The organism is Gaetbulibacter sp. PBL-D1 (assembly GCF_050509525.1).
Lineage (GTDB): Bacteria > Bacteroidota > Bacteroidia > Flavobacteriales > Flavobacteriaceae > Gaetbulibacter_B > Gaetbulibacter_B jejuensis.
Genome location: NZ_JBNWKB010000001.1, coordinates 1 through 230,686 on the forward strand (window position 1 = coordinate 1; position 230,686 = coordinate 230,686).

Genomic DNA, 230,686 nt, shown 5'->3' on the forward strand with positions numbered 1-230,686 from the left:
AGGTTACTGTATAAACCAATGGGTCTTGACCGCCTAATATAGTAGCGTCTTGTGTGGTTAAATCAAACTGAGCTACGCCATCATTGGAAGCGTCATCGCAAACTACCATATCTGATGGCTCTGTTGCCAGGGCTCTGTAGTTAACTACTAAATTGAACACCGGAAGTGGTGAGGCTATGTAGCAACTGGAATCGCCTGCACTCTCTACTCGTACATAGATAGGTTGTGGGTTAACGGTATTGGTGTAAGGACTCACTAGTGCATTGGCCCCAGAATCGGCATCAGCAAAACTTGTGTAATACGTAACTACAAAATCTGTAGAAGGTTGTGCGCCTAAAATACCTAAATCTTGAACCGTTAAATCAAACTCCTCAAATCCATCATTACTGTCGTCATCGCAAACTTCTAGGTCTAAAACTGGATTAATTATAGGCTGACCTGAAACATTTAAAGTGAAAGTCAATATTTCATAACAATCTGATGTTAAATATTCAATTCTGATGTAAATAACTTGTCCATCAGTACCAGAATATGCTCCAGGGTTTGCAATTGCATTTGTATCATCATCGGCATCAAAAGCGGTTTCATGATAAGTGACAACCATATCTCCTGGTATTGGAGAGGAAGCTAGAACAACAGGAGTATTAGAACTTAAATCAAATATATATGGAGGAACTCCTGTATCACAAATGAATAAATCATTTGGTGGATCTGTAACTATTTCAGGTAGTACATTAATACAAACTTGCTCAGTATATTCACATCCAAAGTCATCAGTAACTCTGTAAGTATAACAATGTGTACCTTCAGTAGCAGGTTGAACTGTTATAACATTTCCTGCTGTATTAGTAATTGATGGATCTGCATCCCAAGCTTCAGAAGTAATTACTGGAGTAAATGATAATTCAGGAGGTTGAATATTTGGGTCAAAATTCATTCCCCAAGAAAACACATATCCATTATCTATAGCTAAATTATCTACAATTCTAATACACCAATCTCCATTAAGTGGGCTACCAACTAAACTTGCAAAAGATTCTACAGGTAAATATGTACCTGGTGCCCATGAGTTTCCTGGAGGGTTAGATCCTGCTGTAATAGTTGGAGCATTTTCTAATAAAACAGTTCCTGACATTGAAAAACAATAATCCGCTCCAACACCAGGCGTATTACTTCCATCATCATTAGCACCTCCAAAATAGGTGCCTCCTCCTGCTTGTGTAAATAAGTCAGCTTCTTGACCATTAGGTGAAATTATAGTTATATCTAAATCTCCTGAATATGAGTGCTCCATATTAACACAGACATTCAAAAGCTGATTTGGATCTGTTAATGTTTGAGCTGAATCAAAACAATCTACAGTGATGCAAGTTTCATAAACAGCACCCGAACCATCTGGTAAGAATGTTGTACCACTTACTGGAGGCGTACAGTCGTTTATAAAAGGTACTGCATTAACCACACCCTCGATAGTAGTAGATTCTCCAAAACAAATTGTACTTTCAGCAGCTTGAGTACCTGTAAAATCTGGCTCAGTAGCTACCTGAATAACTTGATTTATTAAATTAGTATTTGGACAACCATCAGGATCAACACTTGTATTTGCATCTCTAATATCAAGATTTACGATATACACTCCTGGTGTTGCATATGAAAACGTAGCTGTTTGTCCTGCAATAGTATTACCATCTCCTAAATCCCACTCGTATGTTGCTCCAGTACCATCAAACTCAAAGTTACCACTACCAGTAAGTGTAATTTCCTCATTAGGACAAACTCTTATATAACCATCTCCATTTGGAGCTGGCGTAGCTGAATCAATTTGAGAGGTAATAACCTGACAAGGTGTTAAACAAGAAATATCTGCAGCCCAACCTGTTGTTGTACCAGATCCATCTGAAGTAAACTCAATTGTAAGACACCCTGTAGGGTTAGATTCTGTAGCACTTACAAAACCTGGGTTATTAACTCCATCAAACGACCCAAAAGCAGGAGATGCTGTACTATCTCCATTATAAATAGTCATTATATCTGCACCTAACTGGGTGTTAAAAGCTGTAAAGTTTAATTGAACTAATTGACCTGGGTTTTCAGGACAAATAGTGAACACCAATGTTTCATTACTTGAATAAGGCCCAGATGCACCTCCTGAGTCATAAAACGTTCCAGAGCATTGGCTTACTGTACCATTCTGCATTGAAACATCTTGAGAGTATGCTGTAAAAGAAAATATAAACAGTATTAAAAATGTAATTTTTTTCATTGCAATTTTTTATTGGAATTGAGACTTAATTATGATAAAGTAATTAGTGTTATCTACTCGGTACATTTCACCAGACAGACCATTAACATTGAATAAGTACTTTAAAGGATTAAAAGTTTGAGGGTTAAAAACCGTATCTCTTCGTAAATCACTAACATAATAGTTTAACAATGGTACTTCTGAAAGTAATGGACATTGTTTTTGGTCGTTAGGATTAGAAATAAGTTTTATTTCAATTCTATTCCTTAATAAGTTTTTAATGTCCTTTAATCTTTGAGGTCTGTTTAACACATACTCATTAGACTTATCTCCATAGACTTCATTAATTTGTTTTAACTCTTTACTATTTAAAGGAGCATTAACATTATCATTATACTTAATGAGCGAAATTGAAGGTTTAATGTTTTGAGAATTTGCTGAGTAAAATGTCATAAAACACACACATACAGCAAGTAGAAACGGTAATTTAATTTTCATTGCTTTATCAATTTTTAAAAGACGTGAAATTTAAGAATTTTTTAATAAAGACTATGTTAATGTGTTAATGAAATTAACTTTTACACAGCTTATTTATATAACAACTGAAATTAAAAAACACCTACCTTGTGTTCAATTTTTTTAATTGCTTATCTTTGCCTTCTGTTTAAATTGACCTTATTTTTAAAATTGTAATGAAAATAGAAAAAGACATAGAAGATTTTGATTCTATTGGTAATGACCACATTGGCACTTCTGCCGACACTCCAATGAGATCTGATGCTTTTAACCTTACTAATGATGAAAAAATAGACATTATTAAGGATGACGTTAGACACATAATGGAGACTTTAGGTCTAGACCTGACTGATGATAGCCTTAGCGGCACACCTATGCGTGTTGCTAAAATGTTTGTGAAGGAAATTTTTGGAGGTTTAAACCCTGATAAAAAACCTAGCGCGTCAACCTTTGACAATAAATATAAATATGGTGAAATGCTAGTAGAAAAAAACATAACTGTTTATTCTACTTGCGAACATCACTTATTACCAATTGTTGGTAGAGCTCATGTAGCCTACATATCTAACGGTACAGTTGTAGGTCTTTCAAAAATGAATCGTATTGTCGATTATTACGCAAAGCGACCTCAAGTACAAGAACGTCTTACCATACAAATCGTAAAAGAACTTCAAAGTGTTTTAAATACTGAAGATGTAGCTTGTGTTATTGATGCAAAACACTTGTGCGTTAACTCTAGAGGAATTAGAGACATAGAAAGCAGCACAGTTACTTCTGAATTTGGAGGAAAATTTAAAAATGAAGAAACTCGTAGAGAATTCTTAGATTATATTAAATTAGACACTCAATTTTAGTTTAAACATCACACAAAAAACAAATGCATCTTTACGACCAGCAAAACATTAAAATTTACAACTCATTAAGCGGACAAAAAGAACCTTTTAAATCTATTACCGAAGGATATGTAGGTATGTATGTTTGTGGACCTACAGTTTACAGTAATGTACATTTAGGTAATGTAAGAACTTTTATGTCTTTTGATATGGTTTTTAGATACCTAAAGCATTTAGGGTATAAAGTACGTTATGTAAGAAATATTACTGATGCTGGTCATTTAGAAAACGATGCTGATGCTGGTGAAGACAAAATCACAAAAAAGGCGCGTTTAGAGCAAATTGAACCTATGGAAGTTGTGCAACGCTACACTGTAGACTTTCACAACATTTTAAGTATTTTCAATTTTTTACCACCAAGTATTGAACCTACAGCTACAGGTCATATTATTGAACAAATTGAACTTATTAGTACCATAATAAAAAACGGTTTTGCTTACGAAGTAAACGGATCGGTATATTTTGATGTACACAAGTTTAATGAAACGAATGATTATGGCAAGTTAAGTAAACGTAAGTTGGACGATTTAATCCACAACACACGTGAACTTGATGGACAAAGCGATAAAAAAAATCCGCAAGATTTTGCCCTTTGGAAAAAAGCCGAACCACAACACATTATGCGTTGGCCTTCTCCTTGGAGCGATGGTTTTCCTGGTTGGCACTTAGAATGTACAGCAATGAGTACCAAATATCTTGGTGACCGTTTTGATATTCATGGTGGTGGTATGGACTTAAAATTTCCACATCACGAGTGCGAAATTGCTCAAAACGAAGCTGCTAAAGGACAATCGCCTGTTAACTACTGGATGCATGCTAATATGCTTCATCTTAATGGACAGCGTATGTCTAAATCTACAGGAAACACTGTAAACCCTGACGAGTTACTTTCTGGTGACAACAAATTTTTTAGTAAAGCATATTCACCAAGTGTTATACGTTTTTTTAATGCTCAATCGTCTTACAGAAGTGTCTTAGACCTTACTGACGATGGATTATTGGCTAGCGAAAAAGGGTTTCATAGATTAATGGATGCTATTAATTTACTAGATAGCATATCGTCTGCTTCTACATCTACATTCAATGTTTCTGAATGGAAACAGAACTGTTACGATGCTATGAATGATGATTTTAATTCTCCAATATTAATAGCTCATTTATTTGATGCTGCTAAATACATCAACCAAATAAAAGACGGTAAAGCCTCTATTACTTCTGAAGATTTAAAACTTCTAAAACAAACTATGTACGCATTTACATTTGATGTTTTAGGATTACAAAACGAATCAAAAAAAGAGTCTGGTACTGATAAATTATCTGCTGCTGTTGATATTTTAATTAAATTACGACAAGAAGCCAGAGCTAATAAAGACTTTGCTTTATCTGATAAAATACGTGACGAATTAGCTGAAGCTGGAATTCAGCTTAAAGATGGTAAAGAAGGAACTACTTTTACGACAAACTAGTCATGAAAAAAATTATAATAGCTCCTTTTTTATTTTTAATAAAGGTCTATCAAACATTAATTTCACCTTTTCTACCTTCAACTTGTAGATACCAACCTACTTGTTCTTACTACACAAAGGACGCATTATTAAAACATGGCTTATTAAAAGGCGGAAAACTGGCAATAAAAAGGATTTTTAGTTGTCATCCTTGGGGAGGTTCTGGTTTTGACCCTGTTCCTGAAAAGGAAAACTAATTTTCAAAAATACTTAACACTTAGTCACACTCAAAGTAGTATATTTACCTTTGAAAAAATAAACACATGCATTTTTTACATATAGACTGGAACCCATCAAAAGGAATAGACTTAAGTTTTTTTACACTACATTATTACAGCATGATGTGGATTGTAGCTTTTATACTTGGTTTCTTCATCATGAAACGCATTTATAAAAATGAAAACGAAAGCAACGAATCTTTAGACTCGCTCTTTATCTATTCTGTAGTAGGTATTATGCTTGGTGCAAGATTAGGTCATGTTATTTTTTACCAACCCGAACTTTTTAAAGAAGATTTCTTTAGCGTCTTTTTACCTTTTAGCTTTAAAGGAGGTATTCATTTTACAGGGTTTCAAGGACTAGCAAGTCATGGTGCTGCTATGGCTATGATTGTCTCAATGTATTTATACAATAAGAAAGTGCTTAAAAAATCGGTGCTTTGGATATTAGACAGAGTTGTAATTCCTGTAGCTTCTGGAGCTGTTTTTGTTCGATTTGGGAACTTTATTAATTCTGAAATCATAGGAAAACCAACCAACTCTGATTACGGAGTAGTTTTCACAAAATTAGGTGAAGATTTTCCAAGACATCCAGCACAACTTTATGAAGCAATCTGTTATGTGTTCGTGTTTTTTATACTATTCTATTTCTATTGGAAAACTAAGAAAAGTGAACAAGAAGGGTTTTTATTTGGCTTGTTTTTAGTGTTATTATGGACTGTTAGATTTTTTGTTGAGTTTGTTAAAGAGGCACAAGTTGAAGAACGTGCTACATGGGCTTTAAACACAGGTCAATGGTTAAGTATTCCTTTTATTTTAATAGGATTATACTTTATGTTTGTTTACAAGCCTAAATCAAAGCTTTCTTAATGAGAAAGAAAATTTACAACATAGTATATGTGGCTAGTTTAAGCATATTTTGTTTAGCAAACACATCTTGTAAAGAAGACAAAAAAACGATTAAACCAGTAGTTATTTCCTTTAAAAAAGAAGGTGAACTAACACTTTACAAAAGCACTTCAGACTCTATAGTTAAAACCTTAGATATAGAAATAGCTGATGATGATTACCAAACACAAACTGGTTTAATGTATAGAGATAGTATGAAAGATTCTCAAGGGATGCTATTTATTTTCCCAGATGAGAAATACCATAGTTTCTATATGAAGAATACCAAAATTCCTTTGGATATTATTTTTTTAAATGCTGATAAAACCATTATCAATATCCAAAAAAATGCTAAGCCTTATGACGAAACATCGTTACCGTCAAAAGCGCCTGCTAAATATGTTCTTGAAATAAACGCAGGTTTAAGTGATGAATGGAAACTTACTGCTGGTGATAGCATTTCATTCACTACTTTATAAATTTCCAAACTATAAAATAAAAACTTAAACAACTATAAAATAAAAAGCCACTCTTTTAGAGTGGCTTTTTATTATTCAGAATAGTATATAATTCTTACTCTTTATCTTCAGCTGTTTCTCCTTTGTCTTTTAAAGTATCATACATAACTGGAGTTGCAATAAATACAGAAGAATATGTACCTACAACCACACCAACTATAAGTGCAAATAATAAACCTCTTAAAGAATCAGCTCCAAAAATAAACATTGCCAATAATACCACTAACGTTGTTAAAGAGGTATTCAATGTTCTACTTAAAGTGCTGTTAATTGCAGAGTTAATGTTTTTTCCACCTTTAAAACCAGCTCTTTCTGCTATCACTTCTCTAATTCTATCGAACACAACTACTGTATCGTTTAGAGAGTAACCAATTACGGTTAAGATAGCTGCAATAAACGCTTGGTCAATTTCCATACTAAATGGCATAAATGAATAAGTAATAGAGAACACTCCTAATACAATAATAATATCATGGAAAACCGCAGCAACTGCTCCAGTTGAGAATTGCCATTTTTTAAATCGTAATAAGATGTATAAGAATACAACTACTAATGACCCAAGTACAGCCCAGAAAGACTCTTTTTTGATATCATCGGCAATTGTAGGACTTACTTTACCAGAGAATACTTTACCTACATTGTTTTTAGCTTTAGAGAAATCGTCATACGATGTTCCCTGTGGTAAGTATTTGCTTAATGATTCGTATAATTTAGTTTGAACGATAGAATCTGCTTCAGCTGAATTTTCATTTACCATGAACTTTGTAGATATTTTCAATTGGTGAGAATTACCAATTGTTTTTACCTCAGCACTTTCAAAAACGCTTTCTACATCAGCTTTAACCTCTTCAGGATTCACATCTTGGTCAAAACGTACTTGGTAAGTTCTACCTCCAACAAAATCAATACCTTGATCTAATCCTTTAGTAGCTAAAGAGCCAATACTAACAACAATTAAAATTGCTGAAAACACATAAGCCACTTTTCTCTTACTAATAAAATCGATGTTCAAGTTTTTAAATAATCCTTTTGTTAACGCAGTAGAGAACTCTAGTTTACCACCTCTGTTTACATACCAATCAACTAATAATCTAGTGATGAATATTGCAGTAAACAAAGACGTAACAATACCAATTAATAATGTTGTAGCAAATCCTTTAATTGGACCAGTACCAAACACAAATAATATAATTGCAGTTAAACCTGTTGTAATGTTAGCATCTAAGATAGAAGACAATGCATTAGCAAAACCATCTTTTACAGCTTCTTTTTGTCCTTTACCTTTTGATATTTCTTCACGTACACGTTCAAAAATAAGTACGTTGGCATCTACCGACATACCAATTGTTAATACAATACCTGCTAAACCAGGAAGCGTTAATACAGCTCCTAACCCTGAAAGTACTCCAAATATTAAAAGTATGTTGAATAATAAGGCTATATCAGCAAAAATACCTGACTTACCATAGTATAGTATCATCCATAATAATACTAATGACAATGCAATTAAGAATGATTTAATACCACTATCAATAGCTTCTTGCCCTAAAGTTGCACCAACTTCTTCAGCTTGAACAATATCAGCCGAAGCAGGTAATTTACCAGCTCTTAATACGTTAGCTAAATCTACTGCCTCGTTTAATGTGAATGAACCAGAAATTTCAGAGTTACCTCCTGAAATTGGACCAGTTGTTACACCTGGAGCAGAATACACAATATCATCAAGAACAATTGCTATTTGGCTTTGTTGCTGATACGCTTTTCCTGTCATTTCTTCCCAAATCTTAGCGCCTTTGCTATCCATTTGCATACTTACAGATGGCTTACCTGTTTGGCTATAAGATTGACGTGCATCGGAAATAACAGCTCCACTTAAAGGTGGCTGATTTTCTCTGTTACCTACAAGTGCATATAAATCTACATAGTCGCTATCTTTTGGTTGAATTCCCCAAACAAATTTCACATAACGTTGTTCAGCTGGCAATAATGCTCTTACCTGTGGATTGTTTAAGTATGAAGTAACAAGCTCTTTATCTTTTGCTTCAAAAGTTGCTACTACAGGTCCTCCTGAACCATAACCTCTTAATAAATCAAAAATTGGGTTTACTGCTACATCTGTAGAATCAGTAGTTGTTTCACCTACTAAATCATCAATTAAACTATCAGTTTTTTCAGCTACAGTAGAATCAACAGCTACCTCAGTATCTTTTTCAGTATTAACTATAGGCTTCAACGTTTCGTTAGCTTGCGCTAAGAATGGAAGAAATTGCTCTCCTCTATACGCATCCCAAAACTCTAACTGTGCAGTACTTTGTAAAAGTTTTTTAACACGCTCAACATCTTTAGCTCCTGGAAGCTCTACTAAAATACGTCCTGAGTTTCCTAAACGCTGAATATTTGGTTGAGTAACACCAAACTTATCAATACGCTTACGTAATACCTCAAATGCAGAAACGATAGACTCATCAACTTTAGTTTTGATAATGCCTTTAACGTCATCGTCAGACATATCGTTTGTAATGTCTGGATACATTGTTCTGTTAGCAAAAATATCAGGAGAAGCTAATTTTTGGTCTCCTTTTATAGCATCAAAAGCTTTGTAGAAAGACTCTAGATATGGCTCTTGAGCGTCTTTTTGAATTTCCTCAGCATCACTTAATGCCTTGTTAAAAACTGGGTCTTTAGAGTCGTTTGCTAATCCTACTAAGATATCTTTTACAGATATTTCAAGGATAACGTTAATTCCTCCTTTAAGGTCAAGACCAAGGTTCATGGCCTTGTCTTTTACCTCGTTGTACGTGTAGTCGGCAATTCCTATATCGAAAACTTTAATGCTTTCTTGTTTTCCGTCTACATCAACTTTGTTTGTTTTAAGAGAGTCTAGGTATCTTACCTCTTCGGCTGCTCTTTCTTCTGGTGTATCAAATTTACTTATTGCTAATTCTTCAGCAGTACTGTCAATTTGATTAGCTTTGAATGTAAATGATAATTGGTATATACTTACCAAACCAAATAACACTGCAAATAGCTTTACTAATCCTTTGTTTTGCATTACTTTATTTTTTGGTCAAATTTTTTAAAAACGAGCAAATATAGAATTTACTCAGAATTTGACAATTATTTTTTATGATTATAAGTGGTTTTAAATGCGCTTTTCGATAAAACACGAAAAACTATCTTTAATAGGAGTGATAAGCTTTTGAGTATAGAAACTTATCTTTTAATAACTGATTAAGCTAAAGGTCCTGCTCTAACTTCAGGAATTTTGTAGGAATACTTATCTATTGCGTTAGCAATATATCTTCTAAACACATAACTAGACGCTCTTAAATGCTCAGTAGCATCAATATTAAGGTAATATGAAGGCGCAAATACATTTGGGTTTATTAATCGGTCGTGGTCAGATTTTAATTCTACAGCAAGTTTACCGCTTAATCCAATGTCGTAGTTACTATGAATTTCGTAAACATCAACATTGTAGTCAATTGATGTATTACTTGATGGAAGTTTATTCCTCTTTGATTTGTCATCAAAAGCAGTAACACCTAAATCTAGAACATTATCTTGAGATAATTGCTTTTTAATATTGGTAACGTCAGAAGTGCTGTAATAGGTAATTTTTAGTTGACCGTTATCTTGCTCTACAACCTTAATGTTTTCAGCTCCTGCATCTTGCAACTGCTGTTTTACATTAGCTATAGCATTTTGTGTATCTTCATGACTTACATGTTCTCCTGTAAATTGTAAAACAACTTCCTGATTAGGTACAGACGATTGCTGCTGGCTAGAAAAACCACCTAATACAGATAAAATGATTACCAGAGTACTAATGTACCATCTCAAATTCATGCGCCAAATATATGAAAAAAATAAAGACTGCATATAGCAGTCTTTAAGTCTATTTTAATTGTGAAAGCTAAGATTTATAATTCTAACAATCCGTTAGTTTTACTTACACCTTCAGCACTTTCTTGCATGTGTGCTTTTTCGGCATCACTAAGCTCAATGTTTACGATTTCTTCAATACCATTACGTCCTAAAATTACAGGAACACCAATACATAAATCGTTTAATCCGTACTCACCTTCTAATAAAGCTGAACATGGGAACATTTTCTTTTGATCGCAAGCGATAGCTTGTACCAATCCGCTTACTGCAGCTCCTGGAGCATACCAAGCAGATGTACCTAATAATTTTGTAAGTGTTGCTCCACCAACTTTAGTATCTTCTTTTACTTGGTCTAATCTTTCTTCTGATAAGAACTCAGATACTTTAATACTGTTTCTTGTTGCATGCGCAGTTAAAGGCACCATACCTTTATCGCTATGACCTCCAATTACCATTCCGTCAACATCACTAATAGGAGCTCCTAAAGCTTCAGCTAATCTGTATTTAAAACGAGCAGAATCTAAAGCTCCACCCATTCCTATAATTCTGTTTTTAGGTAAACTAGTAGTTTTGTGTACTAAATACGTCATAGTATCCATAGGGTTACTTACAACAATCATTATAGTGTTAGGAGAATGCTCTATTAAACTAGATGAAACCGATTTTACAATACCAGCATTGATACCTATTAACTCTTCACGAGTCATTCCTGGTTTACGAGGAATACCTGAAGTAATTACACAAATATCACTATTAGCTGTTTTGCTATAATCGTTAGTTACACCTGTAATTTTTGTATCAAAACCGTTTAAAGATGCGGTTTGCATTAAATCCATAGCTTTACCTTCGGCAAAACCCTCTTTAATATCTAATAATACAACTTCAGATGCAAAGTTTTTAATTGCAATATATTCTGCACAACTTGCACCTACTGCTCCTGCTCCAACTACTGTTACTTTCATATATAAATAATTTTTAAAATTGTGTTGATTTTTAAGACTGCAAAATTACAAATTATTATACTGTAAATGAAAAAAGCACAAGAATAATCTTGTGCCTTTGTTAAATCTATTATTAACCAAGTTTAAAACGAAAAATTAAGACCTAAACTTGCGCTATCAAACTCTGCTACTGTATAATCGGCATTGATACCAAAAAAACCTAATTTTAAATTGGCTCCAACAGTAGCTCTAATTCCTGATATATCTTGTTCAACCGAAAATGGGTCAATTATCTCTTCTGAAAATAAAACACCATCGGTTACTCTATAAGTTCCTAATAAATCGGTTGTTGATGTTCCTGTAATATACCCTAAACCACCATAAAAGTTGATTATTTTTAATTTAGTACCCACTATTAATTCAAAAAGCATTGTGTTAACTTCAGTATCTATTTTTTGGTTTTCTCCTTCTACATATTCACCATCAGTAAAATCATAGCTTCCATCTAAATGCGTGTAGGCTATTAAACCAGAAATAGCAATAGGAAATACTTTGTCTGCTGGTAACCATGATGTGAATTCTTGTTGTATACCAAAACCATAGAATCCTACTTTAACATCATCTGTATCTACCTTAGGAAAAAAGCGTCCTTTTAGTTGAGTGCCTTTAAAAGGTGAAAAACTAGCTTGTAAAAATGCTGTTGGTATTAAGTTTATATTTTCTGAACCAATACCTGTAGGTAAAGTTATTTCCACTTCTTGTGCTCCAAAAATAGGATCGTCATAGGTTGCAATAACTGTAATATCAGGATCATTATGTCCTAAAGCTGTAGCTACGGTTTTTGTAGGACTATTATCAGGAAATCTAATATTTTCATAATCTGCCACATTCATTTCAAAAGATTTTTTTTCATCTTTAATAAAAGAAGCATTTCCCATAATAGAAATTTCAAAGCCAAAACGTTTTGGTGCTTTTGCATTGTTAAACCAACCATTGTTGATTCCGAAAACCACTCCTTCAGAAGCTGGAGCTATATAATCTGCCGTAAATCGTTGGGCATCCTCAACACCTGCTGTTAATAGGTCATTTACGTTTTCTTGTGCATTTGTAATTGTAGCTGTAATTACAAACAGCATGAACAGAACACATTTTTTCATAATACTAAGTAGATTAAATTTTTGGTGAAAATAGTAAAATTTATGATTATAACGTATTTTATCGTTAAAAAATTACACTTTATCGATATTTTATTTTTTTCAGCACAAAAAAAAGCGAATACAAAATGTATTCGCTTTTAGTATAATAATAGCTACTATTAATTACGCATCAATATTAGCGTAAATAGCATTCTTTTCAATAAACTCCCTACGAGGTGGTACTTCGTCTCCCATTAACATTGAGAAGATACGATCTGCTTCTCCACCATTATCAATATTTACTTGACGTAGTGTTCTAAACTCTGGATTCATTGTTGTATCCCAAAGCTGCTCAGCATTCATCTCTCCAAGACCCTTATAACGTTGTACACTTACACTACCTCCAAATTCTTCGGCAATTGCATCACGTTCTTTATCAGTCCAAGCATAGCTTTTCTTTTGACCTTTCTTAACCAAATATAAAGGTGGTGTTGCAATGTAAATATGACCGTTCTCAATAAGTTCTTTCATGTATCTAAAGAAGAACGTTAAAATAAGTGTTGCAATGTGGCTACCGTCAATATCGGCATCACACATAATAACTACTTTGTGATAACGTAATTTCGATAGGTTTAACGCTTTACTATCTTCCTCAGTACCAATGGTAACTCCTAGTGCTGTGAAGATGTTTTTAATCTCCTCGTTTTCAAACACTTTGTGCGTCATTGCTTTTTCAACATTCAATATTTTACCACGTAGTGGAAGAATAGCTTGAAATGCTCTGTCACGACCTTGTTTTGCAGTTCCACCTGCCGAATCTCCCTCTACAAGGAATACTTCACATTTTTCTGGGTCTTGCTCTGAACAGTCACTCAGTTTCCCTGGTAAACCTCCAATGCTCATTACTGTTTTACGCTGTACCATTTCACGCGCTTTTTGCGCTGCATGACGTGCTTGAGCTGCAAGAATTACCTTTTGAACAATAGTTTTAGCGTCCTCAGGATGTTCTTCTAAATAATCAGTTAACATTTCAGAAACCGCTTGACTTACTGAAGCAGATACTTCTCTGTTTCCTAGCTTAGTCTTTGTTTGCCCTTCAAATTGAGGCTCTGCAACTTTTACAGAAACAATAGCTGTTAATCCTTCACGGAAATCATCTCCTGCAATATCAAACTTTAGCTTATCTAACATTCCTGATTCGTCAGCATACTTTTTTAAAGTATGTGTCAAACCACGACGGAAACCAGAAAGATGCGTTCCACCTTCGTGGGTATTAATGTTGTTTACATACGAATGCAAGTTTTCTGCATACGACGTATTGTAAACCATAGCAACCTCAACAGGAACTCCGTTCTTTTCTCCTTCAAAAGAAATAACATCGTTCATTAAAGGCTCTCTGTTACCATCTAAAAACTTCACAAATTCTGAAAGTCCTTCTTCTGAATGGAATGTTTCCCCTTCAAAACTTCCGTCTTCTTTTTTGTGACGTTTGTCTACTAAATGTACTGTAATACCTTTATTAAGGTATGCCAACTCACGCATTCTACTAGCTAAAGTATCGTAATTGTACTCTAGTGTTTGTTGAAATATTTGTGGGTCTGGTTTAAAAGTTACAATGGTTCCTGTTTTATCAGAATCACCAATAGTTTTTACAGGGTATAAAGTTTTACCTCTTTCGTATTCTTGTTCCCAAATTTTTCCTTCTCTGTGAACTGTGGCTTTTAAGTGTTCAGATAATGCATTAACACAACTTACACCAACACCATGAAGTCCACCTGATACTTTATAAGAATCTTTATCAAACTTACCTCCAGCTCCAATTTTAGTCATTACAACTTCTAGTGCCGAAACACCTTCTTTTTTGTGTAATCCAACTGGAATACCACGACCGTCATCCTCTGTGGTAATTGAGTTATCCTCATTTATAGTTACTGTGATATTATCACAATGTCCTGCTAAAGCTTCATCAATGGAGTTATCAACTACTTCATAAACCAAATGGTGTAAACCTCTTACACCTACGTCTCCAATGTACATCGATGGACGCATACGCACGTGCTCCATTCCCTCAAGGGCTTGGATACTGTCTGCACCATACTGTTTTTTGTTTTCTTCGCTCATTTTTATTTTAATATGATTTAGTTCTTATTTTACAGAAAAAAAGACGCTAATTGCGTCTCTTTTGAGATACTAACAAAGATAACAAATTATCATGCCTTTTAAAAGTATTTTAACGAGTTAGTTAATAAATTATCAACATTTGTTAATTACTCAAAAGTGCCTTAAAACGTCTAAAAAGCATCTTAAATTTGATTTTGGAATTTTTTTAGACTCATTCAAAATCAATAAAACACAAAAATGCATTAGAGCGGTTTTAATGCGTTTATAGTTTATTAGAATTACCTTAATAAATCATGATTTTGAGTTGTTGTTCCTTAAATTAATTACACAACTTGATTTAATCAAATAATTAACAAATACCAATGTTATGATAGATGGAAATAATCCTTTAAATAAATTAAAGAAAATCCAATTCCAATCTTGCGGAGCGGTTTTTGATAGTTCTATAAACATCAATTCGCCATACGGATAGGATTCATAAAAAAACGTCATTAAAAAGTTATAGCCTAAGTGAAATCCTAAACCTAACATAATTGACTTTGTTTTATAAAATGTATAGGCCCAAACATAGCCTGTAAATCCTGTTACTAAAATCACATACACGATAGATATTATTCTTTCTCCCATCATACCATACGAGAATACATGGTAAACTCCAAAACACAATGCTGATAGCAGAATAGCCTTTTTTGACCCAATTCTTTGAATTAGTATATATAGCAACGCTCCACGAAAGACTAAATCTTCGGTCAAAGCTGATTTGATGTGATAGAAGAAAGATTGAAATATTAAACTGAAGTCAACAGTCTCTTTTAGTTTCCACTTCACATTTAAAACATATGTTTCAGCAGCCACCATCAAAAGACATAAAAGCATCATAAACACAAGTCCTATGAAGAATTGAAGCACTCTATTTGAATAAGGAATGAGACCTAAAACATCGATATTTTTTTTCTCAATAAAGCGTAAGAGTGCCCATGAGATTACTAGTATTATTAATAATCCTAACATTTGAAATTACGTTTAAATTAAAGTTATGCTTCTTTTGGTTTCAAAAAAGAGATTGAAAATGGATACTTAAAAGTTCCTGTTTGTAGTGATCTTGAAATATTATATATCGTAGTGATAATAGCAAAAAGCACAATCGCTCCTGAAATAAAAAAATTGTAACCAGGAATGATAAAAAAAGATAGTAAAGACAAAAAGAACAGCAAGGTAATTGTCCCATGAAAATTTACAATAGCTCTACCATGCGCATCATACACCTTATTATCTTCAGCTTTATGAATCCAAAGAAAAAGAGGAAACAAAATACTTCCAAATGGAATAATCAATCCTAAAAAAGGAGAACCATGAAGCAACAACATCCATTTGCGTTGTATGACTTCCTCCTTTGGGTCTTCAAGAATCAGTAATTCATCAATCTCTATTTCAAGACCTGCTGCCAACAGTTTTACCGTTTGAAGATGTGGCTGTACATCACCTTTTTCTATACGCTGAATGGTTCTAACCGTAACAGTAGTTTTATCAGAAAGTTGCTCTTGCGTATACCCTTTTAGCTTTCGCTGATAGGTTAAATTTTCGCTTAAAGAATTTTTATTCATTTTGATTATTTTTCTGGCACAAATCTACTTCAGGTTATTGGATTTTAACACGACATTTAAATGTCACCTATATGTCATTGTTAGGTTTTATAAGGGTTTTAAGCCTTCATTAAGCGATCTTACTTGAAAACTCAAAATAATACATTGGGTTAGTCTAGTCTTTAAAAGTAATTATTTTTAAAATAAAAAAGCCGGTTTTTAACCGGCTTTCCTTCTTATAGATTATTAAAATTAATATGCATCAGTATGTACTTTTGCAACTGCTCTTCCACTTGGGTCATTCATGTTTTTGAATGCTTCATCCCACTCTAAAGCAATTTTTGTACTGCATGCTACACTAGGTTCTTGTGGTACGCTTAATGCAGCTGCATCACTTGGAAAATGCTCTTCAAAAATAGAACGATAATAAAACTCTTCTTTATTTTGAGGTGTTTGTATCGGGAACCTAAAATGCGCATTCTTCATTTGCTCATCGGTTACTTCTTCATTCACTACTTCTTTCAAAGTGTCAATCCAACTATAACCAACACCATCACTAAACTGTTCTTTTTGTCTCCAAGCTACACTTTCTGGCAGCATGTCTTCAAAAGCTTTTCTCACTACCCATTTTTCCATACGCTCTGGTGTTATCATTTTATCTTGCGGGTTGATACTCATTGCCACATCCATAAATTCCTTATCTAAAAATGGTACACGACCTTCAATTCCCCAAGCTGCTAAACTTTTATTTGCTCTCAAGCAATCATACATATGCAGTTTACTCAACTTACGAACCGTTTCTTCATGAAACTCTTTGGCATTTGGTGCTTTATGAAAGTAAAGATAACCGCCAAATAATTCGTCAGCACCTTCACCAGACAACACCATTTTTATTCCCATAGACTTAATAACTCTTGCCATTAAATACATAGGTGTACTCGCGCGAATAGTTGTAATATCATAGGTTTCTAGCTGATAAATCACGTCTCTTACCGCATCTAAACCTTCTTGAATGGTAAACTTTATTTCGTGATGAACAGTTCCAATATGGTCTGCCACTTTTTGTGCTGCAGCCAAATCTGGAGACCCTTCAAGTCCTACTGAAAAGCTATGTAATTGAGGCCACCAAGCATCAGAAGTGTCATCACTTTCAATACGCTTTTGAGCATATTTTTTTGCAATTGCTGAAGTCACCGAAGAATCTAATCCTCCTGAAAGCAAAACACCATAAGGCACATCGCTCATTAACTGCCTGTGAACAGCTGCTTCAAGCGCTTCTTTTATTTTTGAAATACTTGTTTCGTTGTCTTTTACCGCATCATAATCAGTCCATTCACGTTTATGCCATTGCACAAACTCACCATCTTTACTAGACATATAATGACCTGGAGGAAATAGCTCAATTTTTGTACAAACACCTTCAAGTGCTTTCAATTCTGATGCTACATAAAAGGTTCCGTTTTGATCCCATCCAATGTATAATGGAATGATTCCCATGTGGTCTCTAGCTACAAAATATTCGTCTTTTTCAACATCATAAATTGCAAAACCAAAAATACCATTAAGTTCATCAACAAAATCAGTTCCTTTTTCTTGATACAACGCCAAAATAACCTCACAATCACTTTCAGTTTGAAACTTATAATCAGGAAATTGTTTACGCAACTCTCTGTGGTTATATATTTCTCCATTAGCCGCTAAAACAAACCTCTTATCTTCCGAAAACAAGGGTTGTTTTCCTGAAGCAGGATCAACAATAGCTAAACGCTCATGCGCCATAATCGCTTTGTCATTATCAAAAATTCCGCTCCAGTCTGGACCACGATGACGAATTCTTTTTGACATTTCTAATATTTGAGGTCTTAAATCTTCTGTTTTCTGCTTTAAATCAAATGCACATACAATTCCACACATAATTTCTCTTTTTTATATCAATTGTTACATATTATGAAGCAAATATTCATTTAACATTACAAAATAAAAAATAAAATCAACATTTCAATTACAAATTAAAACTAAAAACCATAAATTATAATTATTAGAAAAGTTATTGAACTGTATTTTGTTATTTATATTTACAAAATGAAACACCTAAGCCTACTCTTTTACTTTTTGCCATTTATTCTATTTAGTCAAACATGGCAATCAACTTCAATTACTCCAAACACAAATGGACAACGTTTTGATGATGTTTTCTTTATAAACGACAATATTGGTTGGGCTGCGAATGGTTATTATGCAGCAGTTTTTAAAACCACTGATGGTGGCAACACTTGGACAGAACAAGTTAGCTCTAGTGATTTAGGTGGCAGCTACTACTTTAGAAACATTGAATTCATTAATGAAAATATTGGTTTTTTAGGGACTTTAAATGGTAAATTTTTCTCAACAAATGATGGTGGAACAACGTGGACTGAAGTCACCAACATCTCTCCAAATCCTCAAGCTATTTGTGGTTTGAATGCTGTAGGTAGTTCAACAATTTATGGTTGTGGAGCCTATTTTACTCCTGCTTACATTATAAAGTCCACTGATAGTGGTTTAAATTGGCAATACATTGATATGTCTGCTTATGCTAATGCACTAGTAGAGATTAAGTTTATTAATGAATTGATAGGTTATGCTTGCGGAAGTAATGCAAATGGTGCCTGTGTACTTAAAACCACTGATGGAGGAAGTACTTGGACAGAACTATTTAATTCTAATATACCTGGAGAATATGTGTGGAAATTTCAGATTTTAGAAAATGTACCTAATGTATTTTTTGGAGCGATTTCTTCTATAGCTCCCAATCCTGGAAAATTGATAAAATCCGTTGATAGTGGAACCACATGGAACAGTTATGACGCACCTGAAACCGATGTTCAAGCGGTTGGTTTTATCAATGAAAACAAAGGTTGGATGGGAGGACATACTACTGGTTTTTATGAAACAGTAGATGGTGGACAAACTTGGACGAACCTAAATGTAGGTTCTAATTTAAATAGGATTTTCGTAATCAGTCCTGCTTTAGCTTACGCCTCAGGAACCTCTATCTATAAATTTACCGATGCCTCTTTAAATATTAGCGAAGTAGAATCCAACTCAAAAACACTTGATATTCATATTAAAAATAATCCTGTAGATACAACACTAGAGTTTAGCATTTACTTTCACAACAATGACAATCTACTAATTGAGCTATACGATAGTAAAGGAATTTACATAAAACAGCTTTCAAGAGAAATTATCACTGCTACTGGAATTGAAAAACACTATGCCTTTGATGTGAGTGCACTTTCATCTGGAACTTACTTTATAAACTTCCATAATAATTTCCAAAGACAGTCTCTAAAATTCATTAAACAATAAACTTAGCACGATTTTTGTTTAACAAAAATTAACAATCTTAACTCTATTTTTTATAAGTGAAATCTTAAATTTAGAAACTTAATAAAACAACGTATGAAAAAAGTAATGAATTTATCCAAGCTAGCATGTTTAGCAATTTTATTAGTCTCATTTAGTATGAACGCTCAAGATTTTAAAGATCTTGACAAAAGCCCTATGGATGCAGCAGCATTTCCAAGTAGCCATAGAGTATCTGAAAAAACTGTCAAAGTTATTTACAGCAGACCTCAACTAAAAGGCAGAACAGTTCAATCTTTAGCTCCAAATGGAGAAGTTTGGCGAACTGGAGCCAATGAAGCAACTGAAATAACGTTTTACAAAGATGTTACTGTAGGTGATAAAAAGGTTAAAGCTGGCACTTACTCACTGTTTACTATTCCTGGTGAAAAATCTTGGACTATTATTATAAATTCTGATGTTGATGTTTGGGGAGCTTACAGTTATAACAAAGACAATGATGTAGCAAGAGTTGAAGCTCCTGTTAGCGAGGGTAAGAAAAGCCTTGAAGCTTTTTCTATAGCATTTGACGACGAAGGTAGCATGCATTTAGCTTGGGGAACTCTAAGAGTTGCTGTTCCAATGAAATAAAAAATATGAAATACTAAAAAAGCCTTGATTTCTCAAGGCTTTTTTTATTTATGGTATGTTCAAATATTTATGCGTTTGTAACGACACTTTCCATTTAGGATTTTTCATTACGTAATCAACAATTTCAGGAACAACTTTATCGCGTTTGCTCCACTCAGGTTGTAAGTACAAAATACAATCTTTATTTACTTTTGCTGCTTGCTCTTCAGCAAAACGAAAATCGTCTTTATTATAAACAATCACTTTTAACTCATTAGCATTATCATACACTTCTTGAGTTGGCAATTTCAATTTTTTAGGAGACAAACAAATCCAATCCCAAGTACCTGTTAGCTTATAAGCTCCAGATGTTTCAATATGCACTTTTAACCCTTTTGCTTTAAGCTGCGATGTTAAAGCAGTCATATCCCAAGTTAACGGTTCACCTCCTGTTACAACTATAGTATCACTATACTTAGCGGCATTTTCAACAATTTTAGACGTTTCAGTTGGCGGATGAATGTCTGCATTCCAACTTTCTTTCACATCACACCAATGGCAACCAACATCACAACCTCCTACTCTAATAAAGTAAGCAGCTGTTCCTTTGTGATAACCTTCTCCCTGAATAGTGTAAAATTCTTCCATTAAAGGAAGCATCTCACCTTTATCAACCAATATTTGTGTCTCTGTCTTCATTGCCGCAAAGATAAGTTACTATTAGAAGTTTAGTGTTAAAATGTTAAAAAGATTTTCTGTAGGATTAATTCTAGATTAGTATTTTTATAGAAATTTTTTGAATAATGAGCAGAAACGAAGAATTCTTTAACCACATTACCGAAGGAAACACCAACAAAGGTGAATTCATTACACTTGGCTCTGCCATGTTGGATGGTGAAACTATAAAAAACGCCTATGTAAATGTTCCGCTTAAAACCATGAATAGACATGGACTTATTGCTGGAGCTACAGGTACTGGAAAAACAAAAACACTACAAGTTTTAGCTGAAAATCTTAGCGAAAAAGGTGTTCCTGTGTTATTGATGGATATTAAAGGAGACCTAAGTGGCTTAGCACAACCTAGTCCTGGACACGTTAAAATTGACGAGCGTCATGAGGCTATTGGTTTACCTTTTGAGGCTAAATCGTTTCCTGTTGAAGTAATGACATTATCTGAACAAGATGGTGTGAGACTAAGAGCAACCGTTAGCGAATTTGGACCTGTACTTATTTCAAGAATTTTAGATGTAACAGAAACCCAAGCTGGAATAATTTCGGTTATTTTTAAATATTGTGACGATAATAAACTTCCGCTTTTAGACTTAAAAGACTTTAAAAAAATACTACAATATTGTACTTCCGAAGGTAAAGAAGAATTTCAAGAGGAATATGGCCGAATTTCAACAGCATCTACAGGAGCAATTCTTAGAAAAATTGTTGAACTAGAGCAACAAGGTGGCGACTTGTTTTTTGGAGAAAAATCTTTTGACACCCAAGATTTACTTAGAATTGCTGATGATGGTAGAGGCTACATAAACATTATTAGATTGACTGATATACAAGACAGACCAAAACTGTTTTCAACTTTTATGTTGAGTCTTTTGGCTGAAATCTATTCTACTTTCCCTGAACAAGGCGATACTGGACGACCAGAATTAATCATGTTTATTGACGAAGCACATTTAATTTTTAATGAAGCTTCTGACGCTTTATTAGATCAAATAGAAAGCATTGTAAAATTAATACGAAGTAAAGGTGTTGGATTATATTTTGTAACACAAAACCCTACTGATGTTCCTGAAGCTGTCCTAAGTCAATTAGGTTTAAAAGTTCAGCATGCATTAAGAGCATTTACAGCTAAAGACAGAAAAGCCATTAAGCTTACAGCTCAAAATTATCCTGACACAGAATATTACGATACCGCTGAAGTATTAACCTCTTTAGGAACTGGAGAAGCATTAGTTTCAGCATTAAATGAAAAAGGAAGACCAACACCACTTGCAGCAACCATGATGCGTGCACCTATGAGTAGAATGGATGTTTTAACCGATTCTGAATTGAGCAACTTATTGTCTAGCTCTAAAATGGTTAAAAAATACAACGAAACTATCGATAGAGAAAGTGCTTATGAAATATTAAATGAAAAAATTGAGCGTGCTGAGGCTGAAGAAGCTAAGGAAAAAGCTCGAAAAGAAAAAGAAGCACTTAAAAAAGCTGAATCAAAACGAAGAACTTCGAGTACAAGAAGCAATAGAATGAATCCGGTTGTAAAAGTACTTACAAGCGCAACGTTTATTAGAAGTGTTTTTGGCATCCTTACTAAAGTGATGAAAAAATAATCTTCAATACCAACACATTAAAAAACACTATAACATTAAAATAAAAACCATGAACAAATCCCTGCTTTACCTTATTATTTTTTCTTTAGTTCTAACAAGTTGTAAAAAAGAACAAGACCCTTTTCAAGTTAGTAAACAACATATTGGGTTACTAACCGACTCTACCCAAGTCAAAGATTTGGAAGCGTTATTTGTAAACGATTCCATTGTAAACTATATAAAAGGTGATGAATTTATTGAAAACAAAAGTGATATTGAAGTGTTTGAAAAAGGCGGTAAAAAACTATTGATTTTATCTCCTAAACAAGTTTTAGATTCAACATCAACTATTGGTAGTGTTCAAATTATCGACTCTAGATTCAAAACAGATAAAAACATTTCAACACTAAGTACTTTTAAAGATATACAAGACAATTACACTGTATCAAGAATTAATAATTTAATTAATTCTATTGTGATTTCGGTTGATGAAATTAATGCATCCTTTACAATTGATAAAAAAGAATTACCAGCTAATTTGAGATTTGACATGAACTTAAAAATTGAAAAATCTCAAATCCCTGACACAGCAAAAATTAAATACTTTTTTGTTCATTGGAATTAGGATTTAAATAGGTTTACTTTAATTAATGAATCCATTTTTTTCCAAAATATTAGTTGATATTGCTCGCAAACGACTCAAAGCTAGTCAAAAGACTACTACCGAGTTTAGTAAACGACAAATTGTACCTGTAGTAAGAAATCTTCAGGTAGAGTTATCTCATGCCATTAAAGAGTATATTTTTATCATTATTGGTGTGTTTTCAGCAGGTTTTGGACTTAAAGGATTTTTACTACCTAATCGTTTTATTGATGGTGGTGCAACAGGTATTTCATTACTTTTAGAAAACATCACAAACATAGAATTAAGTTTTCTGCTTATACTGGTCAACATCCCTTTTCTTATCTTAGGAGCAAGAACATTAAGCCTAAAGTTTGCCATAAAAAGTATTATTGCTATTGCCTTTCTAGGGTTTGTAGTGCATTATATTGACTATCCTACCATTACTGAAGACAAACTACTAATTGCTGTTTTTGGTGGTTTTTTTCTTGGTTTAGGAATAGGAATGTCCATGAGAGGCGGAAGCGTTATTGATGGTACTGAGGTGTTGGCAATTTATTTAAGCAGAAAATTATCTCTAACAGTTGGAGACGTTCTTTTACTTATTAATATCATCATCTTTTCATTTGGTGCTTACGTACTCTCTATAGAAACTGCATTATATGCCATTTTAACCTATTTAGCAGCTGCTAAAACTGTAGACTTTGTGGTTGATGGTGTTGAGGAATATGTAGGCGTTACTATTATTTCTGAAAAGCATGAAGAATTAAGAATAATGCTTATTGAAAAGTTAAGACGCGCCTGCACTATTTATGCTGGAAAAGGCGGTTATGGAGGAAAAGGGCAAAGTTATGACAAAGACATTATTTATACAGTAGTAACCAGATTAGAACTCGCCAAACTACACACTGAAATTGACAAAATAGACAAAGATGCTTTTATCATAATGGGATTGGTAAAAGACTTAAAAGGAGGTATGATAAAACGAAAACCTCTAAAATAGCACCTAAACAATTAACAATAGCACATAACTATATAAGCAACGCTGTATATGGTTAACTTTTTACACAAATGAAAAATTACACAGTACAAAACTCTCCTTTTGTAGTTCCCACTACCGATGGAAAAACAATTAAAGAACATTTTGGATTAGCAACCGATGGCAATTCACAACTAAGTATTGCACACATGACAGCTCCTCCTGGATGGAGCGAACCTTTTCAAACACCTGAATTTGACGAATACACGTTTATAATTAAAGGGCAAAAACAATTTATAATTGAAAATGAAGTTGTAATTTTAAAAGCAGGACAATCCATAAAAATTAACAAAAACGTAAGAGTACAGTATTCTAATCCTTTTACTGAACCTTGTGAATATTTAGCTATTTGCTTACCAGCATTTTCTATGGATTTAGTAAATAGAGAATAAATGAAACAACTTCTTGCAAAATTTTTAGGATTTAGCTTAAACGTGCTAAGTTACATATCGAAGTCTTTTGCTGCCAATAGAGCTTTGGCTTTATTTTCTATGCCTTTAAAAGGAAAAGCAACTGAAGAGCAAACAGAATTTTTAGAAACGTCATTTAGAGAAGAATTGATGTACGACAAAATTCCAATAATGACTTACCGTTGGGTTGGAAAAAACAAAACTATACTTTTATTACATGGTTGGGAAAGCAACTCTGCACGTTGGAAAAAACTTATACTTAACCTAAAAAAGAAAGACTATAACATTATTGCTATAGATGCTCCAGCACATGGAAAATCTGGTGGCACAAATTTTAATGCAATGTTGTATTCTGAATTTATTAATGTAGCAGTATTAAAGTTTAAACCCGAGATTATCATTGGGCATTCGGTTGGTGGTATGGCTTCTATTTTCTTTCAGTACAAATATCAAATTCCTTTTATAAAAAAGTTTATCTTGCTTGGAGCGCCTTCAGAGTTTAAAGATATTCTTGGTAGGTATACAAAAATGATGGGTTACAACCAACGTATTAACACCAAGATTAACTCAATAATTCTAGAACGTTTTGGGGTAAAACCTGAAGAATTTTCGTCTTCAGAATATATCAAACAAAACAATTCCGAAGGATTAATAATTCATGATGAACAAGACCAAATTATCCCTTACAAGGATGCTTTGCTTATAAAAAGTAGTTTTAAAAACAGTAAATTAATTACTACGCAAGGCATGGGACACTCTTTAAACAACGATACTGTTACTTCGTACATTAATGATTTTATTGATGCCTAATCTTGTTTTATCTTTGCACTATGGAAGATAATCTTAAACGTCTTAATAAATACCTAAGTGAAGTAGGCTATTGCTCTCGTAGAGCAGCCGATAAACTTATTGATGCAGGTAGAGTTACTATTAACGGTAAAGTACCAGAAATGGGAACAAAAGTTAGTCCTGATGACGAAGTACATGTTGATGGTAAACTTGTAGAAAACAAAAAAAAGTCTTTTACCTACTTAGCGTTTAATAAACCTGTTGGTATTGTTTGCACTACAGACACTCGTGTTGAAAAGGATAACATTATCGATTTTATCAACTATCATAAACGTATTTTCCCGATTGGTCGTCTGGACAAACCCAGTGAAGGATTAATACTACTTACAGATGATGGTGATATTGTAAACAAAATATTAAGAGCTAGCAACAACCACGAAAAAGAGTATGTTGTTACGGTTGATAAACCTATTTCTCAAACTTTTATTAATAGGATGTCTAATGGTGTACCAATATTAGATACAGTTACTAAAAAATGTAAGGTTACTAAAGTTGGCACCTACGAATTTAAAATTATTCTAACACAAGGTCTAAATAGACAAATACGAAGAATGTGTGAGTATTTAAATTACGAAGTACAAACCTTAAAGCGTACACGTATTATGAATATAAAGCTAGATATGCCTATTGGGAGTTATCGCGAACTTACTCAAAATGAAATGGATGAACTTAATGAGTTATTAGAAGGTTCAACCAAAACATTTCAATCTAAAAAAAGGAGACCTTAACCTACGTGTCTTTCTCTAGCTAATAAAGTATTTTTAAGTAGCATAGCAATAGTCATTGGACCAACTCCACCAGGAACAGGTGTAATATAACTTGCTTTTTTACTTACATTTTCAAAATCGACATCACCAGTTATCACATACCCTTTTGGAGAAGACTCGTCAGGAACTCTAGTAATACCAACATCTATAATAACAGCGTCGTCTTTAACCATTTCTGCTTTTAAGAAATTAGGAACTCCTAATGCTGAAATGATAATATCTGCTTGAGAAGTAATTTGTGTAATGTTTTTTGTATGACTGTGTGTTAATGTAACTGTTGAGTTTCCTGGGAAACCTTTACGTCCCATTAAAATACTCATTGGTCTTCCAACAATATGACTACGACCAATTACAACAGTGTGTTTTCCTTTGGTTTCAACACCATAACGATCAAGCAATTCTAAAATGCCAAAAGGTGTAGCAGGAATAAAAGTACTCATATCCAATGCCATTTTACCAAAGTTTGCAGGATGGAATCCATCTACATCCTTATCAGGATCAACAGCTAAAAGCACTTTTTGAGTATCAATTTGTTTTGGTAGTGGTAACTGAATAATAAATCCATCAATATCTGGATTTTCATTTAGTTCTTCAATTTTATCTAACAATTCAATCTCACTCGTTGTATTTGACATTCTAACTAAAGTAGACTCGAAACCAACACGTTCACAAGCTTTTACTTTACTTCCTACGTAAGTTAAACTTGCTCCATCGTTACCAACAATAATTGCCGCTAAATGAGGCACTTTTTCTCCTTTAGCTTTCATTTTTTTTACTTCAGCAGCAATTTCATCTTTGATATCGTTACTAATCTTTTTCCCGTCTAGAATTGTCATGTTTTTTAAGTTTTCAGTCGCAGTAAACAGTCGCAGTAATTATTCTTCAACTAATACACCAAATTTACCAGGATTATTAATCATATAATTTATTAGCTTTCCAATCTCTTTATTTTTTTCTATACTTTTAGAATGATCTTCAAATGAAATATATTCACATTTTAAAGCAAAATCTAACCACGTACTTGTTTCAGAATTTTCACCATCTGCATCAGTAAGTTTGCTAATAAAATGTTTTACATATCTTCTTTTTCTATAAGCTTCAGAAATATTTGCACATACTGAGCGAGAACTTCTTCTAATTTGATCTGTCAAGGAATATGTTTCTTCCTTTGGAAAGGATTTAGAAATTTCAAAAATATTCATTGATAATTCAAATGCTTTTTGATATGCTTTTAGTTGTTTAAAATCCATTTTCTAAACTGCCAACTGAGACTAGAGACTGAACACTAAATTACCTCATGTTTTTCATAGCTTGCATCATACGTTTGCCGCCACCACCTTGCATCATTTTCATCATCTTGCTCATTTGGTTAAACTGCTTAAGCAATTGGTTAACTTCTTGTACCGAAGTTCCTGAACCTTTACCTATACGTTTTTTTCGGCTTGCATCTATTATTGATGGGTTAGTTCTTTCAGCTGGTGTCATAGAATGAATAATTGCTTCAATACCTTTAAAAGCGTCATCATCTATATCAACATCTTTCATCATTTTTCCAGCTCCAGGAATCATTCCAATAAGGTCTTTCATGTTACCCATTTTCTTGATTTGCTGAATTTGTTTTAAGAAATCATCAAAGCCAAATTGGTTTTTTGCAATTTTCTTTTGAAGTTTTCTTGCTTCCTCTTCGTCATACTGCTCTTGAGCTCTTTCAACAAGTGACACAACGTCTCCCATTCCTAGAATACGATCTGCCATACGAGAAGGATAGAACACATCAATAGCTTCCATTTTCTCACCTGTACCAATAAACTTAATTGGCTTGTTTACTACAGACTTAATTGAAATTGCTGCTCCACCACGTGTATCACCATCTAACTTAGTAAGAATTACACCATCAAAATTTAAAACATCATTAAAGGCTTTTGCTGTGTTAACAGCATCTTGACCTGTCATAGAATCTACAACAAATAATGTTTCTTGTGGCTGAATGGCTTTGTGAATGTTTGATATTTCGGTCATCATTGCTTCATCTACAGCTAAACGACCAGCAGTATCTATAATAACCACATTATGTCCATTAGCTTTTGCATGAGCAATACCAGCTTGCGCAATAGCTACAGGATCTTGGTTACCTTTATCACTATATACCTCAACATTTATTTGTTCACCTACTACATGCAACTGATCTACTGCTGCAGGACGATACACATCACAGGCTACTAATAAAGGCTTTTTGGTTTTTTTGTTTTTTAAATAATTGGCAAGTTTACCAGAGAAAGTTGTTTTACCTGAACCCTGTAAACCTGACATTAATATAACACTTGGTGTTCCTGAAAGGTTAATACCTTCGGCATCTCCACCCATTAGTTCGGTTAATTCGTCTTTAACGATTTTAACCATTAACTGTCCTGGTTGTAACGTTGTTAATACGTCTTGACCTAATGCTTTTTCCTTTACTTTATTCGTAAATTCTTTAGCAATTTTAAAATTGACATCGGCATCTAAAAGTGCTCTTCGTACTTCTTTAAGGGTTTCAGCAACATTAACCTCAGTAATACTACCATGACCTTTTAATACGTGTAGCGCTTTATCTAACTTATCACTTAAATTATTAAACATATATCTCTCTACTTTTTAAGTACATATCGGTAAAAAACTTCAATGCTTTTTAGAAAGTTGCAAAGTTAAGAATTTGTAGTGTATTAAGGAAGTATTAGCAATAATTCTATACGAAAAAAGGATTGTAAAATTATTACAATCCTTTTTAACTAACCTAAAAACTAAAAAACACGAGGTTTTTCAACATGTATAAAGACTCAATCACATGTTCTTTCAATAACCATTATATCATTTTCTCGATGTAACTGCAACCTATCTTCCTCACATTCTACTACAAGCCATTGACCTGTTATAGCTTGTATATCTGATCCTGCTACATTAGAAAACTCAATAATAACTCCATTGTTTGTTTGAGAGGTCGTCCACGTTGCATCTATAGTTGCAGTTTCAGTATAAATAACCACAATATTATTTGACGACTCAAAATCAAAATTCCAAACTATTAAATTATCACTACCATTGTAGTTTACTACATTCCAAGTACAATCTAAAAGAAATGCATCTACATCTTGCTCTGAGCAAGTTTGACCACAATCTTCAACGACCAATTCCACGGTATAGATTTCAAAATTTCCTGTTCCAACTTCGGTAACTCTGGCATAGAGTGTTTGTGGATTTGAAGCATTTACATATCCTTCTGCAGGTATTTGATTGACTTCCACTTCGGCATTGGTCATAGATTGGTAGAAACCAACCTCAACATCATCTGTCATGCAATTTGGGAAAGCTTCGTTTAAATTGAATTCTGCCATACCATCGTTAAATGGCTCCATATTGTCACAGATCACCAATTCTGTATTGGAAAAACATTCAAACGGATTGTCACTTGTACATTGCTGGGTCAGCACTAATACATCTTCACCTTGCTGTAATACTAACGAATCTTCATTACACTCTACAACAGCATATTCTCCATTGTAATCCTCAAGTCCGTTAAAGTTTATAAATACCTTTAACTCACCTTCAATCATGGCGATATCCCAAGTACCAGAATATAAAAGGTCATTTTCATATAGAGTAGATATTTCATTTGAGTCATGAAATGTAAATGTTGTAAATGAAGGAGTATAACCATTTAGAGCTGGTATTTGTGGACAAGCCACTAAGTAATCTCTTACATCTTGAAAATCGCAGCTAACTTGATTATCATCACAGTTGATTTCCATAACAATTTCGGTAGTTGTGTTTTCAACTGTTCTAACAAGTTCAAATCTGTCATCAGCACAATCAACAACTAACCAATCTCCTCCTAAATCTTGTGAAAAAGCTGAAAGTTGCTCTATTGACAACACAATACCTTGGTCTGTAGATTCTAAATTCCAGCTACCTAGTTCAACTTCGGTTAAATCGCCTTCACTAATTTGTAAGGCTCCACCACCTCCAAATACTAAATCAAAATCTATGAAATTATCATCTCCATTGTAAGACACAATTTCCCAGTGACAATCTTGTAGTGCTTCAGACACTTCTTGTAGTGTACAATCCTCATCATCATAATCGCACTCTTCCTCAGCAGCATTTATAGCAGCTTCAAGCTCTTGATTACTATTAACCTCAACTGTATCTCCATTAGCATAAACCATTGTAACTGGAAAGTTTAAACTTGCTAGAACAACAGCACTATTAGAGGTTTCTAAACTTTGCAAAAACACATATAGTTCAAAATCACTACCAATAACAACTGTATCTATAACCTGAAAGTTTGTATCATACATTGAAAATGAAATTGGATACTGAAAATCTATACATTCAATCACGTCTTCATCAGCAGTACACTCATCAATAAACTCTTGCAACTGCTCTTGGTTTTCAATTGTAATTTCGGTGTAATCGTTTAAAATAATAGTTATTGGAAAAACGTATTCCAACACATCATCATCATTATCAAACTCATTGTAGATAGCTTCAATAAGACCTAAATCTTCTAGGGTGTTTATTGTAATTGTTATACCATTTACTACAACTGTTACAGGTAGATTAACAGATAAACAATTGGCTTCATCCATAACATCATCTACTGAACCATCATAAGCCGAAGTAGATTGCATAAGGCTTACAAGAGCTGTTTCAGAGTTGATAATGTTTTCGTTTTCTGGGTTTGGTTCAATTTCTTCATCCTGACAAGAAGTAACCATAATTGGGGCTAATAGGACAAAAAAGGCTAAAACTAATAAATGTTTAATTTTCATAATTCTATAGGTTGTCTTTATTTATACAACAGATGATTTTAAAAAACACCTACCATATATTTTAATTTTATAATTTTATGATCTTAATTTTTCTGTATGCCCAAACCATTACATGACAATATTTGTGACGAAACATTATTTACTTCAATATTCGAGAAGCATGCTAAAAATCTGCACAACTTTTTACACTATAAATTTGGCGAACAGTTAAACCCAAAAGACAAAGTACAAGAGGCTTTTATTAAACTTTGGCAAAACTGTGGTAAAATTCCTTCAAATAAAGCAAAGAGTTTTTTATTTACAACTGCAAATAATTTAATGTTCAATGAAGCTGCTCATCAAAAAGTAGTATTAAAGCATCAGCAAATTAAACCTAAGCATTATACAAATGAGTCTCCTGATTTTGTAATGGAAGAACAGGAATATTTACAAAAACTAGAAAAAGCCATCGCCAACTTAACCGAAGCACAACGCACTGCCTTTTTACTAAATAGAGTTGAAGGAAAACGTTTTAAAGAAATTGCTGAATTACTAGATATTTCGGTAAAAGCTGTTGAAAAACGAATTTATGGTGCACTAAAAAAACTTAGAGAAGATATAAAAGAATTGTAATTAAGGGTAGGATATTTTAACACCTAACTGTTATATAGTTGTAATTGAAGACATGAAACGAGAAGATTTAATACAAAAATGGCTAGACCATAACTTAACCTCTGATGAACTTGAAGCTTTCAAACAGCTTGAAGATTATGATGATTTGGTAAAGTTATCAAATAGCATGCAGCATTTTAAAGCTCCTGAATATAACACTTCTGAAGCTTTAAGCAATGTTATGCAACACATTAACACCTCAAAGCAACCTCCTCAAAAAAAGTGGTTATCTATTGCTATGGGTATTGCTGCTGTATTTGTTATTTCTTTTGGAATTTATTTTTTCACCATTAACCAAGACACATTGGTTAACACGCAATTAGCTGAAAAAACTACAATTGAACTACCTGATGCGTCTTCGGTGGCTTTAAATTCACTTTCTGAAATAACATTCAATTCCCATAAATGGAATAAAAACAGGACTGTAGACTTAAAAGGAGAAGCTTTTTTTAAAGTGGAAAAAGGAAGCAGTTTTAACGTTAACACAGTTTATGGAACCGTAACCGTTTATGGTACTCAGTTTAATGTTAAGCAACGAGAAAACTATTTTGAAGTAATTTGTTACGAAGGTCTTGTTGGTGTTACTTACAAAGGAAAAGAGACAAAACTACATGCTGGTGAAAGTTTTTTACTATTAAATGGAAAACTAATTGAAAAAGAAAAAGAACTTAAAACACAACCATCTTGGTTAAACAATGAAAGCTACTTTAAAAGTATGCCTTATAAAGAAGTTATTGCAGAGTTTGAGCGTCAATACGATGTGAATTTTCATGTTATTAACTTAGACAGTTCTCAATTATTTACAGGAAGTTTTACTCACAATAACATTGAAAATGCATTAAAATCTATTACCTTACCTTTACATTTAACTTACAAAAAAACGGATAATACGATTACACTAAAGCGTGAGTAAAAAAGGTGTTTTTTATCTTTTCATACCTTTATTTTTTTTGAGTGTTATTGGCATTAAGGCTCAAAACAACTCAAAAGAAACTCAATCTCTTGTTTATATTTTAAGTGCTCTAGAACAGCGTTACAATATTCATTTTAACTATATAGATCAAACTATTGAAGGTGCAACTGCTAGTTTACCAGACGAAACACTTTCACTCGCACAAGCTTTAGACCAACTAAAGCGCGAAACACAATTAGACTTTATTGTTATTGATGATTACAGTGTAGTCATTTCAAAACCATCTAGCCCTTTTAGTAATATCATTACCCAAAAACTAGAAGAAATAGTCATCAATAATTACCTTACTAAAGGTATTTTGAAAAAGAGTGATGGTAAAGTGGTTATTGAAACCGAAAAATTTGGTATTCTACCAGGATTAATCGAACCTGACATTTTACAAACAATACAAGCGCTTCCTGGTATTATAAGTGTTGATGAAACGGTATCAAACATTAATGTTCGTGGTGGTTCTCATGATGAAAATCTTATTTTATGGGATGGAATTAAAATGTACCAATCAGGTCATTTTTTCGGATTGGTTTCTGCATTCAATCCATATTTAACCAAAACCGTTAATGTATCTAAAAATGGTACTAGTGTTATGTTTGGTGATGGAATTTCTAGCGTTATAGACATTCAGCAATCCAACTCATTAAGCCATAAATTTAAAGCAGGAACAGGTTTTAACCTTATTAGCGCTGATGGTTTTGCCAAAGTACCTTTAGGTAAAAAAACCGAACTTCAGGTTTCAGCAAGACGATCGATAACCGATTTTATTTTTACACCAACCTACGACCAATACTTTAAACGTGTATTTCAGGATTCTGATTTATCAAATAACCAATCCAACAATACACTTACCAGTAATGAAACCTTTTATTTTTATGATATAAGTACAAAGCTGCTATATGATATTTCAGATACTGATCAACTTCGTTTTAATTTTTTAACCATAAACAACAATTTAAGCTATGACGAAGAGACCATGACTGACGATATGAATGAGACATTACGCAGTAGCTTAAAACAGAATAATCTAGCTTTTGGAGCTGAATATTTAAAATACTGGAACAGTTCATTAACCACAACAGCTCAACTTTATCTTTCTAAATACAACTTAAACACCACTAATTATGATGTGGCAAACAACCAACGTTTACTTCAAGAAAATGACGTTAGCGATCTTACTTTAAAAATAAATGCTACCAACCATATTGACCCAAATTTAAAAATACATGCAGGCTACCAACTTAATGGTGTTGTGGTAAGTAATTCTGAGGACGTTAACAACCCTGAATTTCATAATTTCACGAAACAAATTAATCAAACGCACAGTATTTATGGTGAAGCTGAGTTTACTTCAGGAAACAAAAATACCTATGCCAGAATTGGTATAAGAACCAACTACATTGACAAGCTTTCAGAAGTATTTACTGAACCACGTTTAGCAGTAAGCCATAAGCTTAGTAATCTTTTTCGCTTAGAGTTTCTCGCAGAATTTAAAAGTCAAACCATGTCACAAATTATCGATCTTCAAAACGATTTTTTAGGCATTGAAAAACGACGTTGGGTACTCTCAAACGATATTGATATTCCTATTATAAAAAGTAAGCAAGGTTCTGCAGGAATTCATTATAATAAAAATAAATTACTGATAAGCGCTGAAGCATTTATTAAGGATGTTGATGGTATTACAAGTAGAAGTCAAGGGTTTCAAAACCAATATCAGTTTACTGATGCAATTGGAAGGTATCAAGTAAAAGGTATTGACTTTTTAATAAACAAACAGTTTACTAATACAAGTGCTTGGTTGAGCTACTCGTTTAGTAAAAACGATTACACTTTTGACGACTTAAACAATGGCAATACATTTCCAAACAACCTTGATGTAAGACATTCTTTAACTTTTGCAGGAACTTACCAAATAAACAGCATAAAACTCGCTTTAGGTGTAAATTGGCACTCAGGAAAACCTGTAACTTTACCTGATGCTATTCAAAATACTTCTAACAATATTATTGAATACAATTCACCTAATGCCTCAAACCTTGAAGACTATTTACGTGCTGATTTTTCTGCTAATTACACGTTTAAAATGGGCAACACAACCAATGCTATTATTGGTTTGTCTATTTGGAATGTACTTAATAAAGTAAACACTATTAACAGTTATTATATCATTGATGAAAACGATGAAATTTCTGCTATAAAAAATAGGTCGTTAGGTATTACTCCTAATGTTAATTTCAGAATTCATTTCTAGCATTTATTACTTTAATTTTAAACTTATTGACAAGTAATTTCATTATCTTGCTCATGCTAACGACACAACATTTATGAATACTAAAATCATTAAGCTTTTTCTTCGGTTTGCAATTTCTGCAGGTTTTTTATCAGCTTGTTTTGATAGGTTTGGGTGGTGGCCTGAGTCTATTTCTACTTGGGGAAACTGGAACAATTTTTTAGAGTACACGCAACTTATCAACCCTTGGCTTCCTGAAGCAGTAATTCCTGCATTAGGAACACTTGCCACTGCTTTAGAAATTATTTTTGCCATCTTACTAATTATTGGTTTTAAAACAGAACTTATAGCCAAGTTTAGCGGAATACTATTATTAGTTTTTGCCTTATCAATGACATTTTCAACAGGAGTTAAAGGTGCATTTGATTATTCTGTATTTAGTGCAGCTGCAGCAGCTTTTGCATTAAGTCTTATTAAAGAAAAATATTTTGAATTAGACACACTCATTTCTAAATAACACCCAATACTATAAACAAATGAAACAAGCTTTACTTATTTTAACCTTTTTTACTATTTCACTCTCAACACAATCCCAAACTACTAGTGTAGAAAAATCTACCTTTGGTGTACAAACTGGCTTTTTAGGTATTTGGGTACATAATGAATCTAGGCTCTCAAACAGTATTGCTTTACGAAGCGAAATAGGTTTAGATGCTGGTATTTGGGGAAATGATTTGGGGAAATGACATTTATGATTCTTATGGCTTTTTACTTGCGCCTGTAATCACTTTAGAACCTCGTTGGTATTATAACTTAAATAAAAGAGCTGATAAGTCTAGACGAACTGATGGCAACAGCGGAAATTTTGTTTCAATAAAAACAAGCTATCATCCTGATTGGTTTATCATTGCTAATGAAGATAACATTAACTTTATTAGTGATATTTCAATAATTCCTACTTGGGGAATAAGACGTCATCTTGGAAATCATTTTACCTATGAAGCAGGAATAGGTGTTGGGTATGTTCACTATCTTGAAGATTTTGATCGTGGAATACTTGAAACTAGCGATGTAGCAGTTAATTTACATTTAAGAATTGGTTACCGATTTTAATTTTTAATCTTATGACTACTGAAGCACTTCAAAAACTAAAATATCCTATTGGGACTTTTAAAAAGCCCGAACTGATTACCCAAGATCATATCACATCTTGGATTAATGATATTGAACAACTACCAAGCACTCTTGAAGCACTAACTAAAAGCCTAACTAAAGAAGAACTTAATTGGGTTTACAGACCAAATGGTTGGACTATAAAACAAGTGGTTCATCATTGTGGCGACAGCCATTTAAACAGCATTATTCGTTTTAAGCTTGCTCTAACCGAAGACGCTCCAATCATAAAACCTTACCTCGAAAACCGTTGGGCTGAATTACCTGACTCAACTGATGATGACCTTTCTAACAGTATAACACTCTTAAAAGGAATACATAGCAAACTCACTAAGCTACTTAAGTCATTAAATAATGAAGAATTGAAGCGCGAGTTTATTCATCCTGAACATGGAAAACGTTTTTCATTAGAAGAAACAATTGGTATTTACGCATGGCATAGCAACCATCATATAGCGCATATTAAGCAAGCATTAGCGCACAAAGGTGAGTTTTAAAAACTACTTAGGATATTGCTTTTTAATATTCCTAATTAGGTCTTCCAATCCATTTATTTTTAACTCATAAACGGTTTGAAGCATCTCTCCTAGCTTTCCTTTTGGAAACCCTTTATTATGATACCAAACCACATAATACTCAGGCAAATCAATAAGGTCTCTTCCTTCATATTTACCGTAAGGCATTTTGTAATGTGCTAATTTTATAAGAAAATCTTTATCGGGTTGTATCACTTAATCTGCAGATTTATAAGCTTCGTATTTTTCAAGTTCTTTAGCAACAAACTTTTGCCATTTAGTTTGAGCTTCGGTATTTATGGAATTATGACTTTCAGTATCGTAAAGTTTTTGCATTTTAGCTAATTCTTCATTGCTGTTTTGGTGCAATCTATCCAGTGTTTTCTTTAGAAAATTATTAATCTTAACTTGACTTATTTGATGTCTTAATTTTCTAACATGCAACTCAGTTATATCAAAATGCAATTGCTCATGAGCCAAAATATATTGATTGGCTCGCTCTTTTATGTACCAGGATTTTTCAGGATAAAAATGCGCTTCAACATTGGCTGTAAAATCAATTACTTCAGAATTTTTATGTTTTAAACTATAAGAAAATGTAATTCCTGACGCAGTTACTGCAACAGCATCAGTATTTTTTTGAGGTTGACCTTTAAAGTGTTCCCAACTTAGTTTGTAGTTATTTCTCCAAGAGATTGTAACCTCGTTTGAAGTAGATAATAACACAATACTTAAAAATAAGAATATGGATTTAAGCTGTAACATGTTTTTAAAACGCTAGTTACACTCTAAATAGTATAAAGTATTTTACTTAGCCTCTACAATTGTTAAATCGTCGTACTTAACAATATAAACCGCTTCATTAAAGTAACCTCCAAAAAGTTTTTTAGAATAACGGAATTTATTTTCAACATACTCTGTTTCTATCTCACTTCCTGAAGCGTCAAATAAGTCTTCTTCAGACGCTAATCGCATTAGCACATCTAGAGTTAAGTCAAAACCTCTTACTGCATATTTGTTAGGTTCAACACCATTATGGTCTCTCTTATAAGCATTCACAAATCCATTTGTAGTTGAAGAGCTAAATGTTTTATTAGCTGAAGGATAATGAAACTTTAAGTTAGACAAATGGTAGTTTGAAATATTTTCACCTTCAAAAGCACTATTTTTATTAGTAGTCATAAGTACTATTTGTTGCTCATCGTTATGAATACCATTAAGCATACTTATAACATTAGATGCAAAAGCTTCGTTTGAGGTTTCTAGAAAAACTATATTTCTTCCTGGTTTAAAAACACCATCCAAATCAGAAATTAAAATATAATTTGAGTCTTTTCCGTCTTTATCCTTTCTTGAAAAGATTTGTTTTGATGCAGCGAGTTCAGATCTTATCATGCTACTCACCGCTTTATTTTTAGCATCAGAAATGATAACAATATGTTTTGGTAATGTGTCTAACTTCACAAAATTAATCATTGCTTTTTGGAGCAAATCAGAAGATGGTACAGTTTGATATACGTTATCATATAAGTTCTTTGGTGTTGTAAATGGCGAAATCACAGGAATGTTATCGCGTTTTAAATCTGAAGCTACACGATCAAAATTATCTGGCATTAATGGACCAATTACAGCATCATAATCTGAAAAGTCATTTGAATTTAAAATTTTAGCAACCTCACTAGCATGATCTCTAGTATCAAACACTTTTAAATACGTAGAAATTCCTAATCGTTTAGCCGAATCTAAAGCATACAGCATTCCTGCATGAAAATCTAATGAGATAGACAAACGACTGTCTGTTCTAATCGCTCTTTTCACATCAGCAATTGAGTCAATATCTATTCGATTCAATCGGTAAGGCATCATTAAAGCAATACGCTTAGTATTGAAGTTTTTAAGATGACTAGTCAAATTGGTATTTGCTACATCATTAGCTGATATTGTAGTATCAACATCTGATGGTACTTTTAACACCATTCCTAGTTTTAAACCGCTTTCTTTAAGCTCAGGATTTAGAGTTTCTAACTGCTCTTGTGTTAATCCTAACTTTCGGTTTAAAGCCATGTAACCTTCGCTCTTTAAAACCGTATAGTAATTGTAATTTTCCTCAATTACTTTTTCTTCATTATTAGAAATATTAGGAACATTAAGCTCGTCTCCAGGTTGTAAAACCTCATTCATATTAGGGTTTAGAGCTTCTAACTGTGGTACAGTTATTCCAAACTTATAAGCAACACGCCATTTACCTTCCTTTGGTAAAACCTTATACTTTTTGATACTATTATCAATAGTAACTTTAGATACTACAGTTTTATATCTAGGAATTTTTAGCTTATCGCCTTTTCTTAAATTATTGGCATATAAAAAGGTATTGTGCTTTTTAATCTCATCAATTTCAATATCGTATTCCTTAGAAATACTGTAAAGCGTTTCTTTTCGCTTGGTCTTATGAGTTCTAAAACCAATAATTTCTTTAGTTTCGGTAGTGAGATCTTCTTCTTTTACTTTTGAAGTAGGAATTATTAAAACCGTATTAACCTTTAAGCCTTTTTTAGCATCAGGATTTAAAGCATAAATATCAAAAGGTGTTACCAAATATTGTTTGGCAATGTCTTCAATAGTTTCTCCTTGTTTTACTTTGTGTGTTTTAAAATCTTGTGCAAATGCTGTAATACATGTTGCAAAAAAAATGATGGCTATTAAAACAAGTTTCTTCATATAATTTACTTTAAAATCCTAATCCAAAAAGATTAAGGATTCCTGCTTAGCAGGACGTTGTTATTCCCATTCAATAGTAGCAGGCGGTTTTGAACTAATATCGTATACTACTCTATTAACGCCTTTTACTTTGTTTATTATTTCATTAGAAGTTTTTTGTAAAAACTCATAAGGTAAATTTACCCAGTCGGCAGTCATACCATCAGTACTTTCTACAGCTCTTAGCGCAACACATTTTTCGTATGTACGCTCATCTCCCATAACACCTACACTGTTTACAGGTAACAAGATTGCACCTGCTTGCCATACCTTATCGTATAAATCCCAAGCTTTAAGATTATCTATAAAAATAGCGTCTACCTCTTGTAATATACGAACATTTTCTCTGTTTAGACTTCCTAAAATACGAATTGCTAATCCTGGACCTGGAAAAGGATGACGACCTAAAATATCTTTATCCATTCCCATTGAAGCACCTACACGACGAACCTCATCCTTAAATAAAGCTTTTAATGGCTCTACTATTTTTAGCTTCATAAAATCTGGTAGTCCTCCAACATTATGATGACTTTTAATTGTTGCACTTGGACCTCCTGTTGCAGAAACACTTTCTATAACATCAGGATAAATAGTCCCTTGCGCTAACCATTTTACATCTTCAATAAGATGTGCTTCATCATCAAAAACTTCAATGAACACGCGACCAATAGCTTTACGTTTAAGCTCAGGATCGCTTACATCTTCTAAAGCATCCAAAAAGCGTGCCGAAGCATCAACGCCTTTTACATTAAGTCCCATGCCTTCGTATTGCTTAAGTACACTTTCAAACTCATTTTTACGTAGTAATCCGTTGTTTACAAAAATGCAATACAGGTTTTTACCTATTGCTTTGTGTAATAAAATTGCAGCCACCGAAGAGTCTACTCCTCCTGAAAGCCCTAGTACAACTTTATCATTACCTAACTGCGCTTTAAGTGCATCAACTGTCTCTTCAACAAACGATTGAGGTGTCCAATCTTGTTCAACATTAGCTATAGTTACTAAGAAATTTTCTAATAACTGTTTCCCATCTGTACTGTGATATACTTCAGGGTGAAATTGAATAGCGTAGGTTTGTTCTCCTTCAATTTTATAAGCCGCATTTTCTACATCGTGAGTACTAGCTAATAAAACACCATTAGTTGGTAATTGCTTTATAGTGTCGCTATGACTCATCCAAACCTGACTTCCTTTTGATATTCCAGAAAAGAAAGCTTCATTGTCTTTAACGAAACTTAAATTTGCTCTTCCATATTCCCTAGTGTTAGAAGGCGCTACTTCTCCTCCAGAAAAATGAGCCAAATATTGCGCACCATAGCATACTGCTAGAAGTGGCTTTTTTCCTCTAATTTCTGAAAGGTCAGGATGTAGAACATCTTCTCCTCTCACAGAGTTTGGGCTTCCTGAAAGAATTACAGATTTAAAACTGTCTAAATCAGTTGGAATTTTGTTGAATGGATGAATTTCACAGTAGATATTCAACTCTCTAACGCGACGCGCAATAAGTTGTGTGTATTGCGAACCGAAATCTAAAATAAGTACTTTGTTGTGTTGCATGTGCAAAAGTAACAAGGTTTTTAGAATTTCGTTTTAGGAAACCAAGTTTTTTTTCAACTAAAATTCAAGGATCAAAAACTCACCTTTTAATGGTTGCAATTCGCTTATTAGTTTTGAAATAAATGTGTTTCCGTATTCTAAGTAAAATTCAGAAAAGTTCATGTTACGCTCTTGTAAACTATGATTAGGAAATAATTCATTTTGAATTTCCTTTACACGCTCTAAGTGGTCGTTTAGTTTTCGCTTTTGGGCTTTAAGCAATCGTTTTTCTAAATTCTCAAGACCTTTTATTTGTTTGCGCTCTTGTGCTGCAACTGCTCCTTTAAACGATTTGTCAGTTGCTTCAGCTAGAACATACAAGGCTTCAAACTGTTGTTGCAAATGTGTTTTTTGTGAAGAAAAATCGATAGCTACTTTCGAAATAGCTTTGGTCACTTTTGTCATTAAATCATCTTGATTTAAAAACAAATCGGTTACAGAAACATCAAGTTTTTTAAGTTTTTCTTTTTGCTTTTCGGTAGTTATCAATACTGAGTTACGCAACAACAACATTGGAAACACCACGTTTTGCGCTTCAAAATTTAATTTGAGCTGTAACCAATACGCTAACTCTCCGCCTCCACCAATGTAACAAAGATTAGGCAAAATAACTTCTTGGTATAATGGTCGCATAATAACGTTTGGCGAAAAACGCTCAGGAAACTCGTTAAGCTCTTGCAATATTTCGTTTTGGTTCCATGTAATGTTAGAATTGTGAACTCTAAAAACGCCTTCTTGCTCCACAATTCGCTCTCTTAAACCTTGTTTAATGTAAAACAGATTAATCTCTCTTGGATTAACTTGAATTTTATAATTGCCATCCAAAGCATTCAACTGCTCATTAGCCAAAGTTACCTTAGTAAAAGAGGTTTGTTGCGTGAGTTCTGTTTCTATATTAGGAATAAACAATCGCTTTAGTGCTGCATCATTTCCATCAACAATTACAAGTCCATACTCCTTAAACAAAGCATTCACCAAATAACGCATCGCTTGAGTTAAATCTTGATGCTCTAAATAGGCTTCTTTAAATAATTGCTTTAAAGTTTCAGCATTGGACGACGTGTTCAACTGACTTGCAAACGCTTCAAAAACATGGTCTAAATCGTCTAAATCCAATTCGCCTACAGCTCCTGATGCTGTTCTGTTCCACTGTACCTTTTTTCCTTTAAAATTGAAATAGTTAATTTCTTCAAAATCATGATCTTCACTTGCCATCCAATATATAGGTACAAAATGCTGCTCAGGAAATTGTTGTTTCAACTCCTTGCACAAATTGATAGTTGAAATGATTTTATAGAAAAAATAAAGTGGTCCTGTAAACAAATTAAGCTGATGACCTGTAGTAATTGTAAATGTATTATCGTGCTCAAGTAACTGAATGTTCTGTTTTGTTAACTGAGATGTTGAAACACTTTCATACTGAGATTGCAGAGCTTTTACTAAAACAGCTCTCGATTGAGATGAAACCGACAAACGCTTTTCATCGATTTGCGCTTTGAAATTTTCTAGCTTCGGAAATCGGTTATAAAACGGTTTTAAAGGCTCTTGTTCCTCTAAATAGTCACAGATTAGACCTGAAAAATAATGGGTATCTCTAAACGGAATACAGTCAGTTGGCATAAATACATTTCAATTGAAGTGTAAATATACAGTTATTCCATTTTTTAGAATCTAAAAATTAAGTTAAGAAGTGCTTTTAATACCCAAAACGAATACCGCTTTACTTTTTTTATTGGGTTTGTTAGAAAAATAGCCGAAATTAGTTGAATAACTATTGTTATAAAAACTATCCTAATATTAACCAACCCATTAAATATAAAGATTTAAATATGAAATTAGTTACTCGTTGTCAATCTTGTAAAAAAGATATTAAAATAAAGTCTAACGCTCCAACTAGACCAGACTTACAAATGGAAAAAGGAGATGAGTTTAATGTGAATTGTCAAAATTGCGGAAAGATTGAAAAGAAACATGTAAATGACATACAAGCAGAACCTAATAATGTCTTAATTCTTATTGGAGTTGGAATTGGTATTGCATCTACCATAGCCTTATGGAGTTTATTTGGAATTATTGGAACTGTAAGTGTTGTAATTCCTATTCTTTTTTGGTATCAACAAATGAATGCTACGAAAGGATTTAACTCCTATACAATTCGACGAAAATAAGATAGCAATTAAACTTAATTGATTTATGATATAAATTACTATCAGTAATACATTTATTTAATTATCAATAGAATAAGATTAATTTTATTGTTAATAAGTTTTAATTATAGATTCACTTTTAAAAATGCTTATTTGTTAATTTTACACTAAAAATAAACCTACAGGTTGATTTTATGAAAATTTTTAGTACATTTGACGAACAATATCAAGGAGTCTTTTTAGCTAAATTTGATAATTGTCCATTTTACCAAACACCCATAGAGTATGAAACAGAACTGGATAAAATACAGGATCAACTTCAAGACCCATTGTTTGTACGGAATTTTATTAAATCTTCTAAATCGGGTTGGAAACAAGGTGTATATAAAAATCATAGCTTGACATTTTTAACAAGTGAAATTCTTCGAGAAGCTGGTGATTTGTTTGATAAATTAGATGAAATAAGTGAAGAATCTCAAAACGGTGATTGTTTTGAAACTTTGTTTGATGAATTTGTTGAGTTATCGAAATCTGAAAGATATGATGACCCAGGAAGAAAAAAAATGTACACTTATGACCACGGATCTTTATTAAGACTATATGGAGTACGAGTTGGTATCGATGCAATCGTAATCACAGGCGCAGGTATTAAATTAGTCGATAAGATGGATACAGAACCTTTAATATTGGAATTAGATAAAATGACTTATTTTAAGTCTTGGCTAAAACAAGAAAACATCACAGACTCTACCGAATTATAAAATGGAAAAAAACTTAAACAAAGTAGTTACAAAAACAGCGACTAAATGGAAAGAACGAGCTAAAAAAGATCGTTCTAACAGGAGAAATATTACTAGAGCTCAAGCATTCGCATTGGAGTTGTTGGATTATATGGATTTACATAAAATCAAACAAACAGATTTAGCTAATAAAATGGATGTTAGTGCTCAACAAGTAAATAAAATACTACGTGCTAAAGCGAATTTAACATTCGAAACAATAGATAAGATTGCCGATGCTTTAGGAGTTGATATTTCATCTCCAAAAATAAAGTCAAGCAATAGGTCTAATTCAGCCGTTATGCAATATTCAATGCAAATTGTTCATAAACGCAAATACAAGACCATCGAGGAAGAATTGACCTCTGAAAAGATAGTAAAAAGAAATCCTGTTTTACAACCCAATATGGAAAACTTGAACTCATATACCTACACAGCTAAACAAATTTAAAAAGCTATGACATATAATAAATTAGGTTTTGCTTTTACAGGTTTACGAACTCTCTCGTTTGCAATAATTGATAAAGCATACAAAAAAACTGGTGACACAAACTTAATGACTGGATTAGGGTTTGGTTTAGACATTGACGACCATACAGTTACCTGTAATACTCATTTTTCTTTTGAGAAAAAAAAAGATCAGCCCTTTATAATTCTAGAAGTTCAAGGTCTATTCGAAATAGAGAAAAATGACTTCTCGGACAAAATGAAACAAGATGACAAAACTTATTTAATAGCAAAAGGACTTGCGGTTCATTTTGCTGTATTAACCATAGGTTCTGCTAGAGGAATATTACACACCAAAACAGAAGGTACTCCATTTAACGAATATCTTTTACCAACTATTGACGTTAAAAACATGGTAAAAGAAGATATTCTTTTTAATTTTTAAAATCACCTATTTAACAACTCATACAAAAAACAGCAATTTAGTTTAAAAACAAATCCCTAACCCACAACCTCTGCATAAAGGTCAAAATCTTCAGCTTCAATAATTTTTACGGTTGCAAACTCGCCTGTTTTTAAATAGGTTGTGCTAGCATCAATAAGTACTTCGTTGTCTACATCTGGTGAGTCAAACTCTGTTCTACCTACAAAGTAATTACCTTCTTTTCTATCGATAACCACTTTAAACTCCTGTCCTATCTTTCCTTGGTTCAATTCCCAAGAAATTTGCGATTGTATTTCCATAATCTGGTTTGCTCTGTCAATTTTCACATCTTCAGGCACATCGTCTTCTAAGTTGTAGGCATGAGTGTTTTCTTCATGCGAGTAAGTAAAACAACCTAAACGCTCAAAACGCATCTCCTTAACCCAATCTCTTAGGGTTTCAAAATCGTCTTCGGTTTCTCCAGGATATCCAACAATAAGAGTGGTTCTAATAGTCATTCCTGGTACTGCTTTTCTAAATTCTTTAAGCAGCTTTGTGGTTTTTTCTTTGGTAGTACCACGACGCATACTTTTTAAAATAGCATCAGAAATATGTTGTAATGGAATATCTAGATAGTTACAAATTTTTGGTTCTCTATTCATAACCTCCAACACATCCATTGGGAAACCAGTTGGAAATGCATAGTGTAAACGTATCCACTCAATACCATCCACTTTTACAAGGTGTTCAAGCAATTCGGCTAGATTACGTTTTTTGTATAAATCCAATCCGTAGTAAGTTAAATCTTGAGCAATAAGTATTAATTCTTTAACACCATTGGCTGCAAGTTTTTCAGCTTCGGTTACTAAATCTTCAATAGGTGTACTCTTGTGTTTTCCACGCATTAATGGAATAGCACAAAAACTACAAGGTCTGTCGCAACCTTCAGCAATTTTTAAATAGGCATAGTTTTTTGGTGTGGTTGTTAAACGCTCACCAATTAATTCATGCTTATAATCGGCACCAAGTGCTTTTAATAAATGAGGTAACTCGGTAGTACCAAAATATTGGTCAACATTAGGAATTTCCTTTTGTAAGTCAGGTTTATAACGTTCGCTCAAACAGCCTGTGACAAATACTTTATCAACTTCGCCAGCTTCTTTTTTTTGCATAAATTCCAAAATGGTATTCACGCTTTCTTCCTTTGCATTGTTGATAAATCCGCAGGTATTGATAACAACTACGTTGCCTTCTTGCTCATGCACCACATCTTTACCACTAGCTTTTAGCTGTCCCATTAACACTTCGCTATCGTACACGTTTTTACTGCAACCAAGTGTTACTACATTAATTCTATTCTTTTTAAGCGATTTCGTTCTCATATGTATTTCCGCAAAAGCGGGAATCTTTTATACTTTACTTCTTTTTTAGTCCGCAAAGATACGGAATGCTAATTGATAATTGATTTATGAAATAGGATAATACTAGTTATAGTTTTTTGGAGCAATTCTCTTTTTTGAAGCTGCTTCATAAACATAAGACCAACTTAATAAGTTTTTTTCTGATAGTGGTGTACTTATAAAGGTTAATCCTTTAGGAACACCATCTTTAGTATAACCCATTGGCACTGTTAAAGCAGGATATTCAGCAACAGCAGCAAAACCTGCATGATAGTTGTTTATTGATAAAAATCCGTCAAGATCGTGTGCTTTTTTTGGTACATCAAAATACAGCTTTCCATTAGTTTTTAGCGTTGCTTTTATACTTTCAAATTCACTATCAGTAGCAGAGTCAGCTACAATACCTTCAAACAATTTTTGTCCATAAGGCATTGTGGTTATAGAGTCTTTCTTGTTAAACTCGATAACATCTTGCACTGATGAAACTCCAACATTTGCATTAGCAGACGTTGATAAATATGTTGGTAAATCGGCTTTCATGTCTAAATTCAATAAGCGAATAAAATCAGGCAGCTCAACTTCTTCTTCTTCAATTTCAATTACTTCAGCTCCTTGAGCTTTTAAAACTGAAAGTGCATTGACATAAAGAGAATCTTCCATTAATCGTTTAAATGCACCAAAACGTTTTCCTTTTAAATCATCTTTACTAAAATCACCATCAACATAATACGCTTTAGGCCATTTTAGATTAAGCGACTTATCATCTGCTTCATCAAAACCATACATAGCAGCAAGTAAAATGGCATTATCTATAACATTTTTAGTCATTGGCCCTGGAGTATCCAACGTTGAAGAAATTGGAACAATACCACTACGACTTAATAAACCAATAGTCGGTTTTAAGCCTACAATTGAGTTTTGACTTGAAGGTGATAAAATTGACCCTGAAGTTTCACTACCAACTGCAGCTACACAAAAATTAGCTGCTACAGCTACTCCACTTCCTGAGCTTGAACCTCCAGTATCAATAATTTTTCGTCCATAAGGATTTAAGGTTTGTCCTCCAATAGCACTATAACCACTTGGGCAATCACCACAGAAAAAATAAGCCCATTCACTAAGGTTAGCTTTCCCTAAAATAAGGGCACCATCATGCTTTAATTGTGAAACAATAAAGGCATCTTCAGTAGTATTGTTTTGAAGTGCAACTGCTCCTGCTGTAGTAGGCATACCTGATGTATTAATATTATCTTTTAAAAGAATTGGCATACCATAAACCGAAAAATTAAATTGCTCAGTAATGTCCATGTTTTTTAGTTGCTCGTCTTTAGCTTTAGCCTCAGCAATTACATTAGGATTTAATGCTATTACTGAATTGAGAGATAATTCGTTTTCTCTATCAAATGCTCTAATGCGATATAAATAAAACTTAGTTAAAAGCTCATAAGTTAACTTTCCTTCTTGCACATTTTTATGCAATGTTGGAATGTCCTGTTCAAGAACAAAAGGTTTTAGACTATTGTAAGTCGCTTCAGTAAAATCTTCTAACTCTGAATTAAAAACCTCCCAAAGTTCAGTAGTATTAATGTATTTTGAATCTAAGATCTTAAATTCTCTAAACTCTTTTGTTGAAATGTCACTAATATCAGTTGATGGTGTCTTATCTGTTTCAACATTAGTCTTTGACTCTTTACACGATAAAATCATACAAAGCGCAATAAGGGAAAGTATTAATCTCATGACTTATATTTTTAATAAAAATACAAAATCACTTGCATTAATTTAAGCAGTATAAGGACTTTGTGACAATAAGAATTCCTGAATTCGCCATCTAAAAAGGAAAAACACAACCACAAGACCCAACAAGATATAAACGGTTTTATAGTCGTAATTACGTTTAATTATCATTCTTACACAAGTAAAAATTATAACGATGAAAAAAGGCAAAACAAAATAAGAAGGAAAAGCCATGTAATATGGCAGATAGTCAGGAATTAAAGGATTATCTGGTATTGTGAAAATCCCAAGAAACCGTTGTGTATATTCAAAAAACATTAAAGCCGAATACAAAAGTATAAGAATTGTAATCGGCTTTAAAACTTTAGTTTCTCTTAAATTGAAAAATTCACTTTTCATAATGAGATTCCTGTTTTACAGGACTATTTTTTTACTTGAAGAACGAATCTACAAACTCATATTTATTAAATACTTGTAAGTCTTCAATACCTTCTCCTACTCCAATATATTTAACTGGGATTTGAAATTGGTCTGAAATACCAATTACCACACCACCTTTAGCTGTACCATCTAACTTGGTTACTGCCAATGATGTTACTTCGGTTGCAGCTGTAAATTGCTTAGCTTGTTCAAATGCATTTTGACCTGTAGAACCATCTAAAACCAAAAGCACATCGTGTGGTGCATCACCAACTACTTTTTGCATTACACGTTTTACTTTGGTCAGCTCATTCATTAAATTGACTTTATTGTGCAAACGTCCTGCAGTATCAATAATGATAACATCAGCATTTTGGTTAACACCAGACTGTAATGCATCAAAAGCTACAGAAGCAGGATCGCTTCCCATGTCTTGTCTTACCATAGGCACATCTACACGATCTGCCCAAACCTGAAGTTGATCAATTGCAGCAGCTCTAAAGGTATCAGCAGCACCAAGTACTACTTTTAATCCTTGTTTTTTAAACTGATAGGCTAACTTACCAATGGTTGTTGTTTTACCAACACCATTAACACCTACTACCATTAACACATAAGGTTTTTTATCGCTTGGTATTACAAAATCAGTTTCTTCACCTGAGTTGGTTTCACTTAGCAAACTAGCAATTTCCTCGCGAAGAATTTTATTTAACTCATCAGTACCTAAGTATTTATCTTTAGCTACACGAGCTTCAATACGTTCAATAACCTTAAGTGTGGTATTAACACCAACATCACTTGAAACTAAAACCTCTTCTAGATTATCTAAAACTTCATCATCAACTTTAGATTTTCCAGCAACAGCTTTACTTAGCTTACCAAAAAAACTAGTATTGGATTTTTCGAGACCTTTGTTTAAGGTTTCTTTTTTTTCAGAAGAAAATATTTTTTTAAAAAAACTCATGACCTAAAATTTGTAATGCCTATGCAAAAATCTAGCCTAAAATAAATACTGCTATTCTGTCATAATAGGCTGTCAAATATAGACATAAAAAAACTGCTTTCAAATGAAAGCAGTTATAGAATTAAATATGATTATTTAATTATTTTGTCTTTAAAAAATCATCAACAAATTCTGGTGCCATAACTGACTCAACGAACATATAAGCTCCAGTTTTTGGTGATTTTACCATCTTTATGGCTTTAGTTAATCTTTTAGATCCTGTTTGTAACGATGCTACTGCTTTCTTTGCCATGATTCAATTATTTTATCTCTTTATGAATAGTCATACGCTTAAGGATAGGATTAAATTTTTTAATCTCCATTCTATCTGGCGTATTCTTTTTGTTCTTAGTTGTAATGTAACGAGAAGTTCCTGGTTGTCCAGACTCTTTGTGCTCAGTACATTCTAATATCACTTGTATTCTATTACCTTTCTTTGCCATTGTAACGTATCTTTATGCGTTATGCTTTTTATTTTAAAAATCCTTTAGCTTTAGCTTCTTTTAATGCTGCTGTGATACCAATTTTATTGATAGTTTTTAATGCAGATGTAGAAACTCTTAAAGTTACCCATTTATCTTCTTCAGGAATATAAAAACGCTTTTTGATTAAATTCGCATCAAATTTACGTTTAGTTTTATTCATAGCGTGAGAAACATTGTTTCCAACCATCGCTTTCTTTCCAGTAAGTTCACAAACTCTTGACATTCTTTCTAACTTTAAATGTTGTTATTTTAAAACAGGCTGCAAATTTAGTAAATCTTTATAATATCAACAAACTAATATCGTTACTTTTTTTAAATTTCTTTTTGAATCATTTCAAAAGCTTTGTTTACCGCCTTTTTTATGACTTTTGCTCTATGGTTTCCAAAGTTAAATTCTTGAGAATATACTTTGTCTTTTGTAGCTATTGCAATAAATACTGTTCCAACTTCTGCATTAGCATCTCCTTTTGATGGTCCTGCATTTCCTGTTGTAGCAATAGCATAATCGGTATTGAACAATTGTAAAACTGAGGTTGCCATAGCTTCAGCAACTTGTGCACTAACCACAGAGTACTTCTCAATTAAGGCTTCATCAATCTTTAATACGTTTATTTTAGCTTCGGTAGCATAACTTACCACACTTCCTTTAAAATATTGTGATGCTCCTGCATTTGCAGTAAACGATTCTGCAATTTTTCCTCCTGTACAACTTTCAGCAGTTGCAATGGTTTTATTTAATTTTACTAAATGCTTACCTATAATTTCTTCTAGCAAGCCTTCTTCTTCAAAGCCAACAAAAATATCTTCTATTTGAGGCAATAGCTTATTAATTTCTTCTTGTATAGTGGTTTCCACCAACTCCTTATCTTGATGTTTAGCAGACAACCTTAAACGTACTCGCCCTAAACTAGGTAAATAAGCCAGTTTTAAAAATTGAGGTAGGTTATCTTCCCATTCTTCAATTCTTTCTGCAAGAGTGCTTTCTCCCAACCCATTAGTTAAAATCGTTTTGTGCTTTATATAAGGAAATTGAAACTGCTCTCTCAGTTTTGGCATCACTTCGTCTTTAATTAATGCCTTCATTTCAAAAGGCACACCAGGAAGCGAAACAAATACTTTTCTGTTTTTTTCCAACCACATTCCTGGAGCGCTACCATACTTATTCATTAGCACTTTAGATTTGGTAGGCACTAAGGCTTGGTCAATATTAACCTGAGATAGTGGTTTTTTAATGTAATGTTCCCAAAGAAACTCGATATTTTTTCTAACAGAAAGGTCTTCGACCAATTCGTCATCAAAATATTCAGCAATAGTTTTTTTTGTAATATCGTCTTTGGTTGGTCCTAAACCACCAGTAATAATAATGATGTCTGCATTTTCTTCAGCTTCAGCTAAAGATTTTAAAATGTGTGCTCTATCATCTTGAACCGAAGTAATTTGATAGACAGACACTCCTATTTTATTTAATTGTTCAGCAATAAACGCTGAATTGGTATCAATAACCTGACCGATGAGAATCTCATCACCAATAGTAATTATTTCTGCTTGCATTATAAGTTGAAGTCCGTTTTTAACTCGGCAGTTGCATTTTCAACAGCGTTTAAAACAAGTTCTAGTTCTTTTGAAATATCGTCTCCAGTTTTTTCAAACTTTCCCCAATCTTGTACTGTTATTAAATCTTGTAAAACACCAAGCTCAAAAAGATCTACTGTTGGTTTCATTTTATGAGCTGCTTGGTAAGCAGTATAATAGTCATTATCTGCTACAGCGTTCTTTAATCGCTCAGCATCTTCTGGTACTTCTTCGAGAAAAGCTTCGGCTAATGACTTTACAAAATCTTCGTCACCACCTGCTAATTCTCTTACTCTAAATAGTTTATAATGTTGTTCCATTTATTTAACAGTTATTGAAAACATTTGTTTGTTTTCCAAAAATCCATCAAGCTTGTCGTTTGCAATTACCTTGCCAACACCTGATGGAGTTCCCGTAAAGATAATATCTCCAATCTTTAAAGTAAAATATTTTGACACATATTCGATAATTTCATCAATTTTCCACAGCATCAGGTTTGTGTTGCCTTTTTGTACTACTTCGCCATTTTTTTCTAAAGTGAAGGACAAATTATTAACATCTTTAAACTGCTGTTTATCAACCCAATTACCTACTACTGCTGCTCCATCAAAGGCTTTGGCTTTCTCCCAAGGTAATCCTTTGGCTTTTAATTGCGCTTGTAAATCACGAGCAGTAAAGTCTATACCCAAACCTATTTGGTCATAATATTTATGTGCAAATTTTTTATCAATATACTTACCTACTTTATTGATTTTTACCAAAACTTCTACTTCATGATGCACATCGTTGGAAAAATCTGGAATAAAAAAAGGCTGTTTCTTTAAAAGAATTGCTGTATCAGGTTTTAAAAACACAACAGGATCTGTTGGTTTTTCATTTTCTAGTTCTTTTATATGGTCGGTATAATTTCGACCTATGCAAATGAGTTTCATAACATCTACCAAACCCTCTCTACAAGAGAATGGATTTTTATTAATTAGTTTGACAAAGTTAATGTTATAGCTGGAACAGTTTTTAAATCACTTTGAAATTTATTTGAAGAATGGACTTTCCACTCACCAGAAATATATGCTGCCATTTTGTATTTGCCTTCTTCTGCACAAATACCAGAAATTATAGGATTATGCCTTATACGTTTTTCCTTTTTTTTATTGTTTTTACCAAAATGAAATGTAACCTCCTCTTCGTTAAAAGGTATATACAACCATTCAAAAGCCACATATAATCCTTCTCTTGGAAAAATTATAGCGTAGTCAGAAACATCTATATCTACAGTTTTTTGCTTCTTTTTTAGGGTAACTATTACATTTTCTTTTAGTAAATCTTTCTGCGGAAGACCATCATTTCCTATAGTGTACAAACGAAGTCTAAACTTTGCTTTATTGTTTTTAAAATTTCCAAAATGAAACCTAACAGACTTTAAGTACTCTCTATTTTTGTAATGTTCTTCGAAAGGAAAATATAAGGCTAATATCCAAGGGTTTCTAAAAGATGAACCAAAGCCTTGGCACAAATCGTCTTCGGTAATTTTATTAATTTCTAAAGTTTTTTCTTCAAACTTTTTTGAAATTACAACTTCGTCTAGCTGCTCGTTTAAAGGCTGTAAAACTAGCTTTGAAACCTTTAAAAATGAAGACACTAAAAGTGTAGTGTCTTTATAACCCAACGATGACAACTTAACATTTTTACGCAAGTTATTATTCTCTATAGCAAGTGTATAATTTCCTTCTTCATCGCTTGAAGTTCCTATTTCAGACTCAAGAACACTTATATTAACATAAGGAATTGGTAAATTCGTATCACTATCAACTACCACTCCTTTTGCTAATTGCTCTTGAGATAAAACAAAAAATGGAAAAAGAAATATTAAAAACTTCATCTTAGAAAATGGGATTTCTGTCTTTCCTTAAAAGTTAACTCAACTTATTATTAAACGCTCTTAACTTAATAGCTGTAAGCACTTTTTTGGTATACAAAGGAAAATCGGCATTTAACAACCAACCAAAATAACCTGGTTCATCATTAAGAACAGCCTCAACAGTTTTACCTTTATGTTTTCCAAAAGAAAAGCATTCTTCTCCTTTTTTATTGTATGCAATAAAACCTGCAAAATCTGCAAACTTTTTACGAGAACTAAACTCAGCTAAAAACTTTGTATCGTTTTCTAAGTCGTCATATTTTGCAACTTGAGCTTTTAAAACTTCGTATGTAGCTAAAGTATCAGCTTCTGCACTATGGGCATCATCTAAATTTTTATCGCAGTAAAACTTATATGCAGCACTTAAAGTACGTTGTTCCATTTTATGGAAAATAGTTTGCACATCAACAGCAACTCTCCCTTTCATGTCAAAATCAACATCTGCGCGAAGCATTTCTTCAGCCAATAATGGAATATCAAACCTATTGGAGTTAAATCCTCCTAAATCGGCATCTTTAATAAGGTTATGTACTTCTTTAGAAATTTCTTTAAACGTTGGTGCATTGGCTACATCAGCATCTGAAACACCATGAACTTTAGTGACTTCTGGCGGAATTGGAATTGTTGGATTGACACGCTTGGTGTAAGTTTCCTCTTTACCATCAGGATATACTTTAAGAATAGAAATTTCAACAATCCTATCGCTAGAAATATTTATTCCAGTAGTTTCTAAGTCAAAAAAACAGATAGGTTTTGTAAGATTAAGCTGCATGTTATTAATTTTTAGGCAAAGATAATGAGATAAAACAAACCTTGAGTATGGTATTTGATTTTATCAAATAATTAACCGAAATTCGTTTTAATACTTAACAAACAGTTTTGAAACGATATTTTATGATTCAAAATTGCATTTAACACATTAATTATCAAAGAAAAAGTTACACTATTTTGGTTTAGAAGAGATTTACGCTTTGAAGACAATCATGCCTTATGGAAAGCTCAACAAAGCGAATATCCTGTACTTCCTGTTTTTATTTTTGACACCAATATTATTGAAGAATTGGATGAAGCAGACTCTAGAGTTACATTTATTCATAATTTACTTACTCAACTATCAAACAGCTTAAAATCGCACTCAAAAAGTTTGTATTGCAAAGTTGGAGATCCAATTAAAGTATGGGAAGAGATTGTAAATACGTTTGATGTACAAACCGTTTTTGCTAATGAAGATTACGAACCTTATGCTATTACTAGAGATAAGAACGTTAAACAATTGCTAGCAAAACATGATGTTAACTTTACCTTATTAAAAGACCAGGTTATTTTTGAAAAAAATGAAGTATTAAAAGCCGACAATACACCTTACACTGTTTACACACCTTACAAAAACAAGTGGCTTGAAAATTTTAATACTAAACATTTAAATTCTTACGCTTCAAACTCTGAAACTAATTTTTTAGATTCTGATTTTAAACTACCATCGCTATCTGAGTTAGGTTTTAAACGTTCTTCTATTACAGTTAAAGACTACGATTTAGAATCTCTAGAGGATTATAAAAAAGTAAGAGATTTTCCAGCTTTAGACCAAACGAGCCATTTATCACCTCATTTAAGATTTGGCTCTATTAGTATTAGAAAGGTTATTAAAAAAACATTAAAACATCAAGCCTTTTTAAACGAACTCATATGGCGTGAATTTTTCATGCAAATTCTTTTTCACTTTCCTAAAGTTGTGGACTCAAATTTTAAAAGCGAGTACGATAACATAAAATGGAGAAACAATACTGAAGAATTTGAAAAGTGGAAAAAAGGACAAACAGGCTACCCAATGGTTGATGCTGGTATGAGAGAATTGAACGCTACAGGCTACATGCACAATCGAGTTAGAATGGTTGTTGCCGGTTTTTTATGTAAACATTTATTAATTGACTGGAAATGGGGAGAAGCTTATTTTGCTGAAAAACTATTAGATTATGAACTCTCTTCAAACAATGGCAATTGGCAATGGGCTGCAGGAACTGGTTGTGATGCTGCTCCATACTTTAGAGTATTTAATCCCACAACACAAATAAAGAAATTTGACCCTAAATTAACTTATATCAATTCGTGGATTCCAGAACTAAACTCTTTAGAATATCCTCCACCAATGGTAGAACATAAAGACGCTAGAGAACGCGCCATTGAAACCTACAAAGTAGGACTAAATAACACTTAAGACATAAAAAAAGCACAATCTAGGATTGTGCTTTTTTTATATGATTTATAGAATTTTAGATTTCTCTGTTAGAATCCCAAGCTTCAAGATAATCTTTTACAGCCTTAACAAATTGCCCTCCTAACGCTCCATTTACAACTCTATGGTCATAAGAGTGCGATAAGAACATTTTATAACGAATTCCAATAAAATCACCTTCAGGAGTTTCAACAACTGCAGGTACTTTTCGGATAGCTCCTAGTGCTAAAATACCTACTTGAGGTTGATTAATAATTGGTGTTCCCATAATACTACCAAAGGTTCCTACATTAGTTACAGTATAGGTTCCTCCTTGTATATCGTCTGGTTTTAATTTATTATCTCTTGCTCTAGTTGCTAAGTCATTTACTTTTTTGGTCATACCAACCAAGTTAAGTTGATCTGCATCTTTTATAACTGGCACAATAAGGTTTCCATCTGGTAATGCAGCTGCCATACCTAAATTGATATGTTTTTTCTTAATGATGCTATCACCTTGAACTGAAATATTCATCATAGGAAAATCTCTTAATGCTTTAGCTACAGCTTCCATAAAAATTGGCGTAAAGGTTAGGTTTTCACCTTCTCTCTTTAGGAAAGCATCTTTAACCTTTTTTCTCCAGTTCCATATTTTAGTAACATCAGCTTCAATAAAACTTTGCACGTGAGCAGAAGTTTGTACTGACTCCACCATATGATGTGCAATTAATTTGCCCATTCTAGTCATTTCAATAATCTCATCGTCTCCACTACTTACTACTGGAGCAGCTTTTGGTTGTGCAACTCCATTGTTTTGCGTTGGAGCTACTTTAGCTACTTCTTGAACAGGTTTAGGTTGTGAGTCTCTATTTTCAATATAAGATAACATATCATTTTTAGTGACACGTCCTTCTTTTCCTGTACCAGGAATAGCATCTAATTCTGCTTGACTAATACCTTCTTGTTTTGCCATATTTTTTACTAATGGCGAATAAAAACGGTCTCCAGAAGATACTACAGGAGCTACAGTTTCTTTAGCAACCTCAACGGTTTTTGCAACTTCAGCAACTGCTACTTGTTTAGCTGCCTCTTCTTTAACAGGCTCAGTAGTTACAGCAGGAGCCTCAGCTGAAACTTCTCCTTCAGTTTCAATAATAGCAATAGTTTGACCAACTTGCACAACATCATCAGCATTGAAAAGTTTTTCTACTAAAACACCATCTACTTCACTTGGAACTTCACTATCCACTTTATCTGTAGCAATTTCAAGAACAGCCTCATCAGCCTCAATAGTATCACCAACTTCTTTTAACCAAGATGTTATTGTTGCTTCTGCTACGCTTTCTCCCATCTTAGGGAGTTTTAATTCAAATTTTGCCATATTAATAATGAAAAAGTGTTTTTGGGTTTTTCGTTTGCAAAATTAATAAAAAAACATCTAATCTATTGTTGTTTCTTCAATTAATCTTTTTTAAAATGGATAACCTCACCTCTGTTTTTAGAGCTATTGCTTCCGATGATAAAATTAGCATTTTTTGGTAAAATCTTAAAAAATGCCTTATTATTAATTTCAGGATTTGAAATATGCTCAATTATAGATTTATAGGTTACAAATTCAGCATCAAAAATTATTTCGGTATACTCTTCAACCGTATCAATTGATATCACCTGTGTAATAGGTTTGTTTAAAGCTTCTTTTAAACCTATAGGAATATCTTTAGAAACTAATGTATAACTATCTATTCTGTTTTTAGCAACTACAGGTTCAGATCGCATTAAATAAGCACCTCTAATTCCTAACCAAACCAATGAATTGAATATAAAATTGCTTTTAAAATGCTTTTTGTAAAAAATTTGCATTGCACCATAAAAACGCTTGGCATAGTTAAGGTCTTTTAATGTGCTCTCACCTTTATAATGAATAATAGTAGTGTTACCATTATAATAGTTGTCATAACCAGCTTTTAGGACTTTGTATGATAAATCCACATCTTCTCCATACATAAAATAGTCTTCATCAAACCCACCTACTTCTTTATATACCTCTTTTTTCAATATCATAAAAGCACCAACAAAAATAGGAACTTCACCTACCGCTTCTTCTTCAATTTGTGTTGCATAATACGATTGAGGTTTACCAAGCAGCTTTTTAAGCGCTACATTGGGTTTTGGGATGTTTCGCTTGCTTTCTGGTAAAAAGTGACCAGTACCATCTACTAACCTGCAACCTAAAACACCTAAGTTTTCAATGCCATTAGCAAACTCTAAAAGTATCTTAAATGTGTCTTCAGCAACAATCGTATCTGGATTTAAAATACATAAGTACTCTCCTTTGGCTTGTGATACACCAATATTATTTCCTTTGGAAAATCCTGAGTTTTCTTTATTCTCTATTAAAACAACATCAGGAAAATGCGTTTTTACCATATCACAACTTCTATCACTAGAGTTGTTATCTACTACAATTATTTCGGCTTCAATACCATCAATAGCTTTTTGAACACTTTTTAAACAGGATTCTAAAAAGTATTGCACATTATAGTTTAATATGACAACTGATAATTTCAATATAACTTTACGATTTTAAAGAGGTTTCAAAAGGAATTCTGTTAATGATACTTCTACCTAGGGTGATTTCGTCAGTATATTCTAACTCATTACCTACCGAAATACCTCTAGCAATAGTAGATGTAGTGATATTAAACTCTTGTATTTGCTTATAAATATAGAAATTAGTGGTATCACCTTCCATAGTTGAACCTAAGGCAAAAATAAGCTCTTTAATTTTTCCTTCTCTAGCTTTTTGAACCAATGGTTCAATGTTTAAATCGTTAGGACCAACACCATCCATAGGAGATATTTTGCCTCCAAGCACATGATACAATCCTTTAAAAGAACTTGTGTTTTCAATTGCCATTACATCCCTAATATCTTCAACTACACAAATAACATCTTCTACTCTATTAGGGTTTGAGCAAATTTCGCACAAATCGGTATCGCTAATATTATTACAGTTTTTACAAAACTTAATATCATTACGCATAGTGCTTAATGCTTCGGCTAACTGCAATGTATTTTCTTTTGGCTGTCCCAATAAATGTAGTACTAAACGTAACGCAGTACGCTTACCAACACCTGGTAATTGAGACATTTCATCAACAGCTTTTTCTAATAATTTTGAAGAAAATTCCATACAAGCAAAGGTACTACAATTTATGAGTTTATTACTTACAAAAAACCCAATACTCTTTTTTACAGTATTGGGTTTTTATAATGTTTTATAAAGCTTTATTCTATAATAAGCTTTTTAGTTACCACTCCATTTAAGGTGTTTACTTTAACAAAATAAAGACCAGAAGCGTATTGAGCAACATCTATTGTGTAAGTATCTAAAAGATTTTCATCCTTAGCATAATACATTAATTTACCAATAGAGTTATAGATTCTTATTGACACGTTATCTCCTTTATCCCAACGTAAATTAATTTGAGTTTTTGCTGGGTTAGGGTACATATTTAACGATTGTAAATCAAACTCACTAACACTTAAGCTAGCATCATACAAATTAGATCTCCACACACCTCTACCGTAAGTAGCTGCATAAATTTTGTTTTCAACTGTATTTATTTCAAGCTCGCTAATAATTACATTAGGTAAGTTATTACTAAATGGTTGCCAGCTATTTCCTGTAGTATTATCAATATAATATACACCATAGTTCATACCTAAGTATAAACCATCCTCACCATTGTCATGCCAGGTTAAAGCCTGAGCGCTAAAGTTAGGTAAATCAAATCCATAAGGTGTCCAAGTTATTCCTCCATTTGAAGACACATATACTTTTTGAGTAGATGTTGTAGCTATTGCTACTTTATTTGGATCTGTTGGATGAATTGCTATCGAATTTACAGAACCCGAAAACCCAGAGAGCTGCGACCAACTATTAACAATACCTACAAAAGTATTTTTATATAAGTTTCCATTTATTGACAAGTACATGTAGCTACTATTTGAAGGCGCTACTTTTAAATTGTCTATGTTAGCACCAAAATTTTGCGACACTGAAGTCCAACTTGTACCTCCATTGGTAGACATGTAAACCTCGTCAAAAGCAATATAAATAGTATTTTGAACAAGTGGATCTTGCTCAAAAGGTACAACCCAATTGTAAAAGTTTTGACCTCCTTTTCCGTCAGGCTTAACTAAATTAGATATGTTTGATCCTCCATTAATAGTTTTGTATGTAGTACCAAATTGAGAAGTACCATACATAATATTGCTATTATTCTTATCAACAAACGACTCCATTCCATCTGCGCCTAACCAATCAATCCAATCTCCATTAGCCAAATACGCTGATGTTCCATTATCTTGAGAACCTCCACTAATAATTACAGGATCAGACTGCGTAATACCAAACTTATAAAACTGCTTGATACTCATTCCAGCAGATAAATCAGTATAAAAGTTTGCTGTTAACGCTGAAGAAGGGTTATTAGCAACATAAATACCTCCATCAGTTCCTGCATATAACTTATCACCTACAAACTCCAAAATATCTACATCAGCATGACAATACCCAATCCCTTGTGCTGCAGCATTCTGCGGAATCCACTGGGAAGAAATATTAAATGAAACACCTCCATCTAAAGAGCGCCACGTATTAATACCAGCAATATGCACTTCATTTGCATCTGCTGGATTAACTGTTATATCCATATCTCTAGGTGCTTGACCAGAACCAACATCGCTTGGATCTTCAGGGTCAGAGCTATATCCAAAATAATTTTTACCATCGTGGTCTAACTCACTAAAAGTAACAGCACTATCTGTCGATTTGTACAAGCTTCCGAATGCACTTCCACTGGCTTCAATAACATATACTGTTGAAGGACTATTAGCTGAAACGCCTATCATCTTAGGTCCATTTGAAAATACACCTGTAATTTCAGAAAAGTTAGCTCCTCCATCTGTTGACACAAATACACCTTGCCCTGAAGCATAAATGGTATTAGAATCTCCTGGTTTAAACTCAACATCATAACCATTTGTTGCAGACTCGTTTATTAATGTCCAGTTAGCTCCAGCATTTGAAGATTTAAAAATACCTCCACTTTGCACACTGCAATACATTTTGTTAGAATTTGCAGGATCAATAATGATTTTATTTACACTTCCATTTCCAGTATCAGACCAGAAATTCCATGTAGCTCCTGCATCAGTAGACTTAAATATATTTCCGCTTGTGGTTCCCCAATAATATGTTGATGAGTCATTAGGATCTATTGCTAATGCATATACATATAAATTCGACATATTGTCTGTTAACACCTCCCAAGTAGCGCCTCCATCAAGAGTTTTCCAAACACCTCCAGAGTTTGCTCCTGCAATAATATGATTAGAGTTTGAAGCATCTACAGCAATAGATGTTACTCTTCCTACTCCTGGATTCCATCCACTTGTTTGGTTCCAATTTGTTGGTCCTAATTGCTCCCAAGTACCAACAGTAGTTCTTGCTAATCCTGAATTTTGATTAATATAATTATTGTAGTTTTCAAGTTCTTCAAAATAAAACTCAGGCGTTTTAAGCATTCCGTTTTCATCCATATTTCTCAAGGCTTGGTATTCCCATCTTTTGTAAGGTTTGTAACCTTTACCTTGTCCAGTTCCTTCAATTGCAAAATAAGCTTCAGCCTCAGCTATGATTTCTTCTACAGTGTAGGTACCTGCATCCATCATTCTTTTATATTCTTGAGACCAAGATGTCATCATGAATACTGAGAAAACTAAAGAAATGTAAATTTTTTTCATTTTAATTTAGTTAATATTGTGTTTTATTAAATTTTTCAAAAATAGTATTTTAAAACAATAGTATTGTTAATATTTCATTTTTATGTCTCCTAGTTCAATAGCGCTACTTATCATTGGTTACTTTGTCGTATTAATTTTAATTTCTTACTTCACAAGTAAAGAAGATTCTAACGAAGCGTTCTTTAAAGCCAATAAATCTGCTCCTTGGTACCTTGTTGCTTTTGGAATGATTGGAGCTTCGCTTTCGGGAGTTACTTTTATTTCGGTTCCTGGAGCTGTAGAGAGTAAGCAGTTTGGGTATCTACAAGTTGTTTTTGGATATTTATTTGGATATCTGGTAATAGCATATGTACTACTACCTATTTACTACAGGCTAAACCTTACTTCAATTTACACCTATTTAAGAGATAGATTTGGAAACACGAGTTATAAAACTGGTTCTGTTGCTTTTTTAATTTCAAGAACCGTTGGTGCTGCATTTCGTCTTTTTTTAGTAGCAAAAGTGCTACAATTACTAATTTTTAATCAGTTTGAAATTCCTTTTTTTATAACGGTTATCATCACTATTGCGCTTATTTGGCTCTATACTTTTAAAGGCGGAATTAAAACCATCATATTTACTGATACGCTTCAAACACTTTTCATGTTGGTTTCAGTAATTGTTACTATTGTGTTTTTAGCATCTGCACTAGATTTAAATAGTGTTTCTGATATTTATAGTAATGTAAAGGAAAGTACAATGAGTAAAGTATTCTTTTTTGAAGATGTAAATGATGCTCAATATTTCGTTAAAAGCTTTTTGGCAGGTATGTTCATAACTATTACCATGACTGGACTTGACCAAGATATGATGCAAAAAAACCTAACCTGTAAAAACCTAAAAGAAGCTCAAAAAAACATGGTAAGCTTTAGTGTGGTTTTAATTTTTGTAAACATTCTCTTTTTAGTACTGGGTCTTTTACTTACCCAATATGCTCAACAAAATAATATTACAGCAAGCAAAGACAACCTTTTTCCAACCATAGCTATGTTACCTGAAATAGGTGTCATAACTTCAGCATTTTTTATTCTTGGTCTAATCGCTGCTGCTTACTCTAGTGCAGACTCAGCGCTTACTTCACTAACGACTTCGTTTTGCATTGATATTATTGAGCTAGACAAAAAACCAAAAGAACAACAAAAGAAAATTAGAAAAACAGTACATATTTTCACAAGTATAGTTTTAGTACTTGTAATTATACTTTTTGATTTAATTTTTAAAGATGTTTCTGTTATCTGGGAATTATTTAAAGCTGCTGGTTACACTTATGGACCATTACTTGGGTTGTTTGCTTTTGGTATTCTAACCAAATCTCAAATAAAAGACAAACATGTATGGATTATTGCTATCATTGCTCCTATTGTATCTTATCTTTTAAACGCCTATTCCGAAACTTTATTCAACGGTTATCAAATTGGCTTTGAAATTCTTATTATAAATGGGTTACTAACCTATTTAGGATTAATATTGATCCGTAGACAAAAGCACTAAAGTACAAGACGCTTCATGAGGAATATTGTTTTTATCTAATAATTTATAAAACTCATCGTTTTCTGTTCCTGGGTTAAAAATAACTCGCTCAGGTTTAAGCCCAATAATATAATCGTAATACTCTTTTTGAACCGTTGGGTTAAGATAAAGTGTAACAGTATTTAAATCTTTATAAGGTAATAATTCAGTATCAATTTCTACTCCTGAAATCGTCCCGCTTTTGCTTCCATAAGCTACTACTTCATGGTTATTATTCACTAATCGTTCTACAGCATAGTTTGAATATCTATTAGGCTTAATAGAGGCTCCAAATACTAAGGTTTTTTTGCTCATATGTTAAAATGTTGTTAAGTAGTGTTAAAAAGAGTAACACAAAATTCATAAAGGCGTCTATCAAATACAATCGTAAAAAAACAAAACTAATCAATCAATCAAAAAATGAAAAAGTTATTATTGCTTTGTCTATTTGCTTTTACCCTATCTTTAACTGCAAATGCTACATTAGCTAACACTGAAAAAGATGGAACCGTAACCGGAAAAGTATTAGACGTAAACCTCAACCAACCCTTACCTTACGTAAACATTATTATTAAAAATGCAGCTGGTACAACTATTACTGGTGGGATTACTGATGACCAAGGTAATTTTGAAATTAAAAACATACCTGAAGGTAAAAGTTTTTTAAGCGCTCAATACATTGGTTACAAAACAGTAACCAAAGAAATAATTGTCGATAAAGGCAGTTACAGAATTGACCTTGGTAATATTATGCTTGAAGAAGATATTGCAAGCCTTGACGAAGTGACTGTTGTAGCAGAAGTATCTTCAATTCAACAAAAAGTTGACAGAAAAGTCATTACCATTGGTAAAGACCTTACTACTACTGGAGCGACTGCTTCAGAAATCATGAACAATCTTCCTGCAGTAAGTGTTGATAGTCAAAACGGAAACATTAGTTTACGTGGTAATGAAAATGTACGTGTACTTGTAGACGGTAAACCAACCAACGTACCTGCTGCTCAATTATTAAAACAGATTCCTTCTACATCAATTAAAAGTGTTGAATTAATTACAAACCCATCAGCTAAATACAATCCTGAAGGAATGAGTGGTATTATCAACATCATTCTTCATAAAAACACAAACATTGGTTTTAATGGTAATGTAAACATAGGTTTCGCTAAAGAAATCAGTCCTAACTTCAACAGTTCAATTGATATGAACTACCGAAATGGAAAACTTAACTTTTACGGAAACTACGGTAACAACATAGGGAAAAGCAAAAACTACGGAATGATAGAGCGATTTGACAACAATACTGAGCAATTGTTCGATTTTGGTAACAACAACAAATCGCACCTTTATAAAATTGGAGTAGATTACTACATTAATGATAATAATACACTTTCATTTTACACCAATCAAAACATATATGATGGAAAAGGTAATGGAACTACTGATGTATTATATTTAAATAATGATTTTCCTGATTTCCGTCAGGTGTTCAATAACTCAAATGAAAATAACACTTCAACCTACAATGGAGCTTATAAACACGACTTCAAAAAAGAAGGTCATAATATAAGTTTAGAAGCTGACTATAGCACGTTTGATAGTGATGAGTTTGCTAACTTCGCGTTTAATGACAACACTGGTTATATTGATGTTGTTGATAACAAAAGAGACAATACTGTTATAAATTTAGACTATGTTAACCCTTTATCTGAAAAGGCTAAACTAGAAATTGGTGCAGAATACAGATCTAATAACTCTGATAATATTTACGATACTACAAATGCTAATTTATTCGATTCTAATTATGAGTACAATAGAAGCATATATTCGTTTTACACCACTTATGGTAAAACATTCGAAAAATGGTCTTACCAAGTTGGAGCGCGTTTAGAGCAATATGAAGTTGAAGCTAACTTTGCTCAAGACACTCAAGACAATGCCAAATTTACTGATGAGCAATTCAGTATTTACCCATCGGTATTTGCAACCTATAATCTTTCAGAAAAAAACACTTTGCAATTTAGTTATAGTAGACGTGTTGATCGTCCTGGTTTAGGACAAATCAACCCAATTAGAGAATGGAGTACACCTCGTGTAACTTCAATTGGTAATCCTGAATTAAGACAACAGTTTACCAATTCATTCGAAATTAACTATACTAAAATAATAAAAGGTGGTAGCATAACTGCTGGTACATTTTACAGAAACATTGAAGATGAAATTAACAGAGCTGTTTATATAGATCCAGAAGATCCAACTGGAGAAAGCGTAATATTAACTTACGATAACTTTGACAACAATTCAGCTTATGGTGTTGAAGCCTCTACAAACTACAGACCAACAAAATGGTGGAGTTTAAATGCAAGTGCTGAGTTTTATTACAGAACTGTAAGAGGTGTTGTAGAACAAGAAAACGTTGATGTAGACAACTCTACTTTTAACTTTAGAATGAATAACAACTTTAAAGTTACTAAAAGTTTGAATTTATCTGTTTTTGGAATGTATAGAGGGCAAGAAAAAGGGCTTCAAAACATAAGAAAACCAATGACATTAGTTAACACTGGATTACGCTACACGTTCTTAGAGGACAAGGCAACTTTTAGCTTTAGTTACAGTGATATTTTCAACTCAATGAAATTTGCTTTTGATGGCACAAGACCTTTTCCTACTGAAGGTGAATTTAACTGGGAAAGTAACCAATGGCGCATAGGATTATCTTACCGATTTGGCGGTGGAAAATACAGAGCGTTAAGCAGAAAACAAAGAGATGATAATGAAACCCAAGGAAGTGGTGGTTTTATGTAAAAAAATTTGATAGCCAACGTAATAGTTGATGGTTAGTGTTAATGCTTGGTTATTGAATAAGAAAACCCGGAACATTTTTGTTTCGGGTTTTTACTCTTCAAAAGTTAATAAAATGTTATTCTTGATTATTCATGATTAAAAAATCACCAAAAAGTCATTTTTTTGCAGTTATAATGTAATCGACAAGTTTAAATTAATTTGAATTAGCCTTCATAAATTATAAAAAAACTTGAAAACAACACATTATACACAAAAGCTCAAAGTGAAAACTTTGGGCTTTTTTTCTTTAAAAATTTATTAAAAACTGTAATATATACGCAATTAACTCGTCTATTATATAACTAGCTACTTTCTTAAAGAATTTAGATTAATTTGAATTAGCCTTCATCAATCAAAATTCAAAAAATAGTAGTAAGTGTTAAACTTAAAACTCAAGGTTATTGCTTTGGGTTTTTTAATTTTTGTTAATTGATAGTTAAAAGTGTTAACGAATGAAATAAATTTTAATTTTTTACGTCTAAGGTGTAGTGATAAGTTTTAAAGTTAATCAATTAAAATATCACTGTTTTATAGTTTAGTGTTAGTAAGTTGGTTAATAGCGAAAAAACCCGAAACGTTTTAAAGTTTCGGGTTTTTTTATGGTTATAAATTTTACTTTTTTATTGAGCCTTTACCACTTAATAATAGCACTTCCCCAAGTAAATCCACTTCCAAAGGCAGCAAGAACTACAGTATCACCTTCTTTTATTTTTCCTTGTTCCCAAGCTTCAGTTAAAGCAATAGGAATAGAAGCTGCTGTTGTGTTTCCGTATTTTTGAATATTATTAAATACTTGGTCGTCTTCCAATTGAAACTTCTTTTGAATAAACTGCGAAATACGCAAGTTGGCTTGATGCGGAATTAACATATCAATGTCATTTACCTGCAACTTGTTTTTCATTAAGCCTTCCATAATTACTTCACTAAAACGAACTACGGCATTTTTAAATACAAACTGTCCGTTCATGTAAGGATAGTAGCTCTCATCTTCAGGATTATTATCTGCTATAATATCATTTACCCAACGTTTTCCCATTCCTGGAGCTATCAAGCTTAACTCTTCGGCATGTTCTCCTTGAGAGTGCAAGTGCGTTGATAAAATACCTTTACTATTATCTTCTTCACGTGTTAAAACTGCTGCTCCTGCTCCATCTCCAAAAATCACCGAAACACCTCTTCCTCGAGTAGTTTTATCTAATCCGTGAGAATGTAATTCACTTCCAATAACAAGCACGTTTTTATACATTCCTGTTTTTATAAAATTATCAGCAACCGATAATCCATAAACAAAACCAGAACATTGATTACGTACATCTAATGCACCAACTGTTTTTATGTCTAATTCTTTTTGAACGGTAACTCCTGGTCCAGGAAAGTAATAATCTGGACTTAAAGTTGCAAAAATGATAAAATCAATGTCATCTTTATCAATTCCTGCACGTTCTATAGCAACTTTAGCTGCTTTTACACCCATTGCAGATGTGGTATCACCACTTCCTGGTTTTACCCAACGACGCTCTTTAATTCCTGTTCGCTCTTGAATCCATTCATCACTGGTATCCATCAACTTGGTTAAATCATCATTGGTTACCACATTGTCAGGCACATAAGAACCTAAACCTATTATTTTTGAATTATACATATCATAAAAATTAGCTTCGCAATTTAAATATTTCAAAATAAAACCTCTTTAAAAAAAATAATCTATCGTTATGCATGCATAACATTTTATATAATGTCACTTTGTCACTTTTTTGGGCTTGGTATTTTTTTTGTCTTTGGAATGAACATAATTACAAATACAATAAAACACATATATTATGGCAAAAGGAAACATTAATGTATCGGTAGAAAACATCTTCCCGCTCATTAAAAAATTCTTATACAGTGACCACGAAATCTTTTTACGTGAGTTAATTAGTAATGCAACTGATGCAACTTTAAAGCTAAAGCACTTAACCAGTATTGGTGAAGCTAGCGTTGAATACGGCAATCCGCAAATTGAAGTAAAAGTTGATAAAGACGGTAAAAAACTTCACATTATTGACCAAGGGTTAGGTATGACTGCTGACGAAGTTGAAAAATATATCAACCAAGTTGCTTTTTCTGGTGCCGAAGAGTTTCTTGACAAATACAAAGATTCTGCAAAAGATTCAGGAATTATAGGACATTTTGGTCTTGGCTTTTATTCAGCATTTATGGTTGCTGAAAAAGTAGAAATCATTACAAAATCTTACAAAGATGAACCAGCTGCACATTGGACTTGTGATGGTTCACCAGAATTTACACTAGAAGCTCACGATAAAACTGAAAGAGGTACTGAAATTATTCTTCATATTGCTGAAGATTCTACCGATTTTTTAGAAGACAACCGCATAAGCGAACTACTTACAAAGTATAATAAGTTTATGCCTGTGCCAATTAAATTTGGAACAAAAACAGAAACCTTACCAAAACCTGAAGATGCAAAAGAAGACGATCCTGCACCTACAAAAGAGGTTGACAACATCATAAACAATCCAAATCCTGCTTGGACAAAGCAACCAACAGATTTAGAAGACAATGATTACAAGAGCTTCTATCGTGAGTTGTACCCAATGCAGTTTGAGGAACCATTATTTCACATTCACTTAAATGTTGACTATCCGTTTAATTTAACTGGGATTTTATATTTCCCAAAAATGACTAACGACCTCAACATCCAAAAAGATAAAATTCAACTGTATCAAAACCAAGTGTTTGTAACAGATAACGTAGAAGGTATTGTTCCAGAATTCTTAACGATGCTTCGTGGTGTTATTGATTCTCCTGATATTCCACTAAACGTTTCTCGTAGTTACTTACAAGCCGATGGTGCTGTGAAGAAAATTTCGTCTTACATTACACGTAAGGTGGCTGATAAATTAAAATCGTTATTCAACAACAACCGTGAAGATTTTGAAGCAAAATGGGACGACATTAAAATTGTAATTGAATACGGAATGCTTTCTGAAGAAAAATTCTTTGAAAAAGCTGATGCCTTTGCATTGTACCCAACGGTAGATGGTAAACACTACACGTATGACGAACTTTACAATGCTATAAAAGCAAAACAAACTGATAAAGACGATAAACTTGTTATTCTTTATGCATCAAACAAAGATGCGCAACACAGCTACATTGAAGCTGCAAAAGCAAAAGGTTACGAAGTGTTATTTTTAGATTCTCCTATTGTTTCTCACTTAATGCAAAAACTAGAAACGACAAAAGAGAATATTTCGTTCGCACGTGTTGATGCTGATCATGTAGACAACTTAATTAAGAAAGATGACAACAAGATTTCAAAATTAAGTGATGATGAAAAGAAAACGCTAGACGAACTTCTTAAAGAAGTAATTCCTGCTGAAAAATTCACAGTGCAATTAGAACCTATGGATAGCGATGCTGCTCCATTTATGATTACACAACCAGAATTTATGCGTCGTATGAAAGAGATGCAACAAACTGGTGGTGGCGGTATGTTTGGTATGGGCAACATGCCAGATATGTACAACTTGGTTGTAAACACAAATCATGAATTGGTTGGTGAAATTTTAAACACCAAAACCAAGAAAAAACAAGAACGTTTAATAAACCAAAGTTTAGATTTAGCGCGTTTAAGTCAAGGGTTACTTAAAGGTGAAGAACTTACAAACTTTATTAAGCGTAGCTACGACATGATAAAGTAAACTCGTAATTACGAGGAAGAATTACGAAGTAATCTATTTATTTAATGTGAGATTGCTTCATTACATTCGCAATGACAAGAGAACTAAAAAACCACTTCCTAACACGAAGTGGTTTTTTTTATCCTAAACAAAAAGTGATGTTCCCTCACTAAAACACATCTTTTACCAATTCCTCATTTTACAACATCTTAGTCTTTGCTAGGTTTGACAGGTATAACATTAACACTTTGTATTATGAAAAACCCATTCAACTTAAGTATTAAATCACCTTGTCAAGAAAACTTTCAAAAATTTATGCCTACTGCAAAAGGTGGTTTTTGTGGCTCATGCGAAAAAGAGGTTGTTGATTTCACTAAAATGACTTCAAATGAAATTATTGCATTTTTTAAGGCAAAAGAAACTCAAAATGTATGTGGCAGATTTAACAACAATCAGTTAAAAACCTACTCACCTACTCCAAAACGAAAAAAGTTAAGCTTTTTAAGCGCTGTTGGTTTAGCATCTTTATCATTATTCTCGTTTGGAACTGCTCAAGCACAAAACACATCAAAAACGTCTGACAGTTCAGATAAAAACAATTCAAAAGTGCTTCAAGATTCTCAAGAAAGTAACATAACGGTCGAAGGCACTGTTACTGATGGTCAATTTCCACTTCCTGGAGTAAACATAGTGCTACAAGGCACAACTATTGGAACTTCTAGCGACTTTGATGGCAACTTCACTTTTCCGCAGAAACTAAAAAAAGGAGATATTTTGGTTTTTAGCTATTTAGGAATGAAATCTCAAAAATTGGTTATTAATGATAAAAATTCTGCTTCTAGTGTAGCATTACAAGTTATGATGGAAGGTGACACTTGTATCATTATGGGAAAAGTAGCAACAAAAGAAGTTTACAAGTCTAAAAGGAATTAAACTACAACATGAGAAAAACACTCGTTATAATAACCTTTAGTATTGTAAGCTTTTCAGTAGCGCAAGTATCGGATTTTAACACTGTCGATTTTACACGTGCAGATAATATTGCGAAATTAAATGAAGGAGAAGATCTTGACAACCTTCCTGTACTTGCGCATAAGCTTACCGCTAATATTAAAACTGATGTTGAAAAATTCAGGGCTATTTATCTTTGGGTATGCCAAAATATAAAAGGAGATACTACTCAAGATAGTAAAGTTTTTAAACACAAAAAAAAACTAGCACACGATTCTGTAGCTTATTTAAAATGGAATAATGAGTTTAAGGTTAAAGCCTTTAAAAAACTACTTAAACGTAAAAAAACCATGTGCACAGGTTATGCCTATTTGGTAAAAGAACTTTGTTTTTTAGCTGACATTGAATGCGTGATTGTTGATGGTTACGGAAGATCAGTTTCTGTCAATGTTGAAGCATTAGACTTTGCTAACCATTCTTGGAATGCCGTAAAACTCAATAATAAATGGTACTTGTGTGATGCCACTTGGTCTAGCGGATTTACTTTAAACACGAGTTTTATTAAAGATTATAATGATGGCTATTTTTTAACAGACCCTATTCTTTTTGCCAAAAATCATTTTCCGTTGGATAAAAAATGGTTTTTAAATGATTCGTTAGCAAATACCAAATTTACACCTCAAGCTATTGTTTATGGTGAAACTTTTAAGCACAAAATTATTCCTACGTATCCAAAAACACTTAATGTGACCACTAAAAAAGACGTAGCATTACATTTTAGTTTTAAGACATTAGCATCTAACCCTCAAGACCGAGTAGAGCTTGTGCAATTTGTTGGCTCAAAGGAACACTCATTTAAAATCGAAGACTTACAAAAAACCGACACTAGCATTTCATTCAACAATACCTTTAAACACAAAGGTTATCATGATGTGCATATAAAAGTTAATAACGACATTGTTGCAACATACACAGTAAAGGTTATTAAGTAAAACTGTAACTAAAAAACTATTTGGTCGTCTTATAATAAACTGTAAATTATCACTTTAAAAAAACCGACCAATGATTTCACAACGTTTCGCCTTAGCAATATGTTTTTTAGTTAGCATGTTGCTTCCTGTACCACATTTATTTTCTCAAGAGAATATTGAACCTAAAATTGATGTCTTAGCATCTGAGGCATACAAAGCTGATGAACCTGGAGTTTCAATTTTAGTCGCCAAAAACGGTAAAGTCATTTATCAAAAAGCTTTTGGTAAGGCAAGTCTTGAATTAGATGTGCCAATGACGCCAAATCATGTTTTTGAAATTGGTTCAATTACCAAACAGTTTACAGCAATTGCTATTTTAATGCTACAAGAGCAAGGTAAACTAAAGGTTAATGACGACATTACTAAATACATACCTGATTACCCAACTAAAGGCAAAACAATAACCATTCATAATTTATTAAACCATACTAGTGGTATTAAAAGTTATACAAACATTCCTAGTTTTAGGCAATTTGCAGCTAAAGACATGAGTCCTAAAGAACTTATAGATGTTTTTAAGGATGAGCCTATGGATTTTAATCCTGGAGAGCAATACAGCTATAACAATTCAGGATATATTCTTTTAGGATACATCATTGAAGTTGTTTCAGGAATGACTTACGAAGACTTTGTTGAAAAGAATATTTTTGAAAAAATAGGTATGACAAATTCCTATTACGGAAGTAAAAAAGAGTTAATTAAAAACAGAGCTTTAGGATATCAAGAAGGTGAAAATGGTTATGAAAACGCAGATTATCTAAGCATGACATTACCTTATGCTGCTGGATCATTAATGTCTACAACCAATGATTTACTTAAATGGCAAAATGCCCTAAACAATTATACATTTATTACTAAAGATAGTTATGAAACAGCCATTCATGGTTCTACACTCAACAATGGCGAGCATATTCCTTATGGTTATGGCTTAGGTGAAAACACTATTAGTGGTTCTCCAAGCATTCAACATGGAGGAGGAATTTTTGGATATACCACTATGGGTATTTACTTACCTGAAGAAGATATTTTCGTTTCTGTATTAAGCAACTGCAACTGTAAAAATGTAACCGATTTAGCGACTAGAATTGCAGCTATTGCCATTGGAAAACCTATACCATCAAAAGCTGATGCAATTACCTTGTCTGAAAATGAATTAAACACTTGGGTTGGTGCTTATGAATTTGATGGCAACATCATAAGACACATTACTGTTGAAAACGGAAAGATTTATAGTTTACGAGAAGGAAGTGTTAAACTTGAAATTTTCCCGTTATCAAAAACACATTTCTTTTTTGAATCTGGTACAACTGCTTACAAATTTTCCAAAGATGATAATGGTAAGAAACAAGTTATTATGATTAATGGTAACAACGAAACTTTAGGTCATGAAACTGATAAAGCTCCACCAGCCGAAAAAGAAAGCATTACTGTTTCACAAGACATACTAAACACGTACGTTGGTAAATATGAATTACAACCAGAATTTATAATAACCATAACAACCAATAACGAAGGACAATTATTTGCAGAGGCAACAGGTCAACCAAAGTTTGAAGTTTTTGCTGAAGCTAAAGATCGCTTCTTCCTAAAAGTTGTTGCTGCTAGTATTAGTTTTAATGTTGATGATAAAGGAGTCGTTACAGGTTTAACATTGCATCAAAATGGTGCAAATATGCCAGCTAAAAAAGTGGAGTAATTAAGCGTTGACTTTCATTTGGGCATTTTTACAAAAAGGACGACCTTTGCAAAAGTTTAAAATTTCAATATGAGTAATCACAAAGAATTTATGAAACGTGCCATTGCTATGGCAGACAAAGGAATGAGCTCAAATGCTGGAGGCCCTTTTGGGTGTGTTATTGTAAAAGATGGAGCTATTATTGCAGAAGGTCATAACTGTGTCACATCTACCAATGACCCTACAGCACATGCCGAAGTTGTTGCTATTCGTAAAGCTTGCGAAGTTTTAGGTAGCTTTCAATTAGACGATTGTGTTGTTTATACCTCTTGCGAACCTTGTCCTATGTGTTTAGGTGCCATTTATTGGGCAAGACCTAAAAAAGTATATTATGCATGTAATAAAGTAGATGCTGCAAATATAGGCTTTGACGATCATTTTATATACGAAGAAATTGACAAACCAATAACGGTAAGAAGCATTCCGTTTGAGCAAATGTTGCAAGATGAAGGTGTTTCTGTTTTTGATAAATGGGCTAGTAAAGGTGATAAAACCGAATATTAAACGCTTAGTCGTTTATCAACAAAAACTTATATAACGCTTATTGAAAAAGGAGCAGATGCAAGCATTTTTGTAAAAGGAAGACAACAAGCAGCACCAATTTGGAAAGTTTTAATTTTAAACTTAGCCTTATTATTAATGGGCATTGGTCTTGGTTCTTTTATTGCTTTACTTTTAGAAACCTACACAAGCATTAATGATGGAGGTATTTATCCTGCTTGTATTTTTACAATGGCTGGTTTAGGGCTTTTTGCAGGTTTTAATATGACTAAAAAATTAGACAAAGAATAAAACATTAAAATTACCAACCAAAAACTTAAAACTACTGTTCAATATTGAGCAGTAGTTTTTTTTATGATTGAATATTAGATTATGTATCTTTAAGGTTTAATTCAAAAATTCAATCAATGAAAAAAATTCTAGCACTTAGCTGTTTAATTCTAAGTTTTATTGCCTGTAAAGAGGATACTAAAAGTAACCAAACCAATGAAGACGTTGATGTTGTAAATAATGAAGCTTTTGATAAAGTTTTAAAGCTTTATCATGAAGATGGACTTAAACTTTACCCTTTAAATGCAACCTCAGCTGGTGACAACAGATATAATGACAAGTTACCAAACACCTTATCAAATCAGTTTGAATCTGATGAAAAAGCCTATTACAGTAATTACAAATCTCAAGTTAGTGCTTTTAATAATGATAGTTTATCTGAGAGTCAGCGATTAAGTAAAGCCATTTTAATTTGGGAATGTGATACCAACTTAGAGCGTTTTGAATTTAATGAAGATTTAATGCCTATCAATCAGTTTTGGGCACAACACCTAATTATTGGTCAATTGGCTAGCGGTTCATCTTCGCAACCATTTAAAACAGTTGAAGATTATAACAACTGGTTAAGTCGTTTAGACGGTTACTTACAATGGATGAATTCTGCTGAAGAAAAAATGAAAGAAGGCGTTAAAGCAGGTTATGTGTTGCCAAAATCTTTAATCAAAAAAGTATTACCTCAACTTGAGGCTTCAACCACAACCAATCTTGATGAGCACTTATTTTACGCTCCTGTAAAGAATTTACCTGATACGTTTTCTGATGAAGATAAGACTAAAATAACCGAAGCTTACAAAGACATGGTTTTAAACAAAGTTGTGCCTGCCTATAAAAAACTTCACGCTTACATGAGTACAGATTACTTAGCGGCTGGTAAAACTGAAAGTGGCATTTCTGCTACACCTAATGGTAATGAGTATTATCAGCATTTAATAAAACGCTACACTACTACAAACATGACTGCTGATGAAATCCACCAACTAGGTCTTAGTGAGGTAAAGCGTATACTTTCTGAAATGGAAAAAGTAAAGGAACAAGTAGGTTTTGAAGGTGATATTATTGCATTTTTTGACTATGTAAGAACCAATAAAGAGCTTATGCCTTACAAAACTGCAGAAGAAGTTATAGCGCACTTCAATAGAATACATGAAACTATGCAACCTCAATTAGATAAACTATTTAATGTAAAACCAAGAACACCTTTTGAAGTAAGACGCACTGAAGCTTTCAGGGAAGCATCAGCAAGTGCTGAGTACAACCCAGGATCGTTAGATGGTACTCGACCAGGTATTTTTTATGTTCCTGTGCCAAATGCCGAAAATTACAATAACTTCTCTGACGAGTCTTTATTTTTACACGAAGCTATTCCAGGACATCATTATCAAATTTCCTTACAACAAGAAAATAAAGAACTACCAGACTTTAGAAAAACATTGTATTACAGTGCTTATGGAGAAGGTTGGGCTTTATATACTGAATCCTTAGGAAAAGAACTTGGACTATACACAAACCCATATCAATATTTTGGAATGTTAAGTGCTGAAATGCACAGAGCCATTAGACTGGTTGTTGATACAGGAATTCACACTAAAGGATGGACAAGAGAGCAAGCCATAAAATATTCATTAAAAAATGAAGCTGAAACTGAAGCAAGTATCACTGCCGAAATTGAGCGTTATATGGCTATTCCTGGTCAAGCTTTATCCTATAAAATCGGTCAGTTAAAAATTAAAGAATTACGTGCTAAAGCTGAAAAAGAACTTGGTGATGCTTTTGATATTGCTGAGTTTCATAATCAAATTTTAGAATCAGGAAACATGCCTTTAGCATTGTTAGAAGACAAAATAAACGCTTGGATAGCCAATAAAAAATAAGGTGTTTAAAACACAGCAACTCATACTATATTTAGGTATTCTTTATTCTGGTTTTGCAGTATCACAAACCAGAATAAAGGATGCACAAAGCAAAATACCTGTTGCATATGCAACCGTATCTTTTGGCAATGGACATGGTATTTTTGCCGATGATGAAGGTATGTTTGTTTTTAGTAAAAAATTATATCCAGATGTTGACTCTCTGTTTGTTTCGGCATTAGGTTACAAAGATGTTTCAATTGCAGCAAACAACCTCTCGGAGACTATCAATTTAGAACCTTACATTGACCAATTGGATGAAGTAGTCATTAATGTAACCATCAACAGAAAGTTTAAGGAAGAAACGCTTAAACCGTATTTGGATGACGATTATTACAAGTGCTGGTTACCAACAATAGAATCGGAAATTGCTGTGTTTTTTAACAATACCGATTCGCAACTCAAACAAATAAGCACTGTTCACTTCCCTATTACTTTAGAGTCAAAAGACTGGAAAAAGCGCAAACGTTCCAATGCCAACAAACGTGAATTCTCAACGCTGTTTAAAGTAAAGTTTTACAAGAACAATAATGGTTTTCCTGGAGAGGCTCTAACTTATGACAACATTGTGTTTGTAGCTACCGAAAAACATGGTGATGCATACGAACTGGATGTTTCCAAACACAATTTGTTCATTCCTGAAAATGGTTTTTTTGTATCCATACAGGTTTTAGGTTACACTGATAAAACAGGAAAATTACTTCCTAATAAAAAATACAAGGAAATAAAAACAGCAAGAGGCATTGTAAAAATCCCTACTAATTTTAGACCACTTTTCCCATTTACTGATGAAATTGAAACGCACAACACCTACATAAAACGTGTGTTTTTAGACAATAATAAATGGGTACAATTCAAAAAAGGAAGTGGTATTGAATCTAGTTTATTAAAGTCAGACCTTACCAATTATGGTGTAGGACTCACTTATAAAGTATTTAAAGATGAATAACCCTTGGCACCTACACCTTATGGCTGCAATTTATGTTTTTGCAGGCATTATGCATTTTATAAAACCTAAAATGTATATGCGCATTATGCCTAGGTATTTACCAAACCATAAATTACTGGTGCTTTTAAGTGGCATTGCCGAAATTGCTCTGGGTATTGCCTTATGTATTCCTGTTTTAAAAACTAGTGCTGTATATGGCATTATAGCAATGTTAATAGTGTTTTTACTAGTACATTTTTATATGTTATCTGGTGAAAAAGCAAGTGCTGGCATCCCAAAATGGATTTTAATACTACGTATTCCTTTACAGTTTGTATTAATGTATTGGGCTTGGTCATATTTGTAATTGATTATTACTATTTTAGAGTTGTAGTATACTACTTAGTACTATCTATCAGAAAAATTGAATGCAAAAAATGATTGATTTAAAAAAACTTTCAATTTATTATAAATACAATGGAAATCCTACCAATCCTAAACTTTATAATGAGCGGACCGAAAAGTGGCTAAATAAAGAAATCTCTTCGGATGAGTTTATGACCATAGATAAAATAGACCAAAATTTTGTATGTATAAAGAGTGGTGGCTTTTCTGCGAAAATGGTGGAAGAAATGGAGTTGGAATTATCGCAACTAAAGAAACTTGTTTCGGACGAAGCATATGAATATTTACGTCTTGGTAAAAAGCCAAAAAATTTGGAAAAGCCAAAATCATCTTGGATAAATAGGTTAGTAGATAAAATAGTTAATAAATAGAAACCTGTAATGTAATCTACTGACTAAAAAATAACCTAAACCACTAAAACTGACAACTACACAAAACCTTAGTACGTAATTATGAAAAATGGCTTGTATTTTGTTATTTCACTTCTATTACTTACTTCTTGCGGAGCAATAAAATACAATTGTGCAGATTTAGAATCTATAGAAAAAATACCAACTGAAACTCTTATTAAAACTTCTGACTCAATTTCTAAACTGTGGAATCTCGCCTGGAAAGAAAAAGAAGAAATGGAAAAGATTGGGTTAACAGTTGATTACAGTTTTGTGAATCCTGTCTACTTTGAGCAAAACTGTAATTCGACAACTGAATTAAAAGAAGCTTATCATATTATTAGTACAATGATTAAATATCGTATGATGAAAGTGCGAATAGTTGGAAATTCCGATTCTGTTGAGATTGAAAACAAACCAAAATTATCGCTCGAACGTGCTGAATTTATAAAAGCAATTTTTATAAAAAATGGAGTTGAAAAAAATCGAATAGAAATACTCGATGCTAAATTTGATAGACCCAATGGTCCAAAACTAAAAAATGGGAATAAAGAAAATAGACGTGTAGATTTTGAAATTATTGCAGATTAAAAATAAAACTCATCTTGATAGCTTTTAAAAATAAAACGACCAACTAAACTAAAAAAATGGAACCAACCAAAAGAACACTTGAAGCGCAACGCACTGAATTTAAAAACGGTAAGTTTATAGCAACTCCATTAGCAGGATTGATTGCTTGGTTACTAGTTGGAATTTCTGGTCTTACATTATCAGCGCAAACCACTGTTTGGGTATTATTTATTGCAACAGGTAGTATTGTATATTTAGGCATATTTATTTCAAAGTTTACAGGTGAAAACTTTCTGGATAAACAAAAACAGAAAAATGAGTTTGATAAACTGTTCTTTTTTACTGTTGCTCAAGCAGTGTTAGTTTATGCTATTGCTATTCCCTTTTTCCTTATTGATTATACTTCTTTACCACTTACTGTTGGTATTTTAACAGGATTGATGTGGCTTCCTTTTTCATGGATCATCAATCATTGGGTTGGTATTTTTCATTCGATAACAAGAACTGTTGTGGTTTTAGCATTATGGTATTTATTTCCAGAACATAGGTTTGTTGCTATTCCTTTTGCTATTGTATTAATCTATATTATTACGCTAATAATTTTAAAAAACAGGAAAAGAGCATAAAGCCATTAACCGCTACTCCACCTCAAAATCGAAATAAGTATCAGGAAAAGGTTCCCAACGTAATGTAAAATGCCACCATTCTTTTGAGTAATTTCTAAAATTATGTTTTAGCATAACCTGTTGTAGCAGCTGTCGATTGGCTTTTTGCTCATTGGTTATGTCTTCGTAATTCACCCAAGACTGTTGTCCAAAAAAATCAAATGGACTTCCCATATCCAATGGCTCATTGGTATTACCATCAATAATGGTTAAATCAACAGTGCTTCCTCTACTATGACCTGATCGTGTGGCAATATATTCTTCTCTAAACAAAAAGCGTTTTTCAACTTCAGGATAAAACTCTTGCTTATTTATAGTATCATTTAAGTCTTTTGCCCAACGCATAAAGTGGTTTACTGCACGTTGTGGTCTATAACCATCATATACTCTTAAACAAAGGTTTTGCTGTTGTAATTCATCTTGTACTTTTTTCAAAGCTTCGGCAGATTGCTTGGTTAAAATAAGTGTATTGGCTTTGTAACCTACTATGGTATCTCCAACAAAATTATGCGTACTATAATAGCGTAGTTCAACATCAATATCTGGGATAATTGTTTTTACATACACAAAACCTTCAGGCAAGTTGGTAGTATCTTGTTTGGTAAAACCAAAAGATATGAGCAATAGAAGACAAATGATAATTTTGTTTTTCATAATGTATAAGCTAATTTAGAAAAAATTTAGGCTATGACTTTGTTTTTAAACGAAAAAACAACCTTTCAGCTTCCTAATGCTGAACTAATTTATATTCCTAATTTTTATAACAACTCTGAAGCCGACCAGTATTTTAGCAGACTAAGAAAAGTCATATCATGGCAGCAAGATGATATTAAGGTTTTTGGTAAAACTTACAAACAACCAAGACTAACTGCATTGTATGCCAACAATAACAAACCCTATGCTTACTCTAACATAACAATGACTCCTCTACCTTTTACTGATGAGTTAAAACGGATTAAAACTAATGTAGAGAAAACTGCTGAACATCAATTTACATCTGTACTTTTAAACTTATACCGAAATGGTAACGACAGTAATGGTTGGCATGCTGATAATGAAAAAGAATTAGGTAAAAACCCAGTAATTGCTTCATTGAGTTTTGGAGCTCAAAGAGCATTTCTTTTTAAACACAGACAGCTAAAAGACGAAAAACACAAGCTTATTTTAGAACATGGTAGTTTGCTAATAATGAAAGGAGAAATGCAACACTATTGGCTACATCAAGTTCCAAAGACCAAAAAAGTTATTGGAGAACGCATCAACTTAACATTTAGAACTATAGTATAGCTGTAAAAAGAAAAAACCGAGATCCCTCAATCTCGGTTTTCCTAATTTGCTTTTTATTACGGTTGTAGATTTAGGGTCTCTAAGCCAACAACATAATGCAAATATTAATTAATTAATCCATTGAACTAAAAACTAAATTTTAGTACACTTCAAATGTAGAATTATATTTTAAAAAATCTGTTTAAATACATATTAAATCGATGAAATGCATTAAATTTTAACATTTAACGATAAAATAATACGTTTTACCGATAAAATACACTTTAAAAACTTATGTTTACGTTCTAATATTTTAAATTATTTGTCGTTATACAATCAAACAAATATTGATTTTCTATACTTTTGAAACAGACTTGACAAGATTGAAAAACACAATGAAACACTATATAAATTTTGCAATTGTATTGCTTTTGTTTTCATCAAAAGGACTTTCACAAAATTTTACTGCAAGAGAGATTGCAGTAAATACTCTTATTGAAGGGACTTTACTAGTTCCAAACGCTGTTGAGCAACCAGCATTGGCGATTATTATAGCAGGATCAGGACCTGTTGACCGAAATGGTAATCAAAACTTTGCAAGAAATAACAGTCTTAAAAAACTTGCTGAAGGCTTAACCAATAATGGTATTGCAACCTTTAGGTATGACAAACGTACCATAAAGTTGATAGCAACAGGAAAGTTGGATAACACTATAATGTTTGACGATTTTGTAACTGATGCCATTGATGTGGTAAACTATTTTAAATCTCAAAACACCTATTCAAAAATTTATATAGTTGGTCATAGTCAAGGGAGTTTAATAGGAATGATTGCTGCTGAAAAAGATGTTGATGGGTTTATTTCCATAGCTGGTGCAAGTCAAACTATTGATAAAATCATTATTAAACAAGTAGAGCAAACTGCTCCAGCCTATTTAGAAGACACCAAGAAAATATTTTCGGTATTGCAAGAAGGTAAAACCACCAGCAACTACCCTCCTGTTTTGTCTTCTTTTTTGGGTAAAGACATACAACCGTTTATGATAAACTGGATGCAATACAATCCACAAGACATTTTAAAATCTCTACAAATACCTATACTTATTGTAAATGGTACTAACGACTTACAAGTTGGCGTTGAAGATGCTAACCGACTAAAAGACTCAAACCCTAGTGCTGAGTTGAAGCTAATAGATAAAATGAACCATGTTCTTTTTAGTATTGAAGGTGATGACTTGGTTAATTTTAAATCGTATAACGAATCACATCATAAAGTAACACCAGAGCTTATTGATACCATTTCTAGTTTTATAACAAAGTAATTTCAACATTTTACTACAAACAAAAAAGCACCTGAAACCAGGTGCTTTTCTTATTAACTAACCAACCAAATGTAATATTTAACTCGCTTCTAAAGCTATTAATCAATTACACTTATTTAAATACAATAGTCGTGCCAAAAATTATTTTTTTTGGCTTCTGTAACAAAAATTAATTTTTGCATACTAATGAGATAAGTTATATCTTTATAATATCATTTTAATATCATTTTAAATTAATCAATCATGAAAGAAGAGAAAATTATCGTTCCAGCTAATGGCTATTTAATGTTATTCCTTTTTTTAGTAATATTCTTCGGTAGCATTGCACTAATATTTATTACAGAAACAGGGTGGTCAGCTTTTGGTATTGTTGCTGCATTAATCTTAGCCTTTGGGTTTCTTATGGTACAACCTAATGGCTCTAGAGTTTTATTACTTTTTGGTAAATATGTAGGAACCGTAAAAAAGAATGGCTTCTATTGGGTAAACCCTTTTTACTCTAAAAAGAAGATTTCTTTAAGAGCAAGTAACTTTGATAGCGAACGCTTAAAAGTGAACGACAAACTAGGAAACCCAGTTATGATTAGTACAATTTTAGTTTGGAGAGTACAAAACACTTACAAAGCTGCTTTTGATGTAGATAATTATGAAAACTTTGTACGTGTACAAACTGATGCTGCTGTTCGTAAACTAGCAAGTATGTATCCTTACGACAATTTTGCCGATGAAGGTCACGACGAAGACATCACACTTCGTTCAAGTGTAAATGAAGTAAGCAACGCTCTTGAAAAAGAAATTGACGAGCGACTATCCATTGCAGGAATTGAAGTATTAGAAGCTAGAATTGGTTACCTAGCGTATGCTCAAGAAATTGCAAATGCAATGCTTAAGCGTCAACAAGCCACTGCTATTGTTGCTGCACGACATAAAATTGTTGAAGGCGCAGTTAGTATGGTTGAAATGGCTCTGGATGAATTAAACAAAAAAGAAATTGTTGAGTTAGACGACGAGCGCAAAGCAGCAATGGTAAGTAACCTTATGGTTATATTATGTGGAGACAAAGAAGCTTCGCCAGTTGTAAATGCAGGAACTTTAAGTCATTAAGATTATGAAAGAATACAAAGTCATAAAACCAAAATTAGGATGGAGAAATCCAACCGAAAAACTTGAGGAAATCTTAAACAAATATGCAAAAGAAGGTTGGCGTGTCACAACTATTACACCTAACCAACATATTATTTCATTTATAGTTTTTGAACGCGATAAAAATAGATAATGAGAGTTTTTAAAGAAGAACAACGATTTAATCAATTATGGTTAATTGCACTTATAGCAATAAGTGCAATTATTCCTATTATATTGGTATGCGTTGAATATTTTAAAAATCAAAACTCCATTTCAACTCTAGAACTTATTTTAATAATTCTGCTTCTGATATTTTTCTCAGGACTCATATTTATATTTAAACTCTCCACTAAAATTGACGAATTAGGAATTCATTATAAATTCTTTCCGTTGCATTTAAAATACAACACCATTTCTTGGAAATCTATAAACAACGCCTATATTAGAACCTATGAACCCATTTCAGAATATGGTGGTTGGGGAATAAAAGGTGGTTGGAAAAAATCTAAAGGAAAAGCTATTAATGTTTCAGGAACTATTGGTATTCAACTAGAGTTAGCCAATGGAAAAAAACTACTCATAGGTACAAAAAAGCAAATAGAAGCTGAAAACGCGATAACATATTACAAAACACAGTTAAACCATAGTAACAATGTCTAAAAAGAAAGCCTTTGCTCTAAGAATAAATGAAGATATGCTCAAAGCAATTGAAAAATGGGCTTCAGACGAATTTAGAAGTACCAATGGTCAAATTGAGTGGATGCTCATGCAGTACCTTAAAGAAAAAAACAGACAACCAAAACCTAAAAAAAATAACGAGAGCGACACTTAACAATGTCGCTTTTTTATGCGCTTTTATTTTGGTATTTTGCGCCTTTAAATTTTAGTTTATGGACACAACGCAATTAACCGAAGTAAAACCTTTATTCACCCAAGACACTATAGTATTTGGGTTGTTAATGCTAGCATTAGGTTTTGTTTTTTATACTTCCACAAGTGAAAATAGTTTTTGGAAAAAATTTTACAAATACATACCTGCATTATTAATGGCATATATGCTGCCTGCAGCTTTAACTACTTTTAGGATAATTGCTCCAGAATGGGGATTTGAAAACGCCGAAGGCTCATTAGTAGAAGTAACAGGTAAATCTCAAGCCTATTACATTGCTAGTAGATTTATGCTTCCAGCTGCTTTGGTACTTATGACTATTAGTATCGACCTAAAAGCTGTATTCAACCTAGGCTGGAAAGCTCTTGCTATGTTTGGAACAGGTACGTTAGGAATCATAATTGGCGGACCTATTGCTGTATTTTTAATTGCATTAGTATCTCCTGAAACTGTTGGTGGAGCTGGTCCTGACGCTGTTTGGAGAGGTCTTTCTACTTTAGCAGGAAGTTGGATTGGTGGAGGTGCTAATCAAGCTGCAATGTTAGAAATTTATGAATACAATACAGCAAATTATGCAGGAATGGTAATTGTTGATATTGTTGTTGCTAATATATGGATGGCTATCCTTTTATTAGGAATTGGTAAACAAGAAAAAATTGATAAATGGCTGAAAGCTGATAACAGTTCTATTGAAACCCTTAAAGAAAAAGTATCTAGTTATGCTGCTAGTATTTCTAGGAACCCAACATTAGCCGATTTTATGGTGATTTTAGGTTTTGCTTTTACTGTTGTAGGAATTGCTCATTTTGGTGCTAATGAAATTTCTGAATTTTTAGTAGCTAACTTCGATGCTGTAAGTGATAAAAAATCCGCTTGGTCTTCATTTGGATCTCAATTTTTCTGGATGATTACTATAGCTACTATTTTAGGAATCATCTTATCCTTTACCAAATTGAAAAAATATGAAGGTGCTGGAGCTAGTAAAATTGGTAGTGTATTTATTTATATTCTTGTTGCCTCTATTGGTATGAAAATGGACCTTACTAAAATAGTTGACAATCCAGGGCTAATTGTGGTTGGTTTAGTTTGGATGGCAATACACGTTGCTTTACTATTTTTAGTAGCAAAACTAATTAGAGCGCCATATTTCTTCTTAGCTGTGGGTAGTAAAGCTAATATTGGTGGTGCTGCCTCTGCTCCTGTGGTTGCTGCAGCCTTTCATCCATCGCTTGCAACTGTAGGTGTTATTCTAGCAGTATTTGGATATGTTGTTGGAACCTATGGTGCTATGCTTACTGCAGAACTTATGAGAATAGTTGCTCCTATAACTTAATTAATGATTTTTTAAATTTTAATATGACAAAACACTTTAAACTTTTTAGCCTTTTAGTAATAGCTTTACTAATTATTTCTTGTGGAGAAAATAAAAAAGACACAAACTTCACTTTAAAAGGCCATGTAACAGGATTAAAAAAAGGTACTGTTTATTTACAAAAACAACAAGATAGCTTAATGGTAACGCTAGATTCCTTTGCTATTAATGGCAATTCTGAGTTTGAGTTACACAGCGACTTAGAAGAACCTGAAGTTTTGTTTTTAACCTTAGACAAAAACGACAATGACGAAGGCGTTATTGCTTTTTTTGCAGATAAAGGTGTTACTGAAATAAGTTCTACACTTAAAAACTTTAATTATGATGCTCAAATAAAAGGCTCTGAGCAACAAAAACGATTAGACGAATACATAATGATGATGTCTCGTTTTAATGACAAAAATCTTGACCTTATAAAAGAAAACTTTGAAGCTAAAAAAGAAAACGATACCACTAGTTTCGATTTTGACAAAGAATACAATAGTCTTTTAAAACGTAAATACCTTTACACAATAAATTTTGCTGTAAATAATAAAAACAGTGAAGTTGCTCCTTATTTAGCCTTAAGCGAAATACCAAATACTACGGTAAAGTATTTAGAAACCATATACGATTCGCTTGATGAAAATATTAAAAACTCTAAGTACGGTAAGCAATTAAAAGAAACTATTGAGCAACGGAAATCAGACGAAGAAAACATTGAATAAAAAAAATCCCAAACATTTACGTTTGGGATTTTTATTTTAGAACCGATAGAGGGACTCCCTTCGACTTCGCTCAGGATAAACTTCTCATCCCTTTTTGATAGTTTTAAATAAAAAAACTCTAACTGTTTTACAGTTAGAGTTTAATATTAAGAGCCGATAGAGGGACTCGAACCCACGACCTGCTGATTACAAATCAGCTGCTCTAGCCAGCTGAGCTATATCGGCGAAACAGGATGCAAATATAATCGCGAAAATTATATTTGCAAACATTTTTTTCTGTTTTAGCTTAGTTTATTAATTTTTTCGATTAAAGCTCTTCCTTTATCTTCCAACTCTTGGTTGATAGATTTAAAATGTGCTTTCTTATCTTCTACTTTTTTATCGTTCACCTTTGCTATTAAAGAATCAAAAGTTTCTATAGCTTCATCAATAATTGCTTCGCTTTTTTTAGTGTCTTTATCAGTGTTGTTGTATTCCCATACATAAACAGCTTCAATAATATCACCTAAAACGTAATTAATGTCTTTTTTAAGGTTTCTAACGTTTGCCATAATTATAAATTTTTATTGTCGCAAAATTAAACATAAACTTCCAATAGCTTCGCATTTTCCGAAGTTATTTCATAATTCTTTACTGCTGCAGGAAGTAGTATTGTTTCTCCTTTTTTAATAGTTTCAGTTGCACTATCTATAGTTATTTGTGCTTCTCCTTCAACACACATGTAAATCAAAAATGAATCGTGATTATTTTCTTTTTTAAGTGTACTATCAACATCTAAATAACTTGTGGTAAAATATGGGCAACTAACCATTTTATTAGATTGGTTTTTAGCCTTTTCATAACTAACTCTAAAATTATCTTCCATTTCAAAGTCAATTGCATCAATGGCTAAATCGTTGTGAAGTTCTCTTTCGTTTCCTTCATCATCTACTCTATCCCAATCGTAAACTCTATAAGTAATATCGCTAGTTTGTTGTATTTCAGCAACCACTACTCCTGCTCCAATAGCGTGCACACGACCTACTTCTATAAAATAAGTATCACCTACTTTAACTTTATCAAAATTTAAAATTTCTGTAAGCGTTTTATTTTCTAAATGCGATAAATAGGTTTCAGCATCCATTTTTTGGTTAAACCCAACTATTAAATTCGAACCTTCGTCGGCTTGCATTACATACCACATTTCGGTTTTCCCAAATGAATTGTGTCGCTTTGCAGCCAATTCATCATTGGGATGTAATTGAATAGATAAATCTTGTTTTGCATCGATAAACTTGATAAGTAACGGAAACTTATTACCAAAAACTCTATAGTTTTGAAGTCCTATTAAATCTTCTTTATAGGTTTCTTGTATTTGCTTTAAGGTTTGACCTTTTAATGCTCCATTTGCAACTACAGATGTATCACCTTCTACATCACTAATTTCCCAGCTTTCTCCAATATTTGGTAAATCTGAAGTCTTATTTAATAGTGTTTTTAGTTTTTGTCCACCCCAAATTTTATCTTTTAAAATAGGTGTGAATTTTATAGGATAAAGAATATTTTTCATGTGTTATAATCCAGAATAGGTTACAAAATTTCTAGGTGTCTCAAAAAGTTTAATTTCTAAGTCTAGTGTTGAATTTAGTCTAGGTTTTACCTTATTATAAATAACTACTGCTATGTTTTCGGCTGTAGGGTTTAAGTCTTTAAACTCTTCAACTTCTACATTTAGGTTTTTATGGTCAAAGGCATCTTCAACTTCTTCTTTTATAATGTCTTTTAAGTCTTGAATGTCTATAACATAACCTGTTTCTTTATTGATAGGTCCTGTTACACTTACTATCAACTCGTAATTATGTCCATGAAAATTTGGATTGCTACATTTTCCAAAAACATCGGCATTCTTTTCATCGCTCCAATCTTTTCTGTACAATCTATGAGCTGCGTTAAAATGTGCTTTTCTACTTACGGTAACAATCATTTTACAATGTTTATGTGTTGGTAGAATTTATCAAAAATAATTTTAAACCAAGCTGTGTAAATTTCTGGTTGTTGCTTGATGTCTTCTTTTACAGCATCAAGAGTCATCCACTTCCAATCTGCAACTTCATCAGGATTTATGTTTGGTGTATCATTATAGTATCCTATCATGATGTGGTCATATTCATGTTCTGTCAAGCCATTATCAAAAGGTGCTTTATAAATAAAAGATGTTGTCTCTTCAAGTTCAGTAACAAACCCCATTTCTTCAAATAAACGTCGCTTACCAGCTTCTATATTTGCTTCGCCTTCTCTTTGGTGACTACAGCAAGTATTTGTCCATAATAAAGGCGAATGGTACTTATCAGCTGCACGTTGCTGTAACATTAGTTCGTTGTTGTTGTTAAAAACAAATACAGAAAAAGCTCTATGCAGTAATGCTTTTTCGTGCGCTTCCATTTTAGGCATTAAGCCTATTTGCTTATCGTTTTCATCAACAAGTATAACGTGTTCTTCAATCATATCACAAAAATACCACTAAAAAATTAATAATAACATTCTCTATACAAAATCTGAAATCGTAATTCTAAAATCTTAATATAAACAGTATCTTTGCAGCCTATTTGCAAGATTATGAGTTTTATCAACGAAATAAAGAAACGTAGAACCTTTGGTATCGTTTCGCATCCAGATGCTGGAAAAACAACACTTACTGAAAAACTATTACTTTTTGGTGGTGCAATACAAGAAGCAGGTGCTGTAAAAAGTAACAAAATAAAAAAAGGAGCTACTAGTGACTTTATGGAAATTGAACGTCAGCGTGGAATTTCTGTTGCTACTTCTGTTTTGGCATTTGAATATGATGGTATAAAAATTAATATTCTTGATACTCCTGGACACAAGGATTTTGCTGAAGATACTTTTAGAACACTAACAGCTGTTGATAGCGTAATTGTTGTTATTGATGTGGCTAAAGGTGTTGAGGAGCAAACCGAAAAGCTAGTTCAAGTTTGCCGAATGCGTAATATTCCAATGATTGTATTTATCAATAAATTGGATAGAGAAGGTAAAGATGCGTTTGATCTTTTAGATGAAGTTGAGCAAAAACTAGGTTTGAGCGTTGTACCTATGAGTTTCCCAATTGGTATGGGTTACGACTTTAAAGGTATTTATAACCTCTGGGAGAAAAACATTAATCTTTTTAGTGGTGACAGTAGAAAGAATATTGAAGAAACCATAGAAATTAACGATTTAAGCTCTTCAGAATTAGATAAACTCATAGGAGAAAAATCGGCAAATACACTAAGAGAAGAAATAGAATTAGTTGAAGGCATCTATCCTGCTTTTGAAAAAGAAGACTACTTAAACGGTACACAGCAACCTGTGTTTTTTGGTTCAGCTTTAAACAATTTTGGTGTAAGAGAGTTATTAGATTGCTTTATAGAAATTGCTCCTAAACCTAGACCAAAACAAAGTGAAGAGCGCTTAGTTAACCCAGAAGAAAAAGATTTTACTGGTTTTGTGTTTAAAATTCATGCTAATATGGACCCTAACCATAGAGACCGTTTAGCGTTTATAAAAATTGTATCAGGAACTTTTAAAAGGAATACACCTTATTTACATGTACGTCATGGTAAAAAGCTTAAGTTCTCTAGTCCTAATGCCTTTTTTGCTGAAAAGAAAGAAATTGTTGATGTTTCTTATCCTGGAGATATTGTAGGATTACACGATACTGGAAACTTTAAAATTGGTGATACCTTAACTGAAGGTGAAACTATAAACTACAAAGGTATACCTAGTTTCTCTCCTGAGCATTTCAGGTATATTAATAATGCTGATCCTTTAAAATCCAAACAACTTTACAAAGGTATTGACCAGTTAATGGATGAAGGTGTTGCCCAATTATTTACTTTAGAATTAAATGGTAGAAAAGTTATAGGTACAGTTGGAGCTTTACAGTACGAGGTTATTCAATATCGATTAGAACACGAATATGGAGCTAAGTGTACATATGAAAACCTTAATGTACATAAAGCATGTTGGGTTGACCCTGAAGATGAAAAAAATGAAGAGTACAAAGAATTTTTAAGGGTAAAACAACGCTTTTTGGCAAAAGACAAACAAGGTCAACTTGTATTTTTAGCAGATTCGGCATTTTCATTACAAATGACACAGCAAAAATACCCAAGTATTAAATTTCATTTTACATCAGAATTTTAATTAAAAACCCTGTTTTTCAGTAAGAAATTTTATACGAAAAGGCATTTTTAGTGTTAAAAATGTGTCAGTTATCGAAAATTTCATTGAAATTTGATTTTGAATTTTTACATTGATTTACAGATAACCCCAAATTGATCTACTTATGGAAACTTTTTCTAATAGTTTCAGTAATAAAGATATTACTGTAACATTCAAACCATGTAAGTGTGTCCATGCTGAGCGTTGTGCTAACGAATTATCTAATGTTTTTAGGCAATCTGTTATACCATGGATAGATCTTGATGGTGCATCCACTAAAAAAATTATCAAACAAGTTAAGAAATGTCCTTCGGGAGCTTTAAGCTATTCGTATAATAAAGAAGTTGCTTAATAAAAAAGCCTTTTGAATTTTTCAAAAGGCTTTTTTATTATTTATGCTTGACCTGTTGGTCCGAAATTTAACGGAATTGGTGGTTGCTCGTAATCTTTAATTTCACCATGGGCTTTTTCAAATCGATGTACATTATCACCTAATGCTTTAAGTAATCGTTTAGCATGTTGTGGTGTTAATATAATTCTTGATTTTACTTTACTCTTTGGAGTCCCAGGCATAATACTTACAAAGTCAACAACAAATTCTGAAACCGAATGGTTAATAATTGCCAAATTAGAATAAGTGCCTTCAGCTACTTTCTCGTCTAGTTCTATATTAATTTGCCCTTGTTTCTTTTTATTTTGTTCGTCTGCCATTGAAATTTTATTTTTTATTTCCACATAAGTGGAAAACTTATTATTACGTTTTACAATTTAAAAAAAGAATCCCGAGATATAGTCACGGGATTCTTAAATTTTATATAATTTACTCTTTTAAAGAGTTCCCAATTTATATTGGGATAAAATCAACCTAAAGACTTCAATTGGTTTTACAACAATTAAAGTCTTGGTATCATTTAATTATAGTTCATTTCTTCTTTTGCTTTCATCATCTCATCAAACTCCTCTTTAGAACCAACGATAATACTATCATATCGTCTTACACCTGTTCCTGCAGGAATTCTATGACCAACAATTACATTTTCTTTTAGACCTTCTAAATCGTCTACTTTAGCATTTACAGCAGCTTCATTCAGTACTTTAGTAGTTTCCTGGAACGATGCAGCCGATATAAATGACTTAGTTTGTAACGAAGCTCTTGTAATACCTTGTAAGATTGGAGTTGCAGTTGCTGGTTGTGCTTCTCTAGCAGTTACCAATTGCTTATCTTCTCTTCTTAATATTGAGTTTTCGTCTCTTAACTGTCTTAAAGTAATGATTTGTCCTGGTTTTAAAGTTGCAGAATCTCCTGCATCTTCTACCACTTTCATTCCAAATATCTTATCGTTTTCTTCTATAAAATCAGATTTGTGAACTAATTGGTCTTCTAAGAAAATTGTATCACCAGAATCAATAATACGTACTTTACGCATCATTTGTCTTACAACAACTTCAAAGTGCTTATCGTTAATTTTCACACCTTGTAAACGATATACTTCTTGTACTTCGTTAACTAAGTATTGTTGTACTGCAGATGGTCCTTTAATGTTTAAGATGTCATCTGGAGTAATTGATCCATCAGATAAAGGCATACCTGCTTTTACATAATCATTTTCTTGTACAAGAATTTGATTAGATAACTTCACTAAGTATTTCTTTACTTCACCAACTTTAGACTCAATAATGATTTCTCGGTTACCTCTCTTGATTTTTCCGAAAGATACAACACCATCAATCTCACTTACAACAGCAGGATTAGAAGGGTTACGTGCTTCGAACAACTCGGTTACACGAGGTAAACCTCCAGTAATATCACCCGCTTTTGCTGATTTACGAGGTATCTTAACTAAGATTTTACCAACCTTAATTTTTTCTCCATCATCAATCATAAGGTGAGCTCCAACAGGTAAGTTATAAGAACGAATAACTTCTCCTTTAGAATCTTCAATATGAAGTGTTGGTATTAACTTCTTATTTCTAGATTCAGAAATTACTTTTTCTTGGAAACCTGTTTGTTCATCGATTTCTACTTGGTAAGTGATACCTTGCTCAATGTTTTCATATTTTACTTTACCAGCAAATTCTGAAATAATAACTCCGTTATATGGATCCCATTGACAAATTGTATCTCCTTTGTTTACTTTTTGTCCACTCTTAACATAAATGAACGAACCGTAAGGTATATTATTAGTACTTAAAGTAATACCTGTTTTAGCATCAACAAGTTTAAGTTCAGAAGTTCTTGATATCACTACATCTACTTCATTACCTTCACTATCAGTACTCTTAACTGTTTTAAGGTCTTCAATTTCTGCAATACCATCAAACTTAACAATAAGTTTGTTTTCTTCTGAAATGTTACCAGCAATACCACCTACGTGGAATGTACGAAGTGTAAGCTGTGTACCAGGTTCTCCAATAGATTGTGCAGCAACTACACCTACAGCTTCACCACGTTGTACCATTTTACCAGTAGCTAGGTTACGTCCATAACACTTAGCACAGATACCTTTTTTAGCTTCACAAGTTAATGCTGAACGTACTTCGATAGACTCAATTGCAGAGTTACCAATAGCTTTAGCGATGCTATCATTAATATGCTCACCAGCACTTACTAATAACTCTTCAGTAATAGGATCATAAACATCATTTAATGAAGTACGACCTACGATTCTATCTTCTAGTTTTTCAACAATTTCTTCGTTTTTCTTAAGTGCAGAAACTTCAATACCTCTTAATGTTCCACAATCTTCACTGTAGATAATTACATCTTGAGATACATCAACTAAACGACGTGTTAAGTATCCAGCATCTGCAGTTTTAAGTGCTGTATCGGCAAGACCCTTACGAGCACCATGCGTTGAGATAAAGTATTCTAGAATTGAAAGACCTTCTTTAAAGTTAGAAAGAATTGGGTTTTCAATAATTTCTCCACCTCCTGCATTAGATTTTTTCGGTTTTGCCATCAAACCACGCATTCCTGTAAGCTGACGAATCTGTTCTTTAGATCCACGAGCTCCAGAATCAAGCATCATATATACCGAGTTAAATCCTTGTTGGTCTTCACGAATACGCTTCATGGACAACTCTGTCAATTCAGCATTTGTAGAAGTCCAAATATCAATAACCTGATTGTAACGTTCGTTATTGGTAATTAATCCCATGTTATAGTTAGCCATAATACCATCAACTAAACCATTGGCTTTGTCAATCATAGTATGCTTTTCAGCTGGAATAATAATATCACCTAAACTAAACGATAATCCTCCTTGGAATGCAAACTTATATCCTAAAGTTTTGATTTCATCTAAAAACTCAGCTGTTTCAGGTACACTAGTAACTTTTAAAATGTTACCAATAATATCTCTAAGCGATTTTTTAGTTAAAACCTGGTTGATATAACCTGCTCTTTCAGGTACTTTTTCGTTAAATAATACACGACCTACTGTAGTTTCAATAATTTGGGTAGTTAACTCACCGTTTTCATTGAAATCTTTAGTTCTTACTTTAATTCCAGCATTTAAATCAACTTTCTTCTCATTGTAAGCAATAGTTACTTCTTCTGGAGAATAGAAAGTTAATCCTTCACCTTTTACAGTAAAAGTTTCGTCAGTTTTACGAAGCTTAGTCATGTAGTAAAGACCAAGAACCATATCCTGAGATGGTACTGTTACTGGTGAACCGTTAGCTGGGTTTAAAATATTGTGAGAAGCTAACATTAATAATTGTGCTTCTAATATAGCTTCTGGTCCTAATGGTAAATGAACAGCCATTTGGTCACCATCAAAATCGGCATTAAATGCAGTACACACTAATGGGTGTAACTGGATTGCCTTACCTTCGATAAGTTTAGGCTGGAATGCTTGAATACCAAGTCTGTGTAATGTAGGAGCACGGTTTAGTAATACTGGATGTCCTTTAAGAACATTTTCTAAGATATCCCAAACTACAGGCTCTTTTCTATCTATAATTTTCTTTGCAGATTTTACTGTTTTTACAATACCTCTTTCAATCAGTTTTCTAATAATGAAAGGCTTGTAAAGTTCAGCTGCCATGTTTTTAGGCAATCCACATTCAAATAATTTTAATTCTGGTCCAACAACAATTACCGAACGTGCAGAATAATCAACACGTTTACCTAGTAAGTTTTGACGGAAACGTCCTTGCTTACCTTTTAATGAATCGGATAACGATTTTAATGGACGGTTAGAATCGGTTTTTACTGCTGATGACTTACGTGTGTTATCAAATAATGAATCAACAGACTCTTGTAACATACGTTTTTCGTTACGTAAGATTACTTCAGGAGCTTTGATTTCAACCAATCTCTTAAGACGGTTGTTACGGATAATTACACGACGATACAAATCATTTAAGTCAGATGTAGCAAAACGACCACCATCTAAAGGCACTAGAGGTCTCAATTCTGGCGGAATGATTGGAATAGCTTTCATAATCATCCACTCAGGCTTATTCTCACGATTAGCATTTGAGTCTCTAAACGCTTCTACAACTTGTAAACGTTTTAAAGCTTCAGTTTTACGTTGTTTAGACGTTTCGTTGTTTGCTTTATGACGTAAGTCGTATGATAATTCGTCTAAATCAATTCTTGCTAAAAGGTCAATTAAGCACTCAGCTCCCATTTTAGCAATAAACTTATTAGGATCGTTATCTTCTAAATATTGATTTTCTTGTGGAAGTGTTTCAAGAATATTTAAGTATTCTTCTTCCGTTAAGAAATCCATTTTTTGTAATGGTTCACCTTCGGCATTTTTAGCATTACCTGGTTGAATTACTACGTAACGTTCGTAGTAAATAATCATATCTAATCTCTTAGATGGTAATCCAAGAAGGTAACCTATTTTGTTTGGAAGTGAACGGAAATACCATATATGAGCTACAGGAACCACTAAGTTAATGTGTCCTACTCTATCTCTACGTACTTTCTTTTCAGTTACTTCAACACCACATCGGTCACAAACAATTCCTTTGTAGCGTATTCTTTTATATTTACCACAAGCACACTCAAAATCCTTAACAGGACCAAAGATACGCTCACAGAATAAACCATCACGTTCAGGTTTATGTGTTCGATAATTAATAGTTTCTGGTTTTAAAACTTCACCACGTGAAGCTGCTAAAACAGATTCAGGAGATGCTAAACCAATTGAGATTTTATTAAATCTCTGTACTGTATTCTTATCTTGTTTTCTAGCCATAATAACTTTATAGTCTATAGTTAATCGCTTTGGTCTCCATTAAAAGAAGACCAAAGTGAATTCACCTAAAATTTATTCTTCTAATCTAATATCTAATCCTAATCCTTTCAATTCGTGCATTAATACGTTGAAAGATTCAGGTAGTCCTGGTTCTGGCATTGGCTCTCCTTTTACGATAGCTTCGTAAGTTTTAGCTCTACCTATAACATCATCAGATTTTACTGTTAAGATTTCACGTAGAGTACTTGATGCTCCATAAGCTTCAAGTGCCCAAACTTCCATTTCTCCAAAACGCTGACCACCAAATTGTGCTTTACCACCTAGTGGTTGTTGCGTAATTAATGAGTATGGTCCAATAGAACGAGCGTGCATCTTATCGTCAATCATGTGACCTAATTTGATCATGTATATTACACCTACTGTTGCTGGTTGATCAAAACGATCTCCTGTACCACCATCATATAAGTATGTATGTCCAAATCTTGGTACACCTGCTTCATCAGTAAACTCATTAATTTGATCTAATGTAGCTCCATCAAAAATTGGTGTTGCGTAAGTACGGTTTAATTTTTGACCTGCCCAACCAAGAACGGTTTCATAAATCTGACCAATGTTCATACGCGATGGTACACCAAGTGGATTTAATACAATATCAACTGGAGTTCCATCTTCAAGGAAAGGCATATCTTCTTGACGAACGATACGTGCTACAATACCTTTGTTACCGTGACGTCCTGCCATCTTATCACCTACTTTAAGTTTACGTTTTTTAGCAACATAAACCTTAGCTAATTTGATAATTCCTGCTGGTAACTCGTCACCAACAGAGATGGTAAACTTCTCACGACGTAATGAACCTTGAAGATCATTTTCCTTAATCTTATAGTTGTGGATTAAGTCTGCAACTAGTGCATTGGTATGATCATCAGTAGTCCAAGTACCAGATGTTAAGTGCGTATAATCATCAACAGCATTTAACATTTTTAGCGTGTACTTTTTACCTTTAGGTATAATTTCCTCTCCAAGATCGTTAAAGATACCTTGAGCAGTTTTACCATTTACGATAGCAAATAGTTTTTCTACTAATACATCTTTTAAGTCATCAAACTTCTTGTAGTAGATGTTCTCTAGAGCTTCGATATCTTCTTTATCTTTTGCTCTTTTACGCTTATCTTTAATTGCTCTTGAGAATAATTTTTTGTCGATTACAACTCCATGTAATGAAGGCGAAGCTTTAAGTGATGCATCTTTAACATCACCTGCTTTATCTCCAAAAATTGCTCTTAAAAGTTTTTCTTCAGGTGTTGGATCACTTTCTCCTTTTGGTGTAATCTTACCAATTAAGATATCACCTGGTTTAATCTCAGCACCAATTCTAATCATACCGTTTTCATCAAGGTCTTTAGTTGCCTCTTCAGAAACGTTAGGTATATCATTAGTAAGCTCTTCGTTACCTAACTTGGTATCTCTAACTTCTAATGAGTACTCATCAATATGAATAGAAGTAAATATATCATCACGAACTACTTTTTCAGAAATCACAATCGCATCCTCAAAATTATACCCTTTCCAAGGCATAAAGGCTACTTTCATGTTTCTTCCTAAAGCAAGTTCTCCGTTTTCAGTTGCATAACCTTCACAAAGTACTTGTCCTTTTACAACTTTATCTCCTTTTGTTACAATTGGCTTTAAGTTGATAGAAGTACCTTGGTTAGTTTTTCTGAATTTTACAAGTGGATAAGTTTTAGTATCGCTATCAAAACTTACCATTGCTTCTTCTTCTGTACGCTCGTATTTAATTACAATTTCATTAGCATCAACATACTCTACAACTCCATTTCCTTCAGCATTTATTAATACTCTTGAATCTGAAGCTACTTGACGCTCAAGTCCTGTTCCTACAATAGGAGCTTGCGGACGTAATAATGGTACTGCTTGACGCATCATGTTTGATCCCATCAATGCACGGTTTGCATCATCATGCTCCAAGAATGGAATTAACGATGCAGATATAGATGCAATTTGGTTAGGAGCAACATCAGTATAATGAACGTTTACAGGATCTATTACAGGGAAATCACCTTCTTGACGAGCAATAATCTTGTCTTCAAGGATTTTTCCTTTATCATCTACTTGAATATTAGCCTGAGCAATCAACATATCTTCTTCTTCTTCAGCACTTAAATATGTTGGCGCATTTTTGATATCAACAACTCCTTCTTCAGCTTTTCTATAAGGCGTTTCAATGAATCCCATTGAGTTTACTTTAGCATAAACTGAAAGTGAAGAAATTAATCCAATGTTTGGTCCTTCAGGAGTTTCAATTGGACATAATCTTCCGTAGTGTGTATAGTGAACGTCACGTACCTCGAAACCTGCTCTTTCTCTTGAAAGACCTCCAGGTCCTAAAGCTGATAAACGACGTTTGTGAGTAATCTCAGCTAATGGATTGGTTTGATCCATAAATTGAGATAACTGGTTTGTACCAAAAAACGAGTTAATTACTGAAGATAAAGTCTTCGCGTTAATTAAATCGATAGGTGTAAACACTTCGTTATCACGAACGTTCATACGCTCACGAATAGTACGAGCCATACGAGCTAAACCAACACCAAACTGAGATGACAATTGCTCTCCTACTGTACGTACACGACGGTTAGATAAGTGATCGATATCATCAATCTCTGCTTTAGAGTTAATAAGCTCAATTAAATATTTTATAATGGTAATGATATCCTCTTTGGTAAGTACTTGCTTATCCATTCCAATATCAAGACCTAATTTTTTGTTCATTCTGTAACGACCTACTTCACCTAATGAGTAACGTTGGTCTGAAAAGAATAATTTGTCAATAATACCACGTGCTGTTTCCTCATCAGGCGGCTCAGCATTACGTAATTGACGGTAAATATGTTCAACAGCCTCTTTTTCAGAGTTTGTTGGATCTTTTTGTAATGTATTGTGAATAATAGCATAATCTCCTTGTTGTGCACTTTCTTTATGTAAAAGAATAGTTTTTACACCTGCTTCAAGGATTTCTTCTATATTATCTTTATCTATAATTGTATCACGGTCCAAAACAATTTCGTTACGCTCGATAGATACAACTTCTCCAGTATCCTCATCAACGAAATCTTCATGCCATGTGTTAAGTACACGAGCAGCTAGTTTACGACCAATTACTTTCTTTAATCCTGATTTTGATACTTTAACTTCTTCAGCTAAATCAAAAATTTCAAGAATATCTTTATCGCGCTCAAAACCGATAGCACGGAAAAGTGTTGTAACAGGTAATTTTTTCTTTCTATCAATATAAGCGTACATAACGCTATTGATATCTGTAGCAAATTCTATCCAAGAACCTTTAAAAGGAATTACTCTTGCCGAATATAGCTTGGTTCCGTTTGCATGGAACGACTGGCTAAAGAAAACACCAGGTGATCTATGCAATTGGGAAACAACCACACGCTCTGCTCCATTGATAACAAATGTACCACTAGGTGTCATGTAAGGTATTGTACCCAAATACACATCCTGAACAATAGTTTCGAAGTCTTCATGCTCAGGGTCTGTACAGTATAATTTTAACCTTGCTTTAAGTGGAACACTATATGTTAGACCTCTTTCTATACATTCCTCAATGGTATATCTTGGTGGATCAATAAAATAATCCAAAAACTCTAATACAAATTGATTACGTGTGTCTGTGATTGGGAAGTTTTCCATGAAGGTGTTGTAAAGACCTTCGTTCCCTCTTTCTTCTGATTTCGTCTCTAACTGGAAAAAATCCTGGAAGGATTTAATCTGAATATCTAAAAAATCTGGATATTCAGTTCTATTTACAATAGAAGAGAAATTTAATCTTTCAGCTTTTTTTGCTAACATCGATGAACGAGATTTTGATTAAAAAAATAATTTTGTTTGCGTATACATTTATATACACAAAAGGGTTTAGGTCTTAGAGGCAACCTCTAGACCTAAACCATAATTTGTAGGCTATGGGTTAAGCTTACTTAAGCTCAACTTCTGCTCCAGCTTCTTCTAAAGAAGTTTTTAAACCTTCAGCTTCGTCTTTAGAAACGCCTTCTTTGATAGCGCTTGGTGCACCATCTACTAATTCTTTAGCTTCTTTTAATCCTAAACCAGTTAATTCTTTAACTAATTTTACAACTGCTAATTTAGAAGCACCTGCTGCTTTAAGGATTACATCGAATTCTGATTTTTCTTCTGCAGCTTCACCACCTGCAGCAGCTCCACCTGCAGCAACTGCAACAGCAGCAGCAGCTGGTTCGATACCATATTCGTCTTTTAAAATTGTAGCTAATTCGTTTACTTCTTTTACTGTTAAATTAACTAATTGTTCTGCGAAATCTTTTAAATCTGCCATTTTCTATCGTTTTAATAATTTTTTAAATAATATAATTTGTTTAAGTGCGTACTTAATTGATTATTATCCTTCTTTTTCGGATAATGTTTTAATGATACCTGCTAGTTTACCACCTCCTGATTTAAGAGCTGAAACAACGTTCTTAGCTGGTGATTGTAACAATGTTACTATGTCACCAATTAACTCTTCTCTAGATTTGATATCAACTAAAGTATCTAATTGCTCATCACCAATGTAAATTGCTTCTTCAATAAAAGCTCCTTTAAGCAAAGGCTTATCAGATTTTTTACGGAATGCTTTAATTACTTTTGCTGGAGCATTACCAGTTTCAGAATACATTACTGAAGTGTTACCTTTAAGTACAGATGGTAAATCTCCAAAATCTTTTTCTGAAGCATCCATAGCTTTTGTTAGTAATGTATTTTTAACTACAGCTAGTTTTACGTTAGCTTTAAAGCAAGCTCTACGTAAATCTGAAGTGTTTCCTGCGTTTAATCCAGATATATCAGCAATATAAATATTGGTATTATCTGCTAGTTGAGCAGTTAACTCTTCAATTACTTGTGATTTTTCTTGTCTTGTCATAATATTAAAGTTTAACTACTATCCTATTTTTGTATCTATTGATATACTTGGACTCATTGTGCTAGACATGTAAATACTTTTTACGTAAGTACCTTTAGCTGCAGTTGGTTTTAATTTTATTAAAGTTGATAATAACTCGTTTGCGTTACCTACCAATTTATCAGCACTAAAAGATGCTTTTCCTATTGGTGCGTGTACAATACCTGTTTTATCTACTTTAAAATCAATTTTACCTGCTTTTACTTCGGCTACAGCCTTAGCAACATCCATTGTTACAGTTCCAGTTTTAGGGTTTGGCATTAAACCTCTTGGTCCTAATACTCTACCTAATGGTCCTAACTTACCCATAATAGCTGGCATAGTGATGATAACATCGACATCTGTCCAACCATCTTTAATTTTTTGTAAGTACTCGTCTAAACCAACATAATCAGCACCAGCTTCTTTAGCCTCTGCTTCTTTATCTGGTGTTACAAGTGCCAACACTTTCATGTCTTTACCTGTACCATGTGGAAGAGAAACTACACCTCTTACCATTTGGTTTGCTTTACGAGGGTCAACTCCTAATCTTACAGCTAAATCAACTGAAGCATCGAATTTTGTGTAAGTTATTTCTTTTAATAAAGCCGAAGCTTCTTCAAGAGAATATAATTTATTCTTCTCAACTTTAGCTCTTGCTTCTTTTTGCTTTCTTGTTATTCTTGCCATTTCAAAAATTTTTTAGTTAGGTGCTTCACCGCCTTTAACTGTGATACCCATTGATCTTGCAGTACCTGCAACCATTTTCATAGCTGATGAAATTTCAAATGCATTTAAATCTTGCATTTTATCTTCAGCTATCGCTTTAACTTGATCCCAAGTTACTTTAGCTACTTTTTTTCGGTTAGGTTCACCAGATCCTTTTTTTACTTTGGCCGCTTCCAATAATTGTACAGCTGCAGGTGGAGTTTTAATTACAAAATCAAAAGATTTGTCTTTGTAAACAGAAATTACAACTGGAAGAACTTTACCAGGTTTATCCTGAGTTCTAGCGTTGAATTGCTTACAAAATTCCATGATATTAACTCCAGCAGCTCCTAAAGCGGGTCCAACTGGTGGCGACGGATTCGCAGCACCTCCCCTAACTTGTAGCTTAACTACTTTACTTAATTCTTTTGCCATTTTAATAAATTTAGTTTTGTACGTCTTTTAATTTGGAAGCAAAAAGACATACTATATATGGTAACAATTATTAAACTTTTTCAACTTGCATATAACTTAACTCTAATGGTGTTTTTCTTCCGAAAATTTTAACCATTACTTCAAGTTTACGCTTTTCTTCATTTATTTTTTCGATAGTACCATCAAATCCATTGAATGGTCCATCTATAACTTTTACAGTTTCTCCTAAAGTAAAAGGAATAGCGATATTAGCATCAGCATCTACAGACAACTCGTCTACTTTACCTAACATTCTATTTACTTCAGACTGTCTTAAAGGCACAGGATCTCCTCCTTTTGTTTCGCCTAAAAACCCAATAACATTTGTTATTGACTTTATAATATGTGGTATTTCACCACTTAAATTAGCTTGAATCATAATGTAACCTGGAAAATACACACGTTCTTTATGTGTTTTTTTTCCGTTACGTATCTGAATCACTTTTTCAGTAGGAACCAAAACTTGATCAACAAAATCTTCTAAACCTAATCGAGAAATTTCATTCTCTATATAAGTTTTAATTTTGTTTTCCTGACCACTTACAGCTCTAACTACATACCACTTTTTATTTCCTTTTGTTTCAGACATCAAATTTGTTTTAGCCAATTAAATCAAAATACGCTTTAATAACTTTACTAAAAACAGTGTCAACACCCCAAATAGCGAGTGAGAAAATAATTGAAAACACTGCAACCAACACTGTTAGGTTTTGTGCTTCAGACCAAGTTGGCCATGATACATTATTCTTTAATTCCTCAAAGGATTCTTTTATATAATTAATAATTCCTGCCATCTGTTTTTCTTATTTGCACGGGTTGAGAGACTCGAACTCCCGACACCTGGTTTTGGAGACCAGTGCTCTACCAACTGAGCTAAACCCGTAAATATAAATCAAGGCGTCTTGCTAAAAACAAGACACCTTAATTTAATATTCTATATTAAAATTTTAATCTAAAATTTCAGTTACCTGACCAGCACCTACTGTTCTACCACCTTCACGGATTGCAAAACGTAAACCTACGTTCATTGCAATTGGTTGAATTAATTCAACAGTAATAGTAAGGTTATCTCCAGGCATTACCATTTCAACTCCATCAGGAAGCGCAATGTTTCCAGTTACGTCAGTTGTACGTACGTAGAACTGTGGACGGTAGTTGTTGTGGAATGGAGTGTGACGTCCACCTTCTTCTTTCTTAAGGATATAAACCTCAGCTTTGAACTTTTGGTGTGGAGTTACAGAACCTGGCTTAGTAATTACCATACCTCTAGAGATTTGAGTTTTCTCAATACCTCTTAATAAGATACCAGCGTTATCTCCAGCCTCACCTCTATCAAGAATTTGACGGAACATTTCAATACCAGTAATTGTAGAAGTTAATTTCTCAGCTCCCATACCAATAATTTCTACTGGATCTCCAGTTTGAGCAACACCAGTCTCGATACGACCAGTTGCTACAGTACCACGACCTGTAATAGAGAATACATCTTCGATAGGCATTAAGAAAGGCTTATCCATATCACGTTGTGGCTCTTCAATCCAGTTATCAACAGCTTCCATAAGCTCCATTACTGTATCAACCCACTTTTGTTCTCCGTTTAATGCACCTAATGCAGAACCTGAAACTACAGGACCATTATCTCCATCATACTCATAGAAGTTTAATAAATCTCTAACTTCCATATCTACTAACTCTAATAACTCCTCATCGTCAACCATATCAACTTTGTTCAAGAATACAACGATTCTTGGAATACCTACTTGACGACCTAAAAGGATGTGCTCACGAGTTTGTGGCATAGGACCATCAGTTGCAGCAACAACTAAAATAGCTCCATCCATTTGAGCAGCACCAGTTACCATGTTCTTTACGTAATCCGCGTGACCTGGACAGTCAACGTGAGCATAGTGACGATTAGCTGTTTGATATTCAACGTGAGAAGTATTAATAGTGATACCTCTTTCTTTCTCTTCTGGAGCGTTATCAATTTGATCAAATGATCTTGCTTCTGAAAAACCTGCATCAGCTAATACTTTAGTAATAGCAGCAGTTAAAGTTGTTTTACCGTGATCTACGTGTCCAATAGTACCAATGTTTAAGTGTGGTTTTGAACGATCGAAAGTTGCCTTTGCCATGTTTAATTTATTTAATCTTATTTAATATTAGTGTTCAATTTTAATTGTACGTTTTCAAATGAGCCAATGACGGGATTTGAACCCGTGACCTCTTCCTTACCAAGGAAACGCTCTACCCCTGAGCTACACCGGCTAAAAAATGAGCGGGAGACCGGGTTCGAACCGGCGACATTCAGCTTGGAAGGCTGACGCTCTACCAACTGAGCTACTCCCGCATTTTTATAAGGTCTAGTCTTAGAATAATTGTGGGGAGAGCAGGATTCGAACCTGCGAAGTTAAAAAACAACAGATTTACAGTCTGTCCTCGTTGGCCGCTTGAGTATCTCCCCAAAATTTATCAATACTTTTTTTTTAAAGAACTTGAGCCGATGGAGGGACTCGAACCCACGACCTGCTGATTACAAATCAGCTGCTCTAGCCAGCTGAGCTACATCGGCTTTTCTTTACTTTTTTTGCAATAAAAAAAGCCCGCTATTTCTAACGGACTGCAAATGTAAAGATTTATTTATTTATTCAAAACATTTTTTGAAAATTTTTATCACATATGTGCTCTTAATTTTTCTTTGCGCTTTTTTAACTGCCTTTCTAAAGATGAAACTGCAGTGTCTACACCTTCTTCAAAAGTTTTACATTGTTTTTTTACAACAAAGCGATCTCCAGGAACGCTAAGTCTTGCTTCAAAGATTTTATTTTCTTTCTCACTTGTGTTTTCTACTTTAAGATATACATCTGCTTGTATAACTTTATCATAAAACAAATCTAACTTATCCATTCTTTTTTGGATGAAGTCTAGTAACTTTTTGTCAGCACTAAAGTTAACGGATTGCGTGTTTACTTTCATACTCTTCTTTTTTTAGTGGTTAGACATTAATTTATCTTGTTCATTTTTTACTTCTTGGATGCGCATTTGAATACACTTTTTTTAATTCTTCTATACTATTATGAGTATAAACTTGAGTTGCTGCAAGACTTGAATGACCAAGAAGTTCTTTTACAGCATTTAAATTCGCACCTTGATTAAGCAAATGAGTAGCAAATGAGTGCCTTAGTATATGCGGACTCCTTTTTACTTTAGTAGATGCTTTACTAAAATAATCATTTATAATTCTGTAAACAAGATTTTCGTAAATTTTTAACCCTTTTTTTGTTAAAAAAAGAAAATCTTTATCGATGATTTTTTCTAAATCATTTCTAGCCAGCAAATACGCCTTTACTGAATCAATTACTGAATTAATTAACGGAATGAATCTTTCTTTATTTCTCTTACCAAGCACTTTTAACGTTTTATTAGATAAATCAATATCTGTGATTTTTATTTGCACTAATTCTATACGTCGAATTCCTGTCGCGTAAAAAAGTTCAATAATCAATTTATCTCTTAACCCTTCAAAACTTGTTTCGAAATGCAACTCTTTAATAACACTTTCAATTTCTTGCTGCGAAAATGGAATTTGGACTTTCTTATCTGTTTTAAGCGCTTTATGTTTTGCTAATGGATTTACAGTTATTGTTTTGGTTTTGATAAGAAATTTATAATAGGAATTGAGCGATGAAATTTTTCGGTTAATACTCCTGTTGGATATACCACTCTCCACGAGTTGTACTATCCAACTTCTTATTTGTTGATAGTTTACAGTATCAATAGTGTCTTGTTCAAACTCATCAACAATAAACTGCAAGAACGTACTCAAATCATTTTTATATGACTTTATTGTAAGTGGTGAGTAGTTTTTCTCGTGGGTAAGATATTCAGTAAATGATTTGAAAGACATTTGCATACGTATATATGCTAAATGTACAAAGTTTATATTTGTTATGAATAAAAAAAAGTCCTGTATTTCTACAGGACTTTATTGTATCATTAAGTAAATATTAGATATTTTCTTGATCTCTTAATCTTTGGATGTATTGCGCTTTTTGAATTTGTGCTCTACGCTCTACTGAAGGTTTTGTAAATTGCTTACGATTTTGCAATTGACGTTTAGCTCCTGTTTTGTCAAACTTACGCTTAAAACGCTTTAGCGCTCTATCTATATTTTCTCCTTCTTTAACTGGTATTATTAACATAGTGTCTTAACCTCCTCTCTTTTAAAATTTCGGTGCGCAAATATAAAAACAAATTTATTACTGGCAATTAAAAAAATATTTTTTTTAATCGCCTTAACGACACCTTGTTAATCCTTAAATAATTTTGAGCGTTTGGTAAGGTCTTGAATTAACTTTTCATCTTCTTCACTTTCTAATAAAGTGTTGTAGTTATCCCAAAATGATTTGTTATATGGTTTTACCATAAATATATCATTATTCCATGTACCTTCAAGAGTTTTGTGTACTTCTTCTCGGTCTAAAATAATTTCAGTAAACAACACTTCTTGTACTGTATAGTAGTAGCGTTCTTCTTTATTATAACGTTCTTTTTCTTCGTCGGTAATTTTTTCATCTGTATTAGAACCTACATTAACCAACTTAGGTGTTTCATAATAAATATAACTTGGATACATTTTATCCTGATACTCCATATAATTAATCACAAGTTTGTGATTTAACTGAGTTCCAAATAATGCCTTGCTTCGGCTTTTTTGAGCAGGTGAAGCTGCAATTAAATCGTACTCGATCTTTTTTACTGCATAGTTATCATAGTAGATGTATATCCATCCATCGGCTTCATAACCTTCGTTGAAAATCCCTTCGGTATCTAAACCTATAAAATCTATGCCTTTTGAAATTTTTATTTTGTAGATTTTTCTTTCATTATCTACCAAAATAGTATCTAAATCAAAATGATGCTTACTTAATATATCCTCACCAAAAAGCGATTTTGAAGTGTTAGAATTTCTCAACAAATTGAGTTTACCTTGAAAAAGATTTTGCAGTCCGTTAACCCTTGTATCATTCCACTTAATTGCTTTTACTAAAGACGCTGTTTTAATAGTATCTCGCTTTAGGTTTTTAGCTTTAAGATTTCTCATCTTGTGATGATACTTTAAATAAGAGGTATAAATCAACAAGCTATCAACATCTCTAAGGTCGTAGCTTTTCCTAACTTCGTCAACATTAATTTTGAGATGGTCTTTTGAGCTAGCTTGGTATCCGGAATCGTAAACCGTTATAGCACTTTCAACAAGCCATTTAAATTCCTTAGTATTTCGCTCTTTATGTCTTAAGAATCCTTTTTGAAGATACGCAGAATCTGGTAAATTAACACTTAGTTTCTCTAGTGCTTTCAACACAATATCGTTACCTGTTTTGGGTCTTGTTTCGGCAACCAATAAGACTTCATCTAATGAAGCTATATCTTCTTCTAGATATACTTCAAAATCATTATCAAATTCGTTAACAGGTGTTTTAAAGGTTTTGTATCCTATTGAAGAAATTACAAGTGTATCCTTTTCATATTCTTGTGGCACTAACAATACAAACTTTCCATCTGCATTACTCACAGTACCAATTGTTGTATTTTGAACATAAATACTAGCACTTTCTAATGGCATTAAAGTAGCAAAGTCCACTATTTTATTTTTCAATTCAGTTTGACCAAAACTAGTTAAACTGAATATTCCAAAAATTAAAACAACGCCTTTTTTTAAGTGAGTTAAGTTCATTTGTTTGGGATTTTATGTTGCTGGCTTATAGTCTTTATTATCTAAAATCATTTTTGCCAATATTTCTCTAAGGATTTCTGATGTACCTCCACCAATCGGTCCTAATCTACTATCGCGAAGTAAACGTGCCATTGGATACTCTTCCATATAACCATATCCACCTAAAAACTGTAGGCAGTGGTATATAACATCATCGGCCATTTTAGTAGATTTAAGCTTACTCATAGTTGCTTCTTTAACTACATATTCGCCTTTATTTAACCTGTAAGCTACTGAGTAATTAAATTCTTTGCAAATAGTCATATCTGTGTATAAATCGGAAAACTTATGTCTCAAGGCTTGAAATCTATCAATTGTTTTGCCAAAAGCGATACGCTCACTCATATACTGTTTAGCATAATCTAAAGCATATTCAGCTCTTGCATGTGCATTGATTCCCATAATTAATCGCTCTAAAGAAAAGTGCTGCATAATGTATGGAAAGCCTTTGTTTTCTTCTCCCATTAAGTTACTTGCAGGAATGGTAACATTATCAAAAGCTATCTCAGCAGTATCACTAGCTCTCCAACCTAATTTATCTAACTTGGTTGCTGAAATACCTGGAGTATCTCTATCCATAATAAAAATACTAATACCTTTATTTCCTGCTTCAGGATTTGTTTTAGCAGCAACTACCAAATAGTCGCTATACACACCATTAGTAATAAATGTTTTTGATCCGTTGATTACATAAGTATCCCCTTTTTTAACTGCTGTAGTACGCATACCTGCAACATCACTTCCACCAAAAGGTTCAGTAATACAAAGGCAGCCTATTTTTTCTCCTGTAATACTAGGTGCTAAATATTTTTCTTTTATGTCATGGCTTCCTTCTGCATTTACATGAGTCATTGCTAAATACGCATGTGCCCAAATGTTTGCCGCAAAACCACCAGAGTTAATTTTTTGAAGTTCTTCCAAAAGAATAACAGTATAAAACAAATCTAGATTTAAGCCTCCATACTCTTCAGGGTAAGCTAAACCAAAAAATCCCATCTCTCCAAACTTTTCCCAGATGAAACGTTCTACGGTTCCTGATTTTTCCCATTTTTCAATATGTGGAACAACCTCTTTCTTTAAAAAATCTTGTAAACTTTGTCTAAACAATTGATGTTCTTCGGTGAAGTACATGCTATTCATATATGCTTTTTTTATGTCATTAATTGAGTGTCAAATATAACTTAATTATCTCAATTTTATTTAGTGGAAAGTCTTTAACTTTTGCTAAATCGTCCAAAGATTTGAATCCTTCTCGCAAAGTTCTTTGTTCAATTATGGCATGTGCAATCTCATAATCAATATGCTGAATGGTAACCAATTCGTCTCTTGTAGCTGTGTTTAAATTTATCTTTTTTACTACTCTTGGCGTTTTAACAGTAAACTCATTTGTAAGACGTTCAATAACTTCTGGTGATAATCCATACACTTCTGTAAGTTGAACATCTGCTATAAAACCACCTTGAAACTTATTTCTATATTGAACAATTCGCTTAGAAAGTGTTTCTCCAATACCATTCACTTTTTGAAGTTGAGCAGCTGTCGCCTTGTTTAAATCTTGCTTTTGATTGTAGGTCTTAGGTGTATTATTATTTTGATATTGAAAAGTAGTTTTAGGCTTAGGATTAGTAACCCAATCTGGAAACTTAAAATAAGGAGAAATTGCATTCAATAAAGAATCTGAAACCTGAGTAACTTCTTGAAACTGCTGTACCGAATTAATCCACTTATCTTGTTTTCGGTAAGCTAACAATCTATCAATTTCTTCATTGGTCATTCCTAAAGTATAGCCTTTGTAATCAGTAATAAAATTTGGATTGAAAGGATATAGTTTTGGTTTTCGGTTTTCAATTTCAACTAATCGAAGCGAATCTATTTCAGCTTTAAAATCGCTTAATTCGTTTTCATCCACTTTTATTTCAGTTTCACTAAAATCAACAAAAAAATAAACACACTGAAACGCAACGATGAGTAGCAACAATAAAAAAATCCCATTCCGTTGTTGCTTAGTGAACATGAAATGGGATTTAATATTTTTCATAATAGTATATTACATGTGCTTAGTAATGTCTTCATGACCATCTTCTAAGGCTTCTTTTTTAATTGCAATAGCATCTAAGTAACGCTTCATTTCCTCTCTTACTTTAGGGAATAACAGTAATAACCCAATCATGTTAGGGAATACCAAAGCTAATATCATTGCATCAGAGAACTTAATTACTGCGTCTAAAGTAGCAGCAGCTCCAATAATTACAAATAATAAGAATAATATTTTATAAGTTAAATCAGCAGCTTTACCTCTTCCGAAAAGGTATTTCCAAGACTGTAAACCATAATAAGACCAAGAAATCATTGTTGAAAACGCAAACAATACAATAGCAATAGTTAACACATAAGAGAATCCTGGAATTACAGAGTCGAATGCTTCTGATGTTAAATCAACACCTCCTATTCGCTCTCCAGTAGCATTAATCATTACGTTACTACCTTCAACAGCTCCGTAAGTAAACACGCTTTGCATATTTGTACCATCAATATTAAAGAAAATGATAACTAAAGCTGTCATTGTACAAATAACTACAGTATCAATAAATGGTTCTAAAAGTGCAACAACACCTTCAGATGCTGGATATTTAGTACGTACTGCTGAATGCGCAATTGCTGCTGAACCTGCTCCTGCTTCATTAGAAAATGCTGCACGTTGGAAACCAACAATAAGCACTCCTATAAATCCACCTAGTCCTGCCATTGGTGTAAATGCTCCTTCCAAGATTAACCCGAAGGCATCATCAATATATTTAAAGTTTGCGAAAATGATAATTAAAGCAGCTAATACATAGATACCAGCCATAAAAGGGACAATTTTTTCAGTGATTTTAGCAATACGTTTAATACCTCCAATAATTACAATACCAACTAACACAGCTAGTATAAAACCAATTATAGAACCCGTTGCTCCACCTGATACACCAATCAATGAAGATATTTGAACTGTTGCTTGGTTAGATTGAAATGCATTTCCACCTCCAAAAGAAGCACCAACACACAAAATCGCAAAAATGATTCCTAGTACTTTTCCTAGTCCTGCTTTGCCTGTTGCTTTTAATCCTTTTGATAAGTAGTACATTGGACCACCATAAATAGTTCCATCTTTTCCTACATCTCTATATTTTACACCAAGTGTACACTCTACAAACTTGGTTGACATCCCTAATAATCCACATACAATCATCCAAAATGTTGCTCCAGGACCACCTGTTGCAATTGCTACTGCAACACCTGCTATATTACCTAATCCTACAGTACCAGAAACTGCTGTTGCCAATGCCTGAAAGTGAGACACCTCACCATGAGCACTTTCGTCCCTAATAGTATCTTGGATATCTTCTTCAGCTAACGCTTCATCATTATCATATAATTTATCAACACCATGCTTTTCAATATCCACATATCGTCCTCTAACAGTATTAATTGCAGTTGGAAATTTAGTAATACTAGGTACTTTAAAATAAAGCGTAAAAAAAGTGGCACCTACAACTAAGAGAATAACCACTATTGGTACATTTAAACCTGCAATTGGGACAGACGTTAAAATAAATCCTTCCCAACCCTCAGCAAAAGGCATAAATTTATCATTTATGATTTCATCCAATCCTTTTTCTTGAGCTGAAATGGCTAGTGGTAAAATTAATGTCATTAGTGTAAGAAGATAGTTCTTCATGGGTATATTAAAATTTAGTTAGTTTAAGTATAATTTAATGTTAATTGGGTAACAAGATGCTAAAAAAAAATGAGTTTTTAAAACATCTAAGGTTAAATTGAATGTCTTGTTATTGAATATTGTATAAGGAATTAAGCTTTTTTATTTGTTCTGGTCTACCTAACACAATGATTTTTGATTTTGGCACCAATTCAATATCAGCTTCAGGATTAACAATATAATCGCCTTGTCCATCTTTAAACCCAATAACATTACATCCTGTTTTTTTACGAAGGTCTAAATCGCGAAGTGTTTTTATTGTTGATGGATTATAAAGCTTTTCTACTGCAATTTCTTCAATATTTATATTGGCTTTACCTACAATAGATAGGTTATCAATAAACTCAATCAAATCTGGAACCACAACCAAAGAAGCCATATGGTCTCCTCCTATCATATCAGGTAAAATAACATTATTTGCTCCTGCTAGCTTTAATTTATTGTAGGATGTTTGCTGAGAGGCTCTACTAATAATGGTCAAGTCTTTATTGATTTGTCTAGCTGAAAGCACTACAAATAAATTATCTGCATCATTAGGAAGTGCCGAAATTAACGTACTTGCTCTATCAATTCCTGCTTGTAATAGAATTTCATCTTCATTGGCATTACCCTGAATAAAGCTAACTAATTCACTTTGAAACTTGTCAATTATTTCTTTATCCTTTTCAATTACAACAAAGTCTTTTTCATAAGCTATTAACTTTTTTGCTGCTTGAGAACCGTTTCTTCCATAACCACAAATAATAATGTGGTTTTTAAGACTATCAATCTTTTTTTGCATCTTTTTTTGTTTTAGTTCTTCATAATTGCTTTTGCTTAAGATATATTCGGTAATAATGGATATAGCATAACCTACAATTACTATACTTGCCAAAATTAAAAATACCGTAAAAATTTTTGATTGCGTATCTAAAGGTTGTACTTCACCAAACCCTACTGTAGTAACGGTTATAACCGTCATGTATATTGCATCAATCCATGTGTAGCCTGATAACATTTTAAATCCGAATACACCTATAAGTATAACCAAAAGCAGCATTAATACTGCTGTGTAAATTCTGGATCTAAAGAGCTTTATTAATGGATTCATCTATAATTATAAATCGAAAACCGAAGTGCGTTTTGTATAGAGCAAGTCTTTAATTTTCATCCAAAAGGCAATAAACAGGTATAATGCAAAACCAAAACCTAATGTTACAAAAGTAAGATACATAAACGATGTTCTAACCACTTTTGCTCTAATACCAATACGGTCAGCAATACGTTGGCAAACATAGTAACCATGCTTTTGAAAATATAACAATGCCTTGTAAAAAATATTCATGTTGCAATGTAATGATTTTATTTAATGATTAACGAATTACCCACTGCACATTGCAAACACTTTTTATTATTGCAATATTCGGTTTTAAGTTGAATGAGTGCTTGAGAATATAATGCTGAATTGGGTATTTGTTTTAAGGCTTTAAACGCTGAAACTATTGTGTTTTTTTCAGCACTTATTTGCTGTGCAACATCAACTATTTCTGAATCAATAAATTTCCCATTTGCTTTAGCATAAGCAAATTTGATAGGGATAACGGTATTAATCAAAAGCAAATCTATAAAGGATTTTGACAACGCCTTTTTACTCGCTTTGGATGTTTTTGAAAACGTATAGTGTGTTTCCCAAAATGACGATACACTAACTGAAAAAACAGCATACAACTCATCTATTGTTTTGGCTTCAATAATTTTTGAAAACAAATTTTGATGTTTATAATACAAACTTGCTAATTGTGACAACCTAATTGTTGGGAAGTTTGGTGGTCGTAACCTAAAAAAACGAATGGGTAAAACCTGCTCGTTACTCAATCCAAATTTATGTTTAAGGTAATTATATTCCTTTTCTAGATTTTGAAAGTAAGCGTTTTGCACATCATCATTGAGCAGTGCTGATTGACCAAATAACAAAGCTTCTAATTGAGTTTGGTTTGTAGTCAACTTTCGTACTATTGAAAAATCTACAGACTGAGCTAAACTTAAAAAGGCATCTCCATTAACTTTTAAACCAAAATTCTTAGCCAACATTTTAAAAAGTACTGCTTCCCAAGCATTTTTTGAAGTGTTAAGCAATGTATCAATAGCATTTGACTTTCGTTGTAGTCGTTCAAAAAACAAGCGCTCTAACCATGCGCTTAATGTAAAATCATCAATAGTTCCAAAGTCATCTTCGCAGTAAATCCACTTGTTAGATTGCGTAAAAAGTGTTTTATAGTTTTGGATAAGGTTAGCGTTTACAAAATCTTTGAGTTGCAACGTTGGTATAATGGTATTGTCTTTTCGATACACATCTGTATCATGTTCCCAAACTACATGAAGTATTACATTATCGTAAGCTTTGTCTTGCTCGTGCGAATGCACAAACCAATCGCTTGACTTCACATGAATTTCAACATTACCAGCCCACAGTTGTTGATTAATATACAACTGAGCATTAAAGAAATCTGGACCAGAATTATGATTGTGTTGCCCTACAGATTTTATAGTAACCACTTCATTGGCAACAGTAGTTAACTGTTGAATATCAAACTTTTTGTGTTGCCATATATAATGAAGAAAATCCTCTTGCATATACTAAAAATAGAAAAATATTTAATACATGCTTCAAATAAAAACAGGCTATTTAATCAATATAGCCCATTTTTTTCATCCAATCGTTATTAAACATTTTACCAACATATCTGCTACCATGGTCATGAAACAACACCACAACAACATCGTCTTTAGTAAAATGGTCTTTAAGTTGCAACAAACCTTTTATAGCTGCTCCAGCAGAATTACCCAAAAACATCCCTTCTTCTTTTGCTAAAAGCTGAGTGTAAACTGCAGCATCTTTATCGGTTACTTTTGTAAAACCATCAATTATTGAGAAATCTACATTTTCAGGTAAAATATCTTCACCAATACCTTCAGTTACATAAGGATAAATCTCGTTTTCGTCAAAAATTCCTGTTTCATGGTATTTTTTAAAGACACTTCCATAGGTATCAATTCCCCAAACCTTTACCTCTGGGTTTTGCTCTTTTAAATATTTCCCAACACCTGAAATAGTTCCTCCTGTTCCAACTCCAACCACAAAATGAGTAACTTTTCCATCGGTTTGTTTCCATATTTCAGGACCAGTACTTTCATAATGTGCTTTTGCATTACTTGGATTATCATACTGATTAACATACCATGAGTTTGGTGTTTCTTGCGACAAACGTTTAGACACCGAATAGTAACTTCTTGGATCATCTGGAGCAACATCAGTAGGACAAACCACAACCTCAGCACCAACAGCTCTAAGAATATCCATTTTTTCTTTGGATTGTTTATCGCTAATTACAAAAATGCATTTGTAACCTTTTACAATTGCTGCTAATGCTAAACCCATTCCTGTATTTCCTGAGGTACCTTCAATAATAGTTCCTCCTGATTTTAAACGACCATCAGCCTCAGCATCTTCAATCATTTTTAAAGCCATACGATCTTTTACAGAGTTACCAGGATTAAATGTTTCGTATTTAGCCAATACCAAACATGGCAATTCTTGAGTAAGTTTATTGAGTTTTACCAATGGTGTATTACCAATGGTTTCTAGTATATTTTTAGCGTAGTCCATATTCTTATTTTACTCTGCAAAAGTAGCAAAAAGCATGAGTATAGTTTTATAAAAAGCAAAAGATTCGTAATTGTTTAACGATGTTATACGTATTTCAACTTTAAGGTTTTTCAGTTAATCCCTTTTTTTATAAAAAACATCGAAAAAACTACAAATCAATTAGTTATAACAAAAATTTACAATTAATATTACTTTGTTATTAACCCAAAAATACAATGATTATGAAATCAAAAACTTTTCTTTTCACTACTCTATTAATTGGTATGCTTGCTGGCTTTTCAGCTATTAAAGTAGATGTTTGCCATAATGTAAACAACAACCCTCACACTATTAATATTGCGCTTCCGGCAGCAGTAGCTCACTTAATACAACATGAAGGTGACTCATTAGGAACTTGTAAAGATGCACAAAAAGACGATGAAGTACTAGAAAACAAATAGTTAACTCATTTTTAAAAAAGGCTTTAAGTTTTTCACTTAAAGCCTTTTTTTATTCAAACCTAATTGCTTTTACAGGAGCTATTTTTGAGATAATTACAGATGGCACCAACAACATAAGTAAACAGACTACAAACGTGCCAATGTTTAATAACAAAATGTAATCTAAACTTATATATACAGGAATGGTAGACACGTAATACTCTTCAGGATTTGGAAACTTAAGTAACCCAAAGTAGTGTTGCGCAAAAAGCAAAGACAATCCTATAAGATTTCCCCAAAACAAACCTAAACCAATTAAGTATGTAGCATTGTACAAAAACACTTTTCTAATACTCCAGTTACTACTTCCAAGCGCTTTTAAAACTCCTATCATTTGTGTACGTTCTAGAATAAGCACCAATAAAGCAGTAATCATATTAATTCCTGCAACCAAAATCATGATACCAATTATTCCGTAGGTATTGTTATCAAAAATTTTAATCCACTCAAAAATGGACAAAAACTTTCGAGTTACTGTTTGTGTATCAAGATTTGAAGGCGTTATTTTAAAAATCTCCCTTCCTTTTTCATCTAATTGTGAATAATCATCAATAAAGACTTCAAAATTCCCAACCTCATCAGGTTTCCATTTATTGAGTCGTTGCACATGTTTTAAGTCGCCAATAACAAAAGTTTTGTCAAACTCTTGAAATCCTGAATTGTAAATTCCAACTATTTTAAAGGCTCTTATATTTGGTATTTGATTAATGTCTTCTTTAGCAAAAACGGTTTGAAATGTATCGTTCAGTTTTAACTTCAACCTATTGGCTAAATACGAAGAAATCAATACTTCATTACTCATTGATTCACCAAAATTTGGCAACTCACCTTCAACTAAAAATTCTTTAAGGTAATTCCAATCGTACTCTCTTCCTACTCCTTTATAAACTACACCTTCAAAATCAGTTTCGGTCCTAATAACACCAAACTTTTTAGCCACTGCCTGAATGTGCTTTACGCCTTCAACCTGATTAAAATTTGGATAAAACTCTTGATTGGTAGAAATTGGAGTTTCAGACTCGTCAGACACATTGGTGTCGTAATTGGTAATTATCACATGACCATTAAACGCTACAATTTTATCTCTAACCTTTTGTTGTAAGCCCAAACCAGTAGCAATAGCAATTAGCATCACTACAATACCAATAGCAATTGCTGTGATTCCTATTTTTATAATTGGAGCCGAAACACTACTTTTATACGTTTTACTACCAATAATACGTTTTGCTAAAAAAAACTCGTAATTCAAAATAAAAATATGCGATTAAAGGTCCTCAAAAATACGGTTTTATTATTTGTTTTAATAGGAATTTCATGCGGAAGTGGAGCCAAGTCTGAAGATAAAGAACAAAGCTCTAATGAGATGCTTGGACATGCTCAGCATGACGATGCTAATATTGTAGTTGGAGCAAATCAAACCGAAGCTTATCTAGACATACTTAAAAGTAAAAGCGTAGGTATTGTGGCTAATCAAACTTCGGTGATTTTTAAAGACACCAAAACGCAAGACCAATACACGCATTTGGTAGATTCTTTATTAGCCAAAAACATCAACATTAAAGCTGTTTATGCTCCTGAACATGGTTTTAGAGGAACTGCAAGTGCTGGAGAACTCATAAAAGATGGTGTTGACACCAAAACCAACTTACCTATTATTTCATTGTATGGTAATAATAAAAAACCATCTGCAGAGCAACTTGAAGGCATAGACATTATGATTTTTGACATACAAGATGTTGGTGCTCGCTTTTACACTTACATTTCAACATTGCATTACGTCATGGAAGCTTGTGCCGAACTGGACATTCCTGTTTTAATTTTAGATAGACCAAACCCAAACGGACATTATACTGATGGTCCTATTTTAGAACCTGAGCATAAAAGTTTTGTTGGTATGCATCCTGTACCTGTTGTACACGGAATGACCATTGGTGAATATGCTAAAATGATTAATGGCGAACAATGGCTCAATAATGGTATTCAATGTGAGCTTACTATTATTCCTGTTAAAAATTACACTCACAAAACACCATACAGCTTGCCTATAGCACCTTCGCCTAATTTACCAAGTGACAAAGCCATAAACCTGTATCCTAGTCTTTGCTTTTTTGAAGGCACTAATGTGAGTGCTGGTAGAGGAACTCCAAAACCCTTTGAAATTTACGGAAGCCCTTATCTTGACAAAGAGGTGTATACTTTTAAATTTTTACCTCAACCTAATGAAGGTGCTAAATACCCAAAACACGAAGGTATGCTATGTTTTGGTGAAGACTTAAGTGGCAAAGATCATTTAAGCCGATTAGATTTAAACTACTTAATAGAAGCCTATAACAACACAATAGACAAACCTATTTTCTTCAACGATTTCTTTACAAAACTTGCTGGTACTACTGAATTACGAAAGCAAATTGAAAACAAACTCACTGCTTACGAGATTAAAAAAACTTGGGTTAGAGGTTTAAAAGCCTATGATGAAATGCGTAAACCGTATATAATTTACAACTAGTCTTTTTTACTTTCAATAGCAGTTATTTTTATATTACCATCGCTAATTGGTTTTGGTCTATCGTGAAGTATTTTTATAACAAATATGATTTTTAATGGTGATTGATCAACCACAAACATATGTTTTCCTTTACTAAGATGTTTTAAGGATACTTTAAACTCGTTTGTGCCAGCATAAGTATCAATTTCGCGTTTGTACTCTTTATTTATAGAATACACATACGTAATTTTTTTATCGCCTTTAAGAATTAAAGTGTCTTTGGTTTTGTTAAGCTCGTGATATAAGCCGTTTGCTCTGTAGTTATTGTTCTTTTCGAGCAATGCAAAGTCTTTTTGACCGTAGTTTTTTTGTGCAGCAAGCCCAATAAATGAAGCTATTACAAACCTGCGATATTTTCCCATAAAAAAATACTATTAGTTACAACTAATATTGAATTAATAGCTTTTAAATTTTTGTAATACCCTCGTTATAAATCTATATGGATTATTTTTTATAACCCTAAAAAATCTATGAACGGTAAAAAAATAGGAATAATCAGTAAAAAATTTCGATGAAGCACTTCAAAATAAGAATTTTCAATCATTTAAAATTCCAATAAGCACATCTGGATAATCAGTAATAATACTATTTACACCATAAGAAATTACAGTATGCATGTCTTCCTTTTCATTAACTGTCCAAGGAATAATACTATACCCTTCTTTTTGGTATTGAGCAACCACATCTTTAGTCAGTAATTGAAAATACGGACTAATAATTTCTGGTTTAAAACTCAACGCGTTTAACTTATCAGCAATAACTTCGTTTTCATCAACCAATAAAGCTTGAGTCATACTTGGTGCTTGTCGTTTTATTTCTTCAAGTATTCTTATATCAAACGACTGTAAATTACAACGCTCTCCAATATTGTATTCATCAATCACTTTTAAGACTAAAGCAACATACTCTTTAGGCTCTGGTGTATAAATGTTGTCGTATTCTGGTTTTGCCTTTATTTCAATGTTATATCTAATCTCAGAATTTAAAGCATCGCTCAACTTAAATACTTCACTCAGCAACGGTTTGTGGGTTTTCATGTTTTTTTGCTGTGGAAATCTTGGGTGTTGCTTTGTACCACAATCAAACAGCTTAATGGAATCGTAATCCATTTCATAAAAATTAAACGCCAAATCCTGATTAATGGAAATCTCTTCTCCATTAGGTTTTAAGCAATAAAATCGACTCATAAATGGCTCATGAGATACAACAACTTGTTTGTCTTTAGAAATGGCTAAATCCAACTCTAGTGTGTTAACACCAAGCGCAACTGCTTTCTCAAAAGCTGGTAACGAATTTTCAGGAAGCAATCCTCTACAGCCTCTGTGACCTTGCACTCCTATTGTTGTGTTTGTATTGCAACTCATTGTAAACAGTAAAACTAATATGCAGAATACGTTTTTAACGTTGTTCATTTGAAGGTTTAATTGTTGGTTTTTTATACTTCTGAAAAGGTTGTGTCAATAAATTTGAAATTCGGCTGTTTTCAGCTTCATCAGGAAATACATCAACACCATACACAAGTTTATCTCTATCCAATTCCATATAAGTTCCTAAAAGTCTGTCCCAAATTGAAAAGATATTTCCGTAGTTAGAATCGGTATATGGCAACACATAATGATGATGCACTTTATGCATATCAGGAGATACAAAAAAGTAGCTTATCACTTTATCTACTCGTCTCGGTAATTTAATATTTGCATGCGTTAACTGTGTAAAAATAACTGAAAGCGATTGATACAAAAACACCAAAGCAATTGGTGTCCCAACAATAAAAACACCTAGCAAAGTAAAACTAAACCGAATAACACTCTCAATAGGATGATGTCTGTTACCTGTGGTAGTATCTACTTTATGATCGGTATGATGCACTAAATGCACCATCCACAAAGGCTTTACTTTATGCTCAACCAAATGTGCTAAATAGGCTCCAAAAAAGTCTAACAACATAACACCAAGTATTGAATATAACCATAAAGGCATTTCTGGTAGCCAATTGATAATACCAAAGTCGTTGTTTTTAACCCAATCGGCAGTTTTTAATAACAAAAATGCTAAACCGAAATTGATAACAATAGTGGTTAAGGTAAAAAAGAAATTAGGTAAGGCATGTTGCCATTTTTTATAATTAAATCGAAACAACGGAATTGCGCCTTCCAAAAGCCAAAACAAGGTAATACCTCCTACCAGCAATATACTTCTATGTAGAGAAGGTATGGTTTCAAAATAATTAATGATTTGTTCCATTAGCATGTATTACTCTTTTAATCTAAAAACAATAACGCTTTTTGCTTATCACTTTCTTCCATTTTCTCTTCCCAAATTGCTACTTCATCATCATTTAATTGTTTATGAATAGTGTAAGCAAGGAAATTATAAAGCGATGCATTTGATTCATCCAAATCATTTATCTCTATCTTATTCAGTTCTTTTAAAGCCCTTTTAGTCTTATCAAGTATAAGTAAGCTTTGTATTTCGTATAAATCGATTTTCTGTAAAAATCCATCTTTATTTTTTAACGAACTTTCTTTTAATTGCTTTTTAGACTCATCAAAATAATCATCAGAAACATTTAAAAAATCACTTTTTATTTCTTTATCCAGGCGCAATGCAAGATCTTGATACTTATAACCTAACCTAAATGCCGAAGAAAAACTTTCTTGCTTATAATAATTAACTAAATCCTTACTCAAAAACGATGTGTTTATAGCATATTTTTTTAACAAAACCATAAGTTGAGATTTAGTTTTATAACTCATATTTTTATAAACAACCTTTCCGTTTCCATCTAAAATAAAAACATATGGAATACCTCTAACATCATATTTCTCAGCTATATCAGGGTATTTATCAATATCTATTTTAACCGACACATAATTATCCATTAAAAGCTGTACTTCTTCTTTGCTCCAAGATTCTGAATCCATACGTTTACAAGGCCCACACCATGATGCCCAAAAATCAACAAGAACAAGCCTATTGGTTGTAATAGCCATTTTTTTTGCATCATCTAAAGAGTACATCCAATTATTAGAGTACATTAAATTAAACGTAAAAAAGAAAATCAATAATGTTAAGGTTAATCGTTTCATATTCTAAATTTTATAACATTAAATATATATCAAAAAATTCAAAATCAATAACTTACAAAAACTAGCATTACAATTTAATTCTTTTTTTCATTTCCTCCACAATATTGAATGCTGCAGGACAAATCGCTACATTTTTCATGGTAAGATTAGCAATTTGCTGAAACTTTTTTCTGTCAGTATGCGGAAACTCTCTACACGCCTTTGGTCTTACATCATAAATAGCACAATAATTATCAGCATCCAAAAACGTACAAGGTACACTCTGCAATACATAATCGTTATCTTCATCAATACGCAAATATTGGTCAATAAACTGAGAGGGCTTTAACCTAAAATGCTTTGCAATTCTATCAATGTCTTTATCAGTAAACAAAGGACCAGTTGTTTTACAACAATTAGCACATTGCAAGCAGTCGGTTTTTTCAAACTCATCTTCGTGTAGCTCCTGCATGATGTAGTCCAATTGTTTTGGTGGCTTTTTTTTAAGCTTGGTAAAGAAGGTTTTGTTTTCCTTATGCTTATCTTTGGCGAGCTTTGGGAGATTATTTATAACATCTTGCATAGTGTAAAAATACCTCTTTTGTCATTACGAAGGAAGAATGACTGAAGTAATCTTTTAAATTTCAACTTAAAACTAAAAGATTGCCACATCCAAACAAAAAGTTTGGATTCGCAATGAACTATTACTATGAAAGATATCTTTGGAAAAGCTTTACTGGATTATCAGAATAACAACTATTCTGAAGATATTATAACCTGGACCAATATTTCAGATGAAGATGAGCTTCCGCTTCCTTATCTGTTTAGGACTTATAAAGATATGCCTAAACTAGAGCAATACGCTTTGCAGCTTGCTAAAGGACATATTTTAGATGTAGGTTGTGGCGCAGGAAGCCATAGCTTGTATCTTCAAGAGAAAGGGTTTAGCGTAAAAGCTATAGATATCTCCAAAGGTGCTGTAAAAGTAGCTCAAGAACGTGGTGTAAACAATGTATCGCAAACTGCTATTTTAGATGTTACCGAAACGTTTGACACCATTTTATTACTTATGAATGGTACAGGAATTTTCCAACAGCTATCTCAGGTTGCCACTTATTTAAAGCATTTAAAATCGTTGTTAAATCCTAACGGACAAATTTTAATTGACTCCTCAGATATTTCATATATGTATGAGGACGACGATGGTGGTTTATGGATTGACACCAATGCCAACTACTTTGGTGAGTTGGACTATTTTTTAAGCTATAAAGGTGAAGAAGAACAACCTATGAAATGGTTGTATCTAGATTTTGACACACTAAAAACCGCTTGCAACACTTTGGGTTTACACTGTGAACTTCTTATGGAAGGTGAGCATTTTGATTATTTAGCGAGGATATATTAAAGAGATTAAAAGTTATTTAGGAACTAGCTTATAGTTTTTTAAGCCCATTATAGTTTTTCATTCAAATCTTGTCTTCCAACAATTGTAACTATTTCAACAACATTTTTATTGACTTTATAGAAAATACTATCAACTCCACACACGCAACGTCTGTATCCATTTTTTATATAGTCAACAGATTCAAAGGAAAAAGGGCGTTCTGCGATAATGTCAAAATATTCAAAAAAAGACTCAAAATATTTGTCCGCTTGGGTCATTCCGAATTTTTTAACTCCGTAATGGTGAATCCGAATCAAGTCATTTTTCGCTTCATTTGTCAGTTTGTATTTAGCCATTTAGCAAAGACTTTGATTCAGCTAAAATACTTTCTTTACTATCACTCGTAAATCCACTATTTTCAGCTTTTTCAATTTTAGCTCGAATCCAGTCAATTTGAACTTGCTGTTTTCGTGCTTGTCTAATCAAATCGTTAACTAATTCGCTTTTGCTAGAATATTCTTTACTGTCCACTTGAGCTTTTAACCATTCATCGTTCGGCTTTGTAAATGATATACTTTGTCTTGACATAATTTGTTTTTTTTGATGTAAATATACACCAAAAACGAATCACCTGCAAATTGTAGCCAACAGTTCGTATATGATTAGTTGAGTATTTTAAGTTACTAATTTAGGAAAAACTAATATAAATTCAGCGTGAGGATTTTCAGAAGTAGGCATTCAATAGCAATTATATACGTTGTTTTAAAACGTTTTTTCAATCAGTTTTTTTATGAAGTATTCCGAAACAACTATTTTTCGTTTGTGATACATTTTTCTTCTCTTTTCAGTCGTTTGATCTTTTAGTTTTAATCTGGTTCTTAAGTCAATATAAAATTCAGGTGGCTTTATACGAGAATAAGAGAAATTCCAATGCTTTATTTCGTGAATAAATTCCGTTCCATACTTCCTTAAAAATTTGTTTGCGTTAATTCCTTGAGTCAGCTTTTGAGTTGTTATTTTATCCGATTCTATTAAAATGTGTTTACCCTCTTTCGTTTCAAGGGTAACAATATTCTTTTCAGAGTTAATTTGGATTATTCTATGTGGTTTCCAAGTAAATATTTGTGATTGATTAATTCCTAAATTTTCATAGACTTCTGCTTGGACTTGTTTCCAACTAGGTCTTAAGTTAAAAAACTTTCTAATCGATATGTTTAGGGATTTTATCAAATGTTTTACTACTAGTTATCAATATTACTTTTTCTCTAATCCCTAACGTTTTACACCATCAACAAAGGTTTGCTCTACTTTTATGTTAGGAATATCATAAACATCAACTGTCATAATATCTTTATCCAAAACTATAAAATCGGCAAACTTTCCTATTTCAATACTACCTTTTTCGTGCTCTTCAAAATTAGAATAAGCTGCCCAAATAGTCATTCCTTTTAAGGCTTCCTCTCTGGTTAAGGCATCTTCTTTTTGAAAACCGTCTTTAGGAAATTGCTTTACATCTTGTCGTGATACTGCTGCATAAAATGTTAAAAACGGACTTACATGCTCCACAGGAAAATCGGTTCCTAATGCAATTTTACCATGTGCATTCAATAGTTGTTTGTAGGCATAAGCACCTTTTACACGTTCGTTGCCTAAACGTTGTTCTGCCCAATACATATCGCTAGTAGCATGTGTAGGTTGTACTGAAGGCACAATACTTTTATACATTTCAAAATCTTGCTGTGAAACTACCTGAGCATGTTCTACTCGCCAGCGTTTGTCTGGTTTGTTTTGTAATACTTTATTGTAAATAGTCAACACTGCATGATTAGCTGAATCGCCAATAGCATGCGTGTTCATTTGATATTCAGAATTTGAAATACGTTGTGCCAACGCATCCAAATCGTTAATTGAAGTAGTTAACAGTCCGTATTTTTGAGGTTGGTCAGTATAAGGTTGACGCAATAGTGCACCATGCGATCCTAAAGCACCATCAGCATAGACCTTAAATGACCTTACGTTTAATTTATTGGTTTTATAAACTCCTTTTTTTAAGTAATAATCTACCGCTAATGTATTTTTAGCAGACACCATAGCATACACTCTCATATTGAGTTCACCTAACTGTTGTAAACTATCAATAATTTCAATGCTTTCTCTGCTTAAACCTGCATCATCAACTGTGGTCAATCCGTAATCAAAACAAATGTCTTGAGCTGCTAAAAGTGCTTTAGCGATTTCAGTTTTGGTAGGTTGTGGCCAATGTTTTAATACCAAAGCTTGTGCGTTATCGAGTAAAATTCCTGTTGGCTTTCCGTTGTTTAATGCAACTTCTCCACCATCAACTTTAGTATTTGCTGTAATGTTACCCAATTTTAAAGCCGCTTCATTACATAATGCTGAGTGACCATCTACTCGTCTTAGTAGTATTGGTGTATCAGGAAATAGCTTAGACAATAGTACATTATCTGGTACTGTTTTGTCGTCCCAATCGGTTTCGTCCCAACCTCTTCCTAAAATATAATCGACGTTATTTTTGTTACTGAAGTCCAAAACACGTTTCATCATGTCTTCAAAACTCGTCGTCCCAACAAGATCAACTTGTTGCTCGTTGAGTCCTAAACCTAAAAAGTGACAATGCGCATCAATAAATCCAGGTACAATTGTCTTTCCATTAGCATCAACAGTATTTTCAGAAGTATATTTAGAATTTACCTCAGCGTTGGTTCCTACAGCAATAAACTTTCCATCTTTAATTGCAAATGCTTGTACTTTAGTAAAGCTGTCATCAACAGTATAGACGTTTGCATTGGTAACAATTGTATCTACTTGCTCTTTATTTTGACAAGACAAACAAATAGCAAGTATTAAAAGGAGGTATAAATTTTTCATTTGGTAATAGTTAGTTTACTGTAAAAATAAAAAAAGCGCTCTAAAAAGAACGCTTTTACTATAATTTGTAATGTCTTGATTAAAAATCAAATTGATAGGTAGCTCCACCTAACACCTGAATGCCTTGTACTGGGAAATTCATCCAGCGCTGGTAATCGTTATTTGCAATATTATTTGCCTTAACAAATACCGACAATCTATCAGTAACTCTATAACCTACATGTGCATTTGCATCAAAATAGCTATCTAAAGCTACAGTTACAGGACTTGTTGGCACAAGTGTTCCTTCTTCATAAAACAGGTCTTTTCTTTCGCCAACAAAAAACAATCCTGCTCCAGCAAACCAGTTGTCGTCTATTTGATAATCTAAAAATAATGATCCTTTAATATCTGGTAAGTTCCACGCTTCAGATTGTGTATCAGTACTGTAATTAAAATATTCGGCTTTTATACCAAGGTTAAAGTTTCTATTTATATCAACATTTAATTCTCCTGCAACCGATAATGTGTTAACATCGTCATACACGATACCATACGAGTTACCATATTGATAATCTTCGGTAGCTCCTCCCAACACACTGTTTGACATAAACATCGCTTTGTTTCTATCAGCAAAATAACGTCCACTAATATTATAACTCATGCTATTGGATAATTTTCCTTTTAAACCTACTGAAGCATTGTATTGCTGATCAGTTGGCGCAATAAACAATGTAGGCGACACAAAAGGATTTTCGTTAGCAAAATCATAGTACGAGTTTTGTATCAAACCGCCTTCAATTCCACCATAAGCAATAAGTATTTCATCAACCAATCGGTAGCTTGCAGTAATATTTGGATAAATGTAAAACTTGTTATCACTAAACTCTGTATCATTAAGATATACCAAGTTAACACCTAAGTTTACGGTAAGGTCATCTTGCTTTAACTGATAGCTTGGAGCAATTCCAAAATTGATATTTCCATATTTTATAGCATCTTCGGTGTAGAAATTTCTATCAAACTCGCCACCAATATAATCGATAGTTACTTCGGTTTTTATTTCTTCTCCTCTAATTGGAACTGTAAATTCAGAAGACGCAACAAACCTGTTTTCACCAGAATCCTGATCGTCACCAAAACGTCTAAACCTTACTTTTAGGTTATCGATAATAGCATCTTCAAAGTTTAATTTACCTCCAAAATGAACATTGTAAAACGAATGCCCTTCGTTAATCATATCAGCTGTAGTTTCATCAAACAACGGTTGTGGCAATCCATACCAATTGTAAGTTTGAAGTCCAAAACCTGCATCAACAGTCCAAGACATATCACGCAATTGCTTACTGAAATTGGCATTAAGATTGGTGTTTGAAAAATTGTCGTCCAATAACAAACCATCAATACCACCTTGTGATGAATGATGGCTTAAGTAACCACCTACTCGTTCTGTTCTATTTAGTGCATGGTTTAAATACACTTCACCTAAAATAGTAGTGTAAGTTCCAAAACCTAAAGACGCATAATTATCATACAATTTTATAGGTTTAGCTTTATCAACTGTTGCTGCTTTTCCTTTGGCAGGTGTAAATGTTGAAGCTACAGGAATAGAGAAAATATTGTATTTAACGTCCTTTTTTTGTGCAGTAGTTGAATCGTTTAAAGTTGGTGTTTTCTTAATTTTAAACGCGTCAGAAATTGTTGGAGTATAAGGTTTCACAACATTTACCACATCTGTATCGATAGTATCCGTTTCACGTTCTTGTGAAAACCCATTACTTGCAACTACTAGAAATGCTAAAGTGATTATATATTTTATTTGATTTTGCATAGGAATTGTTTTAATTGAAATCAACAAGGATTTTAATTTTCAGATTGAATTGATGAATTGGTTTTAGCTTCTTCAGCTTTGATTCTATTAAGCTCGCCTTGTGCTTCACTAACTACATCATCAAACTCAGCAAAGTTTTTAATAACACTTTCTAAAATGTATGTAGCTTGAAATGCATCTTTAAGTGCATAAAAGTTTTTTGCCATTATAACCAAGCCTTTTGCACTGTAATATTTGTAGCTAGAATAATCTTTTGCTAGTTTTTGAACCGTTGTATTAGACGACTGATAGTTGCCTTCTTTATGTTTAAAGTAAGCGTTGTAATACAATGCTTCGGCAGCTAATGCTCCTGTAGCTATGCTTTCAACTTTTGCATAAGCCAATTTTGCTTTAGCCTCATCTCCTGTTTTAATTGCAGAACGCGCAATGATAATTTGAGCGTCACTTTTTACTTTATTATCAATTTTAGAATTTTCTAAAACTCTTTCAGCATAGGCAACCGCTTCCTGATAGTTTTCTAATTGATAGTACGCGTTCATAAGGTTTGATTGCGCATAGGTAATGTTTTGAGGATAATCGGCTTCGGTTTCTAAACGCTTTAATAAAGGAACTGCTTTATCCCAATTAGAAGTGTTTAAATAGGTTTCAGATAACTTCACAATAGCTTGTTCGGTATATTCGCCTCTTGGTTTAGCAACTACATACTCATAATGTGGACGCGCATTTTCAGGCAAATCCTGTTTAGTATATAATTCAGCTAAATAAAAATGAGATTTAAGCGCATGCATTCCGTTAGGGAATTCATTTAAATAATTATTGAACTGTTTTACCGCTTTTTGCACGTTGTTGTCAAGGTATTGCTTCTCAGCAGCCAAATAGGTAGTGTTATCTAATTCGGCATCAGTAACATCAATATAATCAAGCGTTTTTACCCAAGACGCATACTCATCTACGCGACCTAAATCGATATAAATTAAACGTGCAGTAGACACTGCTTGTACTGCTTCTTCGGAATTTGGATAGTCTCTTGCTACTTGTTTAAATTTAGCCAAAGCACGCTCGTTGTCATTTTCATTGTAATACGACAACCCTTGACGCAACAAGGATTTTGAGATAAATACCGAATTTTTATACTCAGCATTTAACCTGTCATACATTTGCATTGCTTTGCTAGTGTTGTTTGCTTTTACGTATGAATTTGCTAGCTCGTACATAGCATCATCTCGTAAAGACGATTTTGGGTACCCATTGATAAAGGATTCTAACTCTTCAATTTTCTTTGAAGCTTGCCCAACATAACCATAACTCATTGCCTTTTGAAAATATGGGTAGTCCGATTCAATCTCGTTAATTTCGATAGCCTTATTGTAAGAACTAATTGCGTTGTTATAATCGGTAGATACAAAATAGCCATCACCAAGCCTTAAGTAAGCATCGTTTACTCTTAGTTTATCATCGCTATTGGTATTGATGAACTTTTGAAAATGCTCACTAGCTTTCCTGTAGTTTTTAAGTTTGAAATAGGTATACGCAAGATTATAGTCGATGTTTTCAATTTCAGGTGTTGTAGCAGATTCTGCATCTTGCTGAAACTGTTTTAAGCCAACTAAAGCATCGTTGTAGTTGGTTAAATGATAATCTGTTTCTGCTTTCCAAAATGTAGCTCGCGCAGTAAATTTTGGGTCTTTAGCCTCTTCAATCGACTTTTCAAAAAGTGCTCGAGCTTCGTTATAATTTATAGTGTTATACACTTCAATTCCTCTGTAAAACGCTACTTTTTGATAAGCAACTCTGTTTTCAAAACTTCGCTTACCTTCTAATAGTTTTAGAGCTTCCTCGTAATTTTTTGAAGTAATGTATGAGTCAATCAACAGGGTTTCAATTTCCTCTTTGTAACCTGTATCAGGATATTTATTCAGATAACCAGTTAAAACTTGTGGAACCGATTGGTAAGGGTTTCCTATTTCATAACTTATTTTAGCATAGTTTAACCAAGCATCTTCCTGAATTTTTAAATCAAAATCCATTTGAGAGGCATTTCTAAAGGCATTTAAAGCTTCTTGTTTTTTGTCTAAGTTAATGTAGCTTTCTCCTAAATGGTAATAGGCGTTTTGAGCAACACTGTTATTTCCTCCTATAATTTTATTGAATTCTGAAATGGCTTTTTCAAAATCGTTTTGCTTGTAATAAGCATATCCTAGTTGGTAGTAATCTGTATTATTCCATTTTCCACGTTTGCCTTTATAGGCTTGTAGATAAGGAATTGCTTCAGTGTACTGTTCTAAATTAAAGTAACTTTCTCCTATAATTTTTGAAAGTTCAGACACTTCATTGTCGTCACTATTTGGTAATTGTTCTTTAGCAAGTGAAATGGCTTTTTCAAAATTTCCTAGTTTGAAATTTAAATCGGCTTGGTAATACGATAGTTTCTCTTTGTATTTTTCTTCATCACTTACTTGATCAAAATACTCGTTTGCAGTATCATAATCGTCACCTTCGTAAGCCATAAACCCAATATAATACTTAGCTTGCGAGCCATATTCTTCAGAATTCACAACTCTATTTAAATATTTTTGGGCTGAAGTTTCGTTGTCTGTAGAATATAAAGCGTAGCCGTAATTAAAGTTAAATCGGTCTCTTTCAGAACGCGCTATACTGTTTTCATCTACCTTTTCGTACCATTTTCTTGCATACGCATATTTTGCATTATCGAAATAGTAATCTGCTACATCTAAGAATGCTGTATTTCGTTTTGTACTCGTTGGGTAAGTGTCTACAAAATCTTGAATTAAATCGTCGGCATTTTGCTGATTTAAACGCACTGCACAATTTGCTATATAATAGGCACAGTTAGACTCTACCTGCTCGTCTTGGGTTTCATCTTTAATTTGGTCAAACGCTGATTGTGCTGCTTGGTACTGCTTGTTATTATAAAGCGTTAAGGCTTTTTGATACGCTACTAAATCGTTAGTATAGGTTGCCGATTGTTGCGCTTGTATGTATACGTTTAGCATTAGAAAACTTACTAATACTACTAATTTACTATTAGTCATTAAGTTCGTTGTTTTGTTGATGTTCAAAGATAAATCAATATCAAATTTATAACGCCAGAAATTATTTATAATTATAAAGAAGTTATTAAATACTAAAAAAAATATTTGGGAGTTTATAATTGCAGCCTTTTAAAAGTGTTATTAAAATAATACATTTACAGCACTTAAATAAAAACTACTCATAAATGTCTGAAACTATTTTACAATTAAAAGATGTCTCTATATACCAAGGAGACAGTATGGTGTTGAGCGATGTGAATTTTGAAATGGTTAAAGGTGATTTTGTTTATCTTATTGGTAAAACCGGAAGCGGAAAAAGTAGTTTTATGAAAACGCTTTATGGCGACTTGCACCTTACAAAAGGCGAAGGTTCTATTGTAGATTTTGACTTAAGAACACTTAAAGAGAAAGACATCCCTTTTTTAAGAAGAAAACTAGGTATTGTTTTTCAAGATTTTAAATTGTTACCTGATAGAACTGTAAACGGAAACCTAGAGTTTGTTTTAAAGGCTACAGGCTGGAAAGACAAAACCGAAATTAAAGAACGCATAGAAAAAGTGCTGGATAAAGTAGGCATGAAAACCAAAGGATTTAAGTTCCCTCATGAGCTTTCTGGTGGTGAACAACAACGTATTGCTATTGCTAGAGCACTTCTAAACGATCCTGAACTTATACTTGCTGACGAGCCAACAGGAAATCTTGATCCTCAAACCAGTATTGAGGTTATGGAGGTTTTGCAGGAGATTAACAAAAACGGAAATACTATTTTAATGGCTACTCACGATTACGCTTTATTGCTAAAATACCCTAGCAAAACTTTAAAGTGTGATGAGAATAAAGTATTTGAAGTAGTGCAAAGACGTGTATAACAGCCTAAAAAAAATCCTAAAACGTATTGTACCCAAAAGGTTCTTGTTTAAAAACGAGCTCGTTTTTAGGCGCTTTTATGGTTTGTTTTATCGCGGAAAACAATTTCAGTGTAATGTATGTTCCAACAACCTAAGCGCTTTTGTTAACTATAATGGCAGAGATTTAATTTGTCCGTTTTGTGGTAGTTTGTCAAGAAACAGAAGGCTATGGCACTTACTGGAAGCAAACAAAGCCATTAAAGGTAATGTGTTACATTTTTCGCCTTCAAGAAACATATACCGAAAATTAAAATCTAATCCTTCAATACATTATTACAGTTCTGATTTTGAGAACCAGTTTATTGCTGACTATAATTTTGATATTACCAACATTTCTTGCAAAGATCATACGTTTGACACTATAATTTGCTACCATATACTTGAACATATTATTGATGATAAAAAGGCGATGTCAGAAATTTATAGAGTTTTAAAGCCCAACGGAAAAGCTTTTATACAAACTCCTTTTAAAGAAGGTGCTATTTATGAAGACTATTCAATCACTACTGAAGAGGCAAGAAAAGAGCATTTTGGACAAGAAGATCATGTTAGAGTATACTCAGTAAATGGATTAGTAAAAAGACTGGAAGATGTAGGTTTTAAAGTTGACATACTAACTTTTGAAAACTCCAGTGAATCAACAAGAAATGGTTTTAAACCTGAAACGGTTTTGGTTGTTTCGAAATTCGCGAACCTTTAAGCTTACACACTCTACAAATTACTTTTACACTAAGAATTGTTAACTTTAAAAAGTGTATTTTTGAAACATAATTTCTAGTATGCTTTCAGTATTAATTCCTGTTTACAATTGCTCCATCACAGCTCTCATAAAAGATTTGCACCAGCAACTCATGAGCAGTAATATTGAATTTGAGATTATTTGTTTGGACGATGCTTCAAACAATACTATTACTAAAAAAAACTCGACTGTAAACAACTATAAAAACGTTTCCTACAACCTATCAAAAGTAAACAATGGCCGAGTGAAAACAAGACAATTACTTTCAGAAAAAGCATTACACAATTGGCTTTTGTTTTTAGATGCAGATGTTTTGCCTAAAAGCAAAAATTTTATTTCTAATTATTTAAAGCACATTAATGATAATTATGATGTTATCTATGGAGGGTTTACTTATCACACCTCTAAACCAGATAAGACTTACATGCTACGCTGGAAATATGGTAAATCCAAAGAAGAGATAGATGCTGTAAAAAGAAACGCCAAACCATACAAAGTTGTTATCTCAGGAAATTTTTTGATTAAAAAAGAGACCTACCAACATATTGTTTCAAAAATAAATTATAAAGGTTATGGCTATGACAATTATTTTGGAGCTCTAATGAAAGAAAACAACATTAATGTATTACACATTAACAACGAAGTCTATCATTTAGGAATTGAAAAAAGCTCAACCTACTTAAACAAAGTTGAGCAATCTGTTGACAACTTACTTAACCTTCAGAACACTCAAAAAATAGTAGTTTCTGATAATGATTTACTAAGGTTATTTAACTTCACAAAATCTTTAAAACTTAATTATTTTCTTTCTTTTTTACACTCAACACTCAACTCACGCATTAAGAAAAACCTTTTGGGAAACAACCCTTTAGTCTTTTTACTACAGTTATATAAATTAACATACTTTTGTTATAAAGACTTGAAAAAATGACACCTTATTTTTCAATAGTAATACCACTTTACAATAAGGAAAAGCACATTGCGCAAACCTTAAAAAGTGTAATTAATCAATCGTATAACAACTTTGAAGTTGTTGTAGTGAATGATGGCTCTACTGATAAAAGTTTAGAACAGGTAATCAAAATAAATGATGATAGAATTACGGTTTATAGTATTGAAAACAGAGGTGTTTCGTATGCTAGAAATTATGGAATTAAGCATGCAAAATCTAACCTTATAGTTTTACTTGATGCCGACGACCACTGGAAGAGTCATCATCTAGAGGATTTAAAATTACTCTATGAAAAATTCCCTGATTGTGGCCTTTACGCTAAAGCATACACAAAACGTAAAAACGGAATTAATCTAAAATCAATATATAAAAACATACCTCAAGAAAACAACTGGAAAGGTGTAGTTGACAATTATTTTAAAAGCAGTTTAGCCAATAGTATAGCTTGGACCTCTGCAGTTATGATTCCTAAAACAACTTTTGAAAAAGTGGGATATTTTAATGAGTCTCTTAACTCTGGTGAAGATACTGATTTATGGATAAGAATTGCTCTTAAATTACCTATTGCTTTTTACAACAAAGTGAGTGCAATACATTTATTAAATGCTCAAAATAAAATCACAAAAACTAAACTAAGCGCTAGAAAACACATTGATTTTTCCACCTATGAAGAAGCTACTAATAACAATATTGATTTAAAAAACTACATAAACCTGAACAGGATTTCAATGGCTTTACAGTACAAAATTGAAGGCGCAAAAAACCTTGAAAAAGATATAAAGTCACACATTGACTATAACAATATTAGTAATCTCCAAAAACTTCTATTGACATTACCTAAATGGGTTATTATTTTAATATTAAAATGCAGAAATTTAATACAACGATTTATTGACCTAAGGATTTTTAGATAGTTTAAACGTATCGTAATCTCTTATATAATCAGCTTCATTAAATTCTGTTGATGCTAAAACCAAACATACTGCTCCTGATGAAAAGTTTTCTAACTCCCTCCAAACACCAGTAGGTATATACAAACCTTTATTAGGCTTATTAAGCATTATTTTTTGACGTTGTTTTCCATCATCCAAAACGACTTCAAAACTTCCGCTTAAGGCTAGTACTAAAGACTCTTGTTCAATATGCGAATGACCTCCTCTGTAGGAGTCACTTGGTACATCATATAAATAATACACGCGTTTAATATCAAAAGGCACACCATCTTTCTCTATTACAGCAAGATTGCCTCTTTCTTCATGCACCTTTGGTATTTCTATTATTCTAAATGTCATAAATTTTATCTATTTCGCCTGTTGCCTTTAGTTTTTTATAATTACTTATGGCTTGTAAGCCTAACTTAAACTTACGTGGAATTTCGCTGAAACGAATATAATTATCTTTCCACATGTACAATGTATATTTTACCAACCAAAGGTAACTTAAATTACCTAGATAACGTTGCCGTAATGCTGTTTTGGCTGCAAACGCATTATCACTTCCCATTAAAACTCCTGAGCTTATGTTTGGATGCATTACAATAGTTACAGCTATATGTTGCATTTGTAAACCTTTGTCAAAAGCATTTCTTAAAAACACATACTCTGTTTCACCTTTAAATGTTGATCCAACTCCAAAATGGTGATTAAACAATACTTTATGCTCTTTAAACACTTTTCTTTTAAACGTGATAACCCAAGTAAAAATCTTTTTTAAGGATTTTTTATTATGAGTACCCTCAGGAAAATAATTTGTATATAAATTTCCATCTTCATTAATAGCCTCAAAAGAAATCATATCAGCGTTAGGACACTCTTGATAAGCATTAATAATGGTTTGCTTTAAATTGGGCTCATAAACAATATCATCATCTGCCATCAAACAAACGTCTGCAGTAGCATTTTTTATTGCTAAATTTCTACTAGTTGGCGATCCTCTTTCTAAAGAATTAATAACTTTGATATTAGAAAACTGCGACGACAACATTTTATCTTCTGTAGTTTGATTAACTATAATTATATCGTAATCTTCAATACTATTTTTAGAAAATATAGGCTTAAGAAAATCAAGATTTTCCCTAAACATCGTTGAGATTAAAATTTGTAAAGTCATCGATCGTGTTTAAATAGCCTCTATGTGAAGGTATTTCTTATTTTTGCCTTAAAAGTAATGTTTTTATGCGAATATTGTTGGTTGGTGAATACAGTAGACTTCATAATTCTTTAAAAGAAGGTTTAATTGCTTTGGGTCATGAGGTATTACTAATTGGTAATGGTGACGGATTTAAAAACTACCCAGTGGATATTAGGCTAGACCATTCATTTCACGGTAAAATTCTTAAAAAAATTAAAGTTGGTTTATATAAACTCACTTCTATTGATATTGGGTCTTGGGAAATCTATTTAAAAACACTTTTAATTAATAAAAAATTAAAGGGTTTTGATGTGGTACAGCTTATTAATGAGTCATCCATAAAAGCTACACCCAAACTTGAAATCAAATTTTTAAAGCGTATTTTAAAACAAAACAAAAAACTCTTTTTACTGTCTTGTGGTATCGACCATCAATGTATGAAATATATGATGGAAGGAAAATTTGAATACAGTATTATGAGTCCTTATTTAGAAGATAAGTCACTATTTGAACACTATAAGTTTCAACTACAATATCTTAACGAAGACTACACAAAACTTCATGATTTCATTTACAACAACAGTAATGGTGTAATAGCTTCAGATATGGATTATCATATTCCATTATTAGATAACAAGCATTATTTAGGTTTAATTCCAAACCCAATTAATATTAAAAAAATAGAATATACACCTTTAAAAATTGAAGGCAAGATCAAAATATTTCATGGTGTAAACACAAAAGCTGTTATAAAAAAAGGGAATCAATATTTTGATGAAGCCTTAAAAATCATTGAAAAAAAATATGGTGACAAAGTTGAAATAAAAACCACCTACAGCATTCCTTATAATGAATATATCAAGTTATATGACGAATGTCATATACTACTCGACCAAATTTACGGTTATGACCAAGGCTACAATGCGCTTGAAGCTATGGCAAAGGGAAAGGTTGTGCTTACAGGAGCCGAAAAAGAGTTTGAGAAGTTTTATGACCTAAAACACCAAGTAGCGGTTAATGTTAAACCTGATGTTAATCAAGTTGTTGAAGTGCTTTCTAATCTTATTGAAAATCCAGAAAAAATTCTTGAATTGAGTAAAAATGCTAGAGGTTTTATTGAAGAGCATCACAATTTTATTGATATTGCCAAAAAATACATTAACCATTGGCAAAAAAGTTAATATAGACACTACTAGAAAAGAACGTAAATCAATATGAGTTTTATTAAAACTTCATTTTATTCAGCTATAAGTACTACAATATCATTAATTACCAGATTGGTTACTAATAAAATTGTTGCTGTTTACTTAGGAACTCATGGAATGTTCTTGTTGGGTCAGCTTAAGGATTTAATTAAAATTTCAAGTATAGCAAGTGATCTTGGAACTTCAAACGGAATCATCAAATATGTTGCCGAGTACGAGCAAATCCCCAAAAAACTCAATGCGTTTTTAGGTTCTGGCTTTAAACTACACTTATTAAGTTCAGCCATTGTTTGTGTCTTAATTTTTGCTTTTAGGTATCAAATCTCATCTTATTTATTTGATGATCTTAAATTTTCAAACGCTTTAACATTACTATCTATTTCGTTTGTTACTTTATCATTAAACACCTTTTTTATATCGGTTTTAAACGGATTAAGAAACATTAAGTTTTATGTCGTCATTAACATAGTTTCTACTTTAATATCAGCTACAATTACAATTTTAATGGTGATTAACCATAAAATAATTGGCGCTTTTTATGCTATTGCTATTAATCAAATATTGATTTTTTTCATATCGCTACTTTTTATTGTTAGCTATAAGCTTGTTGATTTAAAAGGCTTAAAAAAGCCCTTAACGAAATTTCATTTTAAAAACTTAACGAAATTCTCTTTAATGGCCTTAACTGGTCCTTTGAGCCTTGTGGCTACAACTCTTTATGTACGCTCTTTCTTGTTGGAAGAATTAGGAAATGACTATGCTGGTTCTTGGGAGGGTATGTGGCGAATATCTGCCATGTATTTATTATTCTTAACAACAACATTTCGTTTTTATATTGTTCCTACTTTTTCAAGTTCAGAAGGTAAAACCCTTAAAAAAGAAATATTTAAAATTTGGTCCATAATCACTCCAATTATTATAGCTATCACTTTAAGTGTTTATGTTTTAAAAGACACTATAATTTCACTTTTATTCAGTAAAGAATTTATATTAATAAATACAATTATACTTTTCCATTTATTAGGTGATGCCTTTAAAATAAACACTTGGGTACTTGAAAATATTCTTATTTCAAAAGCAAAAACAAAAGCTTTTATACTTTTTCAAATACTTTGGGGAGTAATTTTTTGCTCACTTACTACCATACTCGTTTATAAATACGGTTTTATTGGTGTCTCTATTTCCTATTTCATTACCTACATTATACACTTTGTAAGTATCAATATTTATTTCAGAAAGCTATTGTGGGTTAAACAAAAACATTAGTTAATTCTCTATTTATCAGAATCCAACCCAAAGAGCGAACTTCCAAATATTAATAAAATAACACCATAATGCATTAAATAACTCACAAAATGCCCAATTACAGCTCCTTTAACACCAAAACTATCAATTAAATATACACTAGATAGGTAAAGTACTATCGCCAAAAACACCTCAATAATTATAAAGTGAGTGAACATTTTTTTAGCAATAAACTGATATGCTATAACTATAGATAACACCTTTACAAAATCACCTAACAATTGCCATAAAAACAAGTCTTCTACTGGTTCAAAATCTTTAGAAAAAACAATTTGCACAATAAATGGTCTTAATAGATAAATAAGTATGAGACCAATACCAAAAATTGGGATTACGGATTTGTACAAACTAAACACTTCATTTCTAAACTCTTTTTTGTTATCTATCTCATTAAATCTTGGAAGGATATATAACGACATCAACGAGGTCACAAACATTAAATAATAATCTGATATTCTATTAATTGCCTCCCAATAACCTGCTTCTTTTATTCCTATAGAATCACTAATATAATTTCTAATCATAATAGAAATTAATGGTAATGCTACTGCTGAAACTAATGCCATAAGAGCAAAAGGACCTAGTTTTTTTAATATATCAATACTAACATTTGATATTTTAACCGAAGACACCAAACTACGTTGATTTATAAACCCAACAACAGTAATTAAAAAAATTAAAGAAGGTGCAATAACTGCAGAGACCAATGCTCCATCAATATTATTTTGATAAATTAGTAACAAGGTTACAAGTAACCCAAGAACTTGCCCAATTATATTTATAATCAACAGGATTTTATATTTGGCAAACCCATTCATTATTGAAAAGCTAAACATATTCAATGAATAAAATGGTAATGCTAGTGCCAATATTTTTATTACATAGGCATAATTATAATTGTCTGAAAATAAAAAGTTATTTACGGTTTCTGCATTGTAGTAGCACAAGAAACACAATAGTATAGTGACTGTAAATCCAAGATAAAATGAAGTTGATAACACTTTACTCAGTTTTACTGCATCTTGTTTAAACTCTGCTATTGATTTTACCACTCCATTATAAAACCCTAAAATTGCGAGTGACTGAATTGCACTTAAGAAGTTTCTTAAATTACCTATTAAAGCCATCCCTTCAACTCCAATAAAAACAGCAATAGCTTTGGATGTAAATAATCCTGCTAAAATTTTTGTGATTATAGTTGCTGAATTTAGATGAGCAACTTTAACCAGCACATTGGTGTTTATATAATCGAATAACTTTTTCAATTAATAGGCATTTAATGTTTCAATAACTTTTTTAACTTCTGCATCTGTTATGACTGGACTCATTGGAATACTTACAACAGTATTATGAATACTTTCAGTAATTGGTAAATTTAACTCACTGTACTTCTTAAACGCATTTTGTTTATGAGGCGCAATAGGATAATGAATAAGCCAACCTACACCATTATTAGTTAAATATTCGGTAAACTTTTTGCGTTCATTTACTTGAACTACAAACGCATGAAATATATGATTTTTAGTAGTATCATAAAAAGGCAAAATAATCTTCTCATTTTTAATTCCATTAAGATATTGCTTAGCTACCTCTTGTCTTCTTTTATTTTCATTATCTAACCCTTTTAATTTAATACTTAAAAAGGCTGCTTGTAATTCATCTAGCCTACTATTACAACCTATAATTTCGTTTTTGTATTTTTCTTTACTACCGTAATTTCTTAAAAGTCTGATGCAATTAGCGATGTCTTCATTATTGGTTGTTACTGCACCAGCATCGCCCAAAGCTCCTAAATTTTTACTTGGATAGAAGCTAAAAGCAGCAGCATCTGAAAGATTTCCTGCTTTAATTCCTAAATTATTTTCAGCTCCATGAGCTTGAGCTGCATCTTCTACAACGAGTAAACCATGTGTTTTAGCTATAGCATTTATCTTTTCCATATCAGCCAATTGTCCATACAAATGCACTGGCATAATGGCTTTTGTATTAACTGATATGTGTTTTTCTATTTCTGAAGGAGAAATATTAAAAGTTTTAGCGTCTGGCTCAACAAAAACAGGCTTTAGTCCTGCTTCAATTACTGAGAGTATTGATGCGATATAAGTGTTTGCAGGTACAAGAACTTCATCTCCTAATTTCAATTTGCCTAAATGAATAAAAGACTTAAATATAAGTACTAAAGCATCTAATCCATTTCCTGTCCCTATACAATAATTTGTACCGCAATATGCAGCATAGTTTTGTTCAAATAAGTCAACTTCTTTTCCTAAAATATATCTACCAGTATCAAAAAAAGTATCTATATAGCTTTTAAAACTAGACTCGTATTTTTTATTTATACTTTTTAAATCTAAAAAAGGAATCATAATTCAATCTTTAAAATAGGCTGCTCAAAAACCGTACAACCTAACTCTTCTTTTTGTTTTAATAACCCAGGATTGTAGCCTAAATCATAATTAGGATCTGCAACTGTTCCCATAGAAAAGAAATGCTTTCCCATTTCCTTGTAATGATTAATTAAATATAAAAATAAATAATCCAATGCTCTGGTCTTTTCTCCTATTGCTGTAGTAGCTCCATATTGGGATTTCACTACATTTTCATTTTCAAAAATGGTTATACCAGCTAAAATCTCATCATCTAAATAAATATCAAACTGTTTTATGTGATTTGGAAACCTTTTATTGAGCATTGATATTTCAACTAATGTATGAACAGGTTTAGCGTTATGCTTTTCTTGAAGTCGTGGAACTAAAACCTGTTCCCAAAATGATTTAAAACTATTAGATTGCTTAATTCTAAAATTGTGTTTATTGTTTCTGTACTTTTTTTGCTTGCTTTTATGTATCCTCAAAGGCACATTATAATCAACTGCTAACACCATATTACTAGACTCAAACTCATAGTTTTCATCAATCATGATTTTACTTATATCAATTGGAAAATTATTGAAATAAAAATTTGGAATTGTTTTCACCACAAAATTCTTTATTCCATTGGCTTTTAAATATAAATGTAATTCTTTAAACATGTCAGTAATGTTTTCAGAAAAAATGGTGGAACCTAAAACCAAGCCTCCATAAGTAAGTCCTTGATGGGAATAGACATTATCATCAACCTTATTTGCTGGTAAAACCGCAATAACTTTATCACTTTTAAACATTAATAGTGAGTAATCCTCAAACCTATCTTGATGATACTCCATAAAATCTCTATGAAATAAAAAAGTAGCATTCTTTGAATGCTTAACAAAAGCATCCCAAACAAGTTTATATTCTGGTTGGTATTTAACTACTTTGTAAGTGCTCAATGTGTAAGATTAATCTCTAATAATGTCATTATCATCTGGCTACCAAAATACAATAATTTTTAGTCTTCAAGTTACATTTATACTCAATTATTCTATATTTATACTCTAAAATCAAGACCTTGATAGTAAAAATCAAAAAAAGTGAAAACAAGCTACTTCTAATAGTTTATTTAGTTGTTTTCTTATATCTGATTTTTCAACCTGCTATATATTCTCCTGATACTCGCAGCTATCTAGAAGCAATGCCATACAGACATCTTGGATATGTAATTTTTATTAAATGTTTTGATTTGTTTTTTAGTGGTAAAGTTTTCGATGTTTTAGTTATTGCTTTTCAAGCTATTTTTGGGCTTTTGGCAACATTTGTTTTTTACACCAAGATTTCAAAACTGATTACGTTTAACTTAATCACTAAAATAGGATTATTTATTTTTCTATTATTTCCTTTTTTTCCTCCATTAGAAGTTGCTAACAATATTTGCCCCGAAGGGTTAAGCTACCCCTTATACCTACTTTTTGTAGCTTTTGGGATAGATTTTTTCTTTACAAACACAAAGTCCTTTAAGTACTTCATTGTAGTATTTTTATTATTGGCCTTAACCAGAGGGCAATTTATTATTGCTATAGTCCCTATTGCTTTTATGTATATTTTGAAACATAAAAAAATACTATTTAAAAAACCACATTTAAATAGATTTATAGTTTTACTACTATTGCCTATAGTAGTCCTTTTAGCTGATAAAAGCTACCACAAATTAAAAGATGATATCTTTATGTCCACTCCTTTTAGTTTTGTAAATATATCTACAGCTGCATTTTATGTATCTAAAAAAAGTGACTCCAACCAACTTACTGGAAATGACAAAAAGGTATTTGATATTTGCTACAACAAACTAGATAAGCAAAAGCTTTTATTAACTAACCAAAAAGAAGGTTCTTACAAAGATTACTACAGTTTTTTTCATAATCATATTCCAAATATTTGTAATAGAACAGTACATTATTATGGTAGAGCTTTTTTTTTGAAAGACGAACTATCTAACTCAACCCATTTAGAAATAGCTCAAGCACATTTATCTATAGAAAACACATTACGAAATATTTCATTTTCACTAATTAATCAAAATTTCAACAAATGGCTTAATTTGTTTTTTGCCAATTTAATTCATGCGTTCAATGGCATAGTCATACTTATTATTATTGTTACTGTATTTTTATTAAGCATAGTAAAACTATTTACAAGTAATAACAACAATTATTATTTGTTATTCATGTTGTCTGCATTAATACTATCAAACACACTTTTAGTTTGCTTAGCAAGCCATTCAATTATTAGGTATTTATTCTATAATTACGCTTTGTATTTTTTAATATTCATTATTCTATTTAAACAAATTAAACATGGAATCAAACATTGAATTATCTATAGTAATGCCATGTTTAAATGAAGCAGAAACTTTAGAGGTTTGCATCACTAAAGCACAATCATTCATAAAAAAACATAATATTAACGGAGAAATTATAATTGCCGATAATGGCAGTACTGATGGTTCTATTGCTATTGCTCAAAATCTTAATGCTAATGTTGTTCATGTAACAAACAAAGGTTATGGAAGCGCTTTAAAAGGAGGTATTGATGCCGCTAAAGGAAAATATATTATTATGGCTGATGCTGATGACAGCTATGACTTTGAAGCTTTAGATCTTTTTATACTAAAACTTAGAGAAGGTTATGATTTAGTTATGGGTAACCGATTTAAAGGTGGTATTAAAAAAAACGCGATGCCTTTTCTTCATAAATACTTAGGCAATCCTGTACTGTCGTTTATAGGTCGTTTATTCTTTAATATTAAAATTGGTGATTTTCACTGTGGTTTAAGAGGTTTTTCAAAAGAAGCTTATTTGAAGATGAATTTGAAAACAACAGGAATGGAGTTTGCCTCTGAAATGATTGTAAAATCTAAGCTTAATAACTTATCGATTACAGAAGTCCCAACAATTTTACATAAAGACGGTAGATCTAGACCTCCTCACTTAAACACTTGGAGAGACGGTTGGAGGCATCTTAGGTTTTTAATGCTTTATGCTCCTAACTGGCTTTTCTTATACCCAAGTATTTTATTAATGCTCTTAGGGTTTACAACATCTACATTGCTCGTTATAAAACCTGTTCACATCTACAATATTAGTTTTGACGTACACACACTACTATACACAGCAAGTATCTTTTTAATTGGATTTCAATTTTTTGTGTTTTATGCTCTCACCAAGATTTTTGCTGTTGAAAATGGGCTTTTACCTAAAAGTAATCGTTACAACAAACTGTTTAAATATCTTAATTTAGAATCTGGTTTAATCGTTGGGAGCCTGTTGTTACTATTAGGATTTGGTTTAAGTGTCTACGGAACTACAGTTTGGAAGAATTTGAACTTTGGAAATCTAAATCCGTCTGACACATTGCGTATTGTAATTCCTGCTGCATTTACAATATTACTAGGCATACAAATTATTTTATTTAGTCTGTTTTTTAGCATTTTAAGTCTAAAAAGTCAAACTCAAAAAAACGAGTCAGTTTAATTTTTCAAAAACAAATAAGTTGTTTAAGCCTAACTGAAATTTTTTATATTTCACCAACTTAAACCTTTGTTTATCAAGTAAAGTAAACACTTCTTTAGTTTCAAAACCATAATGTTCGTCTAGAGACATACCATCAATTAATCTTAACTTAGATAACACAACAAGTATATGATCAACCATTGGAGATGGAACTGTGATTATTACTCGTCCTTTAGGTTTTAAAAACTTATCAAATTGACTATTAAATTGCTTTTGTTCTTCTCTTGGAATATGCTCTAACACTGCTAACATCACAATACAGTCAAATGTTTCATTATCAGAAATAGCTTCAGGGAATTTTCCTGACAAAAGTGTATGAATTCCTTTTTTAGAATCGTTTTTCAACAAAGGATCCAAACCTACACTAGCTTGAATATTTTTCTTCGCTAGTTTCTCAAACAAATACCCATCAAAACATCCAATATCCAATATCTTGTCGTTAACTCTAACATATCGACTAGCTACATTTATTCTATAATCTCTTAAAAACCTATCAAGAAATTTCATTTATAATCTTTAAAAGTAATTACTCAATTTAATTGTAATAATTTGAACAAACTATTATTTACTAATATTAAATAAAAAAGGAACTCTTTTATAGAATTCCTTTTTTAAAATATTTCAGTAATTATTAAATACTCTTGCTTCTCTTACGCTCAACTTCAGTCAATAAAATTTTACGTAAACGTAAGTGATTTGGTGTTACTTCTACGTATTCGTCTTTTTGGATATATTCCAAAGCTTCCTCTAACGAAAACTTGATAGCTGGAACAATTTTAGCTTTATCATCGGCTCCAGAACTACGTACGTTACTTAGCTTTTTAGTTTTTGTAACATTAACTACCATATCGTCTCCTCTAGAATTTTCGCCAATAACTTGACCTTCGTAGATATCTTCTCCTGGATCAATAAAAAACTTACCTCTTTCTTGTAATTTATCAATAGAATAAGGAATTGCTGTACCTTTTTCCATAGACACTAAACTTCCGTTTTGACGCTCAGGAATACCTCCTTTTATCGGTTGATATTCTTTAAAACGATGTGCCATTATAGCTTCTCCAGCGGTAGCAGTTAATAATTGGTTACGCAAACCAATAATACCACGAGAAGGTACAATAAACTCACACACCATACGCTCACCTTTAGCTTCCATACTTAGCATTTCACCTTTTCGCATGGTCACCATTTCTATAGCTTTTCCTGAAACTTCTTCTGGTAAATCAATAGTCATTTCTTCAACTGGCTCACATTTTACACCATCAATTTCTTTGATTATTACTTGTGGCTGACCTATTTGAAGCTCATAACCTTCACGACGCATCGTTTCGATTAATACTGAAAGATGCAATACACCTCTACCAAAAACCATAAATTTATCTGCACTATCAGTTTCTTGAACTCTCAATGCAAGGTTTTTTTCAAGCTCTTTGGTTAAACGTTCTTTAATATGACGAGAGGTCACAAACTTTCCGTCTTTACCAAAAAATGGTGAATCGTTAATTGTAAACAACATGCTCATTGTTGGCTCATCAATAGCTATGGTTTTTAAACCTTCAGGGTTTTCAAAATCGGCAACAGTATCTCCAATATCAAATCCTTCTAAACCAACTAATGCACAAATATCTCCTGCCTCTACAGCGTCTACTTTTTTACGTCCTAATCCTTCAAAAACATGAAGTTCTTTTACTTTAGATTTTACAACTGAACCATCTCTTTTTACTAGTGAGATATTTTGTCCAGCTTTAAGCTCTCCTCTTGTTAAACGACCAATAGCAATTCTTCCTGTAAACGATGAAAAGTCTAAAGATGTAATTAGCATTTGAGTAGTTCCTTCTTCAATTTTAGGAGAAGGTATATGCTCAATTACCATGTCTAACAATGGTTCGATATTTTCGGTTTGTTTTTTCCAGTCTTCACTCATCCAGTTGTTCTTAGCAGAACCATAAACTGTTGGGAAATCTAACTGCCACTCTTCAGCACCTAATTCAAACATTAAATCAAATACTTTTTCATGAACCTCATCTGGTGTACAGTTTTCTTTATCAACTTTGTTTACAACCACACATGGTTTTAAACCTAAGTCAATAGCTTTTTGAAGTACAAAACGTGTTTGTGGCATAGGACCTTCAAAAGCATCTACAAGCAATAACACACCATCAGCCATATTAAGCACACGCTCTACTTCTCCACCAAAATCGGCGTGACCAGGAGTATCAATAATATTTATTTTGGTATCCTTATAAGTTACCGAAACGTTTTTTGAAGTAATTGTAATACCTCTTTCACGTTCTAAATCATTGTTATCAAGAATTAAATCTCCTGTATTTTCGTTTTCACGAAATAACTGACAATGGTACATAATTTTGTCAACCAAAGTAGTTTTTCCGTGGTCAACGTGAGCAATGATTGCAATGTTTTTAATACTAGCCATAATGACGTCTTATTTTAAGCGTGCAAATGTACGCTAAAATCTTTTGTAAAATACATCTATACAGATAATTCTTTAATGTTAAAGAAAAAATAACCTTGAGTTATAAAAACAGCCTCCTATGAAATTCAAAAAACTAATTTTCAGCAATTTAAAAACAAAACACACATTTTAACACTTAAGGAGTCGTTAGTTAATTAAATGTTATAGTCCATCTTAACCATAATTTCTGTTCGTATATTACGTTAAAGATTATGATTAATAGTAAATAGCCAATTTAACCAACTGTGCTATACATATTGGTGATTTTACATCTGAACCCTTAAATTAATACAGATGAAAATAATTAGCAAATATTCAAAATTTGTCCCATACCTATACTTTCTAGCAATAATTGCCTACTGGTTTACTGTTGTAAACCGTAGTGAAGGTATAAGCGCATATCCTATTTTACTGTTTGGTATTCCATTTTTATGGCAAGTACTAAAACCAAACCGCAAACTCAATTTTACATTAGGAATTACCTTTGTATGCTTGTCATCGTACATGATCTTAGCATACCTGTCTGATGTGCTTAACATTGTGTCGTTATCATACACTACCAAAAAGTTTATTTTGTATGGTGGCTTTTTAGCAATTGCCAATTTTATAATGGCATTATGGATTATAAGAAATAGTTTAAAAAGAAGCTTTTAAATGATTATCTTTGCTGCTGAAATTTTCAAACAAAAAGCAGATGAATCTTAACGAAGTTCCTAAACTAAAACACACTAATTCTGACAACTTTTTCTTGCTTTGTGGCCCTTGTGCCATTGAAGGTGAAGATATGGCTTTACGTATTGCAGAAAAAGTGATTTCTATTACTGATAAACTTGAAATCCCTTATGTATTTAAAGGTAGTTTTAAAAAAGCTAACAGAAGTAGAATAGACAGTTTTACAGGAATTGGTGATGAAAAAGCTCTTAAGATTTTAAAGAAAGTATCTGAAACGTTTGATATTCCTACAATAACAGATATACATGAGGTTTCTGATGCTGTTATGGCTGCCGAATATGTTGATGTACTTCAAATTCCTGCTTTTTTGGTTCGTCAAACCGATTTAGTGGTTGCTGCAGCACAAACAGGCAAAGTGGTTAACTTAAAGAAAGGACAGTTTATGAGTCCTGAAGCCATGAAACACGCTGTACAAAAAGTTAAAGATTCTGGTAGCGACAAAGCTTGGATAACTGATAGAGGAACTATGTTTGGCTATCAAGATATGATTGTAGATTTCAGAGGAATTCCTACCATGAAGCAATACGCTCCTGTTGTTTTAGATGTTACTCACTCCCTTCAGCAACCTAACCAAAGTGTAGGTGTAACTGGTGGACGACCAGATATGATTGAAACCATTGCTAGAGCTGGAGTTGTAAACAATGTAGACGGTTTGTTTATTGAAACGCATTTTGATCCTGCAAATGCAAAAAGTGATGGTGCTAACATGCTACATTTAGATAATCTAGAAAAATTGCTTACCAACTTAACTGCTATTAGAAAAACTGTAAACAGTCTTTAATTTTGGAACTTAAAATACGTCAAGCTACACAAGAAGACATACCTGAAATTACTTCTGTTTTCAGAGACACCATAAGAGCTATAAACTCTAAAGACTATTCTGAAAAGCAAATACAAGTTTGGGCTTCTGGTGCAAATGATCTTGATAAGTGGGAAGACAGAATAAAAAACAACTACTTTATTGTTGCTGAAAATGAAGATCGCATTGTAGGCTTTGCTTATTTAAAAAACGGCAATTATTTTGACGGTTTGTTTGTTCATAAAGATTACCAACGTCAAGGTATAGCTATAAAGCTTATGCGAATTATTGAGTCTAAAGTCATCACCAATGGCTATGAGATAATTAAGTCTGATGTTAGCATTACTGCATTACCTTTTTTTGAAGACCAATATTATATTGTTGAGAAAAAACAAAAAAAGTCTTTTAAAGGACTCGTGTTTGAAAACTATATAGTTCATAAAGAACTATAGTTATTTCATAAATGACGAATTCTTAAAGGCTTCTACTTCTTTAAGGATACTAATAAAAATGTTGTCATCAATATCGTCAAGTTGTTTATAACGTAACGATTTAATCTTCTTTCGTTTTTCCGAAACTAAACAATCTGCATGTTTTGTAATGTGGTTAGCATGCCAAAACCCAACATCAATATAATCTTTACTTTTATTAAGGTAACAAATTGGTCGTGTACCAATATAATAACATGGAATTCTCCATTTATACTCCAAATGCGCCTCAGGAAATGTATGCTCTATTAATATTTGAATATGCATTAATATAGACTTAAAAGGCTCTTGTTGGTTATAAATATAGGCTTCTGCTGGTTTCACTTTGTTCTAGTTTCATTTCAAAATTAACAAAAATTTATATCCAAAAACTAAAATAAATTCATTTACTTTGTATTTCAAAGTACTTTTATATGGAATCCAAAGATTATTTAAAAGACATAAGCGAGATTAAAAACTTGATGAACAAGTCGTCTCGTTTTATATCACTTAGCGGCCTCTCAGGAATTCTTGCTGGTGTTTATGCGCTTGTTGGAGCTGCAATAGCATATTATATTGTATCAAATTCAGTAAGAGGTTACCTTATTCTTGATGGTACCATTTTTAATATCTGTTTTGCAATTCTGTTAGGCGTTGCATTTTTAAGTATTCTTACTGGTATTTATTTAACCACAAAAAAAGCCAAGAAAAACAATGAGAAAATATGGGATAGCTCATCAAAACGCTTATTGCTAAACTTTTTGGTTCCGTTAATTACAGGAGGTATTTATATACTCATTATTTTAAAACAAGAACGTTATGGTCATACTGCTGCCTTAATGCTTATCTTTTATGGATTAGCATTAATAAGTGCTTCAAAATATAGTATTGGAGATATTAGATATTTAGGATTTACCGAAATAATTCTAGGTTTAATTTGTGCATTAATGCCCAGTTACGGATTTTGGTTTTGGGTTTTAGGTTTTGGTGTAATGCATATTATTTATGGTACACTAATGCATTTTAAGTATGATAGAAAATGAAATCGAAATACAAACTAAACCAAAAACATGATTGATGATTAAAAAATGTCTAGGTTATCTATTAATTTTTGCGTCTATATTTTTTGCATTTTATAGAGGAAAAAGGCAAGGCGAATTAGATTGTATTGATTTTAACGTGTTACCAATAATTGCTAATTCAATAACAATTATAGTTTGCGTTTTGCTCGTAGTAATAGGTGCATATTTAACAAAACATAACACAATTAAAAATTAAGATTCTTGCCTTAGCAAGAAAGTGATGAGCATAATTAACAACATAAATAAAGTTTTTGATCACCGAATTAGATTAGGCATCATGTCTATTTTAATGGTAAATGAATATGCCGATTTTAATACGCTTAAAGAACTTTTGGGTGCAACCGATGGTAATCTTGCTAGCCATACAAAAGCATTGGAAGCTGCAGAGTATATTAAGGTTGAAAAGCAATTTATTGGACGAAAACCCAACACACGCTACTCTACCACAACACTTGGTAAAGCTGAATTTAAAAAGCATATTGAAGCTCTCGAAAAATTAATTAACAAACAATAAATATATTTTTTATCAATCTACTTTGAAATTCAAAGTACTTTAAATACAAACAACATGGAACATCAACAAAAACAACAGAACAAATTTGGACATTGGATTAAAACTTCAATCACTGCTAGAATGCTAATGGTTGGCTTCTTGGTAATTATATTACTTATTCCGTTAGCGTACATCAATAGTTTAATTACTGAACGCTCTATGCGACAACAAGATGTAGTTAATGAAATCAATGAAAAATGGGGAAATGAAGTACTCATTTATGGTCCTATTTTAAAACTCCCTTACAAGACCTATTCTGAAACAAAAACTTACAACGACAAGACTAAAACCTATCTTACCGAGACCACTACGCATATTAACTATGCTTACATTTTTCCTGAGAGTTTAGATGTCACTTCCAATGTAAATTCAAAAACCTTAAAAAGAGGCAACTTTGAATCTGCAGTTTACACAACTGCTATGGATTTTAAAGGATTTTACACCAAACCGCAACTTCAACTCAAAGACATAAAAGACGAAGATATTATTTGGGACAAAGCCACAGTACTTATTAAAACTTCAAACTTAAAAGGTATTAAAAATGAAATGAATCTTAAGCTTAATGATAGTAGTTACACGTTTGAAACCAACTTTAGCGATAATCCCAAAAACTATAGTGGTTATTTAGATGAGTTAGAATCTGGTTTCTTAAAAGAAAGCGACGTACCAAAATATGCCAACATCAATTTCAATTTTAGTATTGCATATAATGGTAGTAAAAGCATAAAAGTTGTGCCTATAGGAAAAACCACTACAATGCACATGAGTTCCAATTGGGCTGATCCAAGTTTTACAGGTAACTATCTACCTGATGATGAAACAAAAGAAATCACAAAAGACGGTTTTAAAGCCAACTGGAAAGTGCTTCATATCAATAGAGCCTTTTCGCAACAGTACCTTAACAAAACACCTAACCTCAACAAGTTTGCGTTTGGGACCAAGTTTGTTGTAATGGTTGATGAATATCAAAAAAGTGAACGTTCAGCTAAATATGGCTTTTTGGTTATTGGTCTTACATTTTTAGTGTTTTTCCTGATACAAACTATGAGTAAAATAAACATTCATCCGTTTCAATATTTAATGATTGGTTTAGCTCTAACTATGTTTTACACCTTATTAGTTTCCATTTCAGAACATAGCGACTTTTTAAAAGCCTATTTAGTGGCAGGAGTTTCGGTAGTTGCACTCATTACACTATACTCTAAATCAATATTGAAAACGTTTAAATTCCCATTATTTATTGGCTTGTCTTTAACCGCTTTATACACGTTTATATATGTGATAATTCAGTTAGAAAACTATGCATTATTAGTTGGTAGCGTTGGCTTGTTCATAATACTTGCTATTGTAATGTTTGTGTCTAGAAAAATTGATTGGAATAACGGTTAGTTTTATTAGTTGGTGAGTGAATCCTCGCTCCTCTTTCAATTTTTATTTTGAAATGAGCGAGGTTTCATTAAAAATCATAAAGATGAAAAACAACATTAATTTCACAGGAAAAATAGTTGCATTAGTAAGCTTTGTCATTGGAACTTGTTTACTATCCTTTTACTTATATTTTGGTAATTCATTTATTGACATTTTTACTGCTGCTGCAATAGTTTTTATTGAAGTTATTGTAAACATTGTAATACTAACCGCTATTATTGGTCAAACTTTACTGAATAAAACTGACAAAACAGATGCCCTAAAAACATGTGGGTTAATGCTGCTAAACATCCCTATTGCTATACTTTACTTTTATATGATGATAACTTTTCCTATACATAAAGTACTTCTATGACACTAAAATTTAACAAAACATACTTTGCGTTTTTCACCTTACTTCTAGTAGTTGAAATAGCTATTGCTATCTTTTTAAAAGAAGGTTTTATTCGTCACACTTTTGGCGATTATTTGGTGGTTATTTTAATGTATACATGTATTAAAAGTTTTAGTAACATAAAACCACTTGCTGTTGCTGTTGGTGTATTACTTTTTGCTTTTAGTATTGAATTTTTGCAGCTTTTTAATTTGTTGGATGTATTAAACTTAAGAGACAGTCACCTTGCTAAACTCATACTTGGTAGTACGTTTCACATTAGTGATTTAATAGCCTACACTCTTGGAGTCTTAACCATTTTATGTATTGAACATTTAAAAACATCAAAATCATGAACACCATAAAAAGCTTACTATTCAACCGTTTCAAACTTATTCTAATACTTACAGCTTCGTTAGGGTTAAGCATTGTTTTGTTAATGATTCGAGCTAAAATAACGCATTCCTTCTTCTTCCTATTTTTAGTATGGAATCTCTTTTTGGCTATCATTCCGTATGGTATCACAACCTATTTAAGCAGTATTTCTAAACCTAAAAAACTTGTGTTCGTATTTTGGTTTTTAGTTTGGTTGCTCTTTTTACCAAACGCACCTTATATTGTTACCGATTTATTGCACCTAAAAATAAGCTCCAACCCAATGCTGTGGCTAGACGTGTTACTAGTAACCTCATTTGCCTACAACGGTTTAATGCTTTTCTTTTTGTCTTTATCTGACATGGAAAAATTATTGCATCAGTATATCAACAAAAAGTACATTTCATCAATACTGTTATTACTTTTTGGTCTTACTGCATTTGGCATTTATCTTGGCAGATTTTTACGCTATAATTCATGGGAAATCATACATCAACCTTCTGCAATATTTACTGATATTTTTGAAATCATTTTTAAACCCAATATTGAAGCTTGGGTATTTACAATAACCTTTGGTAGTTTTTTAGCGATTTCTTATTGGATGCTGAAAGTTTTAAAAGAAAAAGCAACCGTTATTTAACTATTCCAAACCATCAACATAATCCTGAAGGTATTTAAAACGCTCAGTCAATTGACCATTTTCAGTAATTTTTGCACGTTGCAATACACCATCAGCATCGTTGTTGTAAAATGCAGGTATCACATGTTCTAAAAACATATCACCAAAACCTTCACTTGCATCTTTTGGCAACTCACAAGGTAAGTTATCAACTGCCATTACTGTTATTGCTCCTTCGGCGTTATATGCTACTTCTTTTTCAGTTTGCGGATTATAACCATAAAACGGATCTGCAATAGTAGAAGGTCTAATGGTTGAAGCCACTGGTCCATCAATATCGCAAGACACATCAGCAACTAGGTTAATTCTAAACGCTTTATCTTTAGCATCTTCTCTTGTGAATAAAAATGGTGCATTGTTACCATAAAAATGTCCAGCAATAAAGTAATCGGTTTGCTTAGCATAAGGCATAAAATTACTTTCATATCCTGATGGATCGTTGTAAAACTCATATTTATCACCAACCTTACCATCTTTACGTTTATTATACTCCATAACATCAACCATACAATACACTGGCTCAGTAAACTCTGAAGTTAAATACAATGCATCACTAACTTGTTTAATACCCAAATGGTCTAAAATTTCTTTAGCACCATAAGCTACTTTACCTGTACCAGACAGCAATATTTTTATATTAGGAATTGTAATTTTATCCAACTCTGCTTTGACTTCATCTAAATCGGCAAGGGTTTCAACTTTTGGTAAATCAAATAAATTGTCTCTTAAGCCCAAAGCTCTAAAACCGTTGTAAGCACCTACCAAACCTGCATAACGTCCAAAACCAATTAAACGTGCATTATCTTCTCTAACAATAGTTTCATGGTCATAAAGCTCTATATTTTTCTCTAAAATAGCTTTAAGCAATTTTCTATTATAAGGTTGTTTTTTTATGGTATGCGAAAAGAAAAAGTATTTTTTATTAGGAATTAAAGCCTCAATAGGCACTTCCTTTACACCTATCATCACATCACAATCAGACACGTCTTGAGACACATCAAACCCTTTTGAAGCATAATCCTTATCAGGAAAAACTCTAATATCTGAAGACTCTACCTTAAATTCTGATTTTGAAAACAAAGACTTTGCCTCAGCTAGTTTTTCTGGTGAAAATACAACACGTCTATCAGGTGGATTTTTACGTTCTTTAATGATTGCGAATTTCATATAAATAAGTATGTTATGATGATAACTGACAGTTTTGGTCAATTAAATATTGGTATAAAATTTGTACGAAAATAAGAGTAAAAGTAGGGTTATACAAACTTTTTAATAACTTTGCAAACTGTCTTTTTAAGACAATAAAGGGGTCGACTGGTTTTGACAGCGAGACTCATTAAACGGTAAGCACGTCGTGTAACGACCATGATACACGTAAAAGGCTAGGTCAACTTTTTAAACGGCGAGAATAACTACGCTTTAGCTGCTTAATCTGAATCATAGTAAGATCAGGCCACGTCCTACAAGGTAGGAAAGCTAAATGTCTCCTGAAAGCCTTGGTTAATGGCGTTCTAATTAGAGGCATCGTAAAGATTAACTAAGATAGTGTAGCGCTTTGATGCACTTTCGAGATACAAAAGCTAAGTTGTAAGTAGGCTGTCTTTTGCCAGCTTACAATCGAAAAAACAATAACAGACTAAACGTGTAGAAAGCCCTTTGATAGCTTGTTTGGACGAGGGTTCGAGTCCCTCCGACTCCACAAAAAGGACAATTTCAAAACACTATGAAATTGTCCTTTTCTATTTTTTACTTTCAGTTCCCTGTATTTTAACAAAACACTAAGTTCATTCAATTTTCTTATCGGTAAAATCATTGTAATTTTACAAAGGTGTTTTTTATTAAACCATCAACTAACTATCCTATGGAAATTTTTGATATTAAAGATAAAGTAATTGTAATCACTGGTGGCTATGGGGTTCTTGGATCTAGTATTGCTGAACACATGATAAACTCTGGAGCCAAAGTTGTTATTTTAGGTCGCAACGAATTTAAAGCCAAGGACTTTGCTAAAGCACTATCCTCAACACACGCTATTGGTTTAAAAGCCGATGTTTTAGACAAAGAAAATCTTATTAGTGTAAAAGATTCCATTATAAAGACGTGGAAACAAATTGATGTTCTTATCAATGCTGCTGGCGGAAACATGCCTGGAGCCACATTAGCTCCAAACGAGTCGCTTTTTGATATTTCCATTGAGGACTTCAACAAAGTCACAGATCTTAATCTTATGGGAACCGTAATCCCTTCGTTAGTTTTTGGAGAACACATGTCTACTCAAGATAGTGGTTCAATTATTAATGTTTCATCTGTAGCTGTTGCACAAGCTTTAACTCGAGTTGTTGGTTATTCGGCATCAAAAGCTGCTATGGAAAACTTTACGCGCTGGATGGCCGTTGACTTGGCTTTAAAATTTGGTGACAAATTAAGAGTCAATGCCATTATTCCAGGATTTTTTATTGCAGATCAAAACAGACGTTTATTAACCAATGATGATGGTTCTTTAACACAACGAGGTGAGACTATCATTAAAAACACACCTATGAAACGTTTTGGTGAAGCTAAGGAACTTAATGGAGCTGTACATTTACTAGCAAGTGAAGCTTCACGATTTATGACAGGATCAACCATTACAGTGGATGGTGGATTTAACGCTTTTAGTGGTGTTTAACTAAAAAACACTAACTCATTTGAGGTTTTTCTTCTGATTAACCACATAAACGTTCATTACTAAGCTTACAAGAATCAACAATATTCCTGAAACGCTCATCAAAGTATAACCTTCTTGAAACCAAATTACACCTATTAGCATTGTAAAAATAACCTCAATGTATTTTAAAGGTGCTACCAATCGTGTTTCAGACTGTTGCATTGCTTTAGTCATATAGACTTGTCCGTAATAACCTGTAACACCTAAACTAAGCAAGACCAACCACTCCCAACCTTGAGGCGTTATCCAATAATTGATGCAAAGAATTCCACTAACTACAAAAGACATTGTCATAAAATAATTGACAACCACAATAGGATGATCTTTATTTCCAATTTGTCTTACAACAACAAACACTAAACCTGTAAAAATCGCAGAAATAATAGCCATCAAAAATCCCAATCCAATCATACTTAAGTCAAACCCCTTTAGCATTAAAACACCAACAAATGCAGATATAAAAAACAACCACTGTAAAGGTTTTATACGCTCTTTTAAAATGAATAAGGCAAATATTGCAGCAAATATTGGAGCTACATATCGAATGGAAACCGCAGTTCCTGCTGGTAATAACTTTAAGGATGAAAAAAACAAGGTCATTGCAATTAATCCGCAAGCACTTCTTAACAATAAAAGTTTTACTTTATTGCCAACAATTGAAATGTTATGTTTAATCAGAAATGGATATGTAAAAAAAAGCGATCCTAAAGCTCTAAAACACACAATTTGATACACATTGAATTTCCCAAGATACTTCACACCAACATTTAGCAATGTAAATGCAAATGCACTAATGATCATAAATTGGATGGCTTTTCTCAAAGCATGTTTTAATTAGATTTTGAAGCTATAAAACTATGGGATAACAACCACATTTCACAAGTAAAAGTCCATAATTGACTTGTATATTTACGTCCCAAGCCAAAACCATGTCCGCCTTTTTCATAAATATGAAGTTCAGCAAGTACTTGATGTTTTTTTAAAGCCATATAATATCTTAAGCTATTCTCTATAGGAACCGATTTGTCATCCGTTGCATGAACTATAAATGTCATTGGTGTATGCTCATCAACTTGTAATTCGTTTGAGAATTGCTGCATACATTCAAAAGAAGGACTTTCACCTAACAGATTCATTTTGGAACCTTGATGCGTAATACTATCATCCATTGAGATGACTGGATAAATTAAGATTGAGAAATCAGGTTTAGCACTTGTATTATCGTGCTTATAGGCACCTAAATCATATTGTGTTGACAAAGTAGCAGCCAAATGACCTCCAGCAGAGAACCCTAAAACACCTACTTTACTAGGATCAATATTCAATGCTGCAGCATGACGTCTTACATAACGCATAGCTTCTTGCGCATCTTGTAAAGGTCCAACAGATTTATTTTTCATAATACTATCTGAAGGCAATCTGTACTTCAACACAATAGCAGTAACACCAAGCGTACTTAACCATTCAGCAACTTTAAAACCTTCTTTATTCATAGCTAAATGACGATAACCTCCACCTGGACAAATGACAATTGCAGTACCATTAGGTTTTTTAGGTTTATAAATTGTGAGCGTTGGTTTTACAACCTTTTGGGTTTTTACTAGAATACCATTATCAAAAACAGATTGCTCTTGGTAATTGGGATTGTTAATAGCATCAGGAATATCTTTTTCCCACAATGCAACCGTTGTTTGAGAATGCATCGCAACAGAAATTAATATCATCAACAAGACACCTATTGTTTTTTTCATAATCGTTCTTTAATTAACTGCACTTGGAACGGTTTGTTTTTCTCCAATCACAACTTCGTTAAACTGAACATTTTTAGTGTTAGTCAAGGTCATTCCGTTTTTTGCCGATTTGATTGTGATATGATCCAACCAAACATCTTCAACTTTAAGTTTGGGATAGCCTTCAATGACGATTGCAGTATTTGAAATTTCACCAAAGCTTACATTGGAAATATGAATATTTGATATTTTAGACGGAAACAATCCGCTACCTTCACCATGGTAGTTTGATGTCACATAAATAGCGTCTTCAGCATCTAAAAACTGAGTGTTTTCTACATAAATATTTCGGATAAAACCACCTCTATCTGAATTGGTTTTAAGATAAATACCACGTTTCACATAAGCGACAGCCTTATTATCGTAAGCGTAGACGTTTTCAACACCAGCAGACATTTCACTACCAATCACGATGGCATGCAAACCCTTAAAATTATTGTTTCTGATAATGATGTTTTTTGAAGGCGTTTCGGAAGTGTTTCGACCATCATTGTCCCTTCCTGCTTTAATGGCAATATTATCGTCTGCATTGTTGAAGGTTACATTTTCAATAAGTACATTTTTGGACTGTTCAATATCCAATCCGTCATTATTTTTATTATGCGCATCATACCGAATTCCGCGAAGCGTAATACTCTCACTTTTCAGCAAATGCACACACCAAAATGGTGCATCTTCAACCTTGATATCTTCAATCAAAATGTGTTTGGAATTCACAAACTGAACCAATTGTGGTCTCAGGTAAAATCCATCACCAAAAACACGCGCTTCAACAGGTAACTCCTTGTGATTCATCTCACGACTCAACTGCTTACCTTTTGCTTCTTTAGACTTCCATGTGCTCCATAATGAGTGACCTTCGCCATCAATGGTGCCTTTTCCAGTTATCGCCACGTTATTAACATTATAGCCATAAATCATCGGACTGTAATTGTACAGCGTCGTACCTTCCCAACTTGTTAAAACTATTGGGTAATCTTTAGGGTTTGTTCCAAAAACTAAGGTAGCACCTTCCTCCAAATGTAATCTTACATGACTTACAAAGTGAATTGGACCATTAATTTTATAAATACCCTTCGGAACGACAATCGTACCTCCATTTTGTTTTGAACATGCTTTCATTGCCTTGTCAAAAGCGCTTTTACAATCTTTGAGACCATCACCTTTAGCACCAAAATTGGTAATCAAAATTCTATATTCTGGAATTACTGGCAGAGTGATTTGACTTTCAATACTTGCAACTATTGAATCTCTGTTGTAGTGCACCTGAGCCTTGAGGTGAACAGTAATCAAAAACAGAAAAAGAAATACAAAACGTTTCATAAATTACTGTTTGAAAAAGGTTGTGCTTTCTGGAAGGTTTTCCTGAAGTGCTTTAACTGCTAATTTTGCAACTTCAGTTGCTCCTAAAACTGATAAATGCGTGTTGTCTTCTTTACCTTCGGGATAATATGGAATTTCATTAGGCGCATAATGCAAGTGCAATTTCTTAGAGGCTTCAACACCATACAATTCCTCCAACTGTTCAGTTAAATACTGTAAATCTACAAGTGGCACATTGTACTCTTGAGCTACCATTCGCACTACCAAAGGATACACACCATGCGTATCTACAAGGGTTGAATCTTCATTAAAATTTCGTCTAACAATAGATGTAAACAGTATTGGGTTTGCGTCTTTGGCTCTAGTGTCTTCAATAAACTTTATAAGGTTATTTCGGTAGGCAGTAAACGGATTGGTAAAGCGTTTAGGCGCATTCTTTTTTTGGTCGTTATGCCCAAATTGAATAAACACATAATCCCCTTTTTTCAATTTTACATAAACTGAATCCCAACGCTTTTCATCAATAAAACTTCGCGTACTACGACCATTAACCGCGTGATTTTCCAAAGTAACATTATCGTTTAAAAATTGAGTCAGCATTTGACACCAACCACGTTCTGGGTTGTCTTCAGGATTTGGTTTGTTAGACATTGTGGAATCGCCAATACTATAAATTGTAATAGGGTTTTGTGCAACCTCAACCTTTTCCTTTTTAACCTGCTCATTGCACGACTGAAAAAGTACAATGAGTAAAATAAGTGCAAATTTATAATGCTTCATACCATTCTTTTTCTGAACTGTCTTTATGATTTCCTAATACATTTTTCAATGTATATTTTTTTGCTTCCTTCTTGGATAATTGATGTGACCAATCCACACGTTCCTTAGGTTGAAAGCCTTTTCCTTTATTACTATATTCTGCATAGAAAGCTGTTTTTTCAGCTTCAGGTTTTGACCAATTATGCCAACCTATTGGCAAGATATGCTCTCCTAATTCGCAATCTATAAAAACAGTTTGCGCATACAATCGCCATGGTCTTCCAAGATACACTTCATCAACGTCTTCGTTTGCGGTAAGCTTACAGTTTTTAAACACATAACCAAACGCAGCATCTTGTGGTGTAGATGCAGCAGTAACATAGGAATTCTTTTTACTGTGAATTTGGCAATTTTCGAAGAAGGCAGTTGCACTTCCGAAGATAAAATCGGTTGTCCCTTCAATATAACAATCCTTGAAATACTGCTTTCCTTTTCCTGATGCATACAAAGTATCTTGGTTACCCAAAAGGTTACAATTAGCAACAATAACCTCATCAGAAAACACAGACAAAGCCACAGCTTGCCCAACTTCACCTGAAGAATTTTCAATGGTGAGATTTTTCAAAATTACATTATTGGCTTCAACCAAAAGTGTGTAGGTGTGGAAAGTGCTGTTTCGTCCTAAGCCTATCTTATTAAAATAATCATCATAAGTAATAATAGTTTGTTCTTTGCTCTCTCCAACTAAAGCTAGGTTTTCATTCCACTCATAAATTTTTATTTTCTCTTTGTAAACTCCATTTTTGATAAAAATTGTAATACGGTCATAAGGAAAAGCCTTAGTGTTATTGATAGCTTCAACAATACTTGTATAATCTCCACTTCCATCTTGTGCCACGACAATTTTCATTGGGTTTTTGGGAGACTTTTGTGATTGTAAATCATATTTTTTCTTCCACTCAGGATATTGGTCCAATACAGCTTGTGGTTTATTAGTGTACCATGCATAACCATTTCTACGTTCTTCTCCTATTTCGGCAAGTGTACTTTTTTTAATTCCATCTCTATCGCAAAAAAATGGAGTGTTATCATCAAGTTCCATAAAACGTGCCCAAATAGCAGGTGCTTTTTCATCAGGCACCATCCTTTTATCAACTATTTTACCAACATCATCATAAACCCTGTCTTTTCTTAAACCTGTAATTTTTGTTTTTTCAAACCAATTCACAGCACTATTTACGGCATTAATAATTTCATTGGAAGGGTTTTCAACTGACATAAGAAGTAGAACTACATTAGCAGATTCGGCTCCACTTAACGAAGGTAGTTCATAAGCTCTTGCCTTAGCAGGTTGCAATGTATTTTCATCATGTTGCGCACACCAAGACGTTAAAACTCCGTTTTGTTTGTATTGGGTTTTTAAAATACAATCAATGCCTTTATGATAAGCAAGGTTTACTTTTTCGAGTTGAGATTTTTCAGGAGTGATTGAATAAAATCCTGTGTTTAACTTTAATTCGCTTAAAAGCTTCATCACATTATACATAGCATCATCATTGTACGTAATATGTGTATAGTATCCTTTTTTTAATGGATAAAATTGTGGCCAACCTCCATTATCATATTGAGCTTCCAAAATATAATCTAAACCTTTTAAAAAAGCTGCTTTATAGGTTTCATCTTGGGTTTGCCTAAACATTTTTGATAAAAAAAGCATTTCTTGTATAGTAGCTCCATTATCTATTGTAGCATTATCACCTACCGATTTTAAGTTTAATAGCTCTTGTTTTTCTTTTTCTGAAAGTGGCTTGTGCATTTGTATGTTTTTTGGCCAACCTCCAATATCTCTTTGATACAGTAATACATTTTGAGCTATTTCCTTGGCTTCATCTGTAGCAAACCAAGACGCCTCTTTGCCGTAGATAATATGCCTCCAAGATTTATCGTGTACCTGAGACTGAACATTAAGAGTAATTAATGCTATTAAAATTACTAAGTATGTTTTCATTTATAAGCGCTTGTATTTTTAACTATTATTTTTAAATTAATTATCTATAAATCTATAATTCGCCTTTCAGAATTGCTCTTTAAAGCAGCTTCAATAATTTCAATGACTGCTTTACCTTCTTCTGCCGAAACTGGTAAAGGTTTATCATTTCTTATGGATTCGTAAATTTTATCGTAAAAGACCATGTAATTACCAGCTTCTGAAATAATATATTCTTTAACAGAAACATTTATTTTTTGAGTATGTAGCAAACCCTGTTCCGAAGCAGGCTCAATTCCCCAGTTTTTTACATCTGGTGAAATGCCTCTTTGAAGTTCAGCTTCCTGAACATCTGCTTTTGATTTTAAAAACGAACCTTTTTTACCATGAATAATATAAGATGGAATAGGCTGCTTAACAAAATAACTTGATTTTAAAGTCACCTTATAATTGTTATAAAAAAGCTTTACGTCAAAATAGTCTGCCACTTTAGATTGTTCTCTAAAACTATCTATGTTAGCAAAAACAGCTTTGGGTTTTCCAAACAACACTAAAGCTTGATCAATAATATGTGAACCTAAATCATAAAGGCTTCCTACGCCTTCGGTTGGTGTTTCTTTATGAACTTTATAACTCAACTCAGGATCAAATCTATCATAATGAAATTCTGCTTCAACAACATCTCCAAGTGTATTATTGTCTACAATTTTTTTCACTGTTAAAAAGTCGCTATCCCATCTTCTATTATGAAACACAGCCATTTTAACATTATTAACCTTTGCTAATTGTATCAATTCATCTGCTTCTTCAGCACTAGTTGTAAAAGGCTTTTCAACCACAAGGTGCTTGCCTGATTGAATAATCTGTTTTGCAAAATTGTAGTGAGTAATATTTGGCGTATTTAAAATAACCAATTCAATATTATCATCTTTTAAAAGAGACTCGAGAGTTCTAAATGTTTTTATTTTAGAGTACTTTTCTTGCGCAAGGTTTTTAGTCCGCTCCAAAACTCCATAAAGATTAAACCCCTTGTTCGTGTTCACAAAAGGCGCATGAAATAAAAGCCCACTCATCCCAAATGAACAAAGGGCTGTATTGATTGGTTTCATTTATCGCTTAAATTATATTTTTTAATTACCAGGTATTTTAATTCAGTGTCTCCAACATTTCTAATACCATGCAATGAGTTAGGTGGACAATAAAAGCTAGTATAAGGGCCAGCAACTACAGTTTCTCCATTTAGAAAAAATTCAGCTGTACCTTCCAAGACAAAAAAGAACTCATCTTCTTCATGTTTATGTGGCTCATGTGTTGCCTTGTGTGGTTCTACAACACTTAATTTTAATGTTCTACCATCAAGAAATTCTTTATCAGCAAACCAATATTGATAACCAACTTTTGTACTCTGTGAATTCTCTACATTTAAAGTATTAACACATTGCTCTATGGTCAACTCTTTATTCGAGTTATTTTGAGCAAAAAACGCAGTGTTTAAAGCTAAAGCAACAACTAAAAAAGCACTTATTCTTTTCATATTTTCTTGATAGAATTAAGATAGTAAAATGAAGTTTTGAACCACCAATATAATATTCATAAAAACTGTAATCGATTGCATAAATATATTTATTAATTTATCAAATGCAAAGTTGTGATCATTAATTAACATTTTACAGAAGAAAGATAATGTACTAAACTACAGTAAACATAAAACATTTAAAACCTCAGATGAAGCCAAATAAAACGACTGATTTATAACAACGTACAAATGATGAAATAAAAAATCACAACTATAAATTACCTATACAAAAACAGCATGAAAACCAAACTAACAATCGATTACATAATTATTGTCTTTTAATAAAAAATAAACCTAAATCAAGCATTAATTTAATTCGTTAACGAAGAAAACAGAACATACTAGTTAATAATCCGCAATTTTTAGTGCAAAAAATTAGCATATTAAAAAAATAGGAGTGAATTATTTGCGTATTTAAAAAATAATGATAAATTTGTGCAATCGATTACATTTAATACTAACTAAACTAACAGTTTTCATGTGTAACATTTTAATAGATTTTTTGTTTTTCAAATCTAAGAAAGGAAAAACATCAAGGTTTTATTCTATAAAACCTTTTTCGTTAATGCTATTCGCATTTTTTGTATTTAGTAGCACATTTACTTATGCTCAAAATAGCACAGTAAATGGAACAGTAACTGCAGAGGATATGGGAGGTCCTCTTCCTGGTGTAACAGTTCAAGTAAAAGGAACCTCAACAGGAGCAGTAACCGATTTTGATGGAAATTATTCAATAAGTGTTAGTGGTTCTAATGCTATTTTGGTATTTTCTTATGTTGGCTACGTAACTCAAGAAGTCAGTGTATCAGGAAAAAGCACTGTTAACGTAGCCCTTAAACCAAGCCTTGAAGCTTTGGATGAAGTAATTGTTGTTGGTTATGGTACTGCAAGAAAATCTGATTTAACAGGCTCAGTAGTATCTATAGGTGGTGATGATTTAAAAGAGCAAGGTATATCTAACGTAGCTGAAACACTTACTGGTCGTTTAGCTGGTGTTCAGGTTTTATCTACCGAAGGTTCGCCTGATGCAGAAATAAACATTAGAGTACGAGGAGCTGGTTCGCTAACACAAGATAGTTCGCCATTAGTAATTGTTGATGGTTTCCCTATCAATAGTTTAAGTGATATTTCTCCTACTGATATTGAAACCATAAGTGTACTTAAAGATGCTTCTTCTACAGCTATATATGGTTCTAGAGGTGCTAATGGAGTTGTTATCATAACAACAAAAAGTGGTAAAGAAGGAAAAATATCTGTAAATTATAATATGTTCTATGGTATTAAAAAACTAGCTAATACTATTGATGTTTTATCGCCTGAAGATTATGTTAAATGGCAATATGAATATGCATTATTAGATGAGCAACCAGAATCTTACGAAACCTACTTCGGTTTATATGATGACTATGATCAATATATAGGAATGAGAGGAAACAACTGGCAAAAACAGATATACGGAGAAACTGGTGAGGTTCAAAGTCGTGATTTATCAATTAGAGGTGGATCAGAAAAAATTAACTATAACTTCAATTACGCTTTATATGATGAAAAAACAATTATGGTTGGTTCAGACTTTAAGAGAACTAACCTTTCATTAGCATTAAAAAGTGAAGTGAGTGAAAAAGTAGATTTATCTTTTACTTTTAGATATTCGGACACAGAAATTAATGGTGGTGGAGCAAACGAGCAAAATGAAATATCATCTGCTGACGCAAGACTTAGGCACAGTGTTGGGTATTCACCTATTCCTCTTCCTGGGTTAACTACTACAAATACTGATGAAGCACTATCTAGTTATTTAGTAAATCCTTATGTTGCTGTAGATGACAACCAACGTTTACAATTGCGAAAAAACTTTAATATGTTAGGTAGCTTCTCTTGGAAAATCTTAGACAATCTTAAATTTCAATCAGATTTAGGTTTAAACACTAGAGATGATTTAGACTACCGTTTTTACGGAAGATCAACATATTACGCAAACAACAGACCTGCAGCAGAAAACCAAGGCTTACCTGCAATACTCTCTAGAGACAGAAAAAGAGAAAGCTTTAGAAATGCAAATACTTTAAACTATGATTTCAAAAACATATTAGGTGATGACCATGGTTTAAAACTATTAGTAGGACAAGAAATGATTGTCTCTAAAGACAATAGAGTAACTAGCGAAATACAAGGGTTTCCTGCTGATTTCAATTTTCAAACAGCTCTTAATCTAACAACTCAAGGTACACCTTTATCTGTAGATAACTTTTACAGTCCTGATGACAAGTTGTTATCATTCTTTGGTCGTTTAAATTACGATTACAAAAACCGTTACCTTTTAACCGCTACTTATCGTATTGATGGTTCAAGTAAATTCTTAGGAAACAACAAATGGGGTTACTTCCCTTCTGCTGCTGTAGCATGGAAAATATCGGAAGAAGATTTTCTTAAAGATGTTGATTGGTTAAGCACTCTTAAACTTAGACTAAGTTACGGACAAGCTGGTAACAATAACATTCCTGCAGGACAAACAGTACAAAACTTTGAATCATCAACTACTTCATATTTAAATGATATTGATAACTATTGGTCTGCTTCAAATATTTTAGCAAACCCTAGTTTAAAATGGGAAACTACTATATCTCAAAATATTGGTGTAGACTTTAGCTTATTTAGAGGAAGAGTAACTGGTGCTTTTGAAGCTTATAAAAACATTACTGAAGACCTTTTAATTAGATTCCCAACTCCTGGAACTGGTTATGATAGCCAATATAGAAATATGGGAGAAATCCAAAATACTGGTATTGAAGCTTCTTTAAGTGTAATTGCTATAGACAAAGAAGACTATGGCTTAGACTTTTCATTCAATATTGGGATGAACAAAAACCGTATCAACTCTTTAGGTATTATGGAAGATTTTGGTGATAACACTAATTGGGCTTCTACACAAATAGGTAATGACTATGTTGTACAAGTTGGACAACCTGTTGGTATAATGTATGGTTACCAAAGTGATGGTCGCTATGAAGTTTCTGACTTCAGTTATGACTCAAGTACTGGTACTTACACTTTATTAGATGGTGTTGCTGATAATAGCGCTGTAATAGGCAACGTAATGCCTGGAAGCATGAAATTAAAAGATATTGATGGTGATGGAATTGTTGATGTAAATGACCAGACTATTATAGGTAATGCCAACCCTAAACATACAGGTGGTATGTCATTAAATGCTCGTGCTTATGGTTTTGACCTTACTGCTGCTTTTAACTGGAGTGTTGGAAATGATATTTATAATGCAAATAAAATCGAGTTTAATACCTCTAACCAAAATGGTCAATATAGAAACCTAAGCACTATAATGGCTGATGGGAACAGATGGACTAACCTTGACCCTTCAACAGGACAACTAGTAACAGACCCTGCTCAATTAGAAGCTTTAAATGCTAATACTACAATGTGGTCTCCATTTATGCAAAACTTTGTATTTAGTGACTGGGCTGTTGAAGATGGTTCATTTTTAAGACTAAACACATTAACATTAGGTTATACTTTACCAGAATCTATAGTATCACAAATAGGTGTTACCAAATTAAGATTTTACGCTACTGCTAATAATGTTTTCGTTATTACAAACTATTCTGGTCTTGATCCTGAGGTGTCTACAAGAAGAAGAACGCCTCTTACACCTGGAGTAGATTATTCTCCATACCCTAGAAGTAGACAATTACTTTTTGGATTAAACCTTAATTTCTAAATTAAACATTTTTTAAAAGATGAAAAAAATAATAATTGCTGGAATAATAGTAATAGCTGGAGTTTTCACTTCTTGCCAAGAATTTGAAGACGATTTCTTAGATGCACCAGCTCAATCAACTTTAGATGAATCTATAATTTTCTCAACACCTGGACTTGCAAGAGGTGCTGTTGATGGAATTATGGAACCAATGGGACAAACTAACTCCTATAGAGGTAGATTCATACCTTTTTATGGATTTAATACTGATGCTGAATGGAACTACAGTTCTGATGATGTAGGTAGCTCTCAAGGAGACCTTTGCATTTATGATGCAAAACCAAACAACTCGCAAATGAACTCCTCAAACAATGCTTGGGCTATGATGTATTTAGGTATTGAAAGAGCCAATATTTGCATTAGAGGTTTAAGAGAATTTGGTAATCCTGAACCAGGTACTGAATTAGGACAATTACTAGGTGAAGCATTAACATTAAGAGCCGTTTACTATGCCGACTTAATGAAAGCTTGGGGAGATGTACCTGCACGCTTTGAACCTATAAACTCCGAAACTATATACTTAGCAAAATCTAATCGCGATATTATTTACAAACAAATCATTGCTGATTTAGGTGAAGCTTCTGACTTAGTTGCATGGCCTAACGAAACATCATCAACAACAAGTGTAGAAAGAGTTAACAAAGCATTTGTTAAATCATTTAGAGCTCGTTTAGCAATGATTGCTAGTGGATACCAACAATACCCTGATGGAGTAAGAAGAAGTAACGATCCTGCGCTTTCTGTTCAAAACATGTACACTTTAGCTTTAGATGAAGCTACTGATGTTATTGAAAGTGGTACTGCTCATTTAGAGCCATCATTTGAAGATTTTTGGAGAAGCTACAACGAAGAAAACGTTAGTGCTGGTGGAGAATCACTTTGGGAAATACCATTCTCAGCTGGTCGTGGTAGAGTATTATTCTCTTTCGCTGTAAGACATCGTGGTGTTGACCAACACACAGGTCAAGCTAGAGGTGGTATTGCGGGTCCATTACCAACCGTTTTCTATGATTTTGATGAAGATGATACTCGTAGAGACGTTACTTGTGTACCTTACCAATGGGGAAATCCTGATGCTGATGGATTTTCAGTACAAGAGCTTGTAGGTTTAGACACTTGGTATTTTGGAAAATACCGTTATGAGTGGATGAATAGATATGTTACTTCCACTAACGATGATGGTGTAAATAAAATTTATATGCGTTTTGCAGAAGTATTACTAATTGCTGCTGAAGCTGCAAATGAATTACAAGGACCTGGTGCTGCTGCTCCTTATTTAAAAGAAGTACGTATGAGAGCATTCCCTTCTGAACTTCATGCTGAAAAAGTAGACAGTTACGTTGACGGATTATCAAGCCCTCAAGATATGTTTAACGCAATAGTTAAAGAACATATGTATGAATTTACTGGTGAAATGGAACGTAAACAAAACTTAATTCGTTGGAATTTATTAGGAGCTAATCTAGAAGAAGCTAAAATAAAAATGTTCAACCTAAAGAATCGTACTGGCGAATATGCTGATGTACCTTCTACATTATATTACAAATATGAAGAAGATGCTGAAACACTCGAGATTTATGGATTAAACAGAAATGAAGATGTAAACCCTGGACCAGAATATTCTGCTTTCGAATGGACAACAATTGAAGATGACATGATAAACTCTCTATTTAAACTAGGAGTAAATCCAGATGACAGACAGTTCTGGCCTATTTGGCAAGTATTTCTTGATTCAAGTAATGGCTTGTTAGTAAATGACTATGGATACTAGAAAAAACTATAAAAAGAAGCATAAAGTTATTATGAAAACAAAACATACACTAAAAGCAATTGCAATAGTACTGGGCTTATTATTTTCCTTTTCTAGTTGCGATAAAAAAGATGAACTAATAGAAGAACTACAAATTGACAGAGAGTTTGCTCCAGTTGACCTTACTTCTATAATTAGAACGCAAACAACAGTTGAGCTTAATTGGAATGTAGATGAAAATGTAGAAATGTACTTAGCTGAGTTTAGTGAAGATGAACAATTCTCTACACTAGTAGCTTCAGTTGATGTCGCATCCAATGAAGTACCTGTTCAAGTAGAGCTAAACGGAGAAACTCTTTACTACATAAGAGTTAAAGCAATAAGCTCAAGAGGTCTTCAAGATTCTAACTATGCTTATGTTACTGCTCAAACTTTAACTGAACAATTATTTTTACCTGAAGAACCAGGAGATATATTAGCAACCGAAGCAACTCTTAGATGGGTAGCAAATAGTACAGTTACTGAAATTGTACTAAATCCAGGAAACATTGTGCATACTATAACTCCTGAAGAAAGAGCTGCTGGAATTGCTGTTGTAACAGGTTTAACCGGAGAAACAGAATACACTGCACAATTATTGAACAACACAACTATAAGAGGTGTTACAACTTTTACTACTGGAATTGATATTGGAGATGGTGTTTTAGTAACACCTGAAGACGACTTATTTCAAATGATTGCCGATGCAGAAGCTGGCGCTGTGTTAGTATTAGACGCAGGAGATTATACTGATCAAACTGGAACAATAACCTTAGACAAGTCTATCACCATTAGAGGCCTATACAACTTTGACAAACCTTTATTAAAAGTTAGTTTTGCTATCGTTGGAGGCGCTACAGATGTTGGTTTAGTTGATTTAGACCTAACAGGAGATGTTGCATTAGAATTAACTGATGCTGTACGCTACACAGGTGCGGGTAATTTTGACTCTTTACTTGTTAGTGGTTGTAACATTCATGACTATAATAGATCATTCATTGCTGGAAATGAAACAGACGCTATTCTTCAATCATTAACAGTTGAAAACTGTATAGTAACTGATATTCTTACAAGCGGTGGAGATTTTATAGATTTTAGAAACTCTGACGTTTTAAATATAAATGTAAACACAAGCACCTTTGATAACTGTGCTCCAGGCAGAGACTTTTTTAGAATTGACAATTCAGGGTCATCAGCTGGAACAGGGTTAACTTGTAATATAACTTTAGAAAGCTGTACACTTTATGCTTGTTCAAATTCATCAAGCAGAAGATTATTCTATGTAAGATTTGATGCTAACGACATTACAAGTCAAAACAATTTAATTACTGATACTGAAATTGAAGGTTATTCTGACAATAACGCTACCGATGAAACTATTACTTTTCAGAATAACAACTATTTTAATGCACCAACTTTATATGATTCGTCAGTAACTCGTTATGACGATAGTACAACATACAACACATTGGATCCTGGATTTGTTGATGCCGAAAATGGCGATTTCACAGTTACAACGCAAACTGTTGTAGACAACAATGTAGGTGATCCACGATGGTTACAATAAAAAGCATACATTTGAATTAGTCATCAAGAGGAGGCGTGTTTAGATAGCATTCCTCCTTTTTACATTAAAAACAAACTTTGAGCTAATAATTCAGTAATTAAACTAATGTCTAAAGAAAAATACATCCTATTTATTATTATAACACTACTAGGCAGTTTTGTTTTTTGCCAACCTTTAGCTTTTCCTTCAGCTGAAGGTTTTGGTAAATTTGCTACTGGTGGTAGAGGCGGATTTGTATATAAAGTTACCAATCTAAATGATGATGGCGAAGGCAGCTTAAGAAAAGGGATTTTAAAAAGTGGTGCTCGAATAATCATTTTTGATGTATCGGGAACCATAGAACTCAAATCAAAATTAGACATAAACAAAGGAGATTTAACCATTTTAGGACAAACAGCTCCTGGTGATGGCATTACACTAAAAGGTTTTCCGGTAACCATCAAATCAAACAATATCATTTTACGATATTTAAGATTTAGAATGGGAGACACAAATAAAATTGAAGGTGATGCATTGGGTTGTAGAAATACCGAAAACGTTATTATAGACCACTGCTCTATCAGTTGGGGAACAGATGAAAACGCTTCTTTTTACAACAACAAGAATTTCACACTGCAATGGTGTATCATTTCTGAAGCGCTCAACCAATCAGTCCATCATAAAGGTAAACATGGTTATGGAGGCATTTGGGGAGGAGTCAATGTGTCGTTTCATCACAATTTAATTGCAAGCAACAATAGCAGAAATCCGCGATTTAGCGGTTCTTCTACCACAGAAAATTCTGAAAACGAGTTTGTAGATTTTAGAAACAACGTCATTTACAATTGGGGAGATAACAGTATTTATGGAGGTGAAAAAGGCACTTATAATATTATCAATAATTATTACAAATCTGGACCTGCTACTAAAGAATCTAAAAAAAATCGCATCGTAAATCCTTCTGAACCTTATGGTAAATTTTATGTTAGTGGCAATTATGTTGAAGGTTTTGATACTATTTCCAAAAACAACTGGAAAGGTGGCATACAATGTAACAACCCTTTAGAAACAGTATTATACAGCCCAATCGACATTAAAGACAATATCATTACAACTAATGCTCAAACTGCTTACCAAACAGTTTTAGATCATGCTGGAGCAAGCAAAAACAGAGATGCTGTAGACATTCGTATTGTAAACAATGTCATTAAAGGTAAAACGGATTATAAAAAAGGAATTATCGACTCGCAAGACGATGTTGGCGGATGGCCAACTTTAAAAACTGAACATCCTGAAAAAGATTCAGATAATGATGGTATTCCTAACAAATGGGAAAGACAGCACAAATTAGATTGCATGAAAGATGATGCTTCTCTATTTACACTAGATAAAAATTATTCAAATATTGAACTATATAGCTTTTCAATATTAAACAACAACTAATATAAATTAAATGAAAAAGACACCTACAAACTTTGTAAAACTCACCCTCTTGAGTCTATGCTTAACTTTACTTGCGTTTAGCTGCAAAGAAAAAGCAGAAGAAAAAAAAGAAGATGCAACACCTGATCATTTTGAAGCAGCAGATGCTATCATAAAAAGTATCATTGTGCCTCAATTTCCTGATAAAACTTTTAACATTACTGATTTTGGTGCAGTTTCAGATGGAACAACAAATAATAGTGAAGCCATCAAAAAAGCTATCGATAGCTGCCACAACTCTGGAGGTGGTAAAGTGATTATTCCTTCTGGAAAATTTCTTACTGGACCAATTTATATTAAAAGCAATGTGAATTTACATTTGGAAGAAGGTGCTGAAGTGCTGTTTTCAACCAACACAAAAGATTATTTACCAGTGGTTCATACTTCATACGAAGGTCAAGAACTGATGAACTACTCACCTCTTATTTATGCTTACAAAGAAAAAAATATTGCTGTAACCGGAAAAGGCACATTCAACGGTCAAGCTAGTAATGACAATTGGTGGGCTTGGTGTGGTAAAGATGTTTATGGTTATACCGAAGGTGAACCACGTCAACAAGACGAACACAACTTACCGCGTTTATGGGCAATGTCAGACAACAACATTCCTGTGTCTGAACGTGTATTTGGTGAAGGACATCAGTTGCGTCCACAATTCATGCAGCCTTTTGAATGCGAAAACATTTTAATTCAAGGTGTCACATTTACCAATGCACCTTTTTGGGTGGTTCACCCAATCAAATCCAATCACGTTACTGTGGATGGTATCACTGTAAAAAGTCATGGACCAAACAACGATGGTTGCGATCCTGAATATGCTAAAAATGTACTTATAAAAAATTGTGTGTTTGACACAGGCGACGATTGTATTGCTATAAAATCTGGTAGAAACAACGATGGCAGACAAGTAAATATTCCAAGTGAAAACATCGTGGTTGAAAATTGCGATATGAAAGATGGCCATGGTGGTGTTGTTATGGGAAGTGAAATTTCAGCTGGAGTAAGAAACGTGTATGTTAGAAACTGTAAAATGGACAGTCCTGAACTTGATAGAGCCATCAGAATAAAGACCAATACGCTTCGTGGTGGTTTTGTGGAAAATGTTTACGTTAAAAACGTTCAGGTTGGTCAGGTAAAGGAAGCTGTTCTAAAAATAAACACCTACTATGGCACTTATGCTAACCAAGAAGGTGTTCATATGCCTACCATTAAAAACATTCACCTTGAAGATATTACTGTTGAAAACGGTGGAAAATATGGTGTACTCATAAAAGGTCGTCCTGAAAGTTTTGTAAAGAATGTCACACTTACAAACGTTCACATTAAAGGTGCTAAAACGGATTTGTCTGTAGAAAATTCTGAACCTATAACATTTAAAAACACAACCATTAACGGCAAAACGTATTAAAACCTACATAATGAAAAAATCGATATTAGCACTAGGTGTCGCTTTAAGCTTAATCGCTTGCAAAGACAAAACCGAAAGTAAGGAAACTCCAATTTCTGATGCTGTTGAAAATCAAGAAGCTACACAACAAACCTATGCCGAAATTTCCGTAGCGGAAGGTGGCGAATGGGTTGATGGTCCAAGAGGTCATGAAGAATATGCTAATGGCACATCCTTTAAAAATGTTAATTCACTACAATTACCTAAACAGCATACAGATCACACGTGGTTTATTCGCTATGAAGGTCCAGGTTGGGAAAACAGTCAGGTTGGTTACCGCTTGTATCTGGATTGGAGAAATGCGATTGATATCTTCGGAAAGAAGGTAGATTCAATGGTTTTGCCTCAAGTTGGTCAAGACGGATTTGATTCGTATCATGAGCCTTCAGCTTGGGGACAAGATATTCTGAAGGCAGGAAAGTCTATGGGTATTGGAGGTTACGGACGAGTAGTTTCTGATACTGTTGTCCATTTTCAAGAAGTGGAGAACACAGTGGCTAAAATTGAAAATTCTTCCGAAAGTTCTTCAGTAAACATTTCATATACAGGTTGGAAATCAGGTTCTGATGTGATTGATTTGAATTCCAAATTAACCATTTATCCTCACGACAGATTCACCAAAGCAGAGTTAAGTCCGTCTAAAGCTATTGAAGGACTTTGCACAGGAATTGTAAACCATGATGTAGAGTTTTTCAAAAAGGAAGGACAACAATGGGCTTATATTGCCACCTACGGAACGCAAACACTTGCAAGTCCTCCAGACAATTTAGGAATGGCTTTATTCTACAAAAAAGAGGAAGTTGCTAATCAAACTACTGGTAAAGATGATCATTTGGTCGTTTTCAAACCAACAACCGAAACCTTGACCTACTACTTCTTGGCAGCTTGGGAACAAGAACCTAATGGTATCACCAATCAAGAAGATTTCATAAAAGACATGGACCAAAAACTTGAACAGTTAGACCGTTTAAACGCCTTATAAAATATAACATCATGACTCTAAAAAAAACCTTTTTTTCATTAACCCTTGTAACTTGTTTGGTAAGCTTCAGCTGTAAAGACAAAAGCAATACAACAGAAACAACTTCAGAAAACACGACAACAGAACTTTTAATTTCTGAAGACTTAAAATGGTCTGAGCGCATGATGCTTTCAGAAATAGAACGTTTTCCAGATCCAACACTTCTGGATTTCAGAGAAAAACCTAAATGGAGCTATACACCAGGACTTGTGTTGAGTGCGTGCGCCAAACTTTATGAGAAAACCGGAAACCAAACGTATTACGATTATGTTTATGCTTATGCAGACGCCATGATTGACAGCACAGGAACCATAAAAACTTACAAGTTGTCAAATCAAAATCTTGATATGATTAAATCTGGAGATGTACTGCTATACCTCTATCCTAAAACAAAGGAAGAACGTTTCCTTACAGCAATGGAAACCTTAAACAGCCAAATGGAATCGCAGCCTAAAACATCTGACGGTGGTTATTGGCACAAGAAAATTTATCCGTATCAAATGTGGTTAGACGGCTTGTATATGGCTGAACCATTTCACACCAAATACGCAAGGGATTATATCGAAGATGAAGCTGCTAAACAAAAGATTTATGACGATGTTGTATTGCAATTTGATTTGATTCAAAAGCACAGTCGTGATGAAAAGAGTGGATTACTTTATCATGGTTGGGACGAAAGCAAAGAGCAACGTTGGGCTAATAAAGACACAGGTAACTCGCAACATTTTTGGTCTCGTGGCATGGGTTGGTATGGAATGGCAATGGTAGATGTTTTAGATGTTTTACCTGAAAACCATCCAGGAAGAGCACGTATTATTGAATACCTCAACCAATATGCTGAAGCTGTAACCAAAGTGCAACACGACTCTGGATTATGGTATCAAGTATTAGATCAAGGCGACAGAGAAGGCAATTATCTTGAAGCTACAGGTACAGCGATGTTTACCTATACGTTTGCCAAAGGTGCCAACAAAGGCTATTTACCAAAAAGCTATCTTAATGTGGCCAAAAAAGGCTATAAAGGCTTAATCGACAATCTTATTTCTGTGGATGAAAAAGGTATTGTTAGTCTTAACAAATGTTGTGGTGTTGCTGGTTTAGGTGGTAATCCATACAGAGATGGTTCTTTCGATTATTATGTAAACGAAATCATTCGTTCCAACGATCCAAAAGGTACTGGTCCATTTATTTTAGCAAGTATGGAATTAAATCAATAAAACCAATGAAATTTAGCCCTTTAGTACTTTTAATTTTTAGCATTCAACTATCTATTTCTCAAAACAACTCTGAGGTTTGGATTTCTGATAATGGTGATGGCACTTACACCAACCCTATTATTCATGCAGACTATTCAGATCCTGATGTTGTAAGAGTTGGTGATGATTATTACATGACAGCATCTAGCTTTAATGCTGTTCCAGCATTACCTATTCTACATTCAAAAGACATGGTAAATTGGAAAATAATTAATCATGCTCTGCAAGAAATAGTTCCTATTGATGTTTTTAATGTTCCTCAGCATGGAAATGGTGTTTGGGCTCCAAGTATAAGGTATCACAATAATGAATTTTATATTTATTGGGGAGATCCTGATTTTGGAATTTATATGGTAAAAACCAAAGATCCAAGTAAAGCTTGGGATAAACCAATATTGGTTATGGAAGGAAAAGGTTTAATCGATCCTTGTCCGCTTTGGGATGATAATGGTGACGCTTATCTTGTTCATGCTTATGCAGGAAGTAGAGCTGGTGTTAAAAGCTTACTTTCAGTTAATAAAATGAATAGAGAAGGAACTCAGGTTATAGACAAAGGTGTTCATGTATTTGACGGTCATGATAACCATGACACTGTTGAAGGCCCAAAATTTTATAAACGAAATGGTTATTACTACATTTTTGCGCCTGCTGGTGGAGTAGCAACTGGTTGGCAACTTATTTTACGTTCAAAAAATATTTATGGTCCATACGAAGAAAAAGTAGTTTTAGAGCAAGGAAGCACAACCATAAACGGACCTCATCAAGGTGCTTGGGTAGATACACCTGATGGAGAATCTTGGTTTTATCATTTTCAGGATTTGGAAGCCTATGGTAGAATTGTGCATTTACAGCCAATGAGTTGGAAAGACAACTGGCCTATTATGGGAAAAGATATTGATGGTAACGGAATTGGAGAACCTATTACTAAAAATAAAAAACCAAATATTGAACAATCCTATCCAATTGTAACACCTCAAGAAACTGACACTTTTGAAGGTGACAAAATTGGTTTACAGTGGCAATGGAATGCAAATCCAAATGTTTTATGGCACGCAAAATTGAGAGGTGAAAATCACCTAAGATTGTTTTCAATAAAACCTCCTGAGAACCTTCCTAATTTGTGGTTAGTTCCTAATTTATTATTACAAAAATTTCCTGCTCCAAGTTTTTCAGTAAGTACCAAAATCTCTCTCTTTCCTGAAGAAGCTAAAAAAGGTAAAATCGCTGGTTTAATTGTTATGGGAACCGATTATGCTACTTTAAGCATTTCGCATGATGAAAACGGATTCTATTTGAATCAAACTGAAGCGTTAAAAGCCATTGATGGTAGTCCTGAAGTTGTTAACGAATCAGTAAAACTTAAATCAAATTCAGCTTACTTTAAAGTTGAAGTGTCGTCTCCAAATGCTATGTGTCAGTTTTTATATTCCGAAAATGGAAAAAAATTCAAAAAAATCGGAAACCCATTTAAAGCCAAAGAAGGAAAATGGATTGGTGCTAAAGTAGGTTTATTTTCAATAAGTACTCAAGAAGCAAAACGTGGTGGTTATGCTGATGTGGAATTTTTTAGAATAACAAAATGATAGTTCCTAAAAGACACATACTTAGTTTCACTTTTCTTTTGTTACTAATGTTTAGTTCTTATTCTCAAGACAACAAACAAGAGTTTAAGCCCTATACCATTGAAACCACTTATAAAAAATTAAAAAAATATTATCCTGATGTTTCTCCAATTGAACCAATAGTTTCAGATAAAATAAAAGCTGAAACAAATGTAGTTTACAAAACTATTAATGGTTCTCAACTAAAAGTCGACATCTACTCACCTAATACTGATGAAACTCAAACTTATCCGGCTGTCTTACTTATTCATGGTGGTGGTTGGTTAACCGGAAGCAAAGAAAACCAGCAAGTGATGGCTCAACATTTAGCTTTAAAAAATTATGTAGCCATTACAGTATCCTATAGATTAGGATTGGAAGCACCTTATCCTGCAGCAGTTTTAGATTTGAAAGATGCTATATTATGGATACGCAAAAACGCAAAAACCTACAATATAGAACCAAACAATATAGCTGTTTTAGGAACTTCGGCAGGAGCGCAATTAGCGACTTTAATTGGAGTAGCTCCAAAGAATGATACTTTTGGAGATACTTCAGAGATTTCAAAAAGTGTAAAAGCCATTATAAATATTGATGGTATTGTGTCTTTCATTCATCCAGAGGCTTCCGCAGAAGGCAAAATGGCAAGTATATGGTTAAATGGCACTAAATCAGAAAACTTTAAAAACTGGAAAGAAGCATCTCCACTAGAGTATGTTAATGCTTCCACTCCACCTACTCTATTTATAAACAGTTCACAAGAACGATTTCACGCTGGACGTGATGATATGATTTTATTACTAGACAAATACAAAATTTATAGCGAAACCCACACTTTAGAAGATAGTCCTCACTCATTCTGGTTATTACATCCATGGTTTGAAACCACATTGAATCATACTGTTAATTTTTTAAATGAAATAATGCTATCTAATTAAACATAGAATGAAATTTTACAAATAGTGTATTTTTGCCATAATTCCGACTTTAATTATTTTCAATGAAGAAAAAGACAACCATATATGACATTGCAAAAAAGCTAAACCTAACAGCAGCAACAGTTTCAAGAGCTCTAAACAACAATGAGAAGATAAGCGAAAACACACGTAAGCTAGTACAGGAAACTGCAATAGAAATGAACTACGAGCAAAACACGCTTGCTAGAGCTTTAAAAAGTGGTAAAAGTTATAATGTTGGTGTTATCGTACCACGTATGGATAGTAACTTTTTTGCTTCGGTAATTAGAGGTATTGAAGAAGAGCTTTACCCTAAGGGTTATCATGTCATTATTTGTCAAACCCATGATCAAGAAAATGTTGAAACCGGAAATATCAATTCTTTACTGAATGCTCAGGTTGATGGTATATTGATGTCAATTTCAAACTCTAAAACCAAGAATCAAATATTTAATAGTTTATCACGTAAACGCGTTCCTTTAATTTTCTTCGATAGGAAAAAAGACATAAGTGGAGTAAGTTCTGTAACTATTGATGACTTTAATGGTGCTTATGAAGCTACCAAACATTTAATTGAACAAGGCTGCAAGCGAATAGCTCACTTATCTAACGATAGGTCTTTAGAGATCTTTAAAAATCGTTATTTAGGCTATAAACAAGCTATTTTAGACCATGGTCTTGAGTTTGACGAAAGTTTAGTTATTGAAACCCATAGTAAAGTTGAAGAAGGAAGAAAAACAGCAAAAGCTTTACTTAGCATGGAAAGACCTCCTGATGCTATTTTTTCTTCCAGTGATTTCACCGCTTTAGGTGCCATTCAAGAAATAAAAGCTCAAGGTCTTAAAATACCAGATGACATTTGTGTTGTCGGGTTTAGTAATGAACCGTTTACACGTTTTATGGAATTGTCAATTACTTCTGTTGATCAGTCGCCAATTGAAATGGGTAGAATGACCGCTCAAGTGTTTCTTGAGGAAGTTAATAATGGAAAAAACGTAAAAATGGAGAAACAAATAGTGCTTACTCCTGAACTCATCGTGAGAAAATCATCCTTAAAAAAGCAATAACTTTTTAAAGCGAAACACCTCGTTTCCAAGGAATAAAATCGTCTTGATTTAATATACTTGCTTTGGATTTTATGGTTCCGCTTGCAACATCAACAATGTATTGAAGCATTGTTTCTGCCATTTCTTCTATAGTCTTTTCGCCTTTAATGACATCTCCTGTATCTACATCAATGATATCGCTCATTTTTGCAGCTAACTCCGAGTTAGAAGATACTTTTATCACTGGTGTAATTGGGTTTCCGGTTGGTGTACCTAAACCTGTTGTAAACAATACAATGTTTGCTCCAGAACCTACCATTGCCGTAGTACTTTCTACATCATTTCCTGGTGTACACAATAAGTTAAGGCCAGGATTTGTAACATACTCGCCATAATCCAAAACATCAACTACTGGTGACGTGCCACCTTTTTTGGCTGCTCCAGCAGATTTCATAGCATCAGTTATCAATCCGTCTTTGATGTTTCCTGGCGATGGATTCATATCAAAACCAGAACCAGCATCTACAACCGATTTTTCAAAGGCTTGCATCAAGCTTAAAAACTTATTCGCCTTGTCTTCTTCTACACATCTATTTACCAACTCCTGCTCTACGCCACAAAGCTCTGGGAATTCAGCTAAAATTGCCGTTCCTCCAAGTGCTACCAACATATCTGAAGTGTAACCCAAAGTTGGATTGGCTGAAATACCTGAAAAACCATCAGAACCACCACATTCTAAACCTACTTTAAGCTTCGATAAAGGTGCTGGTTGACGTTCAATTTTATTCGCTTCCTTAATGGCTTCAAACGAATTTTTTATAATCGCTGTCAGCATTTCATCAACAGTTCCCATTTGTTGTTGTTCGTACATCAACACTGGTTTTTTGTTGTTTGGGCTAATCGCTTCTAATGCTTTATTGAAAATATCAATTTGAAGATTTTGACAACCCAAACTCAATACCGTTGCTCCTGCTACATTCGGGTTTTTCACATAACCAGCCAACAAACGCGCTAAACTTTCAGAGTCTTGACGAATACCACCACAACCACCAGGATGTGTAATGAATTTCACTTCAATATTATCAAAAACATTCGTGGTTTGTTCTGGCTCAACTGCTGTAGTTCCGTTATCTTCATTTACCAACGAACGTAATAACATTCTGTGATTATTAGACTTTTGAGTCAGAAGTTCTTTTTCAAAAATATCTTTTAGTAGTTCAATATTTCTGTTTTCGCAGAAAACCAAAGGAAAAAACAACCAAACATTAGCTGTACCAACTTGTCCATCTTCTCTATGGTAACCCATAAATGTTTTGTCTTTCCACTTATCTACATTTGGAACAGACCAACCAATGGTATCGGTTTTTTGAGTGACTTTTGCACTTTGATGTTTTACATTTTCAGTGGTAAGCACATCTCCTTTTGCTATAGCTTCACTCGCTTTTCCTACTAAAACTCCGTACATCATAATGCGGTCACCAGCATCAAAATCATTCATCGCGATTTTATGCTTCGCCTTAACATCTGAAATCACTTTGATATCTTGACCTTCAAATGCTATAACGTCTCCAGCTTTTAGATTGACCAAAGCCACTGCGACGTTATCTGTTGGATGTACTTTTATTAACTTCTTCTGCATCACCTCTCGGTTTATTAATCTTATAATTTATTCTTGAAATTTTTCAAACCTTGCTCAACGCCATTAGCTTCAATTTCTTCTAATGCCAATGCAATAGCATCTACAAGGTTGTTTACGTTTGTAAGGTCTTCGTCCCAAAACGTCGTGTTTTGTAATGCTGCTGTAGCAACAGCTTTGTAATCATCAGTTGACCAAATTGATTTGAATGTATTTACAATGTCTTCACTATCCTTTATAGGCAATGCTTCATCATTCCACTCGCCTTTATAAAAACGAATTAAACACGCAAAAGCAAAGGTTAAATGCGCTGGTAACTTTTGAAATTTCTCGTTGTATTCCAATAAACTTGGTAATACTCTCACCTTAAATTTTGAAATGGAATTTAAAGCAATATCAGCTAACTTATGCTTGATGAATGGGTTTCTAAAACGGTCTAGGATTTCTTCAGCAAAACTGTCTAATTCTGCTTTATCCATTGGCAACACGTGATTGATTTCATCAAAAATAGCACTGTTTACAAAAGCTCCTGTAAATTCATTATCAACAGTTTCTTTTACTGTTTCATTTCCGTAAAGCAACGAAAATGGCACCATTGAGGTATGCGCACCATTTAAAATACGTACTTTTCTGGTACGATATGGTTGCATATCTGCAACAATTTTTACGTCTAAATCGGTTTTATCGAAAGGTAATTTAGCTTTTAAATCATCGCCTCCTTCAATAACCCAAAGTAAAAATGCTTCAGATGAAACAATTAAATTGTCTTTATAATCTAACTGCGCATTGTACTCTTCAATTTGGTCTTTTGGATAACCAGGAACAATACGGTCTACCAATGTATTGTGGAATGAACAATCTTGCGTTAACCAAGTTTTAAATCCATCTTCAAGCTTCCAATCTGCACAATATTTTAAAATTATTTCTTTTAAAGTATCAGAATTATAATTGATTAATTCACATGGAATAATCGTCAATGCCTTATCTGAAGAACCATTGAAATGCTTGAAACGCTCATATAATAGCACAGTAAGCTTTGCTGGAAAAGAACTTGGTGGTTGCATTTCTAAAGTATCACTTTCAACATAAGCGATACCAGCTTCGGTTGTATTAGATATAATAAATTGTAATTGGTCTTCTTTCGCAAGGTCTAAATACTGTTGAAAATCGGCATACGGATTTACACCTTTTACAATATTTGTGATAAGCTCTTTGGTCTGAATTTCTTCACCTTTTTGAATTCCTTTTAAGAACAATGTATATAATCCGTCTTGGTCATTCAACATATCAACCATACCTCTATCAATAGGTTGCACCACAGCAACACCAGCATTGAAATCAGCATTTTGATTTAATTTTTGAAATGCATACTCAACAAAGGCTCTTAAAAAATTACCTTCTCCAAATTGCACAACCTTGATTGGATTCTTTTTTGATAAACCAAGGTGCTCTCTATTTAATACGTTTAGTTCTTTTAGTTCTGACATAACTTATTTAATTAAAGTCCAAATATTTTAGGTAACCAAAGGGTTAACTGTGGGAAATATGTAACCAAAAACAAGGCTACAATCATTGCTAAAAACAATGGTAGTAATGGTTTCATTACTTTTTGAATTGTTGTTTGCGCTACTCCAACACCAACAAAGAGGACGGATCCAACTGGTGGCGTACAGAGTCCGATACATAAATTAAGTACCATGATGATACCAAACTGAACAGGATCCATACCTAAACCTGTTACTACAGGTAAAAATATTGGAGTAAAAATCAATACAGCTGGCGTCATATCCATGAAAATTCCAACGAATAATAAAATTAAATTGATGATTAAAAGTATTACTACTGGGTTGTCACTTATCGCTAATAACGTTGAGCTTATATTCTGTGGAATATTTTCATAAGACATCACCCAAGACATACTCATAGACGCTCCAATAAGTAACATTACAACCGCTGTTGTTGCTGAAGAGTCTAATAAAATTTCTGGTAATGATTTTATATTGATTTCTTTGTAAGCAAACCCTAAAATAAGCGTGTAAAGCACTGCAATTGCCGAAGCTTCTGTTGCTGTAAAAATTCCGGTTACAATACCACCAATAACAATAACTAGTAAAAACAAACTTGGTAAAGCATCAACAAACGTTTTAAAAACCTCTTTTAATGAACTACGTTTTCCTAGTTTATACTTTTTCTTTTTAGCCCAAAATGAAGCAACAAGCATTAAGAATAAACCTGTTAAAATTCCAGGAATATAACCTGCTAAAAATAGAGCTGCAATAGAAACGCCACCACTTGCTAATGAATACACAATCAACACATTACTCGGCGGAATAATTAACCCTGTTGTGGCAGATGTAATATTTACTGCAGCGCCAAATTCTTTAGAATAACCTTCTTTTTCCATTTCTGGACCAAGAATACTTCCCATTGCAGAAGCTGATGCCATTGCAGAACCAGCAATTGCTCCCATCAACATAGCGCCAATAACGTTAATTAATGCTAAACCTCCTGGTAATGCTCCTACTAGTGTTTTTGCAAATGCAATGAGCCTATGCGCAATACCTCCTTTATTCATGAGCTGTCCGGAAAGAATAAAAAACGGAATTGCTAAAAGCGCAAAACTGTCTAATCCTGTTCCCATACGTTGAGAAACCGTTGTAAACGCAGGCATTGCAGGAATACTAACTAACATGGTTAATACAGATGAAATAGAAATACTCCAAGCCACAGGTGTTCCTATTGACAATAAGCCAATAAAACTAATTACTAAAACTAAAATTGGTATATAATCCATGGCTATTTAATATTTTTAATATCTGAAATTTTGTAAAAAATGATTAGTAATCCGCTTATTGGAATAGCTAAATACACCAATGCCAATGGTATTTGTAATGCAGGTGAATGCTGATCTAATACATAAGTGATATACACTAATCGTAATCCTCCAACAACCATTGCAAATAAGGCAAATGAAATAATTAAAATGTAAACGATTAGCTTAAGTTTTTTTTGTGTTTTATTACTTGAACGAAGCGGAAGCACATCTATAGCAACATGCATATTTCTTCCTGAAACATAAGCTGCTCCAAGTATTCCTAACCAAATCATTAAATAACGTGCTAACTCATCAGTAAATGAACTTGGCGTACCCACAACAAACCTTGTAAATACTTGCCAAATTACATTTACCACCATAACTCCCATAATGACAATGAGAATATTTCCTAAAACTTTATCTATTTTTTCTCTCAAAGTCATATTACTGGGTGTTTTTTATTCTGTCTATTAAACTTTTCATGTCGGCATCTTGACCATAATGTTCGTACACTTCCTCAACCTCTTTAGAAAACAATGTTTTATCAGGTCTTATCACAGTAACTCCAGCAGCTTCTACGGCATCTAAAGCTTCTTTTTCTGCATCTGCCCATAAAGTACGTTGATAGGTTACCGATTTATCTACAGCTTCTTGCAACCACGTTCTTTCTTGTTCAGATAAATCATTCCAAATATGTGTCCCAATAATCAATACATCAGGCAAGGATGTATGCTCATCTAAAGAATAGTATTTACAAACCTCATAGTGTCTTGACAGGTAAAAACTAGGTGGATTATTTTCAGCTCCATCAACTACACCTTGTTGTAAAGATGTATAAAGTTCTCCCCAAGAAATTGGTGTTGCCGAACCTCCAAGACTTTTTACCATATCCATAGCAGTAACACTTTCCATTACTCTAATTTTAAGTCCTTTTAAGTCTTCTGGAGAATTCACAGGCTTGTCTTTTGTATAAAAACTTCTACTACCTGCATCGTAATAGCCCATACCTTTTATCCAATACTTGGTGCCTTCATCTAGCAATTCTTTTCCAACAGGACCATCTAAAACATTAAATAAATGCTGTTTATCTCTAAACAAAAATGGCAATCCGAAAACTTTAGTTCTTGGTGCAAAATTTTCCATCACACCAACAGATACTTTAGTCATATCTAAACTTCCTATTTGAAGTAATTCTATACATTCACGTTCAGTACCTAATTGCTGACTTGGGTATATTTCCAACTGCATTTTCCCGTCAGAAATTTCGGCTAAATCTTCACCCATTTTAACCATAGCTTTATGCACAGAATGATTAACATCTAAACTATGTGCTAACTTTATAGTGCGTGTATCGCTAATGGTATTACAGCTTGAGTAAAGCGCAAAAACCATAACATAAGTAAGTACTGTAAAAAGGCGTTTCATAGTTATTGTGTTTTTATGGTCTTAATTATATCCAATGCATTTTTAACATTGGTTTCAAGCGCTTTAAAATCATTATTTGCGATAATTTCTTTTGAAATTAGTTTTGATCCCATACCTACGCAAGTTACACCTGCTTCAAACCAAGCTTTTAAATTTTCTTCGGTTGGTGCTACGCCTCCAGTTGGCATAATAGATGTCCATGGTTGTGGTCCTTTGATTCCTTTTACAAACTTTGGCCCATAAACATCACCAGGAAATAATTTTACAACCTCACAACCTAACTCTTCTGCTTTAGCTATTTCAGTAAGCGAGCCACATCCAGGAGACCATAATACTTTACGTCTATTACAAACAATAGCAATATCTTCTCGAAGTACAGGTGTTACAATAAAGTTAGCTCCTAATTGCATGTATAATGACGCTGAGGCAGCATCTGTAACAGATCCTACGCCTAAAATCATTCCTGGTAGTTCTGCAATAGCGTATTTATTTAGTTCACCAAAAACTTCGTGAGCAAAATCTCCTCTTGAAACAAACTCCATTAATCTTGCTCCACCATCATAACAGGCTTTTAACACCTGCTTACAAACAGCAATATCAGCATTGTAAAACAAGGGAACTAGCCCTGTTTCTTTCATAGTTTTTGCAACGTCTATTCTTGTATATTGTGCCATAATTATATGCGCTCTAATAATGTTTTAAAACTGTTTACTGAAAGTTGAATTAACTCTTGTGCAGATTGCTCTTTTGTAATTTGAACAAAGGCAATAGGCATTACAGTAAACTTATTCTTTTTTATATTGTTATTTGCTGAAAGTACAATGGCTGCATCAATACTACCATCGTTTATTTCATCTAGATATGTATCTTCTTTTGAAGTATCATCAAACGACTGAAAAAGCATAACGCGATAACCAGCCTTTGATGCCGTTTTTTGAATTTCGTATAACGTATCGCTATACCATTTATCATTTACTTGCGGCAATATTACAGCCACAATATTTGATTTGCTTTTTCTTAAAGCAATGGCATTTTTATTAGGAACATAGTTGTTTTTTAAAGCAATATCTTGAATCAGTTTTTTGGTTTCAACATTGATATCAAACCTATCGTTTAAGGCTTTTGAAACCGTAGAGGTTGAAAACCCTGTAATGTGCGATATTTGCTTTAAGGTCATCATATACTATCTTGATACTTTTCCGGTAGCGTTTCCGTTTACCATATTTTCTACTTCTTGTACAGACACTAAATTGTAATCGCCAGAAATGGTATGCTTTAAGCAGCAAGCTGCCACAGCAAAATCTAATGCTTTTTGTGTATCAGACTTATATTTTAATAGTCCGTAAATTAATCCACCCATAAAGGCATCGCCACTTCCTACTCTATCAACCACAGGCGTTACTTCTTTTACTGCGGCATGATACAAGCCTTTTCCGTCAAACAAAACACCACCAATACGTTGATGAGAAGCACTCACAGAATAACGCAAAGTTGTTGCTACGGTTTTTAGGTTTGGACAGATTTCAAATATTTTTTCATACAATACAGGAAGCGAAGCTTCGTCTTGATAGTTTGGAGACACCTTATCTTTGCCTAACATAAAGTAAGCAGTATCTATATCTCCTAAAATGATATGACTGTATTTTAAAAGCTCTGGCATAACGTCTTTAGGTTGCTTACCATATTGCCAAAGTTTTGCTCTGTAGTTTAAATCACATGAAATGGTTAATCCCATTTTATGAGCTGTTTTTACAGCATCTAAACATGCCTCTGCTGCACTTTCTGAAATTGCTGGTGTAATACCGCTCCAATGAAACCAAGTTGCATCTTTAAGTATCTCTTCCCAATTAAAATCGTCTTTACTTGCGGTTGCAATAGCACTATTGGCTCTATCATAAACCACATTGCTACCACGAGTTCCTGCTCCTGTTTCTAGGAAATAAATACCTAAACGGTCGCCTCCTAAAACAACATTATCGGAACCTACATTAAGCTTTCGCATTTCTTTAAGTGTACAGGCTCCTATTTCGTTATCAGGAATTCGTGAAACAAATTCTGAAGAAATTCCATAGTTCGCTAAAGACACTGCTACATTAAACTCGCCACCACCATAAGAAGCCGCAAAGAATTTCGCTTGCGAAAACCTCAAATGTCTTTCGGTAGACAATCGTAACATTATTTCTCCAAATGCAACTACTTTATTCATTGTTTACTAATTTCATTATTTTAAAAAATCTTCACGCTTTGGATTAAAAACATCTACCAGCATGCCTTCTTCTAGACAGACAACACCATGCATAACGTTTGATGGCACAAAAAAAGAATCACCTTCTTTAAGAATTTTCTTTTTGTCATCAATAGTCACTTCAAATTTACCACTAGAAATGTATGTGGTTTGTGTATGAAAATGATTGTGCATTTGACCTACACCATCTTTTTTAAACTTTACATTAACCATCATCATTGTATCATCGTAACCAACAATTTGACGGCTAATTTTATCATCTAAAACTTCCCACTCTATCTTGTCTTGCTCAAAAAAAACAGCTGCGTCAGACATGCGTTTCTAATTAAAAATTAAAATATTCTTTAGCGTTGAAATAACTGATATCTGAAACGATTTTACCAATCCATTCCAGCTCTTCTTTTGGCAACTCACCACGTTGAATTTCGTCTCCTAAAAGATTACAAAGCAAACGTCTGAAATATTCGTGCCTTGGGAATGATAAAAAGCTACGCGAATCGGTAAGCATACCAATAAAACAGCTAATTAATCCCATATTAGATAAGGCATTCATTTGTTTGGTCATACCATCTTTTTGATCTAAAAACCACCAACCAGAACCAAACTGAACTTTTCCTTTTACACTACCATCGTTAAAGTTACCAATCATGGTCGCCATAACTTCGTTGTCAGCAGGATTTAAGTTATAAATTATGGTTTTTGTGAGTTTATCTTTTCCGTCTAATGCATTTAAAAATGCAGATAATTTTTCAGCTTGCGGATAATCTCCAATAGAATCCCAACCTGTATCTGGTCCGAGAATACTATGCATACGCGCATTGTTATTTCTTAATGCTCCTAAATGGAATTGTTGTACCCAACCAAATTCATGATACGTTTCCGACAGGTATAAAAGAATAGCTGTTTCAAACTTAAGTACCTCATCTTTTGTTAATGTATCTCCTGCTCTTTTCTTCTTGAAAATCGTTTCAACTTCATTATCTGTATAGTCAACGAAAGAAATTTGATTTAGACCGTGATCACACAATCTACATCCATTATTATGGAAGTATTCTATTCTACTGCGTAGTGCGTCTTTTAAATCTTGATAATTAGAAATCTCTTTATCTGCTGCTTTTCCAAGCACACCCATATAATCGTTATAACCATCATTTGCTATTAAAATAGCTTTGTCTGGTCTAAACGCTGTGCTTACTTTAATTTCGAAATTACTTTCTGCAAGTGCTTGGTGATGCTCTAATGTATCGATTGGATCTTCGGTGGTACAAACCAATTCGGCATTGACCTTACGAAGTAAGTTTCTACAACTGTAATCTGAAGAACTTAACTGCTCTGAAGTAGATTCAAAAATGCGTTCTGCAGATTTTTCGTTTAATAAATCCTGAACATTAAAATAGCGTGCTAATTCTAAATGCGTCCAATGATACAAAGGGTTACGCATTGTGTAAGGAACTGTTTTTGCCCATTGCATAAACTTTTCCTTCTCTGATGCGTCACCTGTTATAAATCGCTCATTGATTCCTAAAGTTCGCATAGCACGCCATTTGTAATGATCGCCATTAATCCATACGTTAGTTAGATTATTGTAAACTTTATCTTCTAAAATCTCCTGCGGAGGCAAGTGATTATGGTAATCTATTATAGGTTGATTTTTTGCATAGTTATGATATAACTCTTCAGCATATTTGTTTTCCAGCAAAAAATTATCGTGTATAAACTGTTTCATTCTTTCTTAATTTATCTTCCCATCCAACCGCCATCTACGGTTAAAATAGAACCACTCATGTAGTCACTTGCTTCTGAAGCTAGGAAAACTATAGGTCCTTTAAAATCTTTTGGTGTTCCCCATCTACCTGCAGGGATTCTTGCTAATATTGATTGACTTCTGTCTTCATCGTTGCGCAATGCTTCGGTATTATCTGTTGCGATATAACCTGGCGCAATAGCATTAACCTGTACATTTTTTGAAGCCCATTCGTTAGAAAGCGCCATCGTTAACTGACCAATAGCACCTTTTGAAGCTGCATAACCTGGAACTGTAATTCCGCCTTGGAAAGTCAGTAATGATGCTGTGAAAATGATTTTACCAGAACCATTAGCAACCATGTCTTTTCCAATTTCTCGACTTAATACAAATTGCGCGTTTAAGTTTACTTCAATCACTTTATCCCAATATTCATCAGGATGTTCAGCTGCTGGCTTTCTTAAAATAGTACCTGCGTTGTTAACTAAAATATCTATTTTAGAGTGGTCAGATTTTACAGCTTTAATAAAACTATATAATGAGTCACGACTAGAAAAATCACATTGATATGCTGTGAACTTTCTACCTAACTCTTCAACACGTTGTCCTATTGCAGAACCTTCTTTTTCTAATGATGCTGACACACCAACAATATCTGCTCCAGCTTCTGCTAATGCTTCTGCCATAGCAAAGCCAATACCTCTTTTACAGCCTGTAACTAGTGCTGTTTTTCCTGTTAAATCAAACATAATTTTATGCTTATCTTAATTCGTTGATTTTACAAACATCCATATCTCCGTAGTCTAAATTTTCACCTGCCATTCCCCAAATAAAAGAATAGCTAGCTGTACCAGAACCAGAGTGAATAGACCAAGGTGGTGAGATTACAGCTTCTTCATTACCCATCCAGATATGTCTTGTTTCTTGAGGCTCACCCATAAAATGACTTACCGCCTGATCTTCTGGAACTTCAAAATAGAAATACACTTCCATTCTACGGTCGTGCACATGAGCAGGCATAGTATTCCAACTACTACCTGTTTTTATGGTTGTCATTCCCATTTGCAATTGGCATACATCAACAACACTATTTACGATGTATTTTCTAAGCGTTCTGGCATTAGCTGTTTCTGCAGAACCTAATTCTATAACCTCAACATCGTTAGTTCCAATTTTTTTATTTGGAAATTTTTTGTGAGCAGGTGTAGAGTTTAAATAAAATTTTGCTGGATTACTTCCGTCTTTACTAGAAAACTCAACTTTATTGTTACCTTGACCAAGATATAAAGCTTCTTTATGGTCTATATCGTATGTAGTACCATCAACAACTATTACTCCTGAACCTCCAACATTAATAATTCCTAATTCTCTTCTTTCTAGGAAATAAGATGACTTTAAAGGATCGATAGTTTCTAATTGTACTTTTTCATTAACAGGAACAACTCCTGCTACCATATACCTATCGTAATGAGAATACACCCATTCCAATTTATCGGTTTTCATTACATTTTCAATCAAGAATTCATCACGCAATTCTTGAGTGTCATATTTTTTTACAGCTTGTGGGCTTGAAGCGTATCTTGTATCGTATTTTGACATAATTAATTTTTAATTGTAATCGATTACACAAATATAGAATAATTTATTTTAAAAACTAAAATTATCTTAGATTCTAATAAAAAATCATCAAAAAAGAATACTGATTTTTAATGAAATCGTAAACCTTTATAGTAAAAACCAAAAAAACCGCTTATTTAAGCGGTTTTTATTATTATTTAAAATTATCTAATCCTGTTTTTAACCAATTGTAATATTCATCAACATTAGGAGTATAAGCTGTTGTTTTATTCAACATACTCATATCATGATCCAATATTACATAAAAAGGTTGGGAATTGTTTTTAAAATTAATGGTTTGTAGAGTAGCCCATTTATCACCAATTGTCTTTATTTTCTTAATATTACCTGTTGGTTTTAAATAATCAAATTTCTGGTCTTCCGGCAATTCTTTTCTATCATCCACGTATAGAGAGATTATAATATAATTATCATTTAGCATATCATATACTTTTGATTTGCTCCATACCTGCTCCTCCATTTTACGGCAATTTACACAAGCCCAACCAGTAAAATCCAACATAATTGGTTTGTTTTCGGCTTTAGCAGCTGCAATACCTTCATCAAGATCTTTATAACAATTAAGATCTAAAGGACATTCAGATGTTTTATCATAAAGGCTATAAAACATTGGAGGAGGGAAACCACTTAATAACTTTAAATTGGCATGCTTTGTATTTGTCAACCCTGGAATTAAATAAATCACAAAGGCTACTACTAGAATTCCAGTAGTAACTCTACCTTTACCTAATTTCTGTAAAGGCCCATCATGTGGGAATTTAATTTTTCCAAATAGGTATAGAGCCAATCCTATTCCAATAACAATCCATAAGCCAATAAATATTTCACGTTTTAGAATTCCCCAGTGCTCAACCAAATCGGCATTTGATAAAAACTTAAGGGCTAGTGCCAACTCAAGAAACCCTAAAACAACTTTAACTGTATTTAGCCATCCTCCTGATCTTGGTAAAGAATTCAACCATTTAGGAAACATTGCAAACAGAGTAAAAGGCAACGCCAATGCTAAACCAAAACCACTCATTCCTAACGTTAATTGTGTTGCTCCTCCATCAGATGTTAATGAGCTTCCTAATAAAGTCCCTAAAATTGGCCCTGTACAAGAAAAAGATACGATAGCCAACGTGAGTGCCATAAAGAAGACTCCAATGAGTCCTCCTATCTTGTTTGCTTTACTATCCAAAGCATTACTCCATGAAGCAGGTAATGTTAATTCATAATAACCGAAAAACGAAAAAGCAAAAGCAATGAAAATAATAAAGAAAATAATGTTGAGAGTTACATTTGTTGATACATTATTTAAAATTTCAGGATCTAATGAATCTAACAAGTGGAATGGTAAACTCAATAAAAAGTAAATTAAAAAAATAAAGAACCCATACATTACAGAATTAGCAATTCCTTTTTGAGTATTTCCAGCACTTTTAGTAAAAAAGGAAACAGTAAGTGGAATCATAGGAAACACACATGGTGTTAACAACGCAATTAAACCTCCTAGAAAACCTAAAAGAAAAATTGTAAAGTTGCTTTTCTCCTCTACTTTTTCTTCTTCATATTTATCTTGCCCTGTTATATTTAGATTTAAAGCTTGAGACAATTTTCTACTTCGCTCGTCAACTGATGCCACTGAATTATCTATTTGACTTCCATCTAAAGCAATAACAAAAGTTTTTTCGCCATTAATACATTTTTCATCATTACAAGTCATATAAATCACTTCAGAATTTATTGTTGTAATAGATGAATCATTTAGTTTTATTCGTTGAACAAATTGAGCGTAATCATTAAAATATTTTATATCTATTTCAAATACTTTATCAAAAATTGGTTGAACTTCTGGTTCAAAAGTCTCCCCTACAAGTTCATAAGAATTATCCTTATTTGCATAGATAAACTCAGTTGGGATTGGACCTATACCATCAATAGGCTCTTGAGAATATAAATGCCATTCCTTTTCAATTGTAGCATTATAAATTATATCGTATTCAACATCAGAGATTTTTTCTACTGAAGTATTCCAAGTTACTGGTTGTAAAAATTGTGAAACTTGATTATTTCCATTAAATATATCTCCTGAAGTAGTTGTTTCTGCTTTTTCAAGATTAAAACTTAAACTAGAGGTATCTGGCGGTAAACATCTAGCATCATCACACACCATAAACTCTACTTCTCCTTTTACGATAGAGAGTTCGTTATTTAACACTTTGATACGTTGCTTAAACTCTGCTTTGTTTTCAAAAAATTTAATTTTCATTTCAAACACAGGATCATCAACAGTGTGTCCTTCTTCTTCCTTAGTATTTTCTATCAACTGAAAACCATCTTCTGTATAAGTAAATGTTGTTGGGATTGGACCATCATCTGGCACATTTTGGGAATACAAATGCCAACCTTTATCTATGGTGGCAATCGATACTAAATTATATTCGGTATCGGAAATTTTTTCAACTGAGGTTGACCATTTTACTGGTTCTAAAATTTGTGCTTGGGATGCAACAATAGGCATAATGAGCATCAAACAACTTAAAACGATGTTCTTCATTCTTTAAAAATTAGTCTAGTAGTTAGAATTAACAAATGTAACACTTGTGTTAGAATTATATTATAAAGCTTTCTTAAATCTGCTTAGTCGACGCTTCAATTTCATACTAACAAACTACTAACTGATAAAGACGTTAAAGTTTTACTAATAAAATTTAGATATAAAAAAACCGAACGTAATGTTCGGTTTGGTGAGTTAAGATTTGATTTCTACTTCGTAGCCTTCATGCTGCCATTTAGAAATGCCTCCATCGAGATCATATACTTTAACAAAGCCAGCTTCCTCCATTTTTTTTGCGCATTTTGCGCTTCTTCCTCCAGACTTACAATATAATATTACTGGTTTTGTTTTGTCTAGCTTTGTGATATCCTCATCAAAAGTTGGTGAGTTGTAATCTATATTTTGAGCAGTAGGTATGTTACCTTCTTTAAATTCTTCAGGTGTTCTAACATCTATTAATTGCACATCTTCTAATTCTAAAAGTGTTTGCATTTCTTCTGGTGATACCAGTTTAACATCGCTTTGCGAATCGTCTTTACAGCTTGTTACTGTAAATGTTAACATTAAAGTCAACACAATTAATACCTGTTTCATTTTTAATACAATTTAAAGTTATACTATATCACCTTCCCACTCGGTAATACCTCCAACAAGATTATAAGCATTATCAAAACCTAATTGATTCATTATAGCACAAGCTTGACCGCTTCTGTTTCCAGATCGACAATACACATAATAGTTTTTGGTTTTGTCAAGTTCTTCTACTTTTGAAATAAATTCTTGACCTCCATAAATATCTATATGCACTGCATTAGGTATTATACCTTCATCAACTTCGTCTTGTGTTCTAACGTCCAAAACCACAGCATTAGTATCCGCTGATAGTTGCTTTGCCCATTCTTCTTGTGTTAAATCTGCCATTTTTTAGTTTTTGATTATAACAAATTTAACTTTTCTTTATGATATAGACGAAAAAAAATCCAATCTGTTACAATTGGATTTTAATTTAAGCTTTAAAATGTATTTATTTACACTTTAATTGAGCATCCTATAGCTCTTGTTTGTGTTTCTTTAATTTCTTTTCCTTTTAATAATGCATCAACAGCATTTTCAACGTAGGTAGTATTTACTTGACTTGCGTCTTTATAGTTATCGTCAATAGCTCCAATGTACTTCACCTGATTCCCTTTTGCAGTTTTTTGTAGCACATATACATGTGGTGTTTTTGTTGCTCCATATTGAGGATAGATTTTTTGTCCTTCGTCAATTAAATAAGGAAATGTAAACCCTTTTGATTTTGCTCTTGCTTGCATAGCTTCCATATTATCTCCAGGTTTAACATCGGTATTATTTGGCATAATAGCTATAACAGGATAACCTTTATCAGCATATTTTTTGTCTAATTCAATAATTCTGTCCTCGTAAGCAACAGCATAAGGGCAAGTATTGCATGTAAATATTACAATGAATCCTTTAGCATTTTTATAATCTGCTAAAGACACCATTTTACCATCAATATTTTCAAGTTTAAAATCTGTTGCAATATCACCTACATGATAACCATCACCATCACCTACAGTTGTGAATGCTGAAAGTGATAACATAGCTACAAAAGCAAATACTAGTTTTAATGTTTTCATAGTGTTTTGTTTTAGTTTAAAAATTGTTTTAATTCGGTTTCTAGCTCATTATAAGTAAATGATTTTTCGTAGAACTTACGTTTATTTTTATTGAAAATTACTGTAGCAGGAATTGCTCCTGACCAGCTTTCATCTACCTTAGGAATCCAAGAGTTAGCATCAGCATCGTCAAGCGCCACAACTTTAGATTGTAATTTCTTATCAACTATAAAAGGTTTAAGTTTTGATTCATATTTAGAAGGGAAATCTAAACTTATCAATATCACCTCAACATCTTTAGTTTTATATTCAGAATTTAATGTTTCAAAATAAGGCAACTCTTTAACGCAAGGTGCACACCATGTTGCCCAAAAGTTAACTACATAGGTTTTATCATCAGTAGCTGTTAGGTATTTTTTTATACCATTAAAATCATGAACTTCTAACTCTAAGGTATTAGGAGTTTCAATTTGTGCTTCGGCAATAGCATCTTTTCCTTCCTCTTTACAGGAAAAACACAAGATCATTGTTAGTATTAACAGTGTATATTTCATATTATAAAAGTAAGCATAACACTGAAAAACCTTTAATCTTTAACAAAACTTTATAGGGCTTAATTTAAATTAAAATCCTCCCACACAAATATTTCTACAAATAATTTGAAAAAATAATTTTCATTTCTATATTTGACCCAACAAATAAAAACATGAATACAATTTTAAATAATACTTGGTGGTGGATGTCTCGAAACTCAATTTTCGTGAACTAATCCCTATTAGTATATTTAAAACTAAAAATATCAAAAAGGCTTGTCATTCACGACAAGCCTTTTTTAATTTATTTACCAATGAAAACCTTTAGCCTTTACACACATTATAAAAAAATTCTTGCCGACACAATTACTCCTGTTAGCATCTACCTTAAAGTACGCGACAAGTTTCCCAACAGTATTTTACTTGAAAGTAGTGACTACCATGCAAACGATAATAGTTTTTCATACATCTGCTGTAACCCAATTGCTTCTATTAAAGTAAAAAACGAAACCATTACCGAACAGTTTCCTGATGGCAGCAGCATTATCAATAAGATAAAAGATGATGTTAATGTCACTGAAAAAATTCACAAATTCACACAGCGTTTTAAAGTAGATTCTGATAAGGAATTTAAGTTTATTAACAATGGCATTTTTGGATATATGGCTTATGATGCTGTACGCTACTTTGAAGATATTAAAATTTCAAAAAAAGAAGACCATCTGGACATTCCAGATATTTACTATGCTGTGTATCAAAATATCATTGCCATTAACCACCATAAAAACGTAGCCTATATTTTTGCACATTGCTTTGATACCGAAAACAATATTGACGATATTCATCAGCTTATAAAATCTAAAAACTTTGCCGTTTTTAATTTTTCAACTGATGGCGAAACTAAATCAAACCTTACTGACAATGAATACAAAGAGCATGTAGAACTTGCAAAAAAACATTGTGCTAGAGGTGATGTGTTTCAATTAGTACTTTCAAAAAAATTCTCTCAAAATTTTAAAGGTGACGAGTTTAATGTATACAGAGCCTTACGTAGCATCAATCCTTCTCCTTACCTATTTTACTTTGATTATGGTGATTTTAAAATCTTTGGAAGTTCGCCAGAAGCACAATTGATTGTAAACAATGGAAAAGCTGAAATTCACCCAATAGCAGGTACTTTTAAGCGCACAGGAAGCGATGAAAAAGATGCTGAACTAGCTAAGCAACTTTCTGAAGACATCAAAGAAAACTCAGAACATGTTATGCTCGTTGATTTAGCGCGTAACGATTTGAGTAGACACGGAAACAATGTAAAGGTCGACACCTACAGAGAGGTTCAGTTTTTCTCTCATGTTATTCATTTGGTAAGTAAAGTTTCTGGTAACAAACACGACAAAACCACAACTATGCAAGTAGTTGCTGACACTTTTCCTGCTGGAACTTTAAGTGGAGCTCCAAAACATAAAGCAATGCAACTTATTGAAACATATGAGAAAACAAGTCGCGACTTTTATGGTGGAGCCATTGGGTTTATGGATTTTGAAGGCAACTTTAATCATGCCATTATGATTAGGACTTTTTTAAGTAAAAACCATACACTGCATTGGCAAGCAGGAGCTGGATTGGTCTCAAAATCAAATCCTGAAAATGAATTACAAGAAGTATATAACAAATTAGGCGCACTTACAAGAGCCATTGAATTTGCTGAAAATTTATAGCCATGAAAAGAATATTAGTTATTGATAATTACGACAGTTTTACTTACAACCTTGTGCATTATCTTGAGGATTTAGATTGTGAAGTAACTGTAAAACGCAACGACCAACTAGAGCTGGATTTCGTAAAAGCGTTTGACAAAATTGTATTATCTCCAGGACCTGGAATTCCTGATGAAGCTGGTTTATTAAAACCTATTATTGAAACCTATGCAGCCTCAAAAAGCATTCTAGGTGTTTGCTTGGGTCAACAAGCCATAGGTGAAGTTTTTGGAGGCAAACTCATCAATCTTAAAAGTGTATATCATGGCGTTTCTACTCAGGTAAATATTACTGCAGATGATGAAATTCTTTTTAAAAACATGGACAAAACCATTGCTGTTGGTCGCTACCACTCTTGGGTTGTAGATGAAAAGCTTCCTGATGTTTTAGAAGCCACATCGTTTGACGACAACGGACAAGTAATGTCTTTAAGACACAAAGTGTATGATGTAAGAGGTGTTCAGTTTCATCCAGAATCTGTTTTAACGCCTAACGGAAAACAAATGCTAGAAAACTGGGTTAAAAGTTAATATTGTCGTTTTTCTATTAATTCATCATTTATTAAAAATTAAAACTATAAAATCCTGAACGCATTGACATTTCAGGACAGAATATCCAAATATGAAAACCATTTTAAACCGATTAATAAACCAAGAAAGCATTTCTACCGAAGAAGCTAAAAATGTTTTGGTTAACATTTCTAAAGGAGAGTACAACCAAAGTCAGATTGCCTCTTTTTTAACTGTATATATGATGCGAAGTATTACAACCCAAGAGTTATTGGGCTTTAGAGATGCGCTTTTAGACCTTTGTATTCCTGTAGATTTAAATGACTTTAACGCTATTGATTTATGCGGAACAGGTGGTGACGGAAAAGACACATTTAACATTTCCACTCTAGCATCGTTTGTTACTGCAGGAGCTGGAGTTCATGTTTCAAAACATGGTAACTATGGTGTATCTTCGGCTTGCGGCTCTTCAAATGTGCTTGAGTTTTTAGGTGTAAAATTTAGTAACGATATCGATTTTTTAAAAACCTGTTTAGATAAAGCTGGTATTTGTGTGCTTCATGCACCATTATTTCATCCTGCAATGAAACACGTTGCTCCAATACGACGCGAACTTGGTGTAAAAACATTTTTTAATATGCTTGGACCAATGGTAAATCCGTCGTTTCCAAAAAACCAAATGATTGGTGTATTTAGTTTGGAGCTGTTGAGACAATATAGTTATTTGTACCAAAACACTGATAAAAATTATAGCATTATACATGCTTTAGATGGTTATGACGAAATTTCTTTAACAGGAGCATCAAAACTGTCAAGCAACAAGGGAGATGTTGTTATCAACCCAAAAGATTTTGGAGTTGAAAAATTGCATCAAGATGCAATACATGGTGGCGATTCTGTAAAAACATCGGCAAAAATATTCACCCATGTACTTCTTGGTCAAGGTACTGAAGCCCAAAACAATGTGGTTTGCGCCAATGCAGCTATTGCTATTTCAACAGTAAAAAACAACACCATTCAAGAGGCGTTTAGCGAAGCTAAAGAGTCACTTATGAGTGGTAAAGCAAAGAAAAGTTTTGACAAATTAGTAGAACTGAGCAAATAATGAATATACTCGACAAAATAGTATTTGATAAACGTAAAGAGGTTGATTTAAAAAAAGCCTTGATAAGTACACAACAATTGGAAAGCTCACAACTGTTTAACAGAGCAACGGTTTCATTATCCGAAAAACTTAAAAACAGCTCTTCAGGTATTATTGCTGAACACAAACGTCGCTCACCTTCAAAATCAATTATCAACAATGGCTTAAATGTTCAAGACGTTGCAACAGGTTATGAAAATGCTGGTGTTTGCGGAATGTCTGTACTAACCGATGGAAAATATTTTGGTGGTTCTCTTGACGATTTAATAGTGGCTAGAGCTAGCTGCAACCTGCCACTTTTAAGAAAAGAGTTTATTGTTGACGAATATCAAATTATTGAAGCTAAATCTTATGGTGCAGATGCAATTTTACTTATTGCTGCCATTTTAACCCAAGAAGAGATTAAACAATTTTCTCAATTAGCGAAAAACCTAAACTTAGATGTATTGTTAGAAGTTCATAATGAAGATGAATTGCAAAAATCTATAATGCCTAGTCTTGATATGATAGGTGTAAATAACCGCAACCTTAAGACTTTCGAAGTAAGTTTAGAAACTAGTAAAACTCTTAGCACTAAAATCCCTGACGAGTTTGTAAAAGTTTCAGAAAGTGGCATAAGTGACATCCAGTCTATACAATCACTTAAAACCTTCGGTTATCAAGGGTTTTTAATTGGCGAAAACTTTATGAAAACTAATAATCCTGGAGTAAACGCTAAAGAATTTATTAAAAGCCTCCTCTAACTCCTCCAAAGGAGGAGAACCCTTACTCAAATGGAAAACAAAACTAACCTATCAAAAGTTCAACTTTTCATTCCGCACTTGATGCGGAATCCATCATAAGCAACAAAAAGATAAATCAAATTCAGAATGACATTTACCATGAAACTCAAAATATGCGGAATGAAATATCAAGATAACATTACTCAAGTTGCCAACTTGCAACCTGACTATCTTGGTTTTATTTTCTATAAACAATCCAAAAGATATTTTGATGGTAACATCCCTGAACTTCCTAAAGCGATTAAAAAAGTAGGTGTTTTTGTAGATGCTGAAATAGATTATATTTTATCAAAAGTAAAAACACATAAGCTTAACGCTATACAGCTTCATGGGAATGAATCTGCTAATTATTGCAAAGACTTAACGCAAGCTTGTCATTCCGCACTTGATGCGGAATCCACTAAAAAAAATGAGACATTAAACCTTCCTAAGCTTTCAGAACAACATAAAAATCCCATTGAAATCATTAAAGTATTTTCAATAAAAAACGAATTTAATTTTGACGTTTTAAAGCCCTACGAAGCAGTTTGCAATTACTTTCTTTTTGATACTAAAGGACAATTACCAGGAGGTAATGGTTACACCTTCAACTGGGAAGTATTAAGCAATTATCCATCACAAAAACCGTATTTTTTAAGTGGTGGTATTGGTTTAAACGAAACCAAAGATATTAAATCATTCCTGCGAAGTCCAAAATCTAAATACTGTTATGCGCTTGATGTTAATAGCAAGTTCGAGATTGAAGCGGGCTTAAAAAATGTAGAAAAACTAGCAACATTTAAAACTGATTTGTCATTCTGAGTGCGTCAGAGCATGACCCCAAAAAAACAACTATGAGTTATAATGTAAACGAAAAAGGCTATTACGGAGAATTTGGAGGCGCATTCATACCTGAGATGCTATATCCAAATGTAGAAGAGTTACGACAAAACTATCTTAAAGTAATGAACGAACCCGATTTTAAAGCAGAGTTCAATCAGCTTTTAAAAGACTACGTTGGTCGTCCTTCTCCACTCTATTTTGCCAAGCGACTTTCAGAAAAATACAATACTAAAATTTACCTAAAGCGCGAAGACCTTAACCATACAGGAGCACATAAAATCAATAATACTATTGGTCAAATTCTTATGGCAAAACGCCTTGGTAAAACTCGAATTATTGCCGAAACTGGAGCAGGACAACATGGTGTTGCAACTGCAACGGTTTGCGCATTAATGGGATTGGAATGTATTGTGTACATGGGAGAAATTGATATTGCTCGACAAGCGCCTAATGTTGCCAGAATGAAAATGCTTGGTGCTACTGTTGTTCCTGCAACTTCAGGAAGCAAAACCTTAAAAGATGCTACAAATGAAGCTATAAGAGACTGGATAAGCAATCCTGTAAATACGCACTATATTATTGGTAGTGTGGTTGGTCCACATCCTTATCCTGATATGGTGGCAAGATTTCAAAGTGTGGTTTCAGAGGAAATAAAATCGCAACTAAAAACACACGAAGGCACTGAAACACCTGATTATGTTATTGCTTGTGTTGGTGGTGGCAGTAATGCTGCTGGTGCTTATTATCATTTTTTAGATGATGAAAATGTGAATCTTATAGCAGTTGAAGCTGCTGGTCATGGTGTAAATTCTGGCGAAAGTGCAGCAACTTCAGTATTAGGAAAGATGGGAATTATACATGGAAGTAAAACCCTACTTATGCAAACCAATGATGGTCAAATTACTGAGCCTTATTCTATTTCGGCTGGATTAGATTATCCTGGAGTTGGACCAATGCATGCACATTTGTATGCTTCAGGTCGTGCTGAGTTTATTGCCATAACAGACGACCAAGCAATGAATGCAGGTTTAGAACTTTGTAAGCTGGAAGGCATTATTCCTGCTATTGAAAGCTCTCACGCTTTGGCTGTTTTTGAACAAAAAACCTTTAAACCTAACGCTATTGTTGTTGTGAGTTTGTCTGGTCGTGGTGACAAAGATTTAGAAACCTATATTAAGCATTTTAATTTATAATGATGAATAGAATTCAACACAAACTAAACGAAGACAAAAAGTTACTATCCATATATTTTACAGCAGGATATCCAAGCCTTAACGATACAGTTTCTATTATTGAATCACTTGAAAACAGTGGTGTAGATATGATTGAAATTGGCTTACCGTTTAGTGATCCTTTAGCTGATGGTCCAACCATACAAGCAAGTTCTACCCAAGCGTTAAAAAACGGAATGACTACCGAAATACTTTTTAATCAGTTAAAAGATATTAGAAAAACGGTTTCTATTCCACTAATTATTATGGGTTATTTCAATCCAATGCTTCAATATGGTGTGGAAAACTTCTGTAAGAAATGTCATGAAATTGGTATTGACGGATTGATAATACCAGATCTTCCCGTTGATGTGTACCACGAACATTACAAGACCACTTTTGAAAAATACGGACTAACAAACGTGTTTTTAATTACACCTCAAACCAGTGACGAACGCATTCGTTACATCGATTCGGTGTCTAATGGATTTATTTATATGGTTAGTAGTGCAAGTACAACAGGAGCAAAAACAGGATTTGGCGAGGAGCAATTAAACTATTTTAAACGCATTAATGACATGGCTCTAAAAAACCCTCAAGTTGTTGGGTTTGGTATAAGTAATACTGAAACATTTATGCAAGCAACCACTTATGCTAAAGGCGCTATTATTGGCAGTGCGTTTATAAAACACTTAAACCAAAACAGCATTAGCACGATTCCTAACTTTACAAAATCTATAATTAGCTGATTTTAAGATAATTTTAATAGAATTTTGGCTTCAATTTCTTATATTAATGATGAACGATAAAACATCAAATGAATTATGGGAATTATTGAAGACAAAAGAAAATTTAAACCAAAGAAAAAACAAAGCAATCCATTAAATCCAACTGGTAACGTTAACCAAAACACCAACCAGTTTGATATTGATGAAAGCACTATAAAGAAACAACAAAACAAGAACTAATTGCTGTAGTTTTTTATAAAAAGTACAAATAGCCTATTCGATTAAGAATAGGTTATTTTATATTTATACAGTTCAAAAAAAATCATTTTAATGCCTTTAAATATTGTACTTATAGAACCCGAAATTCCAAACAACACAGGTAATATTGGCAGGTTAGCATTAGCTACTGGCTCTACATTGCACTTGGTAAAACCTTTTGGTTTTGAAATAGATGACAGCCGATTAAAACGTGCAGGATTAGACTACTGGCAACACTTGGATATTGTTTATTATAACGATATTGACGCTTTTTTCACTAAAAACAAAACTGCAAACATGGTGTATTTGTCCAGTCATGGCACTCAACACCATTGGGATATTCCTTTTAAAGACAACTTGTTTTTGGTTTTTGGAAAAGAATCTGTTGGACTCCCTAAACACATCACCCAAAACAATGAAGACACACTATTTAAAATTCCATTGTACAGCAAGCACATACGCAGTTTAAACCTAGCCAATGCAGTAAGCGTGGTGGTTTATGAAGGCTTAAGACAATTAGGCTCTTAAAAAAATACTTGCTGTTTTTATCCTAAATTGGTACAACTATAACAATACGGTTTTTGCACCAAATAGGAAACAACTCAACTAAAACTAGTACTATTTAGCATATAAATAACAGGTTTTTATATATTTAGTTATTATAAACTAGTTAGCGGTAATTAGAAAAAAAAATGAAACCAAGAATATTTATTGGGTCTTCGACAGAAGCTCTAGACATAGCATACACGATACAAGAAAACTTGGAATATGATTCAAATCCTACTGTTTGGACACAAGGAATATTTGAACTTTCAAGTAATTCATTAGATGATTTAATTACAGCTCTCGATAACTTCGATTTTGGAATTTTTGTTTTTAAACCTGATGATATTACTGAAATGCGAAATAAAAAGCTGAATACTGTTCGTGATAATGTCATTTTTGAATTGGGTCTTTTTATTGGAAAACTTGGTAAAAAAAGGGTATTCTTTGTTCTACCAGACTCAACTAAAGATTTTCACTTACCAACAGATTTAATCGGAGTTACACCTGGAAAATATAATGATTCGAGAGAAGACGGTAATTTAAAAGCAGCTTTAGGTCCATTTTGTAATCAAGTTCGAAAAAAACTAAAAGGTTTTGTTCTCGAAAACTTATTGGACTTGGAAAACGAGAACGATAAAGTAAAAAAAATAGCTTTAGAAAAAGCTGATTGTTGGGAGTTTTTTCTATCCTCTGAACTACTAAAATCTCGATTAAAAGAAATAAATAGAAATTATGAAGAACTGGAGAAAGGTTTAGTTTTTCAAAAATCAAAATCTTATGACATTGATGAGTTTTGTGAATGGTTTAGTAATTCTGCACAAGATTTCATTAGGTTAATTTCAATTTTCAAAAAGGCATTTGAAGTAGAATTGATAAAAGCGTATGGAGAACCAGGAGTTGCTGGTAATGTTTTTGAGATTAAATCAGCAGTCGATAAGATAGATTCCGTTTGCAAAGAACTTCTTGCTTGGGAATATGAACTGCAAGGTTTAATTCCACCTGATGAACTTAAAGAAGCTACCGAATTGATGAAAGGCTGGTCTAAAGTTATAATTGATACAATAAATCAATTTCCAGAAAAACTTGACCGAACATTTTCCCCTGAAAATTTGGCAAAAGGAGGAGACATTAATTTAGAATTGACATTTCCACCACCACCAAATAGTGAACGAATTATGGAAATAATTGAAGAAGTAAGATTAGGATTAAGATAATAACAACTACCGCTAACAATGGCTATAAGTAATTGCATGTTCTCGCCTACTTCTGAAAATCCTCTCGCTGAATTATTGCCCATTATTTTTTATTAAATTAGTTGCAGAAACAAGCAAAGAAATCATATACAAAACCGTTGGCTACAATTTGAAAAATGCTCGCAAATGTTAACATAATGAAATTAGCTTTTGATGCGTTGGAACACGCTTCAATGAAAGAGAATTTTTCTGATTTTATGAATCAGTTAATTCAAAAGGCACTTGAATTATGGGAATTTAGAGATTTTGACTCTGCGATTGAAAAGTGTAATGAATTTATTGAATGGAATTCGGAAATTCAATTTGTCCATTTATTTAAAGCAATGATTCATTCATCCGCTAAAGAATTTTATAAGTCCCAAGATATTGTTGACAGCATTGACAAAGAAGATTTGGAGAATTATGAATTAAAAATCAGTCTTTTTATTTCTGCCATCAACCAATTTTATACTAACAAATATCAAAAATCGTTGGATTTATGTAATGAGTTCCTTAAACGCAATAATGAAGAATTTACTGAAATTCATATTATCAGAGGACTTGCAAATGCATCACTCGAAAAACACAAAGATGCGATTAAGGATTTTAAAATTGCATTAAAAGATACTGACCAAGAAAATGCTATTAAAGCTAATTTAGCATACAGCTACTTGAGAAATAAAAATCATCTTAAAGCCTTATTACTATTTAGAAAAATTTCAAAAGTCTACCCAAATCAGTGGAAAGTACAATACAACACAGGTTTATCTTATTTTAAGTTCGCTCAATTTAGAAAAGCAATGCCATTTCTGAACAAAACGGAGGAATTAAAAGCTGACTTTGCTGGAACATATTTGACCAGAGGATTTATATATTTAAAAAAAGGAAAAAAGGAATTAGCTCACAAAGACTTTCTAAAAGCAAAAGAACTTGGAGCTGAAAGAAACTATGAGATAATAATGAGAAAGTATTATCATAAATATTAAAAAAACTGTAGCCAACAAGTTACCCAACATTTGATGAAACTAATAGAGTATTTACAAAATATTGATAAAATTGATGAAGAATCTGTACTTTATGTTAACAGAATTGGTGGTCAGTTTCTTCCCAATTCAGAAGTTACCATCCTGAATTTAACTGAAGAAGAGTTAGAATGGAAAACTTTTGAAGTCACAGAAAAGAAATGTCCTGGGTTCGAATATTTCATGGAAGCATTCTTAATTAAAGAATTTTTGGAAGATGTATCATCACAATATCCTACTCTTGAAAAAAAATGCGATCGGTTAATACATTATGTGGAATTTGATGCTTAAATAACACTAAATGTTCTGGAAAAGAAAGAAAAATAAAACAACAGAATTTAAATGCTCTAAATGTGGAAAAGTCCATTTGGAATGGCCTGCTTTGACTTTTAAATCACCTGCGAACTACGACATTTTATCAGATAAAGAAAAAACTGAACTTGGAAAATTGGATTCTGACTTTTGTGAAATTCATTACGAAGACCAAATTGACCGATTTATTAGAGTTACGCTGATTCAAAAAGTCAATGATAATTGTGAAAACTTGGACTATGGACTTTGGGTTTCTTTGAGTGAAAAAAATTATTCAGACTATAAATCCAATTTTGACAATAAAAACCACGAAACTGGATATTTTGGTTGGTTATGCAGTAATATTCCCGAATATGGAGATACAATGTCAATTCCTTGTGATGTAATGACCAAAACTGGAAATAACAGACCTGAAATTTTTCCTCATCAGGATTTTGACCATCCATTTGTTACAGATTATTATAATGGAATTACAAAAAATGAAGCAGAAAAAAGAATAAACGAAATGATAAAAAACACTGGGTAACAACGTTATAGTTCATTGTTTCTGATTTTCCATTCATTTTTATTTGCTAAATTACATAACTATCATAGCCAAAACCGTTGTAAAACATTTAGAAAGACCTTATGAAAAAAAGAAAAATTATTGCATTATTACTTTTGATTGTTGGAGTTATTTTAAGTGTTGCCTTTATATTAAAGATTGAATTTCCTCAAGGGTTTGAGGCATATTTTAAAAAAGAATACTATAACCAATTTGGTCCTTTGGCTATTAGTGTTGAACTTTTAATTGCAAGTTATTACTTATTTATAGGACATAAAAAGACGAATTTCTCGCTAGCTCTTTTTGGATTTACTGCTTTGTTAGATCCTCTTTTTAATCTAATAGGTCTTTTCAACAGCATAGTTCCTTTATACGGAACAATAATTTTATCGATTTGCGCTCTGTTATGTTTATGGCTAGCTTTTGCAAATACATTCAAATTAAAACGTTTATCTAATTTGACTGCAATATTAAGTGTTGTCCTTGGTGTTTTTGTTGAACTATTCTTCAATTATCTGTAATAAACATTTACTAACAACTTAATGAAGAATTAATAAGATAATGACACACACCTTTTCATTTAATCATATAGCGCTTTCAGTAAAAGATGTAGACGAGTCTGTTCAGTTTTACCAAAACGTGCTTCAACTTAAAGAAATTGAAAATACGGCTTCTAATTCTGAAACGAGATGGCTATCATTAAATGAAGGCAAACAGCTTCATCTTATTCCTCGTCCAAATTCAGAAATAAAAATAAATAAAGCTGTACATTTAGCATTATCTACATCTAATTTAGACGCCTTAATTACTAATCTAAAAAGATTAAATATTGAATTTTTTGATTGGAAAGACAATCCGAATACAATTTATGTACGAAAAGATGGAATCAAACAGATTTACTTTAAAGACCCAAATGGATATTGGATAGAAATTAATAATGATGTTAAATAACAAATACAATATTTTTTGCTCATAAAATTTCCATCAAAATTCAACGTGTTTTTGCTAAATTTATGTTTAAAGGCGAATGTACTCACACAGCAAAAACCGCTACCAAACAACTAAAAACCAGACAATGAAAAACAACAATAAAGAAAACCAAAAGGAAAAAGACACCTCTAAAGTTTTAGATATGGATGGGATAGAAACTGTAAAGTCAATTTTTTTAGGAAATCGAAAAGTTGTAAAGCCTAATGCTAAGGATGGAGACCATCTTCATAGCGGACTTTTAGATTAATAATAAATTCACTTCGCTCTTACTTATATCAATTGGTTTCCTATTAGCATTCAACTAAATTGAATAATAACCTTCTTGAGATAAAGGAACCCTTAATGATAAAATTCATTAGAGTTCCCAAACACCAACATTAGTTCTACAAAAAAACGTTATAATCCTACTTACAACATTTACAACACGTACTATTTATAAGCTTTGATTAGTGAAATACAGTAGTAAGCAAAACAAAAATACGACAGTTGACGTATTTTTTTATAGTTCATTTTGAAATAACATTGTAGCTGTAACTTACAGCTAGATGAAAAATTTCAACACCAAACTATCATTACTACTTTTAGTCATTACATTAACTACCTATTCAGGTTTTGCCCAACATGTTGACTGGATTCATGCGCCTAAAAACCCTATACCTAGAGGAAGCAGTTTGCAATATCAAAACTTAAAAGGTGCTGTTTTTCAAGAAAGCATATCAGATTACTACACCAAAGATGGGCAATGGTTTCCTTATAATGCTGAATTTGAAATACGTCGTGATAACCAAGGGAGGGTTGTTTACTTTAAAGATAGATATAGCACCTATCAATATGTATATGATAACAAAGGCAAACTACTTGAAGAAAAACAAGATAACAGTCCCTACCGAGTCTTTGAGTACGACTCAAAAAACAGAGTCGTAAAAACCACGTATACCAATCCTAAAAATAATATTAGTACTATAACATACTCCTATACACAAGATGGCACTAAGTGTACCGTAAACGAAATACGCACACACAAAGATGGAGAAATTGTAGTACGAGAAATACGCTACAAAAATGGCCTCGAAGTATATGCACACACCCAAGGATTTCCTGCCACTATATATACGTATGAGTATGATGCGCAAGGTAATTGGATAGTTCGCACGATACTAGATGCCGAAACAAAACAACCGCTTCGAAATAAATTTGACGGTAAAGTAGCACCTCCATCTACCAGAAGCATTATTTACCATAACGAATATGAAAAGGGTTTACAAGCTCTAACGGTACAAATGACAGACCTTACCAACGGAGCTGTTGCCAATGCACGTCTTGTTCCGATAGTTTTTATTAATGGAAAAGAGTTTAAGAAAATGCTGTTTTCAAGATTCATAAATGATTTTGTGTTTTACGATCCCCTTTCAAAAACCTATTACATTGCTCGCAATGCCTATCTAGGCACATACAAAAAAGATCAGAAAATTCCGGTAGAAATACTAAGTACAGGTGCCGAAAATGTACTCTTGTTTAACGGTCTTAAAGTAAAAGCTCTAGAACGAGGTGACGAAGGCGAATTAAAAGACTGGAACTTTATAAACTATATTAAAGGCCTTGGTGCTTTTATAGGCACAAATAAAACCGCAAATAAGGCCTATGCTTTTTTAAATATGCCTACGGTTACCAACGAAAAAGTAGTCGCTGTTCCTGGTACAGCGATTAACGATTTGTGGTATATGCCAGCAGAAGATAAAAAGAACGTATACCTTTTTGAAAATGGCGAGTATGTACGTGGTAAATACGCTATGGTTGGCACTTTAGGTAACACCACATCGCTTAACTTAGTGGTTTCGGTAGATGGTGCTACAACCTATGTATTTCCAGAGTATGATAAGGCTCTAGAAAAGCATGTTTACAAAGCGCGTTTGTTTAACCCTTCTACCGATGTACTAAAAAGCACTACTACTACCAATAGCACACCAACCACCTCCAATACAACAAGTACTACAACTGCTAGCAACACTACTAACGACACCAGTAAAACCAATACAACAAAAATAACTTACCCTAAAAAAGACTATAGCAACTATGGGTTAACCTCTTTTGCCCAAGGCTATCTTGAAGCCTACAGTGTTGACCCTAGTGCTGCTGCACAACACATTACCGATTTGGGTGTAGTGTTAAAAAATCACTATCCTGAAGGCACCAAACTATTTCCTAAATTTTTAGCTGTTTTAGAAGAAATCTACTATGTAGATAATTTTATTGCTTATGAAACTTTAATAAATACCAACAAAAGTCTTTTTGACTATTGTATGGCTAATATGAAAAACCCTATTAAACAGCATTTGGTTAGAATTGCTAAAATGAAATTAAAACAAAATAATTAGCAATAAGATATACTATTTAAAACTTCACTGTAAAGTAACTTGGTTATATACCCACAAAAAACAACTAGATATAACCTATTATTTAAGATATAAATAATAGGTTTTTATATATTTAGCTATTATAAACTAGTTGGCATTAATTTGAAGTAAAACATTTTCATGATAAAGATTTTTAACAAAACACTAAATTCAGAAATTCTAATTGACGAAAGTGCTGATTGGATTCAATTCACCCCAAGAGATTATGAAGAAAAGCCTTATGTCATTATTGAAATGAATAAATTTAATTTTCTTCATCACGCAAATAAATGTTCTGAATGTAAAAAATTCTTGGATTCTTTTGGGCAAGAATCTGTGGATTGGCACATATCTTATTCAAATAAAATTTTTCGACTAGACACTAAACAAATCGGAATTAAAGGTTATTCAGAAAATGAGATTAAAGTAACTATGTCTGACTACAATCCTGGAACAAAAATGACTCTTGTATTTCATAATCTGCCGAATGACAAAGTTGAACTACACAATCTACTTGAATTAGCAGTTGTCAATGAAGATTATGAGAACGCATGTGTTCTTCGTGACTTAATTAATGAACAATAACACCTTGCAAAAGATTAAAATATCACTAGTAGAAAAAATAAAAATATTCCTAAACGAATATTATTTCGGATATGGAGTATTTTTCTCAATCTTAAGAATTCTTGGTGGACCATTGATTTTAATAATGGGCCTAAATCTATATTTCAACGGGATTACAAAATCTGGAATTGGTTACTCTGGATTTATGATATTTTTCGGAATTTACTATTTGTTAAAGCCTTTAATTCTAGTCCTTACACAAGATGCTTGGTTTAAAAATTTTGACCTCGAATACAAAATTCAACCTAAAAAAATAATTATACAGTCAGAAAAAAGTAAATCTGAATTGGATTACTCGAAATTAAAAACAGTTCAGGAAAGAAAAACATATTTTGTACTGAAAACAAACTCAAAACAAGGGATTTATTTACCAACAAAACTTTTGGAAACCTCTGAAATTGAAATTTTAAATAACCTGAAAACACTAATACAACAACATGTATAACTAGCTGTAGCTGTCTCTAAACTTCTATATTAATCTTAATTACAACCTTTAATTAAAACAAGACAGTATTTATATTCTACAAACTAATGAACAAGAGAAACTTTAAAATAGTAAGGCATTACATAATTGGTATAATATGTATGATTTGCTATTTCTTATTAGAGAACTCTGACCTAATACCTGAACTTGTTGAGTATTCTAAAAGAGGTCGCTACAAAGGGTTTGCAACCTTTTTTATTACAGGGTTATTCAAGTATGGCTTATTAGTTATTGGAGTAAGTATTATTTTAATTATGACTTTTTTACTGATTAGAAAAAGAATCTCTAAAGACAATTAAATCACAGTAAATTCAAGCTAAAACAAATAGTTTTTCGTAACTTTAAACAACTATAATTTAAATCAAATTCCATGAAAGATTTGATCAATCAAATTTTGAAAATTTCAAGTGGACTTTTGATGTTAACAATTGTAATTTCTTTTTTCTTATACAGTTTTAGCATACCAAAAACTGCTGGTTGCGGAACTAAAACACCTCAATTAATTTGTGGAACTGTTTCACTAAAATTAACTGAAAATGCGCAAATTGGAAAACAAATTTTTAATGCAAATTGTGCAGCTTGCCATAAACTAAACAGAAATATGACTGGACCTGCATTAGCAAAAACAGACTCTACTTTACTCTGGAATTGGATGACCTTAAACAAACAAAAAATTGATAGTTCTAAAATAAGAGAATTAGGAGTTGATTATCACAGAAGCTTTTGGGCCAACTCAATAACTCAAACAGAATTAATTGGACTTTATGAATATATAAATGCTGATTGAATTATAATAAATGAACAATCCCAGAAAACTAATACTTAAAATTATAACTGCATCATGTGTCGTTTTAGCTTTATCTATTGGTGTTTTCATTTTTGTAATTAAAAAGAATGGAATTACTGAATTTGATTCCATAATTAATGATGATAAACAAGCAGTGGTTAAAATAAAACAAACTTCACCTGAGTTTAAACTAGGCGAATCTATATTCATGGAGGATTGCAGAAAATGTCATGTTCTTAAAGGAATGAAAGATAACATGCTTGATGGAGTAGTAGAACATGTTGGAATTAGTTATTTAAAATTATATTTAACCAAGCAAGACTCTTTGCTAAAAGCAAAAGACAAGTATGCTTTAGAATTAAAAGAAATGTGGGGAAACAATGGAACAATACATAAATTTAATTATACTGAAGACGAACTAGATGTATTGATAGAATATTTAAAATAATGCTCATTTAAATTGATAAAAAAAGTACTATTAGGAGTTTTAGCTTACATTATCGGAATAAGCATAGGAGTTTATTTTGAATCATTTTTTAGAGAAACAATTCAAGATATTTTCAAATTTACTACTTCAAACAAAATTCAATTTAGAGGGAAAAATATTTACTTTTCAATTGGAGGTATATTTAAATATATACTTAGTTTTACTTTAATGCTATTTTTGTTTTCTAACCTAAATCTTAAACTAAAACAGGTTATTAAAAATACAGTTATCTTACTATTAATTTTTGGAATATCTCTTTTCGTGATTTCAGCAATTAATGCCAATTTAAAAGTTATTGAATGTACTGCTTGCGATAATGGAATTGTAAGAATACATTGGAACGGAATTAATTATGACTTAATAATTGGATTAAGTGCAATTTTAGCAATCATACCAAGTATAATTAGACTTGTAAAACCCAAGTTAAAAAAGACTCCCTAAAAAAACTCACTATACTGCATAACCCTAAAATCAAAAGTATTAAAATCAGGATTTTTAGCTTTTAACTGTTTATACAATGGCAATCTACTTATCGAAATATTTGCTGCTCCTGACCCAGAAGTCAAGGATACGGTTTTTATTTTTCGAGTAGCTTCAGTAGGTTTCTTCCCTTCTATCGGAATAACAAACTCGTGTATTCTTGGAACTTCGTTAGACACCACTTTCAACTTAATATTATAGTCTTTAATGTGTTTTCTAAAAAAATATTCTGGTCCATTTTTACTGTTCCCACCTGTAAACAGTAAGGTATCAATAGTTGGGTATTGCTTAATGTAACCAATAAGATCTCGCAACACAATGTTAGTCATTCCCAAATCGGAAGCATCAATCTTCTTTCGTTCTGCACTTTCAACAATATCACAAACACCTATTTTATGCTGTATTAAAAAGCGTTTACGTTCTTCAATAGCCTCTTGTGAATTGTCGTATCGTAAATTCAAATTATGGATTTTATCAATAAACAACCACAAGCTATTGTAATAGCTGCCATAACAAAAGTCTACATCTTTTTCTAGCAACTCACCTGTTGAAAATCTTGGTGGTGGTAATGTGCCTACAATTAACTTTGTAGTGTCATTTTGAATAAAAGGTTGGTATGGATGTTTATGAAAAAACAACTATGCTTTGCTTAAATAGTCCTTAACTTTATTTATGGTTGCCCTGTAAATTCTTCGGTTAGGTTTGGTCATATGTTGTGACTCTGCGTTAATATCATTTAAAATATCGTAAGCAGCATCATTTTTTTGTTGACTCAATAAAAATTCAGCCAATACCAAGCGCTCGTTGTAATGGGAATAACGCTGGTTTATTACTTTCATATTGGTTTCAGCTTCATCAATTCTGTTAAGCTTTTCAAGGCATAATCCGTAAGTAAATTGCGAAATGGTATTAACAAACTCTTGGTGGTCTTTTATTGTTTCAGCAATCTCAATTGCTTTTTCATACTCTTGTGCGTAGTAATAACTTTCTAACAGCTTCTTTTTTACAAATATGTTGCTTTGCGATTTATCTTCAAGCAACTGTTCATAATGTAGACTAGCATTTGAGTAATCAGATATTTCAAAATAAGCATCAGCTAAATTTAATCTATTTTGATAAGTATCAGAAAATTGAAGTTTGCTTTCTAAATCCCTAACTTTTTTTGTTGGGTTGATAATAGACGTAATATCACTAGCTACTTTTTCGGCATCTCTTTTATTATAAACATTACTAATTAAATAAACTGCACAACCTATTACTGGAACAAAAATGATAAGAAACACCCAGTAATATTCATTTTTATGTTTGAAAACGTGATACACACAAAAAAATTGAATAGCCAATATTAAATAGTAAACCATATAGAATTGAGAGGATTATCGATTGCTTGACTAAAGTATAAAAAATTTGTATTTTACTGTAGTAACCAATAATAATAAACATGGGAAAAGGTGATAAAAAAACACGACGCGGAAAAATACACAGAGGGTCTTCAGGTGTTAGACGCCAAAAAATAAAAAAACGTCCAACTACTGAGCAAAAAATAAATATTGACAAAAAAGCTAAGGCCTGATTATCTTATAAATACCAATTCGTTTTTAGTAGACATGCTTTCGCTAAAGCCATAACCTTCATAGTTAAATCCTTTAAGGTCGTCAATGGTTTTGGCATTGGTATCTACAATATATCGTGTCATATAACCTCTGGCAAGTTTAGCAAAGGTCATGATGGTTTTGTATTCGCCATTTTTTAAATCCTTAAAACTGGCAGTAATTACAGGAACCTTTAATGCTTTGGTGTCAATAGCTTTAAAATACTCGTTACTCGCTAAATTTAAGAACACCTCATCGTCTTGCAGCTCGTCATTGAGTGCTTGAGTAACTTTCTTTTTCCAGAACTCGTATAAGTTTTTGTTTTTTCCTACTGGAAATTTAGTTCCCATTTCTAAACGGTAAGGTTGAATTAAATCCAATGGTTTTAAAACACCATAGAGTCCAGAAATAATGCGAACTGTGTCTTCTAAAGTATCTAACTTACTACTTTCAATAGTATAAGCGTCTAAGCCTCTATACACATCACCACTAAAAGCATACACAGCTTGTCTTGCATTATCTTTGGTAAATGGCAAGCTCCAGTCTTGATTACGCTCGTAGTTTAATTGCCCAAGATTATCAGAGATATTCATAAGCTTTGACAAACTTTTAGCCGACTTCTTTTTAAGCAATTTATTGAGGCGTTCAGCTTCGTTTAAAAAACAAGCTTCAGTAGTTTTTGTTGTGGGAAGTTTACTTTCGTAATCTAAAGATTTTGCTGGTGATAAAACGAGTTTCATAATCATTTCCTGCGAAAGCAGGAATCTCTTTAAAAGTTAAACAATAGTTCTTTTTCAAAGTTACAATTACCTAGCTATAAAATCAACTTTAGGTTTTATTCTTTTCAATAAAACTATTGAGAAAAATTATGATAACTCCTCTCCTATCTGAATGACATAGCCATTGTTATCATAGATGGCAAACTCTCGCATATTCCATTCAAAATTTTCTATTGGATAGCAAAGGGTTACTTTATCCTTAAGTTGATGCCAAAGCGCATCTACATCATCTACTTTTATATAAAATGAACCCGTAAACTGTGGTTTAGTAAAGGAAATATGTGCATTGGGTTTTGCCAACATAAACTCAACTTCATCTCTATGTATGGAAGCCCAATTCCAATCGTCATTTTTTTCACCACAAGTAAACCCTAAATGCGTAGTGTAAAACGAAATGGTTTCTTCAATTTGCTCAGTATAAAGCATTGGAACCAAACTTTTAAAAGTCATACTGTGCTAAATTATTGGTTATTATAATTCTTGATGCTTGGAGTAGTTACGCCATTTTTCAACACACTGCTGCATGTCTTCAGGAATTTCGGTATTAAAACGTAAAAACTCTCCAGTTTTAGGATGCTCAAACCCAAGTGTTTTAGCATGTAGCGCTTGTCGTGGCAATACTTTAAAACAGTTTTCAACAAACTGCTTGTACTTATTGAAGGTTGTTCCTTTTAGTATTTTTTCACCACCATAACGTTCGTCATTAAACAGTGTATGCCCAATGTGCTTCATGTGTACTCGAATTTGGTGCGTACGTCCAGTTTCTAACTTACAAGACACTAAAGTTACATAACCTAAACGCTCAATTACTTTGTAATGGGTTACTGCTGGCTTGCCTTTATCGGCATCGTCACCTTCAAAAACGGTATTTTGCAATCTATTTTTTGGATGACGACCAATATTGCCTTCTACAGTACCTGAATCTTCTTCAACATTTCCCCAAACCAAAGCCACATATTCGCGCTCACTGGTTTTATCAAAAAACTGCTTAGACAAATGCGTCATAGCCTCTTCAGTTTTTGCAACCACTAGAAGTCCGCTAGTATCTTTATCGATACGATGCACTAATCCAGGACGATTACTAGAATTGTTTGGTAAGTTATCAAAATGAAAGGTTAAAGCGTTTATTAAAGTCCCTGAATAGTTACCATGACCAGGATGCACAACCATTCCTGCAGGTTTATTAACTACCAAAAGCTCGTCGTCTTCATAAACAATATCCAACGGAATATTCTCAGGCGTTAACAAATACTCATAAGGAGGATGCTCAAAAAGCACTCTAATTTTATCAAATGGTTTTACCTTGTAATTTTGCTTTACAGGAGTATCATTAACGTAAATACTTCCGTTTTTTGCAGCAGTTTGAATTTTATTGCGTGTTGCGTTTTCAATAAAATTCATTAAATATTTATCTATACGAAGTGGTTGCTGACCTTTTTCAGCGGTAAACGAATAATGTTCGTACAACTCATCATCATTGTCGTCTATTGAAGTATCGTGATCTGCCATGTTTAGTTTGATCGGTTACCATTACCTAAAACCAAATCAATTTTTGTGGTTAGTGGTAATAAATCTCCAGCTTTAAGAGTTTCTCCTTGATATTTTACAGCAATCACCTCATCTTTACCAAGGTCGTCAACATAAGTGATTTTTCCTACTTCAAACCCTAATGCTTCTAGAGTTGGTTTGGCTTGTCTAAACGTACGTCTTACAATATTTGGGACTGCAACCTTACGATAACCTGATGGATTTAAAATAAGATAGATTTTTCGGTTTTCTTTAACCTGAGTTCCTGCTAAAGGATATTGCTCAATAACTGAATATTTAGGATAATTAGGATTGTAGTTAGCCGAATCCTGAATTTCCATTTGCAAGTCATTATCACCTAATTCTATTTGAACGGTTTCTAAAGTCTTACCTTTTAAATCTGGCACTTCTACAAACTCACCATGGTTGGTGTAACTTTTCAGCCATTGTAATATTAAAAACGATAATACTACAAGAGCAACGATAGCCAGTGCAATTTGTTTTAAAAATGCTTTACTGGTAAGAAACTTTACTAAACTCATAAATGGAAATTAGATTATGACAAATATATAAAAACTCAAAGGTTTTTTCTTTTGCTTTAATGTGCTATTTTAGCTTAACTATTATTAGTTACGTTTTATTGTTTGTTTCGGATTATCGAGTGATTATTAATTAACAGCAATTCCTGTGAACACAGGACTTTATATGAAAAAAAATATTGCCATTATAATGGGAGGATATTCTAGCGAGTATGAAATATCCTTAAAAAGCGGTCAAGTGGTTTATGAAACTCTAGACACTTCAAAATACAACGCTTACAGAATACATATTTTTAAGCACAAATGGGTTTATGTTAATGACAATGATGTAGAATTTCCTATTGACAGAAATGACTTTTCGATTACTCTTGAAGACAAGAAAATAACTTTTGATTGTGTATTCAATGCTATTCATGGCACTCCTGGTGAAGATGGCTACATGCAAGGGTATCTTGAGCTGTTAAACATTCCGCATACTAGTTGTGGTATGTATCAAGCCGCATTAACATTTAACAAACGTGACTGTTTAAGCACCTTAAAACCTTACGGAATTAAAACCGCAACCTCCTATTACCTCAACCAAGGAGATGCAGTTAACGAAAATGACATTGTCAACAAAGTTGGTTTACCTTGTTTTGTAAAAGCTAATAAAGCTGGTAGTAGTTTTGGAATCACTAAAGTCTATAACAAAGAAGATATAAAAAACGCTCTTGATGTCGCTTTTAAAGAAGATGACGAAGTGATTATTGAGTCGTTTTTAGATGGTACTGAAGTTTCGGTTGGTGTGATTACTTACAAAGGAGAAGTAACCGTTTTACCTATTACCGAAATTGTGAGCAACAATGATTTTTTTGATTACAAAGCAAAATATTTGGGTGAATCGCAAGAAATAACTCCTGCAAGATTAAGCAAAACACAAGAAGAAAAGGTAAACACTGTTGCTAAACAGGTGTATACCATTTTGAAGCTAAAAGGGTTTAGCCGAAGCGAATATATTTTTAAAGATGGAGAACCTCATCTTTTAGAAGTTAACACAGTACCTGGTTTAACTAAAGCCAGCATATTACCTCAGCAAGCTGCAACAGCAGGAATAAGCTTAAGCGCTCTTTTTGAAAATGCTATTGAAGAGGCTTTGAAATAATCAACTAAAACACAAGTCATGAAAACAATAACTCGTCTATCAATTTTCTTTTTATTAATTCCATTTTTAGGAATTTCTCAAAGTGAAGTATTAACACTCAATTTTGATAAAAAATACTATCAAGCAGTTGATAAATGGGTTGCTTTTCCGAAATCTGAAAAAGACTCACTATACTCATTTGGATTTATTTATATTGACCAAATGGCTGGATTTTCATTTAGGTTTGAAAACACATTTAAAATTGATGGTCAAAAATTAATTGCTTCAGATGGCAAACCTGAAACTACATTAATGACTTATAGATTAGAACCTAACACAAAGCTAGTTGCTGAGTTAACTGAAAACCAAATAAAACAATTGAACCTACCAAAAACTCCTGAGTGGTTAAAGATTTACAAATCAGATGAAAGCTCATTAGAATATTTAAAAGATATTGGATACCATTACAATCATGTAGGAGCAAGTAAAGAAGCTCTTGAACCTTTACTTAAAGCATATAAGATTGATCCTGATTATTCTGGTTTAGCTTTTGAACTTGCTTTTGCTTATAACGCAACAGGTCAATATGAAAAGGCTGTAACTGTTTTAGAAAGTGCAATTAAAAAAAACAAAGACCAACTTTTATATAAAGAGTTAGGATTTGCTTTTATGAATTTGAACAAATTCGATGAAGCAGAAAAAATTTATTCCGAAGGTATAGAATCAGCTAAAGACAATTCAATAAAAGCTGAAATGGCTATAAACATGTGTGCTATTTTTTTAAATCAAAAAAATAAACCCAAGTATGACAAATGGTTAGCTACAGCTAAAAAATATATGGGTGACAACTCACCATTCCAGCAATATGTTAATTACTTTGAAGCCGAGTGGAAAAAGGTAGATTAGAAAATAGATTAGTATATTTGAATTATGAAACGCGCAATCTTTCCAGGGTCTTTTGACCCAATTACTTTAGGACATTACGATATTATTAAACGTGGTGTAAAGCTTTTTGATGAAGTAGTTGTAGCTATTGGTATTAATGCTGATAAAAACTATATGTTTTCTCTTGAAGAACGTAAAGCCTTTATTGAAAATGCGTTTAAAGATGAACCTAAAGTGTCTGTAGTAACTTATGAAGGTTTAACTATAGAATTCTGTAAAAAGATTGATGCTCAATTTATTTTACGTGGTTTACGTAATCCTGCTGATTTTGAGTTTGAAAAAGCAATAGCACATACCAACCGTAAACTTTCTAAAATTGAAACTGTTTTCTTGCTTACTGCTGCAAAAACATCGTTTATTTCGTCTTCAATTGTTAGGGATGTTATTCGCAATAATGGTGATTACACTGTTTTAGTTCCTGATAGTGTAAACATTAAATAAGGTTATTTTTCTTTGCTTTTTGTACCGCTTCAAGTTTATTATGCACTTGTAGCTTTTTGTAAATATTTTCAATATGCTTTCTTACAGTACCTGTTGAAAGAATTAAGTTTTCAGCAATTTGCACGTAATTTAATCCTTTGCTCAAGTGCTCTAACACTTCAGTCTCTCTTGCAGTAAGTTTAATATCTTCTTTATCCTTTTCGTTTTCAATACTCATAGGATTTCGAAGTAATTTCAAGGTTTTTAATGCTATTGAAGGATTCATGGCTGCGCCTCCATTTAAAGTTTCAAGAATACCACTATGTAAATCTTTGGCATTAATTTCTTTAAGCAAATAGCCATCAGCTCCTGCTTTTATGGCATTAAAAATGTTTTCATCATTATCAAAAACAGTAAGCATAATGATTTTTATATGAGGATATTTTTGCTTGACTATTTCAGTAGTTTCAATACCATTAAGCACTGGCATTTCAATATCCATAAGGATTAAATCAAGATTGTGATTGTGTTCCAATTTAGACAATAAATCAGAACCATTCATTGCTGAAAATTTAAAACTCAAGTCCTCAAAAAAAGACAGCTTTTCTTTTACTGCATTTATTAAAAATTTGTTGTCGTCAACTATGGCTATTTTAATGTTCATTGGTTGGAATTTTTTATAAAAATAGTAAACGTATTGAATTTCACCTATACGATACATGACGTATATTAATTACATTTGTAACTTAACTATTGTTCCGTTACCTTCTGCAGAGGTTACTGTCAACTCTCCATCAATTTCATAAGCGCGTTTTTTCATATTATTGAGTCCATTACCAAGTTCAACTTTTAAAGCATCAAACCCTTTTCCGTTATCAGAAACTTGAACTAAAAGTTTATCATTAACCTGATTTACCTCAACCGTTATTTTAGTCGCTTCAGCATATTTTATAGCATTATTAACTGACTCTTGAATGATACGATAAATATTCATCCCTTCAACAGAAGTAAACTGTAAGTCATCATTAATCTGTTCTCCTTTTTTGAAATTGAATTCAATACCTTCTGAAGCAATATGCGCTTTATCAATAAAATTTGAAATCCTAGATTGTAAGTCTTCAATAGATATTTCATTTTTATTCATTGCCCAAATAGTATCGCGTAACTCATAAATGGTTGATGAGGTGAATGTGCTTATACTTTTAAGCTTATCGCCTAACTTTTCTGGGAGTTTAAATCCATATTTTAAATTGTCTAAAGATGAAATAATAAACGTTAATTGCGCTCCAATGTTATCATGTAAATCTCTTGAAATTCTTAGTCTTTGGTCTTGAAGTTTACTTTGAGTTTCAATTTTTGCCAAAGCATCTTTAAGCTGATTTTCGCGAAGCAACTGTCGGTTTTTTATCTTTTGTTGACTATACACTAAGTAACCCAAAAGCGAGAGTACAACTGCTAATGCCACTAAACCTAAAATGTAGTTGTTCTTTTTACTTAAATCGAGTTCTTTTTCGGCTAAATCAGCACGTTGCGACAAGATTTCTTTTTCTTTCTTTTCAGTTTGATATTGAATTTCCAGTTCTGCAACCTTACCATTGGTTTCAATATTTAAAATACTGTCTCTAAACAAAGTGAAACTTTTGTAGTACTCTAAGGCTTTTTGAGGTTGGTTTTTAGCTTCGTAATATTGAGAATAGTTGTGTAACGCTGTTTCTATATCTGTAGCCGATTTTGCTTTTCTGGTATAATAGTAACCACTATCTAGATACACTTTAGCTTCTTCCAAACGATTGTTTTCAATCAGCACATCAGCAATATTATTGTAAGTGGCACCAATCCCTGTTTGGTTGCCTATAGCACGCTCTGCCTTTACAGATTTATTAAAATACAATAAAGCAGAGTCTATTTCTTCTAAATAATAATACACTGCACCAACATTGTTGGTGGATTCCGCAATTCCTTTTTGACTGTTCAGGTCTTCTTCAAGCTTTAAGGAGGCTTTAAAATAATCAAGTGATTTTAGCAAGTCACCATCATTAGCATAAATAATGGCAATACTATTGTAGACTTCAGACATTCCTTTTTTATTGTCTTCAGCCTCAAAAATATCTTTGGCTTTAAGATGGTTTTCAATAGCTTGTTGGTTCATTCCAAGATAGCTATATACTGTTCCTATATTGTTTGTTACAGTTGCTCTATGCGAATCCATGCTTTTAGCATCGTAGATTTTAAGCGCTTCAACGTAAGCCGCTAAAGCATCTTCATACAATCCTAAATTACGATTACACGCACCAACGTTATTATAAGCTGAAGCAATGATTATAGAATCTGTTGATGTTTCCAAAGCAGCGGTTGACAGTAATTTAGCTTCAGTAAATAGTCCCAAATCTCGTTTTACAATTCCTAAATTATTTTTGCTTAGTGCAATGTTGTTAGCTATTTTATTTTTTTCAGAAATTGACAATGCTTTTTCCAATAACTCAATTGATTTTTGAGGATTGGTTTTATACATATCCATTGCTGAGTCATTAAGTACTACTACATTGTTTTGAGAAAAACCAATAGAGAAATAAAGAATACCAAAAACTGTCAGCCAAAATGTTTTCATATTAAAAAGTAGTTGGTTGATTTGTTTAAAGTTAGAAATTAATTTGGGAACGTAAGTGATATTTTTGTGCCTTCATTTAATTTAGAATCAATTGAAAACTCACCTCCTAAATCATTAACACGTTTTTTCATGTTTGTTAAACCGTTTCCTTTTTCGATAGTGTTGAGATTAAAACCTTTTCCGTTATCAATTATTGATAGTTTGTAGTTCTTAGGTTTGTCTATACTAATTTCAATTTTAGTTGCCTTAGCATGTTTTATGGCATTATGTACAGCTTCTTGAACGACTCTATGAATTCCTATTCCTGTTACCGAAGAAAACGACTTTTCAATATCAACTTTATTAGAAACATTAATATTGAACTCTATTTCCTGCGACGCAAATCTTGCTTTATCTTTGTAGTTTGTAATTCGTAAAATAAGGTCTTCAATTGTTATCTCTTCCTTATTCATTGCCCAAATAGTATCGCGCAACTCATAGATGGTTTCTGAGGTGAAATTGCTAATGCTTTCTAGTCGTTTGTTTAGGGTTTCATCTTTAATATCAAAACCATACTTAAGATTGTCTATAGAAGAAATTATAAAGGTAAGCTGCGCACCAATATTATCATGCAAATCTCTTGAAATTCTCAAGCGTTGTTCTTGAAGCTTATTTTGAGTTTCAATTTTTATCAACGCATCTTTGAGTTCATTTTCTTTTTTTAGCTGCTTGTTTTTAAGTTTTTGCTGATTGAAAAATAAGTAGCCTATCAGTCCTAAAACTACTGCTAAGCAAACCACTCCATAAAGTTGATAGTTTTGCTTTTGAATAGTTAATTTATGTTCCGCAAGTTCAGCACGTTGTATCAGTATTTCTTTTTCCTTTTTTTCGGTGTCATATTTCACTTCAAGATCAGCAATAGCTTGCGCATTCTTTTCAGAAAAAATAGAGTCTTTTAAAATTCTAAATTTATGAGTGTGCTCTCTTGCTTTTTTAAAATTTCGAAGCATGTAATAACTCTCTGCTGTATTTAAGTTAAGATCTCCTGAATTGGCTTTTATTTGAGGATATTTCTGAATCAGTTTAAATCCTTTTTCAGCATAACCCAAAGCGGTTTGTGGTTCATTAATTTCGTTATACAACGCTGTTAAATTGGAGTATGTTGATAATTCAGACGCTTCATCAGACTCAAAACCTTCAGGCTTATCCAAAGCTTGTAAATAGGTTTTGATAGCCAAATCATAGTTATTATTTTCATTATAGGCATTTGCAAGGTTATCTAACAACCTGTAATACTCTATAAGGTTATTAGTGCGTTTAGCTATTACTAACCCTTTTTTATATGTCATTATAGCTTCATCAATGCGTCCTAAATCTTTTAGGTTGATGCCAATGTTATTTAATGACGTAATCTGGTCATTCTCTAAGTTATGCTCTTCTCGAATTTTTAACGCCTTTTCATGATAACTCAATGCCTTTTCATTAAGATTCATTTCTTGATATATAAGACCTATATTGTTAAGATACGTATGACTTTGTTTTTCATCGCCAATGGCATCATTCATTCTTAAAGCATCAAAAAAGAACCTCAATGCGTCATCATATTCGCTTCTGTTCCAATGAAACATTCCTAAATTATTAATGCACATGACTTCAATATTTTTGAAGTTGTGTTCATGACTTAAATCCAACGCTTTAGTGAAGTAGTATTTAGCTGAATCGGACTTACCAGTGACATCCATATAGATACCATGTGTATTTGTTAATTCGGCTAAACCAAAATTAAACCCACTCTCTTTGGCTTGCGTTTTCCCTTCGGTAATGACTTGAAGTGCTTTATCAGAATCGTTGAATATATAACTGAATCCAATCTTATTAAACGTCCTGATTCTTACTGAATCATTCTTTATTTCTTTAGCAGCCGTAAGTAAGCTATCTAAGTTTTGCGAATAGGTATAAGATGACTGAAATATAAATAGAAGTGTAACTAAAAGTATCCTCATTTTTGGCAATAAAAAAAGCATCAGAAAATACCTGTCCTTACCAGATAATATAACTGACGCCTTTTTAAAAAATTGATTAATAGCATTACGAATATATAACATATTGAAGTTCATCATCTTTTTTTTCGATAAGAAGCAATTAAAAAAGATTAAGCGTAATCCTACAAAAATTACGCTCAATCAGGAAATCTCAACAACAAGATTTAATTATTAAGATTGTAAGCATAAATCGTTTTATCATTGGCTTTATAGAAAAGAAACCCTCCAAATTCATCTACCTCATACTCAGGCTTTTTGTCGTTTAAAACAATTTCTTTATCTGTATTACCAGTGTCTTTATTTACTTTAACTAACCCAACACCATTATCTAATTTAGTTAAAATAAACTGTGCATTTTCGGTGGCTGCAGTTGATTTAAATCTAGTAGATAAATAATCAAAAGAGGCTCCTGCTATTCCAGCAAACATATCGGCAGCTCTTTTAGCTTCTTTACCATAATCGTTATAGCTATCAAGGTCATTTACACTACCAAAAGCACTTCTATTAGCACCAGCTTTCATACTCATAGAAACTGTCATTGCTGTAGATGCTACTGCTGTAATACCTCCTACAATTTTACCAAAGGTGCTTCTTCCTGGTGATTTATGGTAAGTGTGATAATTTTCATTTCCGTCAAATGCTAAAGAGGTCATATTTTGACTTGATGACAAAAAGATACCAGTATCTCTTATTTCCATATGATTAGGATCTTCTTTTTCTTCAAAATCGCATTTAGCAAGATCACTAACTTCACCTGAATTTGCATCAACAGCCATAATTTTTCCATCAGCAGCAATTAAATATCTGTCATTTTTAGCATCAAAGGTTGATGCTACTGAAGCTGCTCTTTTATATTTTAACGGCTTACCCCAAACCTCTTCTCCTGTTTCTAAATTCACAATATTAGCGTCTTCACCTGTAATATATAGTAACCCTTGTGGTGTGTGTGCCATTACCATAATATTTTCTCCTGTTTTAAGAGGCTTTTTGAAAAGGGGTTTGCCGTCAAATGAAATTTTATTGATACCTCCTGATTCTATTCCGAATAAAATACCATCTTCCATTATGTAAAAATGCTGAACGTATCCTTTTGTTTTTGGTGCTTTATCCCATAGATCTTCTCCAGTAGCTGCACTAAACATGGTTATTTTTGATTCTGATTTTGCACCTAAAGCTCCTGTGCCTCCTGCAACATCACTAACTACAGCTAAACCTTGAGGTAGAATTTCAAAGTTTGTAACAATACCTTTTACTTTTCTATCGTCTTCCCAAAGTTCAGCTCCATTACTTCCAATTTTATGGATTCTGGTGTTTTTTCCATTTGTTGTAGTTTCAAAACCATAAATTTCTTTTTCAGTTTCATCGGCAACCATCCAGTTAACACCTTTTATTTTAGTTTGCCATAAATCTTCCCCTGAATGCGATTTAGCAATAAGTCCTTGAGCTGTTGGTATAATTAAAGAGTTCTTTAAAAGCAAAGGCGTTCCTGTAACGCTAAAGTCTTTTGCAATTCCTACTCTACCTGGTTTATCTAAAAAGAAACTATAGTCTAGTTTAGAAGTGTTAAGATCGTATACTGCTACTTTAGGAGTCATTTTTTCAAACTTATCGCCTATTTTCTGAATACCACTAACTACTAATTTGTTTTGTGGCAACATAACATTACAAGTATAAATTTGATTCCAGCTATCATCATCTGAATTGAAAATCACTTTACCTTGAACATAATCTATCACTGCTCTTTTGGTTTTAGACAATCCTGCAAAACCCGAAGTCGCTCCTTGAGATACGACTATATATGGTGAACCTGGAATAAAATTAGTCTCTTCTGGTTTTAGCTTTCCAAAATTATTAAAGGTAAAAACTGGTTGGCTTTCTGTTGGTTTTATGCCTACTAAACCATCATTTGTTGCCACTACCAATACGCCTCCAATAGTCAATGTCATTTCATTAATCTTAGCTCCTAAGTCATAACTTTGACTTGGCGCTTCTGCTTTTTGCGCATTAGCAAAGGTTGCACTAACTAATAGTGCAACCAATACTAAGCTCTTAAATTGAATTAATAGCGTTTTCATGATTAAAAGTCTATGTTAAATGAACCCTCTGTTACATCTTTAATAGAATCGTCTGTACTATTTTTAGCACTAAAACTAAAAGTTCCTTTAATGTTAGTTTCCGTTACTTCAGATATATTGATTTCACCAACTTGCATATCATCGTAAGGTGCTTGCCATATAATAATCTCAGGATTTGTAGGATCATTAAGATCAACATTTGTTTCTTGGTAAGCAGCTACATTAAAAATGTTAGCTCCTCCACCTAATGGATAAGTACCAACACCGTCATAACCAATAATAGTTAAAACTATAGCCTTACTTGAAGTGCCACCTGTATTCCCTTGAATTTGCAGAGTTCCACTGTTTAACGTTGCAAAAGTCGCTATTTCCACAGATGTCATAGTTGCACCATCTATTTTTGCAGTTAAAGTCCCAGGGCTTGCAGAACCACCACTTCCTCCATCGTCATCACTTGAACATGAAGTTAATCCTACCATGGCTGTTACCATGATTAATAACATAAATTTTCTTAAATCTTTCATTGTTGAATATTTTTAATTAATAACTGATTCAAAAATGCAACTTTAAGAAACTGAAAGAAATACGTAATATGTCGTATTTTTAAAATACGATATGCGAAAAAGACTGCTGCAACTGGTTTTGCTTGTCTTTTAATGATTGAAGAAATGCCTTATGGCTATTAGAGTTTGGATTAAACGGTCTGTGTTGAAGTCCTTTTTGTATCACATCAACCTCGTTTAATGTTTTATGAGCCTTTTCTGAAATCCAAACCTGTTTAAATTTTTCCCAAATGTAATTTACTGCTACATCATTTGGATGTAACATATCGGCTTTATAAAAACGATAGTCGCGAAGTTCGTCCAGCATAATTTCATACGAAGGGAAATAATACTGTTGCTTTCTTGGTTCAACAACTTGATGAATAGCTGCAACTAAATGCGCTTTGCTTTGCGTGTTCTCAACAAAACCATCTTTAATATGTCGCACAGGAGATACTGTAAAAATTATAGACGCTTTAGAATTAACGCTTTTTATTAAAGCAACTATAGCTTGTAATGATTCTGAAATTTCATCAACCGTTAGCAGCTCTTTTGTAAATTGTTTTTGTGGTACTTTATGGCAATTGGCAACAACAACACCTGATGTTGTATGTCTATAAACCCAAGCAGTTCCTAATGTAACAATAACATGTGTTGCTTGGTGTATTTGCTGATTTGTTGACTGAACAGCATTGTTCAAAGCATACAATAAATCATCTTTATTATCACTACTTAACTTGGAATGCGCTTCATAACAATGCCATTGTTCGTTATGAAAAAAGATATCTTCTTCGGTGTACGTTTTAGAATTAATCGCATTAGCAACCAAACGTTCAATGGCTATCGGATGAAATAAAATACCAAATGGATTTTGAAAATTCTGAAGCTTAAAATAGTTAAACTTCTCTCCTATATTCTCAACAAAACAAGACCCAAACAGCGCTATTTTAGAATGATAATCTATTTGATTATGCAGCTCTGATTGTAACGGTATTTGGGTTTGTAGTTTCATAATGAATTCTGCTTAAAAACAGAATGATAATTTATGCGATATAACTTTTCACTGCTACCAAAGCGTCTTTTATACCACTAGGATTTTTTCCTCCTGCAGTTGCAAAAAACGGTTGTCCGCCTCCACCACCTTGGATGTGTTTCCCTAATTCTCTAACAATTTGTCCAGCATTCAAGCTTTTTTCTGCAACCAATTCTTTTGAGATATAACAAGACAATAATGCCTTACCATCGTTTTCAGCACCAAAAAGTAGGAATAGGTTATCATATTGACTTCCTAACTCAAAGCATAAATCTTTTATTCCTGCTGCATCTAAATCAACTTGTTTTGCTAGAAATGTGATGCCATTAACTTCGGTTAACTCATTTTTAAGCTCACCTTTTAAGTTTTTAGCTTTATCTTTTAAAAGCTGCTCTATTTGCTTTTTTAGGTTTGTATTTTCCTCTTGAAGATTCTGTAATGCTTTTACTGGCTCTTTAGCATTGTTAAGTAAATCTTTCATTTCAAAATACGCACGATTGTTTTCAAAATAGAAATCTTTTACAGCATCGTTTGTGATAGCTTCAATACGACGAATTCCAGCAGCAACTGCGCCTTCAGATACAATTTTAAAATGCCAAATATCTGCAGTGTTTTTTACGTGAGTTCCACCACAAAGCTCGATAGACTTACCGAATTTTATAGTACGTACAGTGTCTCCATATTTTTCCCCAAATAACGCCATTGCACCTTCGTCAATAGCTTGTTGCATTGGAATATTGCGTTGTTCTTGCAATGGTAATTTGCCTTCAATTCTGGCATTTACAAAGTTTTCTACATCACGCAACTCATCAACGGTTAGTTTAGAAAAGTGTGAAAAGTCAAAACGTAAATACTTACTGTGTACCGCACTTCCTTTTTGCTCAACATGCGTTCCTAAAATCTCACGTAATGCCTGATGTAATAAGTGTGTTGCAGTATGATTACATTCCGTTCTGTAACGTTGTTTTGCATCTACAGTTGCTTTAAAAGTGCCTTGTACATTTTTAGGAAGACTCTTTGCAAAGTGAATAATAACATTGTTTTCTTTTTTGGTATCAACAATATATACAACATCACCAGAAGCATCTTCTAGATAGCCTTTATCGCCAACTTGCCCACCACCTTCAGCATAAAACGGTGTTAAATTAAACACCAGCTGGTACATTTCACCATCCTTTTTTGAAGTTACTTTTCGGTATTTGGTAAGCTTAACATTAGCTTCAGTAACATCATAACCAATAAACTCTTGCTCATTATCTTCAAGAACAATTGTCCAATCGTCTGATTTTAATTGAGAAGCTTGCTTACCACGTTCTTGTTGCTCTTTTAGTTTTTTATCAAACTCTTCGTGATTATAGGTAAATCCGTTTTCACGAAGAATTAAATCGGTTAAATCTTCTGGAAAACCATAAGTATCTTTAAGCTCGAAAACTTTATTTCCTGAAATTTCTTTGGTGTTAGAATGTGTTATAATTCTATCAAGCAATAATAACCCTTGATCTAATGTTCTTAAGAAAGAAGCTTCTTCTTCTTTTATAACATTTTCTATTAGTTGTCTTTGTTCTTTTAATTCAGGGAAAGCTTCTCCCATTTTTTTGATAAGCACATCCACCAAACGGTAAATAAACGGCTCTTTTTGGTCTAAAAACGTAAATCCGTAACGAATAGCACGACGTAAAATTCTTCTGATAACATAACCAGCTCCTGTATTACTTGGTAATTGTCCGTCTGCAATAGAAAACGCAACTGCACGAACGTGATCAGAGATAACTCTAATAGCAACATCTATCTTATCGTTTTTACCGTAATCTTTATCAGTAATGGTTTCAATTTCACGAATTATCGGTGTAAAAACATCAGTATCATAGTTACTTTGCACATTTTGTAATACCATACACAAACGCTCAAAGCCCATTCCTGTATCTATATGTTTGTTTGGTAAATTTTCTAGAGAACCATTAGCTTTTCGATTGTATTGCATAAAAACCAGGTTCCATATCTCCACCACTTGCGGATGATCCATATTCACCAAATCCTTACCAGAAACCTTCGCTTTTTCTTCGGCAGAACGAATATCAACATGAATCTCACTACAAGGACCACAAGGACCTTGATCTCCCATTTCCCAGAAATTATCTTTTTTATTGCCTTTTAAAATTCGGTCTTCTGCAATATACTGTTTCCAAATATCGTAAGCTTCAGTATCTAATGGTGTACCATCTTCTTCGTCACCTTCAAAAACGGTTACATATAAAATGTCTTTGTCTATTTTATAAACCTCTGTCAATAATTCCCAAGCCCAAGCAATCGCTTCTTTTTTAAAGTAATCACCAAAACTCCAGTTACCCAACATTTCAAACAATGTGTGGTGATAAGTATCATAACCAACTTCTTCTAAATCGTTGTGTTTTCCAGAAACACGCAAGCATTTTTGAGTATCAGCAATTCTATTGCTTTTTGGTGTGGCATTACCTAAAAAATATTCTTTAAAAGGTGCCATTCCAGAGTTGACAAACATTAAAGTTGGATCATCTTTTAACACCATTGGTGCAGATGGTACAATAGTATGTTTTTTATCTTCAAAAAACTTTAGAAATTTTGAGCGTATCTCTTGAGACTTCATGTATGTTTAATTCTCGTTCTTGTTAAAATTATATTAATTGCGAAACAATTTTTATCTTTGGTCGTTTGCAAATAAAATTCATTTGATTGAAATGATTTTATCAATTGCAAAAATAGTATAAATAAAGAAATGAGTAAGGTAAAATATTATTATGATTCTGAAACACTTTCGTATAGAAAAATAGAACGAAAGAAAAGACGAACATTTAAGTACATTTCACTGTTTTTATTAGCTTCTGCCTTGTTTGGTTTTTTATTTGTGTTTATCGCAAGTCAATATATTGAATCTCCAAAAGAAAAGGCTTTAAAACGTGAGCTTTCTAATATGCAGTTACAATTTCAGTTGCTCAATAAAAAAATGGATGAAACTCAAGATGTACTTGCCAATATTGAAGAGCGCGACAATGCTATTTATCGACTGTATTTTGAAGCAAACCCTATTCCTGAAGAACAACGAAAAGCTGGTTTTGGTGGTATTAACCGTTACAAAGACTTAGAAGGATTTGACAACTCTAAATTAATTATTGAAAGCCACCGAAGAATGGACATTCTTCAAAAGCAAATTGTTGTACAATCACGTTCATTAGACGAAATAGCAACTTTAGCTAAAGACAAAGAAAAGTTTTTAGCTTCAATACCTGCCATTCAACCCGTTAATAATGCCGAATTAACTCGTATGGCATCAGGTTATGGTTATAGAACTGACCCTTTTACTAAAGTGAGAAAATTTCATTTTGGTATGGATTTTACAGCTCCTCGCGGAACTCCTGTTTACGCTTCTGGAGATGGTGTTGTTACCAGAGCAGACAACAGAGCTACTGGTTATGGTAAACATATTAGAATAGACCATGGTTACGGATATGTTAGCCTTTATGCGCACTTATACAACTACAATGTACGTGCTAACCAAAAGGTTAAACGTGGTGATTTAATAGGTTTTGTTGGTAGTACAGGACGTTCGGAAGCTCCACATTTACACTATGAGATTTTTAAGGATGGTGAACGCATCAACCCTATTAACTTTTATTACGGAAATTTATCTGCTGAAGAATTCTCTGACTTACTAGAAAAAGCTTCATTGGAAAACCAATCTTTAGATTAATTTTATGCATATAGAACTCCCAGAAAAACGATACTATAGCATTGGCGAAGTTGCAAAAGCTTTTGATGTCAATGCATCATTGATTCGTTTTTGGGAAAAAGAGTTTGATATTCTAAAGCCTAAAAAAAACGCAAAAGGCAACCGTAAATTCACACCAGAAGATATTAAAAACCTAAAGTTTATTTACCACTTGGTAAAAGAACGAGGATTTACTCTTGAAGGTGCAAAAACTCATCTTAAAGAAGAAAAGAAAAAATCGCTAAGTAATTTTGAAATAATTAGTAAATTAGAAGCTATAAAGGCGCAACTAATCAAAATTAAATCACAACTTTAAAACTCTCTTATCATGAAAAAATGGTTACCATGGATTATTGTTGCAATAATCGCAATAGGTTTGTACACTAAAGGAAAAGGTTTTTACAACGAAGCTATAAGCCTTGACGAAAACATTGGCGAACAATGGTCCAAGGTAGAAAGCGCTTACCAACTAAGAAGCGACCTCATACCTAACCTAATGAAAGTTGCTGAACGCTATGCCGAATATGAGCAAGAAACTTTTAAAATAGTTACTGATGCGCGTTCTAAAGCCACAAGCATACAAATTGACCCATCAAATATTACTCCTGAGCAACTCACCCAGTTTA

The 230,686-nt window shown here is 32.9% G+C and carries 232 protein-coding genes, 6 tRNA genes and 1 other RNA gene (1 of these 239 cut by a window edge); 111 read left to right on the forward strand and 128 right to left on the reverse strand.

Annotated elements, in window-relative coordinates:
* Together ACQ0RB_RS00005 and ACQ0RB_RS00010 are read right to left on the reverse strand one after the other, a co-directional pair.
* Positions 1-2,263 (reverse strand): PKD domain-containing protein (locus tag ACQ0RB_RS00005; protein ID WP_430495756.1); only part of this gene is annotated, 2,263 nt, incomplete at its 3' end.
* A gap of 9 nt (positions 2,264-2,272) precedes the next feature.
* A complete protein-coding gene (locus tag ACQ0RB_RS00010) occupies positions 2,273-2,740 on the reverse strand; it encodes a hypothetical protein (protein ID WP_129758971.1) in 468 nt (155 codons plus the stop codon).
* Positions 2,741-2,934: 194 nt separating this feature from the next.
* Here ACQ0RB_RS00010 and folE point away from each other — a divergent pair, with 194 nt between their 5' ends.
* The 5 genes from folE to ACQ0RB_RS00035 all read left to right on the forward strand — a co-directional run bounded on the left by folE (position 2,935) and on the right by ACQ0RB_RS00035 (position 6,741).
* A complete protein-coding gene (gene folE / locus ACQ0RB_RS00015) occupies positions 2,935-3,612 on the forward strand; it encodes a GTP cyclohydrolase I FolE (RefSeq protein ID WP_129758972.1) in 678 nt (225 codons plus the stop codon).
* A gap of 23 nt (positions 3,613-3,635) precedes the next feature.
* Entirely contained in the window at positions 3,636-5,117 is a 1,482-nt protein-coding gene (gene cysS, locus ACQ0RB_RS00020) for a cysteine--tRNA ligase (protein ID WP_430495757.1), read from the forward strand.
* A gap of 2 nt (positions 5,118-5,119) precedes the next feature.
* Complete coding sequence (yidD, locus tag ACQ0RB_RS00025) at positions 5,120-5,353, forward strand: membrane protein insertion efficiency factor YidD (protein ID WP_131505695.1); 234 nt, start codon at positions 5,120-5,122, stop codon at positions 5,351-5,353.
* Between the two features lie 66 nt (positions 5,354-5,419).
* Positions 5,420-6,244 (forward strand): prolipoprotein diacylglyceryl transferase, encoded by an 825-nt coding sequence (gene lgt, locus ACQ0RB_RS00030; RefSeq protein WP_430495758.1) that lies wholly within the window; start codon positions 5,420-5,422, stop codon positions 6,242-6,244.
* Entirely contained in the window at positions 6,244-6,741 is a 498-nt protein-coding gene (locus ACQ0RB_RS00035; RefSeq protein ID WP_430495759.1) for a DUF192 domain-containing protein, read from the forward strand. The genes lgt and ACQ0RB_RS00035 overlap by 1 nt, the downstream gene beginning before the upstream one ends.
* Positions 6,742-6,835: 94 nt before the next feature.
* On the opposite strand, the gene secDF is transcribed toward ACQ0RB_RS00035, so the two are convergent.
* The 8 genes from secDF to asnB form a co-directional block, all read right to left on the reverse strand.
* On the reverse strand, positions 6,836-9,832 hold the full coding sequence (gene secDF / locus ACQ0RB_RS00040; RefSeq protein WP_430495760.1) for a protein translocase subunit SecDF: 2,997 nt from the start codon (positions 9,830-9,832) through the stop codon (positions 6,836-6,838).
* Between the two features lie 179 nt (positions 9,833-10,011).
* Positions 10,012-10,629: a hypothetical protein gene (locus tag ACQ0RB_RS00045; protein WP_430495761.1), complete on the reverse strand. Its 618-nt coding sequence runs from the start codon at positions 10,627-10,629 to the stop codon at positions 10,012-10,014.
* Between the two features lie 74 nt (positions 10,630-10,703).
* Positions 10,704-11,630 carry a malate dehydrogenase gene (mdh, locus tag ACQ0RB_RS00050; protein WP_129758979.1) on the reverse strand — a complete coding sequence of 309 codons (927 nt, stop codon included), beginning with the start codon at positions 11,628-11,630 and terminating at the stop codon, positions 10,704-10,706.
* Between the two features lie 122 nt (positions 11,631-11,752).
* On the reverse strand, positions 11,753-12,766 hold the full coding sequence (locus ACQ0RB_RS00055) for a DUF6588 family protein (RefSeq protein ID WP_430495762.1): 1,014 nt from the start codon (positions 12,764-12,766) through the stop codon (positions 11,753-11,755).
* Positions 12,767-12,928: 162 nt separating this feature from the next.
* A complete protein-coding gene (gene gyrB, locus ACQ0RB_RS00060; RefSeq protein WP_131505702.1) occupies positions 12,929-14,866 on the reverse strand; it encodes a DNA topoisomerase (ATP-hydrolyzing) subunit B in 1,938 nt (645 codons plus the stop codon).
* A gap of 291 nt (positions 14,867-15,157) precedes the next feature.
* The gene (locus tag ACQ0RB_RS00065; protein WP_430495763.1) at positions 15,158-15,745 is read right to left on the reverse strand and encodes a CPBP family intramembrane glutamic endopeptidase; all 588 of its coding nucleotides are present in this window, start codon (positions 15,743-15,745) and stop codon (positions 15,158-15,160) included.
* A gap of 155 nt (positions 15,746-15,900) precedes the next feature.
* A complete protein-coding gene (locus ACQ0RB_RS00070) occupies positions 15,901-16,470 on the reverse strand; it encodes a DUF4870 domain-containing protein (RefSeq protein ID WP_430495764.1) in 570 nt (189 codons plus the stop codon).
* A 231-nt stretch (positions 16,471-16,701) separates the two neighbouring features.
* On the reverse strand, positions 16,702-18,363 hold the full coding sequence (gene asnB, locus ACQ0RB_RS00075) for an asparagine synthase B (protein WP_131505705.1): 1,662 nt from the start codon (positions 18,361-18,363) through the stop codon (positions 16,702-16,704).
* 168 nt (positions 18,364-18,531) lie between these two features.
* Between asnB and ACQ0RB_RS00080 the strand changes: the two genes are divergently transcribed.
* Positions 18,532-19,800 (forward strand): T9SS type A sorting domain-containing protein, encoded by a 1,269-nt coding sequence (locus ACQ0RB_RS00080; protein WP_430495765.1) that lies wholly within the window; start codon positions 18,532-18,534, stop codon positions 19,798-19,800.
* Between the two features lie 93 nt (positions 19,801-19,893).
* Positions 19,894-20,427: a DUF2911 domain-containing protein gene (locus ACQ0RB_RS00085; RefSeq protein WP_134198840.1), complete on the forward strand. Its 534-nt coding sequence runs from the start codon at positions 19,894-19,896 to the stop codon at positions 20,425-20,427.
* A gap of 48 nt (positions 20,428-20,475) precedes the next feature.
* Here ACQ0RB_RS00085 and ACQ0RB_RS00090 read toward each other — a convergent pair whose 3' ends face one another.
* On the reverse strand, positions 20,476-21,105 hold the full coding sequence (locus tag ACQ0RB_RS00090) for a 7-carboxy-7-deazaguanine synthase QueE (protein ID WP_134198839.1): 630 nt from the start codon (positions 21,103-21,105) through the stop codon (positions 20,476-20,478).
* Between the two features lie 104 nt (positions 21,106-21,209).
* Here ACQ0RB_RS00090 and ACQ0RB_RS00095 point away from each other — a divergent pair, with 104 nt between their 5' ends.
* From ACQ0RB_RS00095 to rluF, 6 genes are all read left to right on the forward strand, one after another.
* A complete protein-coding gene (locus ACQ0RB_RS00095; protein ID WP_134198838.1) occupies positions 21,210-22,745 on the forward strand; it encodes a helicase HerA-like domain-containing protein in 1,536 nt (511 codons plus the stop codon).
* A 49-nt stretch (positions 22,746-22,794) separates the two neighbouring features.
* Positions 22,795-23,349 (forward strand): hypothetical protein, encoded by a 555-nt coding sequence (locus ACQ0RB_RS00100; RefSeq protein WP_134198837.1) that lies wholly within the window; start codon positions 22,795-22,797, stop codon positions 23,347-23,349.
* A gap of 25 nt (positions 23,350-23,374) precedes the next feature.
* Positions 23,375-24,349 (forward strand): YitT family protein, encoded by a 975-nt coding sequence (locus tag ACQ0RB_RS00105; RefSeq protein WP_430495766.1) that lies wholly within the window; start codon positions 23,375-23,377, stop codon positions 24,347-24,349.
* A gap of 68 nt (positions 24,350-24,417) precedes the next feature.
* On the forward strand, positions 24,418-24,777 hold the full coding sequence (locus ACQ0RB_RS00110; RefSeq protein WP_131505711.1) for a cupin domain-containing protein: 360 nt from the start codon (positions 24,418-24,420) through the stop codon (positions 24,775-24,777).
* Positions 24,778-25,605: an alpha/beta hydrolase gene (locus tag ACQ0RB_RS00115; RefSeq protein WP_430495767.1), complete on the forward strand. Its 828-nt coding sequence runs from the start codon at positions 24,778-24,780 to the stop codon at positions 25,603-25,605.
* A 20-nt stretch (positions 25,606-25,625) separates the two neighbouring features.
* Complete coding sequence (gene rluF, locus ACQ0RB_RS00120) at positions 25,626-26,372, forward strand: 23S rRNA pseudouridine(2604) synthase RluF (protein WP_129758991.1); 747 nt, start codon at positions 25,626-25,628, stop codon at positions 26,370-26,372.
* Here rluF and ACQ0RB_RS00125 read toward each other — a convergent pair.
* The 4 genes from ACQ0RB_RS00125 to ACQ0RB_RS00140 all read right to left on the reverse strand — a co-directional run bounded on the left by ACQ0RB_RS00125 (position 26,369) and on the right by ACQ0RB_RS00140 (position 31,219).
* Positions 26,369-27,247, reverse strand: coding sequence for a bifunctional 5,10-methylenetetrahydrofolate dehydrogenase/5,10-methenyltetrahydrofolate cyclohydrolase (locus ACQ0RB_RS00125; protein WP_131505715.1), 879 nt, complete (start codon positions 27,245-27,247; stop codon positions 26,369-26,371). The two genes, rluF and ACQ0RB_RS00125, sit on opposite strands and share 4 nt — an antisense overlap.
* A gap of 39 nt (positions 27,248-27,286) precedes the next feature.
* Complete coding sequence (locus tag ACQ0RB_RS00130; RefSeq protein ID WP_335974402.1) at positions 27,287-27,661, reverse strand: four helix bundle protein; 375 nt, start codon at positions 27,659-27,661, stop codon at positions 27,287-27,289.
* A 40-nt stretch (positions 27,662-27,701) separates the two neighbouring features.
* Entirely contained in the window at positions 27,702-29,030 is a 1,329-nt protein-coding gene (gene ffh / locus ACQ0RB_RS00135) for a signal recognition particle protein (RefSeq protein WP_129758993.1), read from the reverse strand.
* 197 nt (positions 29,031-29,227) lie between these two features.
* Positions 29,228-31,219 carry a hypothetical protein gene (locus tag ACQ0RB_RS00140; protein ID WP_430495768.1) on the reverse strand — a complete coding sequence of 664 codons (1,992 nt, stop codon included), beginning with the start codon at positions 31,217-31,219 and terminating at the stop codon, positions 29,228-29,230.
* A 96-nt stretch (positions 31,220-31,315) separates the two neighbouring features.
* Between ACQ0RB_RS00140 and ACQ0RB_RS00145 the strand changes: the two genes are divergently transcribed.
* The 7 genes from ACQ0RB_RS00145 (at position 31,316) to ACQ0RB_RS00175 (ending at position 36,737) form a co-directional block, all read left to right on the forward strand.
* Positions 31,316-31,831 carry an RNA polymerase sigma factor gene (locus ACQ0RB_RS00145; RefSeq protein ID WP_430495769.1) on the forward strand — a complete coding sequence of 172 codons (516 nt, stop codon included), beginning with the start codon at positions 31,316-31,318 and terminating at the stop codon, positions 31,829-31,831.
* 52 nt (positions 31,832-31,883) lie between these two features.
* A complete protein-coding gene (locus ACQ0RB_RS00150) occupies positions 31,884-32,783 on the forward strand; it encodes a FecR family protein (RefSeq protein ID WP_430495770.1) in 900 nt (299 codons plus the stop codon).
* A gap of 37 nt (positions 32,784-32,820) precedes the next feature.
* On the forward strand, positions 32,821-35,088 hold the full coding sequence (locus tag ACQ0RB_RS00155) for a TonB-dependent receptor plug domain-containing protein (RefSeq protein ID WP_430495771.1): 2,268 nt from the start codon (positions 32,821-32,823) through the stop codon (positions 35,086-35,088).
* 73 nt (positions 35,089-35,161) lie between these two features.
* Positions 35,162-35,584: a DoxX family protein gene (locus tag ACQ0RB_RS00160; RefSeq protein ID WP_262731929.1), complete on the forward strand. Its 423-nt coding sequence runs from the start codon at positions 35,162-35,164 to the stop codon at positions 35,582-35,584.
* A 19-nt stretch (positions 35,585-35,603) separates the two neighbouring features.
* Positions 35,604-35,813 carry a hypothetical protein gene (locus tag ACQ0RB_RS00165; protein ID WP_430495772.1) on the forward strand — a complete coding sequence of 70 codons (210 nt, stop codon included), beginning with the start codon at positions 35,604-35,606 and terminating at the stop codon, positions 35,811-35,813.
* Entirely contained in the window at positions 35,779-36,180 is a 402-nt protein-coding gene (locus ACQ0RB_RS00170) for a hypothetical protein (RefSeq protein WP_430495773.1), read from the forward strand. Before ACQ0RB_RS00165 ends, ACQ0RB_RS00170 begins: the two co-directional genes overlap by 35 nt.
* Positions 36,181-36,191: 11 nt before the next feature.
* Entirely contained in the window at positions 36,192-36,737 is a 546-nt protein-coding gene (locus ACQ0RB_RS00175; RefSeq protein WP_430495774.1) for a YfiT family bacillithiol transferase, read from the forward strand.
* A 3-nt stretch (positions 36,738-36,740) separates the two neighbouring features.
* On the opposite strand, the gene ACQ0RB_RS00180 is transcribed toward ACQ0RB_RS00175, so the two are convergent.
* From ACQ0RB_RS00180 to bshC, 5 genes are read right to left on the reverse strand one after another with little or no spacing between them, the layout of a single operon-like run.
* Positions 36,741-36,968: a DUF3820 family protein gene (locus tag ACQ0RB_RS00180; protein WP_129759937.1), complete on the reverse strand. Its 228-nt coding sequence runs from the start codon at positions 36,966-36,968 to the stop codon at positions 36,741-36,743.
* A gap of 3 nt (positions 36,969-36,971) precedes the next feature.
* Positions 36,972-37,520 (reverse strand): DUF922 domain-containing protein, encoded by a 549-nt coding sequence (locus tag ACQ0RB_RS00185; RefSeq protein ID WP_430495775.1) that lies wholly within the window; start codon positions 37,518-37,520, stop codon positions 36,972-36,974.
* A 42-nt stretch (positions 37,521-37,562) separates the two neighbouring features.
* Positions 37,563-39,473, reverse strand: a complete 1,911-nt coding sequence (locus ACQ0RB_RS00190; protein WP_430495776.1) for a LysM peptidoglycan-binding domain-containing protein — start codon at positions 39,471-39,473, stop codon at positions 37,563-37,565.
* Between the two features lie 60 nt (positions 39,474-39,533).
* A complete protein-coding gene (gene guaA / locus ACQ0RB_RS00195; RefSeq protein WP_129759002.1) occupies positions 39,534-41,069 on the reverse strand; it encodes a glutamine-hydrolyzing GMP synthase in 1,536 nt (511 codons plus the stop codon).
* A 57-nt stretch (positions 41,070-41,126) separates the two neighbouring features.
* Positions 41,127-42,728 (reverse strand): bacillithiol biosynthesis cysteine-adding enzyme BshC, encoded by a 1,602-nt coding sequence (gene bshC / locus ACQ0RB_RS00200; RefSeq protein ID WP_430495777.1) that lies wholly within the window; start codon positions 42,726-42,728, stop codon positions 41,127-41,129.
* 209 nt (positions 42,729-42,937) lie between these two features.
* Between bshC and ACQ0RB_RS00205 the strand changes: the two genes are divergently transcribed.
* The 4 genes from ACQ0RB_RS00205 to ACQ0RB_RS00220 all read left to right on the forward strand — a co-directional run bounded on the left by ACQ0RB_RS00205 (position 42,938) and on the right by ACQ0RB_RS00220 (position 44,926).
* On the forward strand, positions 42,938-43,276 hold the full coding sequence (locus ACQ0RB_RS00205; protein WP_430495778.1) for a hypothetical protein: 339 nt from the start codon (positions 42,938-42,940) through the stop codon (positions 43,274-43,276).
* Positions 43,277-43,449: 173 nt separating this feature from the next.
* A complete protein-coding gene (locus ACQ0RB_RS00210; RefSeq protein ID WP_430495779.1) occupies positions 43,450-44,016 on the forward strand; it encodes a hypothetical protein in 567 nt (188 codons plus the stop codon).
* A gap of 1 nt (position 44,017) precedes the next feature.
* Complete coding sequence (locus ACQ0RB_RS00215) at positions 44,018-44,485, forward strand: helix-turn-helix transcriptional regulator (protein ID WP_430495780.1); 468 nt, start codon at positions 44,018-44,020, stop codon at positions 44,483-44,485.
* A gap of 6 nt (positions 44,486-44,491) precedes the next feature.
* Positions 44,492-44,926: a hypothetical protein gene (locus ACQ0RB_RS00220; RefSeq protein WP_430495781.1), complete on the forward strand. Its 435-nt coding sequence runs from the start codon at positions 44,492-44,494 to the stop codon at positions 44,924-44,926.
* 56 nt (positions 44,927-44,982) lie between these two features.
* Here ACQ0RB_RS00220 and rimO read toward each other — a convergent pair whose 3' ends face one another.
* The 12 genes from rimO to ACQ0RB_RS00280 form a co-directional block, all read right to left on the reverse strand.
* Complete coding sequence (rimO, locus tag ACQ0RB_RS00225) at positions 44,983-46,287, reverse strand: 30S ribosomal protein S12 methylthiotransferase RimO (protein WP_430495782.1); 1,305 nt, start codon at positions 46,285-46,287, stop codon at positions 44,983-44,985.
* A 102-nt stretch (positions 46,288-46,389) separates the two neighbouring features.
* On the reverse strand, positions 46,390-48,045 hold the full coding sequence (locus ACQ0RB_RS00230; RefSeq protein WP_335974377.1) for an amidase family protein: 1,656 nt from the start codon (positions 48,043-48,045) through the stop codon (positions 46,390-46,392).
* A 42-nt stretch (positions 48,046-48,087) separates the two neighbouring features.
* Entirely contained in the window at positions 48,088-48,441 is a 354-nt protein-coding gene (locus ACQ0RB_RS00235) for a hypothetical protein (RefSeq protein ID WP_335974374.1), read from the reverse strand.
* A gap of 31 nt (positions 48,442-48,472) precedes the next feature.
* Positions 48,473-49,426, reverse strand: a complete 954-nt coding sequence (gene ftsY / locus ACQ0RB_RS00240; protein ID WP_131505735.1) for a signal recognition particle-docking protein FtsY — start codon at positions 49,424-49,426, stop codon at positions 48,473-48,475.
* A 139-nt stretch (positions 49,427-49,565) separates the two neighbouring features.
* Positions 49,566-49,718, reverse strand: coding sequence for a DUF4295 domain-containing protein (locus ACQ0RB_RS00245; protein WP_129759011.1), 153 nt, complete (start codon positions 49,716-49,718; stop codon positions 49,566-49,568).
* A gap of 7 nt (positions 49,719-49,725) precedes the next feature.
* Complete coding sequence (gene rpmG / locus ACQ0RB_RS00250) at positions 49,726-49,908, reverse strand: 50S ribosomal protein L33 (RefSeq protein WP_091426518.1); 183 nt, start codon at positions 49,906-49,908, stop codon at positions 49,726-49,728.
* A 28-nt stretch (positions 49,909-49,936) separates the two neighbouring features.
* The gene (gene rpmB / locus ACQ0RB_RS00255; RefSeq protein ID WP_129759012.1) at positions 49,937-50,173 is read right to left on the reverse strand and encodes a 50S ribosomal protein L28; all 237 of its coding nucleotides are present in this window, start codon (positions 50,171-50,173) and stop codon (positions 49,937-49,939) included.
* Positions 50,174-50,262: 89 nt separating this feature from the next.
* Positions 50,263-51,501 (reverse strand): competence/damage-inducible protein A, encoded by a 1,239-nt coding sequence (locus tag ACQ0RB_RS00260; RefSeq protein WP_430495783.1) that lies wholly within the window; start codon positions 51,499-51,501, stop codon positions 50,263-50,265.
* A complete protein-coding gene (locus tag ACQ0RB_RS00265) occupies positions 51,501-51,842 on the reverse strand; it encodes an Hpt domain-containing protein (RefSeq protein WP_430495784.1) in 342 nt (113 codons plus the stop codon). Before ACQ0RB_RS00265 ends, ACQ0RB_RS00260 begins: the two co-directional genes overlap by 1 nt.
* Positions 51,843-52,454, reverse strand: a complete 612-nt coding sequence (locus ACQ0RB_RS00270) for a fumarylacetoacetate hydrolase family protein (RefSeq protein ID WP_129759015.1) — start codon at positions 52,452-52,454, stop codon at positions 51,843-51,845.
* Between the two features lie 44 nt (positions 52,455-52,498).
* Positions 52,499-53,401 (reverse strand): carboxypeptidase-like regulatory domain-containing protein, encoded by a 903-nt coding sequence (locus ACQ0RB_RS00275; RefSeq protein ID WP_430495785.1) that lies wholly within the window; start codon positions 53,399-53,401, stop codon positions 52,499-52,501.
* Between the two features lie 34 nt (positions 53,402-53,435).
* The gene (locus ACQ0RB_RS00280) at positions 53,436-54,212 is read right to left on the reverse strand and encodes an exonuclease domain-containing protein (protein WP_430495786.1); all 777 of its coding nucleotides are present in this window, start codon (positions 54,210-54,212) and stop codon (positions 53,436-53,438) included.
* A 153-nt stretch (positions 54,213-54,365) separates the two neighbouring features.
* Between ACQ0RB_RS00280 and ACQ0RB_RS00285 the strand changes: the two genes are divergently transcribed.
* Positions 54,366-55,655, forward strand: coding sequence for a cryptochrome/photolyase family protein (locus tag ACQ0RB_RS00285; protein ID WP_430496122.1), 1,290 nt, complete (start codon positions 54,366-54,368; stop codon positions 55,653-55,655).
* A gap of 55 nt (positions 55,656-55,710) precedes the next feature.
* On the opposite strand, the gene ACQ0RB_RS00290 is transcribed toward ACQ0RB_RS00285, so the two are convergent.
* The 4 genes from ACQ0RB_RS00290 to ACQ0RB_RS00305 all read right to left on the reverse strand — a co-directional run bounded on the left by ACQ0RB_RS00290 (position 55,711) and on the right by ACQ0RB_RS00305 (position 61,463).
* Positions 55,711-57,033 (reverse strand): dihydrolipoamide acetyltransferase family protein, encoded by a 1,323-nt coding sequence (locus ACQ0RB_RS00290; protein ID WP_430495787.1) that lies wholly within the window; start codon positions 57,031-57,033, stop codon positions 55,711-55,713.
* Positions 57,034-57,113: 80 nt separating this feature from the next.
* On the reverse strand, positions 57,114-58,220 hold the full coding sequence (locus ACQ0RB_RS00295) for a glycosyltransferase family 2 protein (RefSeq protein ID WP_430495788.1): 1,107 nt from the start codon (positions 58,218-58,220) through the stop codon (positions 57,114-57,116).
* Between the two features lie 7 nt (positions 58,221-58,227).
* Complete coding sequence (gene recR / locus ACQ0RB_RS00300; RefSeq protein ID WP_343796689.1) at positions 58,228-58,845, reverse strand: recombination mediator RecR; 618 nt, start codon at positions 58,843-58,845, stop codon at positions 58,228-58,230.
* A gap of 95 nt (positions 58,846-58,940) precedes the next feature.
* Positions 58,941-61,463: a T9SS type A sorting domain-containing protein gene (locus tag ACQ0RB_RS00305; protein WP_430495789.1), complete on the reverse strand. Its 2,523-nt coding sequence runs from the start codon at positions 61,461-61,463 to the stop codon at positions 58,941-58,943.
* Positions 61,464-61,545: 82 nt separating this feature from the next.
* Here ACQ0RB_RS00305 and ACQ0RB_RS00310 point away from each other — a divergent pair, with 82 nt between their 5' ends.
* Positions 61,546-62,994, forward strand: a complete 1,449-nt coding sequence (locus ACQ0RB_RS00310) for a sodium:solute symporter (RefSeq protein ID WP_430495790.1) — start codon at positions 61,546-61,548, stop codon at positions 62,992-62,994.
* Here the strand turns inward: ACQ0RB_RS00310 and ACQ0RB_RS00315 are convergent.
* Positions 62,965-63,327 (reverse strand): CoA-binding protein, encoded by a 363-nt coding sequence (locus tag ACQ0RB_RS00315; RefSeq protein ID WP_335974349.1) that lies wholly within the window; start codon positions 63,325-63,327, stop codon positions 62,965-62,967. The two genes, ACQ0RB_RS00310 and ACQ0RB_RS00315, sit on opposite strands and share 30 nt — an antisense overlap.
* A 105-nt stretch (positions 63,328-63,432) precedes the next feature.
* On the opposite strand from ACQ0RB_RS00315, the gene ACQ0RB_RS00320 reads away from it, so the two are divergent.
* Positions 63,433-65,814: a TonB-dependent receptor domain-containing protein gene (locus ACQ0RB_RS00320; RefSeq protein WP_430495791.1), complete on the forward strand. Its 2,382-nt coding sequence runs from the start codon at positions 63,433-63,435 to the stop codon at positions 65,812-65,814.
* 670 nt (positions 65,815-66,484) lie between these two features.
* Here ACQ0RB_RS00320 and ACQ0RB_RS00325 read toward each other — a convergent pair.
* Complete coding sequence (locus tag ACQ0RB_RS00325; protein WP_430496124.1) at positions 66,485-67,495, reverse strand: 3-oxoacyl-ACP synthase III family protein; 1,011 nt, start codon at positions 67,493-67,495, stop codon at positions 66,485-66,487.
* Positions 67,496-67,673: 178 nt separating this feature from the next.
* Here ACQ0RB_RS00325 and htpG point away from each other — a divergent pair, with 178 nt between their 5' ends.
* The 12 genes from htpG (at position 67,674) to ACQ0RB_RS00385 (ending at position 78,915) form a co-directional block, all read left to right on the forward strand.
* A complete protein-coding gene (gene htpG, locus ACQ0RB_RS00330) occupies positions 67,674-69,560 on the forward strand; it encodes a molecular chaperone HtpG (RefSeq protein ID WP_430495792.1) in 1,887 nt (628 codons plus the stop codon).
* A 234-nt stretch (positions 69,561-69,794) separates the two neighbouring features.
* Complete coding sequence (locus ACQ0RB_RS00335; protein WP_430495793.1) at positions 69,795-70,472, forward strand: carboxypeptidase-like regulatory domain-containing protein; 678 nt, start codon at positions 69,795-69,797, stop codon at positions 70,470-70,472.
* Positions 70,473-70,480: 8 nt separating this feature from the next.
* Positions 70,481-71,482, forward strand: a complete 1,002-nt coding sequence (locus tag ACQ0RB_RS00340) for a transglutaminase domain-containing protein (RefSeq protein ID WP_430495794.1) — start codon at positions 70,481-70,483, stop codon at positions 71,480-71,482.
* Positions 71,483-71,552: 70 nt separating this feature from the next.
* Entirely contained in the window at positions 71,553-73,217 is a 1,665-nt protein-coding gene (locus tag ACQ0RB_RS00345; protein WP_430495795.1) for a serine hydrolase, read from the forward strand.
* 69 nt (positions 73,218-73,286) lie between these two features.
* Positions 73,287-73,760 carry a nucleoside deaminase gene (locus ACQ0RB_RS00350; protein ID WP_129759029.1) on the forward strand — a complete coding sequence of 158 codons (474 nt, stop codon included), beginning with the start codon at positions 73,287-73,289 and terminating at the stop codon, positions 73,758-73,760.
* 30 nt (positions 73,761-73,790) lie between these two features.
* On the forward strand, positions 73,791-74,048 hold the full coding sequence (locus ACQ0RB_RS00355; protein WP_335974460.1) for a DUF6249 domain-containing protein: 258 nt from the start codon (positions 73,791-73,793) through the stop codon (positions 74,046-74,048).
* A 116-nt stretch (positions 74,049-74,164) separates the two neighbouring features.
* Positions 74,165-75,958 (forward strand): DUF885 domain-containing protein, encoded by a 1,794-nt coding sequence (locus ACQ0RB_RS00360; RefSeq protein ID WP_430495796.1) that lies wholly within the window; start codon positions 74,165-74,167, stop codon positions 75,956-75,958.
* A gap of 1 nt (position 75,959) precedes the next feature.
* On the forward strand, positions 75,960-76,946 hold the full coding sequence (locus ACQ0RB_RS00365; RefSeq protein ID WP_430495797.1) for a hypothetical protein: 987 nt from the start codon (positions 75,960-75,962) through the stop codon (positions 76,944-76,946).
* Positions 76,939-77,292, forward strand: a complete 354-nt coding sequence (locus ACQ0RB_RS00370; RefSeq protein ID WP_430495798.1) for a DoxX family protein — start codon at positions 76,939-76,941, stop codon at positions 77,290-77,292. Before ACQ0RB_RS00365 ends, ACQ0RB_RS00370 begins: the two co-directional genes overlap by 8 nt.
* A gap of 70 nt (positions 77,293-77,362) precedes the next feature.
* Positions 77,363-77,701, forward strand: coding sequence for a hypothetical protein (locus ACQ0RB_RS00375; protein ID WP_335974329.1), 339 nt, complete (start codon positions 77,363-77,365; stop codon positions 77,699-77,701).
* 81 nt (positions 77,702-77,782) lie between these two features.
* A complete protein-coding gene (locus ACQ0RB_RS00380) occupies positions 77,783-78,310 on the forward strand; it encodes an OmpA family protein (RefSeq protein ID WP_430495799.1) in 528 nt (175 codons plus the stop codon).
* Positions 78,311-78,366: 56 nt separating this feature from the next.
* A complete protein-coding gene (locus ACQ0RB_RS00385; protein WP_430495800.1) occupies positions 78,367-78,915 on the forward strand; it encodes a DUF7010 family protein in 549 nt (182 codons plus the stop codon).
* A gap of 12 nt (positions 78,916-78,927) precedes the next feature.
* Here ACQ0RB_RS00385 and ACQ0RB_RS00390 read toward each other — a convergent pair whose 3' ends face one another.
* Positions 78,928-79,608, reverse strand: coding sequence for a M15 family metallopeptidase (locus ACQ0RB_RS00390; RefSeq protein WP_430495801.1), 681 nt, complete (start codon positions 79,606-79,608; stop codon positions 78,928-78,930).
* A gap of 33 nt (positions 79,609-79,641) precedes the next feature.
* On the opposite strand from ACQ0RB_RS00390, the gene ACQ0RB_RS00395 reads away from it, so the two are divergent.
* The 8 genes from ACQ0RB_RS00395 (at position 79,642) to ACQ0RB_RS00430 (ending at position 85,635) form a co-directional block, all read left to right on the forward strand.
* Entirely contained in the window at positions 79,642-80,241 is a 600-nt protein-coding gene (locus ACQ0RB_RS00395; protein ID WP_430495802.1) for an alpha-ketoglutarate-dependent dioxygenase AlkB family protein, read from the forward strand.
* A 374-nt stretch (positions 80,242-80,615) separates the two neighbouring features.
* Complete coding sequence (locus tag ACQ0RB_RS00400) at positions 80,616-81,542, forward strand: alpha/beta hydrolase (protein WP_430495803.1); 927 nt, start codon at positions 80,616-80,618, stop codon at positions 81,540-81,542.
* Positions 81,543-81,785: 243 nt separating this feature from the next.
* A complete protein-coding gene (locus tag ACQ0RB_RS00405) occupies positions 81,786-82,646 on the forward strand; it encodes an SPFH domain-containing protein (RefSeq protein WP_129759038.1) in 861 nt (286 codons plus the stop codon).
* A 4-nt stretch (positions 82,647-82,650) separates the two neighbouring features.
* Positions 82,651-82,818, forward strand: coding sequence for a DUF4177 domain-containing protein (locus ACQ0RB_RS00410; RefSeq protein ID WP_129759039.1), 168 nt, complete (start codon positions 82,651-82,653; stop codon positions 82,816-82,818).
* Positions 82,818-83,327, forward strand: coding sequence for a hypothetical protein (locus tag ACQ0RB_RS00415; RefSeq protein ID WP_430495804.1), 510 nt, complete (start codon positions 82,818-82,820; stop codon positions 83,325-83,327). The genes ACQ0RB_RS00410 and ACQ0RB_RS00415 overlap by 1 nt, the downstream gene beginning before the upstream one ends.
* On the forward strand, positions 83,320-83,499 hold the full coding sequence (locus ACQ0RB_RS00420) for an Arc family DNA binding domain-containing protein (RefSeq protein WP_129759040.1): 180 nt from the start codon (positions 83,320-83,322) through the stop codon (positions 83,497-83,499). Before ACQ0RB_RS00415 ends, ACQ0RB_RS00420 begins: the two co-directional genes overlap by 8 nt.
* A 58-nt stretch (positions 83,500-83,557) precedes the next feature.
* A complete protein-coding gene (locus tag ACQ0RB_RS00425; protein WP_430495805.1) occupies positions 83,558-84,889 on the forward strand; it encodes a DUF819 domain-containing protein in 1,332 nt (443 codons plus the stop codon).
* A 23-nt stretch (positions 84,890-84,912) separates the two neighbouring features.
* Positions 84,913-85,635: a DUF4369 domain-containing protein gene (locus tag ACQ0RB_RS00430; RefSeq protein ID WP_430495806.1), complete on the forward strand. Its 723-nt coding sequence runs from the start codon at positions 84,913-84,915 to the stop codon at positions 85,633-85,635.
* Between the two features lie 151 nt (positions 85,636-85,786).
* On the opposite strand, the gene ACQ0RB_RS00435 is transcribed toward ACQ0RB_RS00430, so the two are convergent.
* The 5 genes from ACQ0RB_RS00435 to idi form a co-directional block, all read right to left on the reverse strand.
* Positions 85,787-85,860 (reverse strand) — tRNA-Thr (locus tag ACQ0RB_RS00435).
* A 56-nt stretch (positions 85,861-85,916) separates the two neighbouring features.
* Positions 85,917-86,186 carry a hypothetical protein gene (locus ACQ0RB_RS00440; RefSeq protein WP_129759043.1) on the reverse strand — a complete coding sequence of 90 codons (270 nt, stop codon included), beginning with the start codon at positions 86,184-86,186 and terminating at the stop codon, positions 85,917-85,919.
* Between the two features lie 26 nt (positions 86,187-86,212).
* Complete coding sequence (locus ACQ0RB_RS00445) at positions 86,213-87,184, reverse strand: type I phosphomannose isomerase catalytic subunit (RefSeq protein WP_430495807.1); 972 nt, start codon at positions 87,182-87,184, stop codon at positions 86,213-86,215.
* 3 nt (positions 87,185-87,187) lie between these two features.
* A complete protein-coding gene (locus ACQ0RB_RS00450; RefSeq protein ID WP_131505764.1) occupies positions 87,188-87,598 on the reverse strand; it encodes a 6-pyruvoyl trahydropterin synthase family protein in 411 nt (136 codons plus the stop codon).
* Complete coding sequence (idi, locus tag ACQ0RB_RS00455) at positions 87,595-88,119, reverse strand: isopentenyl-diphosphate Delta-isomerase (protein ID WP_134198794.1); 525 nt, start codon at positions 88,117-88,119, stop codon at positions 87,595-87,597. Before idi ends, ACQ0RB_RS00450 begins: the two co-directional genes overlap by 4 nt.
* Before the next feature lie 111 nt (positions 88,120-88,230).
* On the opposite strand from idi, the gene ACQ0RB_RS00460 reads away from it, so the two are divergent.
* Positions 88,231-89,817, forward strand: a complete 1,587-nt coding sequence (locus ACQ0RB_RS00460; protein WP_262731967.1) for a peptide chain release factor 3 — start codon at positions 88,231-88,233, stop codon at positions 89,815-89,817.
* Between the two features lie 142 nt (positions 89,818-89,959).
* The gene (locus ACQ0RB_RS00465; protein WP_129759048.1) at positions 89,960-90,187 is read left to right on the forward strand and encodes a (4Fe-4S)-binding protein; all 228 of its coding nucleotides are present in this window, start codon (positions 89,960-89,962) and stop codon (positions 90,185-90,187) included.
* Between the two features lie 41 nt (positions 90,188-90,228).
* On the opposite strand, the gene ACQ0RB_RS00470 is transcribed toward ACQ0RB_RS00465, so the two are convergent.
* The 26 genes from ACQ0RB_RS00470 to ACQ0RB_RS00595 form a co-directional block, all read right to left on the reverse strand.
* Positions 90,229-90,546, reverse strand: a complete 318-nt coding sequence (locus ACQ0RB_RS00470) for a DUF3467 domain-containing protein (RefSeq protein ID WP_131505768.1) — start codon at positions 90,544-90,546, stop codon at positions 90,229-90,231.
* Between the two features lie 200 nt (positions 90,547-90,746).
* The gene (gene rpoC / locus ACQ0RB_RS00475; RefSeq protein WP_430495808.1) at positions 90,747-95,048 is read right to left on the reverse strand and encodes a DNA-directed RNA polymerase subunit beta'; all 4,302 of its coding nucleotides are present in this window, start codon (positions 95,046-95,048) and stop codon (positions 90,747-90,749) included.
* Between the two features lie 72 nt (positions 95,049-95,120).
* Positions 95,121-98,933 (reverse strand): DNA-directed RNA polymerase subunit beta, encoded by a 3,813-nt coding sequence (gene rpoB, locus ACQ0RB_RS00480; protein WP_129759051.1) that lies wholly within the window; start codon positions 98,931-98,933, stop codon positions 95,121-95,123.
* Positions 98,934-99,057: 124 nt separating this feature from the next.
* Positions 99,058-99,435 carry a 50S ribosomal protein L7/L12 gene (rplL, locus tag ACQ0RB_RS00485; RefSeq protein ID WP_129759052.1) on the reverse strand — a complete coding sequence of 126 codons (378 nt, stop codon included), beginning with the start codon at positions 99,433-99,435 and terminating at the stop codon, positions 99,058-99,060.
* 63 nt (positions 99,436-99,498) lie between these two features.
* Complete coding sequence (gene rplJ, locus ACQ0RB_RS00490; RefSeq protein ID WP_129759053.1) at positions 99,499-100,020, reverse strand: 50S ribosomal protein L10; 522 nt, start codon at positions 100,018-100,020, stop codon at positions 99,499-99,501.
* Positions 100,021-100,038: 18 nt separating this feature from the next.
* Positions 100,039-100,728 carry a 50S ribosomal protein L1 gene (rplA, locus tag ACQ0RB_RS00495; protein ID WP_129759054.1) on the reverse strand — a complete coding sequence of 230 codons (690 nt, stop codon included), beginning with the start codon at positions 100,726-100,728 and terminating at the stop codon, positions 100,039-100,041.
* A gap of 12 nt (positions 100,729-100,740) precedes the next feature.
* Entirely contained in the window at positions 100,741-101,181 is a 441-nt protein-coding gene (gene rplK / locus ACQ0RB_RS00500; protein ID WP_129759055.1) for a 50S ribosomal protein L11, read from the reverse strand.
* Positions 101,182-101,251: 70 nt separating this feature from the next.
* Positions 101,252-101,809, reverse strand: a complete 558-nt coding sequence (gene nusG / locus ACQ0RB_RS00505; RefSeq protein WP_129759056.1) for a transcription termination/antitermination protein NusG — start codon at positions 101,807-101,809, stop codon at positions 101,252-101,254.
* A gap of 10 nt (positions 101,810-101,819) precedes the next feature.
* On the reverse strand, positions 101,820-102,014 hold the full coding sequence (gene secE, locus ACQ0RB_RS00510; protein WP_129759057.1) for a preprotein translocase subunit SecE: 195 nt from the start codon (positions 102,012-102,014) through the stop codon (positions 101,820-101,822).
* Positions 102,015-102,030: 16 nt separating this feature from the next.
* A tRNA-Trp gene (locus ACQ0RB_RS00515) sits at positions 102,031-102,103 on the reverse strand.
* Between the two features lie 64 nt (positions 102,104-102,167).
* Entirely contained in the window at positions 102,168-103,355 is a 1,188-nt protein-coding gene (gene tuf, locus ACQ0RB_RS00520) for an elongation factor Tu (protein ID WP_129759058.1), read from the reverse strand.
* A 61-nt stretch (positions 103,356-103,416) separates the two neighbouring features.
* A tRNA-Thr gene (locus tag ACQ0RB_RS00525) sits at positions 103,417-103,488 on the reverse strand.
* A 9-nt stretch (positions 103,489-103,497) separates the two neighbouring features.
* Positions 103,498-103,570, reverse strand: a tRNA-Gly gene (locus tag ACQ0RB_RS00530).
* Positions 103,571-103,601: 31 nt separating this feature from the next.
* Positions 103,602-103,684 (reverse strand) — tRNA-Tyr (locus ACQ0RB_RS00535).
* 34 nt (positions 103,685-103,718) lie between these two features.
* Positions 103,719-103,792: transfer RNA gene (locus tag ACQ0RB_RS00540), tRNA-Thr, on the reverse strand.
* A gap of 101 nt (positions 103,793-103,893) precedes the next feature.
* Positions 103,894-104,196 (reverse strand): ribosome hibernation-promoting factor, HPF/YfiA family, encoded by a 303-nt coding sequence (hpf, locus tag ACQ0RB_RS00545; RefSeq protein ID WP_430495809.1) that lies wholly within the window; start codon positions 104,194-104,196, stop codon positions 103,894-103,896.
* Between the two features lie 40 nt (positions 104,197-104,236).
* The gene (locus tag ACQ0RB_RS00550; RefSeq protein ID WP_430495810.1) at positions 104,237-105,127 is read right to left on the reverse strand and encodes a tyrosine-type recombinase/integrase; all 891 of its coding nucleotides are present in this window, start codon (positions 105,125-105,127) and stop codon (positions 104,237-104,239) included.
* 100 nt (positions 105,128-105,227) lie between these two features.
* Positions 105,228-105,422 carry a 30S ribosomal protein S21 gene (rpsU, locus tag ACQ0RB_RS00555; RefSeq protein WP_129759061.1) on the reverse strand — a complete coding sequence of 65 codons (195 nt, stop codon included), beginning with the start codon at positions 105,420-105,422 and terminating at the stop codon, positions 105,228-105,230.
* 107 nt (positions 105,423-105,529) lie between these two features.
* Positions 105,530-106,957: a carboxypeptidase-like regulatory domain-containing protein gene (locus tag ACQ0RB_RS00560; protein ID WP_430495811.1), complete on the reverse strand. Its 1,428-nt coding sequence runs from the start codon at positions 106,955-106,957 to the stop codon at positions 105,530-105,532.
* A 12-nt stretch (positions 106,958-106,969) separates the two neighbouring features.
* Positions 106,970-108,136, reverse strand: a complete 1,167-nt coding sequence (locus ACQ0RB_RS00565; RefSeq protein WP_131505772.1) for an acyl-CoA dehydrogenase family protein — start codon at positions 108,134-108,136, stop codon at positions 106,970-106,972.
* Between the two features lie 19 nt (positions 108,137-108,155).
* Positions 108,156-109,010, reverse strand: a complete 855-nt coding sequence (locus ACQ0RB_RS00570; RefSeq protein WP_430495812.1) for a ComEA family DNA-binding protein — start codon at positions 109,008-109,010, stop codon at positions 108,156-108,158.
* Positions 109,011-109,043: 33 nt separating this feature from the next.
* On the reverse strand, positions 109,044-110,714 hold the full coding sequence (locus ACQ0RB_RS00575) for an alanine/glycine:cation symporter family protein (RefSeq protein ID WP_430495813.1): 1,671 nt from the start codon (positions 110,712-110,714) through the stop codon (positions 109,044-109,046).
* Between the two features lie 109 nt (positions 110,715-110,823).
* Positions 110,824-111,843 carry a potassium channel family protein gene (locus ACQ0RB_RS00580; RefSeq protein ID WP_129759066.1) on the reverse strand — a complete coding sequence of 340 codons (1,020 nt, stop codon included), beginning with the start codon at positions 111,841-111,843 and terminating at the stop codon, positions 110,824-110,826.
* Between the two features lie 6 nt (positions 111,844-111,849).
* Positions 111,850-112,077: a PspC domain-containing protein gene (locus tag ACQ0RB_RS00585; RefSeq protein ID WP_129759067.1), complete on the reverse strand. Its 228-nt coding sequence runs from the start codon at positions 112,075-112,077 to the stop codon at positions 111,850-111,852.
* Between the two features lie 17 nt (positions 112,078-112,094).
* A complete protein-coding gene (locus ACQ0RB_RS00590) occupies positions 112,095-113,366 on the reverse strand; it encodes a DUF2851 family protein (protein WP_430495814.1) in 1,272 nt (423 codons plus the stop codon).
* Positions 113,367-113,418: 52 nt separating this feature from the next.
* Positions 113,419-114,399 (reverse strand): PLP-dependent cysteine synthase family protein, encoded by a 981-nt coding sequence (locus ACQ0RB_RS00595; protein WP_430495815.1) that lies wholly within the window; start codon positions 114,397-114,399, stop codon positions 113,419-113,421.
* Positions 114,400-114,620: 221 nt separating this feature from the next.
* On the opposite strand from ACQ0RB_RS00595, the gene ACQ0RB_RS00600 reads away from it, so the two are divergent.
* A complete protein-coding gene (locus ACQ0RB_RS00600) occupies positions 114,621-114,839 on the forward strand; it encodes a hypothetical protein (RefSeq protein ID WP_430495816.1) in 219 nt (72 codons plus the stop codon).
* Between the two features lie 49 nt (positions 114,840-114,888).
* Here the strand turns inward: ACQ0RB_RS00600 and ACQ0RB_RS00605 are convergent, their stop codons facing one another.
* Positions 114,889-116,127, reverse strand: a complete 1,239-nt coding sequence (locus ACQ0RB_RS00605) for an ABC transporter permease (RefSeq protein WP_430495817.1) — start codon at positions 116,125-116,127, stop codon at positions 114,889-114,891.
* 9 nt (positions 116,128-116,136) lie between these two features.
* On the opposite strand from ACQ0RB_RS00605, the gene ACQ0RB_RS00610 reads away from it, so the two are divergent.
* On the forward strand, positions 116,137-117,384 hold the full coding sequence (locus tag ACQ0RB_RS00610) for an exo-beta-N-acetylmuramidase NamZ family protein (protein ID WP_430495818.1): 1,248 nt from the start codon (positions 116,137-116,139) through the stop codon (positions 117,382-117,384).
* On the opposite strand, the gene ACQ0RB_RS00615 is transcribed toward ACQ0RB_RS00610, so the two are convergent.
* From ACQ0RB_RS00615 to ACQ0RB_RS00635, 5 genes are all read right to left on the reverse strand, one after another.
* Complete coding sequence (locus ACQ0RB_RS00615; RefSeq protein WP_430495819.1) at positions 117,381-117,785, reverse strand: hypothetical protein; 405 nt, start codon at positions 117,783-117,785, stop codon at positions 117,381-117,383. The genes ACQ0RB_RS00610 and ACQ0RB_RS00615 overlap by 4 nt on opposite strands.
* 174 nt (positions 117,786-117,959) lie before the next feature.
* Entirely contained in the window at positions 117,960-118,787 is an 828-nt protein-coding gene (locus ACQ0RB_RS00620; protein WP_430495820.1) for a glycerophosphodiester phosphodiesterase family protein, read from the reverse strand.
* Positions 118,788-118,821: 34 nt separating this feature from the next.
* On the reverse strand, positions 118,822-119,667 hold the full coding sequence (locus tag ACQ0RB_RS00625) for a sterol desaturase family protein (protein ID WP_430495821.1): 846 nt from the start codon (positions 119,665-119,667) through the stop codon (positions 118,822-118,824).
* 17 nt (positions 119,668-119,684) lie between these two features.
* Entirely contained in the window at positions 119,685-120,512 is an 828-nt protein-coding gene (locus ACQ0RB_RS00630; RefSeq protein ID WP_262731980.1) for a thioredoxin family protein, read from the reverse strand.
* 67 nt (positions 120,513-120,579) lie between these two features.
* On the reverse strand, positions 120,580-121,074 hold the full coding sequence (locus ACQ0RB_RS00635; protein ID WP_430495822.1) for a YkgJ family cysteine cluster protein: 495 nt from the start codon (positions 121,072-121,074) through the stop codon (positions 120,580-120,582).
* Between the two features lie 126 nt (positions 121,075-121,200).
* Between ACQ0RB_RS00635 and ACQ0RB_RS00640 the strand changes: the two genes are divergently transcribed.
* Positions 121,201-121,896 (forward strand): class I SAM-dependent methyltransferase, encoded by a 696-nt coding sequence (locus ACQ0RB_RS00640; RefSeq protein ID WP_430495823.1) that lies wholly within the window; start codon positions 121,201-121,203, stop codon positions 121,894-121,896.
* Positions 121,897-121,943: 47 nt separating this feature from the next.
* Here ACQ0RB_RS00640 and ACQ0RB_RS00645 read toward each other — a convergent pair whose 3' ends face one another.
* From ACQ0RB_RS00645 to ACQ0RB_RS00670, 6 genes are all read right to left on the reverse strand, one after another.
* Positions 121,944-122,231, reverse strand: coding sequence for a type II toxin-antitoxin system RelE/ParE family toxin (locus ACQ0RB_RS00645; protein ID WP_129759081.1), 288 nt, complete (start codon positions 122,229-122,231; stop codon positions 121,944-121,946).
* Positions 122,224-122,463: a ribbon-helix-helix domain-containing protein gene (locus tag ACQ0RB_RS00650; protein WP_129759082.1), complete on the reverse strand. Its 240-nt coding sequence runs from the start codon at positions 122,461-122,463 to the stop codon at positions 122,224-122,226. Before ACQ0RB_RS00650 ends, ACQ0RB_RS00645 begins: the two co-directional genes overlap by 8 nt.
* A gap of 174 nt (positions 122,464-122,637) precedes the next feature.
* Complete coding sequence (locus ACQ0RB_RS00655; protein WP_430495824.1) at positions 122,638-123,105, reverse strand: hypothetical protein; 468 nt, start codon at positions 123,103-123,105, stop codon at positions 122,638-122,640.
* Positions 123,106-123,147: 42 nt separating this feature from the next.
* Positions 123,148-124,764, reverse strand: coding sequence for an amidohydrolase (locus ACQ0RB_RS00660; protein WP_430495825.1), 1,617 nt, complete (start codon positions 124,762-124,764; stop codon positions 123,148-123,150).
* 79 nt (positions 124,765-124,843) lie between these two features.
* Positions 124,844-126,574 carry a TonB-dependent receptor gene (locus tag ACQ0RB_RS00665; RefSeq protein ID WP_430495826.1) on the reverse strand — a complete coding sequence of 577 codons (1,731 nt, stop codon included), beginning with the start codon at positions 126,572-126,574 and terminating at the stop codon, positions 124,844-124,846.
* A gap of 32 nt (positions 126,575-126,606) precedes the next feature.
* Complete coding sequence (locus tag ACQ0RB_RS00670) at positions 126,607-129,627, reverse strand: tetratricopeptide repeat protein (RefSeq protein ID WP_430495827.1); 3,021 nt, start codon at positions 129,625-129,627, stop codon at positions 126,607-126,609.
* 185 nt (positions 129,628-129,812) lie between these two features.
* Between ACQ0RB_RS00670 and ACQ0RB_RS00675 the strand changes: the two genes are divergently transcribed.
* From ACQ0RB_RS00675 to ACQ0RB_RS00690, 4 genes are all read left to right on the forward strand, one after another.
* Entirely contained in the window at positions 129,813-130,496 is a 684-nt protein-coding gene (locus ACQ0RB_RS00675) for a cell division ATP-binding protein FtsE (RefSeq protein ID WP_129759087.1), read from the forward strand.
* A gap of 43 nt (positions 130,497-130,539) precedes the next feature.
* Positions 130,540-131,235, forward strand: a complete 696-nt coding sequence (locus ACQ0RB_RS00680; RefSeq protein WP_430495828.1) for a class I SAM-dependent methyltransferase — start codon at positions 130,540-130,542, stop codon at positions 131,233-131,235.
* A 79-nt stretch (positions 131,236-131,314) separates the two neighbouring features.
* The gene (locus tag ACQ0RB_RS00685; protein WP_430495829.1) at positions 131,315-132,205 is read left to right on the forward strand and encodes a glycosyltransferase family 2 protein; all 891 of its coding nucleotides are present in this window, start codon (positions 131,315-131,317) and stop codon (positions 132,203-132,205) included.
* Complete coding sequence (locus tag ACQ0RB_RS00690; RefSeq protein ID WP_430495830.1) at positions 132,202-133,140, forward strand: glycosyltransferase family 2 protein; 939 nt, start codon at positions 132,202-132,204, stop codon at positions 133,138-133,140. Before ACQ0RB_RS00685 ends, ACQ0RB_RS00690 begins: the two co-directional genes overlap by 4 nt.
* Here the strand turns inward: ACQ0RB_RS00690 and ACQ0RB_RS00695 are convergent.
* Together ACQ0RB_RS00695 and ACQ0RB_RS00700 are read right to left on the reverse strand one after the other, a co-directional pair.
* Positions 133,123-133,518 carry a sugar 3,4-ketoisomerase gene (locus ACQ0RB_RS00695; protein WP_430495831.1) on the reverse strand — a complete coding sequence of 132 codons (396 nt, stop codon included), beginning with the start codon at positions 133,516-133,518 and terminating at the stop codon, positions 133,123-133,125. The two genes, ACQ0RB_RS00690 and ACQ0RB_RS00695, sit on opposite strands and share 18 nt — an antisense overlap.
* Positions 133,508-134,335 carry a glycosyltransferase gene (locus ACQ0RB_RS00700; protein WP_430495832.1) on the reverse strand — a complete coding sequence of 276 codons (828 nt, stop codon included), beginning with the start codon at positions 134,333-134,335 and terminating at the stop codon, positions 133,508-133,510. Before ACQ0RB_RS00700 ends, ACQ0RB_RS00695 begins: the two co-directional genes overlap by 11 nt.
* Before the next feature lie 65 nt (positions 134,336-134,400).
* Here ACQ0RB_RS00700 and ACQ0RB_RS00705 point away from each other — a divergent pair, with 65 nt between their 5' ends.
* Both ACQ0RB_RS00705 and ACQ0RB_RS00710 read left to right on the forward strand, forming a co-directional pair.
* Positions 134,401-135,537 (forward strand): glycosyltransferase, encoded by a 1,137-nt coding sequence (locus ACQ0RB_RS00705; protein ID WP_430495833.1) that lies wholly within the window; start codon positions 134,401-134,403, stop codon positions 135,535-135,537.
* A 33-nt stretch (positions 135,538-135,570) separates the two neighbouring features.
* A complete protein-coding gene (locus tag ACQ0RB_RS00710; protein ID WP_430495834.1) occupies positions 135,571-136,827 on the forward strand; it encodes an O-antigen translocase in 1,257 nt (418 codons plus the stop codon).
* An 8-nt stretch (positions 136,828-136,835) separates the two neighbouring features.
* Here the strand turns inward: ACQ0RB_RS00710 and ACQ0RB_RS00715 are convergent, their stop codons facing one another.
* From ACQ0RB_RS00715 to ACQ0RB_RS00725, 3 genes are read right to left on the reverse strand one after another with little or no spacing between them, the layout of a single operon-like run.
* Positions 136,836-138,131 carry an O-antigen translocase gene (locus ACQ0RB_RS00715; RefSeq protein WP_430495835.1) on the reverse strand — a complete coding sequence of 432 codons (1,296 nt, stop codon included), beginning with the start codon at positions 138,129-138,131 and terminating at the stop codon, positions 136,836-136,838.
* The gene (locus ACQ0RB_RS00720) at positions 138,132-139,232 is read right to left on the reverse strand and encodes a DegT/DnrJ/EryC1/StrS family aminotransferase (protein WP_430495836.1); all 1,101 of its coding nucleotides are present in this window, start codon (positions 139,230-139,232) and stop codon (positions 138,132-138,134) included. It lies immediately after the preceding gene.
* A complete protein-coding gene (locus ACQ0RB_RS00725) occupies positions 139,229-140,176 on the reverse strand; it encodes a FemAB family protein (RefSeq protein ID WP_262731998.1) in 948 nt (315 codons plus the stop codon). The genes ACQ0RB_RS00720 and ACQ0RB_RS00725 overlap by 4 nt, the downstream gene beginning before the upstream one ends.
* 119 nt (positions 140,177-140,295) lie before the next feature.
* Between ACQ0RB_RS00725 and ACQ0RB_RS00730 the strand changes: the two genes are divergently transcribed.
* Together ACQ0RB_RS00730 and ACQ0RB_RS00735 are read left to right on the forward strand one after the other, a co-directional pair.
* On the forward strand, positions 140,296-141,594 hold the full coding sequence (locus ACQ0RB_RS00730; protein WP_430495837.1) for a hypothetical protein: 1,299 nt from the start codon (positions 140,296-140,298) through the stop codon (positions 141,592-141,594).
* Complete coding sequence (locus ACQ0RB_RS00735) at positions 141,578-142,753, forward strand: glycosyltransferase family 2 protein (RefSeq protein ID WP_131505803.1); 1,176 nt, start codon at positions 141,578-141,580, stop codon at positions 142,751-142,753. The genes ACQ0RB_RS00730 and ACQ0RB_RS00735 overlap by 17 nt, the downstream gene beginning before the upstream one ends.
* Here the strand turns inward: ACQ0RB_RS00735 and ACQ0RB_RS00740 are convergent.
* The gene (locus ACQ0RB_RS00740) at positions 142,745-143,299 is read right to left on the reverse strand and encodes a class I SAM-dependent methyltransferase (protein ID WP_430495838.1); all 555 of its coding nucleotides are present in this window, start codon (positions 143,297-143,299) and stop codon (positions 142,745-142,747) included. The genes ACQ0RB_RS00735 and ACQ0RB_RS00740 overlap by 9 nt on opposite strands.
* Positions 143,300-143,423: 124 nt before the next feature.
* Entirely contained in the window at positions 143,424-145,223 is a 1,800-nt protein-coding gene (gene typA / locus ACQ0RB_RS00745) for a translational GTPase TypA (RefSeq protein WP_208325353.1), read from the reverse strand.
* A gap of 333 nt (positions 145,224-145,556) precedes the next feature.
* Here typA and ACQ0RB_RS00750 point away from each other — a divergent pair, with 333 nt between their 5' ends.
* From ACQ0RB_RS00750 to ACQ0RB_RS00760, 3 genes are read left to right on the forward strand one after another with little or no spacing between them, the layout of a single operon-like run.
* Entirely contained in the window at positions 145,557-145,916 is a 360-nt protein-coding gene (locus ACQ0RB_RS00750) for a hypothetical protein (protein WP_129759105.1), read from the forward strand.
* Positions 145,917-145,956: 40 nt separating this feature from the next.
* Positions 145,957-146,775 carry a 3-deoxy-8-phosphooctulonate synthase gene (gene kdsA, locus ACQ0RB_RS00755; RefSeq protein ID WP_262732003.1) on the forward strand — a complete coding sequence of 273 codons (819 nt, stop codon included), beginning with the start codon at positions 145,957-145,959 and terminating at the stop codon, positions 146,773-146,775.
* A 2-nt stretch (positions 146,776-146,777) separates the two neighbouring features.
* On the forward strand, positions 146,778-147,245 hold the full coding sequence (locus ACQ0RB_RS00760) for a GNAT family N-acetyltransferase (protein ID WP_166667441.1): 468 nt from the start codon (positions 146,778-146,780) through the stop codon (positions 147,243-147,245).
* On the opposite strand, the gene ACQ0RB_RS00765 is transcribed toward ACQ0RB_RS00760, so the two are convergent.
* Entirely contained in the window at positions 147,246-147,605 is a 360-nt protein-coding gene (locus ACQ0RB_RS00765) for a DUF1801 domain-containing protein (protein WP_430495839.1), read from the reverse strand.
* An 89-nt stretch (positions 147,606-147,694) separates the two neighbouring features.
* On the opposite strand from ACQ0RB_RS00765, the gene ACQ0RB_RS00770 reads away from it, so the two are divergent.
* The 6 genes from ACQ0RB_RS00770 to ACQ0RB_RS00795 all read left to right on the forward strand — a co-directional run bounded on the left by ACQ0RB_RS00770 (position 147,695) and on the right by ACQ0RB_RS00795 (position 151,711).
* On the forward strand, positions 147,695-148,303 hold the full coding sequence (locus tag ACQ0RB_RS00770; protein WP_430495840.1) for a hypothetical protein: 609 nt from the start codon (positions 147,695-147,697) through the stop codon (positions 148,301-148,303).
* A 259-nt stretch (positions 148,304-148,562) separates the two neighbouring features.
* Positions 148,563-148,856 (forward strand): winged helix-turn-helix domain-containing protein, encoded by a 294-nt coding sequence (locus ACQ0RB_RS00775; protein WP_129759110.1) that lies wholly within the window; start codon positions 148,563-148,565, stop codon positions 148,854-148,856.
* Positions 148,857-148,910: 54 nt separating this feature from the next.
* The gene (gene creD, locus ACQ0RB_RS00780) at positions 148,911-150,284 is read left to right on the forward strand and encodes a cell envelope integrity protein CreD (protein WP_430495841.1); all 1,374 of its coding nucleotides are present in this window, start codon (positions 148,911-148,913) and stop codon (positions 150,282-150,284) included.
* A gap of 82 nt (positions 150,285-150,366) precedes the next feature.
* Positions 150,367-150,678 carry a hypothetical protein gene (locus ACQ0RB_RS00785; protein ID WP_262732008.1) on the forward strand — a complete coding sequence of 104 codons (312 nt, stop codon included), beginning with the start codon at positions 150,367-150,369 and terminating at the stop codon, positions 150,676-150,678.
* Positions 150,675-151,052, forward strand: a complete 378-nt coding sequence (locus ACQ0RB_RS00790) for a DUF2809 domain-containing protein (protein WP_430495842.1) — start codon at positions 150,675-150,677, stop codon at positions 151,050-151,052. Before ACQ0RB_RS00785 ends, ACQ0RB_RS00790 begins: the two co-directional genes overlap by 4 nt.
* Entirely contained in the window at positions 151,049-151,711 is a 663-nt protein-coding gene (locus ACQ0RB_RS00795) for a DUF1361 domain-containing protein (protein ID WP_430495843.1), read from the forward strand. The genes ACQ0RB_RS00790 and ACQ0RB_RS00795 overlap by 4 nt, the downstream gene beginning before the upstream one ends.
* On the opposite strand, the gene ACQ0RB_RS00800 is transcribed toward ACQ0RB_RS00795, so the two are convergent.
* Entirely contained in the window at positions 151,712-152,917 is a 1,206-nt protein-coding gene (locus ACQ0RB_RS00800; protein ID WP_134198754.1) for an NAD(P)-dependent oxidoreductase, read from the reverse strand.
* Between the two features lie 139 nt (positions 152,918-153,056).
* Between ACQ0RB_RS00800 and ssrA the strand changes: the two genes are divergently transcribed.
* Both ssrA and ACQ0RB_RS00810 read left to right on the forward strand, forming a co-directional pair.
* Positions 153,057-153,452: a transfer-messenger RNA gene (gene ssrA, locus ACQ0RB_RS00805) on the forward strand.
* A gap of 159 nt (positions 153,453-153,611) precedes the next feature.
* The gene (locus ACQ0RB_RS00810) at positions 153,612-154,418 is read left to right on the forward strand and encodes an SDR family oxidoreductase (protein WP_430495844.1); all 807 of its coding nucleotides are present in this window, start codon (positions 153,612-153,614) and stop codon (positions 154,416-154,418) included.
* 15 nt (positions 154,419-154,433) lie between these two features.
* Here the strand turns inward: ACQ0RB_RS00810 and ACQ0RB_RS00815 are convergent, their stop codons facing one another.
* Genes ACQ0RB_RS00815 through ACQ0RB_RS00845 form a run of 7 tightly spaced genes read right to left on the reverse strand, consistent with a single transcriptional unit; the run spans position 154,434 to position 161,850 of the window.
* Entirely contained in the window at positions 154,434-155,279 is an 846-nt protein-coding gene (locus ACQ0RB_RS00815) for a DMT family transporter (RefSeq protein WP_430495845.1), read from the reverse strand.
* An 8-nt stretch (positions 155,280-155,287) separates the two neighbouring features.
* Positions 155,288-156,208, reverse strand: a complete 921-nt coding sequence (locus tag ACQ0RB_RS00820; protein WP_430495846.1) for an alpha/beta hydrolase — start codon at positions 156,206-156,208, stop codon at positions 155,288-155,290.
* A 9-nt stretch (positions 156,209-156,217) separates the two neighbouring features.
* Entirely contained in the window at positions 156,218-157,570 is a 1,353-nt protein-coding gene (locus ACQ0RB_RS00825; RefSeq protein ID WP_430495847.1) for a glycoside hydrolase family 28 protein, read from the reverse strand.
* Positions 157,571-157,573: 3 nt separating this feature from the next.
* The gene (locus ACQ0RB_RS00830) at positions 157,574-158,350 is read right to left on the reverse strand and encodes a rhamnogalacturonan acetylesterase (RefSeq protein ID WP_430495848.1); all 777 of its coding nucleotides are present in this window, start codon (positions 158,348-158,350) and stop codon (positions 157,574-157,576) included.
* A complete protein-coding gene (gene pelA, locus ACQ0RB_RS00835; protein ID WP_430495849.1) occupies positions 158,337-160,337 on the reverse strand; it encodes a pectate lyase in 2,001 nt (666 codons plus the stop codon). The genes ACQ0RB_RS00830 and pelA overlap by 14 nt, the downstream gene beginning before the upstream one ends.
* Before the next feature lie 44 nt (positions 160,338-160,381).
* Complete coding sequence (locus ACQ0RB_RS00840) at positions 160,382-161,425, reverse strand: Gfo/Idh/MocA family oxidoreductase (protein ID WP_430495850.1); 1,044 nt, start codon at positions 161,423-161,425, stop codon at positions 160,382-160,384.
* Positions 161,422-161,850, reverse strand: a complete 429-nt coding sequence (locus ACQ0RB_RS00845; RefSeq protein WP_430495851.1) for a cupin domain-containing protein — start codon at positions 161,848-161,850, stop codon at positions 161,422-161,424. Before ACQ0RB_RS00845 ends, ACQ0RB_RS00840 begins: the two co-directional genes overlap by 4 nt.
* 607 nt (positions 161,851-162,457) lie before the next feature.
* Here ACQ0RB_RS00845 and ACQ0RB_RS00850 point away from each other — a divergent pair.
* The 10 genes from ACQ0RB_RS00850 (at position 162,458) to ACQ0RB_RS00895 (ending at position 177,832) form a co-directional block, all read left to right on the forward strand.
* Positions 162,458-165,628 (forward strand): SusC/RagA family TonB-linked outer membrane protein, encoded by a 3,171-nt coding sequence (locus ACQ0RB_RS00850; protein WP_430495852.1) that lies wholly within the window; start codon positions 162,458-162,460, stop codon positions 165,626-165,628.
* A 19-nt stretch (positions 165,629-165,647) separates the two neighbouring features.
* Complete coding sequence (locus ACQ0RB_RS00855) at positions 165,648-167,438, forward strand: RagB/SusD family nutrient uptake outer membrane protein (RefSeq protein WP_343796518.1); 1,791 nt, start codon at positions 165,648-165,650, stop codon at positions 167,436-167,438.
* 31 nt (positions 167,439-167,469) lie between these two features.
* Positions 167,470-169,023, forward strand: coding sequence for a DUF5123 domain-containing protein (locus ACQ0RB_RS00860; RefSeq protein ID WP_430495853.1), 1,554 nt, complete (start codon positions 167,470-167,472; stop codon positions 169,021-169,023).
* Positions 169,024-169,128: 105 nt separating this feature from the next.
* Positions 169,129-170,445, forward strand: coding sequence for a pectate lyase family protein (locus ACQ0RB_RS00865; protein WP_430495854.1), 1,317 nt, complete (start codon positions 169,129-169,131; stop codon positions 170,443-170,445).
* Between the two features lie 10 nt (positions 170,446-170,455).
* The gene (locus ACQ0RB_RS00870; protein ID WP_430495855.1) at positions 170,456-171,892 is read left to right on the forward strand and encodes a glycoside hydrolase family 28 protein; all 1,437 of its coding nucleotides are present in this window, start codon (positions 170,456-170,458) and stop codon (positions 171,890-171,892) included.
* Positions 171,893-171,902: 10 nt separating this feature from the next.
* The gene (locus ACQ0RB_RS00875) at positions 171,903-172,913 is read left to right on the forward strand and encodes a DUF4861 family protein (protein ID WP_430495856.1); all 1,011 of its coding nucleotides are present in this window, start codon (positions 171,903-171,905) and stop codon (positions 172,911-172,913) included.
* 11 nt (positions 172,914-172,924) lie between these two features.
* On the forward strand, positions 172,925-174,169 hold the full coding sequence (locus ACQ0RB_RS00880; protein WP_430495857.1) for a glycoside hydrolase family 88/105 protein: 1,245 nt from the start codon (positions 172,925-172,927) through the stop codon (positions 174,167-174,169).
* 5 nt (positions 174,170-174,174) lie between these two features.
* Complete coding sequence (locus ACQ0RB_RS00885; protein WP_430495858.1) at positions 174,175-175,791, forward strand: glycoside hydrolase family 43 protein; 1,617 nt, start codon at positions 174,175-174,177, stop codon at positions 175,789-175,791.
* Positions 175,792-175,838: 47 nt separating this feature from the next.
* Positions 175,839-176,747, forward strand: coding sequence for an alpha/beta hydrolase (locus tag ACQ0RB_RS00890; RefSeq protein ID WP_343796504.1), 909 nt, complete (start codon positions 175,839-175,841; stop codon positions 176,745-176,747).
* 62 nt (positions 176,748-176,809) lie between these two features.
* A complete protein-coding gene (locus ACQ0RB_RS00895; RefSeq protein ID WP_430495859.1) occupies positions 176,810-177,832 on the forward strand; it encodes a LacI family DNA-binding transcriptional regulator in 1,023 nt (340 codons plus the stop codon).
* Positions 177,833-177,836: 4 nt separating this feature from the next.
* Here ACQ0RB_RS00895 and ACQ0RB_RS00900 read toward each other — a convergent pair whose 3' ends face one another.
* From ACQ0RB_RS00900 to ACQ0RB_RS00980, 17 genes are all read right to left on the reverse strand, one after another.
* On the reverse strand, positions 177,837-179,450 hold the full coding sequence (locus ACQ0RB_RS00900) for a UxaA family hydrolase (RefSeq protein WP_430495860.1): 1,614 nt from the start codon (positions 179,448-179,450) through the stop codon (positions 177,837-177,839).
* Positions 179,451-179,470: 20 nt separating this feature from the next.
* Positions 179,471-180,934, reverse strand: a complete 1,464-nt coding sequence (locus ACQ0RB_RS00905) for a tagaturonate reductase (RefSeq protein ID WP_430495861.1) — start codon at positions 180,932-180,934, stop codon at positions 179,471-179,473.
* 11 nt (positions 180,935-180,945) lie between these two features.
* Positions 180,946-182,241 carry a TRAP transporter large permease gene (locus tag ACQ0RB_RS00910; protein ID WP_131505833.1) on the reverse strand — a complete coding sequence of 432 codons (1,296 nt, stop codon included), beginning with the start codon at positions 182,239-182,241 and terminating at the stop codon, positions 180,946-180,948.
* A 2-nt stretch (positions 182,242-182,243) separates the two neighbouring features.
* Entirely contained in the window at positions 182,244-182,705 is a 462-nt protein-coding gene (locus ACQ0RB_RS00915) for a TRAP transporter small permease (protein ID WP_430495862.1), read from the reverse strand.
* Between the two features lies 1 nt (position 182,706).
* On the reverse strand, positions 182,707-183,687 hold the full coding sequence (locus tag ACQ0RB_RS00920) for a TRAP transporter substrate-binding protein (RefSeq protein ID WP_430495863.1): 981 nt from the start codon (positions 183,685-183,687) through the stop codon (positions 182,707-182,709).
* A 2-nt stretch (positions 183,688-183,689) separates the two neighbouring features.
* On the reverse strand, positions 183,690-184,361 hold the full coding sequence (locus ACQ0RB_RS00925; protein WP_430495864.1) for a bifunctional 4-hydroxy-2-oxoglutarate aldolase/2-dehydro-3-deoxy-phosphogluconate aldolase: 672 nt from the start codon (positions 184,359-184,361) through the stop codon (positions 183,690-183,692).
* Between the two features lie 2 nt (positions 184,362-184,363).
* Positions 184,364-184,867, reverse strand: coding sequence for a LacI family DNA-binding transcriptional regulator (locus ACQ0RB_RS00930; protein WP_131505837.1), 504 nt, complete (start codon positions 184,865-184,867; stop codon positions 184,364-184,366).
* Between the two features lie 3 nt (positions 184,868-184,870).
* On the reverse strand, positions 184,871-185,893 hold the full coding sequence (locus ACQ0RB_RS00935; RefSeq protein ID WP_343796490.1) for a sugar kinase: 1,023 nt from the start codon (positions 185,891-185,893) through the stop codon (positions 184,871-184,873).
* A 15-nt stretch (positions 185,894-185,908) separates the two neighbouring features.
* The gene (locus ACQ0RB_RS00940; RefSeq protein WP_430495865.1) at positions 185,909-186,247 is read right to left on the reverse strand and encodes a cupin domain-containing protein; all 339 of its coding nucleotides are present in this window, start codon (positions 186,245-186,247) and stop codon (positions 185,909-185,911) included.
* Between the two features lie 10 nt (positions 186,248-186,257).
* Positions 186,258-187,658 (reverse strand): glucuronate isomerase, encoded by a 1,401-nt coding sequence (gene uxaC, locus ACQ0RB_RS00945; RefSeq protein ID WP_430495866.1) that lies wholly within the window; start codon positions 187,656-187,658, stop codon positions 186,258-186,260.
* Positions 187,659-187,669: 11 nt separating this feature from the next.
* Positions 187,670-188,425 carry an SDR family oxidoreductase gene (locus ACQ0RB_RS00950; protein WP_430495867.1) on the reverse strand — a complete coding sequence of 252 codons (756 nt, stop codon included), beginning with the start codon at positions 188,423-188,425 and terminating at the stop codon, positions 187,670-187,672.
* 10 nt (positions 188,426-188,435) lie between these two features.
* The gene (gene kduI / locus ACQ0RB_RS00955) at positions 188,436-189,275 is read right to left on the reverse strand and encodes a 5-dehydro-4-deoxy-D-glucuronate isomerase (RefSeq protein ID WP_430495868.1); all 840 of its coding nucleotides are present in this window, start codon (positions 189,273-189,275) and stop codon (positions 188,436-188,438) included.
* Positions 189,276-189,447: 172 nt separating this feature from the next.
* Positions 189,448-191,853: a protein-disulfide reductase DsbD domain-containing protein gene (locus ACQ0RB_RS00960; protein ID WP_430495869.1), complete on the reverse strand. Its 2,406-nt coding sequence runs from the start codon at positions 191,851-191,853 to the stop codon at positions 189,448-189,450.
* Between the two features lie 195 nt (positions 191,854-192,048).
* A complete protein-coding gene (locus ACQ0RB_RS00965; RefSeq protein WP_129759132.1) occupies positions 192,049-192,447 on the reverse strand; it encodes a rhodanese-like domain-containing protein in 399 nt (132 codons plus the stop codon).
* Between the two features lie 18 nt (positions 192,448-192,465).
* A complete protein-coding gene (locus tag ACQ0RB_RS00970; RefSeq protein WP_134198752.1) occupies positions 192,466-192,774 on the reverse strand; it encodes a rhodanese-like domain-containing protein in 309 nt (102 codons plus the stop codon).
* Positions 192,775-192,881: 107 nt separating this feature from the next.
* On the reverse strand, positions 192,882-193,493 hold the full coding sequence (locus ACQ0RB_RS00975) for a thioredoxin family protein (protein ID WP_430495870.1): 612 nt from the start codon (positions 193,491-193,493) through the stop codon (positions 192,882-192,884).
* An 11-nt stretch (positions 193,494-193,504) separates the two neighbouring features.
* Positions 193,505-194,026, reverse strand: coding sequence for a TlpA family protein disulfide reductase (locus ACQ0RB_RS00980; protein ID WP_430495871.1), 522 nt, complete (start codon positions 194,024-194,026; stop codon positions 193,505-193,507).
* A gap of 293 nt (positions 194,027-194,319) precedes the next feature.
* Here ACQ0RB_RS00980 and ACQ0RB_RS00985 point away from each other — a divergent pair, with 293 nt between their 5' ends.
* The 23 genes from ACQ0RB_RS00985 to ACQ0RB_RS01095 all read left to right on the forward strand — a co-directional run bounded on the left by ACQ0RB_RS00985 (position 194,320) and on the right by ACQ0RB_RS01095 (position 211,078).
* Positions 194,320-195,723, forward strand: a complete 1,404-nt coding sequence (locus ACQ0RB_RS00985) for an anthranilate synthase component I family protein (RefSeq protein ID WP_430495872.1) — start codon at positions 194,320-194,322, stop codon at positions 195,721-195,723.
* 2 nt (positions 195,724-195,725) lie between these two features.
* The gene (locus ACQ0RB_RS00990; protein WP_131505847.1) at positions 195,726-196,292 is read left to right on the forward strand and encodes an anthranilate synthase component II; all 567 of its coding nucleotides are present in this window, start codon (positions 195,726-195,728) and stop codon (positions 196,290-196,292) included.
* 91 nt (positions 196,293-196,383) lie between these two features.
* Entirely contained in the window at positions 196,384-197,376 is a 993-nt protein-coding gene (gene trpD / locus ACQ0RB_RS00995) for an anthranilate phosphoribosyltransferase (RefSeq protein WP_430495873.1), read from the forward strand.
* Positions 197,376-198,158, forward strand: coding sequence for an indole-3-glycerol phosphate synthase TrpC (trpC, locus tag ACQ0RB_RS01000; protein WP_430495874.1), 783 nt, complete (start codon positions 197,376-197,378; stop codon positions 198,156-198,158). The genes trpD and trpC overlap by 1 nt, the downstream gene beginning before the upstream one ends.
* A 159-nt stretch (positions 198,159-198,317) precedes the next feature.
* Positions 198,318-198,998, forward strand: coding sequence for a phosphoribosylanthranilate isomerase (locus ACQ0RB_RS01005; RefSeq protein WP_430495875.1), 681 nt, complete (start codon positions 198,318-198,320; stop codon positions 198,996-198,998).
* 32 nt (positions 198,999-199,030) lie between these two features.
* Positions 199,031-200,212, forward strand: a complete 1,182-nt coding sequence (trpB, locus tag ACQ0RB_RS01010; protein ID WP_430495876.1) for a tryptophan synthase subunit beta — start codon at positions 199,031-199,033, stop codon at positions 200,210-200,212.
* A 2-nt stretch (positions 200,213-200,214) separates the two neighbouring features.
* Entirely contained in the window at positions 200,215-200,979 is a 765-nt protein-coding gene (trpA, locus tag ACQ0RB_RS01015; RefSeq protein ID WP_430496126.1) for a tryptophan synthase subunit alpha, read from the forward strand.
* Positions 200,980-201,054: 75 nt separating this feature from the next.
* A complete protein-coding gene (locus ACQ0RB_RS01020; RefSeq protein ID WP_430495877.1) occupies positions 201,055-201,198 on the forward strand; it encodes a hypothetical protein in 144 nt (47 codons plus the stop codon).
* 90 nt (positions 201,199-201,288) lie between these two features.
* The gene (locus tag ACQ0RB_RS01025; protein ID WP_430495878.1) at positions 201,289-201,744 is read left to right on the forward strand and encodes a tRNA (cytidine(34)-2'-O)-methyltransferase; all 456 of its coding nucleotides are present in this window, start codon (positions 201,289-201,291) and stop codon (positions 201,742-201,744) included.
* Between the two features lie 164 nt (positions 201,745-201,908).
* Positions 201,909-202,976: a nucleotide-binding protein gene (locus ACQ0RB_RS01030; protein WP_430495879.1), complete on the forward strand. Its 1,068-nt coding sequence runs from the start codon at positions 201,909-201,911 to the stop codon at positions 202,974-202,976.
* A 176-nt stretch (positions 202,977-203,152) separates the two neighbouring features.
* Positions 203,153-203,980, forward strand: coding sequence for a tetratricopeptide repeat protein (locus ACQ0RB_RS01035; RefSeq protein WP_430495880.1), 828 nt, complete (start codon positions 203,153-203,155; stop codon positions 203,978-203,980).
* 33 nt (positions 203,981-204,013) lie between these two features.
* Complete coding sequence (locus ACQ0RB_RS01040; RefSeq protein ID WP_430495881.1) at positions 204,014-204,307, forward strand: hypothetical protein; 294 nt, start codon at positions 204,014-204,016, stop codon at positions 204,305-204,307.
* Positions 204,308-204,317: 10 nt separating this feature from the next.
* Positions 204,318-204,854 carry a DUF2199 domain-containing protein gene (locus ACQ0RB_RS01045; protein WP_430495882.1) on the forward strand — a complete coding sequence of 179 codons (537 nt, stop codon included), beginning with the start codon at positions 204,318-204,320 and terminating at the stop codon, positions 204,852-204,854.
* A gap of 101 nt (positions 204,855-204,955) precedes the next feature.
* Positions 204,956-205,393 (forward strand): hypothetical protein, encoded by a 438-nt coding sequence (locus ACQ0RB_RS01050; protein ID WP_430495883.1) that lies wholly within the window; start codon positions 204,956-204,958, stop codon positions 205,391-205,393.
* 40 nt (positions 205,394-205,433) lie between these two features.
* Entirely contained in the window at positions 205,434-205,823 is a 390-nt protein-coding gene (locus ACQ0RB_RS01055) for a VOC family protein (protein WP_430495884.1), read from the forward strand.
* A gap of 124 nt (positions 205,824-205,947) precedes the next feature.
* The gene (locus tag ACQ0RB_RS01060; RefSeq protein ID WP_262732026.1) at positions 205,948-206,109 is read left to right on the forward strand and encodes a hypothetical protein; all 162 of its coding nucleotides are present in this window, start codon (positions 205,948-205,950) and stop codon (positions 206,107-206,109) included.
* Positions 206,110-206,407: 298 nt separating this feature from the next.
* Positions 206,408-208,237, forward strand: a complete 1,830-nt coding sequence (locus ACQ0RB_RS01065) for a hypothetical protein (protein ID WP_430495886.1) — start codon at positions 206,408-206,410, stop codon at positions 208,235-208,237.
* Between the two features lie 159 nt (positions 208,238-208,396).
* Positions 208,397-208,840, forward strand: coding sequence for a hypothetical protein (locus ACQ0RB_RS01070; RefSeq protein ID WP_430495888.1), 444 nt, complete (start codon positions 208,397-208,399; stop codon positions 208,838-208,840).
* Positions 208,830-209,324, forward strand: coding sequence for a YcxB family protein (locus ACQ0RB_RS01075; protein WP_430495890.1), 495 nt, complete (start codon positions 208,830-208,832; stop codon positions 209,322-209,324). The genes ACQ0RB_RS01070 and ACQ0RB_RS01075 overlap by 11 nt, the downstream gene beginning before the upstream one ends.
* Positions 209,325-209,410: 86 nt before the next feature.
* A complete protein-coding gene (locus tag ACQ0RB_RS01080) occupies positions 209,411-209,662 on the forward strand; it encodes a hypothetical protein (protein ID WP_343796442.1) in 252 nt (83 codons plus the stop codon).
* Positions 209,663-209,733: 71 nt separating this feature from the next.
* Entirely contained in the window at positions 209,734-210,150 is a 417-nt protein-coding gene (locus tag ACQ0RB_RS01085) for a c-type cytochrome (protein WP_161566719.1), read from the forward strand.
* Positions 210,151-210,160: 10 nt separating this feature from the next.
* Positions 210,161-210,598, forward strand: coding sequence for a c-type cytochrome (locus tag ACQ0RB_RS01090; RefSeq protein WP_430495893.1), 438 nt, complete (start codon positions 210,161-210,163; stop codon positions 210,596-210,598).
* Positions 210,599-210,610: 12 nt separating this feature from the next.
* On the forward strand, positions 210,611-211,078 hold the full coding sequence (locus ACQ0RB_RS01095; RefSeq protein ID WP_430495895.1) for a hypothetical protein: 468 nt from the start codon (positions 210,611-210,613) through the stop codon (positions 211,076-211,078).
* Here the strand turns inward: ACQ0RB_RS01095 and ACQ0RB_RS01100 are convergent.
* Positions 211,075-211,755 carry a uracil-DNA glycosylase family protein gene (locus ACQ0RB_RS01100; protein ID WP_430495897.1) on the reverse strand — a complete coding sequence of 227 codons (681 nt, stop codon included), beginning with the start codon at positions 211,753-211,755 and terminating at the stop codon, positions 211,075-211,077. The two genes, ACQ0RB_RS01095 and ACQ0RB_RS01100, sit on opposite strands and share 4 nt — an antisense overlap.
* Complete coding sequence (locus tag ACQ0RB_RS01105) at positions 211,756-212,439, reverse strand: hypothetical protein (RefSeq protein WP_343796433.1); 684 nt, start codon at positions 212,437-212,439, stop codon at positions 211,756-211,758.
* 119 nt (positions 212,440-212,558) lie between these two features.
* On the opposite strand from ACQ0RB_RS01105, the gene ACQ0RB_RS01110 reads away from it, so the two are divergent.
* On the forward strand, positions 212,559-212,690 hold the full coding sequence (locus tag ACQ0RB_RS01110) for a 30S ribosomal protein THX (RefSeq protein WP_129759151.1): 132 nt from the start codon (positions 212,559-212,561) through the stop codon (positions 212,688-212,690).
* Here the strand turns inward: ACQ0RB_RS01110 and yaaA are convergent, their stop codons facing one another.
* From yaaA to ACQ0RB_RS01130, 4 genes are all read right to left on the reverse strand, one after another.
* The gene (gene yaaA, locus ACQ0RB_RS01115; protein WP_430495899.1) at positions 212,691-213,449 is read right to left on the reverse strand and encodes a peroxide stress protein YaaA; all 759 of its coding nucleotides are present in this window, start codon (positions 213,447-213,449) and stop codon (positions 212,691-212,693) included.
* Between the two features lie 126 nt (positions 213,450-213,575).
* Complete coding sequence (locus tag ACQ0RB_RS01120; RefSeq protein WP_430495901.1) at positions 213,576-213,938, reverse strand: VOC family protein; 363 nt, start codon at positions 213,936-213,938, stop codon at positions 213,576-213,578.
* Positions 213,939-213,959: 21 nt separating this feature from the next.
* Positions 213,960-214,997 (reverse strand): RluA family pseudouridine synthase, encoded by a 1,038-nt coding sequence (locus ACQ0RB_RS01125; RefSeq protein ID WP_430495903.1) that lies wholly within the window; start codon positions 214,995-214,997, stop codon positions 213,960-213,962.
* 2 nt (positions 214,998-214,999) lie between these two features.
* Positions 215,000-215,557, reverse strand: coding sequence for a PASTA domain-containing protein (locus ACQ0RB_RS01130; protein WP_262732033.1), 558 nt, complete (start codon positions 215,555-215,557; stop codon positions 215,000-215,002).
* Between the two features lie 163 nt (positions 215,558-215,720).
* Here ACQ0RB_RS01130 and ACQ0RB_RS01135 point away from each other — a divergent pair, with 163 nt between their 5' ends.
* From ACQ0RB_RS01135 to coaD, 3 genes are read left to right on the forward strand one after another with little or no spacing between them, the layout of a single operon-like run.
* Complete coding sequence (locus tag ACQ0RB_RS01135; RefSeq protein WP_262732034.1) at positions 215,721-216,695, forward strand: D-alanine--D-alanine ligase; 975 nt, start codon at positions 215,721-215,723, stop codon at positions 216,693-216,695.
* Positions 216,696-216,713: 18 nt separating this feature from the next.
* Positions 216,714-217,580, forward strand: a complete 867-nt coding sequence (locus ACQ0RB_RS01140; RefSeq protein ID WP_430495906.1) for a tetratricopeptide repeat protein — start codon at positions 216,714-216,716, stop codon at positions 217,578-217,580.
* Positions 217,581-217,604: 24 nt separating this feature from the next.
* The gene (gene coaD / locus ACQ0RB_RS01145) at positions 217,605-218,060 is read left to right on the forward strand and encodes a pantetheine-phosphate adenylyltransferase (protein ID WP_129759157.1); all 456 of its coding nucleotides are present in this window, start codon (positions 217,605-217,607) and stop codon (positions 218,058-218,060) included.
* On the opposite strand, the gene ACQ0RB_RS01150 is transcribed toward coaD, so the two are convergent.
* The 7 genes from ACQ0RB_RS01150 to alaS form a co-directional block, all read right to left on the reverse strand.
* Complete coding sequence (locus ACQ0RB_RS01150) at positions 218,053-218,703, reverse strand: response regulator (RefSeq protein WP_430495908.1); 651 nt, start codon at positions 218,701-218,703, stop codon at positions 218,053-218,055. The two genes, coaD and ACQ0RB_RS01150, sit on opposite strands and share 8 nt — an antisense overlap.
* Positions 218,704-218,772: 69 nt before the next feature.
* On the reverse strand, positions 218,773-220,647 hold the full coding sequence (locus tag ACQ0RB_RS01155) for a tetratricopeptide repeat-containing sensor histidine kinase (RefSeq protein ID WP_430495910.1): 1,875 nt from the start codon (positions 220,645-220,647) through the stop codon (positions 218,773-218,775).
* A 38-nt stretch (positions 220,648-220,685) separates the two neighbouring features.
* Positions 220,686-222,629 carry a tetratricopeptide repeat-containing sensor histidine kinase gene (locus ACQ0RB_RS01160; RefSeq protein WP_430495912.1) on the reverse strand — a complete coding sequence of 648 codons (1,944 nt, stop codon included), beginning with the start codon at positions 222,627-222,629 and terminating at the stop codon, positions 220,686-220,688.
* 203 nt (positions 222,630-222,832) lie between these two features.
* Entirely contained in the window at positions 222,833-224,743 is a 1,911-nt protein-coding gene (locus ACQ0RB_RS01165; protein WP_430495914.1) for a PQQ-binding-like beta-propeller repeat protein, read from the reverse strand.
* 2 nt (positions 224,744-224,745) lie between these two features.
* On the reverse strand, positions 224,746-225,267 hold the full coding sequence (locus tag ACQ0RB_RS01170) for a DUF6252 family protein (RefSeq protein ID WP_430495916.1): 522 nt from the start codon (positions 225,265-225,267) through the stop codon (positions 224,746-224,748).
* 79 nt (positions 225,268-225,346) lie between these two features.
* A complete protein-coding gene (locus ACQ0RB_RS01175) occupies positions 225,347-226,297 on the reverse strand; it encodes a GSCFA domain-containing protein (protein WP_430495918.1) in 951 nt (316 codons plus the stop codon).
* Between the two features lie 31 nt (positions 226,298-226,328).
* Positions 226,329-228,941 carry an alanine--tRNA ligase gene (gene alaS, locus ACQ0RB_RS01180; RefSeq protein ID WP_430495920.1) on the reverse strand — a complete coding sequence of 871 codons (2,613 nt, stop codon included), beginning with the start codon at positions 228,939-228,941 and terminating at the stop codon, positions 226,329-226,331.
* Positions 228,942-229,070: 129 nt separating this feature from the next.
* Here alaS and ACQ0RB_RS01185 point away from each other — a divergent pair, with 129 nt between their 5' ends.
* The 3 genes in view from ACQ0RB_RS01185 to ACQ0RB_RS01195 are tightly spaced (at most 12 nt apart) and all read left to right on the forward strand, a layout consistent with a single transcriptional unit that may run on beyond the window.
* Complete coding sequence (locus ACQ0RB_RS01185; RefSeq protein ID WP_129759165.1) at positions 229,071-230,042, forward strand: M23 family metallopeptidase; 972 nt, start codon at positions 229,071-229,073, stop codon at positions 230,040-230,042.
* 4 nt (positions 230,043-230,046) lie between these two features.
* Positions 230,047-230,376, forward strand: coding sequence for a MerR family transcriptional regulator (locus ACQ0RB_RS01190; RefSeq protein ID WP_129759166.1), 330 nt, complete (start codon positions 230,047-230,049; stop codon positions 230,374-230,376).
* A gap of 12 nt (positions 230,377-230,388) precedes the next feature.
* Positions 230,389-230,686 carry the beginning of a LemA family protein gene (locus ACQ0RB_RS01195; RefSeq protein WP_129759167.1) on the forward strand. The gene runs 305 nt beyond the window's last position, so 298 of the gene's 603 nt are visible here — the first part of the coding sequence; it begins with the start codon at positions 230,389-230,391; its stop codon lies beyond the right edge, outside the window.

Bases quoted from the DNA above. Each gene is read 5' to 3' on its own strand.
- ACQ0RB_RS00405 (WP_129759038.1), top strand. From the start codon at position 81,786: ATGAAAGAAGAGAAAATTATCGTTCCAGCTAATGGCTATTTAATGTTA.
- rplJ (WP_129759053.1), bottom strand. From the start codon at position 100,020: ATGACAAGACAAGAAAAATCACAAGTAATTGAAGAGTTAACTGCTCAA.
- ACQ0RB_RS01120 (WP_430495901.1), bottom strand. From the start codon at position 213,938: ATGACTTTTAAAAGTTTGGTTCCAATGCTTTATACTGAGCAAATTGAA.
- trpA (WP_430496126.1), top strand. From the start codon at position 200,215: ATGAATAGAATTCAACACAAACTAAACGAAGACAAAAAGTTACTATCC.
- ACQ0RB_RS00960 (WP_430495869.1), bottom strand. From the start codon at position 191,853: ATGAAGAACATCGTTTTAAGTTGTTTGATGCTCATTATGCCTATTGTT.
- ACQ0RB_RS00900 (WP_430495860.1), bottom strand. From the start codon at position 179,450: ATGCAGAAGAAGTTAATAAAAGTACATCCAACAGATAACGTCGCAGTG.
- ACQ0RB_RS01080 (WP_343796442.1), top strand. From the start codon at position 209,411: ATGAACAAGAGAAACTTTAAAATAGTAAGGCATTACATAATTGGTATA.
- ACQ0RB_RS00170 (WP_430495773.1), top strand. From the start codon at position 35,779: ATGCTGGTATTTGGGGAAATGATTTGGGGAAATGACATTTATGATTCT.
- trpC (WP_430495874.1), top strand. From the start codon at position 197,376: ATGAATATACTCGACAAAATAGTATTTGATAAACGTAAAGAGGTTGAT.
- creD (WP_430495841.1), top strand. From the start codon at position 148,911: ATGGAACATCAACAAAAACAACAGAACAAATTTGGACATTGGATTAAA.
- pelA (WP_430495849.1), bottom strand. From the start codon at position 160,337: ATGAAAACATACTTAGTAATTTTAATAGCATTAATTACTCTTAATGTT.
- ACQ0RB_RS00460 (WP_262731967.1), top strand. From the start codon at position 88,231: ATGAGTTTTATCAACGAAATAAAGAAACGTAGAACCTTTGGTATCGTT.
- rpmB (WP_129759012.1), bottom strand. From the start codon at position 50,173: ATGTCAAGAGTTTGTGAACTTACTGGAAAGAAAGCGATGGTTGGAAAC.
- ACQ0RB_RS01060 (WP_262732026.1), top strand. From the start codon at position 205,948: ATGAAAAACAACAATAAAGAAAACCAAAAGGAAAAAGACACCTCTAAA.
- ACQ0RB_RS00610 (WP_430495818.1), top strand. From the start codon at position 116,137: ATGCGATTAAAGGTCCTCAAAAATACGGTTTTATTATTTGTTTTAATA.
- ACQ0RB_RS00640 (WP_430495823.1), top strand. From the start codon at position 121,201: ATGAAAGATATCTTTGGAAAAGCTTTACTGGATTATCAGAATAACAAC.
- ACQ0RB_RS00410 (WP_129759039.1), top strand. From the start codon at position 82,651: ATGAAAGAATACAAAGTCATAAAACCAAAATTAGGATGGAGAAATCCA.
- ACQ0RB_RS00175 (WP_430495774.1), top strand. From the start codon at position 36,192: ATGACTACTGAAGCACTTCAAAAACTAAAATATCCTATTGGGACTTTT.
- ACQ0RB_RS00910 (WP_131505833.1), bottom strand. From the start codon at position 182,241: ATGGATTATATACCAATTTTAGTTTTAGTAATTAGTTTTATTGGCTTA.
- yidD (WP_131505695.1), top strand. From the start codon at position 5,120: ATGAAAAAAATTATAATAGCTCCTTTTTTATTTTTAATAAAGGTCTAT.
- ACQ0RB_RS01165 (WP_430495914.1), bottom strand. From the start codon at position 224,743: ATGAAAACGCTATTAATTCAATTTAAGAGCTTAGTATTGGTTGCACTA.
- ACQ0RB_RS00980 (WP_430495871.1), bottom strand. From the start codon at position 194,026: ATGAAATATACACTGTTAATACTAACAATGATCTTGTGTTTTTCCTGT.
- ACQ0RB_RS00320 (WP_430495791.1), top strand. From the start codon at position 63,433: ATGAAAAAGTTATTATTGCTTTGTCTATTTGCTTTTACCCTATCTTTA.
- ACQ0RB_RS00575 (WP_430495813.1), bottom strand. From the start codon at position 110,714: ATGAAGAACTATCTTCTTACACTAATGACATTAATTTTACCACTAGCC.
- ACQ0RB_RS00690 (WP_430495830.1), top strand. From the start codon at position 132,202: ATGACACCTTATTTTTCAATAGTAATACCACTTTACAATAAGGAAAAG.
- ACQ0RB_RS00235 (WP_335974374.1), bottom strand. From the start codon at position 48,441: ATGAAAAGTGAATTTTTCAATTTAAGAGAAACTAAAGTTTTAAAGCCG.
- ACQ0RB_RS00430 (WP_430495806.1), top strand. From the start codon at position 84,913: ATGACAAAACACTTTAAACTTTTTAGCCTTTTAGTAATAGCTTTACTA.
- ACQ0RB_RS00695 (WP_430495831.1), bottom strand. From the start codon at position 133,518: ATGACATTTAGAATAATAGAAATACCAAAGGTGCATGAAGAAAGAGGC.
- ACQ0RB_RS00705 (WP_430495833.1), top strand. From the start codon at position 134,401: ATGCGAATATTGTTGGTTGGTGAATACAGTAGACTTCATAATTCTTTA.
- ACQ0RB_RS00870 (WP_430495855.1), top strand. From the start codon at position 170,456: ATGAAAAAGACACCTACAAACTTTGTAAAACTCACCCTCTTGAGTCTA.
- ACQ0RB_RS00810 (WP_430495844.1), top strand. From the start codon at position 153,612: ATGGAAATTTTTGATATTAAAGATAAAGTAATTGTAATCACTGGTGGC.
- ACQ0RB_RS00275 (WP_430495785.1), bottom strand. From the start codon at position 53,401: ATGAAGTTTTTAATATTTCTTTTTCCATTTTTTGTTTTATCTCAAGAG.
- ACQ0RB_RS00600 (WP_430495816.1), top strand. From the start codon at position 114,621: ATGAAATCAAAAACTTTTCTTTTCACTACTCTATTAATTGGTATGCTT.
- ACQ0RB_RS00370 (WP_430495798.1), top strand. From the start codon at position 76,939: ATGAATAACCCTTGGCACCTACACCTTATGGCTGCAATTTATGTTTTT.
- ACQ0RB_RS00615 (WP_430495819.1), bottom strand. From the start codon at position 117,785: ATGGGAAAATATCGCAGGTTTGTAATAGCTTCATTTATTGGGCTTGCT.
- alaS (WP_430495920.1), bottom strand. From the start codon at position 228,941: ATGAAGTCTCAAGAGATACGCTCAAAATTTCTAAAGTTTTTTGAAGAT.
- ACQ0RB_RS00700 (WP_430495832.1), bottom strand. From the start codon at position 134,335: ATGACTTTACAAATTTTAATCTCAACGATGTTTAGGGAAAATCTTGAT.
- ACQ0RB_RS00790 (WP_430495842.1), top strand. From the start codon at position 150,675: ATGACACTAAAATTTAACAAAACATACTTTGCGTTTTTCACCTTACTT.
- ACQ0RB_RS00385 (WP_430495800.1), top strand. From the start codon at position 78,367: ATGGAACCAACCAAAAGAACACTTGAAGCGCAACGCACTGAATTTAAA.
- ACQ0RB_RS00905 (WP_430495861.1), bottom strand. From the start codon at position 180,934: ATGTCAGAACTAAAAGAACTAAACGTATTAAATAGAGAGCACCTTGGT.
- ACQ0RB_RS01030 (WP_430495879.1), top strand. From the start codon at position 201,909: ATGAAACCAAGAATATTTATTGGGTCTTCGACAGAAGCTCTAGACATA.
- ACQ0RB_RS00590 (WP_430495814.1), bottom strand. From the start codon at position 113,366: ATGCAAGAGGATTTTCTTCATTATATATGGCAACACAAAAAGTTTGAT.
- secE (WP_129759057.1), bottom strand. From the start codon at position 102,014: ATGGCAGGAATTATTAATTATATAAAAGAATCCTTTGAGGAATTAAAG.
- rpmG (WP_091426518.1), bottom strand. From the start codon at position 49,908: ATGGCAAAGAAAGGTAATAGAATACAAGTGATATTAGAATGTACTGAG.
- ACQ0RB_RS00560 (WP_430495811.1), bottom strand. From the start codon at position 106,957: ATGAACTTAACTCACTTAAAAAAAGGCGTTGTTTTAATTTTTGGAATA.
- ACQ0RB_RS00080 (WP_430495765.1), top strand. From the start codon at position 18,532: ATGAAACACCTAAGCCTACTCTTTTACTTTTTGCCATTTATTCTATTT.
- ACQ0RB_RS01170 (WP_430495916.1), bottom strand. From the start codon at position 225,267: ATGAAAGATTTAAGAAAATTTATGTTATTAATCATGGTAACAGCCATG.
- ACQ0RB_RS00260 (WP_430495783.1), bottom strand. From the start codon at position 51,501: ATGCAAGCAGAAATAATTACTATTGGTGATGAGATTCTCATCGGTCAG.
- ACQ0RB_RS00975 (WP_430495870.1), bottom strand. From the start codon at position 193,493: ATGAAAACATTAAAACTAGTATTTGCTTTTGTAGCTATGTTATCACTT.
- ACQ0RB_RS00445 (WP_430495807.1), bottom strand. From the start codon at position 87,184: ATGAAAAATATTCTTTATCCTATAAAATTCACACCTATTTTAAAAGAT.
- ACQ0RB_RS00450 (WP_131505764.1), bottom strand. From the start codon at position 87,598: ATGATTGTTACCGTAAGTAGAAAAGCACATTTTAACGCAGCTCATAGA.
- ACQ0RB_RS00400 (WP_430495803.1), top strand. From the start codon at position 80,616: ATGAAACACTATATAAATTTTGCAATTGTATTGCTTTTGTTTTCATCA.
- ffh (WP_129758993.1), bottom strand. From the start codon at position 29,030: ATGTTTAATAATTTAAGTGATAAGTTAGATAAAGCGCTACACGTATTA.
- ACQ0RB_RS00125 (WP_131505715.1), bottom strand. From the start codon at position 27,247: ATGACAATTCTAGACGGGAAAAAGATTAGTAACGATATCAAAGATGAA.
- ACQ0RB_RS01025 (WP_430495878.1), top strand. From the start codon at position 201,289: ATGCCTTTAAATATTGTACTTATAGAACCCGAAATTCCAAACAACACA.
- ACQ0RB_RS00595 (WP_430495815.1), bottom strand. From the start codon at position 114,399: ATGGACTACGCTAAAAATATACTAGAAACCATTGGTAATACACCATTG.
- kduI (WP_430495868.1), bottom strand. From the start codon at position 189,275: ATGTCAAAATACGATACAAGATACGCTTCAAGCCCACAAGCTGTAAAA.
- secDF (WP_430495760.1), bottom strand. From the start codon at position 9,832: ATGCAAAACAAAGGATTAGTAAAGCTATTTGCAGTGTTATTTGGTTTG.
- ACQ0RB_RS00145 (WP_430495769.1), top strand. From the start codon at position 31,316: ATGCCCAAACCATTACATGACAATATTTGTGACGAAACATTATTTACT.
- ACQ0RB_RS00335 (WP_430495793.1), top strand. From the start codon at position 69,795: ATGAAAAACCCATTCAACTTAAGTATTAAATCACCTTGTCAAGAAAAC.
- ACQ0RB_RS00160 (WP_262731929.1), top strand. From the start codon at position 35,162: ATGAATACTAAAATCATTAAGCTTTTTCTTCGGTTTGCAATTTCTGCA.
- ACQ0RB_RS00350 (WP_129759029.1), top strand. From the start codon at position 73,287: ATGAGTAATCACAAAGAATTTATGAAACGTGCCATTGCTATGGCAGAC.
- ACQ0RB_RS00325 (WP_430496124.1), bottom strand. From the start codon at position 67,495: ATGTATAATTCAAAAATAATAGGTTTAGGTTCTTATGTGCCTGACAAT.
- rpsU (WP_129759061.1), bottom strand. From the start codon at position 105,422: ATGTTAATAATACCAGTTAAAGAAGGAGAAAATATAGATAGAGCGCTA.
- ACQ0RB_RS01040 (WP_430495881.1), top strand. From the start codon at position 204,014: ATGAAACTAATAGAGTATTTACAAAATATTGATAAAATTGATGAAGAA.
- ACQ0RB_RS00740 (WP_430495838.1), bottom strand. From the start codon at position 143,299: ATGAAATTTCTTGATAGGTTTTTAAGAGATTATAGAATAAATGTAGCT.
- ACQ0RB_RS00820 (WP_430495846.1), bottom strand. From the start codon at position 156,208: ATGAAAAAAACAATAGGTGTCTTGTTGATGATATTAATTTCTGTTGCG.
- ACQ0RB_RS00885 (WP_430495858.1), top strand. From the start codon at position 174,175: ATGAAATTTAGCCCTTTAGTACTTTTAATTTTTAGCATTCAACTATCT.
- rplK (WP_129759055.1), bottom strand. From the start codon at position 101,181: ATGGCAAAAGAATTAAGTAAAGTAGTTAAGCTACAAGTTAGGGGAGGT.
- trpD (WP_430495873.1), top strand. From the start codon at position 196,384: ATGAAAACCATTTTAAACCGATTAATAAACCAAGAAAGCATTTCTACC.
- cysS (WP_430495757.1), top strand. From the start codon at position 3,636: ATGCATCTTTACGACCAGCAAAACATTAAAATTTACAACTCATTAAGC.
- ACQ0RB_RS00115 (WP_430495767.1), top strand. From the start codon at position 24,778: ATGAAACAACTTCTTGCAAAATTTTTAGGATTTAGCTTAAACGTGCTA.
- rplA (WP_129759054.1), bottom strand. From the start codon at position 100,728: ATGGCAAGAATAACAAGAAAGCAAAAAGAAGCAAGAGCTAAAGTTGAG.
- ACQ0RB_RS00940 (WP_430495865.1), bottom strand. From the start codon at position 186,247: ATGTCTGACGCAGCTGTTTTTTTTGAGCAAGACAAGATAGAGTGGGAA.
- ACQ0RB_RS00880 (WP_430495857.1), top strand. From the start codon at position 172,925: ATGACTCTAAAAAAAACCTTTTTTTCATTAACCCTTGTAACTTGTTTG.
- rpoB (WP_129759051.1), bottom strand. From the start codon at position 98,933: ATGTTAGCAAAAAAAGCTGAAAGATTAAATTTCTCTTCTATTGTAAAT.
- bshC (WP_430495777.1), bottom strand. From the start codon at position 42,728: ATGCCAACTGACTGTATTCCGTTTAGAGATACCCATTATTTTTCAGGT.
- ACQ0RB_RS00230 (WP_335974377.1), bottom strand. From the start codon at position 48,045: ATGAGATTAATACTTTCCCTTATTGCGCTTTGTATGATTTTATCGTGT.
- ACQ0RB_RS00245 (WP_129759011.1), bottom strand. From the start codon at position 49,718: ATGGCAAAGAAAGCAGTAGCATCGTTACAAACAGGATCTAAAAGATTA.
- ACQ0RB_RS00650 (WP_129759082.1), bottom strand. From the start codon at position 122,463: ATGTCAAGACAAAGTATATCATTTACAAAGCCGAACGATGAATGGTTA.
- ACQ0RB_RS00065 (WP_430495763.1), bottom strand. From the start codon at position 15,745: ATGATGCTTTTATGTCTTTTGATGGTGGCTGCTGAAACATATGTTTTA.
- ACQ0RB_RS00645 (WP_129759081.1), bottom strand. From the start codon at position 122,231: ATGGCTAAATACAAACTGACAAATGAAGCGAAAAATGACTTGATTCGG.
- ACQ0RB_RS01155 (WP_430495910.1), bottom strand. From the start codon at position 220,647: ATGAAAACATTTTGGCTGACAGTTTTTGGTATTCTTTATTTCTCTATT.
- ACQ0RB_RS00785 (WP_262732008.1), top strand. From the start codon at position 150,367: ATGAAAAACAACATTAATTTCACAGGAAAAATAGTTGCATTAGTAAGC.
- ACQ0RB_RS00970 (WP_134198752.1), bottom strand. From the start codon at position 192,774: ATGGCAGATTTAACACAAGAAGAATGGGCAAAGCAACTATCAGCGGAT.
- ACQ0RB_RS00865 (WP_430495854.1), top strand. From the start codon at position 169,129: ATGTCTAAAGAAAAATACATCCTATTTATTATTATAACACTACTAGGC.
- ACQ0RB_RS00185 (WP_430495775.1), bottom strand. From the start codon at position 37,520: ATGTTACAGCTTAAATCCATATTCTTATTTTTAAGTATTGTGTTATTA.
- ACQ0RB_RS00915 (WP_430495862.1), bottom strand. From the start codon at position 182,705: ATGACTTTGAGAGAAAAAATAGATAAAGTTTTAGGAAATATTCTCATT.
- ACQ0RB_RS00670 (WP_430495827.1), bottom strand. From the start codon at position 129,627: ATGACTAATAGTAAATTAGTAGTATTAGTAAGTTTTCTAATGCTAAAC.
- ACQ0RB_RS00140 (WP_430495768.1), bottom strand. From the start codon at position 31,219: ATGAAAATTAAACATTTATTAGTTTTAGCCTTTTTTGTCCTATTAGCC.
- ACQ0RB_RS00840 (WP_430495850.1), bottom strand. From the start codon at position 161,425: ATGAAACCAATCAATACAGCCCTTTGTTCATTTGGGATGAGTGGGCTT.
- ACQ0RB_RS00070 (WP_430495764.1), bottom strand. From the start codon at position 16,470: ATGAATAAAAATTCTTTAAGCGAAAATTTAACCTATCAGCGAAAGCTA.
- ACQ0RB_RS00985 (WP_430495872.1), top strand. From the start codon at position 194,320: ATGAAAACCTTTAGCCTTTACACACATTATAAAAAAATTCTTGCCGAC.
- ACQ0RB_RS00215 (WP_430495780.1), top strand. From the start codon at position 44,018: ATGGAAAAAAACTTAAACAAAGTAGTTACAAAAACAGCGACTAAATGG.
- ACQ0RB_RS00390 (WP_430495801.1), bottom strand. From the start codon at position 79,608: ATGAAAAACAAAATTATCATTTGTCTTCTATTGCTCATATCTTTTGGT.
- ACQ0RB_RS00085 (WP_134198840.1), top strand. From the start codon at position 19,894: ATGAAAAAAGTAATGAATTTATCCAAGCTAGCATGTTTAGCAATTTTA.
- ACQ0RB_RS00440 (WP_129759043.1), bottom strand. From the start codon at position 86,186: ATGGCAAACGTTAGAAACCTTAAAAAAGACATTAATTACGTTTTAGGT.
- ACQ0RB_RS00860 (WP_430495853.1), top strand. From the start codon at position 167,470: ATGAAAACAAAACATACACTAAAAGCAATTGCAATAGTACTGGGCTTA.
- ACQ0RB_RS00165 (WP_430495772.1), top strand. From the start codon at position 35,604: ATGAAACAAGCTTTACTTATTTTAACCTTTTTTACTATTTCACTCTCA.
- typA (WP_208325353.1), bottom strand. From the start codon at position 145,223: ATGGCTAGTATTAAAAACATTGCAATCATTGCTCACGTTGACCACGGA.
- mdh (WP_129758979.1), bottom strand. From the start codon at position 11,630: ATGAAAGTAACAGTAGTTGGAGCAGGAGCAGTAGGTGCAAGTTGTGCA.
- ACQ0RB_RS00775 (WP_129759110.1), top strand. From the start codon at position 148,563: ATGAGCATAATTAACAACATAAATAAAGTTTTTGATCACCGAATTAGA.
- ACQ0RB_RS00735 (WP_131505803.1), top strand. From the start codon at position 141,578: ATGGAATCAAACATTGAATTATCTATAGTAATGCCATGTTTAAATGAA.
- ACQ0RB_RS00720 (WP_430495836.1), bottom strand. From the start codon at position 139,232: ATGATTCCTTTTTTAGATTTAAAAAGTATAAATAAAAAATACGAGTCT.
- ACQ0RB_RS00045 (WP_430495761.1), bottom strand. From the start codon at position 10,629: ATGAATTTGAGATGGTACATTAGTACTCTGGTAATCATTTTATCTGTA.
- folE (WP_129758972.1), top strand. From the start codon at position 2,935: ATGAAAATAGAAAAAGACATAGAAGATTTTGATTCTATTGGTAATGAC.
- ACQ0RB_RS00630 (WP_262731980.1), bottom strand. From the start codon at position 120,512: ATGAAACGATTAACCTTAACATTATTGATTTTCTTTTTTACGTTTAAT.
- ACQ0RB_RS01125 (WP_430495903.1), bottom strand. From the start codon at position 214,997: ATGGCAGATCACGATACTTCAATAGACGACAATGATGATGAGTTGTAC.
- ACQ0RB_RS00340 (WP_430495794.1), top strand. From the start codon at position 70,481: ATGAGAAAAACACTCGTTATAATAACCTTTAGTATTGTAAGCTTTTCA.
- ACQ0RB_RS00660 (WP_430495825.1), bottom strand. From the start codon at position 124,764: ATGAAAAATTTATACCTCCTTTTAATACTTGCTATTTGTTTGTCTTGT.
- ACQ0RB_RS00425 (WP_430495805.1), top strand. From the start codon at position 83,558: ATGGACACAACGCAATTAACCGAAGTAAAACCTTTATTCACCCAAGAC.
- ACQ0RB_RS00830 (WP_430495848.1), bottom strand. From the start codon at position 158,350: ATGAAGCATTATAAATTTGCACTTATTTTACTCATTGTACTTTTTCAG.
- ACQ0RB_RS00850 (WP_430495852.1), top strand. From the start codon at position 162,458: ATGCTATTCGCATTTTTTGTATTTAGTAGCACATTTACTTATGCTCAA.
- ACQ0RB_RS01130 (WP_262732033.1), bottom strand. From the start codon at position 215,557: ATGAGTTTAGTAAAGTTTCTTACCAGTAAAGCATTTTTAAAACAAATT.
- trpB (WP_430495876.1), top strand. From the start codon at position 199,031: ATGAGTTATAATGTAAACGAAAAAGGCTATTACGGAGAATTTGGAGGC.
- ACQ0RB_RS00150 (WP_430495770.1), top strand. From the start codon at position 31,884: ATGAAACGAGAAGATTTAATACAAAAATGGCTAGACCATAACTTAACC.
- ACQ0RB_RS00100 (WP_134198837.1), top strand. From the start codon at position 22,795: ATGAACAAATCCCTGCTTTACCTTATTATTTTTTCTTTAGTTCTAACA.
- ACQ0RB_RS01055 (WP_430495884.1), top strand. From the start codon at position 205,434: ATGACACACACCTTTTCATTTAATCATATAGCGCTTTCAGTAAAAGAT.
- ACQ0RB_RS00415 (WP_430495804.1), top strand. From the start codon at position 82,818: ATGAGAGTTTTTAAAGAAGAACAACGATTTAATCAATTATGGTTAATT.
- ACQ0RB_RS00685 (WP_430495829.1), top strand. From the start codon at position 131,315: ATGCTTTCAGTATTAATTCCTGTTTACAATTGCTCCATCACAGCTCTC.
- ACQ0RB_RS00585 (WP_129759067.1), bottom strand. From the start codon at position 112,077: ATGAATATTTTTTACAAGGCATTGTTATATTTTCAAAAGCATGGTTAC.
- ACQ0RB_RS00035 (WP_430495759.1), top strand. From the start codon at position 6,244: ATGAGAAAGAAAATTTACAACATAGTATATGTGGCTAGTTTAAGCATA.
- rpoC (WP_430495808.1), bottom strand. From the start codon at position 95,048: ATGGCTAGAAAACAAGATAAGAATACAGTACAGAGATTTAATAAAATC.
- ACQ0RB_RS00625 (WP_430495821.1), bottom strand. From the start codon at position 119,667: ATGGAACAAATCATTAATTATTTTGAAACCATACCTTCTCTACATAGA.
- uxaC (WP_430495866.1), bottom strand. From the start codon at position 187,658: ATGAAACAGTTTATACACGATAATTTTTTGCTGGAAAACAAATATGCT.
- ACQ0RB_RS00315 (WP_335974349.1), bottom strand. From the start codon at position 63,327: ATGAGCAAAAAAACCTTAGTATTTGGAGCCTCTATTAAGCCTAATAGA.
- ACQ0RB_RS00470 (WP_131505768.1), bottom strand. From the start codon at position 90,546: ATGGCAGACGAACAAAATAAAAAGAAACAAGGGCAAATTAATATAGAA.
- asnB (WP_131505705.1), bottom strand. From the start codon at position 18,363: ATGTGTGGAATTGTATGTGCATTTGATTTAAAGCAGAAAACAGAAGAT.
- ACQ0RB_RS00130 (WP_335974402.1), bottom strand. From the start codon at position 27,661: ATGGATTTTAAACAACTAAAAGCATATCAAAAAGCATTTGAATTATCA.
- ACQ0RB_RS00795 (WP_430495843.1), top strand. From the start codon at position 151,049: ATGAACACCATAAAAAGCTTACTATTCAACCGTTTCAAACTTATTCTA.
- ACQ0RB_RS00210 (WP_430495779.1), top strand. From the start codon at position 43,450: ATGAAAATTTTTAGTACATTTGACGAACAATATCAAGGAGTCTTTTTA.
- ACQ0RB_RS00750 (WP_129759105.1), top strand. From the start codon at position 145,557: ATGAAAATAATTAGCAAATATTCAAAATTTGTCCCATACCTATACTTT.
- ACQ0RB_RS01020 (WP_430495877.1), top strand. From the start codon at position 201,055: ATGGGAATTATTGAAGACAAAAGAAAATTTAAACCAAAGAAAAAACAA.
- ACQ0RB_RS00930 (WP_131505837.1), bottom strand. From the start codon at position 184,867: ATGATGACCTTAAAGCAAATATCGCACATTACAGGGTTTTCAACCTCT.
- recR (WP_343796689.1), bottom strand. From the start codon at position 58,845: ATGGAATTTTCTTCAAAATTATTAGAAAAAGCTGTTGATGAAATGTCT.
- ACQ0RB_RS00890 (WP_343796504.1), top strand. From the start codon at position 175,839: ATGTTTAGTTCTTATTCTCAAGACAACAAACAAGAGTTTAAGCCCTAT.
- ACQ0RB_RS00845 (WP_430495851.1), bottom strand. From the start codon at position 161,850: ATGAAAAGAATAAGTGCTTTTTTAGTTGTTGCTTTAGCTTTAAACACT.
- hpf (WP_430495809.1), bottom strand. From the start codon at position 104,196: ATGAAAGTAAACACGCAATCCGTTAACTTTAGTGCTGACAAAAAGTTA.
- ACQ0RB_RS00280 (WP_430495786.1), bottom strand. From the start codon at position 54,212: ATGCAGCTTAATCTTACAAAACCTATCTGTTTTTTTGACTTAGAAACT.
- ACQ0RB_RS01065 (WP_430495886.1), top strand. From the start codon at position 206,408: ATGAAAAATTTCAACACCAAACTATCATTACTACTTTTAGTCATTACA.
- ACQ0RB_RS00270 (WP_129759015.1), bottom strand. From the start codon at position 52,454: ATGAAACTCATTTGCATAGGTCGAAATTATACCGACCATATAAAAGAA.
- rimO (WP_430495782.1), bottom strand. From the start codon at position 46,287: ATGAGAACGAAATCGCTTAAAAAGAATAGAATTAATGTAGTAACACTT.
- ACQ0RB_RS00580 (WP_129759066.1), bottom strand. From the start codon at position 111,843: ATGAATCCATTAATAAAGCTCTTTAGATCCAGAATTTACACAGCAGTA.
- ACQ0RB_RS00920 (WP_430495863.1), bottom strand. From the start codon at position 183,687: ATGAAACGCCTTTTTACAGTACTTACTTATGTTATGGTTTTTGCGCTT.
- ACQ0RB_RS01075 (WP_430495890.1), top strand. From the start codon at position 208,830: ATGAACAATAACACCTTGCAAAAGATTAAAATATCACTAGTAGAAAAA.
- ACQ0RB_RS01160 (WP_430495912.1), bottom strand. From the start codon at position 222,629: ATGAGGATACTTTTAGTTACACTTCTATTTATATTTCAGTCATCTTAT.
- ACQ0RB_RS01070 (WP_430495888.1), top strand. From the start codon at position 208,397: ATGATAAAGATTTTTAACAAAACACTAAATTCAGAAATTCTAATTGAC.
- ACQ0RB_RS01175 (WP_430495918.1), bottom strand. From the start codon at position 226,297: ATGAAACTACAAACCCAAATACCGTTACAATCAGAGCTGCATAATCAA.
- ACQ0RB_RS00770 (WP_430495840.1), top strand. From the start codon at position 147,695: ATGGAATCCAAAGATTATTTAAAAGACATAAGCGAGATTAAAAACTTG.
- ACQ0RB_RS00635 (WP_430495822.1), bottom strand. From the start codon at position 121,074: ATGCAAGATGTTATAAATAATCTCCCAAAGCTCGCCAAAGATAAGCAT.
- ACQ0RB_RS00825 (WP_430495847.1), bottom strand. From the start codon at position 157,570: ATGAAACGTTTTGTATTTCTTTTTCTGTTTTTGATTACTGTTCACCTC.
- ACQ0RB_RS00290 (WP_430495787.1), bottom strand. From the start codon at position 57,033: ATGGCAAAATTTGAATTAAAACTCCCTAAGATGGGAGAAAGCGTAGCA.
- ACQ0RB_RS00935 (WP_343796490.1), bottom strand. From the start codon at position 185,893: ATGAATAAAGTAGTTGCATTTGGAGAAATAATGTTACGATTGTCTACC.
- ACQ0RB_RS00800 (WP_134198754.1), bottom strand. From the start codon at position 152,917: ATGAAATTCGCAATCATTAAAGAACGTAAAAATCCACCTGATAGACGT.
- ACQ0RB_RS01005 (WP_430495875.1), top strand. From the start codon at position 198,318: ATGAAATATCAAGATAACATTACTCAAGTTGCCAACTTGCAACCTGAC.
- ACQ0RB_RS01045 (WP_430495882.1), top strand. From the start codon at position 204,318: ATGTTCTGGAAAAGAAAGAAAAATAAAACAACAGAATTTAAATGCTCT.
- ACQ0RB_RS01050 (WP_430495883.1), top strand. From the start codon at position 204,956: ATGAAAAAAAGAAAAATTATTGCATTATTACTTTTGATTGTTGGAGTT.
- ACQ0RB_RS00855 (WP_343796518.1), top strand. From the start codon at position 165,648: ATGAAAAAAATAATAATTGCTGGAATAATAGTAATAGCTGGAGTTTTC.
- ACQ0RB_RS01085 (WP_161566719.1), top strand. From the start codon at position 209,734: ATGAAAGATTTGATCAATCAAATTTTGAAAATTTCAAGTGGACTTTTG.
- guaA (WP_129759002.1), bottom strand. From the start codon at position 41,069: ATGCAACACAACAAAGTACTTATTTTAGATTTCGGTTCGCAATACACA.
- ACQ0RB_RS00950 (WP_430495867.1), bottom strand. From the start codon at position 188,425: ATGTTTGATTTAACAGGAAAAACAGCACTAGTTACAGGCTGTAAAAGA.
- ACQ0RB_RS00205 (WP_430495778.1), top strand. From the start codon at position 42,938: ATGAAATTAGTTACTCGTTGTCAATCTTGTAAAAAAGATATTAAAATA.
- ACQ0RB_RS00055 (WP_430495762.1), bottom strand. From the start codon at position 12,766: ATGAAAAAATGTGTTCTGTTCATGCTGTTTGTAATTACAGCTACAATT.
- nusG (WP_129759056.1), bottom strand. From the start codon at position 101,809: ATGTCTGAAACAAAAGGAAATAAAAAGTGGTATGTAGTTAGAGCTGTA.
- ACQ0RB_RS00360 (WP_430495796.1), top strand. From the start codon at position 74,165: ATGAAAAAAATTCTAGCACTTAGCTGTTTAATTCTAAGTTTTATTGCC.
- ACQ0RB_RS01110 (WP_129759151.1), top strand. From the start codon at position 212,559: ATGGGAAAAGGTGATAAAAAAACACGACGCGGAAAAATACACAGAGGG.
- ACQ0RB_RS00110 (WP_131505711.1), top strand. From the start codon at position 24,418: ATGAAAAATTACACAGTACAAAACTCTCCTTTTGTAGTTCCCACTACC.
- ACQ0RB_RS00310 (WP_430495790.1), top strand. From the start codon at position 61,546: ATGTCTCCTAGTTCAATAGCGCTACTTATCATTGGTTACTTTGTCGTA.
- ACQ0RB_RS01185 (WP_129759165.1), top strand. From the start codon at position 229,071: ATGAGTAAGGTAAAATATTATTATGATTCTGAAACACTTTCGTATAGA.
- gyrB (WP_131505702.1), bottom strand. From the start codon at position 14,866: ATGAGCGAAGAAAACAAAAAACAGTATGGTGCAGACAGTATCCAAGCC.
- ACQ0RB_RS00990 (WP_131505847.1), top strand. From the start codon at position 195,726: ATGAAAAGAATATTAGTTATTGATAATTACGACAGTTTTACTTACAAC.
- lgt (WP_430495758.1), top strand. From the start codon at position 5,420: ATGCATTTTTTACATATAGACTGGAACCCATCAAAAGGAATAGACTTA.
- ACQ0RB_RS00665 (WP_430495826.1), bottom strand. From the start codon at position 126,574: ATGCAAAATCAAATAAAATATATAATCACTTTAGCATTTCTAGTAGTT.
- ACQ0RB_RS00565 (WP_131505772.1), bottom strand. From the start codon at position 108,136: ATGAATAGCATGTACTTCACCGAAGAACATCAATTGTTTAGACAAAGT.
- ACQ0RB_RS00965 (WP_129759132.1), bottom strand. From the start codon at position 192,447: ATGAAACAGGTATTAATTGTGTTGACTTTAATGTTAACATTTACAGTA.
- ACQ0RB_RS01190 (WP_129759166.1), top strand. From the start codon at position 230,047: ATGCATATAGAACTCCCAGAAAAACGATACTATAGCATTGGCGAAGTT.
- ACQ0RB_RS00395 (WP_430495802.1), top strand. From the start codon at position 79,642: ATGACTTTGTTTTTAAACGAAAAAACAACCTTTCAGCTTCCTAATGCT.
- ACQ0RB_RS00375 (WP_335974329.1), top strand. From the start codon at position 77,363: ATGATTGATTTAAAAAAACTTTCAATTTATTATAAATACAATGGAAAT.
- ACQ0RB_RS00265 (WP_430495784.1), bottom strand. From the start codon at position 51,842: ATGGAACAACATTATAAACTATTTAGAGTAAGAGAATTAGCAGGTGGT.
- ACQ0RB_RS00380 (WP_430495799.1), top strand. From the start codon at position 77,783: ATGAAAAATGGCTTGTATTTTGTTATTTCACTTCTATTACTTACTTCT.
- idi (WP_134198794.1), bottom strand. From the start codon at position 88,119: ATGATTGAAGAACACGTTATACTTGTTGATGAAAACGATAAGCAAATA.
- ACQ0RB_RS00095 (WP_134198838.1), top strand. From the start codon at position 21,210: ATGAGCAGAAACGAAGAATTCTTTAACCACATTACCGAAGGAAACACC.
- ACQ0RB_RS00305 (WP_430495789.1), bottom strand. From the start codon at position 61,463: ATGAAAAAAATTTACATTTCTTTAGTTTTCTCAGTATTCATGATGACA.
- ACQ0RB_RS00675 (WP_129759087.1), top strand. From the start codon at position 129,813: ATGTCTGAAACTATTTTACAATTAAAAGATGTCTCTATATACCAAGGA.
- ACQ0RB_RS00420 (WP_129759040.1), top strand. From the start codon at position 83,320: ATGTCTAAAAAGAAAGCCTTTGCTCTAAGAATAAATGAAGATATGCTC.
- ACQ0RB_RS01140 (WP_430495906.1), top strand. From the start codon at position 216,714: ATGAAAACAATAACTCGTCTATCAATTTTCTTTTTATTAATTCCATTT.
- ACQ0RB_RS00090 (WP_134198839.1), bottom strand. From the start codon at position 21,105: ATGAAGACAGAGACACAAATATTGGTTGATAAAGGTGAGATGCTTCCT.
- coaD (WP_129759157.1), top strand. From the start codon at position 217,605: ATGAAACGCGCAATCTTTCCAGGGTCTTTTGACCCAATTACTTTAGGA.
- ftsY (WP_131505735.1), bottom strand. From the start codon at position 49,426: ATGAGTTTTTTTAAAAAAATATTTTCTTCTGAAAAAAAAGAAACCTTA.
- ACQ0RB_RS00620 (WP_430495820.1), bottom strand. From the start codon at position 118,787: ATGAGTTGCAATACAAACACAACAATAGGAGTGCAAGGTCACAGAGGC.
- ACQ0RB_RS00010 (WP_129758971.1), bottom strand. From the start codon at position 2,740: ATGAAAATTAAATTACCGTTTCTACTTGCTGTATGTGTGTGTTTTATG.
- tuf (WP_129759058.1), bottom strand. From the start codon at position 103,355: ATGGCAAAGGCAACTTTCGATCGTTCAAAACCACACTTAAACATTGGT.
- ACQ0RB_RS00345 (WP_430495795.1), top strand. From the start codon at position 71,553: ATGATTTCACAACGTTTCGCCTTAGCAATATGTTTTTTAGTTAGCATG.
- ACQ0RB_RS00465 (WP_129759048.1), top strand. From the start codon at position 89,960: ATGGAAACTTTTTCTAATAGTTTCAGTAATAAAGATATTACTGTAACA.
- htpG (WP_430495792.1), top strand. From the start codon at position 67,674: ATGGCAAAAGGAAACATTAATGTATCGGTAGAAAACATCTTCCCGCTC.
- ACQ0RB_RS00105 (WP_430495766.1), top strand. From the start codon at position 23,375: ATGAATCCATTTTTTTCCAAAATATTAGTTGATATTGCTCGCAAACGA.
- kdsA (WP_262732003.1), top strand. From the start codon at position 145,957: ATGAATCTTAACGAAGTTCCTAAACTAAAACACACTAATTCTGACAAC.
- ACQ0RB_RS00895 (WP_430495859.1), top strand. From the start codon at position 176,810: ATGAAGAAAAAGACAACCATATATGACATTGCAAAAAAGCTAAACCTA.
- ACQ0RB_RS00875 (WP_430495856.1), top strand. From the start codon at position 171,903: ATGAAAAAATCGATATTAGCACTAGGTGTCGCTTTAAGCTTAATCGCT.
- ACQ0RB_RS01150 (WP_430495908.1), bottom strand. From the start codon at position 218,703: ATGAACATTAAAATAGCCATAGTTGACGACAACAAATTTTTAATAAAT.
- ACQ0RB_RS01135 (WP_262732034.1), top strand. From the start codon at position 215,721: ATGAAAAAAAATATTGCCATTATAATGGGAGGATATTCTAGCGAGTAT.
- ACQ0RB_RS01090 (WP_430495893.1), top strand. From the start codon at position 210,161: ATGAACAATCCCAGAAAACTAATACTTAAAATTATAACTGCATCATGT.
- ACQ0RB_RS00925 (WP_430495864.1), bottom strand. From the start codon at position 184,361: ATGGCACAATATACAAGAATAGACGTTGCAAAAACTATGAAAGAAACA.
- ACQ0RB_RS00550 (WP_430495810.1), bottom strand. From the start codon at position 105,127: ATGTCTTTCAAATCATTTACTGAATATCTTACCCACGAGAAAAACTAC.
- rplL (WP_129759052.1), bottom strand. From the start codon at position 99,435: ATGGCAGATTTAAAAGATTTCGCAGAACAATTAGTTAATTTAACAGTA.
- rluF (WP_129758991.1), top strand. From the start codon at position 25,626: ATGGAAGATAATCTTAAACGTCTTAATAAATACCTAAGTGAAGTAGGC.
- ACQ0RB_RS01035 (WP_430495880.1), top strand. From the start codon at position 203,153: ATGAAATTAGCTTTTGATGCGTTGGAACACGCTTCAATGAAAGAGAAT.
- ACQ0RB_RS00570 (WP_430495812.1), bottom strand. From the start codon at position 109,010: ATGTTCACTAAGCAACAACGGAATGGGATTTTTTTATTGTTGCTACTC.
- ACQ0RB_RS00710 (WP_430495834.1), top strand. From the start codon at position 135,571: ATGAGTTTTATTAAAACTTCATTTTATTCAGCTATAAGTACTACAATA.
- ACQ0RB_RS00220 (WP_430495781.1), top strand. From the start codon at position 44,492: ATGACATATAATAAATTAGGTTTTGCTTTTACAGGTTTACGAACTCTC.
- yaaA (WP_430495899.1), bottom strand. From the start codon at position 213,449: ATGAAACTCGTTTTATCACCAGCAAAATCTTTAGATTACGAAAGTAAA.
- ACQ0RB_RS00190 (WP_430495776.1), bottom strand. From the start codon at position 39,473: ATGAAGAAACTTGTTTTAATAGCCATCATTTTTTTTGCAACATGTATT.